Here is a 230,686-nt window from a genome sequence, read left to right as displayed (position 1 = left end):
TTGCAGCATCGCAGTAGAGCGCATGTCGGCCCCTTTCGCCGCACCATCGGTGACGGGGGGCGTGGGGTCGACGCAGACCACGTTGAAACCCGCGGTGCCGAAAGCCGCTGCCGCCGTCAAACCGGCAATGCCGCCGCCCGAAATCAAGATATCACATGCCATAGTCATGCCCGTCAGTTAGCCCGTGATCTGTGCAAGAAAAGCCGAAAGATCATCGGTGTGGAAATGGATATGCGGCGCGGGGGCGGGGTGCTCGGCCACATGGACGGTGCCCATCCCCATGTCATGCGGGGCGATTAGGTTGCGGGGGTCGTCCTCGAACATCACGGCGTTGGTTGGGGTCAATGCGTCGGCGGCAAATATCAGGTCGTAGGCCGCGCGTTCGGGTTTGGGTAAAAATGACGCGTGTTCAACGCCGTAGATGGCATCGAACAGGCCCGAAAGCCCCCGTGCGGCAATGACTTTTTCGGCGTAGGGGGCAGTGCCGTTGGTATAGATGATCCGGCGCCCCGGCAGGGCGGCGATCCGCGCGGCAAGCAGGGGATCCGGGATCAGCGCGTCAAAGGAGATCTCGTGCACCTCGTGCAGATAGGGGCCGGGATCAAGGTCGTGTTCGCGCATCAGCCCGGCCAGCGTGGTGCCATAGGTCTGCCAGTAATGTCTGCGCAGATAATCCGCGCGCTGCTCATCGACGTTCAAGGCGGTCATCACCCAGTGCGTCATCCGCTGTTCAATCTGGTCAAACAGGCGGGCGGATGGCGGGTATAATGTGTTATCAAGGTCAAAGACCCAAGTATTCACATGAGAAAAAGAGGTGTGTGGCATGGGGACTTGCTACGCTGACCAGATGATCTGCGCAAGATCACGGGGTTGCGCAATTGGACGCGGGGGCTAAGGTGCCGGAGCCTTTTGAAAGAGAACCCATGACGACGCCACGCTCCGGACCCACAGACGCCTATTCCATGATCCTGGACGCGATTGACGTGGGCACCTATCGCCCCGGTGATCGGTTGGTGGAAAGTGAATTGGCCGAGCGCTTCGGTGTCTCAAGAACGCCGGTTCGTGAAGCATTACAACGGCTTGAGACGCAATCCCTGCTCGCGCGGGACGGGCGGAGCCTGATCGTTGCATCGTTGGACCACAATCAGGTGGCCGAACTTTACGTCGTACGCGGCGAGTTGGAGGGGTTGGCCGCGCGGCTTGCCGCCCGTCACGCCACCGCTGAAGAAGTCCGTGTATTGCGCGAAATGGTCGAGGAAGACGACGCTTTTCGCGACAATCCAGCGGCGTTGGCGCGTGCGAACCGCCGTTTTCACAAACAAATTCATCTCGCGTCGCACAACCGGTATCTGGTGCAGCAACTTGATCTGGTGCACCGGTCCATGGCGCTGATGGCGACATCGTCACTGGCCGTGGATGGGCGCGGTGCGATCGCGCAGGATGAACATGACCGCATTGTTCAGATGATCGAACAGCGTGACGAAGATGGTGCGGATGAAGCATTGCGCACGCATATTTCTGTCGCCTTCATGACGCGGCTCAAGCAAGAAGCGGCACAGCGCAAAGATGAAGGCTAGGGCGGACGAAGTGGTGACGCCTTAGAACCGATGGGGCTGGATCTATGTGGTACGCCATGTTCGGTCTTGTCCCAATAGAACGGCGTGACCACGAATTCGTATAGCGCCTTATAGGCCGCGAAAGAGCCGAGAATAAAGTAAAACGGCAGGGTGATCGCCCAGGGTATAAGGTGGCGATGCAGCGGACCCGAAACCGCCGTCATCGCGACAGATATATTGAGGATTTCCGCGAAGAGGAAATATCCGAAAAGCCCGTAGAACACGTCAGCGCCCAGTGTTGTCTGGACAGGATGTGCTGCGCCGAACAGCGGTAGGCAGAAAGACCAGAGCAGGGGGGCAAAGATGAACTGGCAGAACGTCGCGAGGAACAGTACCTGCACGCCCATAAACCGAATAAGCCCGACATCACGGATCAGTTGGAAGGGGGCACGGCTGTGCACGACCCATGTGATCAAGAAGCCTTTCAGCCATCGTGACCTTTGTTTGATCCACGGCCACGCACGGAAATTGGCCTCTTCGTAAGTGACAGTCGGCAGCAGGTCGGTTTTATAGCCATGCCGCGCGAGGCGGACGCCAAGATCTGCATCTTCGGTGACATTATGGGCGTCCCAGCCCCGCAGTTTCTCCAAAGCGGCGCGGCGGAAAAATAATGTGGTGCCGCCGAGGGGAATGATCAGGCCCAGATGCGCGACACCGGGTAGGATCACGCGCCACCAGGTAGCATATTCCAGTGTGAAACAGCGCGAGATCCAGTTGGTGCGCGCATTGTAAAAATCCAGAACGCCCTGCACACAAGCAACGTTTTTGTGGGCCTTATCAAAATGTTGTACAACGCGGTTGATCTGGTTGGCCTCCGGCGCGTCCTCGGCATCCCACACGCCGATAATACTGCCGCTGCAAAATTCCAGCGCATAGTTCAGGGCACGGGGTTTGGTGCGCAGTTTGCCTGCTTGGGGCACTTCGATCACGTCGAACCAGAAGGGCAGTTCGGTTCGCGCGATGGTGTCGCGGGTCATTTGATCGCCTTCCTCCAGCACCAGCACGATCTGCAACAGCGCCTTGGGATAGCTGAGCTGCGACAGGGCCGCGATCAAGGCGCTGGCAATCTCCTCCTCTTGCAGAAGAGGGACGAGAACCGATACCTTTGGCCATCGTGTCGGGGGCGATGGCACGGCGGGGTCTGAAGGCAGTGGTGTGTTCCCCCACAGGCAGCGCGCCAGAAAGGCCGATGATCGTAGCGTCATGATCATAGTACTGCAGAACAATGCCCATAGAACAAACGCCGTAAACGTCACCGCGGGGAGTAACGCGAACAGCATGCTCGCGACAAAAATGACACCGGCGGCCCAAATACGCCGGCGCGGCCCGGCAACCCGCCATGTTCGGCAGCTTTCATGAGGGGGCACACGCTCTGCCGCGCGTTTGGCCAGCTCGGACCCGTAAAGCGCGGTGATCTGACGGTTGATCTGCGCGGGTTCTGCCAGCACCGGTACGATGTCCAGATCGCTGTTGCCGAAGGCCTCATGCGCAAGGGTGTGAAGGGTATCCGGCCGGCTGGTCGCGACAAACAGCGTTTGTCCCATCCGCCGCCACGGCACAATCTTATGGTGCAAGCTGGCTTCGGCAGACAGATGGCGCGCAAGCACCGGTTTGGGCGGGTCTGCGTCAAGGTCGACCTGCTGGATCTGATGTTGCAGCGCCAGTGCTTTGGTCACTTCACTGCGCGAGACAAGCCCTTGAGCCAGAAGGATTTCCCCAAGCGGTGCATCCAGATCGCGCTGCGCTTCCAGCGCGTGGACCAGATCGGCCTGATCGATCAACCCTGCGTCGACCAATATGCGCCCCAAGGGACGATAGCGCCCGCGCACACGCGCGGGACTGGGTGCTTTCAGCTCTAATCCAAGGTTGCTCAACGGGCGAATCCCTTCCTGTCGGAATAGGACCACCTTGGGAGAGATGACTTAATGGGACGTTAATTGCGAATGAAGAGAACGCCCGCAATTATCAGGTTTAGCTGGCCCGCTCTGCCATCGCCGCGGCAAAGCGTTCAAACAGATAGAAACTGTCTTGCGGGCCGGGGCTCGCTTCGGGGTGGTGCTGAACGGACCAGACGGGCCGCCCCTCCATCCGGATGCCGCAGTTGGAGCCGTCAAACAGCGACTGATGCGTTTCAACCACTCCGCTTGGCAGGCTTTGCGCATCGACGGCAAACCCATGGTTCATCGAGGTGATTTCGACCTTGCCGGTATCAATGTCCTTAACGGGGTGGTTCGCACCGTGGTGACCGTGACCCATCTTGACCGTCTGCCCCCCAAGAGCCAGCGCAAGCATCTGGTGGCCAAGGCAAATGCCGAAAACCGGAAGCTCTGTCTTTTCAATGACGTCCTTGATCATCGGCACGGCATACACGCCGGTCGCCGCCGGATCGCCGGGGCCGTTCGACAGGAAAACACCGTCAGGATTATGCGCCATCACATCTTCATACGTGGCAGAGGCGGGCAGCACCGTGACGTCGCAGCCGGCCGAGGCAAGGCAGCGCAGGATGTTGCGCTTGGCACCGTAGTCGATCGCGACCACTTTATGAGGTGCGTTTTCCTGCGCAGTATAGCCGTCTGGCCAAGCCCACCGCATTTCATTCCAGCGGTAGGATTGTTTGCAGCTGACATCTTTCGCCAGATCCATGCCTTCTAGGCCCGCGAAACCGCGTGCCGCAGCGACAAGCGCTTCGACGTCGAAAACGCCGTCAGGATTATGCGCCAATGCCGCGTGAGGGGCCCCTTGCTGCCGGATGGCGCGGGTCAGGCGGCGTGTATCAATACCACCAATCGCGATGCGTCCGCGCGAAGCCAGCCATTCGGACAACGGCTGGACCGAACGCCAGTTGCTCGGGTCGGTGGGCATCCATTTGACAACCATCCCCGCTGCGACCGGATCGCCGGTTTCGTCATCTTCGGGGTTGGTACCGGTATTGCCGATGTGGGGGAAGGTAAAGGTCACGATCTGCCCCGCGTAGGACGGGTCGGTCATGATTTCCTGATAGCCCGTCATCGCTGTATTAAAGCAAAGCTCGGCCACGGTCTCTCCCGTTGCGCCAAAGCCCATGCCGTAGAAAATCGATCCGTCCGCTAGCGCCAGGCAGGCAGTCGGACGAGGTGATGTGGTCGCGGTCATGTCGGGGGCCTCCAGCGGCAGGTATATGGAGCTAAACGGTGGCAACCTAAAGCCGCAGTTCGTCGGGGTCAATAGCAGGTTGAAAATGAAATATGGTTAAATATCAGTATGTTGCGCGAGGCTTGTGGCATTGCCTGCGCCGCGCAATATCTCTATGTTGCACGGCTTAATACCCCCTAGGGTCAAAAGGACGATGGTAATGGTACTGCGCACTCGCATCTCGGATGCACTGAAACAGGCAATGAAAGACAAGGCGGCGGACCGGCTGTCGACCCTGCGGCTGATCAATGCGGCGATCAAGGATAAAGACATCGCGGCGCGCGCTGATGAGGGCGACACGGGTGTTGGCGATGCCGAAGTGCTCGCGATTTTAGGTAAAATGGCGAAACAACGTATGGAATCCGTACGCGCCTATGAAGAGGGCGGGCGGCTTGATCTTGCGGATCGCGAGCGTGAAGAGATTGCCGTGATCGAAGAGTTTCTGCCCCGTCAGCTGACCGAAGAAGAAACCGCCAAGGCCGTCGATGCCGCCATTGCCGAAGTGGGTGCGACATCGATCCGTGACATGGGTAAGGTGATCGGCCTGCTTAAAGGTAAGTACACGGGGCAAATGGATTTTGGCGCGGTTGGCCCCAAAGTGAAAGAGCGACTGAGCTAAGGCTCAGCGCATCAGCGAACGGTTCAGCTCGTCATAAAGGGCGATCCGTTCTTCTTCGCTCAGGAAGGTCCCGATTTCGACCTCGCGGCCCATGCCGCGCAGGGTCACGTAATGGGGTACGGGGCCGTCTTTTTCATATTTCGTCACGACGGCCCAATGCCGGTTGCACTGCCATTCTTTGACCTCTCCGCGCGCGGTGCGATGGGATAAATGTGCTGTATTGTGGTCGAGCGTAAACACTTCTTCAATCTGTCTGGCCTTATGGTTGCGCTGTAGCGCCCAATACATCGCCGCGACGGCGGCCAGCATGAAAGGAAGAAGCCCCCACAGCAAAACAGTCCCCAACAGTGGCAGAACGGGGATCAGAATTAGGACGAACGTGATAAGGATAAAACTGGCGAATCCCTTTGCCGGCAGGGATTGGTGCGGCCGCAGGCAAAGAACCTGCGTCGGGGCGTCGGGTCGTGTTTTCCATTCATATGGCATGGGGGTGTCCATCTGTCGTACCAAGCCTGAACGTAGCAGCAGAACGGGCCTGATCAATGCGGCAGAATGCATCCGGCCCCAAGTGTCAGGGCCGATGTTTTTTCTAGGGGGTCGTGCGCGGTTCAATCAGATCCCAGCGATGGCCGAAAACGTCGCGGAACACGGCGACAGTGCCATAGGGTTCATGGCGGGGGGCTTCTTCGAATATCACGCCGCCAGCCAAAAGTCGGGCATGGTCGCGGGCAAAATCCTCGGTCTCTAGAAACAACCAGACCCGGCCCGCACCTTGGTTCCCGATCGCGGCACGTTGAACATCGTCGCCCGGTTCGGCGAGGATAAAGCCGGTGCCGCCACCCGAAGGGGTGACGCGCACCCAGCGTTTATGCCCCTGGTCCTCGTCCTGTGTCAGCTCGAACCCCATCGTGCCACAGTAAAAGGATATTCCTTCGTCGTAGCTTGGAACGATCAGGGTCAGAGCAGAAAGGCGCATGGGATCACTCCAACTCGACCAGCAGATCCTTGGCGTCGATCTGGCCACCCGGCGTGACATGAACCGCTTTGACCACAGCATCGCGGTCCGCGTGGATACCGGTTTCCATTTTCATCGCCTCGATGGTCAGAAGCAGGTCGCCGGATTTGACCTTTTGACCCACCGTCGCCCCGACCGAGGCAACAACCCCCGGCATCGGCGCTCCGATGTGATTGACGTTGCCGATCTCGGCCTTGGGACGTTGTGCGGTCGTCGCTTTGACCATCCGGTTGGGCACGCGCACCACGCGCGGCTGGCCATTCAGTTCAAAAAAGACCTTAACGTCGCCGTCTTCATTGGTCTCGCTCAAGGCTTGCAGACGAATTTCCAGCGTCTTGCCCGGGTCGATTTCCGCGGTGATCTCTTCGCCCGGTTCCATCCCGTAGAAAAAGGTGCGGGTCGGCAATACACGGACAGGGCCATAGGTCCGGTGACGACCCATGTAATCCAGGAAAACCTTGGGGTACATCAGGTACCCTGACAGGTCATCGTCTTCAACCTGAGCCCCTTCCAGAAGGTCGCGCAATTCCTTGCGTGTCGCTTCAAGATCGGCAGGGGGCAAATGGGCACCGGGGCGTTCCGTGTTCGGTTTTTCGCCTTTCAGGATTTTGTCGACAATCGCGTCAGGGAACCCGCCCGGAGGCTGGCCTAGATTGCCGCGCATCATGTCGATCACGCTGTCAGGAAAGGACATTTCCGCCTTCGGGTCTTCGACCTGCGCGCGGGTTAACCCTTGGGATACCATCATCAGAGCCATGTCGCCGACCACTTTGGACGACGGCGTCACCTTGACGATATCACCAAACATCTGGTTCACCTCGGCATAGGTCTTGGCGACCTCGGGCCAACGATCATCCAGCCCCATCGACGCGGCCTGCGCCTTGAGGTTGGTGAACTGCCCGCCGGGCATCTCGTGCAGATAGACTTCGGAGGAAGGGGCCTGCATGCCGGTCTCGAACGCGGCATATTCGCCACGCACGTCTTCCCAGTAGTTAGAGATTTCGCGCACCGCGTCCATCGACAGGCCCGTGTCGCGATCCGTGTGTTTCAGCGCTTCGACCACGGACCCGAGCGTCGCCTGAGACGTGTTGCCCGATAGCGCGTCCATGGCGCAATCTACCGCGTCCACGCCTGCCTCGGAGGCTGCCATGATCGTCGCGGTCGCCGTGCCTGCGGTGTCATGCGTATGGAAATGGATCGGCAGGCCGACTTCGGATTTCAGCGCTTTGATCAATACTTTGGCTGCATTCGGCTTGAGCACGCCGGCCATGTCTTTCAGGCCCAGAACATGGGCACCGGCCGCTTTTAGCTCCTTGCCCATAGCAACATAATATTTCAGGTCGTATTTCGATCGGTCCGGATCAAAAATGTCGCCGGTATAGCAAACGGTACCTTCGCAAATCTTACCGTTTTCAATCACCGCATCCATGGCGACACGCATGTTTTCAACCCAGTTCAGGCTGTCAAACACGCGGAAAACATCGACACCCTCGGTCGCGGCCACGCGGACGAATTCTTGCACCACATTGTCCGGATAATTGGTATAGCCCACGCCATTCGACCCGCGCAGCAGCATTTGCGTCATCACGTTTGGCAGGGCAGCGCGTAGGTCGCGCAGGCGTTGCCACGGACATTCTTGCAAGAACCGGTAGGCCACATCAAAAGTCGCACCGCCCCAGCACTCCATCGAGAAAAGCTGTGGAAGATTAGCAGCATAGGCCGGGGCAACCTTGATCATGTCATGGCTGCGCATCCGCGTCGCAAGCAATGACTGATGGCCGTCACGCATGGTGGTGTCGGTGATCAACAGCTGCCGCTGTTGCCCCATCCAATCGGCAACAGCCTGCGGCCCTTTTTGTTCAAGCAAGTTACGAGTGCCCATCATCGGCTCGGCTCGGGCGGCGGGCGGCTGCGGCGCGCGGACGGCCGCCGCAGGGCGGTCGAACCCCTTGGTTTCAGGGTGCCCGTTCACCGTAATATCAGCGATATATGTTAATACTTTGGTCGCCCGATCGCGGCGCTTTTCAAAGGTAAAAAGCTCGGGTGTCTGGTCGATAAATTTGGTGTGGTAGCTATTATCGAGGAAGGTCGGGTGTTTCAGCAAATTTTCGACAAAGGCGATGTTTGTCGACACGCCCCGGATTCGGAACTCTCGCAGGGCGCGGTCCATGCGGGCGATCGCTTGCTCCGGCGTTTGAGCTTTCGCCGTCACCTTGACCAAAAGACTGTCATAATAGCGCGTGATCACCCCACCTGAATAGGCGGTACCGCCGTCCAAGCGGATGCCCATGCCGGTGGCCTCACGAAAGGCGGTGATGCGGCCATAATCAGGAATGAAGTTGTTTTGGGGGTCTTCGGTGGTAATCCGAGTTTGCAACGCATGGCCGTTCAGCTGCACATCTGCCTGCGAGGCCTTGCCCGTCGCCTCGGCGATGGTCTTGCCTTCGGCAATTAAGATTTGCGCCTGGACGATATCGATGCCGGTGACCTCTTCGGTGACCGTGTGTTCGACCTGAACCCTTGGATTTACCTCGATAAAATAAAACTTGCCGTCGTCCATATCCATCAGGAATTCGACCGTACCGGCACATTCATAGTTAACATGTGCACAGATTTTCCGGCCCAATTCGCAAATCTCGGCGCGTTGTTCTTCGGTAAGATAGGGGGCAGGTGCGCGTTCGACGACCTTTTGGTTGCGACGCTGAACGGAACAGTCTCTTTCAAATAGATGGTAGATTTCGCCGTGGCTGTCGCCCAAAATCTGCACCTCGACATGGCGCGCCTTCAGGATCATCTTTTCCAGATAGCCTTCGCCATTGCCAAAGGCCGCTTCTGCCTCGCGCCGGCCTTCCATCACTTTTTCTTTAAGTTCTTCTTCATTCGCGATGGGGCGCATGCCACGACCCCCGCCGCCCCAGGAGGCCTTGAGCATCAGCGGGTAGCCAACCTCTGCGGCCTGCTTACGGACGACCTCCATATCATCGCCTAGAACGTCTGTCGCGGGGACGACCGGCACGCCGGCCTCCATCGCTACGCGTCGCGCGCTGGCCTTGTCGCCCAAGGCGCGCATTGTTTCCGCACGCGGCCCGATAAAAGTAATGCCGTTCTGCGCGCAAGCATCTACAAAATCGGGATTTTCTGACAGTAGCCCATAGCCCGGGTGGATCGCATCCGCGCCCGAGGCTTTGGCCACGCGGATGATTTCATCGATGCTCAAATAGGCGGCGACAGGCCCCAAACCGGCCCCGATCCGATAGGCTTCATCGGCCTTGAAACGGTGTAGGCCCAGCTTATCTTCCTCTGCGAAAACGGCGACCGTCTTTTTTCCCATCTCGTTGGCCGCGCGCATAATTCGAATGGCGATCTCGCCGCGGTTTGCGATTAGAATTTTCTTAAAGTCGGTCATAGCTAGGCCTTCCTGCTGGCGAGAAATCTTACTTTTCAAGCGTCTAGAGCACGCGCTAACGCTGCGCTGCGGCATTGTTGCGTCTGTTTGACACGGTGTGCAAGTAGAAGTTTTTTTGCGCTCCGCGGGGGATTTTTAACCATTTGGAAAGAGATGGGGTGCTACGCCGAGTCGAGGGCGCGATCGTACCTATGCAATGACATGAGTAATAAGGAGGAACAGATAGCAATAATTCCTGCGGCTTTGACGCTAGACGGCTAGCAAACCGCCGCCGCTTTATAGAAAATGCGGCGGGAACATTTTGCGAACGTGTCTTTTATTTGGTGCGTGCGCAGGATAGATTGGCCGCATGAGTGATTTCGACGAAATGGCCGCCTTTGAGGGCGCTTCCCTATCATCGCGCGCTATGGCTGCGCGTCCGCAACCCTATCTTGATGGGCTGAATCCGGCCCAGCGTGCCGCGGTGGAGCAGATGGATGGCCCTGTCTTGATGCTCGCGGGGGCAGGCACGGGCAAGACCAAGGCTTTGACGGCGCGGATCGTGCATCTGATGAACACCGGGCGCGCCCGCCCGAACGAGATTCTCGCGGTAACCTTCACCAATAAGGCCGCGCGCGAGATGAAAAACCGTGTGGGGCATATGCTGGGGCAGAACATTGAAGGGATGCCTTGGCTGGGTACGTTTCATGCGATTTGCGTCAAGCTGTTGCGCCGCCATGCTGAATTGGTCGGGCTAAAGTCGAACTTCACCATTCTGGACACGGATGACCAGCTGCGCCTGCTCAAGCAATTGATCAAAGCCGAAGGGATTGATGACAAACGTTGGCCCGCGCGTTTGCTGTCAGGCGTTATTGATGGCTGGAAAAACCGCGCATTGACGCCCGACAAAATTCCTACGGCCGATGCGGGGGCCTATAACCACCGCGGGGCGGAGCTCTATGCGCAGTATCAAGCGCGGCTTAAAGATCTGAACGCCTGCGACTTCGGTGATTTGCTGCTGCATATGGTCACCATCTTCCAGCAGCACGAAGACGTGTTGGGGCAATATCAGCGGTGGTTCAAATATATTCTGGTGGATGAGTATCAGGATACCAACGTGGCGCAGTATTTGTGGCTCCGTCTGCTGGCTTCTGGCCACAAGAATATCTGCTGTGTCGGGGATGACGACCAGTCGATCTACGGATGGCGAGGGGCCGAGGTTGGCAATATCCTGCGGTTCGAAAAAGATTTTCCCGGCGCCCATGTGGTGCGCTTGGAACAGAATTACCGGTCAACACCGCACATCCTGGCGGCCGCTTCGGGCGTGATCGCAGGAAACGAGGGGCGTTTGGGCAAGACTTTGTGGACGGAATCCCGTGAGGGTGAAAAGCTGCGTCTCATCGGCCATTGGGATGGCGAGGAAGAGGCGCGCTGGATCGGCGACGAAATTGAAGCGTTGCAGCGCGGCACACGCGAGCTTGATCCATACACATTGGACGATATGGCGATTCTTGTACGGGCATCACACCAGATGCGCGCGTTCGAGGATCGATTCCTGACCATTGGCCTACCGTACCGCGTGATCGGTGGACCGCGTTTCTATGAACGGTTAGAAATTCGCGACGCCATGGCCTATTTCAGGGTGGTTACCTCGCTTGATGACGATCTTTCTTTTGAGAGAATCGTGAACACGCCCAAGCGTGGTTTAGGCGATAAAGCGCAACAAAATATACAGAAAACCGCGCGCGAAAACGGTGTGAACCTGGTGGAGGGGGCGCGGATCCTATTGGCGAATGGCGGGATTGGCGGTCGTGGGGCGGCGCAGTTGCGTCTGCTCATCGACGGGATTCAGCGCTGGTCCGAACTGGCGCGGGGCCCGCGCCTACAGACTGTGGTTGATGACGATAGCGTCATCGATGAAGGTGCGCCGCTGTTTCACGAGGAATATGGCCCGCCCGAGGTCAGCCATGTGGAATTGGCGCAGATTATTTTGGATGAAAGCGGATATACTGGTTTTTGGCAGAACGACAAAACGCCGGAAGCTCCGGGGCGGCTTGAGAACCTGAAGGAGCTGGTTAAAGCGTTGGAGCAGTTCGAGAATCTTCAAGGTTTTCTGGAACACGTCAGCTTGATCATGGATAATGAAAGCGACGATGGTGGCGCCAAAGTGTCGATCATGACGTTGCACGCGGCCAAGGGGCTTGAGTTTCCGGCGGTGTTTCTTCCCGGCTGGGAGGATGGGCTGTTTCCGTCGCAGCGATCGATGGACGAATCCGGCCTGAAGGGGCTAGAGGAAGAGCGGCGGCTTGCCTATGTCGGAATCACACGGGCCGAGCAGCTTTGCACGATCTCTTTTGCGGCCAACCGCCGCGTGTTTGGTCAGTGGCAAAGCGCCATGCCGTCACGGTTTATCGACGAACTCCCCGAAGCCCATGTGGATGTGCTGACCCCGCCGGGGCTGTATGGTGGCGGGTATGGCGCAGCGATGCCCAAATCGAATCTGCATGAAAAAGCCGCTGAAGCGAATGTATATAATTCTCCGGGGTGGCGCAGATTGCAGACGCGCAGCCAAGCGCGCAGCGTGAGCCAGCCTTCGGAAGCCCGAAATGTGACAATCGACATGTCCGCCGTCAGCAGTTTTGCGATGGGAGAACGGGTGTTCCACCAGAAATTTGGCTATGGCGAAGTTGTTGGAATCGAAGGGGATAAGCTTGAGATCAGCTTTGACAAGGCCGGGGTCAAGAAGGTCGTGTCGCGCTATCTGAGCGCATCGGATGACGTTCCGTTCTGAACGGGCGTCATGAGTTTTACGAAATATCAAGAATTAGATGCAAGAACGGCGGTGCTTTGGGAGGAAAGCACCGCCGTCTTTATCTACGTCCCCAATCCAATCGGGAGGAAAGGGGGAAGGGGACGTTTATGAAAGCCGCCGGTCTCAGGGAGGAGGAGGAGACCCGAAGCTTTCTACAGGCACACAACAGGGAGGGTGCGTGTGCCCGATCCAGTATGATCTATGCAGCGTTGCGTGCTGTTTCCAGCGCGATGCCGCGGATTTGCGAGCGGCCCATGCCCAGATCGTTCAGCTCGCGGTTGGACAAGGAGCTCAGCTCGTTAAAAGTGGAGCGGTATACGCGGCGTTGCTTGCGGCGAGTCTCGAGTGCGGACATCAGCGCGGCAAAGCGGTCTGCCAGGGTCGGTGCGGTTGTAGCGTTCAAGTAGGCCATCGGATACCTCGTCTTGTTTCGTCTGTGTTCGTTATCATTCGTCTTGTGTTGGTTATGTAGTAAAATGCTGCATCTGCACAATAGTCAGATCGTCAATGCTGCTATGCAGAAAATGCATGGGCAAAAGGTGACGTAACGTCTTGATCGGGAACAAAATAACCCTAGCGCAAGCGCTTTAGCAGTCAGGAGGAATTGTATGAAAAAAAATGGCGACGATACCAGGGAGGAGGAGGGTATCGCCGCCGAAAACAAACACATCCGGGAGGAGGATGGATGAGTTTGGTCTTATTCTTGGCTCGCAGTGTCTGCGTTCCTGAAACCTTTTTGACCTATTTGCTGCGTTTGCACAATTCTCAAATTGTGCATTGCTGCCATGCAGCGAAAACATAGGGGTTTTGCGTAATTTTTGGGCGCTAAATGTTCGTTTTGCCTTGGTGCTGTGCGGCATGCGAACGTAGGGTTGCGATTTGGCCAGAAACTGCCATGTCAAAAGCAGTCTCGAAAGGAATATGTCATGCCGCTCTCTAAATCCGACGTCGAATCTGCTCTGGCCCGGGTGATGCTGCCGGATGGGAAATCTATCCTTGATCACGATCTGATCCGCGCTTTGACGGTCGAGGGCGATGTGGTGCGCTTTGTAATAGAAGCCCCCAATGCGCAGGTCGCCGCGCAGATGGCCCCGCTGCGCGACGCGGCAGAGGCCGTGGTGCGCGAGGTTGATGGTGTTGGCAGCGTAACAGTCGCCCTGACGGCCCATGGCCCCGCGCCAAAGCAATCGGCCCCAAGCCTCAAGATTGGAGGGCACCCGAAGGCGCAGGATGGCCCGATGAAACCGGCTGGCGTGCAGCGCATTCTCGCCATTGGGTCGGGCAAGGGGGGCGTGGGCAAGTCGACCGTGAGCTCGAACCTCGCCGTGGCGCTGGCGCGAGCAGGTCGCAAGGTCGGTTTGCTGGATGCCGATATATATGGTCCCAGTCAGCCGCGTATGATGGGGGTGAACAAGCGGCCCGCCTCGCCGGATGGGAAGACGATCATCCCGCTGCACGCCCATGGTGTGACCCTGATGTCCATCGGTTTTATGATGGAGGAGGGGAAGGCGGTGGTCTGGCGTGGCCCGATGTTGATGGGCGCGCTGCAGCAGATGCTGGGGCAGGTAGAGTGGGGCGAGCTGGATGTGTTGCTTGTCGATCTGCCGCCGGGCACGGGCGATGTGCAGCTGACACTATGTACCAAATCCGAATTGTCCGGCGCGATCGTGGTGTCAACGCCGCAGGACGTGGCGCTGATCGATGCGCGCAAGGCGATTGATATGTTCAATACGTTGAAGACGCCCGTGTTGGGATTGATCGAGAATATGTCGCTGTTTGTCTGTCCTGATTGTGGGTCCGAACATGAAATCTTTGGCCATGGCGGGGTTGCAGCCGAAGCCGCGAAGATGGAGGTGCCTTTGCTCGGCAGTTTACCCATTGATCTTGATACCCGGCTTTCGGGCGATGGTGGCACGCCGGTGGCCGCGGGGGATGGGCCGATGGCCCAGGCCTACGCCCGCATCGCCGAAGGTTTGATCAAGGGTGGGATGGCCTAAGGGGCAACCTCCTTCACGCTCCTATCTATACTCAACGCCGCGCAGCCCCCTGCGCGGCGTTTCGCGTTCATCGGCGTCGTGTGGACGTGCATATGGGATCCCATGGGAAAACCTCATGGGAAAACATGGGAGATCGCCGGCCGGACCCTGCCGGATTGGCAAGGTGATTCGGCGGAAAATGGCTGTCTGAGGCGCGGAATCCTCAGTTTGCGCGATAAAACAGTTGCAATTGGTGTTGCGATCGGGGAACAAGCCGCGAACACAGGTTGTGGATAACTCTGTGGTCTAAAATTGTTGGGAAATTGTGGGAAATTTCAGCACGCGTTTTTAACCTCAATATGTTGTGTCTAAATTTAACATTTAGCCGACATAGGCTAAAAATGGCCGATATTTCTTCCCCACATGTTGATTTACAACCCTGTGCAAAACCAAATTTGGTGTGTATTTCCCAAAAAACTTATAGACGCCCATCAATTCCCATGGCATCCCTAGTGCATCGGATGAGAACGAGACACGGGGCACCAAACGACCCCAACGACCAAATAAAACTCTAGCAGGTTCATACAGGCACCTCGCTTTCATCAGACCAAGAGATCCGGCGCGCGAGCGAGCAGACATCCCCCCAGGTGGCGCGCGCAGTCGGACTTCCCCGCCAAGGCGGGACGGGCGGCGGGTTGATCAGTGGCAGCAGATCAGCCCGCCGTTTCTACATCTACCGCCGGGGGCATGATTTTAGGGCGCACAAGCGTCGCAGGCAGGGACAAACACGTGAGCCGCAGGTTCAGAGGCGAAAGCCAACACAAGGTCGATACGAAGGGGCGGGTGTCTATCCCAGCCTCTTTTCGTCGTGTGTTGGAAGCCGGTGACCCGAATTGGCAAAACGGTGGCACGCCCGAGCTGGTGATCGTCTATGGCGACAGCCGCCGCAGCTATCTTGAATGCTATACCATGCAGGCCATCGAAGAGGTGGACGACAAGATCGACGCGCTGCCGCGCGGGTCAATGGAACGCAAGATGCTGCAGCGCCTGTTCCACGGTCAGTCCTTTCCCACATCGGTCGATGAAACGGGCCGCCTGGTTCTGCCAGCGAAGCTGCGCAACAAGATCGACCTGGAAAACGAAGCATTCTTTATCGCCGCCGGTGATACCTTCCAGATCTGGAAGCCCGAAACCTACGAGACCGAGGAAAAGGCCCGCGAAGAGGAGTGGCTGGACGATCTGCCAGAAGACTTTGATCCGATGGCCTTCCTGGACGGCAAGCCGGAGGCTTGATCGATATGAGCGGACCCAGCGATACCCCCTCCGCCCCGCACACACCGGTTCTGCTGCGCCCCTTGCTGGCGGCGGTGGCCCCTGTGTCGGGGCGTTGGCTGGATGGCACCTTTGGCGCGGGCGGCTATACCCGTGGCCTGCTGGACGCGGGTGCTGCGCAGGTGGTGGCGGTGGACCGTGACCCGCTTGCGTTTGAAATGGCGCAGGCCTGGGCCGGCGACTATGGCGACCGGATCGTCATGCAGCGCGGCGTCTTTTCCAAGATGGACGATTATGCGCAGGATCTGGACGGGATCGTGTTGGATCTGGGCGTGTCCTCCATGCAGCTTGATCTGGCAGAGCGCGGGTTCTCTTTCATGCGTGACGGGCCGCTTGATATGCGGATGAGCCAGGACGGCCCCTCGGCGGCGGATATCGTCAACGAGGCCGAGGAAGAGGTGATTGCCAATATCCTGTTCCAATACGGTGAAGAACGTGCCAGCCGCCGCATCGCCAAAGCGATCGTACGTGCCCGCGAAGAGGCCCCGATCACCACAACGCTGGCGCTTGCAGGCTTGGTCGAAGGCTGTTTGCCGCGTTCGAAACCCGGCCAGTCGCATCCCGCGACCCGCAGTTTTCAGGCGCTGCGCATTGCGGTGAACAATGAATATGGCGAGCTGTTCAACGGGTTGATGGCGGCGGAACGCGCGTTGAAACCGGGTGGCCAGCTGGCCGTTGTGACCTTCCACTCGGTCGAAGACCGTATGGTCAAACGCTTCCTGACGGCGCGTGCGGGGGCAGGGGGCAACGCCAATCGCTTTGCGCCCGAAATTGAAACAGAAGCGCCGCAATTCAAGATCCTCAAGCGCAAGGCCATCGGGCCGGATGCGCAAGAGCTGGAAGAGAACCCGCGCAGCCGCTCGGCCAAGCTGCGCGTCGCAATTCGCACTGATGCGCCTGCGGGCAACATCGATGCCAAGGCACTCGGCATGCCTATGGTCAGGGGATTAACCGTATGAGAACCGTGCTTTACATCCTAACCACCTTTTCGGTGATCGGGCTGGCCTTCTGGGCCTACCGCGAGAATTACGCGACCCAGCAAGCCCTGAGTGATGCCGATGACCTGCGCTATGAAATCCGCGAAGCCTACAGCCGTCTGGCCGTGCTCAAGGCGGAATGGGCCTATCAGAACCGCCCCGACCGTCTGCGCGATCTGGCAGAGCTCAACTTTGACCGGCTGAACCTTTTGCCGCTGCATCCCGACCAGTTCGGATCTATCGATCAGGTGAGCTACCCGCCGCTGCCAGAACTGCCGCTGTTCGAGATCACCGACGGCGTTGACGTATCCTCGATGGAGGCCCCCGAATGATCCGCACCCCGCTGCGCCCGCTGGCCCGTATTCTTGAAGCCCGTCAAAAGGGCGAAAACCCCGATGCGATCGAGCGCGAGAACAAGCGTATCCGCCACGAGCAGATGCGCGACGCCTCGCGGCAGCGCGCCGAGGGGCGTTTGCTGGTTCTGGGGGTCTTCTTCTTCTGCGCCTTCACCGTTGTGGGCGCGCGTATGGGGGTCATGGCGACCACCGACCCGACAGAGCCGCGCGCGGCGGCCCCGGGTTCCGTGATCTCGGCCACCCGCGCCGATATTGTGGATCGCAACGGCAATCTGCTGGCGACCAACTTTGAGACACATGCGCTTTATGCGCAGCCGCACCACATGATCGACCCGCAGGGGGCCGTGAAAAAGCTGATGGCCGTGTTCCCCGACCTGAACGAGGAACGCCTGCTGCGCGACTTTACCGGCAAGCGCAAGTTCTTGTGGATCAAGAAGAAAATCAGCCCCGAGCAGATGCAGGCCGTGCATGACATCGGCGAGCCGGGCTTGCTGTTTGCACCGCGTGATATGCGCCTTTACCCCAACGGATCGCTTGCCGCGCATATCATGGGCGGGGCCAGCTATGGCCGCGAGGGCGTCCATGCCGCCGAGGTGATTGGCGTCGCGGGGGCAGAGAAATACTTTGACGATTATCTGCGCGATCCGGCCAATGGGAACAAGCCGCTGGAACTGTCGATCGACATGACCGTACAGGCCGCGTCCGAGCGTATTCTTTATGGCGGCATGAAGCTGATGAACGCCAAGGGGGCGACCTCGGTCCTGATGGATGTGCACACGGGCGAGGTGATCAGTGCCGTATCATTGCCCTCTTTCGACCCTAACGACCGGCCCCATGCCGCCGTCACGGGCGATGCGTCCGACAGCCCGCTGTTCAACCGGTCGGTACAAGGCGTCTACGAGCTTGGCTCTGTCTTCAAGATTTTTACCGCGGCACAGGCGATCGACCTTGGCATTGCCACTGCGGATACGGTGATCGACACCTCTGGCCCGATGAAGGTCGGCGGCTTCCGCATCGGCGAATTCCACGGCAAGAACTATGGCAAGCAGACGGTGACAGGGATCATCGTGCACAGTTCCAACCGCGGGACAGGGCGGCTTGCGCTTGAGATCGGCGCGGAGCGTCAGCAGGAATTCCTGAAAAACCTCGGGTTCTTTGAACCAACCCCCTTCGAGATCGTCGAAGCCTCTGGCGGCAAGCCCTTGCTGCCGCAGCGCTGGCAAGAGCTGAGCACCGTAACCGTCTCCTATGGCCACGGCCTGTCCTCCAGCCCGATGCATCTGGCGGCGGGCTATTCCGCCATCGCCAATGGCGGGCACAAGGTCACCCCGACGTTGCGCAAGCAATCCGGCCCCGTGGTCGGCCCGCGTGTGATGTCTGAACGCGCGGCGGCGGATGCCCGCGCAATGTTGCGTGCGGTGGTGACCGAAGGCACGGCCAGCTTTGCCGAAGTGCCCGGCTACCAGATCGGCGGCAAGACCGGTACGGCGGATAAACCCGGCCCCCGGGGGGGCTATCTTGAGGATACGGTCATCGCGACCTTTGCCAGCATGTTCCCGGCGCATGATCCCAAATACGTGCTGATCGTCACACTGGACGAACCTGTCGAGACCTCGGGCGACAAACCGCGCCGCACGGCCGGTTGGACAGCCGTGCCCGTGGCCGCGGAAATGGTCCGTCGCGTAGCACCCCTGCTGGGTCTGCGACCGACTGTTGAACCGGACAGCCTCGCTGATATAACGCTCTCCAGCAGCAACTAATATAAAGAGCGTCCCCATGGGCACACAGGCCGTCCCGTTATCCTCCCTTGGTCTGACCGCGAAAGGGGGGGGCAACCCGCCCATTGCAGGTATCAGCGTCGACAGCCGTCAGGTCCAGCCCGGCACCCTCTTCGCCGCCATGCCCGGCAGCAAGGTCCATGGGGCCGAGTTTATCCAATATGCGCTGCGCATGGGCGCGGTGGCGGTGTTGACCGACGCCGAGGGGGCCACGCTGGCGGCTGACGCGCTGGCACAGGCCGAGGTCGCCCTTGTCGTCACCGATGCCCCCCGCGAGGCGCTGTCGCGCGCGGCAGCCCTATGGTACGGCGCGCAGCCGCAGACGATGATTGCCGTCACCGGCACCAATGGCAAAACCTCTGTCAGCACCTTTGTGCGGCAAATCTGGATCGAGATGGGGCTGGCGGCTGTCAATCTTGGCACCACTGGCGTCGAAGGCGCATGGACCGCACCGCTGGCGCATACCACGCCCGAGCCCATCACCCTGCACCGCACCCTTGCCGAGGCCTCTGCCAACGGCATCACCCACGCCGCGATGGAAGCGTCGAGCCACGGGCTGGACCAGCGACGGCTGGATGGCGTGACGCTCAAGGCGGCGGGGTTCACGAATTTTACCCAAGACCATCTCGACTACCACGAGACCTTCGACGCCTATTTCGACGCCAAGGCCGGACTGTTCTCGCGGGTGCTGCCCGAGGACGGCACGGCGGTGATCAATATCGATGATCCCAAGGGGGTCGATATTGTCGCCATCGCACGCGCCCGCGGCTGCGAGGTGATCACCGTGGGGCGCGACGGCGGCGATCTGCATCTGACCGGCCAGCGCTTTGATGCGACGGGGCAGGACCTGCGGTTCAGCTATCGTGGCAAGACCTACCAGAAACGTCTGAACCTCATTGGCGGGTTTCAGGCGGACAACGTGTTGCTCGCGGCGGGGCTGGTGATTGCCTGCGGGGCGGACCCCGCCCATGTGTTCGACACGCTGCCTCATCTGACCACCGTGCGCGGCCGCATGCAGCTTGCCGCCACACGGGACAATGGCGGGGCGGTGTTTGTGGATTACGCCCATACCCCCGACGCCATCGCCACCGCTCTGCAAGCGATGCGCCCCCATGTCATGGGGCGGCTGGTCGCTATCGTGGGCGCAGGCGGCGACCGTGACCGCGCCAAACGTCCGCTCATGGGGCAGGCGGCGGCGGCCCATGCGGATCTGGTGTTCGTGACCGACGACAACCCGCGCTCCGAAGATCCGGCGACCATCCGTGCCGCCGTCATGGAGGGCGCGCCAGAAGCGACCGAGGTGGGCGACCGTGCCGAGGCGATCCTGCGGGGCATCGACGCCATCGGCACGGGCGACGCGCTGCTGATCGCGGGCAAGGGCCATGAAACCGGACAGACCATCGGTGACGATGTGCTACCCTTTGATGATGTGGAACAGGCCAGCGTCGCCGTCGCGGCGCTGGATGGGAGATTGGCATGAGCTTGTGGACAGCAAAAGAGGCCGAAAGCGCCACCGGTGGCCGCGTGATCGGGGACTGGGCCTGTGACGGCGTGTCGATTGATACCCGTACCCTTGCACCGGGGGATCTGTTCGTCGCGCTGAAAGACGTGCGCGACGGGCATGATTTTGTCGCCATGGCGCTGGAAAAAGGGGCAGGGGCCGCGCTGGTCACCCATGTGCCCGAGGGCGTGGCCGAGGATGCCCCGCTGCTGATCGTCGAGGATGTGCTGAGGGGCCTGGAGGCGCTTGGTGCCGCCGCGCGGGCCCGAACGCAGGCCAAGGTCGTCGCGGTGACGGGCAGCGTCGGCAAGACCTCGACCAAGGAAATGCTGCTTGCGATCTTTGCCGACCAGGGGCGGGCGCATGCCTCTGTCGACAGCTATAACAACCACTGGGGTGTGCCGCTGACACTGGCGCGGATGCCTGCGGATACGGAATATGCCGTGATCGAGATCGGCATGAACCACCCCGGAGAGATCTCTCCGCTGGCGCAGATGGCCAAGCCGGATGTCGCGATGGTCACCACCGTCGCCGCCGTGCATCTGGAAGCCTTTGCCAATGTCGCGGAAATCGCGGTCGAGAAAGCCGCCGTTTTTGACGGGCTGCAACCGGGGGGCGTGGCGGTGATCAACGCAGACATCGAACACGCCGCGATCCTGATGGCCAAGGCCGTGGATCGCCGCCTGCGCGAGGTCGAATTTGGCGAGCATGGCTATCAGTACAAACTGCTGGACGTGCAGGTGCAGGGCGACACCACCGTCGTGCGCGCCGACGCCGACGGCACGCCACTGCTGTTCAAGATCGGAACGCCGGGGCGGCATTTCGCGATGAACGCCTTGGGGGCCTTGGCGTCTGCACAGGCCATGGGCGCGGATCTGGCGCTGGCGGCGGCCTCCTTGGGGCGCTGGACACCGTATAAGGGGCGCGGCGTGCGAGAGGTCATCCATCTCGACGTGGTCGACACCCATCTGACGCTGAACCTGATTGATGACAGCTATAACGCGAACCCCACGTCGATGGCCGCCGCCCTAGAGGTGCTGGCCGCTGCCGAGGTGACCCATGATATCGGCCGCGTCAGCAAGGGGCGGCGCATCGCCTATCTGGGCGACATGAAGGAACTGGGACCGGACGAGATCGCGCTGCACGCAGGGCTCGCGCATCTCGACGCCACCAAAAAGCTGGATGTGATCCACTGTGTGGGCCCGCTGATGAAGTCGCTCTATGACCTGCTGCCGGCGCATCAACGCGGGGAATGGGCCGAGACCGCCGCCGACCTGCTGCCCGCGCTTTCGTCGCATCTGGACAGTGGCGATGTTGTGCTCGCCAAAGGCTCCTTGTCCATGAAACTAGGGCTGATCGTTGACGCGATCCGCAAAATGGGCCATCCGGTCCAGAATGAACGACAGGGCTAAGCCCACAAGATTTTGAGTTAGGACGCGTACGATGCTCTATTGGTTGACCCTCCTGTCAGATGGCGGCGATTTCTTTAACCTTTTCCGCTACATCACCTTCCGCGCCGGTGGGGCCTTCCTGACAGCGCTGGTGTTTGGCTTTCTGTTCGGCAAGCCGCTGATCGCCGTGCTGCGCAAGCGGCAGGGCAAGGGCCAACCGATCCGGGATGACGGTCCCGAGGGGCATTTTGTCAAGGCGGGGACGCCGACCATGGGCGGGCTGCTGATTGTGGGGGCCTTGCTGACCTCTACCCTGCTGTGGGCGCGGCTGGACAACCCGTTTGTCTGGATGGTGCTGCTGGTGACAATGGCATTTGCCGCCATCGGGTTTGCCGATGACTACGCCAAGGTCAGCAAGCAGACGACCGCTGGTGTTTCCAGCAGAATGCGTCTTTTGCTGGGCTTTATCATCGCGGGCAGCGCGGCCTATTGGGCGGCGCAGTTCCACCCGGCAGAGCTGCAGAACCAACTGGCACTGCCCGTGTTCAAGAACACGCTGATCAACCTTGGATATCTGTTCGTGCCCTTCTCGATCATCGTGATCGTGGGGGCGGCGAATGCGGTGAACCTGACGGACGGGCTGGACGGGCTGGCGATCATGCCCGTGATGATCGCCGCCGGAGCGCTTGGCGTGATCGCCTATGCCGTCGGCCGCGTCGATTTCACCGAATATCTGGACGTGCACTATGTGCCGGGGACGGGCGAGATTCTGGTCTTTACCGCCGGTATCTTTGGCGGTGGTCTGGGCTTTTTGTGGTATAACGCGCCCCCCGCCGCGGTCTTTATGGGCGACACCGGATCGCTGGCCCTTGGCGGCGCATTGGGGGCCATCGCGGTTGCCACCAAGCACGAATTGGTGCTGGCCATCGTCGGCGGCCTGTTTGTGGTCGAGGCGCTGTCGGTTATCATTCAGGTGCTTTATTTCAAACGCACGGGCAAACGGGTCTTCCTGATGGCACCGATCCACCATCACTATGAAAAGAAAGGCTGGGCCGAGCCGCAGATCGTCATTCGCTTCTGGATCATCTCTTTGATCCTCGCGATGATCGGGCTGGCGACGCTGAAGGTCCGCTGAGCCGTTTATCAAAGCGGAAAGAAACAAGAGGGCGCGCTGCAGGGATGTGGCGCGCTTTTTTTATGGCGGACGGGGGCCAGCCCCCGCGCGGCCAAGGGGCCGCGTCCCCCGGAGTTTATTTGGCAAAATGAAGGGCGGGGGAGGCAGGAAGAGGTGGTGGCGTCAGAAGATCGACCAGCCCATTTCGCGCGCGAGGCGGGCCATGGCCTGGGTGCCTTTCTTCGAGTTGCCATAGCGGTTCAGACCGGGGGACCAGACGGCGATGCTGGCGCGGCCGGGGACGATGGCAAGGATACCGCCGCCCACACCGGATTTCGCCGGAAGCCCTACGCGGTAGGCAAAATCGCCCGACCCATCATAATGCCCGCAGGTCAGCATCAGCGCATTGAGACGCCGGATGCGGGGCGGCAGGATCATGCGGGGCAGCTTGTCGGTTTCGATCAGGAACCGTCCGGCCATGGCCAGTTGCCGCGCGGACATGTCGATGGCGCAGTGGTGGAAATAGGTGCCGAGCGTCTTCTCCGGCGGGTTGTTCAGGTTTCCGCAGGAGGCCAGAAAATGCGCCAGGGCAAAGTTGCGGTGGCCATGGGCGGTTTCAGAGGCCGCGACGGTTTCGTTGATGTGGATGTCGTCGTCACTGGCGGCGGCGCGCACGAATTGCAGGATTTCGGCCAAGGTCTCGCGCGGTTCGCGGCCCGTGAGCACCTCGTCCGTGGTGACAATGGCACCGGCGTTGATGAACGGATTGCGCGGGCGGCCCTGTTCGGCCTCAAGCTGCACGATGGAATTGAACGCACGCCCCGATGGCTCGCGGCCTACGCGCTTCCACAGCTGGTCGCCAGACCGCCCAAGGGCGATGGCAAGGGTGAAGACCTTGGTGATGGATTGCACCGAAAACGGCGTATCGGCATCCCCGGCGGTAAAGACCTCGCCGTCCGCGGTGGTGATCGCGATACCGAATTGCGCAGGATCGACAGAGGCCAGCTGCGGGATATAGGCTGCCACGTCACCCCAGTCATCCGTGGCGCGCATGTCGGCGTTGAGCTGGGCTAAAATCTCTGGCAGAGGGGGCATAAGGGGCTCCGAAAGTTTCAGGGTCATCGCTAACAGGAGAGCAGGCATGATACCAGTTCAAGGTTTGACCGGCGCAAAGGTCGCCATTCTGGGGCTCGGGCGGTCGGGGCTATCTGCGGCCCGTGCGCTGGCCGCCGGGGGCGCTGTGCCTATCTGTTGGGATGACAACCCCGCCGCGCGCGCCGCCGCGCAGGCCGAAGGGTTCGATTGTGTGGATCTGGGCAAGGCCGGCGTCTTTGATGACATCGCGCGGCTGATCGTATCGCCCGGCATTCCGCATCTTTATCCGGCACCGAACCCGGTGATTGTCGCCGCGCAGGACGCAGCTGTGCCGGTGGACAATGACATCGGGCTGTTCTTTCAAAGCTTCGCGACGCTGGCCTGGGATAATTTTGACGTGGTGCCCAAGATCATCGCGATCACCGGGTCGAACGGGAAATCCACCACCTCGGCGTTGGTGCATCACATTCTCAAGCACGCGGGCCGCCCGACGCAGCTGGCGGGAAACATCGGTCGCGGCGTGCTGGACATAGAGCCTGCCATTGACGGCGAGGTCGTGGTGCTGGAGCTGTCGAGCTACCAGACCGATCTGGCGCGCAATCTGACGCCGGATGTCGCCGTCTTCACCAACCTTAGCCCCGATCATCTGGATCGCCATGCGGGCATGGGCGGCTATTTCGCGGCCAAACGGCGGCTCTTTGCGGAAGGCGGGCCGGATCGTGCAGTCATTGGCGTGGATGAACCCGAAGGGCGTTTTCTGGCGGGACAGCTAAGCGAAGGGGCGGCCGACGACCGGGTGATCCGCGTGTCGGTGGACCGTAAGCTCACGGGTCTTGGTTGGCAGGTCTTCGCACGCAAAGGCTTCTTGTCGGAATATCGCGGCGGCAAGCAGATCGGCTCCATCGATCTGCGCAGCATCACCGGCTTGCCCGGCGCGCATAACCACCAGAACGCCTGTGCCGCCTATGCCGCCTGTCGCACGCTGGGGTTCGCGCCCAAGATCATCGAAGCGGCGTTCCATTCCTTTGGCGGCCTGCCGCACCGCAGCCAGACCGTGGGCGAGGCGGACGGCGTGCGCTTCGTCAACGACAGCAAGGCGACCAATGTGGACAGTGCGGTCAAGGCACTGGCGGCGTTCAGGAACATCCGCTGGATCTGCGGCGGGCTTGAGAAAGAGGGCGGTTTGGGCAGTTTGTCAGAACCGCTGGAGACGGTGCGCAAAGCCTATGTGATCGGGCGCGAGGCGGCGCAGTTTGCCATGAAACTGGGGGTCGAGGCCGAGGTCTGTGGCACGATGGACGTCGCGGTTGCACGCGCTGTCGAGGATGCAGAGGCGGGGGACGTCGTTCTGCTGGCCCCTGCGGCGGCGAGCTTTGACCAATACGACAGTTTCGAGCGCCGCGGAGAGGATTTTGTCGCGCAGGTGCAGAAGCATCTGACGGACGCGTAACTGCGTTTTTGGGGAAGGAGCGCCGCATGAACACTGATTGCGGTGTTTCGGTCTGCTCCGGTCCAGATCGTGGCGGGTGACTGGTTGTTTGATCGGGGCCATCGGATAATTGACGGCTTGTTCGGGGATGCAGATTTCGAGGCCGTCTATCGAAGAAAAAGGTCTTGATCCTAATCGTCTGCGGCCGAGAACCGACGAGATTTACTTGCGGCGTATCGGGCGTGCGCGACAAGAGGTTCGGCGTTCTTTCGAGGGACGACCTATGGGGTGGCCTCGGGGATGAAAACCTTGACGGTTGATGAAATTGGAACGCCGTTTACCGACCACGCGCTGTGATCATTTGCGTTCAATGTCACTCTGACTTCATTCTCGCCCGGCACCAGTGAGGTGCCTGACAGATGATACCAGTTGGAATAGACCCGCGCTATTTTCACGCCATTCACATAGATATGGGCATGGCCTTCGTTGTCTTGCGGTGCGTGATTGATCGCCGCGGGTGTGAACTTGAAATGAACGGGCAGGATCTGAACATTATACCCGCCCATGACGTCAGGAAATACCAGATGCGTGACGCTTGGCTGTGGCAGTTCGGCAGAGACGTCGCGCGGAGGATGCCGGTGCGCTTGCACCGCGCCGGGCGCGCTTGCCATATCCATCGTTGCCTTGCCGATGTCAGGTGAAATGGGGGCGCGCGACATCGGAAAAAGCGTCGTGACCACGACAGCCATCGACGCCCCGATTATGGCATAGGCGAGTTTTTCCACCAGATCCGGTCTTTACTGGCCGGGTGCGGGCATAGCTGCGCGCAGGTCGGCTTCGCTGACGCCAAGTGCCTGAGCTGCCGCGGCAAAGTCCGGCGGGCGCGTGTCACCAAGTGCCCCGACCAATTCAGCCTCGGTGATGCCCAGTTGATCGGCAACTGCAGCAAAATCCGGTGCGGCACCACCGCCACCGGGGCCATTGTTCGCGGCCACGTCGACCTCACCATGGTAGCAGTCGATCATATAGGGCGCTTCATCTGCTGTGAGGTGGTAGTGGTAAATCCCTTCCGGGAATTCAGGTGTCGGGCCGGAGTGGCCGCTGCACGCATCCAGATCGTCATTCACCACGACAATGCCACCGACATCATTGTTGCCATAGACAGGAAAGCCGTCGGCCAAAACACCGATCATCCGCGAATGTTGCCCGGCTTGCGCCGCGGCCTCGGCGATACAAACAGGGATGCCATGATAGTGGTAATTCGTCCCGTCCACGAGCGTGTGCCCGTTGCAGTTGTCCAGAAATGCCACGTGATCATGAACAACCTGATCGTCAATCGCAACGACGGAGCGGTCGGGGTTCTCGTAATCGTTGAAAATCTGTGCGCCGCTCAAGGCCACGCCAATTCTCCCCAGCGAGGTATTCGTTGATGTATCCGAATAGACAGGCTGGGTTGTGATTGTCGCGTCGATCTCGGTCTCTTTGAAGTAATCGGCAGAGTTCTGCACATCAAAGAATTCCAGTGGCTTGTCGGCAAAGGGTTGATCGTTGGGATCGCTTGGAATCAGATATTGTTCCGCGAAACCGTGGTCCGGGATGCCGTTGGATTGGAAGCGGAAGGTTTTTGCGTCAGCATCGACCGTGATCTTGACATGATCTGCCCAATTTGCGGCTTGAACGACCGCCGCAGTGTCATTCGACTGTTTCACATTCTGAGCCGATGAAGGCGAATAGATCAGGGATGCGGCGGCCAGCACAACCGATGCGGCGGCTGTCCCATAGAGAGTTTTCCTGGACATGATTTTCTGATCTCCCATGAGATGTCGGTATCTTTACTTCCAACTTCGGGTCGAAGCGCTGCTAAGCCGAAGCTAGGCCTTAAACGGACGCATGCCAACTTTCCGTCGTTTTTATTCAACAGAAATATAGCGCTCTAGAATTTTCCGAGCGCGGGCATTCTCTTTACGGGGTCAAAATGACGCGCTTGATACTTCGGGCCGCCAAAAAGCGGTTGTTCGGGGCGGTGATATAGTTTCTCGACGTGCAAACGCAGTTCACGGCAGTCGCGAGCGCTCTGTATTGACGTCAGATCTTGGCGATACTTCGGATAGCGGCCTTGGCGATCTGGTCGAACATCGCACGATCGTCGGAGGATGACGCAACGATCATGCCGCCTTCCAGCGCCGCGACGATGAGGCAGGACGTGTCCTCGGGGTTTTCGACGCCATTACGGTGGAACAGGTCAAGCAGCCACAGCCTGTTCATTTTGAAGAATGCTTTTGTTTTCTGGTTAACATTCTTGGGCAGCCCGATCGCTTCTGCGCCCATGATCGCGCAAAGGCAGATGGTTTCGTCCAAGACCAGCGCCTGAGAGTAAAGCGCGACGTAGCTGTCCAACGCCGTTTGCAAGCTGGCCGTATCGATCTGTTCAAGGTGCTCCTTGAACTGGCTGGTGTAGCGATCCACCAAAGCTTCGCCCAGATCGGGTTTGGTCGGAAAGTGATAGTGAACGCTTGCGCTTTTGATGCCGACATCGCTTGCCAGGTCGCGAAAGCTCATCGCCGAGAAACCGGCACCACGGACGCGCTTTTCAGCGGCATCAAGGATTTTGTCTTTCATTGTCTGCGGCATTTGGGGCTCCTGTCTATCATGTGGTAGATAGGTGTTGACAGCGAGGAGGGCAATATCTAACTGAGAGCCTATCAACTGATAGGTAGCTATGTAGCGCCGCTGCGCGCTGAACCGGAAGGATGTACCATGGACCTGAACGCAAATTTTGATGAACGTGCCGTTGTACATTCGGATCGGCAGCCGTGGGTTGCATCTCCGATGAAAGGCGTAGACCGGCGGATGCTTGACCGGATCGGGGATGAGGTCGCGCGGGCGACGACCATCGTCCGCTATGCGCCGGGCAGCGCGTTTTCGGCGCACACCCATACCGGCGGCGAAGAGTTTCTGGTGCTTGAGGGCGTGTTTCAGGATGAACACGGTGACTTTCCGGTCGGCACCTACGTGCGCAACCCGCCAACGTCTTCGCACACCCCAAGCTCGGCATCAGGGGCGACGATCTTCGTCAAGCTGTGGCAGTTCGACATGGATGACCGTCAGCAGATCACCATAGACACCACCACCCAGACCCCGCAGCCGGTGCGTGCGGGTGTTTCAGAGATCCCGCTGTTCGAGGATGCGCACGAACGGGTGCGGATCGAGCTTTGGGAGCCCAACGTGGCAGTGACACAGGCCGGCCACAACGGGTTCGAAGCCCTTGTGGTCGAAGGAAGCTTTATCGAAGGGGATGAGGTCTTTGGGGTCAATTCCTGGCTGCGCCTACCGCCCCACACGCCGCTGAACGCCGTTTCCGGCCCTGATGGGGCGCGGCTTTGGGTCAAATCCGGCCATCTTGCGGAAACGCCAACAGCCCCGAATGTCGGGGGCTGAGATGTCAGATCCACTTGCAATCATTGGCGGGGCGGGTGCCGGTCTTGCTAACCGCGCCCTGCACAGAATGGACCCCGCACGGATGATGAAACCAGCCGATATTGCCCGCACCTATCTGGCGCTGGCGGATCAACCTCGGTCCGCCTGGACGCATGAGTTGGACCTCAGGCCGATGGGAGGGGCGTTCTGATGCAGACCGATGTTCTGATTGTGGGCGGCGGCCTGTCGGGTCTTGCGCTTGCCGACCATCTGGCCCGCCAAGGCCGCGATTTCTTGCTGGTTGAAGCGCAGGACCGCCTTGGCGGGCGTATCCTGACCAAAGAATTTTCGGGCGGTGCCTTCGACCTTGGGCCTGCGTGGTTCTGGCCGGGCCAGCCGCGCATGGCGGCCCTCGCGGAACGCTTTCAGATCCCGGTGTTTGGGCAGTTCTCGACGGGTGACTTGGTCTATCAAGAGCAAAATGGCACCGTGCAGCGCGGGCGCGGCTATGCCTCTATGGAGGGGTCTTACCGCTTGACCGGTGGGATCGGCTCTGTGGTGCATGCTTTGGCCAAAGGGTTGGATCCGGTGAAAATCATGACCAGCACGCGGCTTACGTCGGTCGACCATTCGGCGGGTTCCATCACAGCGCAGGTTGGTCAAGACGGCACCGCACAGAGCATCAAGACCAACAGGATCGTGATGGCCATGCCGCCTCGGGTCATTGCAGATACCGTTTCCTTTGAACCCGCGCTGGATGCAGGCCAAATGCAGGCATTGCAAGACACGCCGACCTGGATGGCCGGTCAGGCCAAGATCATTGCGGTTTACGACCAGCCTCATTGGCGCAATGCCGGGCTGTCCGGCGACGCCATGAGCCAGCAAGGGCCGATGGTCGAAATCCACGATGCTTCGCCAAGGCTGGGCGGTCCCTATGGGCTTTTCGGTTTTGTCGGGGTTCCTGCGGATGCACGTGTCCAGCACAAAAATGATATGATGCGCCTTGCGGTGACGCAGCTTACGGCGCTGTTCGGTCCGGAAATGGCCGACCCTATGCACCTTGTTTTGCAAGACTGGGCGACCATTCCCCACATCGCGCGGCCACAGGATCGACACCCGGTCCGAAGCCACCCCCGCTATGGTTTGCCGTCCAACCTGCGTGCCCTGTCAGCACGCGGGATGATATTTGCGTCGACCGAAACCGCCCCGGAATTCGGAGGCTTTCTTGAGGGCGCATTAGAGGCGGCCGAACATGCGGCCAGCACGCTGGCGCTGCACGACCCCATGCAGACCTGATCACCACCCGCCCGCATGGGTTTGGGCATCCAATAGAAAAATGAAAACACGCCGCGCCAAGCCAATCCAACGGGCATGGTGGCCATACGGATGATATATGATGACTCGGACAATAGACCGGACTGAAACCGCCGGGTTCCGCCGCAACCTGACGGTGCTGATCCTCGCCCAATCTTTAGGGGCTGCCAGCGGACCGATTGTGATCTCGCTGGGGGGATTGGTTGGTCAGGATCTCGCGACTGACCCTGCTTTGGCGACCCTGCCGGTCAGCATCTATAATCTTGGGCTTGCCCTTGGAACGGTGCCTGCCGCTTGGATCATGCGACAATATGGGCGGCGCAGCGGTTATCTTCTGGGCGCGATGATCGGCGTGTTGTCGGGATTGGTCGCCGCTGGTGCGATATCCTTTGGGGCGTTCATATTCTTCTGTTTGGGAACGTTTCTGGCGGGGCTCTATGCGTCCTATGTACAGTCTTACCGTTTCGCAGCTGCCGACGGGCGCGAAGGGGCAGACAGGGGGCGGGCCATTTCATGGGTCATGGTTGGCGGCCTGGTCGCAGCCATTATCGGCCCGCAACTGGTGATTGCCACGCGCGACGCTGTGCCGGGCGTGCCCTTTGCGGGCAGTTTCCTGAGCCAAGCGGCGCTGGCGCTCATCGCGTTTTTTGTTCTGACCCGGTTAAGGGGCCGCCAACCCGCAGCGACAGCCCAAACGTCTTCCGATGACGGGGGGCGCACCGTGCTCCAACTTCTGGCGTCGCCGAAATACATGCTTGGGGTCGCCGCTGGCGTGGTGTCTTACGGGCTTATGTCATTCGTCATGACGGCGGCACCGCTGGCGATGGTCGGATGCGGGCATTCGATTGACCACGCGGCATGGGGTATTCAGTGGCATGTGCTGGCGATGTTCACGCCAAGCCTTGTGACGGGCAAGCTGATCGCCCGGTTCGGAAAGGAAAAGGTCACCGCCGCTGGCCTGATCATCATCGGCATTTCAGGTGCTGTTGCGCTGACCGGTCTGGATCTGAGGCATTTCTTCATCTCTCTCATCCTTCTTGGGATCGGATGGAACTTTGGCTTTATCGGAGCGACTGCGATGGTAGCTGCCGCGCATACAGAGGCCGAGCGCGGGCGTGCCCAAGGGCTGAATGATTTCGCCGTTTTCGGCACAGTTGCGGCGCTTTCGTTCTTTTCCGGCGCGTTGATGCAGGCGTCGGGATGGCACCTCATCAATCTCTTGATGTTTCCCTTTATCGCCATTGTGCTTGCGCCATTGGTCTGGCAAGCGGCGCGGCGCGTATAGGGCGGTGCCAATACTGTCTCAAAAACTGGCAACGTAAGGCCAACCTCAAGGAAGAACGTAACATGCCTGCGTCACAAGTTCTTATAACTGCGACGCTTGTTGGGGTTGGCGGCACGTTGATTGTCGACGCTGTCAAAGGGCTTGCGGCTCGGTTCTTGGGAAAAATGCCAACGCATAGCTTTGGCCTTTCATTGCTGTGCTCGCACGGCATTCATTGCATCAAAACATCCCGTTGTCGTTGTTACTTTGTACAGGCATTTCCTGAAGCACGTCCCAATGCTCGACGATCTTGCCTTGATCATCGAGACGGAAAATGTCCATCCCTGCATAATCGGGACCGTTGGGCCAGAGCTGATGACAATGTAGGATCACATGATTGCCGTCCACGAATGACCGCTTGACCTCGACATGTTTGCCCGGATGCTCGCGGGCCATCCGTTCGAAATAGTCAACGAAGGCCGCCTTGCCGTCCGCCACATGGGGATTGTGCTGAATGTACTGCGCTCCGGCGTAGCGCGCGATGGCGTCGGCGGGGCGGCAATCATTGAACATCATTTCGTAAAAGGCGATGACGTTGGCCTTGTCGGTTTCTGGGTCACGCATGGTCTTCCTTTCTGAATTTACCGATAGTGTGGCGCATGTCTGCATTGGGGAAGCTGCATTGCGGGGTCGACGGTGTCGGTCTGGGGGCGCTGCCCCCGCCGCCTGTGGCGGCTCCCCCGGGATTTAGGGCCATTTGGAAATTACTGCTTCTGTGCGATATCTGCGGCGCAGGCCATGGCGGAGGACCAGGCCCATTGGAAGTTATAGCCGCCCAGCCATCCGGTCACATCGACGGCCTCGCCAATGAAGTAGAGACCGGGGCGTGTCTTGGCCTCCAGTGTTTTGGAGGACAGCGCGTCGGTGTCGATACCGCCGAGGGTGACTTCGGCGGTGCGGTAGCCTTCGGTGCCAGAAGGGGTCATCACCCAATGCGACAGCCTGTCGATCAGGGTGCCGAGTTTTGCATCCGACCAATCGGCGAGGTTGCCGCCAAGGTCCATGATCCCCGCCAGATGATCCACCAGCCGCGCGGGCAGGTGGTGGGAAAGCTCTGTCGTCAGGTTGCGGCGGCCATAGGTCTGGCGTTGGCTGCGCAGCTTGGCCAGCAGATCACTGTCGGGCAGCAGGTTCACTGTGATCGGCGCGCCTTCGGTCCAGTAGCTTGAAGCTTGCAGCACGGCAGGGCCCGAGAGGCCACGGTGGGTGAACAGCAAGGCTTCGTCAAAGGAGGGGCCTTGGGCAGTCACCCGCGCGGGCGTTGCGGTGCCGGATATGGGCGCGAAACGGGCGTCGGTAAAGGTGAAGGGCACCAGCCCCGCCCGCGTGTCGGTGACGGGGATACTCATCTGCGCGGCGATTTCATAGGCGCGCCCCGTCGCCCCCATCTTGGGGATGGATTTCCCGCCAGAGGCAACGACAAAGTTGCGCGTGGTGATCGGCGTGGTGCCGTCGGGCGTGTGCAAGGTCATGCTATATCCGGCATCACGCGCGGCGATATCGGTCAGCGTGCTATGCAGCCGCAGGTCAACACCGGCTTTTTGCATCAGGCCGCGCAGCATGGCGACGATCTCTTTTGCGGAAGTGTCGCAGAAAAGCTGGCCGAGGGTCTTTTCGTGCCACGCGATCCCATGCGCGTCTACCAGTTCGATGAAATCCCACTGGGTATAACGCGCCAGCGCCGATTTGGCGAAATGGGGGTTGGCGCAGATGAAGGCATCCGGCGTGCAGTGCATATTGGTGAAATTGCAGCGCCCGCCGCCGGAAATGCGGATTTTCTCGCCCGGTGCTTTGGCGTGATCCACGACCAGCACCGATCCGCCTGCGTGGGCCGCGCACATCATGCCTGCGGCCCCTGCGCCTAAAATTACCGTATCATATTGCATGGCCCCGCCATAGCCCCCGCCACGCAAGCCGGTCAAGTGGCCGTGAGCGGGGTGGTAACCCGGCGCATGAAGACTAATTCCGTGAGTGACGAAGCAATTAAAGGAGAGACCCGATGAACGTATTGGACGCAGGTAACGCATTCCCGAAACTGACCGTGGCAGAGCTGCAAGGCGGCATGCTGACCCTTGGCACCCCGCGGGGCGATCATGACTGGCAACTGGTGGTCGTCTATCGCGGTCTGCATTGCCCGATCTGCAAAAAATACCTGTCGACGCTGGACGGGCTGGTCGCGGATTTCAACAAGGCAGGTGTGGACGTTGTTGCCGTGTCGGGTGACCCGAAAGACAAGGCGCGCGAGATGGCGCAAGAGCAGGATCTATCCCTGACCATCGGCTATGACATGAGCATCGCACAGATGCGCGAACTGGGGCTCTATGTCTCTGACCCGCGCAGCCCGCAAGAAACCGATCAGCCCTTCGCAGAGCCCGGCGTGTTTGTGGTGAACGGCGACGGTAATATCCAGATCCTCGACATCTCGAACGCGCCCTTCGCGCGGCCTGATCTGGAGGGGCTGCTGAACGGGATCAAGTTTGTGCGTGACAACGACTATCCGATCCGCGGCACGCACGCGGGGGCATAGGCAGCTTTGCGCGGGGCTGGTTAAAACAGACTAGCCCCGCGTAACCTTTCGCGCTACACTGCAAGCTAGACCCCGAAAAGGGGCGGAACGAGGCAGTGTAAGGCAGGTCCCATGACAGAAATGGTCTATGGCGCGGTTCCCGTTCGGGATGGCGAACCGATTCTTCCCAAATGGTGGCGTACGATCGACAAATGGGCGATGTCCTGCATCCTCCTGCTGTTTGCCGTGGGCATGTTGCTGGGGCTGGCGGCCTCCCCGCCGTTGGCCGCGAAAAACGGCTTTGACTCTTTTCACTATGTGCAGCGACAGGCTGTTTTCGGTGTGCTTGCCGTGATTGCCATGGTGCTAACATCGATGATGACGCCGGTGATGGTGCGGCGTCTGGCGATTGTCGGTTTTCTGGTGTCCTTTGTGGCGCTGGCCTTGCTGCCGTTCTTTGGTACCGACTTTGGCAAAGGTGCTGTGCGCTGGTATTCCATGGGCTTTGCGTCCTTCCAGCCGTCAGAGTTCCTCAAGCCCGGTTTTGTCGTTGTGGCGGCGTGGATGATGGCGGCCGCGCTCGAGATCAACGGCCCTCCGGGCAAAACGTGGTCCTTTGCGCTGTGTATTTCCATCGTGCTGATGCTGGCGTTGCAGCCCGACTTTGGTCAGGCCTGTCTGGTGCTGTTCGGCTGGGGGGTCATGTATTTCGTCGCCGGTGCGCCGCTGGTGCTGCTGGTGGGCATGGCCGGGCTGGTCGTCTTGGCGGGGACATTTGCCTATTCCAACTCTGAACACTTTGCCCGACGGATTGATGGGTTCCTGTCGCCCGACATCGATCCGCGCACGCAGCTTGGCTATGCCACCGATGCGATCCGCGAAGGCGGTCTGTTCGGGGTCGGCGTGGGCGAGGGGCAGGTGAAATGGTCGCTGCCCGATGCGCATACCGATTTCATCATCGCCGTTGCTGCCGAAGAATACGGCCTGATCTTGGTGATGTGTGTGATCGCGCTTTACGCCGTGATCGTGGTGCGGTCGCTGCTGCGTCTGGTGCGCGAGCGGGATCCCTTTATCCGTCTGGCCGGCACCGGGCTGGCCTGCATGTTCGGCGTGCAGGCGATGATCAACATGGGCGTGGCTGTGCGGCTGCTGCCCGCCAAGGGTATGACGCTGCCTTTCGTCAGCTACGGCGGATCGTCGGTGATTGCCTCCGGCATCGCAGTGGGCATGTTGCTGGCGTTTACCCGTACACGACCACAGGGCCAGATCTCTGATCTATTGGGCCGGAGCCGTGCCCGATGACGGCGCCGCTGCTGGTCATCGCCGCAGGGGGGACAGGGGGGCATATGTTTCCCGCCCAAGCGCTTGCCGAAGTCATGCTGGCGCGGGGCTGGCGGGTAAAGCTGTCCACCGACGCGCGGGGGGCGCGCTATACCGGTGGTTTCCCCGAGGCGGTCGAGATTCAGCAGGTCAGCAGCGCCACTTTCGCGCGCGGCGGTCTGGTGGCCAAGGCCATCGCGCCGTTTCGTATTCTGGGCGGCGTGCTTGGCGGCATTTTCGGTATGCTGCGCGACAAGCCCGATGTGGTTGTCGGCTTTGGCGGGTATCCGTCGATCCCCGCGCTGACAGCGGCCTGGGTGCTGCGCAAGCCCCGGATGATCCACGAACAGAATGGCGTGCTCGGTCGGGTCAATGATCTGTTTTCCAAACATGTTGATGCCGTGGCTTGCGGCACATGGCCGACCACATTGCCCGATGGTGTCAGCGCCGAACACACCGGCAATCCGGTGCGTGCCGCGGTGCTGGAGCGTGCGGGCGCGGGCTATATCGCGCCGGGTGACTACCCGATGGAGCTGTTGGTGATGGGCGGCAGCCAGGGCGCGCGCATCTTGAGCGAGGTGATCCCCCCCGCCATCGCCGATCTGCCGATGGAACTGCTGCGCAATATCCGCGTCAGCCATCAGGCGCGGGACGAGGACGGCCAGCGGGTCGCTACCTTCTACGCCGAAAACGGGATCAATGCCGATGTGCAACCGTTTTTCCATGATGTGCCGCGGCGCATGTCCGAAGCCCAACTGGTGATCAGCCGCGCTGGCGCGTCCAGCGTTGCCGATATCTCTATCATCGGGCGGCCGTCGATCCTCATCCCGTTTGCGGCGGCGACGGGCGATCATCAGACGGCCAATGCCCGTGGATTGGTGGACGCCGGTGCCGCGATCATGGTGCCCGAAAACATGGCCAACCCCGACAGTCTGCGGGCTCAGATCGAAATGGTGCTGACCCATGCAGAGGGCGCACAGCAGATGGCGCGCGCCGCCCTGTCGGTCGCCAAGCCGGACGCCGCAGAAGAACTCGCCCAGATGGTGGAAACCCTGGCAACCGAAGGAAAGAAACGATGAACGCAGCCACGAAGCTCCCCACCGATGTGGGCCCGATCCATTTCGTGGGTATTGGCGGCATCGGCATGTCCGGCATTGCCGAGGTGTTGTTGAACCACGGTTACCGCGTGCAGGGATCGGACCTGAAATCGACCAAGATCACCGACCGTCTGGTGGACCTTGGCGCGACGGTGTTCGAAGGGCAGGAGGCCGCGAATATCGAAGGGGCCGCGGTTGTCGTGATCTCTTCCGCGATCAAGCCGGGCAACCCTGAACTGGATGCCGCACGGGTGGCGGGCCTTCCTATCGTGCGCCGCGCCGAGATGCTGGCAGAGCTGATGCGCCTGAAATCCAACATTGCGGTGGCCGGAACCCACGGCAAGACCACCACAACGACGATGGTGGCCGAACTGCTGGTCAACGGCGGGATCGATCCGACGGTTGTGAACGGCGGGATCATCCATGCTTACGGGTCGAACGCGCGGATGGGGCAGGGCGAATGGATGGTGGTCGAGGCGGATGAATCCGACGGCACCTTCAACCGTCTGCCCGCGACCATTGCCATCGTGACCAATATCGACCCCGAGCATATGGAGCATTGGGGCGACTTCGATACCCTGCGCAAAGGGTTTCTGGATTTCGTCTCGAACATTCCTTTCTACGGGCTGGCGGTCTGCTGTATCGACCACCCCGAGGTGCAGGCCTTGGTCGGCAAGATCACCGACCGCCGTGTCATGACCTATGGCTTTAACACCCAGGCCGACGTGCGCGCAGTCAACCTGCACTACAAGGCGGGCGTGGCGCATTTCGATATCATGTTCCAGACCGAAGGCATCACGATCAAGGATTGCAGCCTGCCGATGCCCGGGGATCACAACGTGTCAAACGCGATGGCGGCGGTCGCCGTGTCGCGCCACCTTGGCATGAAAACCGAAGAAATCCGTGCCGCTCTTGCCGGGTTCGGCGGCGTGAACCGTCGCTTTACCAAAGTGGGCGAAGTGGATGGCGTGACGATCATCGACGACTACGGTCATCACCCGGTCGAGATTACCGCCGTGCTGAAAGCCGCACGTCAGGCCACCGAAGGGCGCGTGATCGCGGTCCACCAGCCCCACCGCTACAGCCGCTTGCACCACCATTTCGAGGAATTCTGCGCCTGCTTCAACGATGCCGATGTCGTTGGCATCGCCGAGGTCTATGCTGCGGGCGAGGCCCCGATCGAGGGCGCAGGGCGCGATGATCTGGTCGCAGGCTTGATCCGTCATGGTCACCGCCACGCCCGCGCCGTCCAAAGCGAGGATGATCTGGCGCGACTGGTCCGCGAACAGGCAGGGCCGGGGGATATGGTTGTCTGCCTTGGGGCAGGGACAATCAGCACCTGGGCCAACGCCTTGCCTGCCGCGCTTGAAGCCTTGAAGAAGGAAGCCGTCTGAATGGCGCGGACCCCATCATACGGGGGCCGGTCATGACCTTGCTTTGGGCTTGCATCCTGTGGGTCTTTTGCTCGGCCACGGTGGCGACGCTGCCCATGCGTCGGCAATATATTCCCGGTGTGATCCTGCTGATCGCCGCACCGGTGCTGATCATCCTGATCGGTCTTCAGGTGGGCTGGCTCTATAGTCTGCTTGCTCTTGCTGCCTTTGTGTCCATGTTCCGCAATCCCTTGCGCTTTTTGCTGGCCAAGCTGCGCGGACAAAACCCGGAGGTTCCAAAATGAGTATATCACTGGTTCTTGCCTGTTTTTGGGCGGTCGTTGCCAATGTGTTGGCGATGACGCCCAGTTCTGACCAGCATTGGCGCAGCGCCTATGTGCTGATTGCCGTCGGCATCCCCGTTCTGGGGTTTGTCACCATGCAGCATGGCCCTTGGGTCGGGATGCTGGTGTTCGCGGGCGGGTGTTCGGTGTTGCGCTGGCCGGTGATCTATCTGATGCGCTGGCTGCGCGGTGCCGCTGTGCGGAATGCCGCAAAGTGAATCTGACGCTGGTGATCCTGATCAGCATCCTCGTGGTGTGGATGCTTGCCGCGGGCTGGTGCGGTCTGATGCGCCGGTATGGCGGCTTTGTGCTGGTCCTGCTGGCAGGGCTCGCGCTGAACTGGGCGTGGATGATCTGGGGCCTTGGCGCGAAACCGCTGGAGCGTCCGGTATTCATGGCGCAAGCTGCTGCCACGGGCTATGCGGTTTGCGCGTTTCTTGCAGGATGGCTGGCCGGCCGTATCACGCGCGAGCTGCGGGCGAACCGGCCTGATTGATTGGGCGGTTTTTGGCGCGCTTCGGGCTCATGTGGAAAATTGACCTCCCTCCCAAAGCGGGCTAGGCGATGGGCATGACAGATATTTCCTTTCCCGACATGCGCGGTAAGCTGACGCAAAACCGCCCCTTGGCTGATCTGACCTGGCTGCGCGTGGGCGGCCCTGCTGACTATTTCTACCAGCCTGCCGATGCGGATGATCTGGCAGCTTTCATGAAGGCGCTGCCCGCCGATGTCGTGGTCATGCCGATGGGGGTCGGGTCGAATGTGATCGTGCGCGACGGCGGCTTGCGCGCTGTGGTGATCCGGCTGGGGCGCGGGTTCAACACCATCAGTTGCGAGGATGGAATCGTCACCGCAGGTGCCGCGGCGCTGGACGCCCATGTCGCGCGCAAGGCAGCGGATGCGGGGCTGGACCTGACCTTCCTGCGCACAATCCCGGGTAGCATTGGCGGCGCGGTACGGATGAACGCGGGCTGCTATGGTGCCTATACTGCTGATTATTTCATCAGCGCAGACGCGATCACCCGCACAGGCGAACAGGTCACGCTTGGGCCGGACGATCTGCAATTTGCCTATCGCCAGACCGCTTTGCCAGAGGGATATGTCATCACCGCTGCCCGTTTCGCGCCCCCCAAAGGCGAGGCGCAAGCGCTGCACGCCCGGATGGAGGACCAGCTGCGCAAACGGGACGAAACCCAACCCACCAAGGACCGCAGCGCGGGGTCGACGTTCCGCAATCCGGCGGGGTTTTCCAGCACAGGGCAGGCGGATGACCGCCACGATCTGAAGGCGTGGAAGGTCATTGACGACGCCGGTTTGCGCGGTGCCACCTTGGGTGGCGCGCAGATGAGCCCGAAACACCCCAACTTCCTGATCAATACGGGTTCCGCGACGGCAGCAGACCTTGAAGCATTGGGTGAATTGGTGCGAAAAAAGGTTTACGATTCCAGCGGGATTACGCTAGAGTGGGAAATTATGCGGATCGGCGAAAAATAAACGTTCGAGCGTCATGATTTAGGGCCTGCAAAAGGCCCGGAACAGAATGAATAAGGGTCGCAACAGGCCCGTTTAAAAAGGCAGATTGAGTGGGATTGTCGAGCAGGACACCCCCGAGAGTTGCAGTATTGTTGGGTGGCCCCTCGGCGGAACGCGAGGTGTCTCTGTCAACAGGGCGCGCCTGCGCAGCGGCTTTGCGGGACCGGAGTTTCGAAGTCATCGAGGTCGATTGCGGCCCCGACCTTTGTGCCGATCTGGGCGCTGCTCAACCCGATGTCGTTCTGAATTGTCTGCATGGCCGCTGGGGTGAAGACGGCTGCGTGCAGGGTTTGCTGGAATGGATGGGCCTGCCCTACACACACTCCGGCGTGCTGGCCTCTGCCCTTGCGATGGACAAGCAGCGCAGCAAAGAAGTTTTTCGTGCCGCGGGTTTGCCTGTTGTGGAAAGCTTGATCGTGTCGGCGGCGACGGTGCGGGGATCCCATGTGATGGACCCGCCCTATGTGGTCAAGCCGAACAACGAAGGGTCATCCGTCGGTGTCTACCTTGTCGAGATTGAAAACAACGGCCCGCCACAGTTGGATGATGCCATGCCCGCCGAGGTCATGGTCGAGAAATTTATCCCCGGTCGCGAACTGACCACCACCGTGATGGGCGAACGTGCGCTGACCGTGACCGACATCCACACGACGGGCTGGTATGATTACGACGCCAAGTACAAGGCGGGCGGGTCGACCCATGTGGTCCCTGCCGATATCCCGCACGAGATTTTTGAACTCTGCATGGATTACGCCCTGCGGGCGCATAACGCGCTTGGTTGTCGCGGTGTCAGTCGCACGGATTTCCGTTGGGATGAAAGCAAGGGGGCAGCGGGGCTGTTCCTGCTGGAAACCAACACCCAGCCCGGCATGACCCCCACGTCGCTGTCGCCCGAACAGGCGCAGGCGGTTGGCATTTCCTTTGGCGAGCTCTGCGCCTGGATGGTCGAGGACGCGTCATGCAATCGTTGATCAAACGCGTCAAACCCGCCAAGCCGGCCAAGGCAGATCCCGCACCGTCACGTTGGGCGTGGCGCATGCAGCGTTTGATGCTGACGCCGACGTTCCGTTTCGGGCTGCGCGTCGGGGTGCCGTTCTGCTTGGCCTTGGCTGCGGGGACAATCTATCTGTCGGACGAAGCAAGGCGCGGCCAGTTGGCCGATGTCTATGCCAATGCCCGCACCAGCATCCAGCAGCGCCCCGAATTCATGGTCAAGCTGATGGCGATTGATGGTGTCGAAGGCGTTTTGGCCGCCGACGTGCGTGCTGCTGTGCCTGTCGAATTTCCAACCAGTTCCTTTGATCTTGATCTGCCTGCATTGCGGCAGGCGATCACCGATCTTCCCGGCGTCAAGCAGGCGTCGCTGCGGGTGAAGCCGGGCGGCGTGTTGCAGGTGTCGGTACAGCCACGGGTGCCGGTCGCCGTTTGGCGTAGCCAGGACGGGCTGCTGCTGATCGACGCCGAGGGCAGCCCCATCGGCCAGCTTGCTTCGCGTGGCGATCGCACGGACCTGCCCTTGGTGGTAGGCGAGGCGGCGAACCAGCGCGTGAGCGAAGCGCTTGAATTGATCCGCACGGCGGCTCCGTTGGGGGAGCGGCTGCGCGGCTTGGTGCGCATGGGAGAGCGGCGATGGGACGTCGTTCTTGACCGTGAACAGCGTATCTTGCTGCCCGAAACCCAGGCCGTTCAGGCGCTGGAGCGGGTGATCGCGCTGGAAGGCGCACAGGATGTGCTGGCCCGCGACGTTGCGCGGGTAGACATGCGGTTGGCCCAACGGCCCACCGTGCAAATGAACAAGGACGCCACACAAGAATTGTGGCGCATCAGGCAGATTTCGGGACAGTGAAAAGATGATGGACCTATACGATAGTCAGCGATCCATGCGCCACATGCGTAAGCTTGCGATGCAACGCGGCGTGGTGGCTATTCTGGATGTGGGCACGTCAAAGATCGCCTGCCTGGTGCTGCGGTTTGACGGCACGGGCCGCGTCTCTGAAGAGGGCGAAATCGGGTCGCTCGCGGGGCAATCCGGTTTTCGCGTGATCGGGGCTGCGACCACGCGGTCGCGCGGGGTTCGCTTTGGCGAGATCTGCGCCATGCAGGAAACCGAACGCGCTGTGCGTACCGCGCTGCAGGCGGCGCAGAAAATGGCGAACATCCGTGTGGATCACGTGATCGCCTGTTTCTCGGGGGCTGAACCGCGCAGCTACGGTCTGGATGCGGCGCTGGATCTGGAAGGGCAGGTCGTGTCCGAGCAGGATGTCGCGCAGGTTCTGGCCAATTGCGACGTGCCCGAATACGGCGAGGGCCGTGAAGTGCTGCATGCGCAGCCGGTGAACTTTGCGCTGGATAACCGGTCGGGCCTGTCCGATCCTCGCGGCCAATTGGGCAATACCCTGTCGGTCGATATGCATATGCTGACCGTGGACGCGGCGGCGGTCCAACACCTTGCCCATTGCATCAAACGCTGTGACCTCGAACTGGCGGGCGTTGCGTCTTCGGCCTATGTCTCGGGGATTTCATCGCTGGTCGAGGACGAACAGGAGCTTGGCGCCGCCTGTATCGATCTTGGCGGCGGGTCGACCTCTGTTTCGATCTTCATTCGCAAACACATGATCTATGCCGACAGCGTGCGCATGGGCGGGGATCACATCACCTCTGACATCTCTATGGGGTTGCAGGTGCCGACGGCCAATGCTGAACGGATCAAGACCTTCTATGGCGGGGTGCATGCGACAGGCATGGACGACCGCGAGATGATCGATATCGGTGGCGATACCGGGGATTACGAGCACGACCGTCGCACCGTGAGCCGTGCCGAGCTGATCGGCATCATGCGCCCCCGTGTCGAAGAAATTCTGGAAGAAGTCCGCGCCCGTCTGGATGCCGCGGGCTTTGACCACCTGCCAAGCCAGCAGATCGTGCTGACCGGTGGCGGCAGTCAGATTCCGGGCCTTGATGGTCTGGCAAGCAAGATTTTGGGCCAGCAGGTCCGCTTGGGCCGCCCGCTGCGCGTGCATGGCCTGCCGCAAGCCGCAACCGGTCCGGGTTTCGCCTCTGCTGTCGGGTTGGCGCTGTTTGCCGCGCACCCGCAGGACGAGTGGTGGGACTTTGACATTCCCGCCGACCGCTACCCATCCCGGTCGTTGAAGCGCGCTGTCAAGTGGTTCCGCGACAACTGGTAACCCCCAGATGCGGTGCGCGCGTCGAAATCATGAGAAAACCGGCAAAAAAACGCCCATATAATGTGTCAAAACCGTGTTTTCTAGGTGACGCATGGGCGTTCTCCCTATACAATAAGGGGGATTGCACAAAAAATGCTCCGTAAGCGAGCTAAACAATACAGGCGGATGGCTCATGACCCTTAATCTTTCAATGCCCGGACAGGGCGACCTGAAACCCCGCATCACAGTGTTTGGTGTTGGCGGGGCAGGCGGCAACGCCGTGAACAACATGATCGAGAAAGAGCTCGACGGTGTTGATTTCGTGGTTGCCAACACAGACGCGCAAGCGTTGCAGCAAGCCAAAGCGGAAAGCCGCGTTCAGCTGGGCATCAAAGTGACCGAAGGTCTGGGTGCGGGCGCGCGGGCCTCTGTCGGTGCAGCCGCTGCCGAAGAAAGCATTGAACAGATTGTTGACCACCTGGCCGGCGCGCACATGTGCTTTATCACCGCCGGTATGGGCGGGGGCACCGGGACAGGGGCCGCGCCGATCATCGCGCAGGCTGCGCGTGAACTGGGTGTTCTGACCGTTGGTGTTGTGACCAAACCGTTCCAGTTTGAAGGCATCAAGCGGATGCGTCAGGCTGAAGACGGTATCGAGGCGCTGCAAAAGGTCGTCGATACACTGATCATCATTCCCAACCAGAACCTGTTCCGTCTGGCGAATGAAAAAACCACCTTTACCGAAGCATTCTCCATGGCGGATGACGTGCTGTACCAAGGTGTCAAAGGCGTCACGGATCTGATGGTCCGCCCCGGCCTGATCAACCTCGACTTTGCGGACGTGCGCGCCGTGATGGACGAGATGGGCAAAGCGATGATGGGTACCGGCGAGGCAGAGGGCGAAGATCGCGCCATCCAGGCCGCCGAGAAGGCCATCGCGAACCCGCTGCTGGACGAAATCAGCCTGCGCGGTGCCAAGGGCGTTCTGATCAACATCACCGGCGGTCACGACCTGACCCTGTTCGAACTGGACGAAGCGGCGAACCGTATCCGCGAAGAAGTCGACCCAGACGCGAACATCATTGTTGGTTCCACGCTCGACACCGAACTTGGTGGCGTGATGCGCGTGAGCGTTGTTGCCACTGGGATCGATGCGGTTGACGTCAACACCGAGATGCCCGTGCCGCGCCGCTCCATGTCGCAGCCATTGCCTGCCAAAGCGCCAGAGGTTGAACAAGCCCCCGCCGCCGAAGCACCTGCACCCGTTGCCGCACAGGCCGAGTACGAAGAAGAGCCACAGCAGCAGCTGTTCAAGGAAGAAGCCGCGGTCAACCACAGCGGTTTCTCTGACACATCCTATGAAGACGAAGCGTCGGACGCTGATGATCTGCCACCCCCCGCCTACCGTCCCGAGGTTGCGTCCTTCCAGCCGCGCCGCGAAGAGGTGAATGTCGACGCGCAAGAGCAAGAGGCGTTTGTCGCGCCACGCGCCCCTGCACCCGGCACCCCATCGCCCGAAGCACTGGCCCGTCTGCGCGCCGCCGCGCAAAAAGCGTCGCCAAGCCAGCAGCAACAGCGTCAGCCGCAGCAGCAGCGTCAACAACCCGCCGCGGAGCAGGGCGAGAAGCGCTTTGGCATCAACTCGTTGATCAACCGCATGACCGGTCACGGTGAGGCGGAAACACAGCAGCAGCGTCCCGCACGTCAGCAGCCGCCGGTTCAGACCCGCGCGACCTCTGCCGCGCCACAGCCGCGCGACGTTCAGGACGAAGATCAAGAGCGGATCGAAATTCCCGCCTTCCTGCGTCGTCAGGCGAACTAAGCTTACCTAAGACGTCCTCGTAAACGTCCGAAAGGCCACCCTTAGGGGTGGTCTTTTTCGTTAGCGCCACAACTTTAAGCGTGCTGCGGTGCAGCAATTGGGGTGTGCGGGTCGATAACATTCGTTGAAATATTGCTGTTATATGTTCACTCTTCGCCGTCATTTCAGGGATGATCGGTAGCCTGAAATATATATATAACAATGGCTTATTGGGGATATGCGCACGTTAACGCCCAATTGTGACAGTGATGTTTCAGACGGTAGCAATGATTGAATTGAGCATTAGGAACGGCCCCGTTAGGACAGAGTTCAACTTAGACAGATGATCTTTGGACAGTGAGTATTGACCGTGCAGACAACCATTAAGACAGCGATCAGCTTTAGCGGCACCGGCCTTCATTCCGGCCGTCCTGCAACTGTGACGATCCGTCCGGCTGGCGCGCATCACGGTATCTGGTTCTCGCGCAGTGACGTGGATGTGGGCGATCGCCTGATCCCCGCCCGTTGGGACGCGGTGAATCGCTCGCCTCTCTGCACCAAGCTGGAAAATGCGGCGGGTCTGCAAATCTCTACTGTTGAACACCTGATGGCCGCACTGGCCGGTTGTGGCATCCACAACGCGCTGGTCGAGATTGACGGCCCCGAAGTGCCGATCCTCGACGGCTCTGCCGCGCCCTTCGTGCGTGGTATCATGCAGCGCGGTGTTCGCGTGCTCGCGGCCCCTGTGCGCGCTTTCGAAGTAATGAAAACGGTCACCGTGACAGATGGAGAAGCCTCGGCCACCATCGCACCGGCAGACACCCTGAAGATCGACTTTGTCATCGATTTCGCCGATGCCGCCATTGGCCATCAGGAAAAGTCGCTGGTCATGAACAACGGCAGCTTCGCCCGCGAACTTTGCGACAGCCGGACCTTCTGCCGTCAGGCGGATGTCGACGCGATGCAGGCGAACGGTCTGGCATTGGGCGGTCACGCTGGTGAAAATGCTGTCGTCTTCGACGGCGACCAAGTGCTGAGCCCCGGTGGTCTGCGTCACGCGGATGAACCCGTACGCCACAAGATGCTGGATGCTTTGGGGGATCTGGCGCTGGCCGGTGCACCGCTGATCGGCCATTACACCGGCGTGCGCGCCGGCCACAGCCTGACCAATACGCTGCTGCGGGCGCTGTTCGCGACCCCCGGTGCCGTGCGCATGGTTGAATGTGACGCGCAAATGGCGTCGCGTCTGCCCGGCTTTGGTCTTGAGTGGGACGAAATCCCCGCCGTTGCCTGAAAGCGGTAACGCGATGTCGCAGGGCAGGGCGTTAACGACGGTTGAAACTCCGGTGGGGCTTGGGTAATCCTTTGTTTATGATTTGGCCCGTCGACAGCCGCCCTTGCAGGGGACTGCCGAATGGTCGTTTTGTTGCGCGAAACCTTGTGCTAGTCACGGGCAAAGGCGTATCGTGAAACGTGACGCAGAGTTTAAAGCGAGGGTGAAACGCATGACGGGTACGATGTCGCGCAAGCGGGTGGTCGGTGCGGTGCTTTTGGCGGGCGTTCTTGGCGCGTGCGGTGGTGCTCAGGACACGGGTCGGACGACCAACAGCTTCTTCAACCCTCAGGAAATTCCGCTTGAAACATACTCGGCCGAGCAGATTTACGAGCGTGGCGAATTTGAACTGAACCGCAAACGCCCTGCTGAAGCCGCTGAATATTTCTCCGAGATCGAACGCCTGTACCCCTATTCCGAATGGGCCAAGCGGGCGCTGATCATGCAGGCTTTCGCCTATCATCAGGATCAGGATTACCCCAATAGCCGCTCTGCCGCGCAGCGCTATATTGATTTCTTCCCCGATGATGATGACGCGTCCTATGCAAGCTACCTTCTCGCGCTAAGCTATTACGACCAGATCGACGAAGTTGGCCGCGACCAAGGGCTGACCTTTCAGGCGCTGCAAGCGCTGCGTCGCGTGATCGAGGATTATCCAGACAGCGAATATGCGCGGTCTTCCGTGCTGAAATTCGATCTGGCCTTTGACCATCTGGCGGGCAAGGAAATGGAAGTGGGGCGCTATTATCTGCGTCGCAAACACTATACCGCGTCGATCAACCGCTTCCGCGTCGTGGTCGAGGATTTCCAGACAACCACCCACACCGCCGAGGCGCTGCACCGTCTGGTAGAGGCGTATCTGTCGCTGGGTCTCACGGACGAGGCGCAGACCGCAGGTGCCATTCTGGGGCACAACTACCAGTCCACCGAATGGTACGAGGCAAGCTATAAGCTGCTGACCGGTCAGGGTCTTGAAATGAAGTCCTTCGGCGATAACTGGTTGACCGCGATCTACCGCCAAACGATCAAGGGCGAATGGATCTGACCCAAGCGCCTTTTGACGGCCCACACGGATAGTGACCCATGCTACGCGGCCTAGATATTTCGGATATGCTGATCATCGACCGGCTGGAACTTGCGTTTCAGCCGGGTTTGAACGTTCTGACCGGCGAAACCGGGGCGGGTAAATCGATCTTGCTCGATAGTCTCGGGTTTGTACTGGGCTGGCGCGGGCGCGCCGATCTGGTGCGTCAGGGCGCGTCTCAGGGCGAGGTCACGGCGTGGTTCGACCTGCCCGAAGGTCACGCCGCCCACGCGGTGCTGGAAGAGGCGGGCCTGCCCGGCGGGGGCGAACTGATCTTGCGCCGTATCAACGGGTCTGACGGGCGCAAAACGGCTTGGGTCAATGACCGCCGCTGCTCGGGCGAGGTGCTGCGCGCGCTGTCGGAAACGCTGGTCGAATTGCACGGCCAGCATGATGACCGCGGGTTGCTTGACCCTAAGGGCCACCGCGCCATTCTGGATGAATTCGCGGGCACCGCCCCGCTGCGCGACAAGGTGCGTCAGGCGTGGTCTGCCTTGGCTGCTGCGCGCAAGGCAGCCAAACAGGCCGCCGCCGAGCGCGAGGCGATTGCCGCCGAAGAAGAATACCTGCGCCACGCCGTGGCAGAGCTGGACAAGCTGGGCCCGCAAGCGGGCGAGGAAGAACAGCTCGACGCGCGCCGGCGCCTGATGCAAAGCGCCGAAAAGATCCGCAGCGATGTGGTCAACGCCTACGAGATGATGGGGCAGGGCGGGGCCGAGACACAGCTGGGCGACGCCCTGCGCTGGCTCGACGGGGTGGCCCATAAAGCCGACGGCGCGCTAGAGGCCCCGATGGCCGCGCTTTCCCGTGCGATGGTCGAATTGGACGAGGCGATGGAAGGCGTGGTCGCCGCCATCGACACCATGTCGTTCAACCCGATCGAGCTGGAAGAAACCGAAGAGCGCCTCTTTGCGATCCGCGCCATGGCCCGCAAGCACGAGGTGCTGGCCGACGATCTGGCGGGCTTTGCCGAGACGCTGCGCGGCAAGCTGGACGCGCTGGACGCAGGCGAGGCCGCACAGGCGGGCCTGGAGAAAGCCGTGCGCGACGCCCAAGCCGCCTATGATGCCGCAGCCGACGCCCTGACCGACGCGCGCCGCAAGAAAGCGGGCAAGCTGGACAAGGCCGTCGCGGCAGAGCTTGCCCCGCTCAAGATGGAGCGCGCGGTTTTTGCCACGCAGATCACCGAGGAAACGCCCGGACCGGAAGGCCGCGATGCGGTGTCCTTTACCGTGGCCACCAACCCCGGCGCGCCTGCGGGCCCACTTGGCAAGATCGCATCGGGCGGGGAGCTCAGCCGCTTTCTGCTCGCGCTCAAGGTCTGTCTGGCCAAGGGGCAAACCGGCCTGACGATGATCTTTGACGAAATCGACCGGGGTGTCGGCGGTGCGACTGCCGATGCGGTGGGGCGTCGTCTGGCGGCGCTGTCGCAGGGCGGGCAGGTGCTTGTTGTCACCCACTCCCCCCAGGTCGCCGCTTTGGGCGCGCATCACTGGCGTGTGTCCAAGGCCGTGTCCAAGGGCATGACCCTATCGACCGTTACGCCGCTGTCAGCGCCGGAACGCGTGGACGAGGTTGCGCGGATGCTGGCTGGGGATACGATTACCGAGGCCGCACGCGCCGCCGCGCGCGAGCTTTTGGGCGAAGAATTCGCCAGCTAGCGGCACAGTCTTGATTGCAGGGGTTTTAACGCAGGCAGCTCTGTCCTAGACATGGGTAAACCCTGACAGCAAAGCCGCCATGCCTTTGAAACCGCGCCCCTTTCTGAACCAGCAGTATGACACGTTGTGCAACCATGCGCGTTTGGGGTGGGATGTGTTGCGTGAAAAAGGGCCGGGCAAGGTCACCTTCTGGTTCATCGCGCTTGCAATCGGCATCTCGGCAGGCTTTGCCGCGCTGTTTTTTCGCAAAGGGATCAACGCACTACAGGCGTTTCTTTATGGCACCGAAGATGTGCAGCACCTGCATAGTTTTATCGGCAGCCTTGACTGGTATTGGGTCGTTCTGATCCCCACCATCGGCGGGCTGACCGTGGGGCTGATCTTGCATAATTTCACCCGAGATGCCCGTGTGCGCAGCGTCGGCGATGTGATCCTTGGCGCGGCATTGCATGAAGGTCGGGTGGAAACACGGGCCGGTATTGCGTCGGCGCTGGCCTCGCTGATCACGCTGAGCACCGGCGGATCCTCAGGGCGAGAAGGGCCGGTGGTCCACCTTGCGGGCGTGATCTCGACCCTGGTGAGCCGCCGGATCAATGCCAGCGGTATTACCGGTCGTGACCTGCTGGGCTGCGCCGTTGCGGCGGCCGTCTCTGCCAGCTTCAATGCCCCGATCGCAGGGGCGCTTTTCGCGCTCGAGATCGTGCTGCGCCACTTTGCCGTGCACGCCTTTGCCCCCATCGTGATCGCGTCGGCCGCGGGCACTGTAATCAACCGGTTGGAATTCGGCGGTCTGACCGAATTTGCCCTGCCCACCGTGGGCGATATGTCCTTCTATGCCGAGCTGCCCGCCTTCCTGCTGCTGGGGCTGACCTGCGGCGTGGTGGCAGTGTTTCTCATGCGCGGTATCTTCTGGGCCGAGGATTTCGGCAACTTCATACAGGCCCGCAGCAAGCTGCCGCGTTACTTGCGCCCTGCCGTGGCAGGGGCAATCCTTGGCGTGATTGCACTATGGTTCCCGCATATCATCGGCGTCGGATACGAGACGACGACCCGCGCGTTAAGCGGTGATATGATCCTGCACGAAGCCGTTGTCTTTGCCGTGCTCAAGATCATCGCGGTGTCGATCACTCTCGGCGGGCGGATGGGCGGCGGGGTGTTTTCGCCCTCGCTGATGTTGGGGGCGCTGACGGGGCTGGCCTTCGGGTTGATTGCCACGGGCGTCTTTCCCACGATGTCGGGGGCCACGTCGCTTTATGCGCTGGCGGGCATGGGCGCGGTGGCAGCTGCCGTGCTGGGGGCGCCGATCTCTACCACCTTGATTGTATTCGAACTGACCGGAGACTGGCAGACAGGTCTGGCGGTGATGGTCGCTGTGAGCATGTCGACCGCGCTTGCCTCGCGTCTGGTGCACCGCAGCTTTTTCCTGACGCAGATGGAACGCCGCGGTATCCACCTTGCCGCCGGTCCTCAGGCCTATCTGCTGGGCATGTTCATGGTCGGCCGCATCATGCGCCGCCCCGACGACCTGCGCGCTGCGAACGAAGAAACCTGCTGGGATCTGATCGGCGAGGGTACCTATATCGACGGCACCGCCACGCTTGAGGCCGCGATGCCGATTTTCGAGCAGACCGGCGCGGCGTTTATTCCCGTGGTCACGCTCAAGCCCGAATCGCCGCCCGAACTGCTGGGCGCGCTGTTCCATGTGGATGCGCTTAAGGCCTATAACCGCGCCCTGGCCGAGACAGCGGCCGAGGAACACTCCTGATTGTCGCTTCATACGCGACAGTAGGTGCGGCAGGGCTGAACTGTCCTAAATATTGAAATGTGTCTGAAATGCGGCGGTAATTTGTCTTTCTTGCGTTCCTCAGCGTAAGCTACACTCTGGGTATAGCTTAGGGGGATTTGAACATGCTTGGATTGACTTTACTACCAGCGCTCGCGCTTTTGGGATTTGCGGGATTGATTGGCAGCGACAGCGATGACGACGATACCAATGACGACATGCAAGACGTGGCAGAGCCCGAGGTGACAGACCCGCAGATCGCCACGCAGCAGGGCACCAACGGCCCTGATCTGGTCACGGGCACGGGCGCGGATGATGACATCGACGCGTTTGGCGGTGACGACACGGTAAACGGCTTTGGCGGCGATGACACGGTGCAGGGCGGCGCGGGCAATGACCTGCTGAACCTTGGCGGTGGCGACAATCTTGGCAATGGCGAAGAGGGGCGCGATACCGTCAACGGCGGGCCGGGTGCCGACACATTGCTGGGCGGGAACGGTGCCGACAGTCTTTCAGGCTTCGGGGGCACCGATGACCTGTCCGGCGGGCAGGGCAGCGATATGCTGCGCGGTGGTCTGGGTGATGATCTGCTCAACGGGAACAACGGCAGCGATACGCTTGATGGCGGTGCCGATAACGACACCCTGATCGGCGGTAGCGGCGACGACAGCCTTGGCGGCTTTGGCGGTGCAGATTCCCTCGTGGGCGGGCTCGGGTCCGACAATCTGGATGGCGGGGCCGATAATGATACGCTTTTGGGCGGCGGGCTGATGGACACGCTCTTTGGCGGTTCCGGCGATGACGTGCTGCGCGGTGGCACCAACAACGATCTGGTCAACGGCGGGTCCGGCGAAGACGACGCCCAGGGCAACTTTGGCGCGGATACCGTGCTGGGGGGGCGCGGCAATGACACGCTAAGCGGTGGCGAAGGCTTTGACTACATCGAAGGGAACGACGGCGACGACATCCTGATGGGCAACGAAGGCAACGACGGGCTCAGCGGCGGGCAGGGCAATGACACGCTGATGGGCGGGGTTGGCAGCGATACGCTGAGCGGGTTGGCGGGCGATGATATGCTCGACGGGCAGGGCGGCAACGACCTGCTCAACGGCAACATCGGGAACGACACGTTGATGGGGGGCGGGTTGAACGACACGCTGAATGGCAATGGCGGCGACGATGTGATCAGCGGCGGCACCCAAAGCGATCTGATCAACGGCGGCAGTGGCAATGATGCGCTGTCTGGCGACGCAGGTGCTGATACGATCAACGCAGGCCCCGGCAATGACACGCTTTCCGGCGGCGAGGGGCCGGACAAGCTGGCGGGCAACAGGGGCGACGACCTGATTGATGGCGACGCTGGCAATGACGCGCTGTTCGGCGGCATGGGTGACGACACGTTGAACGGCGGGGCGGGGAATGACTTTTTGATCTCGGGGCTGGGGACCGACAGTATCGACGGCGGTGCCGGTGACGATGTGATCCGCGCGTTCGACTTCAACCTCGACGGCAATGTGTCGGGCGATACCGATACGCTGGCAGATGTCGTGCTGGGGGGCGATGGCAACGACACCATCAGCGCCAACGACGGCGATACTGTGACAGGGGGCGAAGGGGCCGATGTGATCAATGCCATCGGCTATGATCAAGTGGGCAAAGCCCCGGTCATCGTGACCGACTTTAATCTCGCCGAAGACGGGCTGTACCTGCAGGAAACCCAAGGCTCGCCTGCTCAATTTGCCCCCGGTGACGGGATGTTCGAAATCCGCGCCGCGGCCAATGGCACCGACAGTGAACTTGTGGTCAACGGCAATGTCGTGGTGATCGTGCAAAACACCAGCGCCGCCGATCTCAGCGCGGACACAAGCTGGCTGCTGAACGCATAAGAGGGGCCGCAGCCCCCCTTTGCTTCAATCGTGAATTTCCAGGGCCCTTTCGGGGGCCCTAGATTTGTTCTACCGCAACCTCGGGCAACTGGTAGAAGGCCAGATGGCCCTTGATCTCGGCGACATCCTCGCTGGGGTCCTCGTAGGACCATGCCACGTTTTCCAACGTCCGGCTTTTGGTCACGACCGAGAAATAATGCGCATCGCCCTTGTGCGGGCAGTGGGTGGTCTTGTCGGTCTTGTCCAGAAACGCCATGGCGATATCCGAACGGGGGATATAGATCACCGCGTCGTGGTCGCCTTCGCGCAGCTCAAGCGCATTACGTGTTTCGGCCAGTACCGCGCCCCCTGCGCGCACCGTCCATGTTCCGTTCGACTTCAATATCTTGATATGGTCTGCCATTGCTGACCGTCCTCCCTGAATGAACTGAAATATATCGCGCTCAAACCGGCGCTGTTGCCGCATCCAACCACAGTTTCGCAACCGGTGATAGCCGCGGCCCGATCTTTTCCGCAACGTCGCGATGATAGGCGTTCAGCCAGTCTCGCGCATCTTGGGTCAGCATCTGCGGCACGATCAGCCGCGTGTCGATGGGCGCAAAGCTCAGCGTCTCCCACGACAGCATGGCGCGATGCGCGTCCCCGCCCGGCAGATCAGGCGCAGACCGCACCACGGCAAGGTTTTCCAGCCGGATGCCAAAGGCCCCCTCGCGGTAATAGCCGGGCTCGATGCTCAGGATCATCCCTTCGGACAGGGGCACCGTGCTGAGCTTGCTGAGGCGTTGCGGCCCTTCGTGCACGCTAAGATAGGCCCCGACGCCATGGCCCAGCCCGTGATCGAAATCCTGCCCCGCCATCCAAAGCGGCAAACGCCCCACTGCCTCGATATCCCGCCCGGCCAGCCCTTGGGGCCAGCGCAGACGGCTCATGGCGATCAAACCGTTCAGCACACGGGTAAACGCCTCTTTCGCCTCGACCGGCGGCGTGCCGATGGCGATGGTGCGGGTGATGTCGGTGGTGCCATCCAGATATTGCCCGCCCGAATCCAGCACCAGCAGATGCCCGTCTTGCAAAAGACTATCGGTGTCCTCGGTCACGCGGTAATGCATGATCGCACCATTGGGGCCGGTCCCGGCAATGGTTTCAAAGCTGATCTCTTGCAAGGCCGGATCACGGCGGCGTGCGGTCTCCAGCTGGGTCACCACTTGCGTCTCCGTCACGCTGCCCGCAGGCTGCGCGTCCAGCCAAGCCAGCACCTCGACCAAGGCCGCCCCGTCGCGCAAATGCGCCGCGACAGAGCCTTCGATCTCCGCCGCGTTCTTGCGGGCCTTGGGCAGGGCGCAGGGGTCGTCGCCCCAGACGACCCTGTCGCCCAAAGCGTCCCAAACAGCCACAGGCACGGTGGCCTTCTCGACCAGCACGGGGCCCGACAGGTCGCCAAGCGCATCCAAAAACGCCTCTGGCGCATGCAGGGTCACATGCGCGCCCAAATGCGCCTCAAGCCCCTCCAGCTTGGAGGGAGCGACGAACGCGTCCACGTGACCCGCGCTGTGCAGCACGGCAAAGCCATGCACGACCGGATTTCGCGCGATATCGGACCCGCGGATGTTCAGCAGCCAACACAGGCTGTCGGGCAGGGTGATCACGGCGGCCCCACGGCCTTTGTCGCGCAGCCCTTCGGCCAGCCGCGCGATCTTATCGCCATGGGCCTCGCCCGCATAGCCGATCGGGTGGACCTTGGCGGGGTTCATGGGCGGGGCGGGCTGGTCCTCCCAGATGCGGTCGACCAGATTATCGGTGCGGCGCAGCGTGATGCCGCTGCCGTCCAAGGCGTCCTCAAGCTGGGCGATCTGCCCGGCGGCATGCAGCCAGGGATCAAAGCCGATAACGCCACCCTGAGGCAGCTGTGCGCGCAGCCATTCGGCCAGCGAGACTTCGGGCCAGGCCACGGGCGTATAGACATCCGCCACCTGCGCCTTGACCTGCGTGCGATAGCGCCCATCGATAAACACGCCCGCAACATCGCGCAAAGCGGCACAGAAGCCGGCCGATCCGGTGAACCCCGTGAGCCATTTCAAGCGATCGTCACGGGGGGCAACATATTCACCTTGATGCGCGTCGGCGCGGGGCACCAGAAACCCGTCAAGCGCCTCTGCCTCCAGCTCTTTGCGCAGCGCCGCCAGCCGTGGCGGCCCTTGTTCCGGCCGCGAGGTTACCTCGAACGATTGAAACATATCCCCACCCCATTCTTCATTTTGCTCTTAAAACTCCCCGCGGAGCGTCCCTTACCCTCAGCTTGCGCGGCGCATGCCCATGACACGGGCCCGCGCGCGGGGATCGGTATCAAACAGCGCCGCCAGCTGTTCGGTCATCGCACCGGCCAGCTGGTCGACATCGGTGATCGTGACGGCGCGGTCATAATAGCGGGTGACGTCGTGGCCGATACCGATGGCCAGCAGTTCCACCGCCTTGCGTTTCTCGACCATGGCGATCACGTCGCGCAGGTGTTTTTCCAGATAATTCGCAGGGTTCACCGATAGGGTGCTGTCGTCCACAGGCGCACCGTCGCTGATCACCATCAGGATCTTGCGCGCCTCGTGGCGGGCGATCATCCGGCGGTGCGCCCATTCCAGCGCCTCCCCGTCGATGTTCTCTTTCAGCAAGCCTTCCTTCATCATCAGCCCTAGATTGGGCCGCGTGCGCCGCCAGGGGGCGTCGGCGGATTTATAGATGATGTGGCGCAGGTCATTCAGACGGCCCGGCTGGACCGGACGGCCGTCGTTCAACCAGGCCTCGCGGGCTTGGCCGCCTTTCCAGGCGCGGGTGGTAAAGCCCAGGATCTCGACCTTGACGTTGCAACGCTCCAGCGTGCGGGCCAGAACATCGGCGCAGATTGCGGCGATGGAAATCGGCCGCCCGCGCATCGAGCCGGAGTTATCCAGCAGCAAGGTCACACAGGTGTCGCGGAATTCAGTGTCCTGTTCGACCTTGAATGACAGCGGCGTTGTGGGGTTGGCCACGACACGGGCCAGACGGCCGGCATCCAGTGTGCCTTCCTCTAGGTCGAATTCCCACGACCGGTTCTGCTGCGCCTGCAAGCGACGTTGCAGCTTGTTGGCCAGACGGCTGACCGCGCCTTTCAGCGGTTCAAGCTGTTGATCCAGATAGGCGCGCAGGCGTTCAAGCTCTGCCGGTTCGGCAAGGTCTTCGGCCCCGATCACCTCGTCATGATCTGTCTGGTACACCAGATAATTCGGGTCCGCGTCCGAGGCTTGCGGCGGGGCGGGCGGCTCCATCGGGGCGTCGCCATCGGGCATCTCGGCCTCTTCGCCAAGCTCCTGATCGGCGGTGTCATCCATCGACACCTGCGCCTGCGATTCATCCTGCTGTTGCTCTTGCGACTGCTCGGGCGAGGCTTCTGCCTCGTCGTCGTCCTGTTCGTCCTGACCGGTGCTATCGGGCTCTTGCTCTTCTTCGGTGCCTTCTTCCTCGGCGCTGTCTTGGTCGTCGTCGCCTTGATCGGGGTCATCGCCCAGCTGATCGCCGTAGCCCAGATCAACGATCATCTTGCGCGCAAAGCGGGCAAATGCGGCCTGATCATCCAGCGTGTCGTTCAACGTCTCGAGCGTGCCACCGGCCTGATCCTCGATATAGCCACGCCACAGCTCCATCGCGTTGGCGGCACCGGCGGGCATGTCACGCCCCGTCGCCAGATGGCGCACCAGATAGCCTGCCGCCGTCGCCAAAGGCACGTCCGAGGGCTGCTTGGCCTGATCATAGCCCTTGCGCAGGGAGTCGTATTTGATCTTCGCGTCGATATTGCCCGCGGTGCCGGGCATGTCGCGGGCACCTACGGCTTCGCAACGGGCGGTTTCCATCGCTTCATAAAGATCGCGGGCCATGTCACCGGCGGGCATGTATTTCGCGTGGGTCTGGCCGTTGTGATAGCGCCGGTTCAGCGCCAGCGCGTCAGCGGTGCCGCGGGCCAGCAAGACTTCCTCGCGGGTCATGCGGCGGCTGACCTGCGGCAGGCGCATGGAATCCCCGCTTAGCCCCGACGGATCAACGGAATAACTGACCGTGAGGTCAGGATCGTTCGACATGACCTTGGTCGCTTCGGCCAAAGCCTTTTTGAACGCGTCGGCGGGGTTATCTGATTGTTTGCTCATGTCATTCTCCCATCCGAGTGCGGCCGACCTGCGGCTTTGGTCACCGCGGCCACACGAAACGGGGCGCTGCGGTCAGACTGTCGTCCACCGACCAAGCTGCCGGTGGACGTCTTGTTCTTCATCCCTGCCAACGCGGGCACGGGGTGGATCGTAGCTTAGCCAAGGCTCAGGCTGGCGGCGGATTCCGGTAGCTCTTCGTCGAACAGACGCTGATAGAATTCGGCCACGGTCTGGCGTTCAAGTTCATCACATTTGTTGAGGAACGACAGGCGGAAGGCATAGCCCACGTCGCGGAAAATCTCGGCGTTCTGGGCCCAGGCAATCACGGTCCGCGGCGACATAACGGTCGAGAGTTCGCCATTCATGAAGGCGGTGCGCGTCAGGTCGGCGACGGTGACCATCTGTTTGATCGTCTTGCGGCCTTTTTCGGTGTTGTAATGCGGGTTCTTCGACAGAACGATCTGGGTTTCGGCGTCGATGCTCAGATAGTTCAACGTCGCCACCAGCGACCAACGGTCCATCTGGCCTTGGTTGATCTGCTGCGTGCCGTGGTAAAGACCCGTGGTGTCGCCCAGACCCACCGTGTTCGCGGTCGCGAAGATGCGGAAATAGGGGTGGGGTTCGATCACCTGGTTCTGGTCCAGCAGCGTCAGCTTGCCGTCGACTTCCAGCACGCGCTGGATCACGAACATCACATCGGCGCGGCCCGCGTCATATTCATCAAACACGATCGCTGTGGGGTTGCGCAGGGCCCAGGGCAGGATGCCTTCCTGAAAATCCGTGACCTGCTTGCCGTCTTTCAGCTTGATCGCGTCTTTCCCGATCAGGTCGATCCGGCTGATGTGGCTATCAAGGTTGACGCGGACACAGGGCCAGTTCAGCAGGCTTGCCACCTGTTCGATGTGGGTGGACTTGCCCGTCCCGTGGTAGCCCTGAACCATCACGCGGCGGTTATGGTTGAACCCCGCAAGGATCGCCATCGTGGTGTCGGGATCGAATTTATAGGTGCTGTCCAGATCGGGAACGCGGCTTGTACGTTCTTCAAAGCCATGCACCACCATGTCGGTGTCGATGCCAAAGACTTCGCGAACGGAGATCTCTTTGGTGGGTTTGGTTGTGAGGTCCAATGAGGTCTCGGCCATATTCTGTACGTCCTTCATGCTTCTGTCTTGCGCACCGCTTGCGGATCAAGGGTGGCGTCCACGGCAACATATCTTTCCTGAGCGCGAGGGAAAGGGGCAATTCGCACCTGCGGCAAAACCGCGAATCCCCGGGACACATGGAAAAGGGGCGGCGCATTTGTCTGCACCGCCCCATCTATATGGCTCTCAAGCCCGTCACAGGCGGTTGCCGATGCCCTCGGCCCGCCGGAATGCCGCGGCGTCAGTCCTTGAAGTTGCGGCTGCCCTTCAGCTGGTCCCAAGCCCAGACGACGAGCTGCAGCTGCTCTTCCTGGCTGCGGTCCCCGCCGTTCATATCGGGGTGGAGCACCTTGATGAGCGCCTTATAGGCCTTGCGCACCTCGGGTTTGGTCCAGGTGTCCTTGGCTTCCAGAATTTCGAGCGCGCGGCGTTCCGTGGGGGGCAGGCGGCGACCGGCGGCAGGCCCTTTGCCGGGGTTCTGCGTCGCGTTCTTGCCCAGAACCTGATGCGGGTCCTCGATGCCCAAACGCGCCCAGGCCCGTGCTTCGGGGTCGCCAAGGGGCTTGGTCGTACGCTCCCACACTTTGTCCTTGGACTGCTGGGCGTTCAATTCGGCTTCTGTGGTGCCGTCAAAGAAGTTCCACTTGAGGTTATATTCGCGCACGTGTTTCTGGCAGAACCAGAAATAATCATCCAGCACGTCCGGTGCTTTGGGCGCGCGGTACTTGCCCGGTTCTTCGCAGCCTTCGTGCGAACAGACGCGTTGCGATGTCTCGGACGCACCGGACATCCCGCGACGGCCACGGGGATTTTTCTTTTTCGAAGACGACACGGACATGTCGAATCCAAAGGGATCACTTTTGGGCATGATATGGACCTTTCCGACTCAGGCCGGTCAGTTTAGACCTTGGGCTGTGAGATTGAAGGGGGGCTGAGCTAAAAAATGTCAGTGACACAAGAAATTGCCGACCGGCTGGAAGAGGCGTTCGCCCCGTCGGAATTAAGCGTCGTTGACGATAGTGAAAGCCATCGCGGCCACGGGGGCTATCGCGAGGGCGGCGAAAGTCATTTTAATGTGAAAATCCGGTCGGCCCATTTCAAGGGGCTGAACCGTGTTGCGCGGCATCGCGCCGTGCATGGCGCGCTTGGCCCCGATCTGATTGGTCGTATTCACGCGCTGGCGCTGGATCTCGACGTTTAAGCGCTGCGTTACAGTTCGCGGCTAGTCTGCCGTCTTATCCGTCTTTGCCGTTTCCGTTTCGGGGGCCGTGGTGTCTGCCTCGGTCTTCGGGGCGGTCTCTGCGGCTGTGGCGATTGGCTTGGCGCGCGTTTTCACGGTGGTTGATTTGCGGCGCGACGCCAGCGCGTTCAGCAGGGATGGGGCCACCACGGCGGTCTTGCCGTCGTCTTTCGTTTCGCCATGCTCATCCTCGAAATAGGTCGCGTCGCCTGCGTCCTCTGCTTGGGTGGTTTCAGCTTCGGGCTTGGGCGTGTCGTGCGTGTCGGGCTGCGGCGGGGGAAGCAGCTCTGTCGGGGCTGTTTGGTCCTCGGGCTCGGCCTCGCGGAGGCGGCGAAACACCAGCACATTGCGCCACTCTGTCGTGCTGCCGGTCAGGCCCGCGCGTTCGATCGACGGCAGGGTCTCGGCGCGTTGATATTCCCATCCATACCCTGAAAGACCGTTCATAAGCTCTTGCAATGCATGAGAAAATCGCGCTTCGGCCCCTTTGACGTTCTTGGCTTTCAACCCTTTGGTCGGGGCGGGCACAACTTTGTATTCATAGCGTGGCATGACGGCTGGCTTTCAAATCAATACGGGGGTGGGCAACGGGATACACTCAGCGTTTCAGACCAATCTTGCGGCCCGCCTGTTCAGGATAGGGCAAGCTGGCATGGGCTGTTTTCATCGCCTCAAGCCGCGCCATGAGGTTGGCGGGCATGGGGGCCACACGGGGGCCGGACTGGTCAATGTGCAGCGTCAGCGCCTCGCCCGTGGCGGCAAGCCATCCGTCCTCGTGCCAAAGCTGCGTGAAGGAATGGAAACGTTTTTCATCAAAGTCGAGCAGTTGGAAGGTGCAATAGGTCGACGCCCCTTCGTGCAGCTCGCGCAGATAGCAGATGTGGAATTCAGCGACATAGGTGGTGTGGCCGGTCTTCTGATACTCTGGCCCAAACCCGATCTGGTGATAGGCATCATCGACGGCGTTATCCATAAGCACCGAATAATAGGCCATGTTCAGGTGACCGTTAAAGTCGATCCATTCGGGCTGAACGATGCGCGGCGATGACCGGAAGGGCGTTTCCATAAATGACCTTTCACAGGATGTCAGAGAGGGGAGCGTGGCAAGAAAAGGGCCGGGGTTTGGTGAACCCCGGCCCGATGTCTTAGCCATTCAGTTTTTGCGCGACGATCTGGTTGACCGCTTTGGGGTTCGCCTTGCCGCCCGTGGCCTTCATCGTCTGACCGACGAACCAACCGGCGAGCTTTGGATTCTCGCGCGCTTTGGCGACCTGATCGGGGTTCGCAGCGATGATCTCGTCCACGGCGGCCTCGATCGCGCTGGTGTCTGTGACCTGCTTCATCCCGCGCTCTTCAACGATCACCGCAGGATCGCCGCCTTCGGTATAGACGATTTCAAACAGATCCTTGGCGATCTTGCCCGAAATCGCGTCAGAGGCGATCAGATCAATCACACCGCCAAGCTGAGCAGGGCTGACGGGGCTGTCGGTGATGGCTTTCTCGTCTTTCTTGAGACGGCCAAACAGTTCGTTAATCACCCAGTTCGCCGCCATCTTGCCGTCGCGACCCTGTGCGGTCGCCTCGAAATAGCCTGCGCTGTCCAGATCCGAGGTCAGCACCGAAGCGTCATAGTCGCTTAGGCCGAAGTCGTTGATGAAACGCGCTTTCTTGGCGTCAGGCAATTCGGGCAGGTTGGCACCGATGTCGTCCACCCACGCCTGTTCGATCACCAAAGGCAACAGATCGGGGTCGGGGAAATAGCGATAGTCATGCGCTTCTTCCTTGGAGCGCATGGAGCGGGTTTCCTGCTTGTCCGGATCGAACAGGCGGGTTTCCTGCACCACTTCGCCACCGGCCTCGACGATGGCAATCTGGCGTTTCGCCTCGACCTCGATCGCTTGCTGGATGAACCGCATGGAGTTCATATTCTTGATCTCGCAGCGCGTGCCCAGATGGCTGAAATCCTGCGTTTCCTGATATTTTTCGTACTGACCGGGCAGACAGATCGACACGTTCACATCCGCGCGCATGGCACCGGACTGCATGTCGCCATTGCACGTCCCCAGATAGCGTAGGATCTGGCGCAGTTTGGTCAGATAGGCGGCTGCCTCTTCGGGGCCGCGGATGTCGGGGCGGCTCACGATCTCCATCAGCGCAACACCGGTGCGGTTCAGGTCGACGAAGGACATGTTCGGGTCCATGTCGTGGATCGATTTGCCCGCATCCTGTTCAAGGTGGATGCGTTCAACGCGCACCAGCCGCGCGGTGCCGTCGCCCAGTTCCACCAGCACTTCACCTTCGCCCACAATGGGGTGGTAAAGCTGCGAGATCTGGTAGCCCTGTGGCAGGTCGGGGTAGAAATAGTTCTTGCGGTCAAAGGCGCTGTGCAGGTTGATCTCGGCCTTCAGGCCCAGACCCGTGCGCACGGCCTGTTCGACACAGTATTCGTTGATGGTGGGCAGCATGCCGGGCATGGCCGCGTCAACGAAAGCGACGTTATTGTTCGGCTCGGCCCCGAATTTGGTCGAGGCGGCGGAAAAGAGCTTGGCGTTCGACAGAACCTGCGCGTGCACCTCCATCCCGATGACCAGTTCCCAGTCATGTTTGGCACCCGCAATGGTGCGCACTTTGGGGGTGTCATAGGTCAGGTCAAGCATGGGGGCACCTTTGGCGTCAGAAACAGAACGCCTTGGTCATAAGACAGGGGGCGGGGTGCTGCAAGAGGCAGGCCGCGCCAATGCGCGCACGGACCGGCCAAGAGGTGCTGCCCAAAGGCGATCTTAGGCAGGCGTGGCCTGTGGCCCCTTGCTGGTGAACACGATCCGCTGCCCCGAGGCGAGCTCGGACCGGAACAGGCTGGTCATCACCTGCATCGCATCCTCGCGGCCCGACGCGGCGAATTTATGCGGCGACCGGATGCGCAGGTTGTTGTCAAAGCCGTGGGCGGCATGGGCCCAGATCATCGGGTGCAATTCTGTCAGATGCGCACGGATGATCCATTCGGTGCAGGCACCGATGCGGGCGCGAATGCTGTCGGCGCGTTCGTTTCCGCCGCCGCCAAAGCTGGTCATATTGGCGCAATAGGCCGCCAGCAGGTTCGCGAAATAGGCGGTGGAGTGATGCGCAAGGATGTCGCGCAAGCCGTCGATGAAATAGTCAACGTCCAGATTGGCGCAGGCCGTATCATCAGAGCAGATCGCGTCAAACATCACCCAGGTATAGCCACCGGCCCCCCAGACATTCTGTACCCGCGCGGCGGTGCGTCGGGCTTCAAGCTCAAGCTCTGAATAGCCGCCGTGATGGCGCGGCAGCAGGTGGTTGCCCAAGGCGCGCATGGGGCGCGGGTTCAGCGGGTTGAGCATGATCAGCTTTTCGTAGCTTTCGCGCAGCCCGCCTTGGTGGTTGAACGGCCCGCTCGCATGGGCGCAGCAGGTGGCCGCGACAAGCGCGCTGATGGGATGCTGGGCTATGAAGGGGGTGATGATCTCTCCGGCGCGCTCGAAATGGGCGATGCAGGCGTAGCGGTTGCGTTGCGGCAGCACGTTGCTTTCGCCTTTGCCGCGCCACGCCCAGCCGATGTCGATATGCGCCTGTGCCACGACGCAGGCGACGACGTAATCGTCTTGGTGCTCGTCCAGCACATGTTCGAAATCCTCGATCCCGCTCAGCAAGGCTTTTGCAAAGCCGCTGTCCACGTCCTCGATCGCGTGCTCTGTCGCCATCACCACATCGGCGCGGGCACCATAGGCGATCAGCTCGGCCACAGGCATGGACCCGGGGGTGAGCGTGCTATCAGCGTCTGCCGCGCGGATCACCTTTGACAGCGCCGCCCAGTTCTCTTGCCGCACCAAGCCTTGGCCCAACTGGTGGTTTTCATCGCAAAGACGGTCCTCGGCGGTGGGATCAGGGCAGTCGATGCTGAGCATTTCATGGGGCGAAGGCGGTACAGCATCCGGGCGCGGCACGGCGGTTTGCGCGGTTTTCTGAGGGTGCGGGCGGGGTTCTTGCTTGCGCGGCGTTTGGCCAAGATCGTCAGAATCCAACAGCAGCGTCGGAACGCTTTTGCGTTTGAATAAATTCTTGAGGTGCCGCATCGTTTGTCCAGTCCTATATGAACCCGTCTTCTGCCACTGAAAATGGCGGGATAATTAGGCACCAAGATGGCATCGCGATGGTTAGTCTGGGATTTGCCAAGCGTCTGAACGCGGCTTTAAGGCTGAATAATGCCTGATTGTTCAAAGACCGGCGACGATGGCGCGGAACACGCTATGTTGTGCGCGAATACGACTGGGGGAGTAGGAATGTCAGCAAAGATAACAGCACGCCGCAGCGGCATGCGGCGCGGTGGTCTGGGGCGGGTGATTCTCGCGCCGGTGATGGTCGCGCTTCTGTCCGGTGGCGTGGCGCTGCCGTTGGCGGCCGAGACGGTGAATGTCCTGCGCCCGGTGGCCCGCAGCGCGGTCCCTGATCCTGACACCACGCCGCCGACCGCCGCCGCGCCGATCGAACCCGCGCCTGCCGTGCCCGGAGATGGTGGCACAGCGGGCCCCGACCTTGCGACCGCCGCGCCGATCAATCTTTACGAGGTGTCGCCGCCTGCGCGCAACGGGGTGATCCCGCGCACAAGGTGGCAGCACCGGCGCGGGCATGCGGTCTGGACGCGCACGGCGCTGTCCGCGCTCAAGTCCCACGGCAAGCCCCTGGTTGATATGGTGCCCGCCGACGTCGACGACTGGTGCCCGGCCTATCCCACCGCCTCGGACGCGGACCGCAGGGCGTTCTGGGTCGGGTTCATGTCGGCGCTGGCGAAACATGAGAGTACTTATAAGGCCCGCGCGGTCGGGGGGGGCGGTCTGTGGTACGGGTTGCTTCAGATCCTGCCTGCCACCGCGCGCGGCTATGGCTGCAACGTCGGCACGGGCGCGGGGTTGCAGAACGGGGCCGCGAACCTGAGCTGTGCTGTGCGGATCATGGCGGTCACCGTGCCCCGTGACGGAGTGATCTATGGCCGCGGCGGGCGTGGTGTCGCGGCGGACTGGGGCCCGTTGCGCAGCCCTGCGAAACGTCGGGACATGTCGCGATGGCTGAAGCAGCAATCCTATTGCAAACCACTGGATGCCACGCGCCCCAAGCCGCGCCCCTGAACGCGCCGCCCGTGGCCGGCCTAGCCGCGCAGGCTAAAGTGGTGCCGCTGCGTGGGGACGCCAGCGGCGTGAAGCGCGTGCTCGAACGGGCGGTGCGGGGGCATGGTATCGGGGGGGATACGCAACCGCTGCCCCGAGCGCAGCACCACCGTCGCGCGGACCGAGAGGTCCAGCCGCGTATCAAGGCGGATGTGGTCGGTGGTGTCGAGCGGGATCGTGATCTTATCCATGCCCCGCTGCCAGACAAGCGCTTGCGGGGTGAGGCTCAGGCTGGCGATGGGGTTCGTCGCAAGATCCCATAGCGCGGGTAGGGTGAAGAGGGCGACGATCGCCAGTATCACAGGGGACGCCTCAATCAGGACATAGGCAGCGACCAGCGCCAGCCAGACAGCCGCGACCACCAAAGCCGTCCAAAGGTTGCGCCCCGCACGCCGATGGTGGAAGGTGCCCCGCGACGGGACACCTTCGGCGGCATCATGCACCGCGGATACGTGTCAGCATTTCGGTCGTGTCACGCGACAGGCCGGGTTGCGACAGGATGCGGTCCAGCTCTGCCTTGATCATGTCCTGACGGTCAGTGTCATAGCGTTTCCATGTCTGGAAGGCCGAACACATCCGCGCAGTGGTCTGCGGGTTCACCGGATCAAGCTGGATCAGCCAATCGGCAAGCAGACGATAGCCCGCCCCCGAAGCATGGTGGAAGCCCGCGTGATGCGCAGCAAAGGCCCCCAGCACAGCGCGGAAGCGGTTGGGGTTCTTCCAGTTGAAGTCAGGGTGTTTGGTCAGCGTCTCGACCACCTCGTGGGCGTCTTCGGGGTCGGCTTCGATCACCTGCAGGCCGAACCATTTGTCCATGACCAGACGGTCCGCTTTCCACTGCGCCTCGAAGGCCTCGACAGCCTTGTTGCCGCGACCGGCGCGGACCAGATTGGCCAGCGCGGAAAGCTGCTGGGTCATATTGTCGGCCGCGTCATATTGCTCTTGCGCGAGCACGCCGTCGTCATTGCGCGTCAGGAGTGACAGGGCGGCATTGGACAGGGCGCGCTTGCCCGCCTGTTTCGCGTTGGGCTCGAACGGGGCGTCGACGGTGTGACGGCGATAAAGCGTCGGCAACAGATCGGCAAAGGCGTCGGCCATCGCGGCGCGGGTCGCCTCGGTCGCGGCATAGATGATGTCGGGGTCGGGGGTGTCGCCTGCCACTGACAGCGCGCGCGCCAGATCGGATTGCGACGGCAGCCCCAGCATCAGCGCGCGATACGCCGGATCAAGGGTTTCATCCCCGATTACCGCACGGATACCGGCCAGCCAATCCTTGTTCGGGGCCTTGCCCTCGCGGATCATCCCAAGCAGCGAGCCATAGGCCAGCATGCGCCCCTGTTCCCAACGGTTGAACGGATCGGTGTCATGGGCCAGCAGATGCGCGCGGTCTGCGTCCGACAGGTCTTGGGTCAGCACCACCGGCGCGGAAAAGCCGCGCAGCACGGATGCCACAGGGCGCGTCCCCAGATCGTCAAAGACAAAGCTTTGTTCGGCCTGCGTCATTTCCAGCACCGTGGTCTCGTGCACCTCGTCCCCGTCCTGACCGATCAGCCCGACAGCGATCGGCAGCACATAGGGCTGCGGGTCGGCGGTGGCCGCGCTGGCGGGGGTGTGCTGCTTGAAATGCAACGTCAATGTGCCGTGGTCCCAGCTTTCGGTGACCGACAGCTGCGGCGTGCCCGCTTGGGAATACCAGCGCTTGAACTGCCCCAGATCGCGGCCTGTGGTATCCTCGAACACCTGTAGCCAGTCTTCGATGGTACAAGCCTGCCCGTCGTGGCGATCGAAATAGAGGTCAAGCGCTTTTGAATACGCCTCGTCCCCGACCAGCAGCTTGAGCATGCCAATCACCTCGGCCCCTTTTTCATAGACCGTCGCGGTGTAGAAGTTGTTGATTTCCTGAAAGCTCTCGGGGCGCACGGGGTGGGCCAGCGGGCCTTGGTCCTCGGGGAACTGGCGGGCGCGCAGGTCGATCACATCACCGATCCGCTTCACCGCGGCAGAACGCATGTCAGAGGTAAACTGGCTGTCGCGATAGACCGTCAGCCCTTCCTTCAGGCACAGCTGAAACCAATCACGGCAGGTGATGCGGTTGCCGGTCCAGTTGTGGAAATACTCATGCGCGATAATCGCCTCGATCCGTTCAAAGTTCATATCGGTCGAGGTTTCAGGCGACGCGAGAACGGCGGAGGAGTTGAAGATGTTCAACCCCTTATTCTCCATCGCGCCCATGTTGAAGTCATCCACGGCAACGATGTTGAACAGATCAAGATCGTATTCACGACCATAAACGTCCTCGTCCCATTTCATACTGTCTTTCAGCGCCTGCATCCCGAAAGCGCATTTGCCTTCGTCACCGGGGCGCACATAGAGGTTCAGGTCAACCTTGCGGCCTGATTTTGTGGTGAAGCTGCCGGGATGTGCGACCAGATCGCCCGCGACCAGAGCAAACAGGTAGGCAGGCTTGGGCCAGGGATCCCGCCATTCGGCGGTATCCTTGCCGCTGCTGACGGGGTTGCCGTTGGACAGCAATACCGGATGTGGTCCGTTGATGGTCACGGTAAACACCGCCATCACATCGGGGCGGTCGGGGTAATAGGTGATATTGCGAAAGCCTTCCGCCTCGCATTGGGTGCAATACATGCCGTTCGACATATAAAGCCCCTCAAGCGCGGTATTGCCCATCGGGTCGATCTCTACCTCCGCTTCCCAGACGAAGGGCGCGTTTGGCACAGCGCAGGTCAGCCCCTGGGGCGTCACCTCGGGCGAGACGGGCGTGCCATCAATCATGGCCGAGACAAGCGACAGGTTCTCCCCGTGCAGAAAGAACGTGTGGTCGCTTGCATCGGGGTTGGGGCGAAAGGAGATACGGCTTTTGACGCGGGTCTTGCGTGGGTCCAGATCGAAATGCAGCGCGACATCGTCGATGATAAAGCCATAAGGCGTGTAGTCGGCCAGATATATCGTCTGGGGGGCAGCGTCGCGCATGTTTTTTCCTTCTGTTTGGAACCAGATGTCCAGCGCTCAAGTTAGTCTTGCAACACGGCACCTGCAAGGTCGCCACCCGAGAAGATCAACTTTCACCGAACCCATCGGAGGGCATCATGTCTGCACCCGACACAAATATCGACAAACAAGAGAAACAGCACAAACCCGCGCTGCTTGGCGTCAAAGGCGCGATGATCTTCGGCATCGTGATTACGGCTATTCTTGGCTTCATCCTGATCGACAACGGTCGCGAAGACCGTCAGCCCGCTGCCGAAGAAGGCACACAGGCCGTCACCACTGACAGCACCGTCCCCGCGGTGACCGAGGAAGACACAAGCGGCGCAACACAGGCGGACGATACCAACGCAGCGCCTGTTGATCCCGTCGCACCGGGGACAAACGAAAGCAACTGAGTTTTATAAGCGCTTTTAACGATTGAAGATTTAATGATTTGGACGGCAGGCTTTGGCGACAAGGCCTGCCGTTTTTTATGATGATAGGGATCATCCGGGGGGTAAGGCGCAATGGCGAAGATGCGCAAGAAATCAGATTTGCCGACCAAGATATGCCAAAGGTGCGGGTTGCCCTTTAGCTGGCGTCGCAAGTGGGCGCGCGATTGGGAGACGGTGAAATACTGCTCTGACCGATGCCGCAGGGCGCGGGGGGCCGCTAGCGCTCAGTAGGGGCTGCATTGGTAAGATGTTTTTACCAATACATGTTGCTCCACGGGGGGATACCTTCTAAGTCTTGTCGCAAAGCAAATTCCACGCCAGCGACAGGAGCTATGAGATGACACAGCGTACCGACAAGAACGGCCTTCAGGTTGCCGCCGAACTGGTTGAGTTTATCGAGGGTGCAGCACTGCCCGGCACCGGCATCGATGCGGGAACGTTCTGGGCGGGGCTCAGCGATCTGCTACATGACCTTGGCCCCAAGAACCGCGCGCTGTTGCAGACCCGCGCAGACATGCAGGCCAAGATCGACAGCTGGCACAAAGAACGGGCCGGCCAGCCTCATGATGCGGACGCCTACACAAGCTTTCTACGCGAGATCGGGTATCTGGTGCCCGAAGGCCCCGCGTTCGAGATTGACACGAAAGGCGTCGACCCTGAAATCGCTCAGGTGCCTGGCCCGCAGCTGGTGGTGCCGATCACCAACGCCCGCTTTGCCCTGAACGCCGCCAATGCGCGGTGGGGCAGCCTGTATGACGCCTATTACGGCACCGACGCTTTGGGTGATCTGCCGCAGGGCAAGGGATACGATGCGGACCGTGGTGCACGGGTTGTGGCGCAGGCCAAGACGTTTCTGGATGACGCGGCCCCGCTGGCGTCAGGCAGTCACGCGGACGTAACGGGGTATGCCGTGGTTGACGGCGCGCTGACACCTGCGTTGAAAGATCCGGCGCAGTTTGCCGGCTACCGTGGCGATGCAGCCGCGCCCGAGGCGATCTTGCTGCGCAACAACGGGCTGCACATCGAAATCCGGATCGACGCCGCGCATAACATTGGCAAGACCGATCCGGCAGGCGTGGCGGATGTGCTGCTGGAATCCGCGATGTCCACGATCATGGATTGTGAAGACAGCGTCGCTGCTGTGGACGCCGAGGACAAGGTCGTGGCCTATGGTAACTGGTTGGGGCTGATGAAAGGCGATCTGTCGGAAACCTTCGAGAAGGGCGGCCAGCAGGTCACGCGCGAGATGCACGGGGATCGCGACTATACCGCACCAGACGGCAGCGCGCTGACGATCAAGGGGCGGTCGCTGATGCTGGTGCGCAATGTCGGCCACCTGATGACCAACCCCGCCATTCTGGACCGTGACGGGCGCGAGATTGGCGAAGGGCTGATGGATGCCATGGTCACCACGCTGATCGCGATGCACGATCTGCAAAAGACCGGGGGCCTGCGCAACTCGGTCGCGGGATCGGTCTATGTGGTTAAGCCCAAGATGCACGGGCCCGAGGAAGTGGCCTTTGCCGATGAGATATTTACCCGCGTGGAAACCGTGCTGGGTCTGCCTACCAATACGGTCAAGCTGGGCATCATGGATGAAGAGCGCCGCACCTCGGTCAACCTCGCGGAGTGTATCCGCGCGGCCAAATCGCGCGTGGCCTTTATCAACACCGGCTTCCTTGATCGTACCGGCGACGAGATCCACACCTCTATGGAGGCAGGGCCGATGGTGCCCAAGGGCGAGATGAAAAACGCCCCCTGGATCAGCGCCTATGAGGATCGCAACGTTGATATCGGTCTGGCCTGCGGCCTGCAGGGACGTGCCCAGATCGGCAAGGGCATGTGGGCCATGCCCGATATGATGGAGGCAATGCTGGAGGCCAAGATCGGTCACCCCAAGGCGGGTGCGAACTGCGCTTGGGTGCCATCGCCCACGGCCGCCACACTGCACGCGATGCACTACCACAAAATCGACGTGCTGGCGCGTCAGGACGAGATCAAACAGGGCGGGGCCCGTGGCACACTGGCCGATTTGCTGACCATTCCGGTCCTGGACGGGCGGAACCTGTCGGACGCGGATATCGCGCAGGAGGTTGAGAACAACGCCCAAGGCATCCTTGGCTATGTTGTGCGATGGGTCGATCAGGGTGTTGGGTGCTCGAAGGTGCCGGACATCCATGACGTCGGCCTGATGGAAGACCGCGCGACCTGCCGCATCTCGGCTCAGGCGCTGGCGAACTGGCTGCACCACGGGGTGATCTCGGAAGAGCAGGTCACGGCGGCTCTCAAGAAGATGGCCGCTGTCGTGGACCGGCAGAATGCGGGCGATCCGCTGTACCAGCCTATGGCACCGGGTTTTGACGGCATCGCCTTTCAAGCGGCCAGCGATCTGGTGCTGAAAGGGCGCGTGCAGCCTTCGGGCTATACCGAGCCTGTCCTGCATGCCCGCCGGTTGGAGCTGAAAGCCGCGCAGGGCTGAGTTTGAAGTTTCGGAAAGGGCGAGGGGCCAGCCCCTCGCGCTCCCCGGAGTTTAGTTGGCAAAATGAAGGAATAGTGAGGATAGCATGGCAGTCACATTAGAGCAGGCGCGGACGATGATCGCCGAGACGTTCAAGAAGGGGCATGAGCTGGGGCTGAAGCCCTTGTCGGCAGTGGTGCTTGATGCGGGCGGCCACGTGCAAGCCTTCGAGCGGGAAGACGGTGCCGCACCGGGGCGTTTCGGGATCGCCCACGGCAAGGCCTATGGTGCGGTGATGCTGGGGATGGCAGGGCGCGCGCAGATGGCGCGGGCCGAACAGCAGGCCTATTTCATGGCGGCAGTGAACGGTGTGTACGGCGGGGCGGTGGTGCCTGTGCCCGGCGGCTTGCTGCTGCGCGATGACGCCGGCGCGGTGATTGGCGCGCTGGGCGTGACGGGGGATACCTCGGACAACGACGTCAAGGCAGCGCTGGCAGGGATCGAAGCAGCAGGGCTGAAAGGCGAGGAATAACGCCCGCTTTGGGGTGTTGAGGTCGGATTGAGGACGCGGTAGGCTTTGAGCGAAATCAAACTCTGAGGCTGAATATGGCGCGTCCTGTTGTTGGTATTGTCGGAAACACCAGCCTGTTGAACGATCAATATCCGATCCATGCCGCCGGCACGATGAACACCATCGCGGTGGCGCAGGTGTCTGGCTGTTTGCCCCTGATCATCCCGAGCGACCCGTCGCTTGTGTCGGTGGAAGAGCTGTTGGAGACCTGCGACGGCTTTTTGCTGACCGGCGGGCGGCCCAATGTGCACCCCGAGGAATACGGCGAACCCGCGACCGAGGCGCATGGTACCTTTGACCGTGCGCGCGACGCTATCGCCCTGGGGCTGGTGCGCGCCTGCGTTGAACGCGGGCAGCCGTTCTTTGGTGTCTGCCGGGGGTTCCAAGAGGTGAATGTCGCCATGGGTGGCACGCTTTACCCCGAAATCCGTGAGCTACCCGGCCGTATGAACCACCGCATGCCCCCCGATGGCACGATGGAGCAGAAGTTCGAGCTGCGCCACGACGTGACCTTTACCCAAGGGGGCGTCTTCCACGAGGTCTTGGGGGCCCCGAAGGTGCGGACGAATACCTTGCACGGGCAGGGGATCAAGGCGGCGGGCCCGCGTGTGGTGATCGACGGTTTTGCCGAAGACGGCACGCCAGAGGCGATATATATCAAGGATGCGCCGGGGTTTACCCTTGCCGTGCAGTGGCACCCAGAATGGGACGCGGGCAATGATCCGGTGTCGCGTCCCCTGTTCGAACGCTTTGGTGCGGCGGCGCAGGCCTGGGCGGACAGCAAGCATCAGCGCATGTTGAAATCCGCCTGACAGGTTACCCCAACAGCGTGATGCGCGGCAAATGCAAGGGGCCAGTTCTTGCAAGGTAGCGGGCGGTCAGCGTGTCGATCTTCTGCCAGAGGAAATCCGGCGGCGCGGCGGATCTTGGTTGCGGCGCGCGTGGTTTGCCCGCGTGCTGGGGGCATCGTTTGCGACAGCTTTGAAAAGCGACGGCGCTTGGGGGCGGGGCTATCGGGTATGTGATCTTGTGCATGGGGCGACCTTAGCCGCCCCAAAGTTAACAAATCATGACCGGTGGGGGATTACATCTCGCCGCCGGTGACCTGGATGCATTGGCCGTTGATGCTTTGCGACCCCGGACCGGTGAGCCATGCGGCCGCGGCTGTGACCTCGGACACCTCGATCAGACGCTTGTGCGGGTTGGAGTTGACCATGATCGCGCGCGCTTTTTCTTCCGAGATACCAGCACGTTCCGAGATCGACGCCGTATTGCGCGACACGATGGGCGTGTCGACATAGCCGGGGCAGATCGCGTTGAACGTATAGGGTTGCCCCAGATAATCCGCCGCCAGCGATTTGACCAAACCGATCATCCCGTGTTTTGACGCCGAATAGGCCGCAGCCCCGGGCAGCCCCTTCAGACCCGCCATCGAAGAGATCGCGATGACGCGGCCCCAGTCGGTATCGCGCATGGTTTTCAGCGATTCGCGGATGGTCAGAAAAGCACCGTCGAGATTGGTCGACATCATATTGCGCCAGAATTCCATGTCGGTCTTATGCACGGCCTTGCCCTCGGCGATGCCGGCGTTGGGGATGCAGATCTGGATCGGACCGTGGGCTTTGACGGCGGCGGCGATCTTGGCGACCACGTCTTCCTCGCTGCGCACGTCCATTGCCATGCCGGTCATGTTATCGCCTGCGACCTCGTCCAGCACCTCTTGGCGTCGGCCTGTGATGGTCACATGTGCGCCCCGTGCGGCCAGATCCCGCGCGATGTCCAGCCCGATGCCGGTGCCGCCGCCCGTGATCAGCGCGTGTTTTCCCTGTAGGTCCATTCTGCTCTCCCTTATGAAATGGATCATCCTGGGCGGCATGCTGTCGGCAGCAGGGGGCAGGCGCAAGGGCGCGCGGGTTTTCACGCAACGTCGTAAACCTAAAAATCGGGCTGTTAGCGCTATTGACGCTGCAAAACGCTGTTCTAATTATGTCCGTCTCTTGTACTATAGGAACCCAAGCGCTATCGCTCTGGGTAATATTATTGCGCCACACTGGGCGTAGAAGCACAAACGGGGGACTCTGGATTGAAGATCGGGACGCCAAAAGAAACATTTGAAGGAGAAAATCGCGTTGCGATGACTCCGGAATCAGCGCTGCAGCTGCAAAAGCTTGGTCATAGCTGTATGATCGAAGCTGGCGCAGGCGAGGCGGCTGGTTTTTCCAACGATAAATATGTCGAAGCCGGGGTAGAGGTGATCGACACGGCGGCCGAGCTTTGGGAGACGGCGGATGTCGTGGCCAAGGTCCGCGTCCCCAACACCGAAGAAATGGCGATGCTGAGGTCCGACCAGACGCTGATCTCTTTCTTCAGCCCTGTGGCCGATGAGGCCAAGATGAAAGAAGCGGCCGAGAAAGGCACCACTGTCGTCGCGATGGAGATGATCCCCCGGATCAGCCGCGCGCAGAAAATGGATGCGCTGTCGTCCATGGCTAACATTGCGGGCTACCGTGCGGTGATCGAGGCAGGCAACAACTTTGGCCGCTTCTTTACCGGTCAGATCACGGCGGCGGGCAAGGTGCCTCCGGCGAAGGTTCTGGTTGTCGGTGCCGGTGTTGCCGGTCTGGCCGCGATCGGCACGTCCACATCCCTTGGCGCGATCACGCTTGCCTTTGACGTGCGTCCTGAAGTGGCCGAACAGGTTGAATCGATGGGGGCCGAGTTTGTCTACCTCGATTTCGAGGAAGAGCAGCAGGACGGCTCTGCCTCCGGTGGCTATGCCTCTGTTTCCTCGCCTGAATTCCGCGAGGCACAGCTGGCCAAATTCCGCGAGCTGGCCCCCGAGGTCGATATCGTCATCACCACTGCGTTGATCCCCAACCGTGAAGCGCCTGAGCTGTGGACCGAAGATATGGTCGCAGCGATGAAGCCCGGGTCGGTGATCGTCGATCTGGCGGCGGAAAAGGGTGGCAACTGCAAGCTGACCAAGATGGACGAGAAAATCGTGACCGAGAATGGCGTGACCATCATCGGCTACACCGATTTCCCCAGCCGGATGGCAACGCAGGCCTCGACGCTTTATGCGACCAATATCCGTCACCTGATGACCGATCTGACGCCGGAAAAAGACGGTGTGGTCAACCACAACATGGAAGACGACGTGATCCGTGGGGCGACCATCACCCATGACAAGGAAGTCACCTTCCCACCACCTCCACCGAAAGTGGCAGCGATTGCGGCGGCTCCGAAGAAAGAGAAGCCGAAAGAGCTGACAGCGGAAGAGAAACGCGCCAACGAAGTGGCCGCGTTCAAGGCACAAACCCGCAATCAGGTTGGCCTGCTGGCCATCGGTGGCGTGCTGCTGTTGGCGGTGGGACTGGTCGCGCCGGCGAGCTTTATGCAGCACTTTATCGTATTCGTGCTGTCCGTGTTTATCGGCTTCCAGGTGATCTGGGGTGTGGCACACAGTCTGCACACACCGCTGATGGCTGTGACCAATGCGATTTCGTCGATCATCATTCTGGGGGCGGTCATGCAGATCGGGTCCGGGTCGTTCCTGGTGATTATTCTGGCCGCGCTGTCGGTCTTTATGTGCGGGATCAACATCTTTGGTGGCTTCCTCGTGACACGGCGCATGCTTGCCATGTTCCAAAAATCGTAAAGGGTTCAGGTAAATGGATTTTGGTTTTACAACAGCGGCTTACGTAGTCGCCGCCATCCTCTTCATCCTCAGCCTTGGCGGGCTGTCGGGTCAGGAAAGCGCCAAGCGCGCGGTATGGTATGGGATCGTGGGCATGGCGTTGGCCGTGGCTGCGACATTGATCGGGCCGGGTGCCGGCTTCTGGCTGCTGTCGCTGATCCTGATCGCGGGTGGCGGTGCCATCGGCTATCAACTGGCGACAAAAGTGCAGATGACGCAGATGCCCGAACTGGTTGCCGCGATGCACAGCCTTGTGGGTCTGGCGGCGGTCTTTGTCGGCTATAACGCGCATATCGAACTGGGCAACGTGCTGGCGATGGATGACACCGCCCGCAAGGCGACCGAAGGGTTCGCAGCGCTGCTGGCCAAGAAAGACAGCGTCGAGATCGCGATCCTGCGGGTCGAACTGTTCCTTGGTGTGTTCATCGGTGCCATCACCTTTACTGGGTCGGTCATCGCCTATGGCAAGCTGGCGGGGCGCGTGGATACGTCGGCGACAAAACTGCCCGGCGGTCACATCCTGAACGCGTCGGCTGCTGGCTTGTCGCTGCTGTGTCTGGTCTGGTACTTCAACACCGGTGGCTTCCTGCCGCTGTTCATCATGACACTTGCGGCGCTGTTTATCGGCTACCACCTGATCATGGGTATCGGCGGCGCGGATATGCCCGTGGTTGTGTCGATGCTGAACAGCTACTCTGGCTGGGCTGCGGCGGCGATTGGTTTCAGCCTTGGCAACGATCTTCTGATCGTCGTGGGGGCGCTGGTCGGCTCGTCCGGTGCGATCCTGTCCTACATCATGTGTAAAGCGATGAACCGGTCGTTCGTCAGCGTGATCCTCGGCGGCTTCGGCGGGACATCCGGTCCGCAGATGGAGGTCGAGGGCGAGCAGGTCGCGATCGACACCGACGGTGTGGCCACCCTGCTGAACGAGGCCGACAGCGTCATCATCATCCCCGGTTACGGCATGGCGGTCGCTCAGGCGCAGCAAGCGGTAAGCGAGCTGGTCAAGAAGCTGCGGGCCAAAGGCAAGAACGTGCGTTTCGCCATTCACCCCGTTGCGGGGCGTCTGCCGGGTCACATGAACGTGCTGCTGGCCGAGGCCAAAGTGCCCTATGACATCGTGATGGAAATGGACGAGATCAACGATGATTTCCCGTCGACCGACGTGGCGATCGTGATCGGGTCCAATGACATCGTGAACCCTGCCGCACAGGACGACCCCAACAGCCCCATCGCCGGTATGCCGGTTCTGGAATGCTGGAAGGCCAAGAACGTCATCGTGTCCAAACGCGGGCAGGGGACAGGCTATTCCGGAATCGAGAACCCGCTGTTCTTCAAGGACAACACGCGGATGCTTTACGGCGACGCCAAGGCGAGCCTCGACAAGCTGCTGCCGCTGATCGACTGATCACGCGACAGGCGACAAACCAAGGGGCGGTGCAGCAATGCGCCGCCCCTTTTGCTTTTGGGGCGAAGGCAGTGGAACTCAAGCCGGTGGCACGTGTTGAATTGTCATATAGGAGGATTTGAATATGAAGTTTTCGCGCACCAGCCCCTCGACCGGCCCCGGTTCCCCTGAAGTGACCGGCTTTTACGATGACGATACCGGCAGCATCCAATATCTGGTGGCTGATCCGGCGACCTCAAAAGCGGCGGTGATCGACGTGGTTCTGGGCTTCAGCCCACAAAGTGCGGCGACTGACACGCAGCATGTCGATACCGTCCTGCGCCACGCGGAAGCCGCGGGCTACGAGATCGAATGGATCCTCGACACGCACCCCCATGCGGACCATCTCATGGCCTCGCACGTGCTAAAACAGCGGTTGAACAAGCCCAATGCCATCGGGGCAAAGGTGACAGAGATCGCAGAGCTCTGGCGTGACTATTACAACATGCCCGACGCCTTTGATCCCGCCGCCGATTTCGACCACCTGTTCGAGGATGGCGATACATTCACCATCGGCGAGCTGCCCGTGCGGGTGATGCTGTCGCCGGGGCACACGTTGGGGTCGATCACCTATGTCGTAGGCTCTGACGCGGCTTTTGTGCATGACAGCTTTATGCAGCCCGATGTGGGCACTGCGCGCGCCGATTTCCCGGGGGGCACCGCGGCTGAACTCTACCAGTCCCTGCAAGATATCCTTGCCCTGCCGGATGCCACGCGTCTGTTCATCGGCCATGACTATGGCACCGAGTATCGCAGCCAACCCAAGTGGGAATCCACCGTGGCCGAACAACGCCGGCACAACGCCCATATTGGCGGTGGCGTGTCGCAGCAAAGCTTCGTCGACCAGCGCGAGGCGCGGGACAAGACCCTCGCGCTGCCCGACCGCATGCTGCATGTCTTGCAGATGAACCTCAGGGCAGGGCGCTTGCCAGAGGCCGAGGACGACGGTCACGCCTATCTCAAGATACCGGTCAACCGGTTCTGAAACGGGTCCGGTATTCCGCGGTATACGGTTAACCCTATGAAAGATATGTGAAATATATCTAGGCGAATGGCGGTGGTCACGATAGACTGCTTTGATTGACCCCTTGTAGAAAGCCCGCATCGTGCCCGCCCTCGACGATCACCCCCTGCGCTATACGCTCAATAGCGAGCTGCACGCCCGCCCGTTCCCCTCGCTCACCGCGCCCCATGTTGCGGCCTATCTGGCCGTGCGCCCATCGGGGGAGGCCGCGCGGCGGGACCGCTCTGTCGATCTGCAACAGCTCCGTGATCTCTTGGCCCATTATGGTGCGCCGCTACCCGCCGAGGACGCGACCCATTATTTCGGCCCGATGGGAAAATACACGCTGAAGTGGGAGCAGCATACCGAGTTCGTGACCTATACGGTGTTTCTGGATCAGCTCGGCCAGCGCCCCTTTGATCCGGCAGAGTTTGATGTCTTCCCGCAGGATTGGCGCGCGGGCCTGAACGCGCAGCGGATCACCTCTATTCTGCTGCGGCTGGTGCCCCGCCCGCCACAGGACGCGCAGATCGCCGAGGCGTTGCAAGACTGGTTCGTCCCCGAAAGCCTCGCCGTGGCATCGGTGCTTGAAGATGCTGCCGTCATCGCCAGCGATTTCCGTATCGACCCCGCGGGTCACATGCGCATGGCGGTCTTTGCGAGCGAAGGCACGGGCAGCCGCCGCTTGGGCCGCATCGTGCAACGTCTGTGCGAGATAGAGACCTATAAATCCATGTCGATGCTCGGCTTTGCCAAGGTGCGCGAATTCGCGGGGCAGTTGGACCGTATCGATGCAGAGCTGAATGATCTGATGGCGGGTATGGCAGGCACCTCTGCCATGGCCGAAGACACGCTGCACCGGCTGCTGGATATCTCTGTCGGGCTAGAGGCGCTTTCGGCCGATGCGTCTTACCGTCTGGGCGCGACAGAGGCGTATCAAGCCATCGTCGCACAGCGGATCGGGGCCCTGCGCGAAACACGGTTCATGGCGCGGCAAGGGTTTGATGAATTCATGATGCGCCGCTACGAGCCTGCGATGCGTACGGTCACATCCTCGGAAACACGGCTCAATAAAATGTCCGCCCGCGCCAGCCGCGCGGCCGAATTGTTGCGGACACGGGTTGATGTGGAACGATCCGCGCAAAATCAGGCGATACTGGCAAGCATGGACAAACGCTCTGACCTGCAACTGCGCTTGCAACACACGGTCGAAGGGCTGTCCATGGTCGCGATCAGCTATTACGCGGTGTCGCTGGTGGGCTATATGCTCTACCCGCTGGCCGACCGTATCGGGGTCAGCACGGGCACGCTCACGGCAGTGGCCGTCCCGGTGGTGGTGGTGCTGGTCTGGGGGCTGCTGCGCCGCCTGCGCCACAAGATCAAATAGGGTCAGCTGCCCGCCGGGGTGGCACGCAGGAAGGCATGCATCGCCAGCACGCCGACACCGATCATCACAATCGCAAGGATAGCGGCAAGGGACAGCGTGGGCACGCCGGACAATCCGGCCCCCAGCGTGCAGCCGCCCGCCAGTACACCGCCCACACCCATCAACGCTGCTCCGGTCAGATAGCGGCCCGTCTGGGCGGGTGTCTCGAAACTCTGCCAACCAAAGCCGCCAAAGATCAGGCTCGACGCGCAGGCCCCCAGGGCCACGCCCCCCAAAAGCCCGACGCCAAAGCCCGCGGGGATCGAACTGCTGGCCACCACCCAGAACAGCGCATCGGCCGAAGGAGAGGTGAACGACAGGCTTTCCATCGCGATAGGGTCGAATTCGTCAAACAGGATAAACCCCGTCCCGACCCAGGCCAGCGGGACCAGCAGGCCAATCATCGCCGCCATCACCAGATGGGTCCAGCGATTGCCCGATCGCAGCGCCACGGCAAGGGCCGCCACCACGATCAGCCCACCCCACAGCATCACCCCCCCGGGCAGGGCGGCAAGGCTGACGTAATCGCCAAGCCCAAGCGTCACACTGCCAAGCGCCACGCGCATCGGAGCCAGCACGCCTTTCAACGTGGCATGGGCCACAACGGCAAAGACAACCACGACCAAGGCCGCGCGCAAATTGCCGGAGCCCGCCAGAATGGTCAGCCGAGAGATACAGCCCCGCGTCAACACCATCCCCGCGCCAAAAAGCAGCCCGCCGATGCCAATCGCCAGATAGGGCACATCCGGCACCATAAAGCGGTGTTCGGCAAAGCTGATCCAGCCCATGGCGACCGCGACCTGCGTCCCCAGCACGGCAAAGGCCAGCGCTGTCAGCCAGACCCCTTTTGCGGCGCGCCGATCCTCGCCAATCAGTGAGCGGCGAAAACAGAATTTGGTGATCTGCCCGAGTATGCCAAAGATCACCCCAACCGCCAGCGCGAACCAGACAGCCGCCTGTTGCGGTGTGGTGGTCTCGAAACCGAATTGTTCAAACATCCCCGTGATCCCCTTGACGACAGCACGACAGTTCCCTGACGCGGAAACCGCCTGAGTTCAAGCTTTTTGCGCCCCCACGACAAAGGGAGGCCGCAGCCCCCCTTCACCCTTTCTCAAATACTCAAACCCGACAGAAGCCCCAAAAGGCGACGGGCCGATCCGGATCACCGTCCGCGCAACCGCGGGTCCAGTGCGTCACGTAGCCCGTCGCCCAGGTAGTTCACGCTCAGCACGGTCAGCGAGATTGCGACGCCGGGCAGGATCACCCGCTCGGGGAATTCCTGCATCCGTGACACGGCATCGGACAAGAGCTTGCCCCATGTCGGATAGTCCGACGGGAAGCCGACGCCCAGAAAGCTCAGCGCACTTTCGGTGATGATCGCGGTCGCCAGTCCCAGCGTGGCCGAAACCATGATCGGAGAGATGACGTTGGGCAGCAGGTGCTTGCGGATGATCTTGCCCGACCGCGTCCCGATGGACCGCGCGGCGAGGATGAACTCGCGCTCTTTCAGCGCCAGAATGTCGCCGCGCACGATCCGCGCGGTCTGCATCCACGAGGTCAGCCCGATGATGCCGACGATCAGGATGAACATCCCGCCTTCGGGGCCAAAGCGTGCGTTGAGCGGTTGGCGGAACAGGGTCACCGCCAGCAGCGTCAGCGGCAGGATCGGCAGCGACAGAACCAGATCGGTAAAGCGCATCAGCCAGAAATCGAGCCGTTTGAAATAGCCCGAGATGACGCCGATGGCCGAACCGATGACCAGCGCCAGCCCCATGGCCAGCCAGCCCACCGCCATAGACACGCGCCCGCCGGCGATCATCTGTGCCATGATATCACGGCCCAGTTGGTCGGTGCCAAAGGGATGTGCCCAACCGGCCTTGGCCTCGCTGTCGAACAGCAGTTGATACACGGGGCGCCAGTTCTTGTTGCGGATATCCAGCGCCTTGGGGTCGACATCCCAAAGGTAGGGGCCGAACAACACCGCGAGGGTGATGAACAGCAGGAAGCCTCCGCCAAAGACAGCGCCCTTGTGCTTGCGGAACTGCTGCCAGACGTCGATCCACTGGCTGCGCGGCGGCTTTTGCGGCTCTTTATCGACCAGCGCACCATAGAGTTCGATGTCGGCCTCGATCGGGCTTGCGGGGGTGGCTTGCTCAGTCATAGCGGATCCTTGGGTCAAGCAGGCCGTATAGAACATCGGCAATCAGGTTGAATAGAACGATGAGGATGGCGAAGATAAAGGTCAGCGTCATCACCATTGGCAGGTCGTTGGCAAAAAGCGCGGTCAGCAGCAGCTGCCCGATACCATTCACCTTGAACACATTTTCGGTAATGATCGCGCCGCCAAAGATCGCGGGCATGCCAAGGGCAATCACCGTGACCACTGGGATCATCGAGTTACGCAGCACATGGACCAGAACGACCGATTTTTCGCGCAGCCCTTTGGCGCGGGCGGTGCGCACATAGTCCTGGTTCAGGTTGTCCAGCATCGCGCCGCGCATATAGCGGCTGATCTGCGCGGTGGTTTGCAGCGCCAACACCATCACGGGCATAATCATCTGCATGAACTGGAATTTGAAACTCTCCCAGTCGGTCACCACATGGGTCGTGTCATAGATCGACGGCAACCACCCCAGCGAGACCGAGAAAATCACGATCAGCAGCGGCCCGGTGAAGAAGGGCGGGATCGAAAAGCCGATCATGGTGACAAAGGTGCCGGCTTGATCGAATAGCGAATAGTGGCGGTAGGCCGAATAGATGCCAATCGGGATCGCGATCAGGATGCCCACGATATAGCTCAGCCCAACCACCCAAAGCGTCTGCGGCATCCGCTGGATCACGATGTCCATGATCGGGCTGCGGGTCTGCCAGCTGATCGCGCGCTGAACGGGACGCACAGCACCTGTGTCGGGGTCAATGAAGGTCGACAGGCTGGTGTCGGGCAGCCAGCCCAGCAGGAAGCTGTCGCGGGTGGCCCAGTCAATGAAGACCTGCGGTTCAACCCAGAAGAACTGGATCAGCCATTTATAGTATTGCACATAGAGCGGCTGCCCGAGGCCAAGCGCCTCGCGCATTTTCTGTTTTACCTCTGGTGGGACTGTCAGCGGCACCTGGGCCATCGGATCGCCGGGGGCCAGTTGCAACAGCAGGAAGATTACCAGGCTGATAAACAAAAGCGTTGGTATCGACAAAAGTAGTCGACGAATGGTGAAGGTCAGCATGCACAGCGCCTTTGCAAGTCGGTCTAGGGGAGGGGAAGCATGTCAAAATCGAAGGGAGGCGCGATTTCGCACACATTCACACAGGCATCAAGTCATGAGGAGCACGCGCGCTGCGTGCTCCTCTGAGCTTGGGCGTGATTATTCTTTCACGCGGTACCAGTCGGCGGCATTCCACAGTTCGGAATCCCATGTGTTCAGGATCACTCCGCCCAGAGTGTTGGACGCAGCGGAAACCCGACCACGGTCGACCAGCGGAACGATGGTCATCGTGTCACGTGTGATGATGTTGTTCAGCTGCTTGGCGATATCGCCGCGCTTGTCCAACTCGCCCGTGCGCGACAGTTCGTCCAGCAACGCGTCATATTCTTCGTTGCAGAAACGGTTGATGTTCTCACCCTGCCACTGGCTTGAAGGCTTGGGCTCGTTGCCACAGCGATAGGCAGACAGGTAAGCCTGCGGATCGGTGCCGTCAAAGTTGTTCGCGTACATTTCAACGTCGGCATAGAACTTCTGGAAGGTATCGGGCGAACCGGGGTCACCCCCAAAGAAGACCGACGCATCAAGGTTGCGCAGTTCGACTTCGACACCGATCTGATTCCACCAGTCTTTGATCAGCGCCTGGAAATCCTGACGGACAGCGTTGGTCGAGGTCTGGTACAGCAGGGACAGTTTTTCACCGTCTTTGTCGCGGATGCCGTCGCCATTGGTGTCGGTCCAGCCGGCTTCTTCCAGCAGAGCTTTCGCGCCTTCGAGATCCTGCGTCAGACATTCGGTGTTGTCGGAGGCATACAGCTCGGGCGCGGGCACAAGGTTACAGGTCGCGCGACCCGCCTGGCCATAGCCGACTTCGACCAGCAAAGGACGGTCGATCGCCATGGACAGCGCCTTGCGGACCTTAAAGTCCGACAGGATCGGGTGCGGATGCGCCACGGTGGAGCGTTCGCCCTCTGGCAGGTCCGGCGATGGGTCTGTCAGGTTCATCTCGATCCGTTCGACCAATGTCCCGAATGCAGAGATCGCCTGACCCTTGCCGCCTTCGGCCATTTTCGCCAGCACATCGGGGGCCAGCTGCATGTTCCAGGCATAGTCGTATTCGCCGGTTTCCATCACCGCACGACCCGCGGCATTCGCATCCCCACCGCCCTTGAGGGTCAGTGTCGCAAACGCAGGTTTGCTGGGGTCACGGTAGTTGGGGTTGGCTTCCATCTGGATCACGTCATTGGGACGGAAATCTGTCACGCGGAACGGGCCGGTGCCGATGGGGTTAAAGTTGGCTTCGGTACATTCGGGGGCTTTCGCGCCCAGGCAGTCCTTGAACTGCGCGGCCTGAATGATCGGTGATTGCGCGCCCATGAACGGGCCGTAAGGGTTTGGCTTGGCGTCGGTGAAATGAACGGTAACCGTCAGATCATCCACGATATCGATGCTTTCAACGCCATCGAACTTCGACGCCTGCGCGCAGCCGCCTTCGGGGTGCATACAGTATTCAGCGGTGAATTTCAGATCCGCCGAGGTCACCGGCGTGCCGTCGGACCAAACCAGGCCCTCTTTCAGCTTCCAGGTGATGGATTTCAGGTCTTCGGCCACGCCGCCGTTTTCAACGGTGGGAATCTCGGTCGCCAGATAGGGGACCAACGCGCCGGTTTCGTCATAGCGGCCCATCGGCTCCAGCACGAGGCTCGCCGCCTCGAGGTCTTTTGTGCCGCCTGACAGATAGGGGGTCATGATCGAGGGCGCTTGCCAGTAGATAACTTTCACCTCGCCGTCGCGTCCACGCTCGCCCTCGTGGGCGGCGCCGAATGCGGCGGGGGCGATCGCTACCGAAGCCGCGGCTCCCAGTAACAGGGTTTTCATGTTCATAGCTTACTCCTTGTTGGACACCGTTGGTTTTTTGAGGTGCCTTTTTTTATGGTCTGTCTTTTCTGGCAATGCCAAAAACGTCAATCTTGATCACGGCCGGGGGCAGGGTGCTGCGACAGACAGGGATGCCCGCCAAAACGCCCGTTTTTCCAGCCACGCCAATAACGTCGAAGCATCGAAACAGGTTTGAAAAAAAATGCAAGCCTCCAAAGCAGCGGATGTTAGCGGTCCCTTGGACCGATTTGACACCAGATGACGAAGTGCCTTAGCGTCGTCAAATTGATTAAACGAGAAGCGCTGGAAAATACCATGCTAGACGAGGCAACGCCGACACCAATCGCGCAAATTCAAGAGCTTAGGGTCGAATTTCAGACCCAGGACGGACCCGTTCTAGGTGTGGAGAACGTCAGCTTTGACATCAATGCGGGTGAAACTGTCTGCGTTGTGGGCGAATCCGGCTCGGGTAAATCGGTGTCCTCGCTGTCGCTGATGCGTCTGGTCGAGTTCGGCGGCGGAAAAATTGCGGGTGGGCGCCTATTATTTGAGCGCCAGAACGATCCCGCTGTCGATTTGGCGCGCACAGATCAGGATGTGATGCGCGATATTCGCGGCAATGAGATCGGGATGATCTTTCAGGAACCGATGACAGCGCTGAACCCGGTCTTTACCGTCGGTCGCCAGCTGACCGAAGGGCTACGCCTGCACAAGAACATGTCCAAGGCGCAGGCAGAGGCCCGCGCGCTGGAGCTTCTGACCCAGGTCCGCATCCCCGAACCGGCCCGCCGTCTTGCACAATACCCGCACGAGCTGTCGGGCGGGATGCGCCAGCGTGTGGTGATCGCAATGGCGTTGGCCTGTTCGCCGCGGCTGCTGATCGCGGATGAACCCACCACCGCGCTGGATGTGACCATTCAGGCCGAAATCCTTGCGCTGATCGACCGCTTGAAACGCGAGACCGGCACCGCCGTCATGTTCATCACCCATGACATGGCCGTTGTTGCCCAGATGGCCGATCGCGTCGTCGTCATGTTCCGCGGTAACAAGGTCGAAGAAGGCACGGTCGAGGAAATCTTCGAGAATCCCCAACACCCCTATACCAAGGCGTTGCTGGCCGCCGTCCCCAAGCTGGGCGAGATGCGCGGCAAACCCTATCCCGAACCGATGAAACTGCTCGGGACGGCGGATAAAGAGATCAAACCCATCAAGGGCACAGAGGAAACGCTGCTGACGGTCAAGAACCTGACCACGCGCTTTCCGGTGCAGGGCGGCTTCCTGCGCCGCACCGTCGCCAATGTCCATGCGGTGGAGGACCTATCGTTTACCATCAACAAGGGCCAGACGCTAAGCCTTGTGGGGGAATCCGGCTGCGGGAAATCTACGGCGGGGCGGTCCTTGCTGCGGCTGGTCGAACCGCAGTCGGGCGAGGTCAACCTCGACGGCAAAGACATCATGGCACTGGATTCACGTGGCCTGCACAAGGCGCGACTGGACATGCAGATGATCTTTCAGGACCCGTTTGCCTCGCTCAATCCGCAGATGCAGCTGTCGGATCAGGTGGCCGAACCGATCCACAATTATGGCACGCTCAAAGGGGCCGAACTGACCAAACGCATCGAGATGCTGTTTGACCGCGTGGAACTGCCGCGCAGCTTCATGCGCCGCTTCCCGCACGAGCTGTCAGGTGGTCAGCGCCAGCGCGTCGCCATCGCGCGGGCCTTGGCGCTGAACCCCAAGCTGATCGTCGCGGATGAAGCCGTGTCGGCGCTGGATGTGTCGGTGCAGGCGCAGGTGGTCAACCTGATGCTGGAGCTGCAAGCGGAAATGGGGCTGTCCTTCCTGTTCATCAGCCACGATATGGCTGTGGTCGAACGGGTCAGCCACCACGTCGGCGTGATGTATCTGGGCCGGATCGTGGAAATGGGCACGCGGTCGCAGGTGTTTGAAAACCCGCAGCACCCCTATACACAGGCACTGATGAAAGCCGTCCCCATCGCCGATCCACGGCGTCGCAAAAAGGAAAGCGAGCTGAACTTCAAGCCGATCCCGTCCCCGATCCATCCGACAAGCTATGTCGCGGAACCCTCTGTTTACAAAACCGTATCCCCCGGCCATCAGGTCTTGATCACCGATAGCGGATACTAAAGGACCACATAAATGACTGCGCGCATGACCCCGTTCGAGCTGATGGAAAAACTCGTCAGCTTTCCCACTGTGTCGCGGGATACGAATATCCCGCTGATCGACTGGGTGGCCGATTACCTTGAAAGCCACGGCATCGCGTCCCATCGCTATATCCACCCCGATCAACCCAAACATGCGCTTTTCGCCCATGTGGGCCCGTGGGAAGAGGGCGCGGTGGTCCTGTCGGGGCATACCGATGTGGTGCCGGTGGACGGCCAGCCCTGGGACAGCGACCCTTTCACCGTGGTCGAACGGGACGGGCGCTATTACGGGCGCGGCTGCTGCGACATGAAGGGCTTTGATGCGCTGGCTATTTGGGCACTGGTAGAGGCGCATTACGCCGACGTGCAACGCCCGCTCCAGATCGCGCTCAGCTTTGACGAGGAAATCGGCTGCACCGGTGCCCCTCCGATGATCGAGGCGATGCAACCGGTGTTGCCCAAGGGGGCGCTGGTGATCGTGGGGGAACCCTCGACCATGCAGGCCGTTACAGGCCACAAGGGCGGCACGGGCTTCAACACCCATGTGGTCGGCTTCGAGGTGCATTCCTCGCTCCTGCACACAGGCGTCAACGCGATCATGGCGGGGGCCAAGCTGATCGAATGGGCCAATGAGGTGAACACCGAGAACATGGCCCGCAAACCCAGCGAGCTTGCGGCGATGTTCAACCCGCCCTTTACCACCGCCCATGTGGGCGTGATCTCGGGCGGGACAGCGCATAATATCACCGCCAAGGATTGCCACTTCGCCATGGATTTCCGCGTCGTGCCGGGCGAAGATAAAGACGCCTGGGGCACCGCCTATCTGGAAAAGGTGCGCGAGGTCGAAAAGCAGATGCAAGAGGTCGTCCCCGAAACCTATATCGAGGTCACCCCCCGTTTCGACGTCCCCGCACTACAACCCGAAAAAGACGGGCTGGCTGAAACATTCGTGCGCCAGATCACCGGCGACAATGCCAGCCACAAGGTCTCCTACGGGACCGAGGCCGGACAGTTCCAGGAAGCCGGGTATAGCGCGGTGATCTGCGGCCCTGGCGATATCGCACAGGCGCACCAGCCCAACGAATATATCGAAGTCGCGCAATTCGAGGCCGGCCATAGCTTCATGCGTGACCTGCTTGAACGTTTGAAATGAAACAGCGCAGCGGCCCCCTTCTTCCAAATGGCATCACATCCCGGGGGAGGGGCCGCAGCGCGGCACCGGGGGCTGGCCCCCGATCCAGGCCTGTTTTGCCCGCGACGCCCACGCAATATAAAGCCTGACCCATGCAGCCTTTCCCGATCCATACGACCACCCCCGTCACCTATCCCGGCCCCCAGCCAGCCACGTCGGATATCGTCGTTATCGGCGGCGGGATCATCGGGGTCTGCACGGCACTGTTCCTCGCCCGGGAGGGTCACTCGGTCACCTTGCTGGAAAAGGGCCGCATCGCCGCCGAACAATCCAGCCGCAACTGGGGGTGGATCCGGCAACAGGGGCGCGACCCTGACGAGATGCCGATCATGGCCGAGGCGCAGGCGCTCTGGCGCGAACTTGCGGGGCAAACGAATGTGGATATCGGGCTGCGGCAGGGCGGCATCGCCTATCTGGCGCAAAGGCCGACACAGCTTGCGGGCTATGAAAACTGGCTGCCCCATGCGCGGGCCAACGGCGCGGACAGTCGGATGATGACGGCGGCCGAGGTCTCCGCCATGTTCCCCGGCCTTGCGACACCTCAGATCGGCGCGCTGATCACGCCGTCGGACATGCGGGCGGAGCCTTGGGTCGCGGTGCCCGCACTCGCCGGTATCGCCGCGCGAGAGGGCGTTCAGATCATCGAGAATTGCGCCGTGCGCTGCCTTGATATCGCGGCGGGGCGGGTTGCCGGGGTGATCACGGAGCATGGGCGTATCGCGTCTTCGCAGGTGGTGCTGGCAGGTGGCGCGTGGTCGGCGCTGTTCCTACGCAATCACGGTATCTCTATGCCGCAGCTGTCGGTGCGCGAAAATGTGGCGGCGACCGAAAGCTTGCCTGAAATTTACGCAGGGGCGGTGTCGGACGGGCGGGTCGCGTTCCGGCGGCGCGAGGATGGCGGCTATACGCTCGCTCCTCCCGGCGCGCCCGAGCTCTTTGTGGGCCCTGACGCCTTTCGCGCCTTGCCCCACTACCTGACCCAGTTGCGCGCCGATCCCTTTGGTCAAAGGCTTCACCCTTTTGCGCCCAAGGGCTTTCCCGATGCCTGGACGACCAAGCGGCGCTGGCAGGCCGATACCCCATCCCCCTTCGAGGCGATGCGCATCCTTAATCCCGTGCCCAATATGGCCAAGATCCGCCGCCTGCTGCGTGATTTTTCAGCAATGTTCCCCGACTTGGGTCCGATAAAGCTGAAATCTGCCTGGGCGGGGATGATCGACACGATGCCTGACATTGTACCTGTCGTGGATACTGTGGCAGCACTGCCGGGGCTGACCATTGGCACGGGCATGTCGGGGCACGGCTTTGGTATCGGGCCGGGTATGGGCCGCGTTCTGGCGCGTCTGGCCACGGGGCAAAGCGGCGGGCACGACCTGACCCGCTTTCGCCTTGCACGTTTCACCGATGGAAGCCCGATGATCCTGGGCCCGAACGTCTAGACACATAAAGGAACGCACGCGATGCCGATCAAGAACCGCTTTGCCGAAACCCATGCCGACATCACCGCGTGGCGGCGTCACCTGCATACGATCCCCGAATTGCAATTCGATCTGCCGCAGACCGCGGCTTTCGTCGAAGAGAAGCTACGCAGCTTTGGCATTACCGATATCACCACCGGCGTGGCGCAAAGCGGCATCGTCGCGGTGATCGAGGGCAAGACCAATGCCTCGGGGCGCAGCATCGGCTTGCGCGCGGACATGGACGCTTTACCCATCACCGAGGCGACGGGGCTTGAGTATGCGTCCAAAACGCCGGGCAAGATGCATGCCTGCGGCCATGACGGGCACACCGCGATCCTGCTGGGGGCCGCGCAGTATCTGGCAGAAACGCGCAATTTCGACGGGCGGGCGGTGCTTATCTTCCAGCCCGCTGAAGAGGGCGGCGGCGGTGGCAACGTCATGGTCGAGGAAGGCCTGATGGAGCGTTGGTCGATCGACGAGGTCTACGGGCTGCACAATATGCCCGGCCATCCCGTCGGCGCATTCGCGATCCGCAGTGGCCCTTTGCTGGCGGCGGCGGATGAGTTCGACATCATCATCACCGGGCAGGGCGGCCATGCCGCAGCCCCGCACGAGGCGATCGATACCAACCTTGCCGCGGCGCATGTCGTTGTCGCGCTGCAATCCATCGCCGCACGCAACGTGGATCCGATCAAGAATGCTGTCGTGTCAGTCTGTACCCTGCGGTCCGATACCGACAGCCACAACGTCCTGCCGCAAACCGTGCGGCTGCGCGGCACGGTCCGCACGCTGGATGCGGGCATCCGCGATCTGGTGCAGGACCGGCTGGAGGCAGTCGTGACCCACACCTGCGCCGCCCACCAATGCACTGCCGACATCGCTTACGCGCGCGGCTATCCCATCACCGTGAACGCTGACGCGAACACCGCCTATGCCGCTGATGTGGCCGAGAATATCGCCCCCGGTGTAGACCGCGACACGCCGCCGATCATGGCCGGAGAGGATTTCTCGTATATGCTGAACCAGCGCCCCGGTGCCTATATCATGCTGGGTAATGGCGACGGGCCCACCGTCCACCACCCCATGTATAATTTCAACGATGACGCGATCCCCGCAGGTTGTAGCTGGTTCGCGGAAATGATTGAAACAAGATTGCCAGCCTAGCCGCCGGCTTTGCCCGAAAGGGGCGCTGCGCGTTTCCCTTTTTTCACAGACTTCAAGGACTTCGAAAAATGCCCGTTAAGAACCGATTTGCCGAATTGCACACCGACATCACCGCATGGCGACGTGATTTGCATGAACACCCCGAGATCCTGTTCGAGACGCATCGCACCTCTGCCACCGTGGCCGAGAAACTGCGCGCTTTCGGCTGTGACGAAGTTGTCGAAGGCATCGGGCGTACCGGTGTTGTCGGCGTGATCAAGGGCAATGCCACCAGCTCGGGCAAGGTCATCGGGCTGCGTGCGGATATGGACGCGCTGCCGATCCACGAACAGACGGGGCTGGACTATGCCTCCAAAACGCCCAATGCGATGCATGCCTGCGGCCACGACGGCCACACGGCGATGCTGTTGGGCGCGGCGCAGTATCTGGCCGAGACACGGAATTTCGACGGGACCGTTGTGGTGATCTTTCAGCCTGCCGAAGAAGGCGGCGGTGGCGGGCGCGAGATGTGCAAGGACGGCATGATGGAACGCTGGGGCATTCAGGAAGTCTATGGCATGCACAACTGGCCCGGCATTCCTGCCGGACAATTCGGCATCCGCCCCGGCCCGTTCTTTGCGGCCACCGACCTGCTGGAAATCGAAGTCGAGGGTCTGGGCGGCCACGCGGCCAAACCACACGAGACCATCGATACCGGTGTGGTCACCGCACATATCATCACCGCGCTGCAAACCATCGTCAGCCGGAACGCGGACCCCGTGGGCAATATCGTTGTCTCGATCACCTCGATCGAATCCTCGTCCAAGGCGTTCAACGTGATCCCGCAGCGGGTGAACTTGCTGGGCACCGTGCGCACCCTGTCCAATGACCTGCGCGATCTGGCTGAAAAGCGCGTGACAGAGATTTGTGAAGGCATCGCGGCGACCTTTGGCGCGACGGCAAAGGTCAAATACGTGCGCAACTATCCGGTGATGGTGAACCACGACGAACAGACTGAATTCGCGGCGGATGTCGCGCGCGGCATCTCGGGGCAATGCGACGAAGCACCTTTGGTCATGGGGGGCGAGGATTTCGCCTTTATGCTCGAAGAGCGCCCCGGTGCCTATATTCTGGTCGGCAATGGCGACACTGCGATGGTGCACCACCCGATGTATAACTTTAACGACGATATCATTCCCGCGGGCTGCAGCTGGTGGGCGGGTATCGCCGAACAACGCATGCCCATCGGCTGATCACACAGGCATGGGGCGGGGGAAACCCGCGCCCTATGCCGCCAGCAGCTTGCGATAGATTTTGACCAGCGCCGCCGCTTCGCGGGCGATAGAGAAATCCGACATCACATAGCTGCGCCCGGCCTCTGCCCATGCGGCCAGTCGGGTCCGGTCGGACAGGGCATCGCGCGTCGCGGCCTCAAGCGCTGGAATGTCATCGGGGTCCACCAGTAGGCCCGTCGTACCTTGCACCACCAGCTTTTCAAAGGCCCCCACACGGGTCGCGACCACGGGCACACCGCAGGCCATCGCCTCGATCGGGGTGAGGCCGAAGCCCTCCCACCGTTGGGGGGCGACGTAAAGGTCCAGCACGCGGTAGAAATCCGCCATATCGCCCACAGGCACCTCTGGCAGGAACAGCATCCGGTCCGACAGCCCTTCGGCGCGGGCGCGGTCTTTCAGGCCCTTTTCGAAGCTCTCGTATTTCTCGGTCGCGCGCCCCATCACAAGGGCGACGACATCGGGGTTGTCTCGCAGGATCGGCAGCATCGCCTCGACAAAGGCATCGGTGCCCTTTTGTGCGCGGATACGGCCGTAGCAGCCCACCAGCGTCGCGTTCACTGGCAGCTTAAGCTCGGCGCGCAGGGCGGCGCGGTCGGGCGAGGGGGCAAAGCCTTCGGTGTCGATCCCGTGCATGATCACATGGCCGGGGTTTTCCAGATAGGCGTTTGTCCGGTCCGAGGTAGCCACCACGGCATCCATCCGCCGGATCAGCCAGCGCGTCAGGCCGGTCTGTTCGCGTTGGCTGGCCGAGGTGAACATCAGCTTGAGCCGCTTGCCCAGCAGATAGCGCAGCGCCAGCCCGCCCAGCATCTCGACGTTGCGCCGCGCGTGCCAGACCCGCCAGCCCGACGGTGACGGCCCGCGGCGCGACATGGTCACAAGCGAGGCCAGCGGCACCTGCGGCACATCATCAGGCACAACGGGTCCCGTTGCCGCGATAGAGATATCGCGCGATTGGACCGGCACCAGCCGCATCACAGTGGCCGTGACGCCGCTGAGCCTGCGTTTGAAATTCGGCGCGATCACATCGGTGCGGGCAAGGGGGTGCGTCATGGGGTATCCAACTTCAATGTGGTGATCAGACGGCTGGCAATGGCATCAAGCTGGTCATCCTGTGCCGCGATGAAGCGGGCAGCGGCAGCGGTCATCGTCGCCAGCTCATCCGGTTTGGTCAAGAGCGCGGCAACGCGGGCGGCCAGATCATCGCCATCCGCCACGATCCGCGCAGCGCCTTCAGCCTCGAGCTGGGCATAGGTTTCCGCAAAGGCCGCAACATGGTTGCCCGACAGCACCGCAGCACCCGATTGCGCCACCTCGAACGGGTTATGCCCGCCAATGGGCAGCAGCGATCCGCCTAGAAACACGACATCGGACAGGCTGTACCAGAGGCCCAATTCCCCCAACGTGTCGGCCAGATAGACCTGCCCCCCTGGGGCGTCCCCACGGCTGCGACGCTGCACGGTCAGCCCCGCATCCTGTACCAGCGCCTCTACCGCGTCGCCGCGTTCGGGGTGGCGGGGGGCAAGGATGAGACACAGATCGGGGATCTCGCGCAGCAGCTTCTTATGCGCGTCCAGAACGCTGCGTTCCTCGCCTTCGTGGGTGGAGGAGGCGACCCAGACCGCCCGCCCGCCAAGCGCTGTGCGCGCAGCCGCCAACGCCTGTGCATCGACGGGCAGCGGGCCGGCCATGGATTTCAGGTTCACGCCTGGCGACACACGATCGGCGGGGGCATGCATGCGGATCATATTGCGTGCCATCGCGTCATTCTGCGTCACGATCAGCGTGAAGACATCGAACAGGTAGCGGGCAGTGCGGGGCCATTTCTCCCAGAACTCGACCGTCTTGTCAGACATGCGCGCGTTGACCAACGCCATCGGCGCGCCGGTCGCATGGGTCCGTCGCAGCATCTGCGGCCAGATCTCGCTTTCGACAAATATCGCGGCGTCGGGCTGCCAATGGGCCAGGAACCGCTTTAACGGGCCGGGGGCGTCCAGCGGGGCAAACTGGTGCAGGCTGCGCGGCGGCAGACGTTGGTCCACCAGCCTGGCCGAGGTCGCGGTGCCGGACGTAATCAGGAAATGCGCATCGGGCAGCATGTGCCCCATGCGGGTGATCAGCGCCAGCACCGACAGGCTTTCGCCCACGGAGGCCGCATGCACCCAGACGAGCGCGCCGCTTGGGCGCGGCTGTGTGGCGATGCCGCGTTTCTCTCCCGCGCGGGCGGCGGGCACGTCTTGCGCGTTCAGCTTGCGCGCCTCTGCGCTGGCGGCAAAGGGGATCAGGCAGCGGCTGGCAAGAACCCAGGCGCGGTACAGGAAAGGCGCGGACACGGTCGCGTCAGCCGCCTGTGTGGCTCATGTGGCGGGGCATCTGCCCATCCAGCTTTTGCCGTGAATAATCAAAGTCGTGGCCCTTGGGCTTAAGGTTGATCGCCGCGCGAATTGCGTCTTTCAAGGGCGCGTCGTCATCGGGGTGATTGCGCAAGGGCGCGCGCAGGTCGGCCACATCTTCCTGCCCCAGACACATGTAGATTTCACCGGTGCAGGTGATCCGCACGCGGTTGCAACTTTCGCAGAAATTATGGGACAGCGGCGTGATAAAGCCGATCTTCTGGCCGGTCTCTTCCAGCCGGACATACCGGGCAGGGCCGCCCGTATTCTCGGCCAGATCGGTGACGGTGTAATGTTCCTCGTAGGTGCGGCGCACATCCTTGAGCGACCAATACTGGCCCAAGCGGTCCTCGTTGCCCAAGTCGCCCATGGGCATCACCTCGATCCAGGTCAGATCAATCCCGCGATCCGCACACCAAGCGGTCATCGACGGCAGTTCTGCCTCGTTGAAGCCTTTCAGCGCGACGGCGTTGATCTTGACACGCAGCCCGGCATTCTGCGCTGCGTCGATCCCGCGCAGCACCTGCGGCAGACGCCCCCAACGGGTGATGTCGGCGAATTTCTGATCGTCCAGCGTATCAAGCGAGACATTCACACGGCGCACGCCCGCAGCATAAAGATCGGCGGCATAACGTTCTAACTGGCTGCCATTGGTGGTCAGCGTCAGCTCTTTCAGCGTGCCGGCGTCCAGATGGCGGGTCATGCTGTCGAAGAAGGTCATGATACCTTTGCGGACCAAAGGCTCACCGCCGGTGATGCGCAGCTTTTGCACACCCAGATCGACAAAGTTGGTGCACAGCCGATCCAGCTCTTCCAAGGTCAGAAGTTCCTTCTTGGGGAGGAAATTCATATTCTCGGACATGCAATAAACACAGCGAAAGTCACAGCGGTCTGTGACAGAGACGCGCAGATAGGTGATAGCGCGGGCGAACGGGTCAATCAAAGGTGCATTCATATCCCATAGGTAAACATCGGCCCATCCCGGGGCAAGTAGCATTTAGGAGATTGAAGCGGCAGGGGGGGAGCGTTAGATTTAACCCATGAAACATTATATTATTCTAGGTGTCGCTGTCGTTGCTCTGGCCGGATGTGCGGGCGTAACGGATCGTTTGGGTTTGGGCAAACGCGGGGCGGACGCCGCCCCGCCCACGGCCGAGGCCGAGGCGCGTGCTGAGGCGTCCCTGTCGTCCGCCACCGCGGCTGCCCGTCCGCCTGCTGGGGCACGCACAGCCGACGCGCTTGACACCACCACGGCCGAACAACGCGCCGAGGCGTCAAAACCTGCTGCGGCAGGGGCTAAATCGCTGGGCACCACTGTCGCCTCGCTTGGTAGCGCGACAGAGCCAGGGCTGTGGATGAAAACACCGCTGGTGAAATCGGAAATGCAGGGCCGCGTTACGAACCCCGCGACGGGCAAATCCTCTACGGTTGAACTGATCCCGCTGGATGGGCCTGCCTCGGGCGGGAGCCGCATGTCGTTGTCGGCGCTGCGTCTGATTGGCGCGTCGCTGACGGATCTGACCAAAGTTGAAGTGTCCACCAACGGTTAAGCCGCGCGGTGACGGTGTAAGATACAAAACGGGCGTCCGAGGGGGAACCTTGGACGCCCGTTTTCTGTAGGGATCAGTTGTCTGATGCGGGGGCTTCGTCTTCCGCCGTCACGTCCGCCGTCACTGCGGCTTCCAGCGGGAAATCCGGCATATGGCGCGCGGCTTCCTTGATCGCATAGGGTTTGAGGGTGGCGCGGTTGTCCTCGATAAAGGCGGCGGCGCGCACGGGGTCATGACGGCTGAGGTCGCGCACCCACCACGCGATGGCCTTTTGCAGGATGCCGTTCTTGACCGGCAGATACCCCGCTGCCCAACCAAGGATACGTTCGCGCGCGTCCAGCTCTTCGGGCTTGGGGTTGTTCTGCTTGGTCCAGGGCAGGGTGGCAACAAGTGCCGCCCGCTTCGACCACAGTTCGCCCGATTGGGTCCAGGTCTCGACCACATCCAGACGTTGAGGGTCTGCCAGCAACCGTTTTTGCGCCGCCATGCAGGCATGATCCGCGATGGCCCAGCTGTCGAAGTCCGGTACCCAGCTTTGGATCAACTGCCACGCGGGTTCGTCATCCGGGCGCAGACGGGCCTGGGTCAACAGCTTGGCCGCCGCCACCCGCGCCTCGAAGATATCCTTTTGCCACAGGGCATCGGCCAGCGCGATCCGGTCGGTCAGCGACAGCTCGGCCCGCCACGCTTTGGTCAGATCGTTGATCTGCGGGTTGGCAACGCCCAGATAGGGGCGATCCACCTTGTGATAGGCCTGCATCTTCTCGACAGCGGCGGGATCAGCCAGTTCGTTCAGCTGCGCCATATAGGGGGCAAGGTTCATTCCACAGTCACCGATTTAGCCAGGTTGCGCGGTTGGTCGACATCGGTGCCTTTGGCAATCGCGGTGTGATAGGCCAGCAACTGCGCCGGGATCGCATAGAGGATAGGGGCGAGCGCATCGGCGACGGGTGGCATCTCGATCTGCCCCCACGTGCCTTCGGCGGCTTCATCCAGCCCCGCGCGATCCGAGATCAGGATAACCTTGCCCTTGCGCGCCATGACCTCTTGCATGTTGCTGACGGTCTTGTCGAAGAGCGTGTCGTTGGGGGCCATGACCACCACAGGCACGTTTTCGTCGATCAGCGCGATCGGGCCGTGTTTAAGTTCTCCTGACGCATAAGCTTCGGCGTGTATATAGCTGATTTCTTTCAGTTTTAGCGCGCCTTCAAGAGCAAGGGGGAACATCGCGCCACGCCCCAGGAACAACACGTCACGGGCCGAGGAAAGCTTGTAGGCTTCGTCCCGCAGGGCGGCGTTTTGTTCGAGCGCGGTGTTGATCAGCGACGGCATGGACCGCAGACCAGAGACATAATCGGCCAGCTCTTCCTTGGTGATCGCGCCGCGGTCGACGGCGGCTTTCAGCACCATCAGGAACAAGACGGTCAACTGGCAGGTGAAGGCTTTGGTAGAGGCGACGCCCACCTCGACACCGGCGTGGATCGGCAACGCCAGATTGCTTTCCCGCGCGATGGAGGATTCAGTCACATTGACCACCGAAGTGATGAGATCGGCCTTGCCCGCGCAATAGCGCAGCGCGGCCAGCGTGTCGGCGGTTTCGCCCGACTGGCTGACAAACAGCGCCATGGTCCGGTCCGAGATGGGCGGTTCACGATAGCGGAATTCCGACGCGACATCGACCTCGACCGGCATGCGGGCGATCTGTTCGAACCAGTATTTCGCGGTGAGGCAGGCGTAGAAGGCCGTGCCGCAGGCGACCATGGTGATACGGTCGATCTTGGTGAAATCGAGCCCCGGATCGGGCAGCATGATCTCTCCGTCCGCTGTGAGATAGCGCGACAGGGCCTCGCCAATCACGGCGGGCTGCTCTGCGATCTCTTTCGCCATAAAATGCTTGTGGCCGGCCTTGTCGATGCGGGTGGTATCCAGGCTGATCTTCTTGACCACACGGTCAACAGGGGCATCATTGGCGTCGTAGATCTTGACCGACGTGCGGGTCAGCACGGCGCGGTCGCCTTCCTCGAGGTAGGTCACACGGTCCGTCATGGGTGACAGCGCAATCGCGTCGCTGCCCAGATACATCTCGTTGTCGCCATAGCCGACGGCTAGCGGGGCCCCCTTGCGCGCGCCGATCATCAGATCGTCTTCACCGTCAAACAGGAACGCCAGCGCGAAAGCCCCATGCAGCCGCGCAATGGTCTTGGTCGCGGCGTCTACAGGGCCCAGCCCTTCGGCCATGTATTTCTGGGTGAGCAGCACGACCGTTTCGGTGTCCGTCTCGGTCACGAATTCAACGCCGTCCTTGGACAGTTCGGCGCGCAGCTCGCGGAAGTTTTCGATGATGCCATTATGCACAACAGCCACGGGCCCCGCCTGATGCGGGTGCGCATTGGTGACCGATGGCGCGCCATGGGTCGCCCAACGGGTATGCCCGATGCCCGACTTCCCGGCGAGCGGTTCGTGCACCAGCAGATCCGACAGGTTCACCAGTTTGCCGACGGCGCGGCGGCGGTCCAGCTTGCCCGCGTCAATCGTCGCGATACCGGCGCTGTCGTAGCCGCGATATTCCAGACGTTTCAGGGCTTCGACAAGGGTAGGCGCAACTTCGTGTTGGCCAAGGATACCGACAATACCACACATGATTAGCTGCCTCTCTGCTGTTTGGCCTTCTTGGCCTTTAACATTTCCAACAATTTCCGCGCCATGCCCGGTTTCTCTACCTGATGCGCGCGCGCCAGCGCCAATGCGTCAGCCTCCACATCCGAGGTGATGACCGACCCCGATCCCGTCATCGCTCCGTCGCCGATATGCACGGGGGCCACCAGCATGGTGTTCGACCCGATAAAGGCATTGGCCCCGATATGGGTGTGGTGCTTCATCACGCCGTCATAGTTGCAGGTGATCGTGCCCGCGCCGATATTGGCTTTGGCGCCGATGGTCGCGTCGCCGATATAGCTCAGGTGGTTCACCTTGGCCCCTTCGGCGATCTGCGCGTTCTTGACCTCGACAAAGTTGCCGATGCGCACATCCTCGGACAGCTCTGCACCGGGGCGCAGGCGGGCGTAGGGGCCGATGACCCCGCCGCGTGCGACGTGGCAGCCTTCAAGGTGGCTGAACGCGCGGATGGTGGCACCGGATTCAATCGTCACGCCGGGGCCAAAGACCACATTGGGTTCGATCACCGTGTCGCGGCCGATATAGGTGTCACGGGCGAAATAGACCGTCTCGGGGGCCATCAGCGTGATACCGTCCTCAAGCATGGCTGCACGGGCGCGCGACTGGAACGCGGCGTCGGCAGCGGCCAGATCCGCGCGGGAGTTCACGCCCATCGTCTCGGCCTCGTCACAGGTGACGGCAGTGGCTTTCAGCCCGCGTTCCCGTGCAATGCCGATGATATCGGTGAGGTAGTATTCTTCCGATGCGTTGTCGTTGCCGACCGCATCAATCAGGTCAAACAGCAGATCGGATTTGCACGCAACAACACCGCTATTACAAAGGGTTATCGCACGCTCTTCATCTGTGGCATCCTTGTATTCAACGATGCGGTCAAGGCTGTCGTCCTGCATCACCAACCGGCCATAGCGGGCAGGATCAGCGGCGTCAAAGCCCAGCACGACGACATCATTCGTCTCAAGCGCTGCGCACATGTTTTCAAGCGTTTCGGTCTGCACGAAAGGCGTATCGCCATAAAGCACGATGGCCGTGCCGTCGAAGCCTGCCAGCGCCTCGCGCGCCTGACCAACGGCGTGGGCGGTGCCCAGTTGTTCCTCTTGCACGACGACCTGTGCTTCGTCATCAAAAGCCTGCGCTGCGGCGCGGACCTGATCTGCCCCGTGGCCTGCTACAACGACCGTGCGGGCAGGCGATAGTGCGGCACCTGATGCCATGGCGTGCTCTAACAATGGTGCGTGGGCGACCGCATGCAGAACCTTGGGCAGATCCGATTGCATACGGGTACCTTTGCCTGCGGCCAAAAGGATCAGTGCAACTTCCATGTATAATCTCTTTAATCAATTTAATGTCTGCTCTCTTTACCTTGTTGGCGATTTTGCGCAAGGCTAGGGGTCATCAAAGAAGATTTCCGCCTGCAACACATTCAGCAAAGGAATGCCGATGAAAACAGTCGTATTCGACCTCGACGGGACGCTCGCGGACACCAGCGGAGACTTGATCGCCGCGGCCAATGCCTGTTTCCGCGACATGGGCGAGGGCGATGTGCTGGATGCCAAGACCGATGCAGGCACGGCGCTGAAAGGCGGCCGCGCGATGCTGCGGTTGGGCATGGAACGTTTGGGGCGCGCCGACGACGCCGAGACGATCGACCGCTACTATCCCATGCTGCTCGAAGCCTATGGCCGCGAGATCGATACCCATACCGTGCTTTACCCCGGCGCGATGGAGGCGGTGGAGGCGTTGAAAGCCGCGGGCTATCGCGTGGCGATCTGCACCAACAAGCCCGAAGGGCTGGCCCATACGCTGCTGACCAAGCTTGGCGTGCGCGATGCCTTTGGCGCGATGGTGGGGGCCGATACGCTGGCGATCCGCAAGCCCGATCCGGAGCATCTGTTCGAAACCGCGCGCCGAGCCGGGGGCGACCCCGCGTTGTGCTTGCTTGTGGGCGATACCAATACCGACCGCGAGACGGCGCGCGCGGCGGGGGTGCCTTGCGTGTTGGTCTCCTTCGGTCCCTCGGGCGATGATATGGCAGCACTTGGCCCCGAAGCCCTGCTGGACCACTATGACGATCTGCCCGACATCGTGACCCGTCTGATCGGTGCTGTCTGACATGGCATCTGACACGGCAGAGGTGTTCGCCGGCAGCTTCACCCAGCAAGAACCGATCCCCGAGGACGCCATCGACGCCGCCGTCGCCGTGATGCGCCACGGGCGGCTGCACCGCTATAACACCGCGCCCGGCGAAACCGCCGAGGCCGCGCTGCTAGAGCAGGAGTTCGCCGCGATGGTGGGCGCGCAATACTGCCTTGCCGTGGCCTCGGGCGGCTATGCCATCGCGACCGCCTTGCGGGCCGTTGGCGTCAAGCCGGGGGATCGGGTGCTGTCCAACGCTTTCACGCTGGCCCCCGTGCCCGGCGCGATTGCCGCGGTCGGGGCCACGCCGGTCTTTGTCGATGTCACCCAAGGGCTGGTGATCGATCTGGACGATTTGGCCGCCAAGCTGGATCAGGCGCGGGTGCTGCTGCTAAGCCATATGCGCGGGCATATCTGCGATATGGACCGGTTGATGGCGCTTTGTGATGCCGCCGGTGTCACCGTGGTAGAGGATTGCGCTCATACCATGGGGGCAAGCTGGAACGGTGTGCCATCGGGGCGGCATGGGGCGGTGGGGTGCTATTCCTGCCAGACCTACAAACACGTCAACGCGGGCGAGGGCGGGTTGCTGGTCACCGATGATGCAGCACTTGCGGCGCGGGCGATCATGCTCTCAGGGTCCTATATGCTTTATGACCGGCATCTGGCGGGGCCGCCGCCCGAAGCCTTCGAGACGGTGAAATACGACACGCCGAATATCTCTGGCCGGATGGATAACCTGCGCGCGGCGATCCTGCGCCCGCAGCTCAAGCGGCTTGAGGCACAGATCGACGGGTGGAATGCCCGGTATCACGTGGTTCAGGACGGCTTGCGCGACACGCCCGGCCTGACCCTCATCGACCGCCCCGCGGTGGAACGCTTTGTCGGATCGTCGTTCCAGTTCCTGCTGTCTGGCTGGGCCCCCGAGGCCATCACAACAGTGCTGACCCGCTGCGCCGCCCGCGGGGTAGAGCTTAAGTGGTTCGGCGGGGCGGAGCCTGTGGGCTTTACCAGCCGCTACGATTCATGGCGCTATGCCGAACCCTCTGCGCTGCCCGCCAGCGATGCGGTGCTCGCCAGTATCATGGACATGCGCGTCCCGCTGACGTTCTCGTTGGACGACTGCGCGCTGATCGCACGGATCATTCGCGCGGAAGTCTCGGCGGTGTTCCAGCAGGGCTAGGCCGCGCCGGGGGTCGCCATCTGGATCAACTGGATGAGGTTCCCGCAGGTGTCATCCAGCACCGCCATGCGGACGGGGCCGGCATCAATAGGGTCTTGGGTGAAGGCGACACCGCTGTCGGTCAGCCGTTTGACTTCGGCATCCAGATCCTCAACCTGAAAGGAATGGGCCGCGATCCCGTCCTCCACCAGCGCCTGTTTGTAGGGGCCAACGGCGCGGTGATCGCTGGGCTCTAGCAAAAGCTCTGTCCCGTCGGGCTGGTCGGGCGATACCACGGTGAGCCAGCGGTGCGTCCCGAGGGGGATATCGTTCTTTACCTCAAATCCCAGCTTGTCGCAGTAGAACTTCTGGGCCTTGTCTTGGTCGTCAACGAAGATGCTGGTCACATAGATTTTCATATCAATTCATCCGTTCATGGCTGTATCGGGCCGGGTCTGATGCAAAGCCCGCGGGTGTTCGGCAGCACCCTAGCATGGCATCGCGAAAAGGGCAGACACAACGGCCCGCCCTTGCTGCGATTGATGGCGAGTCCGCCGTTCAGAAGCGAATGGTCCCATGTTCGCCCGCATCCGGAACCTGTTTGGTCACATTGGCTTTGGCGATCTCGTACAGGAAGGACAGGCTGCCGCCGGTCAGCCAGACCTCCGCCTGTTTGAGGTCCATACGGACAAGTTGCACGTCGTCATCCTTGCGTCCGTCCTTGAACCACGCGGCGGCAAAGGCGTTCCACAACTCGTCCAGTTTGGCAGGGTCGGTCACAGCCTGAACGGTACCGTCGATCCGGGCGTATAGGTGTTCATCCTTGCTGGTCACCAGATATTCGGCCGCAGCACCGGTCTGGGCGGATTTCGCCAGATCGGTGTCCCGTGCGGTGATGAACCAAAGGCAGTTGGCGTCGTGGTCGGCATAGTGGCTCATGGGGATGGCGCGGGCGGTATCGGTGGCCAGCATCCCGATGCGGGTGTCGTCTACGCGGTCCCAGAATTCTTTCTTCAATGACGTGCTCATATCGGGGCGTCCTTTCTATCCTGTGTCACGGGGGTAACATCGGCGGCGCGGGTGCAGTTCCGCGCAGCCTGCGACATTTGCTTGACCGAATCCGCGAGAAGTGTAGTGTAATGAACAACTGTTCAATAAACTCGGGGGAGGGGTCTATGTTCAACACCACCATGAAATTCGATCTGGGCGACGACGTGAACGAGATGCGCGATATGGTGCACCGTTGGGCGCAGGAACGGGTCAAACCGATGGCCGCCGAGATCGACACCAAGAACGAATTCCCGCCCGCGCTCTGGGAAGAAATGGGCAGCCTTGGTCTGCTGGGCATGACGGTCGAGGAAGAATTCGGCGGCTCGGGCATGGGCTATGTCGCACACACGGTCGCGGTTGAAGAAATCGCGCGCGCTTCCGCCTCGGTCTCGCTGTCCTACGGGGCGCATTCGAACCTCTGCGTCAACCAGATCCGTCTTAACGGCAGCCCCGAGCAGAAGGCGAAATTCCTGCCGGGCCTGTGCTCGGGTCAACATGTAGGCGCGCTGGCGATGTCCGAACCCTCTGCGGGCAGCGACGTGGTGTCGATGAAACTGCGCGCCGAAAAGCGCAACGATCACTACCGCCTGTCGGGAAATAAATACTGGATCACCAACGGCCCCGACGCCGACACGCTGGTGGTCTATGCCAAGACCGACCCCGATGCCGGATCGAAAGGCATCACCGCCTTCCTGATCGAGAAATCCATGAAAGGCTTCACCACCAGCCCGCATTTCGACAAGCTTGGCATGCGCGGGTCCAACACGGCAGAGCTGATCTTTGACGATGTCGAAGTCCCGTTTGAAAACGTTCTGGGGGAAGAGGGGCGCGGCGTGGCGGTGCTGATGTCGGGGCTTGATTACGAACGCGTGGTGCTGGCGGGGATCGGTCTGGGAATCATGGCCGCCTGTCTGGACGAGATCATGCCCTATATGGTCGAGCGTAAACAATTCGGGCAGCCCATCGGGAACTTCCAGCTGATGCAGGGCAAGATGGCGGATATGTACACCGCGATGAATTCGGCCCGCGCCTATGTTTACGAGGTCGCCAAGGCCTGTGATCGCGGTGATGTCACCCGTGCGGATGCCGCCGCCTGCTGCCTTTATGCCAGCGAAGAGGCGATGAAACAGGCGCATCAGGCGGTGCAGGCCATGGGCGGGGCGGGCTACCTGTCGGACAACCCCGTGGGGCGCATCTTCCGCGATGCCAAGCTGATGGAGATCGGGGCAGGCACCTCTGAAATCCGCCGGATGCTGGTGGGCCGCGAGATGATGGGAGCGATGGCGTGAAACCTCTCGGCATCGCCCTGATGCTTTGCGCCTCACCGCTTGCCGCGCAAGATCTGCAATATACTGATCGCGGCACAGAGATTTGCCTCGCCGACGCCGATGGTTTTGCCGCCGAGATGGTCTGCGTCGGTGTCTCTGCGAACCAGTGCATGGAGGATTCTCCGGGCGGGAGCAGCACCTATGGTATGGGCGGGTGTCTGGACCGTGAGCTGCAATTCTGGGACCAGCGGTTGAACGATAATTACGCCGCGGTGATGGTGCAGGCCAAACGGATGGATGCCGATGCGATCCCGGGGCCCGAGGGAAGCCCCGGCGTGGCGGATGCCCTGCGCGAGATGCAGCGGGCGTGGATCGTGTTCCGCGACAAGGCGTGCACCTATGAAGCCTCGCTTTGGCAGGGGGGCACGGGGCGCGGACCTGCGGCGATTAACTGTCTGATGCATCAGACCGCGCGTCAGGCTTTGTCGCTGGACGTGTGGGAAGGCTGATGGCTGACGTCCTGCCAGGTCTGGACGCAACGGGCGCGTGGGAGATTCCGGCGCGGCTGAACATGGCGGCGCAATGTCTGTCCCATGACCCCGCGCGGCTTGCGATCATTGATCTGACGGGCGATGCACGACGCGATGTCAGCTTTGGCACCCTGTCCGATATGGTCGACGGGCTGGCCCGCGCCTTGGCGCAGCGGGTGCAGGCAGGCGACCGTGTGGGCGTGCTGCTGGGGCAAAGCCCGTGGTGTGCTGCGGCCCATCTGGCGATCTGGAAAATCGGCGCGATTTCAGTGCCTTTGTTCAAACTCTTCAAGTATGATGCCCTCGCATCGCGGGTGCGTGATGCGGGCGTGACGCTGGTGCTGACCGATCCCGAAGGGCGCGATCTGCTGGGGGGGCTGGCGACGCCCTTGATGGCAGATAGCGTCGGCGTGGCGGGCGATCCTGTTGCCTTTGCCGACACCGGCCCTGACGATCCGGCGGTGCTGATCTATACCTCGGGCACGACGGGGTCGCCCAAGGGGGCGCTGCATGGCCATCGGGTGCTGACGGGCCATCTGCCCGGCGTCTCGCTCAGCCATGATGTGCTGGGGCAGGACGGCGATTGCCTCTGGACGCCTGCGGATTGGGCGTGGATCGGCGGGCTGTTCGATGTGGCAATGCCCGCGCTGGCGCTTGGCGTGCCTGTTGTCGCGGCGCGCTTAGCGAAATTCTCTCCAGACGCCTGTGCGCGCATCATCCGCGAGGGCGATGTGCGCAACGTGTTCTTCCCCCCGACCGCGCTGCGGATGCTCAAGGCCGAGGGAGCTACGATCGCGGGGCTACGCTCTGTCGCATCTGGGGGGGAGCCTTTGGGGGCCGAGATGCTTGCATGGGGACAACAAGCCTTTGGCCTGGGTATCAACGAATTTTACGGGCAGACCGAATGTAATATGGTCGCCACCAGCGCGGGCAGCCAGTTCCCGCCGCGCCCCGGTTGCATCGGTAAACCTGTGCCGGGCCATGACGTCGAAGTGCTGGATGATGCCGGTAAGCCGACGGCAGACGAAGGCGATGTCGCCATCCGCAAGGGATCAGCCGCGATGATGCTGGGCTATTGGCAGCGCCCCGACGAGACAGCGCAGAAATTCCGGGGTGACTGGATGCTGACCGGTGATCGAGGCGTGTTCGACGGTGAATACCTGCGCTTTATCGGGCGCGAGGATGATGTGATCACCTCAAGCGGCTATCGCATCGGTCCGGCAGAGATCGAGGATTGCCTGCTGACCCATCCAGAAGTCGCAACCTGCGGTGTGGTGGGCAAGCCCGACCCGCTGCGGACAGAGATCGTCAAAGCCTATGTCGTGCGCAAATCCGGTGCGACTGTCGATGAGCAGACCCTGCAAGACTGGGTGAAAACCCGCCTTGCCAGCTATTCCTACCCGCGCGAGGTGGCCTTTCTGGATGCCTTGCCGATGACCGTCACAGGCAAGGTGATCCGCCGCGCGCTGAAAGCCCGCGCGGCTGCCGAAGGGGCTGCGTGATGCAATACCCCCCTGTGACGTCCCCCCATTCCATCCGATCAAGGAGACCGACATGAAGCTGATTTCGCAAGCCTTGCCCTCGTCCGAAAGCTTCAAGGCGAACGAGGCCGCACATCTGGCCGCCCTGCAAACCATCCGCGAGGCTGCGGATGCGGCGGAACTGGGCGGCGGCGAGAAATCTCGCGCCCGCCACGTGAGCCGCGGCAAGATGCTGCCCCGCGAACGGGTGGCCAATCTGCTCGACCCCGGTTCGCCCTTCCTTGAGGTCGGTGCGCTGGCGGCGCATGGGCTTTATGGCGGGGCGGCCCCCGCGGCGGGTGTGATCGCGGGTGTCGGCAAGGTGCAGGGCATCGACTGCATGATCGTGTGCAACGACGCCACGGTGAAGGGCGGCACCTATTTCCCGATGAGCGTCAAGAAACACCTGCGGGCCCAGGAAATCGCCGAGGAAAACCATCTGCCCTGCATCTATCTGGTCGATAGCGGCGGCGCGAACCTGCCCAATCAGGACGAGGTCTTTCCCGACCGTGATCACTTTGGCCGGATTTTCTATAATCAGGCGCGGATGAGCGGCAAGGGCATCCCCCAGATCGCGGTGGTCATGGGATCGTGCACCGCGGGCGGGGCCTATGTGCCCGCAATGTCGGATGTGTCGATCATCGTGAAAGAGCAAGGCACAATCTTTTTGGCAGGTCCGCCGCTGGTCAAGGCCGCCACGGGCGAGGTGGTCAGCGCCGAGGATCTGGGCGGTGGCGATGTGCATACCCGTCTGTCAGGTGTGGCAGACTATCTGGCCGAGGATGACGCCCATGCGCTGGTCTTGGCACGACGCGCTGTGGCGGGATTGAACCGCGCGGCCCCGATGAATGTGCAGTGGCAACCCGCCGAAGACCCTGCCTATGATCCGGCCGAGATGCTGGGCGTTGTCCCCGCCGATCTGCGTACACCCTATGACATCCGCGAAGTCATCATGCGGCTGGTCGATGGCAGCCGCTTCGACGAATTCAAGGCGCGCTTCGGCGAGACGCTGGTCTGCGGTTTCGCCCATGTCAAAGGCTGCCCCGTCGGTATCATCGCCAACAATGGCGTCTTGTTCTCGGAATCCGCCCAGAAAGGCGCGCATTTCGTAGAACTCTGCTCGCAGCGCAAGATCCCGCTGGTGTTCTTGCAAAACATCACCGGCTTCATGGTCGGCCGCAAATACGAGAACGAAGGCATCGCACGGCACGGAGCCAAGATGGTGACGGCTGTCGCCTCGACCAATGTGCCCAAGATCACCATGCTGGTGGGCGGGTCGTTCGGGGCCGGTAACTATGGTATGGCGGGACGCGCCTATTCCCCGCGCTTCATGTGGACATGGCCGAACTCGCGCATTTCGGTCATGGGCGGCGCACAGGCGGCGGGCGTTCTGGCGACCGTCAAACGGGATGCAATTGAACGCGCGGGCGACAGCTGGACCGAGGAAGAAGAGACTGCCTTCAAGCAGCCCACGATTGATATGTTCGAGGAACAGTCGCACCCGCTTTATGCGACCGCACGGCTTTGGGATGACGGCGTGATCGACCCGCGCCACAGCCGCGAGGTGCTGTCGCTGTCGCTGCGGGCAAGCTTGAATGCGCCGATCGAGGATACGACGTTTGGTGTGTTCCGGATGTAGGCTGCGGTGGGCCTTTATGCGGCCGGGGGCCAGCCCAAGACTTTTATAAGGCCGGGGGCCAGCCCCCGGGGACCCCCGGAGTTTAAGGGGCAAAATGAAGATAAGATGGATGTGAGGGAACTGCGTGATGTTTGATACGATCCTGATTGCGAACCGGGGCGAGATTGCTTGCCGCGTGATGGAGACAGCGCAGGCCATGGGGGTGCGCTGCGTGGCGGTCTATTCCGACGCGGACCGCGCGGCGAAACATGTGGCGATGGCGGATACGGCGGTGCATATCGGCGGCTCGGCCCCTGCGGATAGCTATCTGCGCGGCGAGGTGATCATTCAGGCGGCACTGGATACGGGCGCGCAAGCGATCCATCCGGGCTATGGCTTTTTGTCCGAGAACCCCGATTTCGTGGATGCGGTAGAGGCGGCGGGGCTGGTCTTTATCGGCCCGTCGGCCAAGGCCATCCGCGCGATGGGGCTTAAAGATGCCGCCAAGGCCTTGATGGTCGAGGCGGGCGTGCCGGTTGTGCCGGGGTATCACGGGGCCGATCAGGATGACGCGCTGCTGGCGGCAGAGGCGGATAAGATCGGCTATCCGGTGTTGATCAAGGCCGTCGCCGGTGGGGGTGGCAAGGGCATGCGGCTGGTGGAGGCGGCGGACGGTTTTCAGGCCGCGCTGGAGAGTGCGCGCTCAGAGGCCAAGACAGCCTTTGGCAACGCCGATGTGCTGGTCGAGAAATTCGTCACCAAACCGCGCCATATCGAGGTGCAGGTCTTTGGCGACGGCAAAAAGGCCGTGCATCTGTTTGAACGCGATTGCTCGCTTCAGCGGCGTCACCAGAAGGTGATCGAGGAGGCTCCGGCCCCCGGCATGACGCCCGAAATGCGCGAAGCGATGGGGCAGGCGGCCGTCACAGCAGCCGAGGCGATCGGCTATGCCGGGGCGGGCACGATTGAATTCATCGTCGACGGCTCTGGCGGGTTGCAGACGGACGGCTTCTTTTTCATGGAGATGAACACCCGTCTGCAGGTGGAACATCCCGTGACCGAGGCGATTACCGGCGTTGATCTGGTAGCCTGGCAGTTGCGCGTGGCGGCGGGCGAGGGGCTGCCCCTGCGTCAGGACGAATTGTCGATCCACGGACATGCGTTTGAGGCGCGGCTTTATGCGGAGGATGTGCCCAAGGGCTTCCTGCCCGCCACGGGCACCTTGACACATTTGCAGTTCACGCCCGCCTGCCGTGCCGACAGCGGTGTGCGCGCCGGCGATACGATCAGCCCTTTCTATGATCCGATGATTGCCAAGGTGATCGTGCATGGCGACACGCGCGAGATCGCCCTGTCGCGCCTGCGCGCCGCGCTGACCGGCTGTGAGGTGGCGGGGACGGTGACAAACCTTGCGTTTCTGGGCGCTTTGGCGGCGCATGAAGGGTTTGCGGCGGGGGATGTGGATACCGGGCTGATCGCCCGTGACATTGATGCTTTGACACAAGCGCCCGAGGTGGAGCCGCGCCATGCAGCGCTTGCCGGGATGGCGGCACTGTCGTTGCTGGATCCGGCCGCGGGTGCGGGATTTACGCTGTGGCAGCCGCTGCGCCGCGCGGTTGGATTGACCTGGGGCGGAGAGGATCATCTGCTGCAGGTGCAGGTCGTCTCGGCGGATCACCAGATCTGGACCGTGGACGGGACAGAGGTCGTGGCACAGCGCATCGGCGGGCGCTGGTCCTTGGGCGGGCAACAGGCGGCGGCTGTATCCGTCGCCGAGGGGCGCGTAACGGTATTTGACGGCTATGGGCTGGTGTTTGACGTTATCGACCCGCTGGCCCGTGCCGCGGGTGGTCACGGCGACGGCAACCTGATCGAGGCGCCGATGCCCGGATTGGTGCGTGTCGTGGATGCCAAGGTCGGCCAGACGGTAACCAAGGGCGACCGCCTTGCGGTGCTGGAAGCCATGAAGATGGAGCACAGCCTGCTTGCCGCGCGCGATGGCGTTGTCGCCGAGGTTCTGGCGCAGGCTGGTGATCAGGTCGAGGCGGGTGTAGCACTGGTGCGGCTAGAGCCCGAGGCATAGGAGACCGCACCATGATTACCCTGCACCACGTCGAACAGACCCGTTCCATGCGCACCCTTTGGTTGCTGCACGAGCTGGAGGTGCCCTTTGAGGTGTCGATCCACGCCTTCGATAAATCCTTGCGTGATCCGGGCTATCTGGCGATTTCCCCGGCGGGGCGTGTGCCCTCGCTCGAGATCGACGGGGAGCGTATGTTCGAGACCGGTGCCATCGCGGAATACCTTTGCGAAAGGTTCAGCCCAGACCGTTTGGGGCGGATGCCGGGGGCGCCGGATCGCATGGCGTGGTTGGTGTGGATCCATTTTGCCGAGACGGTATCGCAGCATTGTGCCGCGCTGACCCAGCAGCATGTGGCGCTGCGCGATGATTCCATGCGCAGCCCCATCGTGATGAAGCTGGAAGCCGCGCGTTTGATGAAGTGTTACGACGCGATCGAGGCGCGATTGGGCGGCGGGATACTGTCGCAGGATTATCTGTTGATGAGCGGTTTCACCGCGGCGGATGTGAACGTGGGGCAGGCGGTCTATATGGCGCAGCATTTCGCCAAGCTCGACAATCACCCCAATGTGGCGGCCTGGTATGCGCGCATCACCGACCGCGAGGCGTTCCAGCTGTCGCTGCCCAAAGACGTGCCGTTGTTTGACCGGACGTTTTATGACCCGTGGCCGGTCGAGTGATGCTACCGTCACGTAGGTGAGTTTATTTGGCAAAATGAAGGGGAGGGGGCGTTATGGATAAAGGGGTCTGCGAGATATTCGAGGTCGGTCCACGGGACGGGCTGCAAAACGAGGCGCGCGAAATTCCGGTGTCGGAGAAGATCGCGCTGGTCGACCTGCTGAGCCGTGCGGGGTTTTCCCGGATCGAGGTGGCGAGCTTTGTCAGCCCCAAATGGGTGCCGCAAATGGCCGGATCGGGTGAGGTTCTGGGCGGGATTGCTCGGGTCGAGGGGGTGCGTTATGCCGCGCTGACGCCGAATATGCGGGGCTACGAGGATGCGGTCGCGGCCAAAGCGGGAGAGATCGCGGTGTTCGCCTCGGCCAGCGAGGGGTTCAGCCAGAAGAATATCAACGCCAGCATCGAGGAGGCGTTCGAGCGTTTCGCGCCGATCCTGGAGCAGGCACGCCATGTGGATATGCCGGTGCGGGGCTATGTCTCGTGTGTGGTGGAATGCCCCTATGACGGGGCGGTCGCGCCATCCAAGGTGGCGGAAGTGGCGGATCGTCTTTTCTCTATGGGCTGCTATGAGGTCTCGCTTGGTGACACCATCGGGGCGGGCACGCCGGATACGATTGCGCGCATGTTGCTGGCGGTGCGCGATGTGGTGCCTGTGGGGCGTTTGGCCGGGCATTACCATGACACCAACGGGCGGGCGATGGACAATATCGATGCATCCCTGTCCATGGGCGTGCGGGTGTTCGATGCCGCCGTCGGCGGTTTGGGGGGGTGCCCCTATGCGCCGGGGGCTGCGGGCAATGTTGCTACGGAAAAGGTCAACGCGCATCTGATGGCGCTTGGCTATGACACCGGGTTGGATCAGGCGGTGATCGAGGAAGCCGCCGAGATGGCGCGGCGGATGAGGGCAGGATGATGTACGAGACACTGAAGCTGGAGACCGACGCGCGCGGGGTCGCGACGTTGACGTTGGCGCGCGAGGAAAAGCACAACGCCATGTCCGCGCAGATGATCGCGGAGCTGACCGGGGCCGCCGCCGCCTTGGCCGCTGATGATGCTGTGCGGGTCGTGGTGCTGACCGGCGCGGGCAAAAGCTTTTGCGCGGGCGGTGATCTGGGCTGGATGCAGGCGCAGCGCGATATGGATGGGCCGACACGATCGGCCGAGGCAGGCAAGCTGGCCACGATGCTGGGCGCGCTGAACACGCTGCCCAAGCCCTTGATCGGTCGGGTGCAGGGGAATGCCTTTGGTGGCGGTGTCGGCATGGCCTCGGTCTGTGATGTGGCGATCGGGGTCGATACGTTGAAGATGGGGTTCACCGAGACGCGGCTGGGGATCATTCCGGCCACCATCGGCCCCTATGTGCTGGCCCGTATGGGCGAGGGGCGCGCGCGGCGTGTGTTCATGTCGGCCCGTCTGTTTGACGCGGCAGAGGCGGTCGATCTGGGATTGCTGGCCCGTGCCGTGCCGGCGGATGCGCTGGACGCTGCGATCGAGGCCGAGGTCGTGCCCTATCTGTCCTGTGCGCCGGGGGCCGTGGCTGCGGCGAAACAGCTCGCGCGGGATCTGGGGCCGCGGATCGACGCGCAGGTCGTGGACCATACCATCGCCGCATTGGCCGACCGCTGGGAAACCGAAGAGGCGGCCGAGGGAATCGGTGCCTTCTTCGACAAGCGCAAGGCGGCCTGGGTTACGGGTTGAAGCGGGGCGGCAAGGCTCTAGGCTTTGCCACGACATCAACGGCAAAAGGGGGCCCCATGCGTATTCTATTCACCGGCGGCAGCGGCAAGGCGGGGCGGCATGTGATCCCCTATCTGCTGGATCAGGGGCATCAGGTGTTGAACGTGGACCAGCAGCCGCTGGATCACCCCGGCGTTGACAACCGCATTGCCGATATCACCGATGCGGGCCAGATGCATGATGTGATGCATAGTCTGATGAATCTGGGCGAACTGGATGAGGGCACCGGCGTGCAGGGGTTTGACGCCGTTGTGCATTTCGCCGCCGTGCCGCGCATCCTGATCACGTCGGATACAGAGGTGTTTCGGGTCAATACGCTTGGCACCTATCATGTCATTGATGCTGCCGTGAAGGCGGGTGTGCCCAAGATCATCTTTGCCTCATCCGAGACGACCTATGGCATCTGCTTTGCCCAGGGGGAGCGGAAGCCCGACTATATCCCCGTCGATGAAGATCACCCGACAGTGCCCGAAGACAGCTATGCCATGTCCAAGGTCTGTAACGAGGCGACGGCGCGCAGCTTTCAGACGCGCACGGGGGCGGATATCTACGGGTTGAGAATCAACAACGTGATCGAACCGCATGAATACGCCAGCCTTTTCCCCGGCTTCATTCACGACCCCGATCAACGTCGGCGCAATATCTTCGCCTATATCGATGCCCGCGATCTGGGGCAGATGGTGCAGCGCTGTCTTGATGTGGACGGCTTAGGCTACGAGGTGTTCAATGTGGCCAACGCCGACACCTCTGTCGCCGCACAAACCTCTGACTTGATTGATCGCTACTATAAAGACGTGCGCCAGACCCGCGATATGGGCCAGTTCGAGACATTCTACAGCATCGAAAAGGCGCGTGACCTGCTGGGGTTCGCGCCGCAGCACAGCTGGCGCGAGAGCCGCGATCTGCTGGAAAAATAGCGCCAATCACGCGGGCGCGGGCAGGGCGCGCCGCGCCCCACGACAGGATGACGCAAATATGGCGGGCTCGGTTGACCCTGACCGGACAGCGGAGTAAACCGACCAAAGCCAATAGTGCCGTTTGGCTGACAGGGCGCGTGGCGCGTCGCATACGCAAAAGGAGCTTCCCCTTGGACGACATGATGCGGGAATACCTGCCGATCCTACTTTTTCTAGCCGTGGCGATTGTCCTTGGCATTGTTTTGATCCTGGCTGCCGTCGTGCTGGCCGTGCGCAACCCGGACCCTGAAAAAGTGTCGGCCTATGAATGCGGGTTCAACGCCTTTGACGACGCCCGGATGAAATTTGACGTGCGGTTCTACCTCGTGTCGATCCTGTTCATCATCTTTGACCTCGAAATCGCTTTTCTCTTCCCCTGGGCCGTGGCCTTTCAGGATGTGAGCATGGCCGGTTTCTGGTCGATGATGGTCTTTCTTGCCGTGCTGACCGCCGGCTTTGCATATGAGTGGAAAAAGGGAGCACTGGAATGGCAGTAGCAGCCGCCGGGGCCAATGTGGCCGGGATGGACCGCGATGTGGCCACCCAGAACCTGAACAAGGAACTGCAGGACAAAGGCTTCCTGCTGACCTCGACCGAAGACATCATCAACTGGGCCCGTACCGGCTCGCTTCACTGGATGACTTTTGGTCTGGCCTGCTGCGCCGTCGAGATGATGCACACCTCGATGCCGCGTTACGATCTGGAACGGTTTGGCACCGCGCCACGCGCGTCTCCACGTCAGTCGGACCTGATGATTGTTGCGGGCACGCTGACCAACAAGATGGCGCCGGCCCTGCGCAAGGTCTATGACCAGATGCCGGAACCGCGCTATGTGATCTCTATGGGGTCTTGCGCCAATGGCGGCGGCTATTACCACTACAGCTATTCCGTGGTGCGCGGCTGTGACCGTGTCGTGCCTGTCGATGTCTATGTGCCTGGCTGCCCGCCCACGGCAGAGGCGTTGCTTTATGGTATCATGCAGTTGCAGCGCAAAATCCGCCGCACCGGCACAATTGTTCGCTAAGGGGCTGATATGTCAGAACAACTGAACGAACTTGGCGCGTATATCGAAGCGAAACGCCCTGACTGTATCCTCGGGTGGGACATCGCCTTTGACGAGCTGAACATGGATGTCACCCAGGCCAATCTGCCCGGTCTAGTAGAATTTATCAAAAGCGACGCGACCTGCCGTTTCTCCTCGCTGGTGGATATCACCGCGGTGGATTACCCGGGCCGCGCCAAACGCTTTGATGTCGTCTATCATTTTCTGTCGATGTACCAGAACCAGCGGATCCGCTTGCGCGTCGCCGCGCGCGAAGAGGATATGGTCCCCTCGATCGTCGATATCCACCCGTCGGCCAACTGGTTCGAACGCGAGGTCTTTGACATGTTCGGCATCATCTTTGCCGGCCACCCCGACCTGCGCCGCCTGCTGACCGACTACGGGTTCCGCGGTTACCCGCTGCGCAAGGATTTCCCGACCACCGGCTATACCGAAGTCCGCTATGATGAGACGGAAAAGCGCGTGGTCTATGAACCCGTGAGCCTCGTTCAGGAATATCGCCAGTTCGACTTTATGTCGCCTTGGGAAGGGGCTGAATATATTCTGCCGGGCGATGAAAAGCCGGAGGCAAAATAATGGGGGGCATGTGGTGGTTCATACTGTCTGCCCTCACAATCATCCCGATGGTCAAGCTGTTGCCGTTTTTCGGGATCAATAAATACTGGTCTGTTGCCTGTTTCGTGCCTTTGGGCACCGTCGCCCTTCTGTGGTGGATGGGCGTCAAACTGACCGAGCTGGAGCGTAAATGATGGACGGCACCAAAGGTTTCGAAGACGCCCTGACCGGCGAGCAGAAGATCCGCAACTTCAACATCAACTTCGGCCCGCAACACCCTGCGGCGCACGGGGTTCTGCGTCTGGTTCTTGAACTCGACGGCGAGATCGTCGAACGCTGCGATCCGCATATCGGCCTGCTGCACCGTGGCACCGAAAAGCTGATGGAAAGCCGCACCTACCTGCAGAACCTGCCGTATTTCGACCGGCTGGATTACGTGGCCCCGATGAACCAGGAACACGCCTGGTGTCTGGCCATCGAAAAGCTGACCGGTGTCGAAGTGCCCCGTCGCGCCTCGCTGATCCGCGTGCTCTATTCCGAAATTGGCCGCATCCTGTCACACCTGCTGAACGTCACCACACAGGCGATGGACGTGGGTGCGCTGACACCGCCGCTCTGGGGCTTTGAAGAACGCGAAGATCTGATGATCTTCTACGAACGCGCCTGCGGTGCCCGTCTGCACGCGGCCTATTTCCGCCCCGGCGGGGTCCACCAGGATCTGCCGCCCGCGCTGCTTGATGATATCGAGGCGTGGACCCACAAGTTCCTGTCGGGCTTCATGGTCGACGTGGATCAGCTGCTAACAGAAAACCGGATCTTCAAACAGCGTAACGCTGACATCGGCATCGTGTCTGAACAGGACATCCAGGATTGGGGCTTCTCGGGCGTGATGGTCCGCGGCTCTGGTCTGGCATGGGATTTGCGCCGTGCGCAGCCCTATGAATGCTACGATGAATTCGACTTCCAGATTCCGACCGGTGTGAACGGCGATTGCTATGACCGCTACCTCGTCCGGATGGAAGAAATGCGCCAGTCCACCTACATCATCCAGCAAGCCATCGAAAAGCTGCGCGCGCCCGAAGGGCAGGGTGATGTATTGGCGCGGGGCAAGATCACGCCCCCCAGCCGGACCGCGATGAAAACCGACATGGAAAGCCTGATCCACCACTTCAAGCTCTACACCGAAGGGTTCCACGTCCCCGCCGGCGAAGTCTATTGCGCGGTCGAGGCCCCAAAGGGCGAATTCGGCGTCTACCTTGTGGCGGATGGATCGAACAAACCCTACCGTGCCAAACTGCGCGCGCCGGGCTACCTGCACCTGCAAGCGATGGACTATGTCGCCAAGGGGCACCAGCTGGCGGATGTCGCGGCGATCATCGGCACCATGGACATCGTTTTCGGAGAGGTCGACCGTTGAGCCGGGTCCTCTTCATTTTGCCAAATAAACTCCCGCCGGAGGCGCCCGCCGTTTCCGCAAGAACGAAAGCCTGATCTGATGCTGCGCCGTTTGCACCCTGACCAACCGACAAGCTTTGCCTTCACCCCTGCCAACCAGGCCTGGGCCGAAGCGCAGATCACGAAATACCCCGAAGGCCGTCAGGCCAGCGCGATCATCCCTTTGCTGTGGCGTGCGCAGGAACAGGAAGGCTGGCTAAGCCGCCCTGCGATCGAACATGTCTCTGAAATGCTGGGCATGGCCTATATCCGCGGGCTCGAGGTCGCGACATTCTACTTTATGTTCCAGCTTCAGCCTGTGGGCGAGGTCGCGCATTTCCAGATTTGCGGCACGACATCCTGCATGATCTGCGGTGCTGAAGACCTGATCGAGGTCTGCAAGGAACGCATCGCGCCCAAGGCACATCAAATCAGTGAAGACGGCAAATTCTCGTGGGAAGAAGTCGAATGTCTGGGCGCCTGTTCGAACGCGCCGATGGCGCAGATCGGCAAGGACTATTACGAAGATCTGACCGTCGACGGCTTCCGCGCCATGATCGACGAGATGGCGGCGGGGCAGGTGCCCGTACCCGGCCCGCAGAACGGGCGCTATGCCTCTGAACCGCTGTCCGGGCTGACCAGCCTGACCGATCACGACAGCGGCAAGACACAATATAACGCCAGCGCGCAGCTGGCCGTGGACATCAGCGATACGCTCAAGCGCATCGATGGTACCGAAGTGCCGTTGACAGCGCCCTGGCAGGGTAAAGATGGTGTAGACAGCGCCGGTTCCGACAAGGAACAGCCTGTGGCGCGCGATGACAATATGCCACCCGAAGGCCCTGACGGTGCCCAAGGCGGTCGTACCGCCGCAGAGGAAGACGCACCACGTGATGTGGGCGATGCCTCGGATCAACGCTCCGAAGCACCGGGGGAGGCTGACGGCACCGAAGCGGTGGGCAAACCCGAAGCAGGCAGCGTCGCACCCGGCGATCCGGCCCCTGCGCCCAAAGCCTCGACCGCGGGCACCAAGAAAGCATCGGTTGCGAAGTCTGCCGAGGCCAATGCGGATGCGGCAGCCACCAAGCCCAAGACGCTGGATGCCCCCGAAGGCGGCGCGGCGGATGACCTCAAGATGATCAAGGGCATCGGTCCCAAGCTCGAAGCGCTGGTGAACAAGATGGGCTTTTACCACTTTAGCCAGATCGCTGACTGGGGCCCGAACGAGGTATCCTGGGTGGATCAGAACCTCGAAGGTTTCAAGGGCCGCGTGACCCGCGACAACTGGGTCGAACAGGCGAAAAAGCTTGCTGCTGGTGAAGAAACAGAATTCTCGTCGCGCGCCACAAAAGATGGTATCTATAACACATAATAGATCATCTTGAATGGCGAACGAAGGGACGGACATGACTGATTTGACGCAAAAAGAGCAATGCAAACGCGGTTGCATGCGGTGGGGGGCCGGGGTCGGCCTTGTCCTCGCGTTGCTATTTTGGCTGGTTTTCGGCTGGGGCTTTATCGCCTCCCTATTCCTTGGAATCATACTGGGGCTTGTGACCTTTGTGGTCCTGTCCAAATTCATGTGCGGGTCGCTTGGGGATGAGCCTATGCAGACGGCCAGCACTCCTGCGGCGGCGGCGGCCCCTGCAACGGCGGCCACAACCCAGGCGGCCAGCGCCGCACCAACCAGCGACGCCGAGGTAGAGCCTGAGCCGACGCTGGAGGCGGAACCCGCTGCCACCGAAACGGTAGAGACCCGCCCCGAAGACACGACCGGCGGTCAGGCCGAGGCCGATGTCGGCGGTGCCGCGTCAGAGGCGACAGCGGGCACCTCGCCCGCGGCCAAAGACGAACCCGCCGCTTTCTCGGGGATCAAGCCCACGGCCAAACTGAAGGGCCAAGAGGAACTCGCTGCGCGCAAGGGCAGCTACAAATACGAAGCCCCCGCAGCCGAGCCTGCACAGGCCAAGGCGGCTCCGGCTCCTGCGCCCGTGCCCGAAGCGGCGGCAGAACCTGTCGCCTCTATCCCGGAACCAACGCCGGCTGAAACACCGCAGGCACCGGCCACCGTCAAGGGGGCTACCTCGACCCGTTCGGGGATCGCGGATATTCCGGCGGGTACTGTGGAAAGCAGCCCCGAAACGCTGGAGAAACCGCGCGCTGGCGGTGCCGATAACCTCAAGCTTATCAGTGGGGTAGGGCCGAAACTTGAACAAACGCTGAATGAGCTGGGGATCTATCACTTTGATCAGATCGCCAAATGGACCGCGGCTGAAATCGCTTGGGTTGATGCCCGCGTGCGGTTCAAAGGCCGTATTCAACGTGATGACTGGATGGCGCAGGCCAAAACCCTCGCCTCCGGTGGAGAGACCGAATTCTCCACGCGTAGTAAAAAGACCTGAGCCTGACATGGATGCCGTGTAATGACAGATAAGGAAGAAATCGCCTTGGCCCGTAAGGGCCGGATGGTCGGCCTTGTCATTGCCGGCACAATGTTGCTTTGGATCGCGGCGCAATGGCTTGCGCCGCAGTTCGGCTTGCCCGGACGCTATGCGCTGCTGTTCGACTTTGCCGCGCTGGCAGCCCTGATCTGGGCGATGGTCAATATATATCAGATGAGGCGGGCCCGCGCGGCCAGCCGTGACACATAAAGGTTAGCTTCATGCTTCAGGATCAAGACCGCATCTTTACCAATATCTACGGTATGCACGACCGCACGCTGAAAGGCGCGCAGGCGCGTGGCCATTGGGATGGCACGGCGGGCATCCTCAAGAACGGGCGCGACTGGATCATCGACCAGATGAAAGCCTCGGGGCTGCGGGGCCGTGGCGGTGCGGGCTTCCCCACCGGTCTGAAGTGGTCCTTCATGCCCAAGGAAAGCGACGGTCGCCCCAGCTATCTGGTGGTGAACGCCGATGAATCCGAGCCCGGCACCTGCAAGGACCGCGAGATCATGCGCCACGATCCGCACACGCTGATCGAGGGCTGCCTGATCGCAAGCTTCGCGATGAACGCCAACGCTTGCTACATCTACATCCGCGGCGAATACATCCGCGAGCGCGAAGCGCTGCAAGCCGCGATCGACGAGGCCTATGACGCGGGTCTAGTGGGCAAGAATGCCTGCAAATCCGGCTATGATTTCGACATCTATCTGCACCACGGGGCAGGTGCCTATATCTGTGGCGAGGAAACCGCGTTGCTGGAAAGCCTTGAGGGCAAGAAAGGCATGCCGCGGATGAAGCCGCCGTTCCCTGCGGGGGCCGGTCTTTATGGTTGCCCGACCACGGTGAACAACGTGGAATCCATCGCGGTGGTCCCAACGATCCTGCGTCGCGGTCCGGAATGGTTTTCAAGCTTTGGCCGTCCGAACAACGCAGGCACCAAGCTGTTTGCGATCTCGGGCCATGTGAATAATCCTTGCGTCGTCGAAGAAGCGATGAGCATCACCTTTGAAGAGCTGATCGAAAAGCATTGCGGCGGTATCCGTGGCGGCTGGGACAACCTCAAGGCTGTGATCCCCGGCGGGTCGTCCGTGCCGATGATTCCCGGTGCACAGATGCGCGACGCGATCATGGATTTCGACTACCTGCGCGAACAACGCTCGGGCCTGGGGACGGCTGCGGTCATCGTGATGGATAACTCCACCGATGTGATCAAGGCGATCTGGCGTCTGGCGAAATTCTACAAGCACGAATCCTGTGGTCAGTGTACGCCATGCCGCGAAGGCACGGGCTGGATGATGCGCGTGATGGACCGTTTGGTGCGCGGCGATGCGGAGCCCGAAGAAATCGACATGCTGCTTGACGTGACCAAGCAGGTCGAAGGCCACACGATCTGCGCCCTTGGGGATGCGGCGGCTTGGCCCATTCAGGGTCTGATCCGTCACTTCCGCGACGAGATCGAGGATCGCATCAAGCACAAACGCACCGGCCGCGTCAGCGCCGTCGCGGCGGAGTAAGTTTTGATGGAAAGCTTTGCCGCCTATAGCCACGCGCTGACTGCTTTGGCTTTTTGGGCCATTCTGATCAGTGTCCTCGGCGCGCTCTCTACCATGGGGCGCACGCCAGAGGGGCGCTGCGATTGCGGCAAGCCTAAGCGGAACTACGACGATGTGGTCTATCGCCGCGAACGCGCGTTCATGAACGCGATAGAGGCGTCGGGCCCGTTTCTGGCCTCGACGCTTGCGGCGGTGCTGCTTGGCGCGCCTGTGTTCTGGGTGAACCTCTTTGCGGCGCTATTCGTGGTGGTGCGGGTCGCGATGGCCGTGGTGCATATCGGGACGACCAACCAGCCGATGCGGTCGCTGTTCTTTATGCTGGGGCTGGTGTGTATTCTGGCCTTGGCGGTCCTGGCGATTTTCGCAGCCTTCTGAGGCACGACTGAAGAACGATAGCTTTCACCCGTTGATCGGGCAGGGGGCTGCACAAAAAGACGGGTCCGGCCACACCGGCAGAGTGAGGGAAGATGAAGCAGATTGTTCTATTTTGTATAACGGCCGCGGTATTGGCTGGCTGTACCGCCCGCGAAGACCGTCTGGCCTTTGATGGTAAATATTTCCGCACCAAGCTGAGCAAAGTCGACGGGCAACGCGATGTCTTTACCCTGCGGGTGCGCAATGCGTCGCAGTCGATCAACGGTGCCCGCGAAGCGGCGCGCTATGAAGCGACGGTTTATTGTGTGACCAACTATGGCAGTTCGGATATCAAATGGGTCGTGGGGCCGGACACCCCGCCCGAGAATTTGCGCCTTGTGGACGACGCTTTGACGTTTCAGGGGGCTTGCCCTTCCTGACCGTTTGCGCGACATACCGCTGGCAAATGGCTGATCCGGAGATGTTATTGAATAACATCGGGGTCAGTTCCCATGTGTAGCAAGGGGCAGTCCGCCCCGCTACATGAGGAGAGTAAGATGCGTAACGTATTGATCGCCGTAACAACCGTGGCCCTGATGGCCAGCCCTGTCGCCGCAAAGCCGCCGCTGCGTGATGTACCGGCTGTTGATGATGCGCTGCTTGATCTTGGATTGGCCGACCGGATTCGCAAAGAATGCCCCGATATCTCGGCCCGTATGATCCGCGCACTCAGCTATTTGAACAATGTGCACAATACGGCGAAATCCTTGGGCTATACGTCGGACGAAATTGACGCCTACCGCAAAAGCGATGCTGAAAAGGCGCGCATGAAGGCCCGTGGGGCCGCATATTTAAAGGCGAAGGGGGTCGATACTTCGGACCCGCAAAGCTATTGTGCGTTAGGGCGTGCAGAAATCCAAAAATCGAGCCGGATCGGTTCGTTACTGAGAGCGAAATAAGCATATGAGCGATACCCGCAAGATCATCATTGACGGCAAGGAAGTCGAAGTCGAAGGGGCGATGACGCTCATTCAGGCGTGCGAGGAAGCAGGGGTAGAAATTCCGCGTTTCTGTTACCATGAACGTCTGTCGATTGCCGGTAACTGCCGGATGTGTCTTGTGGAGGTCGTGGGCGGCCCACCCAAGCCTGCGGCGTCCTGTGCCATGCAGGTGCGTGACTTGCGTCCTGGTCCAGAGGGCCAGCCGCCTGTCGTCAAAACCAATTCGCCCATGGTTAAAAAGGCCCGCGAGGGCGTCATGGAATTCCTGCTGATCAACCACCCGCTGGATTGCCCGATCTGCGATCAGGGCGGCGAATGTGATCTTCAGGATCAGGCGATGGCTTACGGCGTCGACTTCAGCCGCTACCGCGAGCCCAAACGCGCGACCGAAGATCTGGATCTGGGTCCATTGGTCGAAACCCATATGACGCGCTGCATTTCCTGCACCCGTTGTGTGCGCTTCACCACCGAGGTCGCGGGCATTCACCAGATGGGCCAGACCGGCCGCGGTGAAGACGCCGAGATTACAGCCTATCTGGGGCAGACGCTCGATTCGAACCTGCAGGGCAACATCATCGACTTGTGCCCCGTGGGGGCGCTGGTCTCGAAACCCTATGCTTTCACCGCACGGCCCTGGGAGCTGTCAAAGACCGAATCGATCGACGTGATGGATGCGCTTGGGTCGAACATCCGTGTGGATACCAAAGGCCGCGAAGTCATGCGCTTCTTGCCGCGCAACCATGATGGCGTGAACGAGGAATGGATTTCCGATAAAACCCGTTTCGTCTGGGACGGTCTGCGCCGCCAGCGTCTGGACACGCCCTATATTCGTGAAAACGGTAAATTGCGCAAAGCTGACTGGCCCGAAGCATTGGCCGCTGCCGCTGCTGCGATGAAGGGTAAGAAAGTCGCCGGTCTGATCGGTGACCTTGCCTCGGTCGAGGCGACATATGCGTTGAAACAACTGATCGAGGGGCAGGGCGGCGTTGTCGAATGCCGGACCGATGGCGCGAAGCTGCCTGCGGGCAACCGGTCGGGCTATGTCGGGACCGCCACGGTCGAAGATCTGGATCACGCGCAAGCCGTGATGCTGATCGGCGCGAACCCCGCGGTGGAAGCACCGGTGCTGAACGCCCGTATCCGCAAGGCGTGGACCCGCGGCGCGGATGTGGCGCTGATGGGCCCAGCGGTCGATCTGACCTACGATTACGATCATCTGGGCGACAGCCCGTCGCTGCTGAATGACCTGCTGAAAAAGGACCACGCCGACATCGCCGAGAAATCCTCGGTCATCGTTGTGGGCATGGGGGCCTTGGCGCGCGAAGACGGGGCAGAGGTTCTGGCCGCTGCCATGGCGCTGGCCGAGGCGACGCAATCCGGTTTTATGGTCTTGCACACTGCCGCATCCCGAGTGGGTGCGATGGACGTCGGTGCCGTTGCCGAAAATGGCATCAACGATGTGCTGGCCGCTGATGTGATCTACAACCTTGGCGCCGATGAGGGCGACATTCCTGCTGGCCCCTTCGTGATCTATCAAGGCTCGCACGGGGATCGCGGCGCGCACCGTGCCGATATCATCCTGCCCAGTGCCGCCTATACGGAAGAGGGCGGTTTGTTCGTCAATACCGAAGGCCGTCCGCAGCTTGCCGCGCGCGCCAGCTTTGCCCCCGGTCAGGCCAAGGAAAACTGGGCCATCCTGCGCGCGCTGAGTGCCGAGCTGGACGCCAAGCTGCCGTTCGATTCGCTTGCAGCATTGCGCAAGGCGCTGGTCGCTGATGTCCCGCATCTGGGGAATATTGATCAGGTTGCTGAAAACGCATGGCAGCCTGTGGCCACAGGCGATCTGGGCGAAAGCCCGTTGCGCTTTGCGATTGCCGATTTCTACCTGTCCAACCCCATCGCCCGCGCCAGCCAGTTGATGGCAGAGCTTTCGGCCAACGCCAAAGCCCGCCGCGAAAAACCACTGGCGGCGGAGTGAGGATTTTGGGGATGATGTTGCCTTTGGTTCTGGGTGCCTGCGAGACGCAAGCGCCCATGGCCGAAGATTTCATTCCCGAGTATCGCGGTGTTGAAACCAAACTGCTGGACGGGGACCTTGTCCAGTTCGACGTGGCGATGACCAAAGCGCAGTCATCCGAGAATGTAGCGGAATACGCGGAATGTGCCGCGGCGCGCTATACTTTGATCCGGGGCTTTGGTTTTGCCCGCCACGTGCGTACAAATGTTGAGATCGAGGGTGGTGTCTGGCACGCAGATGCTGTTTACACCATCTCGCCGAGCCTGCCTGCGGGCTTGAAGACAATAGATGCTGAAGTGACCGTGCAGAACTGCATGGAAAAAGGCATACCGACGGTGTGAGGACCTATGGCTGACTTCTTTTTCAACACCACGCTGGGGACGATCCTGCTGATTATTGGCCAGATTTTCCTTGTTGTGATTCCCCTGCTTCTTGCCCTTGCGTTCCTGATGTACGCCGACCGGAAAATCTGGGCGTCGGTACAGCTGCGCCGCGGCCCGAACGTTGTAGGCATCTACGGTCTGCTGCAATCCTTTGCGGATTTCGCGAAATACATCGTCAAAGAGGTGGTCGTGCCCGCCGGTGCGGACCGCGCCGTGTTCTTCATGGCCCCGATGGTCACATTGGTTATGGCGCTGGTTGCCTGGGCGGTGATCCCGTTCAACGACGGTTGGGTTCTGTCGAACATCAACGTCGCGATCCTTTATGTCTTCGCGATCTCGTCGCTTGAAGTCTATGGCGTGATCATGGGCGGGTGGGCGTCAAACTCCAAATACCCGTTTCTGGGCTCGCTGCGCTCTGCCGCGCAGATGATCTCTTACGAAGTGTCGATCGGCCTGATCATCATCGGCGTCGTCATCAGCTCTGGCTCGTTGAACTTCGGGGACATCGTGCTGTCGCAAAGCGGCGACTACGGTCTGCTGAACTGGTATTGGCTACCGCACTTCCCGATGCTGATCCTGTTCTTCATCTCTGCGCTGGCCGAAACCAACCGCCCGCCGTTTGACCTTCCCGAAGCGGAATCGGAACTGGTTGCCGGGTATCAGGTCGAATATTCCTCCACGCCCTTCTTGCTGTTCATGATCGGCGAACTGGTCGCCGTGGTGCTGATGTGCGCGCTGATCTCGCTGATGTTCTTTGGCGGTTGGCTGTCGCCGATCCCGGGCCTGCCGGACGGCATCTTCTGGATGGTCGCCAAAATGGGGCTGGTGTTCTTCTTCTTCTCGTTGGTCAAGGCGATCACCCCGCGGTACCGCTATGACCAGCTGATGCGTCTGGGATGGAAAGTGTTCCTGCCATTCAGCCTGTTCTGGGTTGTCTTCGTATCCTTCGCCGCGAAATTCGATTGGTTCTGGGGTATCTATGCCCGTTGGACAGTAGGGGGCTGATATGGCTAACACCGACTATACCCGTCACGCGAAATACTTCCTGCTGCAGGATTTCTATCAAGGCTTGAAGCTGGGCATTAAGTATATGTTCAAGCCCAAGGCGACGATCAACTACCCGCACGAAAAGGGCCCGCTGAGCCCTCGGTTCCGTGGGGAGCACGCCCTGCGCCGCTATCCCAACGGGGAAGAGCGTTGCATCGCGTGCAAACTGTGCGAAGCGGTGTGCCCGGCGCAGGCGATCACCATCGACGCGGAACCGCGCGATGATGGCAGCCGCCGCACCACGCGCTACGACATCGACATGACCAAATGCATCTACTGCGGTTTCTGTCAGGAAGCCTGTCCGGTTGACGCGATTGTCGAGGGGCCGAACTTTGAATTCTCGACCGAGACCCGCGAAGAGCTGTTCTATGACAAGGCCAAGCTGCTGGACAACGGTGAACGCTGGGAAGCTGAAATCGCGCGCAACCTCGAACTGGACGCGCCGTACCGATGACCGACAGCCAGAACCCTTTTGAAGAGATGATGCGTCAGATGCAGGATATGGCCAAAGCCTTTCCTGCAATGGATGCGTTTTCCCCCAAAGGGTTCGAGGCGATGATGGGCAAGATGCCCAAAGACATGATGGAAACGTTTTTTGGCAATACGATGAACCCCAACGGGTTGGATGCCAAAACACGGATGTTGCTGACGATTTCGGGGCTGACCATGCAGGGTGCCCAGAATGACGTGGCGCTGCGTCAGGCCGTGATCCACGCGGTAGAGGCAGGGGCCCACAAGCAGCAAGTGATAGAGACGATCGGGCAGATGGCGGTTTTCGCCGGCATCCCCGCCATGACCCGCGCAATGGAAATCGCGCAGGGTGTTTTGGATGACAAGGAAGGTGACGCATGAGCGTTTTCGCATTTTACCTCTTCGCGATCAGCGTGATCGCTGGCGGGCTGTTCACTGTGATCAGCCGCAACCCCGTGCATTCGGTGCTGTGGTTGATCCTGTCCTTCCTCAGCGCGGCGGGGCTTTTCGTGCTGCTCAACGCCGAATTCGTCGCGATGCTGCTGATCATTGTCTATGTCGGCGCGGTCGCGGTTCTGTTCCTGTTCGTTGTCATGATGCTTGATGTCGATTTCGCCGAGCTCAAGGCGGAAATGGCGCGCTATATGCCGCTGGCCCTGCTGATCGGTCTGGTGATCCTGATGCAATTCGTGATGGCGTTCGGCGCGTGGGACGCGAACTCTGCCGCCGAAGGTCTGCGCACGCAGGTGATCACCGACGAGGTGCACAACACCGCCGCATTGGGCCTGATCCTTTATGATCAATACTTCCTGCTGTTCCAGCTGTCGGGTCTGATCCTGCTGGTCGCGATGATCGGGGCGATTGTGCTGACGCTGCGCCACCGTGCGGATGTGAAACGCCAGAACGTGGTCGATCAGATGATGCGCGATCCGAAGCTGGCGATGAAACTGAATGATGTGAAACCCGGGCAGGGCCTTTAGGCGGCCTGCCCAATCAAGGATGTGATCCATGTCACGTAATACAATTGTGGTGCTTGTCGTGGTTTTGATCGTGGTCGTGGGCGGCTACAGCATTTTCTAGATGCGACGGGATCGGGATGGAAACATCTCGCGACAAGAACTAAAGAACGCCTGAAACGGGCAAAAGAACCGAGGGACGACATGATCGGAATTGAACATTACCTGACAGTAGCGGCGACGCTGTTTGTCATTGGCATTTTCGGGCTATTCCTGAACCGCAAGAACATCATCATCATGTTGATGTCGATCGAGCTTATGCTCTTGGCGGTGAACATCAACTTTGTCGCCTTCTCCTATTATCTGGGTGATTTGGTGGGGCAGGTGTTCACGCTGTTCGTCCTTACCGTCGCTGCGGCCGAGGCCGCAATCGGGCTGGCCATTCTGGTCTGCTTCTTCCGCAATCGGGGTACGATCGCGGTTGAAGATGTCAACGTGATGAAGGGCTAAGATCATGGAAACGATCATTCTTTTCGCACCACTTGTCGGTGCATTGATCTGTGGTTTCGGCTGGAAGCTGATCGGGGAGAAGACCGGCCAATATGTGGCAACGGGTCTACTGTTCCTCGCGGCGCTGCTCAGCTGGATCGTGTTCCTTTCGTTTGACGGTGAAACACAGCACATCCAGATCCTGCGCTGGATCGAAAGCGGCAGCCTGTCGACCGATTGGGCGATCCGTCTCGACCGTCTGACCGCGATCATGCTGATCGTGATCACCACGGTCTCCAGCCTCGTGCACCTCTATTCCTTCGGCTACATGGCCCATGACGAGAATTTCTCGGACGCGGAGCCCTATCGCGCCCGTTTCTTCGCCTATCTGTCGTTCTTCACCTTCGCGATGCTGATGCTGGTGACATCTGACAACCTTGTTCAGATGTTCTTTGGCTGGGAAGGCGTGGGCGTCGCATCCTATCTGCTGATCGGCTTCTACTATAAAAAGCCCTCGGCGAATGCGGCGGCGATCAAGGCGTTTGTGGTCAACCGTGTCGGTGACTTCGGCTTTGCGCTTGGTATCTTTGGCCTGTTCTATCTGACCGACTCGATCAAGTTCGACGATGTCTTCGCAGCCACCCCCGAGCTGGCGGAAACCACCGTTGGTTTCCTTTGGGCCGACTGGAATGCCGCGAACCTGATCGCGATCCTGCTGTTCATCGGTGCGATGGGTAAATCGGCGCAGCTCTTCCTGCACACATGGTTGCCCGACGCGATGGAAGGCCCGACGCCTGTGTCGGCGCTGATCCACGCCGCGACGATGGTGACGGCCGGTGTTTTCCTTGTCTGCCGCATGTCTCCGTTGATGGAGGTCGCCCCCGAGGCGATGACATTCGTCACCTTCCTTGGGGCCACCACCGCCTTTGTCGCCGCGACCATCGGTCTGGTGCAGAACGACATCAAACGCGTCATCGCCTATTCGACCATGTCGCAGCTTGGGTATATGTTCGTGGCCGCTGGCGTTGGCATGTATTCTGCCGCGATGTTCCACCTGTTCACCCACGCGTTCTTCAAGGCGATGTTGTTCTTGGGGGCGGGGTCGGTGATTCACGCCATGCACCACGAGCAGGACATGCGTAACTATGGCGCGCTCCGTAAGAAAATCCCCTATACGTTCTGGGCGATGATGATCGGTACGCTGGCCATTACCGGTGTCGGTATTCCGTTGACGCATTTCGGCTTCGCGGGCTTCCTTTCCAAGGATGCGATCATCGAAAGCGCTTGGGGTGGCGGGTCCATGTATGGCTTCTGGATGCTGGTGATCGCGGCTGCGATGACAAGCTTCTACAGCTGGCGCCTGATGTTCCTGACCTTCTTTGGCAAGGCGCGCGGCGACAAGCATACCCATGACCACGCACATGAAAGCCCGATGGTGATGCTGGTGCCGCTTGGCGTGTTGAGCCTTGGCGCGATCTTTGCGGGTATGATCTGGTACAACAGCTTCTTCGGCCACGCCGAGGATGTGGGCGAGTTCTATGGCATCCCCATGGCCGAGATGGCCGCCGGTGGTGAAACCCATGTTGAAGGAGCGGAAGACAGCCACGCCGACGCAGGTGACCACGCTGAAGACGGCCACGGTGCCGATGCCGGTCACCACGGTCCCGCCTTCGCCGGTGCACCGGGCGAGGGGGCCTTGTATATCGCACCCGACAACCACGTTCTGGACGACGCCCACGCCGCACCGGCATGGGTCAAGGTCAGCCCGTTCATCGCGATGGTCTTTGGCCTTGTGATGGCCCTGTGGTTCTACATCTGGAACCCGACCCTGCCGTCGCGTCTGGCGGCGAACCAACGGCCGCTTTATCTGTTCTTGTTGAACAAGTGGTATTTCGACGAGCTGTATAACGTGATCTTCGTCAAACCCGCGATGGCCATCGGTCGCTTCTTCTGGAAGCGCGGGGACGGCAATGTGATCGACGGCACGCTGAACGGTGTCGCTATGGGGATCATCCCGTTCCTCACCCGACTGGCAGGGCGCGCGCAGTCCGGCTATATCTTTACCTACGCCTTTGCCATGGTGATCGGCATCGCGGTCCTTGTGACCTGGATGACGATGAGCGGGGGGGCACACTAATGGATCATCACTTGCTTTCCATCATTACCTTCATGCCCAGCTTTGCGGCGCTTATTCTGGCTGTGTTCCTGCGGGGCGATGATGCCGCAGCGGGGCGCAATGCAAAGTGGCTCGCACTGATCACGACGACGGTCACCTTCCTGATCTCGCTGTTCATCCTGTTCGACTTCGACCCGTCCAACACCGGGTTCCAGTTCGTCGACGAGGCGCAGTGGCTGATGGGCCTGAAATATCGCTTGGGCGTTGACGGGATTTCGATCCTCTTCGTGATGCTGACCACCTTTATGATGCCACTGGTCATTGCCGCCAGCTGGAACGTAGAGACGCGGGTCAAGGAATATATGATCGCCTTCCTGCTGCTGGAAACGCTGATGCTGGGCGTGTTCATGGCGCTGGATCTGGTGCTCTTCTACCTCTTCTTCGAAGCAGGTCTGATCCCGATGTTCCTGATCATCGGCATCTGGGGCGGGGCGAACCGCATTTACGCTTCGTTCAAGTTCTTCCTCTACACCTTCCTCGGGTCCGTCCTGATGCTGGTGGCGATGGTGATGATGTACGCGGATGCCGGCACGACCTGTATTGGCGGATGCGAGGTCAGCTTGCTGACCCATACCTTTGCCTCCGAAAGCTTCTCGATTGCGGGGATCACCGTGGTCGGCGGTTTGCAGACCATGATGTTCCTGGCGTTCTTTGCGAGCTTTGCGGTGAAAATGCCGATGTGGCCGGTGCACACATGGTTGCCTGACGCACACGTTCAGGCCCCGACAGCCGGTTCCGTGGTGCTGGCGGCGATCCTGCTGAAAATGGGCGGCTACGGCTTCTTGCGCTTCTCGGTGCCGATGTTCCCTGTGGGGGCAGATGTGATGGCCCCGCTGGTGCTGTGGATGTCGGCGATCGCGATTGTCTATACCTCGCTGGTGGCGCTGGTGCAGGAAGACATGAAAAAGCTGATCGCCTATTCCTCGGTCGCGCATATGGGTTTCGTGACCATGGGTATCTTTACCTTTAACCAACAGGGCCTGGATGGCGCGATCTTCCAGATGATCAGCCACGGCTTTATCTCGGCTGCGTTGTTCCTCTGTGTGGGCGTGATCTATGACCGGATGCACACCCGCGAGATTGACGCCTATGGCGGTCTGGTGAACCGGATGCCTGCCTATGCGCTGGTGTTCATGTTCTTCACCATGGCCAACGTCGGTCTGCCGGGGACATCGGGCTTTGTCGGGGAATTCCTGACGCTGATGGGCACGTTCCAGGTGAACACCTGGGTCGCGGCGGTAGCTACCTCCGGGGTGATCTTCTCGGCGGCCTATGCGCTGTGGCTCTATCGCCGCGTGGTGATGGGCGATCTGATCAAGGAAAGCCTGCGCACCATCACGGACATGTCGCGCCGCGAACGCTGGATCTTTGCCCCGCTGGTGGCGATGACGTTGCTGTTGGGTGTCTACCCGGCGCTGGTGCTCGACATGATCGGGCCATCGGTTGCCGCCCTTGTTGATAGCTATGATACGGCCCTGGAGGCGGCAGGTGCCGCTGTCCAGACGGCCTCAGAATAAAGGACCGCGCGATGATTTCCGCTGATCTGAATGTCATCCTGCCCGAAATCCTGCTGGCGCTTTTCGCGATCCTGGCACTGCTTGGGGCGGTTTACACCAACAAGGACGCCGCTGCGGGGGTGATCGTCTGGGCCACGGCAATCGTGATGACGCTGCTGGCGATCTGGATCGGTATGACCAGCGGTGGCACCACGCGCATCGCCTTCAACGGTCTGTTCGTCGAAGACAGCTTTGCCCGGTTTGCCAAGGTCACCATGCTGCTCAGCGCGGCGGCGGTGCTGGCGATGTCCGAAGCCTATATGAAAAAGCGCGGGCTGCTGCGGTTTGAATATCCGGTGCTGATCGCGCTGAGCGTCGTCGGCATGATGATGATGGTCAGCGCGGGCGACCTGATGACCCTTTACATGGGTCTCGAGCTGCAATCGCTGGCGCTTTATGTCGTCGCCTCTCTGCGTCGTGACAGCGTGAAATCGACCGAAGCGGGTCTGAAGTATTTCGTTCTGGGCGCTTTGTCCTCTGGTTTGCTGCTGTACGGTGTGTCGCTGGTCTATGGCTACGCCGGCACCACGCAATTCGCGGGCGTCATGAGCCTTGCGAGCGCAGGGCAGACATCGATTGGCCTGTTGTTCGGGATCGTCTTTGTCGTCTCCGGTCTGGCGTTCAAGGTGTCGGCCGTGCCGTTCCACATGTGGACGCCCGATGTCTACGAGGGCGCACCGACGCCGGTTACAGCTTTCTTCGCCACAGCCCCCAAGGTTGCCGCGATGGCGCTGTTTGCCCGCGTGCTGCATGACGCCTTCGGCAATGCTGTCGCCGACTGGAGCCAGATCGTCGCGCTGCTGTCGGTCCTGTCCATGTTCCTTGGTGCCGTCGCCGCGATTGGTCAGACCAACATCAAACGCCTGATGGCCTATTCCTCGATCGCCCACATGGGCTATGCGCTGATCGGCCTTGCCGCCGGGACCGAGCTGGGTGTCAAATCCATGCTGGTCTATCTGGCGATCTACGTGACCATGAACATCGGCACCTTTGCCTTCATCCTCGGGATGGAGAAAGACGGCCAGCCGGTCACCGATATCTCGGCGTTGAACATGTATTCCAAACGCGCGCCGGGTAAGGCGCTGGCGATGCTGGTGCTGCTGTTCTCGCTTGCTGGTGTACCGCCGATGCTGGGCTTCTTCGCCAAGCTGGGTGTCTGGCAGGCGGGTGTGGATGCGGGGCTGGTCTGGCTGGTTGTTGCAAGCGCTGTGGCCTCGGCCATCGGTGCCTATTATTACCTGCGTATCGTTTTCCTGATGTATTTCGGTGCCGAAGGCGATGACCGTCTGGATGAAGGCAAAAGCAGCCTGCTGTCGGGGTTCGTTGTTGCCTCTGCCGTGATCATGGTCGTGGGTATCCTGAACATGTTTGGCGTCGAAACTGCTGCGATCTCTGCAGCGGCGACGCTGATCAACTGATCTGCCGGTGACATCGGTGAACAATGGCGCTTCCACCGCGGGAGCAACGGGGGCCAAGGCGCAAAACGCGTCTTGGCCCGATGGCTATGGGCGGCAGGTTTTCGATAGCGTCGATTCCACCCTGAGCGAGGCGGCACGCCAAGCGAGCGAGCTGACGGGGTCCACATGGATCCTCGCGCAGGAGCAGACCGCCGCACGCGGTCGGCGCGGGCGGTCCTGGGCCACGCCACGGGGCAATTTTGCCGCAACGCTGATGATGCGCCGGTCCGAAAGCCCCTCGACCGCGGCGCTGCGCAGCTTTGTCGCCTCGCTTGCCCTGCGCCGCGCCTTTGTCGCCACCACGCGGGACGAGGGGGCCTTTACCCTGAAGTGGCCGAACGACGTGCTGCTGAATGGCGGTAAGGTCGCGGGCATCCTGCTGGAAAGCATCGGTGATTTTCTGGCCATCGGAATCGGGGTGAACCTTGCCCATGCGCCCGGTGCCGATCAGGTCGAGGCAGGGGCCCTACGCCCCGTTTCCGTCGTGGCAGAGACCGGCAAAGTGGTCCCGCCCGAGGTGTTTTTGGATGCGCTGGCGGCGGAATACGCGCAGCTGGAAACCCAGTTCCAGACCTATGGTTTTGCCCCCATCCGTACCGCGTGGTTGTCCCATGCCGCGCGTTTGGGCGAAGAGATCGTCGCGCGCACCATGAAGGACGAAACCCGTGGTGTGTTCGAAGACGTGGACGCGCAAGGCAACCTGATCCTGCGCACCCCTAAAGGCCGTGTGCCCATCACTGCGGCGGATGTATTTTTCTAAGCGCGAGCGGAGGGATGTGCCATGCTGTTGGCGATTGACTGCGGAAACACCAATACAGTCTTTTCGATCTGGGACGGGGCGCGGTTCCTCGGGACGTGGCGGACCTCTACCGAATGGCAGCGTACCTCTGACCAATATTACGTCTGGCTCAGCACCTTGATGAAGTTTCAGGGCGTCGAGGCAGATATCACCGATGTCATCATCAGCTCGACCGTGCCGCGGGTGGTGTTCAACCTGCGCGTTCTGGCGGACCGCTATTTTGACACGCGGCCCATTGTGGTGGGCAAACCCGATTGCCTGCTGCCCGTGGATGTCCGCGTTGACGAAGGCACCGCCGTGGGGCCTGACCGTCTGGTCAACACGGTGGCGGGGCATGATCTTTATGGCGGTGATCTGATCATTGTCGATTTCGGCACGGCGACGACCTTTGACGTGGTCGATACGGACGGGGCCTATATCGGCGGGGTGATTGCCCCCGGTGTGAACCTGAGCCTTGAGGCATTGCATAACGCCGCGGCGGCCTTACCTCATGTAGACATCTCGAAACCACAGGCGGTGATTGGTACAAATACCGTCTCTTGCATACAATCGGGCATTTTTTGGGGTTATGTTGGCCTCGTCCGTGAGATATGTGCCCGAATAAAGGCTGAGCGCGGCCGCGAAATGCGCGTGATTGCCACAGGCGGGCTGGCCCCGCTCTTTCAACAGACAGTCGATCTGTTTGATGCATACCAAGATGATTTGACGATGCACGGCCTGACCGTGATTTATAACTATAACAAGGATACCGCTTAGTCATATGAGCAGCGAAAGATTGATCTATCTGCCCCTCGGTGGGGCAGGTGAAATTGGCATGAATGCCTATGTTTATGGATACGGGAAACCCGGTAAGGAGCGGCTGATTGTTGTCGACCTTGGCGTGGCCTTCCCCGACATGGACACAAGCCCCGGCGTGGATCTGATCATCCCCGATATCGCCTGGCTTGAAGAACGCCGCGACCAGATCGAGGCGATTTTCATCACCCACGCCCACGAAGACCATATCGGTGCCGTGGCCCATACCTATGACCGCCTGCGCGCGCCGATCTATACGCGGAAATTCACCGCCAATATCGCCAAGCGCAAGATGGACGAATACGGCCACCCCGACGATGCGGTGACCACCGTGGCCCCTTGGCCGCAACAAACGACCGTAGGGCCGTTCAAAGTGGGTTTCCTGCCCATGTCCCACTCCATCCCTGAATCGTCGTCGCTGGTGATTGATGTCGCTGGTGATCGCCTGATCCACTCGGGCGACTTCAAAATCGACATGACACCCGGTGTTGGTGAACCCTACGACCCCGAACTTTGGGCCGACGTGTCCAAGGACGGCGTCAAGGCGCTGATCTGTGACAGTACCAACGTCTTCTCGCAGCATGCAGGCCGGTCCGAAGCGACCGTCGGGCCAGAGATTGAAAAGCTGCTCGGCACCGCGCAGGGTATGGTCGTCGCGACGACCTTCGCCTCTAACGTCGCGCGTGTGAAGACGCTGGCGGATGCGGGCGAACGGGCAGGGCGGTCGGTTGTGCTGCTGGGACGTGCCATGAAACGCATGGTCGAAGCCTCGCTTGAAACCGGCGTGATGAAGGACTTCCCCCCGGTCGTGAGCCCGGAAGAAGCCCGCGGCATCCCGCGCGAGAACCTGATGCTGCTGGTAACAGGGTCGCAAGGGGAGCGTCGTGCGGCGTCGGCACAGCTGGCACGCGGCAAATACATGGGGCTGGAAATGAAGGAAGGGGACATGTTCCTGTTCTCGTCCAAAACCATTCCGGGCAACGAGCGTGGCGTGATCAAGGTGATCAACGCATTCTCCGAGATGGGCGTTGATATCGTCGACGACAGCTCGGGTCTGTATCACGTATCGGGCCACGCCAACCGTCCCGATCTGGAAACGCTGCATGACGTGGTCAAGCCGCAGATCCTGATCCCGATGCATGGTGAGCACCGCCACCTGCGCGAGCACACCAAAATCGCCAACGCCAAGGGGATGAAGGGTGTTCTGGCCGTTAACGGCATGATGATCGACCTGTCGGGCAACGAGCCCAAGGTCGTTGAATATGTCGACAGCGGGCGGACCTACCTTGACGGCTCTACCCAGATTGGCGCGATGGATGGCGTTGTGCGCGACCGTATCCGCATGGCGCTGAACGGCCACGTCACCGTTACCGTCATCCTGGACGAGAATGACGAAGCCTTGGGCGATCCTTGGGTCGATGCCATGGGGCTACCAGAGCAAGGTCGGTCCAAGACGTCGCTGGTTGACGTGCTGGAAGCCGATCTGGCCCAGTTCCTTGGCCGTGCTAATGCCAAGACCCTGCGCGACGACGACAAGCTGCACGATGGGTTGAAGCGCACTGTGCGTCAGTCCGCCAACGATGAGATCGGCAAAAAGCCCGAGGTTACCATCGTGGTCAGCCGCCTGAGCTAATACGCTCTCACACTAAATAGAAAACGCCGCGCAGCCCTCTGCGCGGCGTTCTGCGTTTGTGGGGGCAGGGTGTGGCGCGCCGGAACTGCTGCAAGGCAAAGCGGTAGCGACAAAGAAAAAGGCGCAGAGGATGCTCTGCGCCTTTAATCGTTTCTGTCAGTGGTGCGCGGGGTTATTCGCGACGCTCGGCAAAGCTTAGGCCGATGAACTCGGGCGTGTGATCGCCCAGACCGACGACACGGTTGTCGTTGCGGTTGTTCTGCTGACGGTTGTTGTCATTGCGGTTGTTATCACCGCGCCCGCCACGGCCACCGCGACGGTTGTTGGGTTTGTCGTCCTGAGCGGCGTCTGCCTTTTGGGCAGGGGCCTTGTCTGCGGACTCTTTGGCTGGTTTGTCCGACTTTTTGTCTTGCGGCTTTGCATCAGATTTGGCGTCCGCTTTGGCATCGGATTTGTCCGCCTTGGGGCTGTCCGCCTGCGCCGTCTCTGTCTGTTCAGCGTCAACCTTAGCCGCATCAGGCTTTTTACGGCTGCGCGTGCGGGTGCGTTTGGGCTTCTCAGATTTGGTCGCCTCATCGGATTTCGCAGCGGGGGCATCGGCTGTCTTGGCCTCTGCCGCTGGGGCCACTTTTGCCTCCGAACCGCCCAAGGGGTTGTCGAGGCGTGGGATCTCGCGCTGTACCAGACGTTCAACGTCCTCGAGGTTCTTTTCGTCCCGCGGGACGCAGATCATGATCGCCTTGCCATCACGTCCCGCGCGACCCGTGCGGCCGATCCGGTGCACGTAATCCTCGGCATGGGAGGGCACGTCGTAGTTATACACGTGGCTGACCGACGGCACATCAAGACCGCGCGCCGCCACGTCAGAGGCAACAAGGAAGCGCAGATCGCCGTTGCGGAACCCTTCCAGCGTTTTGGTCCGCTGGCTTTGATCAAGATCCCCATGGATCGGAGCCGCGTCATAGCCGTATTTTTTCAACGACTTAGCGACCGTATCCACATCCATCTTGCGGTTGCAGAAGATGATCGCGTTGGTGCATTTGTCGCCTTCGGCGTCGATCAACGCGCGCAGCACTTTACGTTTTTCCGTCGCTTCGCGGTCCTTGCGCGAGGCTTTGAACATCAGCACGCCTTGCTCGATATTCTCGCTCGTGGTGGCCTGACGGGCGACTTCGATACGCTCGGGCGCAGAGAGGAAGGTGTTCGTAATCCGCTCGATCTCGGGGGCCATCGTGGCCGAGAAGAACAGCGTCTGACGGGTAAAGGGCGTCATCTGGAAGATGCGTTCGATATCGGGGATGAACCCCATATCCAACATCCGGTCGGCTTCGTCTACGACCATGATCTTCACGTCGGACAAGATCAGCTTGCCGCGCTCAAAGTGGTCGATCAGACGGCCGGGCGTGGCGATCAAAACGTCAACGCCCTTGTCGATCAGCTTGTCCTGCTCTCCGAACGACACGCCGCCGATCAGCAGCGCTTTGGTCAGTTTCAGGTGCTTGGTATAGGTGTCGAAGTTCTCGGCCACCTGTGCCGCCAGTTCCCGCGTGGGGCACAGCACCAGACTGCGCGGCATCCGGGCGCGGGCGCGGCCACGGGCAAGCAGGGTGATCATGGGCAGGGTAAAGCTGGCAGTTTTGCCGGTGCCTGTTTGGGCGATTCCCAAGACGTCCTTGCCTTCAAGGGCAGGGGGGATCGCGCCGGCCTGAATTGGCGTGGGGGTTTCATACCCGGCCTCATCAATGGCTTTCAGGACTTTAGGATTAAGGTTTAGATCAGAAAATTTTGTCATGTGTGTCCGATGATAGCGGACATACACTTGGCCCGCGGCAGCATTCATGTCGGCCCGCATGGCCCAAGGGGCGGAGGCTCTCCGCGACATGTTCTGCACCCATTAACAAAGACTCCCCGTCGCGTCAAATGGATGCGCTAAAGCCCTGTGAAACGGGGGAAATGTGTTGCCAGTTGGTCGGGCAGCGCCAGATCAACCTCGCGTAGCAGCCCGTGGTCGCGCAGGCGGCTGCGCAATTCCGGTGTATCTGCGCAGACTTCGTCGAAAAACGCGCGCAACCCTTCCTCGCCGCTTTCACTCTCTATCATCGAGAAAAGGTCATTTAGCGACAGACCGCCTTGGTCATAGGGGCGGTTGGGGCGCAGTTCGGGGCGGTAGCTGCCCTTGGTGATGCGGTAGCGGTACGCGGCGATCCAGTCGTCCCATGTTTTCGCATGGGCATGGGCCAGCGTGATCTCGGGCGGAGCGTCGTGACAGTCCAGCATCTCGCCCTTTTGAAAGACGTTGTGGATGCGCAGATGCATATTCGGCAGCCCCGTGCGGACAAATACCTTGCCCGCTAGATGGCTGAGAAACCCGCCCTTCAAATAAGCGCCATAGGTCGGATAAAGCTCTGCCACAATGCGCGCGCGGTCGGGGCCGGCGGGGATGAAGCCCTTGAACGCCGTCGGATCGCCTGAAAGCTGCTCCATCGGGCGGATGCGGGTGGCCGGCGCAGCTTGCGGGATATCGGCCAGAATGTCAGCGATCGGGCGGCCTGCGACCAGATACTCGTCCGCATCCATGTGGATCAGCCAGTCCACCTCGCGGCGGCGGTTGTAGGCATGGGTCGCGTTTGCCGTCTGGCGTTGCTGGTGGGCGTCTGGCCGGTCACGTTTGCGCTGCTTCCAATAGCGCGCGTCGCAGGTGATGACGCGGATCTTGGGATGAGCGTCGAGATGGGCAAAGGCCTCGTCATTGGGCGCATCCAGATAGATGTAAAGCCGCTGCGCGCCCGCCGCCAGATGATAGGCGGCGAACTGCAATATGTCGCGCGTCGGTGCCAGAATGGTAGAGGCGATGCCCCATGTCACATCAGTCATGGGGCCAGTTTGCGGTGCGTCGGACGGGCTGGCAAGCCCAAGTCAGACCATCATTTCCTTGGTCGCGGTCAGGCGCACATCGGGGTAATCGCGGTCCACACGGTCGATATCCCATTGCAGCCGCGTCAGGTAAACGATGTCGCCATCGTGGTCATGGGCGATATGCTGTTTGTTGGCTTCTGTAAACTTATCAACGGCTTGCCGGTCACCGTTCACCCAACGAGCAGAGGTGAACTGCGATTGTTCGAACCGCACCGGCAGCCCGTATTCCAGCTCGATCCGGCTGGCGAGCACTTCGAACTGTAGCTGCCCGACGACGCCCACAACAAAGCCCGAGCCGATGGCGGGTTTAAAGACCTTCGCCGCACCTTCTTCGGCGAATTGCATCAGCGCTTTTTCAAGGTGTTTCGATTTCATCGGATCGCCCGCGCGCACGCCCTGCAACAGCTCTGGCGCGAAGGACGGGATGCCACTGACGCGGATCGCCTCGCCCTCGGTCAGGGTGTCACCGATGCGCAGCTGCCCGTGGTTGGGAATGCCGATGATGTCACCGGCCCATGCTTCCTCGGCCAGCTCGCGGTCGGCGGCAAGGAACATCACGGGGTTGGTGACAGACATGGTTTTCTTGGACCGCACATGGGTCAGTTTCATGCCACGGGTAAAATGGCCCGACGCCAGACGGACAAAGGCCACGCGGTCGCGGTGCTTGGGGTCCATGTTCGCCTGAACCTTGAAGACAAAGCCGGAAACCTTTGGTTCTTCAGGTAAAATCTGTCTTGGCTCTGCCGATTGAATCTGCGGTTCGGGGCCGTAGGTGGCGATGCCGTCCATCAGTTCCTTGACGCCAAAGCTGTTGATCGCAGAGCCGAACCAGATCGGTGTCAGCGACCCTTCGGCCATCAGCGCCGCATCCAGCGGCGGCATCAGCTCGCGGACCATCTCAAGGTCTTCGCGTAGCTTCTCTAGCAGGGCGGCGGGCACGTGTTCGGCCAGCTTGGGGTCGTCGAGCCCTTCGATCGCAATGCTTTCGGAAACCTTGTTCCGGTCGGCACGGTCCATCAGTTCAAGCCGGTCGCGCAGGATGTCGTAGCAGCCGATAAAGTCGCGGCCCACGCCGATGGGCCAGCTTGCAGGGGTCACATCAATGGCAAGGTTTTCCTGAATTTCGTCGATGATCTCGAAGACATCGCGGCTCTCGCGGTCCATCTTGTTACAGAATGTCAGGATCGGCAGGTCGCGCATGCGGCAGACCTCGAACAGCTTTTGCGTCTGGCTTTCCACGCCTTTCGCGCCGTCAATCACCATCACGGCCGCGTCAACAGCGGTCAGCGTGCGGTAGGTATCTTCGGAAAAGTCAGAGTGGCCGGGCGTATCCACAAGGTTAAAGCGGAAATTCGTGCCCTTGTTCATGAAATCGAACGACATAGCCGAAGCCGAGACAGAGATACCGCGGTCTTTTTCCATCGCCATAAAGTCAGAGCGGGTGCGTCGCGCCTCGCCCTTGGCCCGGACCTGACCGGCCATCTGGATCGCCCCGCCGAACAGCAGGAATTTCTCTGTCAGCGTGGTTTTCCCCGCATCGGGGTGGGAAATGATCGCAAAGGTGCGACGCCGAGCGATTTCGGCAGGCAAAGCGGGGCGGTTTGAGGGGGTATCCAACATGGATTGGCATATATCCACGCCCGTACACACGCGCAAGTCTGCTTGGATCAGGCGGGTGGTGGCATTTTCTTGGGGGTCGGCGCGAAACTGCGGTATGATGGGCGCAGATGAAACCAGAGGGGGTGTGACAATGGAATTGAAAGAGATCGCAGATGCGTTGGTAAAAGGCTGCCGCGAGGGCCACGAGGTGGCGAACCTTGATCGGCTTTACGCGCAGGACGCCATGTCGGTTGAAGGGATGGACCACGGAAACGGGCGCGAAACTCAGGGCCTTGAGGGCATCAAGGGCAAGCATGCGTGGTGGGACAGCGCGATGGAGGTGACGCGTCAGAATGTCAGCGACCCGATGCTCCACGGCGATGACCGCTTTGCCGTCATCTTTGATGTTGCGGCGCGCGAAAAAGACAGCGGCACCGAGATGGAGATGAAAGAGGTCGCCATCTACCACGTGGCCAATGGCAAGATCGTGCGCGAGGAATTCTTTGGTTGATCAGCGCATGCTGGCGCGGCGCAGCAGTTCTGCCGCGTCGGGGCGGTCCAGCAGGGGTTCCGACACATCCAGCCCCGCATGGGGCAGGTCGGAATGGCCGGGGATGACATCGCCCATAGCGTCCGACAGCTCTTGCGGCAGCACGCCTTTGGTGCGGCTGTCGATCAGCATGGATTCCGCCGCGATGCCTTCGGCATAGATGATCTGGTGCCCGTCAAACAGCAGTTGGAAATAGTCGACAAAGCCGCCGTCCTGTACCCGTACCGTATCGCCGTTGACCAGATGGCGGACCTTGACCAGCAGCTCTGACCGGCCGGCGCCCAGACGGTCTTCGCGTTGGTAGATGAACAGGCGGTGATCGGGGCTGACGATCAGGTCATTGTCGTTGTTCAACGTGCCCGCGTTGATGCAGATCGGGGCGAATTCGCCAACCGCGCGCACGGTGCTTTGTCCGATCCAGCGGATCGCCTGCACGCCGTCATCGCGGGTCAGGACCTTGTCCCCGACGCAGAGTTCTTCGATCGGGCGCTGCTCACCGGTGGCCATGGTGATATGCGTGCCGCGGGTGAAGGACACACAGGCCACTTGCGCGAACTTCTGGCGCATCGTCTCGGTGTCGATGCCAACCAGCCGGTATTCCACTTTGGACGACAGCGCGCTGAGCGGGATGAGATAGATCGCTTCGGCATGGCCGTCATCGGCCACTTCGACCAGCAGGATCGCATCGTTGATCTGCCCGTCAGGCGACATGAAGGTCAGTGCGCAATCCAGATGCAGGGCGGCCCCGCTGGTGCCGGTTTGCGTATCGGGCGCGATCGACAGGCTGCCATCCGGTGCCGTCTGGATCGACAGGCGCACTGGTTCGGCCCCGTAGGACAGCTCGTACACATCATCCAGCAGCAGTTCCGAGGCAAAAGACAGCGTGTCGCCCATATTCGCACCATCCGTCGCCGTGAATTGCGTCGCACGAAAGACAGGGACGCTTTGCGGAGGGGAAGGGCGGGGCGAGGTCATGGGGCGGGCCTTTGCGCGCGAACGGTGAATGATATCGGGGCCGGCAGTCACACAACTGCCGGTGGTTCTTGTCTCTTTGCCATAGGATTGTGTCCCATTCGGGTCAAGCCTTTGGCCTTTTGCTGGCATTGTCCGCGAAGACAGTGCTACGACTTGCGCGAACACTAACCGGGAGAGATCGCTATGGATCTGGGAATCAAGGGAAAACGCGCATTGGTTTGCGCATCGTCAAAGGGCCTCGGCCTGGGCTGCGCAGAGGCGCTGGCCGAAGCGGGGGTGGATCTGGTGATGAACGCACGCGGTGCCGCTGATCTGGAAACAGCCGCAGAACGCATCCGTCAGGACTATGGCGTCGAGGTCACCACCATCGCCGCCGATATCGCCACGGACGAAGGCCAGAAGCTGGTGCTGGAGGCCGCGGGCCAGATCGACATTCTGGTCAATAACGCAGGCGGCCCACCCCCCGGCATGTGGAGCGATTGGGACCGCGAGGATTTCATCAAGGCGCTCGATGCGAACATGCTGGCCCCCATTGCGATGATCAAGGCACTGGTGCCTGCGATGATGGACCGTGGCTGGGGCCGCGTCGTCAACATCACCTCGCAATCCGTACGCGCGCCAATCGGCGTTCTGGGGCTCAGCAACTCGGCACGTACCGGTCTGACCGGCTATGTCGCGGGCACCTCGCGTCAGGTCGCGGGCAAGGGTGTCACGATCAACAACCTGCTGCCCGGCATCCACGCCACCGACCGCGCCGATGCACTGGATGGCGGCGTCGTCAAACAAAAGGGCATCACGCTGGAAGAGGCCCGCACCGAGCGCGCATCGACCATCCCAGCAGGGCGCTATGGCACGCGGCATGAATTCGGCGCGGCCTGTGCTTTCCTGTGCTCGCAACACGCGGGATTTATCGTCGGGCAGAACTTGCTGCTTGACGGCGGGGCGACCAATATCACGATGTGAGGGCGAGGGGCGGGCGCTGTGATGTCCGCGCGGCACGCGCGCCCGTCTGACATATTTCATCACGTTTACGACAGACCGCCGCGCAACAGATAGCGCGGCGGTTTGTGCTAGGCTACCCATGGACGTTGCTGTCCCTTTCAAAGGTATTCTCGGATGTCCCCCATTGTTCTGTTTGTTCTCTTCGGTGCCATCATCGCCGCAAGTCTGCTGGCCGCACCGCGCCGCGCCTCGGTCGAGGGGTTCTTTGGCGGGATGACGGCCCAAGGCGGTGCGCCGGGGCTTTGGACGCTGGTGCTCAGCCAGGTCACCACATGGATTTTCGCGCGCAGCCTGATGAACGCGGCGATCCTGGGATATTACTACGGCATCGCGGGCACGCTGGCCTATGCCGCCTACTACGGGTCTTTCCTGACCGGGGGCTTTATCGTCGGACGTCTGCGCCAGAACGGTGCCATGTCGGTGCAGGATTGGCTGGGCGCGCGCTTTGGCGGGGCGGGCAATGCCTGCTATAATCTGGTCATCGCGCTGCGGCTCTTGTCCGAGGTATTCGCCAATCTGCTGGTGGTGGGGCTGATCTTTAACGCCGTGCTGGCGGGCAGCGGCACGCCTGCGATCCTGATCGTGGCGCTCGTGGGGCTGGGCTATTCCGCTTGGGGCGGGCTAAGTGCCGCGCTGCGCACCGATGTGGTGCAGATGGTCGTGTTCCTCGTGGTTTTCGGTGTCGCCTTTGTGGCGCTGGTCGTGTCGCCCGGCTTTGATTTGGGGGCGGTTGTCACGGCACCGGGGACCGCAGGGGCCTATAACGGCTGGGTCTTGCTGGCCGTGGCGCTGTTGCAAGTGTTTTCCTACCCCGCGCATGATCCGGTGATGATGGACCGCGGGTTTATCGCCGACCCGGAGGTGACGCGCCGGTCCTTTCTGCATGCCTTCTGGATCTCGACCCTGTGTATCATCGGCTTCGGGTTCTTCGGCATTCAGGCGAGCCTTGTCGGTGCGGCCTACGAGGGCGAGCTGATCGGCACCTGGGCCACGATGTTTCCTGCGTGGGTGTTTGTGGCGCTGATGATTTCGCTGCTGGTCTCGGCGCTGAGCACGCTGGATTCCGCGCTCTCTTCTGCCGCGCGTCTGGTGGTTGAAGAGCTGAAGCTCGCACCGCGTAGCCTGAACGGCGGGCGGATTGTGATGCTGGGCTTTATGGCCGCGGGCACGGTGCTGACCCTCTGGGGCAATGCGACGCTGTTCGATGCGGTGGCCGTGTCGGGTACCGCGTCGATGTTCCTGACGCCGGTGCTGGTGGTCGGGCTGGTGATGCAGCGGCAGATCGCCCTATGGGCCTATCTGGCGGCCTTCGGGGCGGCGATGATCGGGGCCTTTGCCTATTTTGCCCGTGCGTGGCCCGCCTTTGCCGCGGTGCTGCCAGAGGGGCATAAATACGAACAGCTTTTGGTGATTTGTGTGGTCGCTCTGGTCGCAGGCTTCGCGGCGGTGCTTGCGGGCGCGCGGCGGGGCTGATAGCGGTCGATCCCGAGCGAATTGATCGGATTAGACCGCGCCCATGACTGACTTGACTGACGTGCACCCGAGACTGGAAATCAAGAATCTGCAGCGTGCCTATGGCGGGCGCGCTGTCGTGGATGATGTCAGCCTGAAAATCATGCCGGGGCAGGTGACCTGTCTGCTGGGGCCATCGGGCTGCGGCAAGTCGACCACCCTGCGGATGATCGCCGGCGTCGAGATGCAGGACAGCGGGACGATCCATGTCGACGGCAAGCTGATCTGTGACACGGTTTTCCGCGTGCCCCCCGAACGGCGCGAGATCGGGTTGATGTTTCAGGATTTCGCGCTGTTTCCGCATCTTAGCGTGGCCGACAACGTGGGCTTTGGCTTGAAAACCGGCACCAAGGCCGAACGCCGCGCCCGTATCGAGGAACTGCTTGAGCGTGTGGACCTGCTGCGGTTCATCGACGGCTATCCGCATCAACTGTCGGGGGGCGAACAACAGCGCGTGGCGCTGGCGCGTGCCTTGGCCCCGCGGCCCAAGATCATGCTGATGGACGAGCCCTTCTCGGGTCTTGATAACCGGCTGCGCGATGACATCCGGGACGAGACTTTGGGTATCCTGAAAGAGGAAGGTACCGCCGTCTTGCTGGTCACCCACGAGCCCGAGGAAGCCATGCGCATGGCAGACGAGATCGCCTTGATGCGCGATGGCAAGATCGTGCAGCAGGGGGCCCCCTATAACGTGTATACGCGTCCCGTCGACCGCGCGTCGGTGGCGTTTTTCTCGGACGCGAATGTGCTGCGGGCCGAGGTGTCTGGGGCGCTTGCGCATACGGTCTTTGGCCGGTTTCTGGCCCCGGGCGTGCCGGACGGGACGCAGGTGGATATCGTATTCCGCCCCCAGCATTTGCGCATCGACTTTGACCGAGCGGGCAAGGGGCCGTTGCCAACCTCGACCGATGGCACCGCGGCCCGCGCCGTTGTTGCGCGTGCGCGTTTCATGGGGAATGAAAGTCTCGTGGAATTTGTCATGGACCATGACGGCAGCACCCTGCGCGCCACCGTGCCCAATGTCTTCTTGCCGCAGCCCGGGGCCGTCATGTGGCTGACCGTGCGCCGCGATCGTTGTTTTGTCTTTCCGGTGCATGCGGCAGGGTAGACCGCTGGCGGCTGTCCCTGTGGCACCGCGGGATGCCTTCGGCGAGGATTTAATCCATTTGGAAGGCGGGCGGCGCGGTGAATAGCGCGGGCAGCGGGTGTGTCGCCTCGATCAGGTCAAGCCGCAGGGTGGTGTTTTGCCCCTTGGTTTCATCCCAACCCGACAGGGTCCAACTGCGCGCGGCATGGCTGAGCCTGTGGGGGTGGAGCACCAGCGTATCGAGCGAGCCATCGTCGGCGTTATAGACGATCCTGAGTTTCTGACGCGCGCGGATTGCGGCGCGCAGCACGGGCAGATGCCCCAACCCCCGCGCGGCATTGGCGAAAGGGTGTTCGATGCGCTGCCAGTCCTGCGTTGCGGGCTGTGCGGTCTCGGGCAAGGCCGCATCGATTTTTTGCGCCAGAGAGGTCGCGGCGGCCTGTAGGTCGGGGTCGGTTGTTTCAAGCACAACGGCGAGGGCGAGTTGCAATGCCTCAATTTCTTCGGGGGAGAGGGATAGCGGCGGCAGCACCGTGGCGGGTGTCAGGCGGTAGCCTGCGCCACGGGTGCCGGTGATCGCAACGCCCGACGCCTGCAGCCGCGCGATGTCGCGGTAGAGCGTGCGCAAGGACACGCCCGCTACCTGCGCCATATCCTCGGCCCGGTGAAGCTGGTGGTCGCCCAAGAGGGAGAGCAGGGAAAACAATCGATCGCTGCGGCGCATGGTTTCTGTGTGCCACACAGGTGGACAGGGTGCAAGGAAACTGCCAAAAAACTGTCAGGAGTGTTGGGGCGGTCGTCGGAGGGTGTAAATTTTGCGGGGCCGCGCGGCGAGGGAAACGCTTTGGCCCTTCAAGCTGCCAGAGCAGGGGCCTAAAAAGAGACAGAGTTTACCGGCGGGGGCAGTCCCCCTGCCTCACATTCGGATTATGGAGTTGAGACTATGTTGAACAATATCGGCCTTCCGGGTCTTTTGCTGATTGCAGTTGTGGTGCTGGTCCTGTTCGGGCGCGGCAAGATTTCCAGCCTGATGGGCGAAGTCGGCAAGGGTATCACCAGCTTTAAGAAAGGCATCAGCGAAGGCGAAGATGACGTGAAAAACGGCGACAAGGACACTGCCGAGCTGAGCGATGACACCGTTGTTGTCACCGACACGAAGACCGACAAGGACCGGGTGTAATCTCTCATGTTTGATATGGGGTGGTCAGAGCTGTTGGTCGTTGGCGTTGTCGCGCTGATTGTGGTGGGTCCCAAGGACCTGCCCGTGCTGTTTCGCAAGGTCGGCCAGTTTGTGGGCAAGGCCAAGGGGATGGCGCGCGAGTTCAGCAATGCGATGAATGATGCCGCCGATGACACGGGCATGCGCGAGATGTCGTCCAGTTTGAACAAGACGTTGAAAACCGCGACGAACCCGCTGGGATCGGCGATGGACGAAGTGAAATCAGCGACCAAATCCCTGTCCAAATTCGACCCCGAAAGCGAGACGGGTAAACTGGCCTCGCAGCGGGCCGAGGATGTCAAGAAGATCCAGGCCGCCACAGCCCGTGCCGGTGCCGAGCGCAAGCAGCGTGAAGCTGCCGAAGCGCTGGCACAGGCCGACGCCACAGAGGCGAAACTGGCGACACCCGCCGCCGCGCCGCAGATCGAGAAGCCGGCGGCGAAAGCTCCTGCCAAGAAAGCGCCAGCCAAGAAGGCAGCTGCCGCCAAAACGCCAGCTAAAGCCACGCCCGCGAAGAAGCCTGCCGCCAAGAAACCTGCCGCAGCGAAACCTGCGGCCAAGAAAGCCGCGCCCAAAGCGCCAGCGGCCAAAAAGAGTGACACATGAGTGCATCAGACGATATTGACGACAGCGCCGCCCCGCTGATCGAGCATCTGGCCGAGCTGCGCACGCGGCTGATCCATTCGGTGATCGCCTTTATCATCGGCATGGTGATCTGTTTTACCGTCTGGAATCCGATCTTTAACTTCCTGACGAACCCTTTGTGTTCGGCTATGGCCGAGCGTGGGCAGGAAGACTGCGGGTTGATCCTGATCAAGCTGCAAGAGGGCTTTTTCGTCGCCATCTCTATCTCTTTGCTGGGCGGGCTGGTTTTGGGCTTTCCATATATCAGCTACCAACTGTGGCGCTTCGTGGCACCGGGGCTTTACAAGAACGAGAAGGGCGCGTTTCTGCCCTTCCTGATCTCGAGCCCGCTGATGTTCTTTTTGGGCGCGTCCTTTGCCTTTTATGTCGTGACGCCGCTGGCTTTCGATTTCTTCCTTGGGTTCCAGCAGGCGGGCACGCTTGTCGGCGAGGGGACGGATAACGCAGGCGGAATCGCGGCCATCGCGTTCCAGGGGTCGGCTCAGGAGTATCTGAGCCTGACGATCAAGTTCATCGTGGCCTTTGGCCTGTGCTTTCAGCTGCCCGTATTGCTGACCCTGATGGGCAAGGCCGGACTGGTCAGCGCCGAAGGGCTTGGCAACGTGCGCAAATATGCGGTGGTTGGTATTCTGGTGCTGGCCGCACTTGTCACGCCGCCGGATGTGATCACCCAAGGGATCCTGTTTGTTGTGGTCTACGGGCTTTACGAAATCTCTATCTTTCTTGTAGGGCGGGTTGAACGCAAACGAGAAGAACAGCTGCGCGCAGACGGGTATTATGACGACGAATATGACGACCCGATCCTCGCAGAGTTCGAAGAGGATGAGGACGACCTGAAGTGAACCGTGACCCGATGGACCGTATTGCAGCGGCGTTGGAGAGGATGTCTCCTCCGCCGCTGAAAACCCCGGATTTTGATGTAGCGGGGGCCTTTGTCTGGCAGACAGGGCCGGACCATCTGGCACCGGTCGAAACGGTCAGCAAGGTTGATCTATCGCTGCTGGTCGGGGTGGATCGTGCGCGCGACACGTTGCTGGCCAACACGATGCAATTCGCCGCCGGTCTGCCCGCCAACAACGCCCTGCTGTGGGGCGCGCGCGGGATGGGCAAGTCGAGCCTTGTGAAAGCCGTGCACGCCCATGTCCGCGAGACGCACGACCGTTTGCGCATCGTGGAACTGCAACGCGAGGACCTGCCATCCGTGGGCCGTCTGCTGAGCCTGCTGCGCGGTGCGCGACAACGGTTTATCCTTTATTGCGATGATCTGAGCTTTGGTCATGACGACGCGCATTACAAATCGCTGAAGGCGGTGCTGGATGGCGGGATCGAAGGGCGGCCAGAGAATGTCGTGCTTTATGCCACGTCGAACCGGCGGCATCTGATGCCCCGTGACATGATCGAGAACGAACGTGGCTCTGCCATCAACCCTGCCGAGGCGGTGGAAGAGAAAGTATCGCTGTCGGATCGGTTCGGGCTGTGGCTAGGCTTCCATCCCTGCGACCAGAAACAGTATCTGGATATGATCCGCGGTTATTGCGATGCTTACGGGGTCGAGATTGACGCCAAGACTCTGCACGCCGAGGCGATCGAATGGCAAGCGACCCGTGGCGCGCGGTCGGGCCGTGTGGCGTGGCAGTATTTCGTTGATCTGGCAGGGCGTCGCGGCGTCGCGCTGTAAGCGACCTTCGCAAACGCTTGCGGCCCCGAAAAGGGGCCGCGTTTTGAAGCTGTTCAGTTTTCCAGTTGGCTTAGTTCAGGTAGGGCGTCGGATCGACGCTATCAAAGCCTTTGCGCACCTCGAAATGTACGAATGAATCATCGCCCGGGCGCAGCTTGGCGATGCTTGCCCCTTTAGAGACGCTATCCCCTTTGGCGACCGACACATTGGCGACATTGGCATAAACGGTCAGCAGGTTGTCAGGGTGGCGGATCACGACAATCGGCACGCCCTCGGCGCTTTTGGTGATCGCGGCGACGGTGCCGCTATCGGCGGCTTTGACCGCAGCATCCGGTGTGCCCTTGATGTTGATGCCCTCGTTCTTGCCCTTGGAATAGGCGCGGATGATGCTGCCCTGTACGGGGGGCGACATGCGGCCGGAAGAGGCGGGTTGCGTCGTCTTGCCCACATCGGCGACAGGCTTGGCTGCGGCGGGTTCGGGCTTTGGCGCGGCGGGCTTCTCGTCCACGGGCGGTAGCGGTTTCGCGGCGCTTGGCGGGGTCGGCGTTGGCGATCCGGTGCCGGGCAAGCTGGTCGTTGTCGGTGCAGTGGCCGTCGCGGCGGCTGGCACTGCAGCGCTGCGTTTCGGGGCGGCCTGCTGCGCCACGGGGATCAGCAGGAACTGCCCTTCGCGGACAGAGAAATCAGCGCCAAGCCCGTTCCATTCGGCCAGCGTTTCAACCGGCACGGCATAGAGACGCGCGATGGTATAGGCGGTTTCCCCACGTTCCACCTTGTGGCGCACAGGCTCGATCCCGGTCTGTTTCGCGGGGTTCTCGCGGGTGGTGGTCTGCGCCGAGGGCAGGGTGGTGGTCTGCACGCCGGGGGTGGCGGGCGCCCGGTTGATCGCGCCGCCTGCGATGGTCTGGATATCGACTGCTGCAGTGGTGATCGGACCGGTGCCCGACGCGCCAGTCGCGGGCGAGGGTTCGGCCACGCGGGTCGGTAGGGCGATGATCTCTCCCTTGCGGAGGGGGACAGTGGGGTCGATGCCATTGTAGCGCGACAGGCTGCCCACATCGGCACCCACGCGGGTGGCCACGTCAGACAGCGTATCGCCACGCCGCGCCACGGCGACCTGATAGTTGGGGTAGGAAATCACACCGCGGTTGTCCGGTGCGGGGCGTTCATCCAGCGGGCCGGTGGCTGCGTGGGCGGTGGTGAAACCGTCGCCAAAGCCGCCGCGCAAATCCATATCAAGGGGCTGTTCACACGCGGCGAGCAAAAGCGCAGAGCTGCCCGCCAGTACCGTCAGCCTGAGGGTACGGGTCACGTTTGGTTGGGTCATCTGCTCGTCCTCGTCTTCGGTGCCGTCAGCGCCTTGGGGTCCCCGTTCGGGCGGAGTTCCCCTTGCTATACTGCATTTAGCCGTCTTTTCCCAGCCCTTCAAGCAAGGGAACAAAGCGGACCTTGCGCAGCTCGTCATATTCCAGCCCGGTCTCGGTTTTGCGTACACGTATGAGGTGTTGAACCGTGTCCGACTGGCCCACGGGCACGACCATGATGCCGCCCACCTTGAGCTGAGCCAGAAGCGGGCCGGGGGGGTCTTCGGCGGCGGCGGTCACGATGATCCGGTCAAAGGGGGCCTGTTCGGGCAAGCCAAAGCTGCCGTCGCCTATGATCGCCGTGATGTTGGACAGGGCCAGATCCTCGAAGATCTGGCGGGCCTCTACCACCAGTCTGCGGTGGCGGTCGATGGTATAGACGCGCCGCGCCAGTTTGCTGAGGATCGCGGCCTGATAGCCTGATCCGGTCCCCACCTCGAGCACCTTGTCACGCGACGACACATCCAGCGCCTGCGTCATCAGCGCCACAACCGAAGGCTGGCTGATGGTCTGACCGCAGGCGATCGGCAGGGGCATGTCCTCGTAGGCGCGGGACGCGAAAAGGCCGCGGATGAAGGGACCTCGGTCGATCTGCTCCATCGCGTTCAGGACACGGGCATCGGTGACGCCCTTGGAACGGAGTGCGTAAAGAAATTGCATCTTGCGTGTCGCGTCTGTGATGTCTTCTTCGTCGTTCATGTATTGATGGCTTTTAGCGCGTCAAATGTATCATGAGCGGTGAGGTCGGCGCGCATGGGCGTGACCGAGATATAGCCGTCAAGGTTCAGCGCGGCGTCGGTGCCGTCGTCCGTCGGGATCTGCTGGTCCGCGCCCTTGATCCACAAGAACCGCCGCCCCGAGGGCGACAGCTGCGGGATCGTGGAAAAGCTGGTATCGCGGCGCATCCCCTGGGGGGCCAAACGGATGCCCTGAACCTCTGCCGCTGCGACGGGCGGAAAATTCACGTTATAGAACAGACGGTAGCCATCCCCATGCGCCGGTGTCGCATCCAGAATACGGCGGATCACATCGGCCCCGTGGCCGGCGGCGGCCTCGAACGGGTCATCCAGATCGCGGTTGGCAGGGCCGTAGTATTGCGACAGCGCCACGGCGGGGATGCCTTGCAGCGCCGCCTCCATCGCGCCACCGATCGTGCCGGAATAGAGCGTGTTTTCAGCCGCGTTGTTGCCGCGGTTCACACCGGACAGCACCAGATCAGGGCGGGCATCCAGCATACAGTCATGAAGTGCGGCCATCACACAATCGGCCGGGCTGCCCTCGACCGAAAAGCGCCGGTCGCTGACCTTTTCGACCATCATCGGCTTGGTGTAGCTGATGCAATGCCCGACGCCGGATTGTTCATAGGCGGGGGCCACGGTCCAGACCTCGCCATCGGGTCCGGCCAGGTCAGTGGCAATGCCCTGCAGGGTCTTCAGACCCGGAGCGTGAATACCGTCGTCGTTGGTGATCAGAATGCGCATAAATTCCCCTTTGCGCCTTGATAGGCGACGGGGCGCGGCGCGGCAAGGCAGGAGCCTTCACCGCATCATGTTTTAAGGCTGGGAAACAGCCAGTTGCGCCAGAATTTCAGCGGCTTGCGACTGTGGCGTGTTCAGCGCCTCGCGGTCTTCACCGGGGTGGAAACGCGCGCGTGTCGCGGTTGGCATAGGGGCGGGCGTCATGATGTGGACGCGCGGGCCGATTGCCACGGCTTCGGACTGCCAGCTTTTGGCCAGCGCGATCTGCGCGGCTTTGGTGGCCCCGTAGCTGCCAAAGAACTTGGTCGCTACAACCGGATCGTCAAAGAACACGGCCTGACCCGATTGCCCCAGCAGCGGTGCCACATAGGTGATCAGGGTCGAGGTGGCGGTGACGTTACAGGCGACAGATTTGGCCATGTCTTTGGCGTCGATGTGATCGGTCGGGGCCAAGGGGGCGGCATGGACAGCGGTGTGCAGCCACAGATCAAGGCTGCCCCAGCGGTCATAGATGCCACGGCACAGGGTCGCCATCGCATCGGCATTGGTGATGTCCATCGGGGCCAATGTCGCGCTGCCGCCGCGGGACTGGATGCGGTCGTCCAGCTCTTCCAGGGCACCGGTGGTTTTGGCGACTGCAATGATGTGATGCGTGTCGCAAAGTGCTTCGGCCAGGGCGGCACCAAGACCGCGGGACGCGCCAGTGATAAGAGCTTTTTTTGTCATGGGGTGGCTTTGCCTGAGCCACCGCGCCCCGTCAAGAGGGGCGCGGCACCCGGGGTCATGTCGCGGGGCGTTTCACCCTTTGGGAAGTTTGAGCGTCACCGTGCGCCCGCGCTGCGCCAGAACTACGCTGTCGTCGCCAATGGCGGCGACGATGCCGTCGCTGATCTTGTCGTTCAATGTCACGCGGTGGATGCGTCCGCGGCCATCGCGGATCAACGCGCCGGGGTCGGTCAGGCTGCCGAAGGTACCAATCAGGGCGAGCTTGGGCAGGGACGCCTGCTGCGTAGCCAGATTGAGTGTTTTCTGCGGGGTCGGAGTGCCTTTTTCGTCAGTCGACATGGGTGCCTCTTGCTGCGCTTAGGGGGGCAAAGAATGGTTAGACCGAGGGGCTAACAAAGCTGCCTGACAGCCGAAAGAGGGCGCGGGGGAAGCTGGCAAAGACTGGCTTGCACGTCGGCAAAGCTTTGCCAGCGGCACGGGGGCGCGAAACAGCAAAAGGGCGGGCGAGGGGTTGAACCCTGCGCCCGCCCTTGCGGAACTTGTCGCGAAGCGGCGGCTTTACTCGGCGGCTGGCTTCATCTCGAACCCTTGATTGATCTGGTCGGCAGGGGTGACAGGGTAATCGCCCGAGAAGCAGGCATCGCAGTACTGAGGGCACTTGTTGTTGCGACCCTCTGCCTCGCCCACGGCGCGGTAAAGCCCGTCGAGCGAAATGAACTTGAGGCTATCCACTTGCAAATGCTCGCGCATTTCCTCTTCGGACATGGTGGCCGCCAGCAGCTTTTCACGTTGCGGCGTGTCCACACCGTAGAAACAGGGCCACGCGGTGGGGGGCGAAGCAATGCGGAAGTGGACCTCTTTCGCGCCGGCATCAAGGATCATCTCTTTGATCTTGCGGCTGGTGGTGCCACGCACAACCGAATCGTCGACAAGGATGACCCGCTTGCCCTTGATCAGCGCGCGGTTCACGTTGAGCTTTAGCCGCACGCCCATGTTGCGGATCTGCTCGGTCGGTTCGATGAAGGTCCGGCCCATGTATTGGTTGCGGATAATCCCCATCGCATAGGGAATACCCGATTCGAGGCTGAAACCGATGGCCGCAGGCGTGCCGCTGTCGGGGACGGGGCAGACAAGATCCGCCTCTACCGGCGATTCCTTGGCCAGCTCGCGCCCGATGGCTTCGCGGGTTTCATAGACCGAACGACCGCCAAGGATGCTGTCGGGGCGGCTGAAATAGACGTGTTCAAAGATACAGAAACGCGATGCGACACGGCGGAAGGGGAAATGGCTTTCGACGCCCGAAGGGGTGATCACGACCATCTCGCCGGGCTCGATCTCGCGGACGAATTCGGCACCGATGATGTCCAGCGCGCAGGTCTCGGAGCTGAGCGCCCAACCGTCGCCAAGCTTGCCCAGAACCAGCGGGCGCACGCCCAAAGGATCGCGCACGCCGATCAGCTTGGTGCGGGTCATCGCCACGACCGAAAACGCGCCTTCCACACGGCGCAGCGCGTCTTCCATGCGTTCGGGAATGTTGCGTTGCAGGGACCGCGCCATCAGGTGGATGATACATTCGCTGTCCGACGAGGACTGGAAGATCGACCCGCGTTCAATCAGCTCGCGGCGCAGGGCGTTGGCGTTGGTGATATTGCCATTATGGGCAATCGCGGCACCGCCCATGGCGAATTCGCCAAAGAAGGGCTGCACATCGCGGATCGCTGTCGGACCTTTGTGACCAGAGGTCGAATAACGCACATGCCCGATAGACAGTTCGCCGGGCAGCGTCTCCATCACCTTTTGCGAGGTGAAGTTGTCGCGCACATAGCCGAAGCGGCGGGCGGACTGGAAACCGGCAGCGGGGTCATAGCTGACGATCCCGCCGGCTTCCTGACCACGGTGCTGCAACGCGTGCAGGCCGAGGGCCACAAAGTTCGAGGCGTCTGCAACGCCGATCACGCCGAACACCCCGCATTCTTCTTTGAGTTTATCCCCGTCATCTGCATCACGCAGATAGGAGGAATCAAACGGGTGTGCGGGGGGCATGATCTTGGACAACGGGGCAACTCCGAATCCGATGAAGGGATAGGGGCTATGTAGGACTTTGGGCGGGCCTTGTCACCCCGCCGTTACATTTTGCCCCCGCATATGCTGCGATGCAACATATGGCAGAAACGCAAACGCCCCCGAAAACGGGGGCGCATGTTTAACTTTTGGCAGTGTCAGCGGCGATTAGGCACCGCAAGCACCAACCAGTGCCTCGTAGCGGGTGGTGATCCAGCCCAATGCGGCTTCTGGGTTCTGCTCTTCGATCTGGCCGGTAAAGCGCCCGAAGACCTGTGCCGACCGGCTTTCGTCCACCATGGTGAAGGTCTGGCCGGTGATCACGGTGTCATACACAAAGAACGCGATGGCGACCAAGAGGATGCCGCGCGCCACGCCGAAAAGAAACCCGAGCCCCTGATCCAGACCACCCAGAACAGAGCGCTGCACCAGCGACGAAAACAACGGGGTGAACAGCGAGACCACAATCAGCGCGATGGCAAAGACGATGGCAAACGCCCCGATAATCGATAGTTCACAACTGTCGGCAAGGAATTCGCCTACAACAGGGATCTCTGACACAAGCGGTTCAACCTGCGGCGCGAAGAGGAACGCAAGGATCGCGGCGGCAATCCAGCCCACGATCGCCATAAATTCGCGTACAAGCCCGCGGCCATAAGCCAGCAAAGCCGACAGAACGATGACAAGCGCCACAACCCCGTCAATGATGGTAAAACCTTCCATGGTCGTCTTGCCTTCCTTGAAGGGGCGGTTAGCCAGCCCCGAATATTTCGCCTACAAATCCGGTGAGATCGCTCATGGTGTTAAGCGTTATGCCGTTCTTGCCCACCGGTTTTCCGCCCGCGGGCGCGATGGCGCTGGTAAAACCAAGTTTTTGCGCTTCTTTCAACCTATTTTCGGTTTGACTGGCGGGGCGTAGCGCACCGGACAGGCTGATTTCGCCGAAAACAACGGTTTCCGCGGGCAAGGCCACGTCTTCGCGCGCGCTGAGCAAGGCGGCCGCGACCGCCAAATCCGCCGCCGGCTCCGAGATTTTCATCCCGCCTGCCACGTTGAGGTAAACATCAAGCCCCGCAAAGGGGATGCCGCAACGGGCCTCTAGCACGGCGAGGATCATCGCAAGCCGTCCCCCGTCCCAGCCGACAACCGTACGCCGCGCCTGCGAATGAGGCGACGGGGCCACAAGCGCCTGAAGCTCGCATAAAACAGGGCGGGTGCCTTCGATACCTGCGAAAACCACTGACCCTGCGGCGGGTGTGCCGCGTTCGGACAGAAACAGGGCAGAGGGGTTGGTGACCTCTGCCAGCCCTTCGCCGGTCATCTCGAATACGCCGATCTCGTCTGCGGGGCCAAAGCGGTTCTTGACCGCGCGCAGGATGCGGAACTGGTGGCCGCGCTCGCCCTCGAAATACAGCACGGTATCGACCATATGCTCGACCACGCGCGGCCCCGCGATCTGCCCGTCCTTGGTGACATGCCCCACAAGAATCACGGAAACACCGCGCCGTTTGGCAAAGCTTGTCAGCTCGTGCGCGGCGGCGCGGACCTGACTGACGGACCCGGGGGCGGAATCGACGTTATCGGCCCACATGGTCTGTATCGAATCGATGATGACCAGATCGGGCTTCACCTCTTCAAGCGTGGTCAGGATATCGCGCAGATTGGTTTCGGCGGCCAACTGCACCGAGGCGTCGGACAGCCCCAAACGCTGCGCCCGCATACGGACCTGCGCCGAGGCTTCCTCTCCGCTGACGTAGATTGTTTTCAAACCGCTGCGGGCAAAATGGGCCGCTGCTTGCAGCAAAAGGGTGGATTTCCCGATGCCCGGATCACCGCCCACCAGAATGGCAGAGGAGGGCACCAGCCCGCCGCCCAAAACGCGGTCCAGCTCGGCAATGCCGGAATGGCTGCGGGGCGGGGGCGTGTCCTTGGTGGTGAGGTCGGTCAGCACCATCGCCGCACCGCGACGGGTGCCAAGCGATTTGCTGGGCGGGCCGGATGAAATGCCCTTGTCCTGCTGGATCGTATTCCATTCGCCGCAGGCATCACAGCGCCCGGACCATTTGTTATAGGTCGCACCGCAAGCCGTGCACGAAAATGTAACGGGAGATTTAGCCATGCGTCTTTCTGGCCGAACAAAGGGGAAACGTCAAAGCAAAACCTTGGTGTCTGCGCGGGGTTACTCCGCTGCTTTGGGCGGCAGCTCTACCACGCGTGAGTCGCGGGCCATTTCATCCGCCGATACCGTACGTTCGATTCCCAGTTCGGGCATGATCTCGCGCATTTCAGCGCGCAGGCGGTCCAGCTGTGCTGCGGCCACGCTCTCTTCCAGCTCGACCTCGTGCAGCCAGTGCTTCATCTCGGACGTGATGCCTTTGGCCTGATCCAGACGGCTGTTGAACAGGTTCACTTCTTCCTGACGCTGCTTTAGGAAATTGCGCGCGCGTTCGATTTTCTCGTCGGCATAGACGGTCGCCAGCTCTTTCGAGATGTGGCTCATCTGCGCGGCGACTTCCAGAAGGGCGGGTTCAAGGGTGCTAAGGTCAGGGTGATCGCGCAGATAGGCCAGCCGTTCGCGGACCGAGTCGAATTCGGAAGACATGTGAAAAACGTCACCGCGATCCGCCGCATGCACCGCCCCGTAGGCGCGGGTGATGTCATCCATGTTCAGCGCAAATTTGCGGTGCGATGTCTCAAGCTGCATGATGCGGCGGTTGGTGGGGATGAAAAAGCAGATGCCCACGGCCAGAATGGTCAGACCGATCTGCGCATACATCCCTGCATTCTCAACGGGTTGCCCGCCATAGTAGAGTGGTAGTTCGATCCAGGCCCATTGGCCAAGCGCGGCCATAACGGTACAGACGGTGATCGCCACGGCGGCAACAGCGAAAACCGCGAATGCGAGTCTTTGAAAAAGATACTGAATAAGTGCCGTCAACGCGTTCATCTGTCTCACCTTGTGCTTGAGTTGCTGTTGTAAGCAAGAATATGCCGATGTTGGCAAAAGGCGAAGAAAATCTTGAAATTTCCGTAAATGAATCGATTTTACTCGGGAAATTCCGAGCAATTCTACCCAGGCGGGTGGATTGGTCGGGTGAAAACGCCAGCTTGCTTAGGCGATTTTCTGCGCGCGGTGCCCGATAAACAGGGATGCGAGGATGCAGCCTGTAAACAGGTATAGCCCCCAAGCCGTCTCGATCCGCCCGATGCCGATTCCCTTTGATAGGGTTACATAAAGCGCGATCAGAAACACATCCGCCATCGCCAATTTGCCGATTGCCTGCAAGACGGGCAGGGCGCGTGGGCCGATCAGGTGGAACTGTACCAGCGTCAGGCCGACGGTCTTAACATAAGGCGCGACAAGCGCAAAAATCGCGACGATCAGCGCCAGAAACAGGTCGGTGTCCCAGAGGGATTTCAGCCCGCTCAGGACAGAGATTTCGGTGAGCCCGAACAGCGGCAACACGCCCGCCCGCAATAAGGGCGCGGCCCATGCAACAGGGTAGAGGATCAGCAGAGACAGGTTTGCAATGCGCAGCAGCATATCAAAGCGGTCTGCGCGGAGGCGTGCCCCATCACTCCACATAGACCCGGTCATAGCGCGCGCCAAGCGCGGTCAGCACCTCGTAGCCGATGGTGCCCGCAAACCCGGCGACCGTATCAACAGACTGATAGTTCCCGATCAGCTGCAAATGCTCTGGCACCTCTGCCAGGCTGGTCACATCGACGGTGATCAGATCCATAGAGACACGGCCAACAACGGGCAGTTTGCGCCCCTCGTGGGTGAAAGTGGCCCCGTTGCCCAAGGCGCGGATCAACCCGTCGGCATAACCCGCAGCAACGGTGGCGACCAATGTCGGGCGGGGGGCCGTCCAGGCGCAGCCATAGCCGACGGTCTGGCCCGTGGCGACTTCGCGCACCTGAATGACAGGCACATCCAGCGTCACCACCGGCATCGCATCGGCGAAGGGCAATCCGCCGTAGACCCCGATGCCCGGGCGGGTCAGGTCAAAGTGGTAGTCACGGCCAAGCATAATCCCTCCCGTCGCGGCCAAGGATCGTGGCACGTTCAACCCATCCGTCATCTCGCGGAACGTCTTGAGCTGGCGGGCATTCATAGGGTGGTTCGGTTCATCCGCGCAGGCCAGATGCGACATGATCAAGGTCGGGTTCTGCGCCAGGGCGATGTCGCGCAGCGCAGCCCATTCAGCCGGGTCCATGCCAAGGCGGTTCATGCCGCTGTTCAGTTGCACCCCGAAACGATGGCCGGGCAGGGCTTCGACATGGGCGATCATCTGATCGACCGAATTGATCATCGGCGTCAGGGCCGCGCTTCGGATCATATCGGCGTCACCGGGCATATGCCCCGCAAAGACGTTGATCGCAGGGCCGGGCCCCAACACGCGACGCAGGGCCACGCCCTCTTCCGCGACAGCGACAAAGAACTTGCGCGCGCCTTGGGCGGCGAGAACCGGCGCCACGCGGTCAATGCCCAGACCATAGGCATTCGCCTTGATCACGGCACCGGTGTCGCAGCCGGTCATTTTGTTCAGCGCCTGCCAATTGGCGGCAATCGCATTGAGGTCGATAGAGAGGGTGGCTGTTGTCATGGGATTTGTTTTGACCGTATGCCCGCCAAGGTCAAGCCACGAGCAGGGCCACCGGCCAATAATCCCTCGCCTTGCGGGGAGGCGGGCGGAATGTTTGGCCCATTTCCCTAACGTAACGAAACCTTCGCATGATGCTTGCATGGTGGCGCGAACGCGATAGCTTGGTTCCTGACAAAAGACAGGCTGCGCGCAGTAGCCGCATATAAAACGGGAGAGAGATCAATGCGAGTTTCAACAATGACAACGGGGCCCGTGCTGGCGGTGGTCACGGCGATGGCCGCGCCCATGGCGATGGCCGAGAACCGGATCGATACCCAGATGCCCACAGCCCCTGATATGGCGGCCTATGGCGACGAAGCGATCGGCGTGCGCCAGCTTGACCTGGTGCATAAGGACCAGATCGATATCCTGTCCATCGATCCCGCAGCGGACAAACCTGAAACCCTGCCGCGCTATGATCGCCCGCTGACCGTAGAGGTCTGGTACCCCGCCGCGGACGGGGCCACCGGCGACACCGCGATCAAGGCGTTCATCCGCGATGGCAAGACCGAGGTCACCTTGCAAGGCAAAGCCATGCGCGACGCGGAACCAGCACAGCCCGACGCGGCCTATCCGCTGGTCATCGTTTCCCACGGCTATCCCGGCAACCGCTTCCTGATGTCTCATCTGGCCGAGAATATCGCGTCAAAAGGCTATGTCGTGGCGTCCATCGATCACCTCGATTCCACCTATCGCACGCAGGCGGCCTTTGGCTCTACGCTGGTGAACCGGTCGCTGGACCAGCTTTTCGTGCTGGATGAAATGGCGCGTCTGTCGCAAGACGAAAGCTCTTTTCTCAATGGGTTGGTGGATGCGGATAACACCGGTTTGATCGGCTATTCCATGGGCGGCTACGGCGCGGTGATCACCGCAGGTGGTGGCGTGACCGAAGCGTCGGTCGGCTATGGCTGGGGCGGGCCGCATGGCACTTTGGGCATCCATCAGGCGGGGTCCGAGACGCATAACAACCTGCCCGACCCAAGGATCAAAACCGCCATCGCGATCGGCCCCTGGGGCATGAACACGGGCTTCTGGGATGCCGAAGGCTTGAAGGGCGTGCAGATCCCCATGCTGTTCATGGCCGGGTCCGAGGATATGGTATCGCTTTACGAAAAAGGCGTGCGCGCCATTTGGGAAAACGCCAGCAGCGTCGACCGCGCCTTGCTGACCTTTGAAAACGGCGGCCATAATGCGGCGGCCCCGATGCCTGCGCCTGCGGAATCCTTTCGCGATGACGCTGATCTGGGGTTCAACGTGTCGGGCCACTATACCGATCCGGTCTGGGACACGGTGCGCATGAACAACATCGCGCAGCATTTCGCCACCGTCTGGATGGCACAGCACCTCAAGGGCGATGCCGAGATGGGGGCCTATCTTGATCTGGTCGAAAACTCCAACGACGGGGTCTGGTCGATGAACGAGGATGGCACCCCGAAGGAGGATCACAGCTATTGGAAGGGGTTCGACAAGGATACCGCCAAAGGGTTGCGCTATGAAACCCTGTCGCCCGAGTAAGGGGGACCGCTGATGATGCGCTTGCGTATCATGTTCTCGCATGCGGCCGTCGTGGTGATGGCGGTCGCCTGTGGGGCGGGGCTGGTTGGCTTGGCGCTGTTCGCGCCGCTATGGGTCTGGGCGCTGATCCCCTTGGGGGTCGCCGCGCAAATGCTGAATGAATACAACCTGCACCGCTATGTGTTCCACCTGTCGCCCCCGCGGGCGCAATGGGCATTCAACCTGCTGTATATGGCGCACTACGGTCATCATGATTTCCCGACCAACACCAAGCTGTTTTTTGTGCCGATCTGGGTCGCTTTGCCGATGCTACTGGTGAACGGAGGGGTGCTGTGGGGTGTTCTTGCCCTGTTTGGTGTGCCGCAGGCGGGCTGGATCGCCGTGGCCATCGTGCCAGTGGGCGGGGTGCTGACCTTTCTGGTCTATGAATGGTTCCACATGACCGCCCATGTGAACGTGCCCAAAACGCGGGTAGAGCGTTATGTGACCACGCTGCACAACCAGCATCACTTCCGCGATTTCAGCAAGTGGTTCCACGTCAGCCCCGGCGGGGCCGTGATTGACCGGGCTATGGGGACGGCGATTGACCGCGAGGCGCTAAAGCACCAGCAACGGATTGAATTTATTCGTACTTTGGGGATGCGACCCAATGACCCAAGGCTGATCGCAGCGCGGGAGCGCTTTGCCGCGAAATACAACCTGTCAGAGGCAGAGATCGCCCGCGCGGCGGTTGTCTGACCTCCGCACAGGGCGTGTATTCATCGAATTAACGGGGTGTGGCGATCAGAACTCCTGATCGCCGCCGCCATTTTCACTCTGCCACGGTTTCACAAGGTTGCCAAAGCGGGTGTAGCGCCCTTCAAAGCTGAGATCGACAGTACCAATCGGGCCGTGACGCTGCTTGCCAATGACCACTTCGGCGCGACCGTGCAGACGCTCCATCTCTTCTTGCCAGATCGCCATTTTATCCAGCTCGTGATCGCCGGGCTTTTCGCGTTCCTTATAGTATTCCTCGCGGAACACGAACATCACGACGTCGGCATCCTGTTCGATGGACCCGGATTCACGCAAGTCCGACAGCTGCGGGCGCTTATCTTCGCGGTTTTCCACCTGACGCGACAGCTGCGACAGGGCGATCACGGGGATGTTGAGTTCTTTCGCGATGGCCTTGAGGCCCATGGTGATTTCCGAGATCTCGTTCACCCGGTTTTCGCCTTTGCCCGTCCCGCGCACCAGCTGGAGATAGTCGATGATCAACACGTCCAGCCCGTGGGTCCGCTTGAGCCGCCGCGCACGGGCGGCCAGCTGGCTGATCGGCAGGGCGGGCGTGTCGTCGATATACAGAGGGCAGGCTTCCAACGCTTTGGCGGCATCGACGAAACGGCGGAATTCGGTCTCTGTCATATCACCCGACCGGATCTGGTGGGACGGGATCTCGGCCGCTTCGGACAGGATACGCGCGGCCAACTGCTCCGCGCTCATCTCGAGGCTGTAGAACCCTACAACGCCACCATCTACAGCGCCTTCGGTGCCGTCATGCAAGGTGCCCCGGCGGTAGGCTTTGGCTACGTTGAAGGCGATGTTCGTCGCAAGCGAGGTTTTCCCCATCGACGGACGACCGGCAAGGATCAAAAGGTCAGAGGGGTGTAACCCGCCCAGCTTTTTATCCATATCAATCAGACCGGTAGAGACACCGGATAGGCCACCGTCGCGCTGGTAGGCCGCATTGGCCACGTTGACCGCATCGGTCACGGCTTTCAGAAAGCTCTGGAAACCGCTTTCGGTCTGACCCTGCTCGGCGAGCTTATAGAGTTTCTGTTCGGCCTCGACGATCTGTTCGCGCGGCTCTGACGCGACATCGACCTGTGCGGCTTTGGCCGCGATGTCACGGCCCAGCTGGATCAGGTCGCGGCGCACCGCCAGATCATAGATCATCTGGGCATAGTCGCGCACGGCAAAGGCGCTGATCGCGGCACCGGCAAGGCGCACGAGATAGGCGGGGCCGCCCAGTTCTTTCAGCCCTTCGTCATCCTCCATAAACGCCTTGAGCGTGACGGGGGAGGCAAGGTTGTTCTTGGCGATCCGCGCGGCGGCGATCTCGAAAATACGGGCGTGAACGGGGTCGTAGAAATGCTTGGGACCGATGACAGACGCCACGCGGTCGTAGATATCGTTGTTGGTCAGGATCGCGCCCAACAACTGCTGTTCCGCTTCGATGGAATGCGGCATTGTCTCGGCCGCTTGAACCGTTAGCTGGTTACCGTCGATGCTTGAAATCTCGTTCATGCTACGTGTTGCCCCACTGATTAATGACCCGAGGCTTATCTACCCGAGCCGCCCGTCATCCCGCAATCTTTATAAGCTGTGGATAACCTTATCTCTGCGCTAGCGTAGCATATGTCGCGTGATTTTACACCACGCGACACAATATCATGTGGATTTCTTAGGTTTTTTTCCGCGCATCCTGCCACGCTTCTGGCGCGTTCAGGAAGGCTTCGACTTCGGTCAGGGTTTCTGTGTCAAACGCGTTCTGCGCTTTGGCCTCGGCCAGCACATCCCACCAGGTGCACAGGCTGTGCAACGTAACCCCGTGATCGCCCAAGGTCTTTTCTGTCTGCGGAAAAATACCGTAGTAAAAGATCACTGCGGTATGCGCGCAGGTTGCACCGGTATCGCGAATCGCGTCGACAAAGCTGATCTTCGAGCCGCCATCGGTTGTTAGATCCTCGACCAGCAAAACCCGTTGGCCTTCGGTCATTTCACCTTCAATGCGGGCGTTGCGGCCATAGCCTTTGGGCTTCTTGCGCACATAGGTCATGGGCAGCGCCATGCGCTCGGCCACCATCGCGGCAAAGGGGATGCCCGCGGTTTCACCGCCCGCGATATTGTCAAACGCCTCGAACCCCGCTTCGCGCATCACTGTGACGGTCAGGAAGTCCATCAAGGTGGCGCGGATGCGCGGATAGCTGATCAGCTTGCGGCAATCGATATAGGTCGGGCTCGGCAGGCCGGAGGCGAGGGTAAAGGGCTCTGCCGCGTTGAAATGAACGGCCTTGATCTCCAGCAACATCCGCGCGGTCAAGCGCGCCATTTCGGTAGAGTCGGGGTAGCTGGTGGGGATCATGTCATGCGTTCCTTTTGGGGCCTTGGCGTTGAGGGCGGTGGTGGTCGGTCTCATCCTGCTGCGACCGGCAAACTGTCTTTGGTACTGGGGGGGGGCGTCAGTCGGTGACGGACCAGTTCAGCGGCATCATCGGATCGAACACGGTGACCGGCCCGTCGGGCGTGTCGATGTGATCGGGGTAGGTCGCCGGTGTGCGGGTCAGCGTCATCGTCGCCTCGTTCGGGGCCAGCCCGTAGAAATCCGGCCCGTTCAGCGAGGTAAACCGTTCCAATTGGTCCAGCGCGTCTTCCTGTTCAAAGACCTCGGCCAGGATCGACATCGTATTGGGCGCGGTAAAGCAGCCGGCACAGCCGCAGGGCAGCAGCTTGTTCGCGTCCGTATGCGGCGCGGAATCCGTGCCCAGAAAGAAGCGCGCGTCGCCCGAAGTCGCGGCAGCGCGCAGGGCCAGACGGTGGCTCTCGCGTTTGGCGACGGGCAGGCAGTAGTAATGCGGTTTGATCCCACCGGCGAGGATATGGTTGCGGTTGATCACCAGATGGTGCGTGGTGATGGTCGCGCCCAGATTACCGGTGCTTTCCGTGACATATTGGGCGGCGTCGGCGGTGGTAATATGCTCCATGACGACTTTCAGCCCCGCATGACGGGTGCGGATCGGGTCAAGCACGCGGTCGATGAACACGGCCTCGCGGTCGAAAATGTCGATCTCGGGGTCGGTGACCTCGCCATGGGTGCACAGGGGCAGGCCGATCTCGGCCATGCGTTCCAGCACGGGCGCAACATTGTCAAAGTTCGACACGCCGCTGGCTGAATTTGTCGTCGCACCGGCGGGGTAGAGCTTGACCGCGGTGATCAACCCGCTGGCATGGGCGGCGGCCACATCGTCGGGATCGGTATCCTCGGTCAGATAAAGGGTCATCAGCGGTTTGAACTCCGCGCCCTCGGGCAGTGCCGCGAGGATACGATCGCGGTAGGCGGCCGCATCGGCACCGCGCACCACCGGGGGCACCAGATTGGGCATGATGATGGCGCGGGCAAAATGCGCGGCGGTATGGGGCAACACGGCGTCCAGCATCGCGCCGTCGCGCAGGTGCAGGTGCCAATCATCGGGGCGTCGAAGCGTGAGGGTCTGTGTCATGGGCTCCCCGCTAGCACAGGGCGTGCGGGCGCGCTAGTCTCGGGTTGGTCAAAGGAACCGCAGCAACCGTCAGCCGGTGGTTTTGGCTGCATCCTGCGATTGCGTATCCTGTTCCTCTGCAGTCCCGTTTTCCTGTGCGACGCGCAGGGCCAGTTCGGCCTCTAACTGCTTTTTGCGCCGGACAAACCGAGGGGCCGACATGTGCCCTGTCACGAAATTGCAAAGCGTGAGCGTCAACGGATCGCGCTGCTCGCGTTCCAGCGCGGCAAGCAGGCCCTTCAGATAGGGGCGGTGATCGCGGCGCGCCCGGGCGATGCGTGCAAAGCTCGCGATTGTCAGCTCGCCATCGGCTGCAAGGGTCAGCAGGTTTTCGAACTGGTCAAGCTCCAGCAGTTTCGATTGCAGCGCCGTGCCCATGCGCCGCATCCGAAGTTTGGTCACATTGGGGCGGGTAAAGAGGCTGGCGTGCATCGCGTCCAGCGGCACAGTCGGGTCATAGATCACAAAAGCGGCCTCGGCCGCGTCCAGCATATCGGGGGCATATCCGAACCGGGAGGTGAAATCCGTGCGCCGCATCTCGACAAAGCGATCGTCCCATTCGGTCACGCTGGGGTCCAGCGTCGCTTGCGGCTGGATGGCAACGACCATTGCGCCCGGTGCCGCGACAGAGAATGCCGCAGCCGCATAGCCGCCCGGACCCGCGCCATAAAAGACCACGCGGTCAAAGCCGTCGAAAAAGCCATCGTCGATCAGCCGGTCGAAAAACGCATAAACGGGCGCGTCCCGGAACCATGTGTCCCCTTCAGACGCCAGACAAAGATGCGACCAACCTTCGCTGCGCACCATTTCCCAGCCCAATGGATGCGCCATCGATGACAAGGCGCGCATCCCGTTGATGGTTTCAAAGCTGACCAGCAGGGTAGAGGATTTTTCCAGAAACATCGCGTGGTGTCGTGACCCGAGCGCTTCATAGAACCCGCCATTCTGCGCGACCTGCTTCACAGCATCCATCCACTCGCTTTTGGAATAGTCCTCAAAAGACGTGTCGAGCGTTACGGCGGTATCGATCATGGTAAACTTCCTCAATCGTATCTGGGCACAGGAAACCCCTGGCTTTTGGTCTGAGGTATCGGCGCATTAAGGCGAAAATGCGGAGATTTGAAGCACATTTATAGCACATTCTGTGGTCGCTCCAAGGCATAGAGTCTGTTGAACCCCGTGCAGACCCCTTGACCGCGCGGGATCAGAATGCACCACTCGTCCCAATCACAACCGGAGAATGCCATGCAACTGCCCCCTTCGATCGACGCCGTGCAAGAGCTGCTTGCGGGGCAGGGATATGTCTGCGGGCGGCCTTTGGCCACGGTGGTGTTCCTGAGCCTGACCTTGGGCCGGCCGCTGTTCCTCGAGGGAGAGGCAGGCGTCGGCAAGACAGAGATCGCCAAAGCATTGGCCCTGGCCTTGGACCGCAAGTTGATCCGGTTGCAATGCTATGAAGGGCTGGACGCCGCCACGGCGGTCTACGAATGGAACTTCCCTGCCCAGATGGTGGCAATCCGCACGGCTGAGGCCACCGGCGATCGCTCGCGACAGCAGCTCACAACAGAACTCTTTAGCGACGACTTTCTGATCGAACGCCCCTTGCTTGAAGCGATGCGCCCTGACGGACGCGGTGCGCCCATCCTGTTGATCGACGAGCTTGACCGCACGGACGCCCCGTTCGAAGCCTTCCTGCTTGAGGCGCTCAGCGATTTTCAGGTCACGATCCCCGAACTCGGCACGATCAAGGCTCCTGAGCCCCCCATTGTGATCCTGACCTCGAACCGCACGCGCGAGGTGCATGACGCGCTCAAACGCCGCTGTCTTTATCACTGGGTCGATTATCCCGATTTCCCCCGCGAGATGGAGATTCTGGCCGCCCGCGCCCCCGAAGCCTCAGCCGCGCTCAGCCGCGAGGTCGTGGCCTTTGTCCAGCAGCTTCGGACCGAGGACCTGTTCAAGAAGCCCGGCGTGGCCGAAACCATTGATTGGGCAAAATGTCTGCTGGCGCTGGATGTGATCAACCTTAGCCCCGAAACCATTGCGGATACGCTTGGGGCGATCCTGAAATACCAGGATGACATCGCCAAACTGCAAGGATCAGAGGCGAAACGCATCCTCGATCAAGCCAAAGCCACGCTGGACGAGACCCCTTGACGGATACTGCCGCTTCCAAATGGTCTAAAATCCTCGGGGGTCCGGGGGCCGACAGCCCCCGGCGGCAGGCGACCTGATGGAACATCTGCCCCTAGATCTGCCCGATAACCCCAAACTCGCCGGCAATATCACCCATTTCGCCCGTGCCCTGCGCCGCGCCGGTCTGCCCATTGGCCCCGGTCGCGTGATTGACGCAATCCGCGCGGTAGAGGTGGCGGGGTTCACCGACAAAACCGATTTCTACTGGACCCTGCACGCCTGCTTTGTGAACCGTCCTGAACACCGGACCATCTTTGCGCAGCTCTTCCGGCTTTATTGGCGCGACCCGCGGTATCTGGAACATATGATGGCCGCGATGCTGCCCGCGATCCGTGGCGTGCAGGAAGACCGCCCCGCTCAAGCCGCCGAGAAACGCGCGGCAGAGGCGTTGCTGGACGGTGCCGAAGCGCCGGAACGCGAGCGCGAAGAACCGCAAGACGAGCGCGAGACAGAGATCGAGGTCGATGCCAGCCTGACCATGTCCTCGCAAGAACGGCTGCGCAGTCTTGATTTCGAACTGATGAGCCTCGCGGAGGTGGCGGAGGCCAAGAAGATGCTGGCGCGGTTGCGCTTGCCGGTCAAACCCATGCCGTCACGCCGTGCCATGACGTCCCCAAGGGGGCGGATCGACGCGGGGCGCAGCCTGCGGGCCGCGCTGCGCCGCGGCGGAGAGATGGACAAGCTGGTGCTGAAAACCCCGCGCCCACGCTATCCCAATCTGGTGGTGCTTTGCGATATCTCCGGTTCCATGAGCCAATATTCCCGCATGGTGCTGCATTTCCTGCATGCGGTGAGCAATGCCAAGGGCGCGGGGTGGGCGCAGGTGCATGCGTTTACCTTTGGCACGCGGCTGACCAATATCACCCGCCATCTGGCGACGCGCGACGTGGATGCAGCGCTCAAGGCGGCGGGGGCAGAGGCTCAGGATTGGGAGGGCGGCACGCGTATCGGGGCCTGTATCGAGGCGTTCAACCGCGATTGGTCGCGGCGGGTCATGGGGCAGGGTGCGGTTGTGCTGTTGATCACTGACGGGCTGGACCGCGATGCGCCCGATGATCTGGCGCGACAGATGCAGCGGTTGCATCTGTCCGCACGTCGGCTGATCTGGCTAAATCCGCTGCTGCGGTGGGACGGGTTCGCGCCCAAAGCGGCAGGTATCCGTGCGATGCTGCCCTTCACCGACAGCTTTCGGGCCGGTCACTCGATTGCGTCGTTGCAAGAACTGGCAGAGGTGATCTCCCGCCCCGATGACCGGGGCGAGAAAACGCGATTGATGCAGATGATGGGGGCGGCCCCTTAGGCGAAGGTTTCAGCAAAAGCCCCGCGATAGGTCGCTGACAGGTCAGCCAAAGGCGCTTTGACGCCGCCGAAGTTCACTTGATCCCCGCCGAACTTGCCGACGCTTTCCAGATGCAGGCCGGCGTTTTGCGCGGCGATCATCAGGGCTTCGGCCTGATCGAAGTTACAGGCGATCAGATAGCGGGCTTGATCCTCGCCAAACAGAACCTGCGTATCGGCAGAATCCAGGGTCACGCCGACGCCGGCCTCGTCCGCCAGTTCAAAGGCTGCCAGCGCCAGACCGCCGTCCGACAGGTCGGTGCAGGCTTTGATCAACGCGCGGTTGGCGCGGATGAATTCACCGTGGGCCTTCTCCAGCGCCAGATCGACATGGGGGGCGTCGCCATCGCGGCGGTTGAACACTTCAAGCAGCAGGGCGGATTGTCCGATGTGCCCTTCGGTGGCCCCAAGAACCAAAGCGACATGACCCTCGCGGACCTCTTTGCCGATGATCTCGTCCGTATGTTTAAGCAGGCCGACCGCGCCAATGGTGGGGGTGGGCAGAATGCCTTTGCCGTCGGTTTCGTTATACAGCGACACGTTGCCGGACACGATGGGCATGTCCAACGCGGCAACCGCTTCGCCGATGCCTTTCAGCGCGCCGACGAACTGGCCCATGATCTCGGGCTTTTCGGGGTTGCCGAAGTTGAGGTTGTCCGTGGTCGCCAGCGGCAGTGCCCCTACGGCACAGAGGTTGCGGTAGGCTTCGGCCACGGCCTGTTTGCCGCCTTCGACAGGGTTCGCCTTGACGTAGCGGGGCGTCACATCCGAGGTAAAGGCGATCGCCTTGTCGGTGCCATGCACGCGCACGATGCCCGATCCCAGACCGGGGGTGCGGGCGCTGTCGCCCATGACCATTGTGTCGTATTGTTCAAACACCCACGCTTTGGACGCGTAGTTCGGGCTGGAGATCAGCGCGCTCAGCCCGTCGATGGGGTCTATGCCGGGGACATCCGACAGCGGTTCGGCTGCGGGTGTCTCGACATAGGGGCGGTCGTATTCGGGCGCGTTGCCCGAGAGCGCTTTAAGCGGCAGGTCGGCTTTGATCTCGCCATTGTGCACGATCAAGAAACGGTCCTCGGCGATTGTTTCGCCTACGATGGCGAAATCGAGGTCCCATTTGTCGAAGACGGCTTTCGCCTCGGCTTCGAGTTCGGGACGCAGGACCATCAGCATCCGTTCCTGGGATTCCGACAGCATCATCTCGTAGGCGGTCATGGCGTGTTCGCGGGTCGGGACCTTTTCGAGGTCCAGACGCACACCAAGGTTGCCCTTGTCGCCCATTTCCACGGCCGAACAGGTCAGGCCTGCCGCACCCATATCCTGGATCGAAATCACGGCACCGGTCGCCATTAGTTCGAGCGTGGCTTCCATCAGGCGTTTTTCGGTGAAGGGGTCGCCAACCTGAACGGTGGGACGTTTGTCTTCGATGGTGTCGTCGAACTCGGCCGATGCCATCGTCGCACCGCCCACACCGTCGCGGCCGGTTTTCGCACCAAGGTAAACGACTGGCATGCCAACGCCGGAAGCGGCGGAATAGAAGATCTTGTCAGTGTCGGCCAAACCCGCGGCAAAGGCATTCACAAGGCAGTTGCCGTCATAGGCGGTGTCAAAGCGCACTTCGCCGCCCACCGTGGGCACGCCAAAGCAGTTACCGTAGCCGCCAACGCCTGCAACCACGCCATGCACCAGCTGGCGTGTCTTGCGGTGGTCGGGCGACCCGAAGCTAAGAGAGTTCATCGCCGCGATCGGACGCGCGCCCATCGTGAACACGTCCCGCAGGATGCCGCCCACGCCAGTCGCCGCACCCTGATAGGGTTCGATGTAGGACGGGTGGTTGTGGCTTTCCATCTTGAAGACCAGCGCTTGGCCGTCGCCGATATCAACGATGCCCGCATTCTCGCCCGGGCCGCAGATCACCTGAGGGCCCTCGGTCGGCAGGGTACGCAGCCACTTCTTTGACGACTTGTAGGAACAGTGTTCGTTCCACATGGCCGAAAAGATGCCCAGTTCGGTAAAGGTGGGTTCGCGCCCGATGATATCCAGAATACGCTGATATTCTTCGGCATTGATGCCGTGGCTGGAAATCAGGTCTTGGGTGATGGCTGGTTCGGTCATGGTGCGCGTTTTCCCCTAGCAATATGCCACACCTCTTAGATCAAGCGCAGCGCGGGGAAAAGACCTAAGGCTCGTGAAGGGCCATAGCCAAAAAAAAGGCCGAGCACGAAGCTCGGCCGAGTCCAACAGGGAGGTATGAAGTAGCGGCGCGGAGCCGCCCGTCTTCATACCGCCCAATTAAGTGGCGTTCGTGCACGGTTCAAGGATGGAATCGTTAATCTATGACATGTCCGATATGCGGTTTTCGCATAGCTAGTGGGACTCTTTCTCGCGCAGCAGTTTGCGGTGGGTAATGATCTCGTCCTGCACGAAGTCTTTAAAGGCCGCGACCCGCTTGGAGGCGCGCAATTCTTCGGGGTAGGCAAGGAATACGGGCACATCCGCCGACTCGGTCTCTGGCAGAACTTGCACCAGATCGGGGAAGTCTTGGATGAGGTAGTCGGGCAGTACGCCGATCCCGAGGTTGTTGATCACCGCTTGCAATACGCCAAAGTAGTTGTTCACCGTCAGCATCGACCGCACGTCATGCATCATAAGCTGCTGGATCAGGTTCAGACCCGCATGCACCTGGTTGCTGTCGGTGTTCTGGCAGATCAGACGGTGGTCCGACATATCCTCAAGCCGCTGGGGCGTGCCGTTCGCCGCAAGATAGGCGGGCGAGGCGTACATGCACATCTTGATCATCATCAGTTTCTTGCGCACCAGATCGGCTTGCGACGGCTCTTTCATGCGGATGGCGACATCGGCTTCGCGCATGGGCAGGTCAAGGACGCGTTCTTCGAGCATCAGGTCGACCTTTAGGTCGGGGTATTTCTCGTAGAGCTTCGGCAGACGCGGGGCCAGCCAAAGGGTGCCAAAGCCCGTGGTCGTGGTGACACGCAATTCGCCAAAGACTTCTTCCTCGCTGTCGCGGATGCGCGCAGCGGCGGTATCCAGCCGTTTGGACATGGCGACGGTGGCGTCGAACAGCAGCTCGCCTTGTTCGGTCAGGATCAAGCCGCGTGCGTGGCGGTGGAACAGGTTGGTATTCAGCTGCTCTTCCAGTCCGCGGATCTGGCGGCTGACGGCAGATTGCGACAAATTCAGCTTGTCGCCCGCATGGGTCAAGCTGCCCGCGTCCGCCACGGCGTGAAATATTCTGAGCTTGTCCCAATCCATGAGGACTACCTTTATAATGAGCGCAGTGTTCGCAAGAACGGTCATCTTTGCGCGTTTTACAGTTTAAAAACAACCCTCCGACGCGGCGCATCGGTATATGTGCGGTTATCTTATCACGGATAGATCGGGCGGAGGTGCAAAAGATCAAGCCCCGCGCCTTGGCGCTTTATGACCTAGGGGCAGACACAACGCTAGACAGGTCAGCTTTTGTGACCTAGTGTGATGCCATAGCTATTGATTGCACGTAGGGGAGGACGCGCTATGGGTACGCAAAAAATTTCACTAACTGACCGGTATGACCTCGAGAAATCGCCCGTGTTGCTGAACGGTACACAGGCGTTGGTGCGCCTGACGATGATGCAGGCGGCACGGGACAAGGCGGCAGGGTTGAATACCGCCGGATACGTGACCGGATATCGTGGATCGCCACTAGGGGCCGTTGACCTTCAGATGGACCGCGCCGCCAAGACGCTGGCCGCGCATAACGTCGTGTTCGAACCGGGCCTGAACGAAGATCTTGCCGCTACGGCCCTATGGGGCAGCCAGCAGGCAGAATTGCGCGGTGAGGGGAAGTACGACGGCGTGTTTGGCCTGTGGTACGGCAAGGGCCCGGGTGTGGACCGCTCTGGTGACGTGATGCGTCACGCGAATATGGCGGGCTCGTCCGTGAACGGTGGTGTTCTGATGGCCATGGGGGATGACCACACGGGTGAATCCTCTACCGTGTTGCACCAGTCCGAATGGGCGATGGTGGATGCCTATATGCCCGTCGTCAGCCCCGCCGGTGTGCAGGAGATCCTTGATTACGGTATCTACGGCTGGGCGCTAAGCCGTTTCAGCGGGCTATGGGTCGGGCTCAAGACGATGAAAGACACCGTAGAGGCGACATCGGTCGTGAATGGTGACCCGAACCGAATGAAGCTGGTCACCCCGCAGTTCGATATGCCCGACGGTGGGCTGAACATCCGTCTGCAAGACACGCCGCATCTGCAAGAAGCGCGGATGATCGACTATAAGCGCTTTGCCGCAGAGGCGTTTAGCCACGCCAACAAGATGGACAAACGCATGTGGGGCAAGCGCGGGGCCAAGATCGGCATCGCGGCAGCCGGCAAGAACTGGCTGGATGTGATCCACGCCATGAGCTTGCTTAACATCGACGAGAACGAAGCCGAACGTCTGGGGATCACGCTGTATAAGATCGGGCAGACCTTCCCGCTGGATATGAAGGGGTTCCATTCCTGGGCCGAAGGGCTCGATCTGGTGATTGTCGTAGAAGAGAAGCGCAAGCTGATCGAGGTGCAGATCAAAGAGGCGTTGTTCTCGGATACGCATCGCCGCGTCTATGGCTGGCACAAAGGCGGCGGTGCCGGGATGGAGCATGGCGAAGAGCTGTTCCCCACCCGTGGCGCACTGGACCCGATCTGGATTGCCGAAAAGCTGGGCGGTATCTTTATTGAGGAAGGCCGGACCACCGATGGCATCAAGGCGGGTATGGAAGCGCTGGATACCGCGCGACGTGCCGATAACGCCGAAGACATCGCTGCGCGTGTGCCCTACTTCTGTTCGGGCTGTCCGCATAACTCGTCAACCAAGCTCCCAGAGGGGAGCCGCGCCTACGCCGGGATCGGTTGCCACTATATGGTGCAATGGATGGATCGCGAGACAACCGGCTTTACCCATATGGGAGGGGAAGGTGCGAACTGGATCGGTGAATCCAAATTCTCGACACGCGACCATGTGTTCCAGAACCTCGGGGACGGGACATACAACCATTCGGGCAATCTGGCGATCCGTGCGGCCATCGCGGCCAAGACGAACATCACCTACAAGATCCTTTATAACGATGCCGTCGCCATGACCGGTGGCCAGCACAACGAAGGCGATCTGGACGCGCCGCGTATCGTGGCAGAGGTGAAGGCCATGGGCGTTAAGAATATCGCCGTGGTCTATGACGAGAAAGAAGACGTAGACGAAAAAGCCTTTGGTGGCGTGCCGATGTACGAGCGTGCGGACCTGCAGACCGTGCAAGAGAATTTCGCCAAACACAAAGGCGTCAGCGTCATCGTCTATATCCAGACCTGTGCCGCCGAGAAACGTCGCCGTCGCAAACGGGGGTTGTTCCCCGATCCCGACAAGCGCGTGTTCATCAATACTGATGTCTGCGAAGGCTGCGGGGATTGTGGTGTGCAGTCCAACTGCGTCTCGATCGTGCCCGAAGAAACAGAACTGGGGCGCAAACGGGCCATTGATCAATCCTCGTGCAACAAGGATTTCTCGTGCGTTAAAGGGTTCTGCCCGTCCTTCGTGACGCTGGAAGGGGCGAAGATCCGCAAGGATCCCACGACAGAGGTCAAGATCCCCGACCTGCCCATGCCGACCCTGCCTGCGATCAATGGCACGCATAACGTGGTGATCACCGGTGTTGGTGGGACCGGCGTTGTGACCATCGGTGCCGTGCTGGCGCAAGCCGCGCAGATTGATGGCAAGGGCGCTGGGATGATGGAGATGGCAGGCCTTGCCCAAAAGGGCGGTGCCGTGCATATCCATTGCCGCATTGCGAACCGTCCCGAAGACATCAGCGCCATTCGCGTGGCAACGGGTGAAGCGGATGCGTTGATCGGGGGCGATCTTGTTGTCTCTGCCGGGACCAAGACGCTTGGCCTGACGCGCGCTGGGCGGACGGGGGCGGTCGTGAACTCGCACCAGATCATCACGGGCGAGTTTACCCGCGATACCGAGTTCCAGATGCCCTACGACCGGCTGACCCTCGCGCTTGAGGCGCGGCTCAAGGATGACGTCGCGCTGTTTGATGCCTCTGATTTGGCGAAGGCGACGCTGGGGGATTCGATCTATTCGAACATGATGATCTTCGGCGCAGCGTGGCAGCAGGGGTTGATCCCGCTGTCGCTGGACAGCTTGCAACAGGCGATCACGTTGAACGGTGCCGCGGTCGAGCGGAACTTGCGCGCGTTTGAACTGGGCCGTTGGGCCGTGCTGCACCCCGAAGACGCAAAGCGCGTGATGACACCCAATGTTGTCGCCCTGCCGAAAACGCTGGATGAACGGATCGCCTTCCGCAAGGACCACCTGATCGCCTATCAGGGCAAGCGGCTGGCGAAGCGTTATGGCACCATGGTGGACAGCATTACCGACGCGCGCCTGCAAGAGGCCGTGGCCTTGGGCTACCACAAGCTCTTGTCCTACAAAGATGAATACGAGGTCGCGCGCCTGTTGAAATCCACCCGCGCCAAAGTGGCAGAGGCCTTTGAGGGGGACCCCAAGCTGACCTTCAACCTTGCGCCACCGATCCTGTCGAAAACCGGCGCGGATGGCCGTCCGATGAAACGGACCTTTGGCGCGTGGATGGAGGGGCCGTTCAACATGCTGGCGCGGATGAAGTTCCTGCGCGGCACGCCGTTCGATCCCTTTGGCCGCACCGAAGAACGCCGGATGGAGCGGTCCTTGATCGCGCAATACGAGGCCGACATGAAGGATGTTCTGCCCAAGCTGACTGATGCAACCCACGACGCGATTGTCGCCTTGGCAGAGCTTCCCTTGCAGATCCGCGGTTTTGGTCCGGTAAAACAGGCGAATGAAGCCAAGGCCGCAAAGCGGCGCGAAGAGCTGTTGGCCGTTATCCGGTCAGGGGGTACGCAAACCTCGCGCGCGGCAGAGTAGGCTGAATAGGCTGTCTGTCACGCGACTGTCATGATCCACTGCTAGAGGGCAAGGCAAAGCCCGTGAAAAGGAACCGACCTTGACCCTCCTGCAGCCCGATCTTCGGCCTCTGACAGCGCGTGACATTAGCTATGCCTATTCCGCCAAATCGCGGCCCGCGCGTGCCTTCATTCGCCTGATGGAGAATAGCACAGGGCGGTTGGGGCTGATGAAACGCGCAACCGGCTATGAAGACGACATGGCGCGCGGGATGGGCTTCTTTGACGTGATGGTGCAGCGCTATGGGCTGACGCTTGACGTCGTGGGCGGCAGTCTGGCGAATATCCCCGAAACGGGGCCTGTCATCGCGCTGGCGAACCATCCTTACGGTATTCTGGACGGGTTGATGCTGGGGCATATGTTGGCGCGCCGCCGGGACGGGTTCAAGATCATGGCCCATTCGGTCTTTAACCGCGCGCCCGACCTGAACCGCCATCTGCTGCCGATCAGTTTTGACGAGGACAAGGCCGCGCTGGCGCTGAACTTGCGCACGCGCAAGACCGCGCTGGAGTATCTGGGGCAGGGTGGCGCGGTTGGTATCTTTCCGGGGGGCACCGTCAGCACCAGCGCACGGCCGTTTTCGCGCCCCATGGACCCGGGCTGGCGCAGCTTTACCGCCCGCATGATCGCGAAATCGGATGCCACCGTCGTGCCGATCTACTTTGACGGCCACACCAGCCGTCTGTTCCAGATTGCCAGCCATCTGCATCACACCCTGCGCATGGGTCTGCTGATCAAGGAATTCCGCAAACGCGTCGACACGCCCGTGCGCGTGGTCATCGGCGACCCCATCGGCAGAAACGTGCTGGACCCCATGGCAAAAGACGCAAAAGCTATGATGGATTTCCTGCGCAAAGCGACGTATGAGTTGTCACCAGACCCGGCAAAATCCTTTGATCTGGGGTTTGAATTTGAAGATCGGCATCGTGCCGACAGGTGACGGCAAGGTGTTATGGCAGTTGGTATTTTCGATTCTGGGCTAGGCGGGCTGACCGTTTGGGATGCCGTGCAGGCGCAGCTTCCGGATGTGGATTTCGTGTATTTGGCCGATAGCGCCCATGCGCCCTACGGTGTGCGTAACGCGGATGACATTTATAACCTGACCACTGCTGCAACCCAGCGTCTGTTTGATGCCGGCTGCGATCTGGTGATCTTGGCGTGCAACACGGCCTCTGCCGCGGCGCTACGCCGGATGCAGGAAGGGTGGATCCCGTCGGACAAGCGCGTGTTGGGCGTCTTTGTGCCGCTGATCGAGGCGATGACAGAACGCCAATGGGGCGACAATTCCCCCCCGCGCGAGGTGGATCTCAAGCACGTGGCGCTGTTTGCGACGCCCGCAACGGTGGCAAGCCGTGCGTTCCAGCGTGAACTGGCCTTTCGGGCGATCGGCGTCGATGTCGAAGCGCAGGCCTGTGGGGGTGTCGTGGATGCGATCGAGGACGGTGACTTCATCCTCGCCGAAGCGCTGGTGCGCAGCCATGTGGACGCGCTGAAACGCAAGATGCCCGCGCCCGAAGCTGCCATTCTGGGCTGCACCCATTACCCGCTGATGCAGGAAACCTTTCAGGACGCGCTTGGCCCCGATGTCAAAGTGTTCAGCCAGGCCAATCTGGTCGCCCATAGTCTGAGCGACTATCTAAAGCGTCACCCCAATATGCTGGGCACGGGCGAGGCGGCTTTCCTGACCACGGGCGACCCCAAAAAGGTCAGCAGCCGTGCCACGCAATTCTTGCGACGACCGTTGACCTTTCAAGCGGCCTAACACGTATTTGCTAACACTTTCCGAACGGAACCCGACATGACCCATAATATCGCCATTCTTGGTGCCTCCGGCTATACCGGAGCCGAGCTGATCCGGCTGATCGCTGGCCATTCTTCTATGCAGATCAAAGCTTTGGGGGCAAACTCCAAGGCGGGGCAAACCATCGCAGAGGTGTTTCCACACCTGCGCCATCTCGACCTGCCCACATTGGTCACCATTGAAGAGATCGATTTCTCGGACATTGACCTGTGCTTTTGCGCCTTGCCCCATAAAACCAGCCAAGAGGTCATCGCGAACCTGCCTAAAGGCCTGAAAATCGTCGATCTTTCGGCAGATTTCCGGCTGCGCGACCCCGAGGCCTATGCCAAGTGGTACGGCAACCCCCATGCCGCGCTGGAGCAGCAGAAAGAGGCGGTCTATGGCCTCACCGAATTCTACCGCGAAGAGATCAAATCCGCGCGTCTTGTGGCCGGTACGGGCTGTAACGCCGCCACCGGTCAGTTTGCCCTGCGCCCCTTGATCGAAAAAGGCGTGATTGATCTGGACGACATCATCCTTGACCTCAAATGCGCCGTGTCCGGTGCGGGGCGGTCGTTGAAGGAAAACCTGCTGCATGCAGAACTGTCCGAGGGGTATCACGCATATTCCCTTGGCGGGACGCACCGCCATCTGGGTGAGTTTGATCAGGAGTTTTCCGCCATTGCCGGCCGTCCGGTCAAGGTGCAGTTCACCCCGCATCTGGTGCCCGCCAACCGCGGGATTTTGGCGACCGTCTATGTCAAAGGCGACGCCGAGGTGATCCACAAAACCCTTGCCGCGGCCTATGATGCCGAGCCCTTTATCGAGGTGCTGCCCATGGGGGAGGCCCCGAGCACGCGCCATATTCGCGGGTCGAACTTCTGTCATATCGGCGTGGTGGCAGACCGGATCGACGGCCGCGCCATTGTGGTTGCCGCGCTCGATAATTTGACCAAAGGCTCCAGCGGGCAGGCGTTGCAAAACGCCAACCTGATGTTAGGTATTGACGAGGTCGAGGGGCTGATGATGGCTCCGCTTTTTCCCTGAGGGCGCATGAAAAGTCTTAAAAAGCAACGGCGTATCCAGATTATCGGCGTCGCGGTCGTGGCGCTTGTGCTGTCCACGGCGCTGATTGGATATGCCATGCGCGACGGGATAAACTTTTTCCGCGCGCCCAGTCAGGTGATCGCCGAACCCCCCGGCCCGACAGAGGTGTTCCGCATCGGTGGCCTAGTTGAAGAGGGCAGCCTTGTGCGCGGGGATGGTCTGACGATCCGCTTTTCCGTGACCGATGGCGGCGCGGCTGTGCCTGTGACCTACAGCGGGGTATTGCCCGATCTGTTCGAGGAAAATCAAGGCATGGTAGGGACAGGGCGTTACATAAACGGCACCTTCGAAGCGACTGAAATCCTTGCCAAACATGACGAGACCTACATGCCGAAAGAGGTCGTCGACGCCCTGAAAGAGCAAGGCGTTTATGTTGCCCCCGAGGGGTGATGCGTACGGGCCTGCCGGGTTTCGTTAACATCTGAGACGTCATTCTTGCAGCAGTGCAATCTGCAAGAAGGGCCAATCTGATGCAAACTGTTGAGGAAATTGCAAAGTCCATCGTCGCGCGTGAGGGGGGCTTTGTGAATGACCCCGATGATCCGGGCGGGGCAACAAACCACGGCGTCACCATCCACACGCTGCGTCGGCTGGGGCTGGATGTGAACCGTGACGGCGCAGTAAATCTCGCCGATGTTCAAGAGCTTACTCAAGATCAAGCGACCGAGATATTCATCACCCATTACTTCCACAAACCCAAGATCGCGCAGCTGCCCAGTCCGCTCCAGCCTTCGGTTTTCGATATGTATGTGAATGCGGGGGCGAATGCGGTGAAGATTCTTCAGCGATTGTTAAGAGATATGGAGTTTGATGTGGCCGTGGACGGGGTCCTTGGACCGCAAACGCTTGGCGCTACGGGGCGCGCTTACGCCGCTGCACCTGCGCAGATGGTGGACGCCTACGCCGTGGCGCGGCGCAACTATTACTTTGGGCTGGCGGATCAGCGCCCCGCAAGTCGCAAATACGCCCGCACGAGGGCCGGAAAGAAAGGAGGATGGATCAAACGGGCAGAGGAATTCATGTCACCGCGGTACCATCTGAGCATCCGTGACTTTAACGAAAGGGTCGCGGCATGGGGATGATTGATACCGCGCTTGCGTTGGTCTTTGGTGACGGCCGCAATGTGGTGCGCGACACGGTCGAGGTATTTCGCGCCAATGCGGAAAAGACGGCCGGCCGTGATGCGACCGCGCGGGAACAGGCTATGGTGCAATTTGGGGCGGAATTCGCTGTGCCCCGCAAGGGACGGTTTGACCGTTTCATGGACGGGCTGAACCGGCTTCCGCGTCCAGCGCTGGCGCTTGGGACCTTGGGCTTGTTCATCACGGCGATGGTTGACCCGGTCTGGTTTGCCAGCCGGATGCAGGGCGTGTCGCTGGTGCCAGAGCCGTTATGGTGGCTTCTGGGGGTTATCGTATCTTTCTACTTTGGCGCGCGGCATCAGGTAAAAACACAAGAGTTCCAACGCTCTATCGCGCGCACCATTGCGCAGACACCAACGGTGATGCGACATATCAAAGAGCTGGAAACGCTGCGTGTTGATGGTGTTGAAGAAGGGGCCCTGCGGGATCTGGAAAGCGCATCTGACGCAGTGCGCGACAGATCGGACAACGCGGCGCTTGCGGACTGGCGCAGGGTTGCAGGCTAAGGGGGACCCTGCGACGCTTTGCTGCGCACAGTCGTGTGATTTCGCGGTGAATCGGCATGGTATGGGGCGGTGCTCCGCTCTATGATCGGGGTATGATTACAGAGCTCGGACATTTCGCCCTTATCCTCGCCTTCGGCGTTGCCATCGTTCAGATGGTCGTGCCCCTGATTGGTGCCCATAAACGCTGGCCCGGTTGGATGGCCGTGGCAGAGCCCGCCGCCGGGGCGCAATTCGCCCTGACATTGCTGGCGTTTGGGGCGTTGATGTGGGCCTTTGTCACCTCTGATTTCTCGCTGCGATTGGTGGTGTTGAACAGCCACTCGATGAAGCCGCTTTTGTATAAAATCAGCGGTACTTGGGGCAATCATGAAGGCTCAATGCTGCTGTGGGTGCTCATTGTCTCGCTATTCGGGGCGATGGCCGCGTGGTTCGGGGGGAATCTACCGCCGACTTTGCGGGCGCGGGTTCTTTCTGTGCAAGCCGCAATCGGTGTGGCGTTTTATGCCTTCATCCTGTTCACATCCAACCCGTTCTTGCGGCTGGCGACGCCACCTTTTGACGGGCAGGATCTGAACCCGCTTTTGCAGGACCCCGGGCTCGCCTTCCACCCGCCGTTTTTATATTTGGGGTATGTCGGCCTTTCGATGACCTTCAGCTTTGCCGTTGCCGCCTTGATCGAAGGGCGGATCGATGCTGCTTGGGGCCGGTGGGTGCGCCCTTGGACCCTGGCGGCGTGGGTGTTTTTGACGATTGGCATCGCGCTCGGGTCCTGGTGGGCCTATTACGAACTTGGCTGGGGCGGGTTCTGGTTCTGGGATCCCGTTGAAAACGCTAGCTTTATGCCCTGGCTTCTGGCGGCGGCGCTGCTTCATTCCGCCATCGTTGTGGAGAAACGAGAAAGCCTGAAAAGCTGGACGATCCTGCTTGCGATCCTGGCTTTTGGCTTCTCGCTGATTGGGACGTTTATCGTCAGGTCCGGGTTGCTAACCTCGGTCCACGCCTTTGCGAATGACCCCGAACGCGGCGTGTTTATCCTGATGATCATGGCGTTTTTCATGGGCGGTGCGCTGGTTCTGTTCGCGGCGCGCGCCAGCGCGTTAGAGGCGAAAGGCGTGTTCAGCATGGTCAGCCGAGAGTCGGCTTTGCTGGTAAACAACGTATTGCTCGCCGTTGCCTGTTTCGTCGTGTTCATTGGCACGATGTGGCCGCTGCTGGCCGAAATGTTCTTCGACAGAAAATTGAGCGTTGGCCCCCCGTTTTTTAACGCCGCCTTTACGCCTTTCATGATTATGCTGGGGCTGATCCTACCGATCGGGTCGGCGATGCCTTGGAAGCGTGCGGTGATTTCGCGGGCGCTAAAGCCGCTACGCTACGCCTTTGTATTGGCGATTGCGATTGGGGGGCTGGCCTACGCGATGCAGTCGGGGCGCAGCTTGCTGGGGCCGCTCGGGTTGTTCTTGGGGGCGTGGATCGTGATGGGCACCGTTGTTGATCTGTGGGGGCGCACGGGGCGCGGTAGTAACCGGCTGCGCCGGCTTGGGCGGTTGCCGCGTGCGGATTGGGGCAAGATGGTGGCCCACGCCGGCCTTGGGGTGACCATGGCGGGGGTGGCTGGCCTGACCGCGTGGTCGATTGATGACATCCGCGCCGTTCCGCTGGGGGACTCCTACGATGTGGGGCGCTATACCGTGCAGCTGGACGATGTGACTCAGGGCCAGGGGCCGAATTATACGGCGACGACCGGCAGCGTGACATTGTTCCACGACGGGGAAGGGATTGCGCAGTTGCGACCGGAGAAACGCTTCTATCCCGTGGCGCAGATGCCCACGACCGAAGCGGCGATCGACTATAATCTGCTGCGCGATGTCTATGTCGTGATCGGGGATGAACAGGCAAATGGCGGCTGGGTGGTGCGCACTTATGTCAAGCCGCTGACCAACTGGATTTGGATCGGCTGCGCGCTGATGGCCCTTGGCGGCGTGTTAAGCCTTTCGGACCGGCGCTACCGCGTTGCGGCAGGGGCGGCGAAATCAAAGCCGGTGCCTGCAGAATGAGAGCGCTGATCCTTGCGCTAATGTTGCTTGTAGCACCTGTGCTATCGGTTGCGCCGACCTGGGCCGTGCAGCCGGACGAGGTGCTCTCGGATCCTGCACTTGAGCAACGCGCGCGCAGCTTGTCGAAAGGGTTGCGTTGCCTTGTGTGCCGGAACGAAAGCATCGACGAAAGCAACGCCAGCCTTGCGCGCGACCTGCGTATCCTGCTGCGCGAACGTCTGGTGGCCGGTGATAGCGACGAAGAGGCGGTCGCTTATATCGTCGACCGCTATGGTGAATATGTCCTGCTGAACCCGCCTGCGCGGGGATCGACCTGGGTGTTATGGGCGGCAGGGCCCCTCATGCTATTGATCGCGGCGGGGGTCGGGTTTGGCTACCTGCGCGGTCGTGCGAAGGCACCGTCCGCGGAACAGGCCCCGCTCAGCGCGCAAGAACAGGCGCGGCTGGACGACATTCTGAAGCGATAACGCGGGGTTTCACTGGCGGTGGCCTGTCGTATGGGTAAGGTGCGGGGGAAATCTAGATGAGGAACCCGTGCCATGGACTATCAAACCCTGACCTATGAACTGACCGACGGGCTGGCCGTGGTCACCATGAACCGCCCCGACAAGATGAACGCGCTGACCACGCAAATGCGGGCAGAGATCGAGCACGCGTTTACCCAAGCGGGCAAAGACGCGCGTTGTGTGGTCATCACCGGTGCCGGTCGTGCGTTTTGCACCGGTCAGGATCTCAGCGACAGCAGCAGCAAGGGCTCGCTGGATCTGGAACGCACCCTGCGCGAGGAATACGGCCCCATGCTGCGGGCGATCACAAACTGTCCGGTGCCAACGATCGCCGCGGTCAATGGTCCTGCGGCGGGGGCAGGGGCGAACCTCGCACTGGCGACGGATGTGGTCTTTGCGACGGAATCTTCCTATTTTCTGCAAGCATTTACGCGCATTGGACTGATGCCCGATGCGGGCGGCACCTATACGTTGCCCCGCCAGATGGGCACGGCCAAGGCTATGGGCGCGGCCTTGTTCGCGGATAAAATCTCTGCCCGTCAGGCGGATGACTGGGGGATGATCTGGGAAGCGGTGGCCGATGCCGCGTTTGACGCCCATTGGCGTGCCAAGGCGGCGCATCTGGCGCAAGGTCCGACCGCAGCCTATGCCGCTGCCAAGAACGCCATTCGCGCAAGCTGGGACAATACGCTGGAGGATCAGTTGTCGCTAGAGGCGCAGGAACAAGGCAAATGCGGGCAATCACGTGATTTCAAAGAGGGCGTGATGGCCTTTATGCAGAAACGCCCCGCGAGCTTCGAGGGCCGCTAATCCCACTAGACCGAGCGTTCGACCAACAACACGTCATCGGGGTTGAGGGTCGGACGCGAGGCGCTGGCAACCACAGCCACCGCTATCCCGTCGGCGAGCACCGTGTGCACGCTGCCTGACACTTGCTTGACCGTGATCCGCGGCGGCGTCTGGCCCTTGTCATAGACCACCGCGATCTGGTCACATTTCTGTTCGATATCATGCACGAACGATCCCTGCGGCGCGGGGTGATGCCGTGCGGTCTTGCAGCTTAGGCTGGTCGCGTTATCCCATTGCAGGCGAGGCCGAGGGTCGTTCATCCGGTCATCCTTTCCGCGGGGGGCAGCGGGCGTATTGGGTTCTGCTGTGCATCGCACAGGGTAAAGCTGCACTGAATTGACGATGAATCTGGGATGATCGGGGCGGTTGGTCAATCAATTTTGACCATTATGCGTAGCTTGGAAACAACAACACAAAACTGCCATATTTCGGACGCTATGGTTTCGAAATGGGGAAAAGTGAGTTGAAACAGTGGGCTGGAAAGAGGCGCTTTGATCACGGGACGCTTTCTGGCGAGCTTTCAGGTGATTCTCTTTGTCCTGGGTTTCAGGCAGCGGTAGCACACCGTGAAACGCAAAACGCCCCGCCGTGAGGGCGGGGCGTTTTGACTAATGTACTGACATTCAGCGCTTTTCGATATCCACATAGTCGCGTGGTGTTTCGCCAAGATACAGCTGACGGGGACGCCCGATTTTCAGCTGAGGATCGCTGATCTGCTCTTTCCACTGCGAGATCCAGCCAACGGTCCGTGCCAGCGCAAAGATCGGCGTGAACATCGACGTGGGGAAACCCATCGCTTCGAGAATGATGCCCGAGTAGAAATCGACGTTCGGGAACAGCTTCTTCTCTGCAAAATACGGATCTTCCAGCGCCTGTTTTTCAAGCTCTTTCGCGACCTGCAGGATCGGGTTGTTTTCGACACCCAGCAGCTCAAGCACTTCGTCCGCGCTTTCTTTCATCACGGTCGCGCGTGGGTCGTGGTTCTTGTAGACGCGGTGACCAAAGCCCATCAGGCGGAACGGGTCGTTCTTGTCCTTGGCGCGGGCGATGAACTCAGGGATGCGGTCCGGTGTGCCGATCTCTTTCAGCATTTCCAGACATGCCTGGTTCGCCCCACCATGCGCGGGCCCCCAGAGGCAGGCGATGCCAGCAGCGATACAGGCAAAGGGGTTCGCCCCGGAAGAGGACGCCAGACGCACGGTCGATGTCGATGCGTTCTGTTCGTGGTCCGCGTGCAGCGTAAAGATGCGGTCCATCGCACGGGCAAGGATGGGGTCGACGACATAATCCTCGGCAGGGACGGCGAAACACATGCGCAGGAAGTTACCGGCATAGTCTACGTCGTTGCGCGGATAGATGAACGGTTGACCGATGGTGTACTTATAGGCCATCGCGGCAATCGTCGGCATCTTGGCGATCAGACGGATCGTTGCCACTTCGCGCTGGTGCGCGTCGTTGATGTCGGTGCTGTCGTGGTAGAAGGCAGACATCGCGCCCACAACGCCGACCATGATCGCCATCGGGTGTGCATCACGGCGGAAACCACGGAAGAAGTTGATCATCTGCTCGTGGATCATGGTGTGGTTAGTCACCAGATTTTCGAACTCTTCCAACTGCGCGGCAGAGGGCAGTTCGCCATACAGCAGCAGGTAGCACACTTCGAGGTAGTGGGATTCGCTGGCCAGTTGGTCGATCGGATACCCACGGTGAAGCAACACGCCTTCGTCACCGTCAATGAAGGTGATCGTGCTGTCACAGGCCGCTGTCGAGGTGAATCCAGGGTCATATGTGAACACATTCGCCTGAGAGAACAGCTTGCGGATGTCCATGACATCCGGGCCCGCCGACGGGGAGTAGATCGGCAGTTCAAAGCTGTTCCCGTCGATGGTCAACGTTGCGGATTTTGTACTTTCGGCCATGAAGTCCCTTCCTATCGTTTTATCGACGTGCGTTATGCCGTCGACTGGGGAGATACCGAAACGGTCCGCCCCTCAGTTATTGTTGAGCATATCAGGAATATGCTTTTGCATATCTTAGATAGCCGCATCGTTTAAACGGGCAAGGCTTTCGTCACGCCCAAGTACCAGCATCATATCGAAAACTGATGGGGTTGCTGCCCGCCCGGCGAGTGCTGCGCGCAGCGGCCCCGCCAGTTTGCCGAATTTGGTGTCCCGAGCGGCGGCAAAGCCGTTCAGCGCCTCCTCCAGCGTTTCTCTGTCCCAAGTAACATTCTGCAACTGCGGCGTCAATTCAGTCAGCATACCACGGGATACATTGTCCAAGTGCTTCTCTGCCTTCTCGTCCGGTTGGATGGGGCGTTCGGCGAGGATAAACTCAGCTTTTTCAAGAAGATCAGGAAATTTCTTCGCGCGATCCTTTAAGCAATACATCGCTCGCTCCAACCCGTCTGCTTGCGCTTTTGTGAGCGCGGGCAGACCGGCAGCGGTCAAATAGGCCTCGATCTCGTGCCGCAATGCAGCATCATCCGCGGCGGCGATGTGCTGCCCGCAGATGTTTTCCAGCTTCTTGAGGTCGAATTGCGCGGGGCTTTTGCGGATACCGTCCAGATCGAACCATTCTTGCGCTTGGGCGTCGGTGAAGAATTCGTCGTCCCCATGGCTCCACCCCAGACGGGCGAGGTAGTTGCGCATACCGGCCGCGGGAAAGCCCATGGCCTGATACTCCTGCGCGCCCAAAGCGCCGTGACGTTTCGACAGTTTCTTGCCATCCGCGCCGTGGATCAGCGGGATATGCGCCCAGACGGGAACGTCCCAGCCCATGGCGTTGTAAATCATCATCTGGCGCGCGGCGTTGTTGAGGTGATCATCCCCGCGGATCACATGGGTCACGCCCATGTCATGGTCATCAACAACAACGGCCAGCATATAGACGGGCGTACCATCGGAACGTAACAGCACCATGTCATCAAGCTGGTCGTTCCCGATCACCACGTCGCCCTGCACCGCGTCGCGGATGACGGTTTCGCCCGTCAACGGGGCCTTGATCCGTACGACATAGGGGGCGTCGGGGTGCGTTTCGGGCGCGGCGTCACGCCAGGGGGATTGGTACAGGGTGCTGCGCCCCTCGGCTTTGGCCTGATCCCGGAACGCGGCGATTTCTTCTTGCGAGGCAAAGCACTTATAGGCCTTTCCTTCGGCAAGAAGTTGCAGCGCCACTTCGGCGTGGCGGGGGGCGTTTTCGAACTGGCTGACCACGTCACCGTCGTGATCCAGTCCCAGCCACGCCATGCCCTGCAGAATCGCTTCGGTTGCCTCGGGGGTGTGGCGCTGGCGGTCGGTGTCTTCGATGCGCAGCAGGAATTTACCGCCCCGACCGCGTGCATAAAGCCAGCTGAACAGCGCCGTCCGCGCGCCGCCGATGTGCAGATAACCGGTAGGAGACGGGGCGAAACGGGTAACGACAGGCGTTGTCATGGGCGGAGGATCCTTTGCAGCAGAAGTTCACGGAAAACGCCCGTTCGGGGTGCCGTTTATCATTTGCTAACTCCTTTGGAGATAGCGTCCCCGACTATCTACCCAGTGCAGAGAACGGGGGCAAGTATGGGGCTGTTGTCCTATATGGCGCACAGCATGCGCGCACAGCGGGGGCATCTGATCGGCTGGGTGCCGGTGTGTCTGGCCGTGGGGATCGGTAGCTATTTTGCGCTGCGGGTTGAGCCTTCGCTGACCGTCCTGCTTTGGGTCGCGGGCGGGGCGGTGCTGCTGGCGGCTGCGGCCTTTCTGGCGGGCGAGGTCGCGGGGCCTGTTTTGTTGGGCGCGGCCTTGGTGTTGCTCGGTTTTGATCTGGCGGCGTGGCGGGCCCATGCTGTCGGCGGGCCGGTGCTGGGGTGGCGCTATTACGGCCCGATCGCGGGGCGCGTCGTGGCGGTGGATCGTAGCCAGTCCGACGCCTTGCGGCTGACGCTGGATCGGGTCGTGCTGGAACGGGTGTCTGCGCCTCGGACGCCGTTGCATGTGCGCGTGTCCTTGCACGGCGACAGACGCTTTGACGCGGATATAACGCCGGGGTTGGGTGTGATGACCACGGGGCATCTGTCGCCGCCAAGCGGCCCGGTAGAGCCTGAGGGCTTTGATTTCCAACGGCATGCATGGTTCGCAGGCTTGGGTGCTGTGGGGTATAGTCGCACCCCGTTACTGGCGGCGACACCGGCTGAGGCGGGGCATGGCGGGCTGGCGGTCTTTCGGGCGCGCATGGCGGCCTCGGCCCGGATTCAGCGGATCTTGCCGGGTGATATCGGCGGGTTTGCCACGGCGATCACCACCGGCGACCGCAGCGCCATCAGCCAGGACGCGCTGCAGGATCTGCGTGCCAGCAACCTTGCGCATCTATTGGCGATCTCGGGCTTGCACATGGGGTTGCTGAGCGCGGTGGTCTTTGGCGCGTTGCGGATTGTGCTGACGTTGGTGCCGTGGATTGCGCTGCGCTGGCCCACGCGCAGCATCGCAGCCGCGGGGGCGCTGGTGGCGGCCAGTGGCTATCTGCTGTTGTCGGGGGGTAATGTCGCAACCGAACGCGCGTTCATCATGGTCGCCGTTGCCCTTGGCGCGTTGATCATCGGGCGACGGGCGCTGACCCTGCGGGCCGTGGCGATTGCAGCCACGATCGTATTGGTCCTTCGGCCAGAGGCATTGACGGGGCCGGGGTTCCAGATGTCCTTTGCCGCTACCACGGGGTTGGTTGCGATCTTTGGCTGGTTGCGCAACGCCGAGGTCTCGCTTGGGCCGAAGTGGCTGGCACCGGCTGTGGCGACGGTGATCTCCTCGGCTGTGGCGGGGGGCTTTACCGCGCCCATCGGGGCGGCCCATTTCAATACGATCGCGCAGTATGGCTTGGTCGCGAACCTGCTGTCGGTCCCGCTGATGGGGGTCTTGGTGATGCCGGCCGCCGTCGCGGCCTTGGTCATGGCACCGCTGGGACTAGAGTGGATTCCCCTGCAGGTCATGGGCGCAGGGTTGCGCTGGATCTTGCTGGTCGCGCAGGGCGTTGCGGGGATCGACGGGGCGCAGGGCCATGTGGCCGCCCCCGGCCCTTGGGTGCTGCCGCTGCTGGCGCTCGGGTTTTTGTGGCTGTTGCTGTGGCAGGGTTGGTTGCGATTTGCCGGTCTGGGAGCCGTGATTGCGGCGGGGGTATTGTGGCACGGGGCAGAGCGTCCGACGGTACTGATCTCGGACACCGGCAGTCTGGTGGGGGTGATGACCCCCACGGGCCGTGCGCTGAGCAAGGCAAAAGGCGCAGGCTTTGTCGCGCTCAACTGGCTGGAGAATGACGGCGACGGCGCCGATCAGGCCCGGGCCGCCGCGCGTTGGCCCACAAGGCCAAAGATCGGGGAACGAGAGGTGATCCACCTGTCCGGCAAACGCGCGCGGGCGGCGTTCGGGGCGTGCCGTGCGGATCAGATCATCGTGCTGTCAGTTGTGCCTGAACCGCCGCTGACGGGCGGCTGCGATGTGTTTGACCCCGACCGGTTGCGATCCACGGGGGCAGTCGCACTCACCCTCGACAACGGGCGGGTCACAATGCAAACGGCCCGCCAAAAGGCGGGCACGCGGCTGTGGACGGCATGGCCCAAGGACAGGCCGCCGCGGTAGCAAGCGTCAGTAGGTGCGGATCAACCCGACCAGACGCCCCTGCACCTTGACCTTATCCGACGGCAGAACCCGCGTTTCATAGGCGGGGTTAGCGGCTTCCAGCGCGACAGAGCTGCCGTGACGGCGGAATTTCTTGAGCGTCGCCTCGTGGTCTTCGACCAGCGCAACCACGATATCCCCATCATCCGCGACAGAGGTTTCGCGGATGATCACCACGTCGCCATCATTGATCCCAGCGTCGATCATGGAATCACCTTGCACCTCAAGCGCGTAGTGTTCGCCGCTGCCGCTGATCATCCCGCCGGGGACGGCGACAGATTGGGTCATAGTGCTGATCGCCTCGATCGGGACACCGGCGGCGATCCGGCCCATCATCGGCACATCAAAGGACGACGCGCTGACCGGCTGCGCGGCAGAGGGGGGCGGCCCATCGGGGCGGTCGCCGTCAATCACGCGCGGGGTAAAGCCCGCACCGGACAGGCTGCCCAAGCTATCGGGCAGTTTCACCACCTCTATCGCGCGGGCGCGATGCGCCAGGCGGCGGATGAATCCGCGTTCCTCCAGCGCTGTGATCAGACGGTGGATGCCGGATTTGGACCGCAGATCAAGCGCTTCTTTCATCTCGTCAAAGCTGGGCGGCACGCCGTCGCGCTGCACACGTTTGTGAATAAAGGCCAGCAGATCGAGTTGTTTCTTGGTCAGCATCCGGACATTCCCCGTTTCTATTTGGGGTTTGTTCTAGGGATGTTCCTGTTTTGTGTCAACCGTCAGAGGGGAATACAGCCTATGATCTCTCCGGCTGTGCGGGCCCCATCGTGGGGCGGGCGGACCATCAGGACATCGGCGCGCGACAGGATACCCAGCAGCGAACTGTCCTGATTGTCTTCGGGCAGGACGGCACCGTCACGGACCATCGCACGCATATAATGTTCGCGTGGACCATTGGCGGGCAGATCGACGCCAAGCGGCAGATCTACCCGTGCGGCGGGCGCGGCGGGCAGGCCCAGCATCTTGCGCAGCACCGGCACGACAAAGACCGTCCCGCAGACCATGGCCGACACCGGATTGCCGGGCAGGCCGATCATCGGGACATCACGCAGCCGCCCCGCCATAAGAGGTTTCCCGGGGCGCATCGCGACTTTGTAGAAAGACTGCTCCATCCCCATTTGGGCGGCGACGGGGGCAACCAGATCGTGGTCTCCGACAGAGGCACCGCCGATGGTGATAATCAGATCGGCATCCTGCGCCATAGTGAAGGCTTGGGTCAGCGAGGGCACCGTGTCCCGGGCAATCGGGATCATGCGGCACTGCGCACCATGCTGTTCGAGCAGGGCGGCCAGACCATAGGTATTGGAGGCGATGATCTGGTCGGGGTTCGGCACCTCGCCGGGTTGCACCAGCTCGTCCCCCGTGGCGATGATTGCGACGCGTGGTTTGGCATAGACCGGCACCGTCGCCACATTCATCGACGCCAGCAGCGCGATATCGGCAGGGCGCAGCAGACGCGGCGCATCCATCGTGTCGCCTGCATGGAAATCCCCACCGGCGGGGCGGATATTGGTCTTGGGGCCGATGTCATGGCCCAGCATGATCAGATCGCCACGACGGGTCGTATCCTCTTGGATCACAACGAAATCAGCGCCTTCGGGGACAGGGGCACCAGTAAAGATGCGCACGGCCTGACCGGCTTTTACCACACCGTCAAACCGATGGCCCGCCGCCGCTTCGCCAATGACCTTGAACATCGCGTCGGGCTCGACCTCTGTCTGGCGCAGGGCATAGCCATCCATAGAGGAGGCCGCGAAAGGCGGCTGGGTGCGGATGGCAACAACATCGCGCGCCAGCACACGGCCCGCGGCCTGACGCAGCGGGACCGCTTCCACTTCGGTGGCGGTGACGAGATCAAAGAGATGCGACAGGGCGTCGCTGACAGAGATCATTCTGCCTCGTATCGGCCCGATTTGCCGCCGTCTTTCAGGACGACCCGCAGGCCGCCGATTTCCATGCCTTTGTCCACGGCCTTGGCCATGTCATACACTGTCAGCGCGGTGACAGAGGCGGCGGTCAGCGCCTCCATCTCGACGCCGGTCTGTCCGGTGGTCTTGACGGTCGCGGCGATGCGCAGGCCGGGCAGGTCGGCATCGGGTGTCAGTTCGACCGACACTTTGGTGATCGGGAGAGGGTGGCACAGCGGAATCAGATCGGCGGTGCGTTTTGCAGCCATGATCCCCGCCAGACGGGCCACACCCATGACATCACCTTTTTTGGCGCGTCCTTCGGTAATGATATCAAAGGTTTCGCGCAACATCTTGATGTGGGTTTCAGCAACGGCCACCCGCGACGTCACGGGTTTGTCCGACACGTCGACCATATGCGCGTCGCCCTTGCCGTCAAAATGCGTCAGCGCCATTACATGCCCCCCGGCCGCAGCGGTGTGGCCAGCAGGTTGCGGGTTGCGACCTCTACATCGTCCTGACGCATCAGGCTTTCCCCGATCAGGAACACCCGCGATCCGTATTTCGCCATATCGGCCAGATCTTCGGGCGTGTTCAGCCCGCTTTCCGATACGATCATCTTTTCCACATCCACATGTTTCGACAGGCGGCGCGTGGTATCAAGCGTCGTCTCGAAGGTTTTTAGGTTGCGGTTGTTGATCCCCATCATGCGGCTTTTCAGCACGGCGGCGCGGTCCAGCTCTTCCTTGTCGTGTACCTCGATCAGCGCGTCCATGCCCCATTGGGCGGCGGCGTCCTCAAGCTCGATCGCTTGGGCATCGCTGACAGAGGCCATGATGATCAGGATACAATCGGCCCCAAGCGCGCGGGCTTCGGCGACCTGATAGGGGTCGTACATGAAATCCTTGCGCAGCACGGGCAGGGTGCAGGCCTCGCGGGCGGCGACAAGATATTCCTTGGCCCCCTGAAAGCTGGGCGTGTCTGTCAGCACCGACAGACAGGTCGCACCACCCGCGGCATAGGCAGCGGCCAGTGTCGCGGGGTCGAAATCGGCGCGGATCAACCCTTTTGACGGGCTTGCCTTCTTGACCTCGGCAATCAGCCCGTACCCCTCGCGCGAGGCGTCGAACAATGCGTCGGCAAAGGGGCGCACGGGCGAGGCGGCGCGCGCCTCTGCCTCTACGGCCTCGAGCGGTTTGGCGGCCTTGTCGGCGGCGATCTCTTCCAGCTTGTAGGCTTTGATCTTGTCTAGGATGGTGCCAGTGTTGGTATCGGTCATGATGTCTCCGGTGTTGCCCAGTTTATGGCCGCTTGGCCTTGGGCGTGCAACCAGTCATTGCAGCGCGAGAAGGGGCGTGACCCGAAAAACCCACGCCGCGCGGACAGGGGCGACGGGTGCGCGGTTTCAAGTTTGAAGTTCGGTCCCCCGTCCACATCCCGCGCGACTTTTTGGGCATGCGCACCCCACAGCAAATAGGCGCGGGGACGGTCGGCCAAGCGGCCAAGAATTTGCGTGGTCAGCTGCTGCCAGCCCAGTTTCCCATGACCGCCTGCGTCCCGCGCAGGCACGGTCAATGTGGTATTTAACAACAGCACGCCCTGATCCGCCCAGAACCGCAGATCGGCATCCGGTGGGCACGCGCCGATGTCATCCACCATCTCCTTATAGATATTGGACAGAGAACGGGGCAGCGGTTTGGTATCGGCGCTGGCGGAGAAGGCAAAGCCGTGGGCATGGCCGGGGGTGGGATAGGGATCCTGCCCCAGGATCACCACGCGCACCGCGTCGGGCTGGGTATGTTCCAGCGCGGCGAAAACCTGCGGTCGGGGCGGCAGCGTCTCGCGCGGGTCCGCGGCCAGCGCGGCGGCGATGCCGGGAAGGGTATCGTCAAAGAACGCAAGGTCGCGCCAGGCCCCGAGGCGCGACAGGTCAAAACGGCTCATGCGGTCTGGGTGATCCGCGCGACTTGGGTGATCTTGTCACGGGCCGCACCGCTGTCGATGCTGTGGCGTGCCATCTCTACCCCCGCTTTCAGATCGGGCGCGGCATCGGCCACGACCAGCGCCGCCGCCGAATTGAGCAAGACCGCATCGCGGTATGCCGATGGGGTTCCGTCCAGCAGTGCATTGAAATCACGTGCGTTTTCTTCGGGTGTGCCGCCGACGATATCCTCGAACGGATGGACCGGCAGGCCCGCGTCTTCGGGCGTGATCTCGAATTCGGAAATGGTGCCATCAGGGTTCAGCGCGGCGATCCAGCTGGTGCCGGTGATCGTCAGCTCGTCCGTCCCGTCGGAGCCATGGACAAGCCACGCTTTTTCAGAGCCAAGCGCGCCAAGTGTTTCGGCCATCGGGCGGATCAGATCGCGGCGATAGGCACCGGTCAGCTGCCGTTTGACGCCCGCAGGGTTGGTCAGCGGGCCGAGGATGTTGAAAATCGTGCGTGTGCCCAGTTCGGACCGTGTGGGCATGACATGGGCAATCGCGGGATGGTGCATCGGGGCCATCATAAAGCCGATGCCCGCATCGCGCAGGGCGGCCTCGACCACCTTGGGCCCGACCATCACCTTGAGCCCCATCTGCGTCAGCGCATCCGCCGCGCCGGATTTGGACGACAGGTTGCGGTTGCCATGTTTCGCCACCACGACGCCCGCGCCGGCCACGACAAAGGCCGTCGCGGTAGAGATATTCAGCGTGCCCTTGCCATCACCGCCGGTGCCCACGATGTCCATCGCGCCCTCGGGGGCGGTGACGGGGTTGCATTTGGCGCGCATGACATGGGCGGCGGCGGCATATTCATCCACCGTCTCGCCACGGGTGCGCAGGGCCATCAGGAAACCACCGATCTGGCTGGGGGTCGCTTCGCCCTCGAACAGGATCTGGAACGCGGTTTCGGCCTGATCCCGGGTCAGCGGACCATTGGCGGCCGCATCGATCAGAGGTTTCAGAGCGTCGCTCATGCGGGCACCTTTACGTTGTTCAGGAAGTTTTGCAGCATCTGGTGACCGTGATCCGAGCGGATCGATTCCGGGTGGAACTGCACGCCATGCAGCGGCAGGTCACGGTGCTGCAGGCCCATGATCGTGCCGTCCTCAAGCTCTGCCGTGATCTCAAGGCAGTCGGGCAGGGTGGCGCGGTCAACGATCAGCGAATGATAGCGTGTCGCGGCAAAGGGCGATGGCAGCCCCGCAAAGACGCCCTGACCCTTGTGGTGCATCATGCCCATCTTGCCATGCACGATCTCGCCCGCGCGCACGACCTTGCCGCCGAACGCCTGACCCAGCGTCTGATGGCCAAGGCACACACCCAAAAGCGGCGTGCTTGTTTCGGCGGCGGCTGCCGTCAGCGCAAGGCAGATGCCCGCTTGATCCGGGTCGCAGGGGCCGGGCGACAGGATGATCCCCGCCGGGTTCATCGCCATCGCGGCCTGCACGTCGATCTGGTCATTGCGGCGGATTTCGACTTCGGCCCCGAGGTCACCCAGATAGTGTACGAGGTTGTAGGTGAAGCTATCGTAGTTATCTATCAAGAGCAGCATGCGGCAATTCTTTGTATTGGGGCAGGGTTTAGGGCTAGAGGAACCGCGCAAAACCACGGTATAATGTCCGCTGATACATGTTCAGGGTTAAGACCTATCGTCAAGGGCAGCAGGCCGGAGAGCCGCACGAACCGGAACAAAAACAGGAGCGATCATCTATGTCACGCGGGTTTATTGGCGGCATCCTCATTGGTGCGGTATTCAGTGTCGGCGTCGCCGGTGTCGCGTCCTTCATGGTACCTATGGGGCCCGCGCCCTTGCAAGACACGCCTGTGCCAAGTGACACGCCTGACGAAGAGCGCGCGACCAACGCGCCCGAAATGGCGGCCCCCCCGGTAGTAGCGGCTGATGAAACGCCCCTGACGGCGGCTGAGGACACTAACGAGGATGTGATCACGCCAGAGCCGGAGCCAGTTGTCGAAGAGCCTGTCGTCGAGGAGCCTGTCGTTGAACCAGAGCCCGAGACTGTGCCGCGAGCCGAGGTCACACCAGAAGTAGAAGCACCGGTCACGCAAGAGGCTGTGCAAGATGCACCTTCAGAGGACGCGCCGGATGTCGCGGCAGCACCTGAGACGGTAGAGCCTGAACCACAGCCCGAGCCAGAGGTCGCCCCAACGCCGCAACCCGCGCCGCAGATCGCGCAGGATATCGACGCGACAGCCCCCGTGGCCGTGCCCGATGCGGCTGCACCGAAGATCACGCTTGATGATCCTGTTTTGCCCAATCCGATGGCGCTCGCTCCGATGGAACCGACCGAGCCGGATGCGCTTGGCATCGAGACCCGGACAGCACCGCCCGTCACCGCCGACGAAAGTGTCGACACGCCAGTGTCGCCCACGCCGGACACCGATGTCGCCACCGCGCCAAGCGTGCCCGACGCGCAACCCGAAGAAGCCCCTGCCGATGTTGTCTTTGGCGCGCCCGAGCAACGCACAGACGGGCGGCCCACAATCGGCACCCCTGCGGCGATCACCTCTGAACGGGATACGGGCGTGACGATCAACCGCCTGCCGACCGCCCAATCGGGCGAGCAGACCGCCCCCGAGGCGCAAGCCACCGCAGAAAGCCCCGCCATCACCCGCTATGGTCAGCCTTTCGCGAATCCTGATGACAAACCGCTGATGAGCGTCCTGTTGATGGACGTGGGTAGTGACCTGCAAGGGGGCGAGGTCGGTATCGCCGCGTTGCGCAGCTTTCCCTATCCGCTGAGCTTTGCCGTCGACGTCAGCCTGCCCGACGCGGCAGAGCGCATGCAGACCTACCGCAACGAAGGGTTCGAGGTGCTGGCGATGGTCGACCTGCCTCAGGGTGCGCAGCCAAGCGATGCAGAGACCACGCTGGCGGTCGCCTTCTCGCGTATGCCCGAGGTGATCGGCGTGTTGGAAGGGCAGGGTGCCGGGCTGCAACCCGACCGCGCGACAGCAGATCAGGTGACTGCGATCCTTGGGCAGGGCGGCTATGGCCTTGTGACCCAGGACAAGGGGCTGAACACGATGCCCAAGCTTGCGGTGAAAGAGGGCGTGCCCGCAGCACCCGTGTTCCGCGACTTTGACAGCAAGGGGCAGACGCCCACCGTGATCCGGCGGTTCCTTGATCAGGCCGCGTTCAAGGCGGGGATCGAAGGGTCGGTGATCATGATGGGGCGGATGCGGCCCGAGACGATCTCGGCGCTGTTGGTCTGGGGGTTGCAGGACCGTGCCAGCCAAGTCGCACTTGCCCCTGTCTCAGCCGTGCTGAAAAACGCCACGCCTGAATGATCTACCAGTAAAGCCGTCAAAACCTGCGCGCTGCGCGGGCTTCGACGTGCCTGGATGTGACGTGCTTAGATAATCTCGTCTTCGTCGAACAGCGGGTCGCTTTCGAGCTGCGTGATCATATCCTCGACCGTGTCTGCCACCGCCTTGGGCAGCAGCTTTGCCAAGTGGAAGACCGCGTCGCCCTCGTTCACCACGGGCAGGATCGCGCGGCCGATCAGGATACCGTCATGGGGGGCGATAATATCCTCTTCGGTCTTGCCGAACGGGTCAGAGACTGTCGCCAGCGCGTCACCCTGTTTCACGGTCTCCCCCTCGGCCCTGAAGGTACGCAGCAGCCCACCTACAGGCGCGCGCAGCCAGGTCGAGCTTGAGCAGACATGAGACTGTCTGCGCGAGGGGGCGATGCCCTTGGCAGGCAGCATGTCTTCGGCATGCATGACCCGCAAGATACCTGCAACGCCCGCGCGCACCGCCATCTCGTCAAAGCGCAGCCCTTCGCCCGCCTCATACAGCAGCACCGGCGTGCCCTTGGCGGCGGCGACCGCGCGCAGCGATCCGTCGCGCAGGGGCGAGGTCAGCACCACCGGTGCGGCAAAGCTGGCGGCCATGCGCCGCGTCACCGCATCTGATGGAGATATCCGCACCTGCGGCAGGTTGGTCCGGTGGATCGCGGCCGAATGTAGATCGATTCCGAAATCACAGCGCAGCACCACGTCGTTCAGAAAGATATGCGCCAGCCGTGACCCCAAAGACCCCGACGGGTGCCCCGGAAAACAACGGTTCAGATCGCGCCGGTCCGGCAGATAGCGTGACCGGTTCAGGAAACCGAAAGAGTTCACCACCGGGATCACCAGCAGCGTCCCCCGCAGGGATTTCAATTGCGGTGCGCGCAGCAGACGGCGCACGATCTCGACCCCGATCAGCTCGTCCCCGTGAACAGCGGCGCTGACAAACATGGTGGGCCCGGGGCGCTTGCCGTGGATCACTTCAAGCGAGAGACCGACAGGCGTGTGGTCCGGCAGGATCGAGATCGGCAAGTCGATCTGTGCCCGAGAGCCGGGTGCCACGTGTTGACCCGCAATCTCGAACGGGGCTTGCGTCGGCATCCTCAGCTGTTCCCTTGACCTGCGAAGCGTGCTGCATCGGCCGCCGCACGGCGGATCGCGTCGGATTTATGCACCGTTTCCATATATTCTGCCTCTGCGTCGCTGTCATAGACGACACCGCCACCGGCCTGAATATACAGGGTCTTGTCCTTGATGACGGCCGTGCGCAGCGCGATGCACATGTCCATGTCGCCGCCTGCGCTAAAGTAGCCAACACCGCCGCCGTAGAGCCCGCGTTTCTCGGGCTCCAGCTCGTCGATAATTTCCATCGCGCGGACTTTGGGCGCGCCTGATACGGTGCCCGCGGGCATCCCCGCAAAGAAGGCATCCAGCGCATCGCGGTCTTCGCGCAGCTCGCCCACGACATTGGACACGATGTGCATCACGTGGCTGTAGCGTTCGACGATGAATTCCTCGGTCGGGCGCACGGTGCCGATCTTGGCGACCCGGCCCACGTCATTGCGGCCCAGATCAAGCAGCATCAGATGTTCAGCCAGCTCTTTCTGGTCGGCCAGCAGATCAGCCTCCAGCGCGCGGTCTTCTTCCGGCGTGGCCCCGCGACGACGGGTACCTGCAACGGGGCGGATCGTGATCTCGTTGCCGAAAACGCGCACAAGGATCTCGGGCGAGGCCCCGACGACGTGGAAATCACCGAAGTTGAAATAGAACATGAAGGGCGACGGGTTGGTCCGGCGCAAACTGCGATACAGCGCAAAGGGCGGCTGCGAGAAGCCCTGCGCCCACCGTTGCGACGGCACCACCTGAAAGATGTCGCCCGCCACGATGTATTCCCGCGCTTTTTCAACGGCGGATTTATAGCCTTCGCGGGTGAAATTGCTGACGGGGGCGGATTCTTCGTGGGCGTCACCCAGATCACGGCTGGTGCCGGGCATCGACCGTTCCAGATCACGCACCGCATCCATCACGCGTTCGGCGGCTTGGGCATAAGCGGCCTTGGCCGATTGCCCGTCAGACACCCAAGCTGGCGATACGATCGTGACCTCGCCCTTGACCCCGTCAAGCACGGCAATCACCGACGGGCGCACCATCATCGCATCGGGCAGCCCCATGGGATCGGGGTTCACATTCGGCAGATGCTCCACCAGCCGGATCATGTCATACCCCAGATAGCCGAACAGCCCGGCGGCGGCTTGCGGCAGGTCATCAGGCAGGTCGATCTTCGACTCCGCGATCACCGCACGCAATGTATCCAGCGGATCGCCCGCAACATCTTCGAAAGCATCTACGTCATAGCGTGCCGAACGGTTGATGGCCGACGTGGTGCCCTGACAGCGCCAGATCAGATCGGGCTTCATCCCGATAATCGAATAGCGCCCGCGGACCTCGCCGCCGGTCACAGATTCCAGCACAAAGGCGTTCTGTGCCGCACCGGTGAGCTTGAGCATCAGCGAAACAGGCGTGTCCAGATCGGCAGCCAGACGGGTGTAAACGATCTGGTTCTTGCCCGCCGCATAGCCTGCGGCAAAGCTGTCATAATCGGGTGTCAACGACATGGGAGACCTAACTTAGGGGAAGTTCACGTGGACGGCGTTGATCGCCTGCTGATCGACACGCGGTGCCGTGCGGCGGATCACGTCGTCAGAGAAAGCGGCGAAAAGCGCTTGCGACAGCTGGTCATCCAGCTGGGTGGCGATCTGGGTTTTGACCTGGGTCATCCGGTCATTCTCGCCCGCGTCCTTGATGCTATCAAGACGGACAAGCGCGACCTCATCGGCACCTTCCAGCAGTTCGACCTCGCCGGGGGCTGCGTCAAACACAGCGGCGATGAACCCCTGCGGCGCGGCGCTGACCACGGCGTCGCGGGTCTGGTCGGTCCCGGTCTTGGGCTCCAGCCCCAGCTCGGCAAAATCAGCGCCATCGGCAAGCTCGGCCTGCAGGGTCTCGGCCTTGGCACGCAGGGCGGTGATCAATTGTTCGTTCTGCCACGCCTTGGCCACGTCTGCACGGGCGGCGTCAAACGGGTTGGGGCGTTCCTCTTTGGTGCCATCAAGACGCATGGCGAAAACGCTGCCGTCATCCAGCTGCTGGATCTGGGGGAAGTCGCCTTCGGTCAGACGTGTCGCGGCCTCGCGGAAACCGGCATAGGCGGCGATGCTTTCGCTGCTGTCCTGCGTCCATTCGATGGTGCTGAGGGTCATTTTGCTTTCCTCTGCGATCTGTTCCAGCGTGGCACCACCGGCCAATTGGTCGTCCAGATCCTGGGCGCGGACCTCTACCAGACGGGCCGCGCGGTCCGCGGCAAGGTCTTGCACGAGCGTCGGGCGGGCTTCTTCGAAGGTGGTATTCAGCGACGGCAGCACACCGTTCACACGGAACAATGCAGGCCCGAGGTTGCTGGGCAGCGGGCCGACAATATCACCCACTTCGGCAGTAAACACGGCGTCCCCTGCGGCACCCAACTGTTGCTGGCTCAGATCGCCAAGATCCACATCCGACAGGGACAGCCCACGGTCCGCGACCAGCCCCTCAAATGTATTGCCATCCACCTCGAGCGCGGCGGCGGCCTGATCGGCGGCCTCCTGATCGCGGAAGACCAGACGTTCGACCAGGCGGCGTTCGGGCTGGATGTATTCATCCGCGCGGTCGTCATAGGCGGCCTGCAGCTCTTCGTCGGTCAGCTCTACTTCGTCCAGCAGATCCTGCGGGCCCATGGTGATATAGCTGATGGTCTTGCTGGCGGGCAGAATGAACTGGTCGGTGTTCTCGTCGTAATAGGCCTGCAACTGCGCATCGGTGGCGTCGGGCAGGGGCGCGTCCAGATCATCTTGCGTCAGTTTGGCCCAGGTAAAAGTGCGCTGCTCGCCCACATAGGATACAAGCGTGTCGGCATAGGCGTCGGGCATCGCAACCCCGCCGGTGATCGCTTCCTGCAACAGGGTGCGGCCCGCTTCCTCGCGCAGCGATTGTTCGAATTCATTCTCGTTCAGACCGGCCTGCTGTAGGGCAAAGCGATAGCCCTCGCGGTCGAAATTCCCGTCAACGCCTTGGAACGACGGGATTTCCACAACACGTTCGCGCAGGTTTGCGTCGCCGATGGACAGGCCCATCTCGTCGGCCTCATTGTCAAGCGCGCGCAAACGGACCAGACGTTGCAGCACGGCACGGTCCAGCCCGATGGCTTGGGCTTCCTGAAAGCTAAGCTGTTCGCCGGACTGGCTTTCGATGGCGCGGATCTGCTGCTGCAGCTCGCGGGCGTAATCGTCAACCGAGATAGACTTGTCGCCCACTTCGCCGACGGTGCGTGCGCTACCGTTCAGATTGACCGCGCCAAAACCGCCCAGACCCAGGATCAAAAGACCCATCAGCCCCCATACTGCGGTTTTCGTAAAGCTGTTGCCTTTGGCTTTCATGGTGTCATCCCTTAAACGCACGTTTTGCCCTGTCTATGCGGTGCGCGGCAGGGGGGCAAGAGCCGCGTTAGACCTGTGTCAGACGGTCAAATAGCACCTCGATGCCTGCGACATCCAGATTGGCAAAAGCGATGCGCAGATGCCGCCCGCCGGTGATATCTTCTGCCGGATGGAACATGGTGCCGGGCAGGGTCAGCACGGCCGCCTCGCGCACCAGCCGCGGGGCCAATGTGGCAGAGCTTTCATCAAAGGGATGCGAGAGATAGGCGAAATAGCCGCCAAGCCCCAAAAGCTTCCAGCCTTTCGCGTCTAAACGGTGCATACTGTCGGCAATCGCCTGTCGCCGCGCCAGGATCTCGCGCCGCTCGCCGGCCAGCCATGTGTCAAGGTTCTGCATCCCCCAAAGGGCGGCATGCTGACCGATCTGGCCGGGACAAATGGCAACGGTATCCAGGAACTTCTCAACCTCGGCAAGACGCGTCTGAGAGGCGACAATCGCGCCCACTCGGTGACCAGTCAGACGGTAGGCCTTTGAAAAAGAATATAAATGGATCAACGTATCGTGCCAGTCGGGGTCCTGAAACAGACGGTGCGGCGGGCCGGAACGACTGTCAAAGTCGCGATAGGTCTCGTCCAGGATCAGGGCGATACCGCGCGCACGGGCCAGATCGAAAAACGCCTGCACCAGCTCTTCGGGGTATTCAACGCCGCCGGGGTTGTTGGGCGTGACCAAGGCGATGGCACGGGTGCGGTCGGTGATCAGGGCGGCAGCCTGTTCCGGGTCGGGCAAGAGCGTATCGCCCACCGGCAGCGGCACGGCGGCGACGCCCGACATATCCAGCCACATCTTGTGGTTGAAGTACCACGGCACCGGCAGGATCACCTCGTCCCCCTCGGCACAGAGCGTAGCAATCGCAGCGGCAAAGGCCTGATTGCAGCCCGATGTAATCGCCGCTTGCGCGGGCTCTACCGCGCCAGCGTAATGGGCGCTGACCTGCGCGGCCAGCTCGTCGCGCAATTCAGGCAGACCCAGCACCGGCCCATAAAGATGCGCATCATCGTTGTTCAGCGCGACATCAGCCATGGCCTGACGCATCGCCTGCGGGGGCGGATCGACAGGGGCGGCTTGGCTCACGTTGATCAGGGGGCGGTCGGCGTCAAAATGGATGCCCGTCAACCAGCGGCGCGCCTCCATCACCGGAGGAGAGAAAGTCGCGGCGGTACGCGGGGTCATGGTCAATGCTCCTGACTGGGCGAGGGAGGGGCGCTTCGGCAAGCGGACCAGCGCAAAGTCTGACACGGCGCGGGGCCGCTGCTTCCAAATGGTCCTAAATCCTCGCCGAAGGCAGGTATCTGCGGGGGTGCCGCTTAGTCTTTGCCGCGGTAGGGCTCTACATATTGCAGCGCCATATCCCAGGGGAAGAAAATCCAGGTATCCTGGCTGACTTCGGTAATGAAGGTATCCACCTGCGGACGGCCCTTTGGCTTGGCATAGACGGTGGCCAGATGCGCATTGGGGTAAAGCTGGCGCACGACTTCAAGGGTTTTACCGGAATCTACCAGATCGTCGATGATCAGGATACCGGTGCCGTCGCCCATCAGCTCTGCATCGGGGGCCTTGAGCACGACCGCGTCCGATTGGTCCTGATGGTCATAGGACTTGATCGAAATCGTGTCGACGGTGCGGATATCCAGCTCGCGGGCGGCGATCATCGCGGGGGCCATACCGCCACGGGTGATCGCAACCACAGCACGCCAGCCGCCGTCATCGGGGCCCATGCCGTCCAGACGCCACGCCAGCGCACGGCTGTCACGGTGGATCTGGTCCCAGCTGATGTGAAACCCTTTTTCATGGGGCAGGCGCGAGGCATCCTTGCTCATGTCGTTATTCCTTTGCCATGTCTGGGGCGTCGACGGCTTTCATGCCCACCACGTGGTAGCCCGCATCCACATGCAGGTTCTCGCCCGTCGTGCCCGAGCCAAGATCGCTCAGCAGGAACAGCGCGGATTTACCCACATCGTCGATGGTCACGTTGCGACGCAGGGGCGAGTTATACTCGTTCCACTTCATGATATAGCGGAAGTCGCCGATGCCGGATGCGGCCAATGTCTTGATCGGGCCGGCGCTGATCGCGTTAACGCGGATGCCGTCCTTGCCCAGATCCTCGGCCAGATATTTGACCGATGCTTCCAGAGCGGCCTTGGCGACGCCCATCACATTATAATGCGGCATCACTTTTTCGGCGCCGTAATAGGTGAGCGTGACCGCGCTGCCGCCGGACTTCATCATCTTTTCCGCGCGCTGCATCACAGCGGTGAAGGAGTAGACAGAGATATCCATCGACATCGCGAAATTGGCGCGGCTGGTGTCGACATAGCGCCCGCGCAATTCGTTCTTGTCAGAGAACCCGATCGCGTGGACGATAAAGTCGATCCCGTCCCAGCGTTCGCCCAAAGCGGTAAACAGCGCGTCAATCGACTCTTCCGACCCCACATCGCAGGGCAGGACCAGATCGCTGCCCAGTTGCGCCGCCAGTGGATCGACCCGCTTTTTCAGCGCGTCGCCTTGATACGAGAATGCCAGCTCTGCACCGGCATCCGCGAGGGTGCGTGCGATGCCCCAGGCAATCGACTTGTCATTGGCGAGGCCCATGATAAGCCCACGTTTGCCTGCCATCAGGTCATTTGCCATTGTACTTCCTTCGACTATGTCACTGAACTTTTATCCGGTTTATGCTATTGATAGTTTGGCATCAAGGCTGCACGGTGATCGCGGCACTTGAGAGGACGCCGTGATAGACCGCCCTGGCGGTTTTTAGGCGCGACAGTGTGTTTAGTTGTTCTAGTATGTCATTTGATGTAAGGCATTGTCGCAAGATTGCGTCGATGCGCAAGGAAGGGGATCATGATCATGGAAGTGCGCAAAGGCATTTTTGCCGGTGACGATCCCTTTGTGATTGCGCGCCGCTGGCTGGATGAGGCAACGCAGACAGAGGTCAACGACCCAAATGCCATCGCGCTATCGACCGTGGATGCCGACGGTCTGCCCAATGCGCGCATGGTGTTGCTAAAAGAAATCGAAGACGCGGCATTCGTCTTTTACACAAACTACACCAGCGCCAAGGCGCAAGAACTGGATCACGCGGGCAAGGCTGCTTTCGTGATGCATTGGAAATCCCTGCGCCGCCAGATACGGGTGCGCGGCGTGGTTTCCAAAGAAGAAGGCCCGCAGGCGGACGCATATTACAAGTCGCGTTCGCTCAAAAGCCGGTTGGGGGCCTGGGCCTCTGACCAATCGTCCCCTTTAGCCAGCCGTGCGTCATTGGTCGCCGAAGTGGCAAAAGTCACCGCCAAAAAGGGGCCAAACCCAGACCGTCCACCTTTTTGGGGGGGCTACCGGATCACCCCGGTCGAAATCGAGTTCTGGGCCGACGGAGAGTATAGATTGCATGACCGTTTTGTCTGGCGACGTGCCGAACAAAACGGTGATTGGAGCGTAACGAGATTGAACCCATAAGGCGGCTTTTGCCGCTGATATTTTGTACGCGGGCACGCTGTTGCCTGACCTAGAGAAGACCAAAGGACATTTGTGTCAGAAGTATCCAGCAATAGCTCTGCCATTTCCGGCGTGGTGAAATGGTTCGACCCCGCGAAGGGGTTCGGTTTCGTTGTCTCAGACGCTGGCGGGCCTGATATCCTGTTGCACGTCAATGTGTTACGTAATTACGGTCAAAGCTCTGTCGCGGACGGTGCGCGCATTGATCTGACGGTGCAAAAGACCGAACGCGGGGTGCAGGCGACGCAGGTCCATGCGGTACACCCGCCCGCTGCTGCTCAGGCGATGGCGTTGTCGGATATTGTTGGCATTGATCCCGCATTGGTGGCCGCCGCACCGCTGGAACCCGCGCGGGTCAAATGGTTCGATAAATCCAAAGGCTTTGGTTTCGCGAATGTGTTTGGCAAAAGCGATGACATCTTTCTACATATAGAAGTGTTGCGCCAGTCGGGCCTGTCGGATTTGCAACCGGGCGAGGCATTGGCGCTGCGGGTCATTAACGGGGAACGCGGCCAGATGGCGGCAGAGGTACATGCATGGGAAACGGTACGACTCGATTCATCTGGCACCGCGCAAAGCTGATCCGCGCGGGTCTATTAGCCTTTGCCTCTCTGGCGATGGCGGGGGCGGCCGCTGCCAAATGCAGCGACACCAGCGTGACGTTGCGCGGCGACTGGGGGCAGGCGCGCTTTAGCGTCGAGATTGCCGATGATGCCGGTGAACGTGCTCAAGGATTGATGCATCGCACCTCACTGGCAGGCAGCGCGGGTATGCTCTTTATCTATGAAGAGCCGCAGCCTCTCAGCTTTTGGATGCGCAACACATTGATTCCCCTCGACCTATTGTTCATCGATTCCCACGGTGTGGTGCAGCACATCCACCATAATGCGGTTCCGCTCGACGAATCTCCGCTCGAGGGGGGCAGTGATGCGCTGCTGGCGGTGTTGGAAATCAACGGCGGATTAAGCGCGCGGATGGGCATCACACCGGGGACAGAGCTGCGCCATCCCGCGTTTGCAGGGCGCAATCCGGCATGGCCCTGTTAGTTCGTCAGAAACTATCATTTTCTGTGAACTTAGGGCTTTTCAATCCGATTGCTTGGGGCTAAGTAGGCCGCAGTCGGGGCGTGGCGCAGCCTGGTAGCGCACCTGTTTTGGGTACAGGGGGTCGGAAGTTCGAATCTTCTCGCCCCGACCACTTTAAGAACCACCACATATAGTGTTCCTGATCTGCTTAATGCAGATCAGAACGCTGTATTTGTGTGCAGTCGTTCTTTTTTGCCACAGATGCACGCTCTAAATCTGGTGAGATAGCCGGGATTGCGAACCTATATCTGGTGGCTGCATAAATTTTTATCATCCACAGTTCCGCCATGTTTATCCCCAGCCCGCTGTCGGGGATTTTGTGGATAACTCAAGCGATACATGAGCCAGCCACGCTAAACCTTAGCGTTTATTAACTTTATCCGCGGTGTGGAAAATCACCCTCGTGATCCGCTGTCTGTGCATATCATTTCGCTGAATCACCGCGCCGACCGAAGCTTCAAAAAATGCCGATCCGGTCAAGATGCAACTTCCCTTATTTCGATAATAAAGCCGTTGACCCAATAGGGCTGCATACGCCAGTTTGTGTAAATCGACGGGCGGGCCACTACATCTGGTGATTGATCGGGGTGGCGTGCTGATCGGGTGAAATTGGGTTTCGCACATTTGCGCCGGTTAAACGGCTTGATCCAAGACCAACCTGATGCGGGTGCGGGGGACGATGCACACCGGCGATAGGTTTGGCGGCCCGATCATGCCGCTGGTTGAGAGTTTGAAAATTTGGGGCAGCACTTATGAAAATCGAGAGAAAATTCACGCGATCCGGTCAGGATGCCTACGCAGAACTGGACTTTGTGAGCACAGCCTCCGAAATCCGCAATCCTGACGGGTCGGTGGTCTTTCGCCTCGATAACGTCGAAGTGCCCTCCAGCTGGAGCCAGGTCGCCTCTGATGTGATCGCCCAGAAATATTTCCGCAAGGCAGGCGTCCCGTCCGAGACCAAGAAGGTCAAGGAAAAGGGCGTGCCAGAATTCCTCTGGCGCTCGGTGCCGACCGATGATGCGACCATGGGCGGCGAGACATCGTCGAAGCAAGTGTTCGACCGTCTGGCAGGCGCTTGGGCCTATTGGGGTTGGAAAGGTGGCTATTTCACCACCGAAGAAGACGCCCAAGCCTATTATGACGAGATGCGCCACATCCTGGCCAGCCAGCGCGGCGCACCCAACAGCCCGCAATGGTTCAACACCGGTCTGCATTGGGCCTACGGCATCGATGGTCCCGCGCAGGGGCATTACTATGTCGATTATAAATCCGGCAAGCTGACGCGGTCGACATCGTCTTACGAGCATCCGCAGCCCCACGCTTGTTTCATCCAGTCTGTCGCTGACGATCTGGTAGGCGACGGCGGCATTATGGACCTGTGGGTCCGCGAGGCGCGTCTGTTCAAATACGGTTCCGGCACCGGCACCAACTTCTCGAGCCTGCGGGCGGCGGGCGAGAAACTGTCGGGCGGGGGAAAATCCTCTGGCTTGATGGGCTTTTTGAAAATCGGTGACCGTGCGGCAGGCGCGATCAAATCGGGTGGCACCACACGGCGCGCGGCCAAGATGGTTATCGTTGATGCGGACCACCCCGATATCGAGGATTTCATCAACTGGAAGGTCATCGAAGAGCAAAAGGTGGCGAGCATCGTCGCTGGCTCGAAGATGCATGAACGCGAGCTGAACAAGCTGTTTGCCGCGATCAAAGCATGGGACGGCGCAGAGGCCGACGCTTATGACCCCGCCAAGAACGACCAGCTGAAGACCGCGATCCGCAGCGCGAAAAAATGCGCGATCCCAGAGACATACGTCAAGCGCGTGCTGGATTATGCCAAGCAGGGTCATACCTCGATCGAATTCCCGACCTATGACACAGACTGGGATTCCGAAGCCTATTCCTCGGTCTCGGGCCAGAACTCCAACAACTCGATCCGGGTGACCAACGCTTTCCTGCACGCCGTCGAAAAAGACGCCGATTGGGAACTGCTGGACCGCACCACCGGGCGCGTGTCGAAAACCATCCGCGCCCGTGACCTGTGGGAGCAAGTCGGCCACGCCGCATGGGCCTGTGCCGATCCCGGTATCCAGTATCACGACACGGTAAACGACTGGCACACATGCCCCGAAGACGGCGCGATCCGCGGGTCGAACCCGTGCTCCGAATACATGTTCCTCGACGACACGGCCTGTAACCTTGCGTCGATGAACCTGCTGACCTTCCTGCAAGACGGGGAGTTCATGGTCGAAGACTATATGCACGCCTCGCGTCTGTGGACCGTTACGCTCGAAATCTCGGTGATGATGGCGCAGTTCCCGTCCAAGGAAATCGCGCAGCGGTCCTATGATTTCCGCACGCTGGGTCTGGGCTATGCCAACATCGGCGGTCTGCTGATGAACATGGGCTTTAGCTACGACAGCGACGAAGGCCGTGCCCTTTGCGGGGCGCTGACCGCGATCATGACAGGCGTTTCCTATGCCACCTCCGCCGAGATGGCGGGCGAGCTGGGGGCCTTCCCCGGTCACGCCAAGAACGCCGAGCATATGCTTCGCGTCATCCGCAATCACCGCAATGCGGCCCACGGCAAGACCGACGGCTACGAGGCGCTATCGGTCAAGCCCGTGCCACTGGATCACGCAAACTGCCCGCAAGCCAACCTGATCGACATCGCCACCGCGACCTGGGACGAAGCCCTGCGTCTTGGCGAAAAGCACGGGTACCGCAACGCGCAAACCTCTGTGATTGCGCCGACGGGCACCATCGGTCTGGTGATGGATTGCGACACCACCGGGATCGAGCCTGACTTTGCGCTGGTGAAATTCAAGAAGCTCGCGGGCGGTGGCTATTTCAAGATCATCAACCAGTCGGTACCCGCAGCGCTTGAAAAGCTTGGCTACGGCTCCGCCCAGATCGAAGAGATTGTCGGCTATGCCGTCGGTCACGGCACCATCGGCAACGCGCCTGCGATCAACCACACCACGCTGGTCGGCCACGGTTTTGGCCCCAACGAGCTGGCCAAGATCGACGCGGCGCTGGCACAGGCTTTCGACATCCGCTTTGTCTTCAATCAATGGACATTGGGCGAGGAGTTCTGCACGCAAGTCCTTGGCATCCCTGCCGAAAAGCTGAACGACCCGACGTTTGACCTGCTGAAATCCCTGGGCTTTTCCAAGAAAGACATCGAGGCGGCCAACGACCATGTTTGCGGCACGATGACGCTGGAAGGCGCGCCGCACCTCAAGCCCGAACACTACGGCATCTTCGACTGCGCCAACCCCTGCGGCAAGAAGGGCAAACGCTACCTGTCCGTCAACAGCCACATCTATATGATGGCGGCGGCGCAAAGCTTCATTTCTGGCGCGATCTCGAAGACGATCAATATGCCGAATGACGCCACCATCGAGGATTGCCAAAACGCATACGAACTGTCGTGGTCGCTTGGCGTCAAAGCCAACGCGCTGTACCGCGACGGATCAAAACTGTCGCAGCCTCTGGCTTCTGCGCTGGTCGAGGATGATGACGAGGCCGCCGAAACGCTCGAAAGCGGCACCACCCACGAGAAAGCCACCGTGTTGGCCGAAAAGATTGTCGAGAAGGTCATCGTCAAAGAGATCATCAAATCGCACCGCGAAAAGATGCCTCAGCGCCGCAAGGGGTATACCCAAAAGGCCAATGTAGGCGGGCACAAGGTCTATTTGCGCACCGGTGAATACGAAGACGGCTCCTTGGGCGAGATCTTTATCGACATGCACAAGGAAGGCGCGGGCTTCCGTGCGATGATGAACAACTTTGCCATCGCCGTGTCCGTGGGCCTGCAATACGGCGTCCCGCTTGAGGAATTCGTCGACGCCTTTACCTTCACCAAGTTCGAACCCGCTGGCATGGTGCAGGGCAACGACAGCATCAAGAACGCGACGTCGATCCTTGACTATGTGTTCCGCGAGCTCGCCGTGTCCTATCTGGACCGTACCGATCTGGCGCATGTGCAACCCGAAGGGGCCAGCTTTGACAGCCTCGGCCGCGGCGATCAGGAAAGCGTTGCCAATGTGGCGGAAATCTCCGAAACCGCTGCCAACCGCTCGCTCGAGGTGCTCAAGCAGATCAGCTCCACCGGGTATCTGCGCAACCGTTTGCCGCAGGATCTGGTGCTACTGCAAGGCGGGCAGGGGCACGGCGACACGCAGACGCTTGACCGTGTAATGCCGCAGGCAGGCCAAGCATCAGTCGCGGCCAGCATGGGGTCGACCACAGCGGTGTCCAGCGGCGCGGTCAGCATGGACGCCCGTACCAAAGCAAAGATGCAGGGCTACGAGGGCGAAGCCTGCGGGGAATGCGGCAACTACACGCTGGTCCGCAACGGCACCTGCATGAAGTGCAACACCTGCGGCGGCACGTCGGGCTGCAGCTAAGACAAACGCCCCGGCCTTGCGGTGAAAAGCCAAGCATATGAAGCCCATTTCGAGTGTTTTGGCGGCCATTTACAGGGTAATTAACGCCCAGTTCGCGCAAGTTGTTGATTTTGTTGACGCGAGCTGGGGGCAGATCCTTTATGGAGTTTGATGGTCTAGTTCAGCAATAACGGAGAAGAAACGAGGCAACTATCGGACGTGAGCTACCAAAAGGCATGACGTTACATCTCATTACGGTGTCAAATTGCTAGCAGTTTCGGAATGAGAAAGGAGATAGTTTCTTTTCTCATTCCACCAGACAGGGGGCCGGTGCGCTTGCCCCTAACGATGGCCAAGCCGCAGGCATAAAACAAACGAGCGGTGAACGATGAGCTTGGCTATGCGAAACTTAGGGTGCCCTCTGGGCATCCTTTTTTCGATGCATGTTTAAAAAGAGTTAGTTATATTCGCACACTGAGCTCTTTTCTTGATAAATCTTTGGTCGGTATCTGCGCGAGCTGAAGGGATTTTAGATTAGTTCATTAGCTATAGAACGTGTCTTAGTGATTGGGCTGCCTTTGGTCATTGATGGTCTTAAAACGATCACGGCCCAAAGCCGACATCTGGCATGCGGTCTAGATACTGCAACCGAAGTCCGCATACCGGACGTTCGCTGCATCAAAGGGTTGAATTTGTTCTCGTTGCTGGCCATTAATTAAGTCTAGTAAATGGCTGGGAAGTGATTGAAGATGTACGCAGAAAAAGATTTTCAATTGCTTGAAGCACGAACCGCAGATGTGCGTGTAGATATGCCGTGGCGACGTGACCGCCCGTATATGAACCCTCATGCTGTGTTTAGTAAGCCAAATCTGCAGAGCTCTTCTGAACAACGCGAGCACATAACTGCCATAATTGGAAAGAATGGTACTGGGAAATCACATCTCCTTGGCGCAACTGTGAAAACCTTCATAACCTTGCAAGAACTAAAGGATGGCAAGAAAGGGAGGGTCAACGAGCTCCCGCTGGATTACTTAGAATATTTGTGTGATCGGAGGCGCTGTACCGTTGAGAGACATCCCTTCGAAAAAGGTCAGTTCGAAGCTACGGTTGAAGGTCGTCGAGTTACGGTTTTCGACTTACCTTTGCCGCGCCGGGTTCTAGCTCTAACAATCAGCCCATTCGACAAGTTTCCAGTCCCTAGAAGAAACCGAAATCCTCTCGCTCCACCAGAAAATTCAATGTATCAATACCTTGGATTACGGGACAGTTTCGGAAAAGCGTCAATTCAAACTCTCTTGTATAGATCGTTAAACAGTCTCTTTGAGAAAAGTGAGGATGACGCCTTACGCAACAGCAACATTGGAGCTGTTTTTGAATTCCTGAACCTAAAACCTACTGTCAATGTAATTTATAGATTGAGAAGTACAGAGCGCCTCCGCCAAGCGGTATACCGGCAACTACATCTTGATAAAGATAAAGTCCTTAACTCAACTCAACAGCGGCAAGTAGAGGAAATGGAGCGCAGTGGCGTTACTGAGTCTGATCTTCGAGAACTATTGGATCTGGCATATAGCAGAGCAGAAAGTTCGAAAATAGAAATTCGTGCCGACTTTGAATATGGTGGAGAAATCGATAATTTCTTCCACAAGCTACAACCTCTTCGACGCGCTGGATTCCTAAATTTGGTTGGCGTTGAGGTAACTCATAAGTCAGGTTTAGCTTCAGACTTAAGGAGTGCAAGTTCAGGCACACTTAGCATGGTTTCTGCACTGATTGCGCTTGCGTCAGTTATCAAAAATGGAAGTCTGATTTTAATCGACGAACCGGAATTGAGTCTCCACCCCGAGTGGCAAATTAAGTATGTCGACCTTTTGGTTAGGACATTTTCTCGATATACAGGCTGCCACTTCGTCGTCGCAACACATTCACCAATGGTGATTTCGGAGCTCCCGGTCCATGCCGATGTGATTTCTTTAGACAATGACACATTGCCACCAACGCATGAAATGCAAGGGAAATCTGCAGACTTTCTGCTTGCTGAAGCCTTTGGGCTCCCTACAAACAATAACCTGTACATCAAGAACCGTATTGTAGACGCATTGCGTTTGGTCGCTGAAGGTAAAGCGAGATCAAGTCAGTTTTCCGAAGTTCTAAAAGACCTTCAAAGACTCGAAGGTGGCTTGGAAGAGGGAGATCCATCAAAGACCATTATAGAAAATTTGCAAAAAGTTGCGGATCAAGCCGGAACGAAGATCAAAAAATGAATCCAGTCAAGTATAGCGCCAAAACCCAAATTTTAGTTGATGCATTTGATGCTTTGCCAAATGAGGCCAAGTTGGGCGATTACTGGGATGACCCGCTAGTCAACCCTGTTCGAGCAGAAATTAAAGACCACTACATAGCTGAGCAGAAATATACATGTGCCTACTGCAACAGAGAAGTCGTTACTGCGAATAAAGCGCTATGGGATGCAGAACACATAGTCCCAAAAGACACTGAGCCGAGATACATGTTCATTCCTCAAAACCTCGCAATTTCTTGTCGAGATTGTAATATTGCCAAAAGAACAAAAGAGATAAGAACAACAACCCGTAAAAAATTTCCAGATGAATCAAAGCATTACAAGATAGTGCACCCTCATTTTGATGATTACGAGCTTCACATAAGGTGGATTGGTGATATTTGTGCACCAATCTCGGGTAAGGGAGCTGAAACCCTAATTGCCTGCGATTTAACCCGATTTACTGCAAAACTGCTGGGAATAAATGGGGTCCTTGCAGGGGCAGGCGTTGATAAACATGTTGGCGAGATACTCAAAGCAAAAACACCCGTTGAGGCTAAAGCGGCTATGGCAGCAATAAGCGTCTATGTAGCTGAAATTCCGCAAGAGTAGGCCAAAACACTTGCAGTTTTTGCCGAAAAATCAGGCATGTATGTAACACACATCCATTTGATGTACCCACATGGGCAATCTTCAATATCAATATCAATATCAATAGCTTACATGAAAAACGCAAATTTACAACCGATGCGTAGGCGTTGTGTCTATCGCCAAAATTCCAAGGCAGTAGATGTCCAGTTTCCGATTTATACTTGGTGGTGCTAATGCTGGTTTCACAGGTGCATCCGAGGCAAAATCGCCAACGCAGCAAACGTCGATCTGCCTACGCCAACGGCTGCTTTATCAAAATAAACTATGGCGTCTCGCACCCGCAGCGAATGTCTGGAATCCGCCCTTGGCGTCAAGGGGCGCACCTCCGACGCGAACGACCCAAAGCCGCCACTCGGAACTCTCGAAATACGCAAGTGCAGCATCCCCCAAAGCGGACCTTGCATTTTCCCTTTGAGGTGATGTCGTTTGAGTCAGCGCTTGTTGTCGGTTAACGTTTAGAAATGTGTGTAGCTTCCCCAGATTTCAGGATAGGAGATATGTACCCGAGGGTACTGCTCGTCGGCGCATGCCCTGGGGCTAATGAAGAGGAACACGGGAGACCCTTCGTTGGTAACTCCGGACAAAACCTCGCAGTCATGCTGCAAAGACTACATGTTCTTCGTCCGGATATTTTTCCCTCAGAACGCTTAGATGACTATAGTTTGATCAATGCTCATTCGCTCCCAAGATATCGAGGGCGCGAAGGGTATGATGGGAGAACAGAGCCACTGAGGGAAGAGATTTTGGCCAACGAGAACCGGACAAGGTTTGCGACACAGATCGAACATTTAGAGCCGACGACCATTGTGTATTTGGGCGTGACGGCTGAGTTTGCTCATGAAATTACTGAAACTACCGTTGCCGAGTTTCAGGCCTACAGAACCAGCCATTCTTCGACGCCGGCTTGGAATGCAAAGGCTGACTATATTGGCATTCAAGCAGATGAAAAACTGCGTCAGTGGGCTGAAGATAGACTTGAGCAAATAATCTGACCGTGAATCTTGCGGAGGATATGGCAACCCAAATCCTTGTTAGCACCTTGTTTCGAGGAGCCATCGGTGGGAACATCATCGGAGAGTTTTCACGAAGACCCACTACAGCATTGAAAAGGCGAAGTATTGAGCAGACCTATAGAAGTAAATGGCGCACCCGCATCCAACGCGGGAGATGAATTTCATGAAGCATGGGCGCTCGGAAATGCCTTGAAATTGCTGGACCCATCTACTGGTCTTACTGAATTGACTGTCGAGGGTGTCAGGGACGCCGCAGAAACTAATAACAGTGCCAATTGGGACGGAGTGGATTGTGCATTATACTTCGACGATAATGAGAACCCCGAGAACTCACGCGTTGAATTCATTCAGCTGAAGTACTCGGTGACTGGCCAGAATAAAAGTTGGACGCTAGCTCGCTTTTGCTCATCAACAAAGAAGACAGGCAATAACTCCGTGGCCCGAAGGCTCGCAGACGCGTTCAAAGGCGCGATTAAGGGGCGGCGGCCTCGCCACGTGGAGCCATCGCTGAGCATAAAGCTGGTAACTAACCAGCCAATAGCAAAGAAGCTGCAAAGTAGTATAGTCAAGGCAGCATGCAGCAAGTTGCATGGAGACGATTACAACTCGCTAAAGCGTGCAACTGGTCTCGGAAAAAACCAACTAATCCAATTTTGTAAGGTGCTGGTACTTGAAGGCGGTGAAAACGCCAGAGCAGAGCTCCGTGAGCAAAATACGAAGGAAATCTCCGAACTAGTTTTGAGCCCAGTCAAAGACATGGCTGACAATCTGCGAGTGCGCATTCAGGAGTTACTTGGACCGGAAGGGAACAGAACCGTCAAACGCGATACGGTGTTGAGTTGGTTCAACCTTGGAAGAGGTCAAGGATTGTTTCCTTGCGAACCAGAGCTCGAGCCCCTTTCAGAGGCGATCCCACGATCTACTACGGAAACTCTTGCCCGTGAGGTTCAAAAGCATCCACTGGTTGTTCTGCACGGGAAAGGAGGTTGTGGGAAAACAACCACGGCTAGAAGTCTAGAGACCGCCTTGCCGGTTGGCTCGAGAACCATAGTTTACGACTGCTACGGTGCAGGCAGCTATCGTGACCCGTCAAGGCCAAGACATAGTTCCTGGCAGGGATTCACGCAATTATCCAACGAGCTTGCAAGGTCGACCAATACACCGCTGTTCTTCCCGTACAGTGAACGGGACGATATGGCTCCACCGTTCCGTCAAAAGCTGGAAACCGCGTCTGAGATTTTTGGTCGAGAGAACCCAGGTTCCTTGTTGGTTATTATTATCGACGCGGCCGACAACATTGTGACTCACGCAGCTACACAAACTCCGCCACAAAGGTGCTTTGTGGATCAGTTAGTTGCTTTCACCGATCTTCCCTCCAACGTTCGAATTCTAATCACATGCCGCACCTCTAGGCTATCAAAAATGAACCTCCCTGAGGAGACCAAAGAAGTCCTATGCCCCGCGTTTTCTCTTAGTGAAACAAGGGCAATGATCGCGCTCCATGGTTTGGAAGGAAGCGAGACTGAGATCAGCGATTTTCATGATCTCTCGCGTTGTATTCCTCGTGTTCAAACAAGTGCACTGGCCGGAGCAACGTCGTTGTCAGATGCGGTTGATTTTCTACGTCCTAATGGAAAGTCTCTGAATGATCTCTTCGATTCAAAAGTTCGAGAGGCATTCGACCGTAGTGGCGTCGACATTCGACGGAGCTACTGGTGCGCAGCGTTGGATGAACTCTCAGCTCCGATGCCAATCAATGTACTATCCAGAGTTTGCGAGCTTGGCGAAGGGGTCACTGAAGATATAGTTAACGACCTTGCGCCGAACCTACGCATAGGTGATCGGGGCGTTGAGTTTTCCAACGAAGATTTCGAAGAATACTCTGAGCACGCCGCTAAGGGGGCAACGGAAGCGGTGCGCGCGGCAATCGCAGAGATACTTGTGTCAGAAAGGCTAAACTCGAGTTACGCGGCATCGCATCTGTTCGACGCACTTATAGCTTGCGGTAGAAAATTTGAGATGGGTCGTTTCCTTGGAGAGAAGGACGGCACTGCCGCGATCTCAGATCCGATTGTGAGGAGAAGAGTAGATCTTTCACGCCTGCGAGCCGCACTCCACATCGCTTCAAATGACCAAGATGAAATTGAAGTTGGCGAAACGATATTTATCGGTGCCGAAGCGATGCGGACTTCCGGGAAGGTGGACGAGCTGATATTGGCGAACTCTGATTTGTCGGCAACGTTCCTCGAAGAAACCCTTGGCGGCCTAGTGCTTAATGACCCGGAGCAGCGCAGCAAGCAAGGCTCCGTGTTGTTCCACCTTGCAAGAGATAAAATTAGGCAGGGTAAACCTTTTGAAAGTCGTCTAAATCTGCAAGCCGCCGAAGAGTGGATGCGTCAAACCTTTAACGACAAAAATGGGCATCAAAAATGGAACACACAACGGAGAGACGTCGTCACAAGGCTTGTGACGTTTTTTGCTCTTCGCGGATGGTCGCTGGTCGAGCAGGATTGTGATCGCTGGACAAGCCCCTCTTTCTGTATAGCGTTGCGAAAATGGGTTCTTTCGAAGATTGTGATTGAGTTTGGCCCAAGCGTCATCCCCAAAATTTTGGGAGAGTTGAATACGTGCTACCATTTTCTCGCAATCAACAGTTTGTGCAGGGCCGGTATCACTCCCACACCTCAACAGCGCGAACAGGCACTCAACGGACTTACCAAATTCGATCTGGATGAGCTTGGAGAGGATGAAGGATATGGATCAGGACCGTCGATCACTGCGGAGTTAAGAAGCGAGATACTCTTCTTCCTTGAGGGATTGGTACAAGGGGGTGAGATAACACTGCATCAATCGAAGTTGATCTTGGATAGGCTTCGAGAATTTGGCCAGAAAAACTTCAGGAAGCTGCACCTTACCTATCCGTACCCAGTTGATTTTTATTTGCGTACTGCCATTCTCACGTCGCTCTCCAACAGTGAAGAGCCTGACTTAGACGCTATGTTTACTGAACCTGAAAGGCTCAGAGAGGAAGAGCGAAGTGAGGAAAGCGAAAGGGATTTCAAGCTCGCGAAGGAGCGGTACGATGAGGTTTGCGGACTGCTGCCAGCATACAAAGCATATGCAAGTCTGCTTGTTGAAAGAACCGAGGTGGTCGTTAAGCAGCTTGAACAGATAACATCTAGACTTGGGAGCACCAGCAGTAGGGGTTATCAATACTTCTACGTTCGAAATACTCTGCGCCTTAGAGCAACCGATCTACTTGCTTTGTCGAACCTGGACGAAATGACAAAGGCCAAGTTCCTGAAAGCCTCGCTGACCGAGCATGAAGCCTTCGATGATCATGAGGGGCAGCTATGCGCAGCAATCTTGCATGACCCCTCAATGCAATCAGTCGTTGCCGATGCGCTAGAGAAAAAGTCGGAGGAGATTGGAAGACTTCACGTCCGCGCAACCGAAAAATCCGAGTATCTGCTCTCCATTGCCCGCGTCTTCTTGGACTTCTCAAAAGATCATGCAGAGATCGCGTTTTCTGACGCTCTGAAAACCGCCGAGGAAGTCGACCTAGAAGCGTTAGACATTCTACATGCACTGTGTCGTGTCGTGAAACGAGACCGCCCAGATACACCGGAAACCAGGGAGCTCTTGGGTGCCTTTGCTCGAGTGGTCCGGCACGCTGGAGACTTACTGCAATCGGAAGACGGATTTCCTCTGGAAGAAGCCTTGGAGGCGGTCACCCTATCAAACCCGCCTGTTGGCGCAATGACTGCCTCGCGTTGGGGGGATGAAGGGTTCTCTACGCATGGTAGTGAGATAAGGCTATTCTTAAAAACCACATTGGACATGGGTTGGCTTAGCGCACCTGATGGATATGCGCTTGCGCAAATCCTGGGAGACGTACCGCCATCAATTGAAGACAGAATACTGAATGATTTGGATGGGGTTCCTAAGGACGTACAGAATGGTTTGTTGAACAACATAATTGAGCGAAAAATTTTGGAAACAACACCCTACTCCGATGCCCACATTCCGGACATTCTGGAAGAGTTGTGTCGATCTAGGGAATCCGTAGCGGAAGCATGGTCCCAGCTGGAACAGATCAGACATTTCAAGTCGATGGCCCCAGCACCGCAAAAACCTGATAGCAACAGAGCGGGTGTTCTGCGGCCCGAGCCCACGAAGGAGATGGAAAAGGATGAAGGTAAAGTTGACTGGACGTCCGTCGATCCACTTTCTGCTGATGCAATTGCCGAAGCGCAAGAAGCCGATCAAAAGGCAAGAATTTTCGACGTCAAAGAACGTCTGCTTGAGTTGCGCACGCGAGTTCGATTTTCAGATCGGATAGAACACCTCAATACGCTGGTTCAATGCGCACGTACATCAAGGTGGCCCGACAACGAAATAGAGGCGATTTTTGCTGCGTTGGACGACTGGCCAGGAAGGGCAACAACCGAATGGTGCGCAAGCAACCTTCCTAAGCTGACGGTGGAACTTGGTGGCAGGACGATGGGCTATAGTTGGTATCATGGAGAACAGTTTGCTGAACTCCAGGCCCGCTCTGGACTACCTCCAGAAGGCCGACGTCAAGTTGTTTTAGACTTGGTTGAACAGAACGCCGCGAAGTTGGGTGCAACGAGTCTTCTGAAGCTTCTTGCCGAGTACGTCAGCAACTTGGAACTGAAAACAGCGGATGAACTATTAGCACGGCTGATCGACCGCACAGAAGCTCGCCTAAACATGGATGACAGTGTTCGCAAGCGGTACCTATTTGAGCCGAAGAGTCTGCCCACAACTCAAAGCGAGGTCGCCTCTGCTCTGATTTATAGGTATTTGGGCGATATTGATTCGAGAGTGCGTTGGCAAGCTTCTCACGCGCTTTTGAGCGCAGTGCAGTTAGGCATAGCAGACTTGATCAAAGGTGTTTTTGATCATGCTATCGGTCAGTTCAATTGCAACTATACTTTCCCTGACTGCCCATTTCAGGAAATGAATGCCGCCCAACAATTGTCGATGGTGTTGGCTCAAGTGTCTTCTCATCATCCTGCTATTATTGCGAACCATGAAACCGAGATCTTGAAGCTATGGACCAAAAACCAACCGCACATTCTGATTGGACATTTCCTCGCGAGAGCGCTTGATCAGGCACGACAATGCGGCGCGAACGTAGAGGTGGATGAAACAAACCTAGCCTCAATGAACGGCTCGGCTTCGACGAGGGCCCCGAGAGTGAAAGATCGCCATTCCCGTGACTTCGATAGTCACGCCGACCCAGGCTCGCGATTTAGTTTCGACAGCATGGACATCATACCGTATTGGTACTCTCCTGCGTGCCGAGTGTTTGCAGATGTGTCATCAAGTGAGTTGATCCAAGTTGCTGAAGAATGGATTGTGGATCGCTGGAATGGCCACAACGAGACCAGTCATTGGAAGAATGAGCCGAGACAGAGCCGTTTGAAAGATGACGACTATGGGCTTTATTCGGCGAGGCACGGTTCTCGACCGACCATTTATCGACATTCGGTCTATTTACAATGGCACGGCTTGCACATGGCGATCGGTGAACTGATGAAAACACGCGCTTTGGTAGAGCGTGACGACGATCACTATGATACGTTTGAAGGATGGTTGGAGCGCGACGATACAACCTATCCAACAATCTGGATATCCGACCTCTTAGGAACACTGCCACTTTCGAACAGATACTGGGAACAACCGGAACCTGATCGAGAGGAGTGGGTTGGTGAGGCGGATGCAGTTGATCCGCTAGCAGAGATAATAGGGGAAGACGGCGGTCTGGCCCTTAGTCAGTATCGAGAGCATGGGATGTATGAGTATGGAGATCAGGCAGCCCATAGCGAAGTTCGCAGTAAAGCTGCTTTCGTACCAAGCAAAACGGCTCCTGCACTTTTGAGGGCCTACGCAGCCACAGCGGACTACTATGACGTCTTCATTCCTGACCCCGACGATTTTGAAGAGAACGACGGGAAAGACAGCGATTTTAGCATCATCCCAGCTATCCAGCGGCCTTTGGCCAATCGTGACGTCGGAGTTGATGAGGAAGACCCGCGCTGCTTCAAGGGGCGCGGTGTTCAAGTAGCCCCCTCAAAGACAGTCCTCGATGTTCTTCAAATACCGTCTGGTCCATCGTGGTCCTCATCTTGGGGCGTTGAGGAGAATGGGATTGCCGATTTGAGCTATAGTGCTTGGAGTACCACTCCGAACGACAGCGAAAGATCGATGCGACATCGATCCTATTCCTACGTCGACGGCTATAGGTTGAGCGTAACTGAAAAGGCACTTCAAGAGTCAATGAATGCACTGGAATGTGATTTACTAGTTACAGTGAACCTGGAACGTTCGATTGGGAGCGAATATGGTAAAAGCAGTAAAAAAAGAACCGCTCACAAAAGGGTCGAAGTTATCCGGCTCGATCGGGACGGAACGTACGAAACGCGATCAGGCCATAGAGGAACTTGGGCGAAAGCTAATTAGCGATCTGGGCGAGCGGGACATAACCGCGAAATGGATGGCTGCTTACGTGTCGGAGCAGATGGTCGCCTCTGAGGAAGATGCAACGCTCAAACAGGAAACAGCTGATCTCATTTTAGAGCTTTGGCGTGCACGACGCTACTACCCCGGCAACAATCCGATGCAAAGGTACGAAAAAGCGCTTGCTGCAATGGAGCTGCTTTTGTCTACAGGTGATCCAGTGTTCCAAATTCTGATGCCTTATGCTCCCTCAAGTGAAGCTGACGAGGACAAAATCAGCTTAGCTAGAACGCTGAAGAACCATACCGGCAGTCTAGCTGCAATGTTGGTCAAGGCTGCCGTGGAAGAACTTGAACTCGATCAAGACCAGCTTGCGGAAATTGCGGATATCGCCGACCCTGACGCTGAAACACAATTTCTAAACGTCTTGAGAATTGTCGTTTACGAAAAGGAAAATGGAAAAGTTCAAAACGACCCGCACGGTAAAATTCGAGAGGAGATATCTGATCTTCGGCTTGCTCTAGATAAGCTCGAAACAGTTCTTCTGCGAGAGTTCGAACATCCGAAGCAAATAAATTGACTAATTTTGATCTGGACAATCTTGTGACAATACAATGTCAGTGGATTTTTCATCGTCCTACAAACTGGAGCTCCTTGTTGAGTATGTAGCGAACGGCAGCTTTACTGGCAGTATGTTGGGTTATTTGCACCCGCAGCGAACGGCAGCTTTCCGCCCAAGATGTCAGTCGACACGAACGGCCCGAAGCTGCTGCTCGGGCGAAAATCGTCTAATGACCGCTCCCAGCCCAAAGCAGACACGATTTGATCAACCGTTCTAAAATCTGCTTTTCAAATCCTCGGTCCAGACATTGAACATTTGGCATCGCTTAAGAAGAAGAAATCTTGCTACAGTCTGACAGTTATACACCTCATACGGGCCGAGACGCTGTGTGTCGTCTTTAAACTTATGTGCGGTCAGCATGTTCCGCAAATATTCACAGAACTGAATCGCATAGGGTAATGATACTTTGCTGTCTCGAATCTTGCCCCCATCCGAAAACTCAGAGACCACCCCAATCCCCGAAAACATCTTAAGCTCTGTAGCTGCACCACGTGTGATCCAATCGATAGTAGCATCTTCTTCAATATTGCTTTTGCTCAGACGCGCTAGAAGTGGTCTCAATATCTCTGGATTCCAGTCCGTTGTGCCTTTTAGGAACCTACACTTTTTAGAACTCGCCTGAACTGTGAGGCCGAGCTCTTCGATTGCCGAATAGGCAAGATTTATGGCGATTGATGAACCGACGTGGGATTTAAACTCATCGGTGTGCTTCTCAAAGGCTTGCCCATACCGTGGGTGCATTGAGTGAGGTGTGACACTTTCAGTTTCATAACTTTGAGCCAGTTTGAAAATCGCATAGATCAGCTTTCTCTCCCCCCAAGCATGCGCCGCGAGAGCAACCGCCGATGGTAGTGTTTCACGCCAAATGAACCGCTGGAAAAATCCATCCGAACGAAACACATTCTGGAACAGACTTTCTCGCTCGCCCAGGGCATCGTGCAACGGAAATCCGCTTGTGGCTGGCGTTTCTCTGTCAGGAAAGCCTGTAAGGACTACATTCGAAGCCCAAACCAATTGGATGAAATTGTTTGTGGTGCCTTCGTCCTCTTCCAAAACAAGAAGTCTTCCAAGTTCACCGGTAAGGTCCAGTTCCAATGCGCTCGCCTGAGAAGCCTCAGACATCCCTCTATCGGAAAATCGATATCTGTTTGAAGGGTCAATGATTGCGCTGACGTTGAGGCCTTTATCCGAGCATATTGACAGTACGAGGTCAATGTCTTCCGGCCTAAAGACTAAAAAGCTGCAGTAAGATGGCATAAAATTTCCAAAGGCAACGGACTGAAGACGGTGGGAGTGATTAGGCGACGGCGCTCAACAACTGGGAAGTTTCTTATCTTTTCAACGCGGACTTTGCAAAGTCCGCTTTCTGCGCATAGCTGCCGTTGGTGCGGAGCGCAGGGAATGTCGGCAATCCGCCCCTAGCGTTCTATAAGGTAACACTATCGGCGCTACTTGGTCTTCCTATATTCGCGCGAGATGTTGCGAAGTTTCAGAACGAAATAAGATATTTAATTAATGCCGTGTTTACTATGACATACGCACGTAGCTGATGCGAATATAATGGCGCTGCGGTTCGGTGTGTGACACCTTTCAGGTATGATCGAATACCAAACCTTGGCTGAAGACCATCCCGACCTCATGCGTTCACCGCTGCTACGGGCAGCTCTTCTGACCTTAAAATATACGCAGGAACACGGATCGATAGGGGTCACTAAAATCAAGGCGTTCAAGCGTACGTTCGTTCATTGGGCTGTACAGAATTTTGACTGGCCAGGAGAAGATGCGGATGAGGTGTTCCGTTATCATAGGGTGATCAACGAAGCTGACTTCGCCCCGCTCGAAGTGCTGCACTTCCTGCTGATTGAATTACGCCTTGGTCGCCACTTCAAAGACGAGTTCCGGCTCACCAAGCGTGGTAAAGAGTTGGCCCAATGCCCCGGGCACCTATTTGTCGAATTGATCCCGTATTTTGTACACGAGGTCGATCACACCTCTTATGCGCGCTTTGATGACCAACCCTTCGGAAATTGGGACGTTTGGATGAATGTGATCAACGTAGAGGCCGATCACGGCATCAGCGAAGTTACCCTATATCAAAAGTTCTATGGTGAACCGGAGAGTGACCGCAATACTTCCAGGCGGAATACATACGCGTTCAAGGCCTGCGTTTTGCGACCGCTTGAATGGGCCGGACTGCTGATGTCGACCCAAGACCAGGGCGCGGAAATGCGCGCTGTCCATGTGTTTAAAAGTCCTCTCTGGCGCAGTGTTTTGAAGTTAGACACTGACGATATGCTTCATTCGGTACCCTTGCAGTGAGGCACTCTTCACCTTCTGTAAACACGGCAGGGGCTCAGGGTGCTATTCTCCATCGTCGAGTTCACAACCTCGGTTCGATCTGATGCCAGCCTCCAGTCCGCATCGCACAAACCAAACTTGACATCGGGCGGGTGAATCGCAGATTGAGAACAAATAGAGAACATTTGGGATTCCCATGCCAGTTTACCCTGTTGATAAACCCGTCCACATGCCTTCCCAATCTGTTCGAATTGTCAGCACACCAGTCAGCGCAGGTTTTCCTTCGCCAGCTGGAGACGATCTCGAAGATGAGATCGACCCTATGGCCTGGGTCGTTAGACATCCTTCATCCACATTTTGGTGGCGCATAGAAGGGGACTGCCTGTGGGACGCTGAGATGCGTGATGGTGATATCATCGCTGTAGACCGTGCTGGCAAGCGCCGCATCGGGCGAGCCGTGCTGGCCGTAGTAGACGGTGCTGTGACGGCAAAGATTCTGCGTAAGCGTGGCGACAGATACTACCTCGCTCCTGCGAATAGCCAAGAACAGTTCCCCGACGTCGAACTTACAGAGGATAGCGAAATCTGGGGCGTTATCGCAGGTGTTGTCCGGCGTTACGACTTGGCATGAAGCGGCCTGTTGCCATCAGCGACAGTGCGAACTTCTATGTGAGCGCTGAGAGGATATTTGATCCAACGCTAAAGAACGTCCCCGTAATCGTACTATCCAACAACGATGGTTGCGCCATAGCGCGCAGCGATGAGGCCAAGGCTTTGGGGATCAAGATGGGCACTCCGCTGCATCACATCCGCGATAAGGTTGATGCCCATGGCATACGCGTCTTCAGCTCGAACTACACACTCTATGGCGACATCTCTCGTCGGGTGGTTGAGGTCTACGAAGACTTTACGCCAAACGTTGAGATCTATTCCATCGATGAATGCTTCCTCGACTTTGTCGGGTTCAAGGATCGCACCGCACATGCCAAGGCACTGCGTGCAGCGGTCCTAAGGAGAGTAGGGGTGCCGGTACGCATCGGCATCGCCCCAACCAAGACCCTTGCTAAATGTGCGAATGACATTGCCAAGAAGAACCCCATCTTTGCTGGGGTTTTGGATATGGTGGACGAGAGCCTTGCAAGCTGGCTGCTGCCGCGCGTGCCAGTTGGAGACATCTGGGGCGTTGGTCGAAAGACCACCGACAAGTTGAAAGCCTTGGGTGTACACACGGCAGCTGATCTTCGTGATCTGCCAATCCGGCAGGCAAGGGCTGTCGGCACCGTGGTGCTGGAGAGGATCGTATTGGAGCTACAGGGTGAGGCCTGCCTCGCCTATGAAGACGTAGAGCCACAGCGCCAAGGTATGGCTGTAACACGATCAGCAGGCACTCCGATGACAGACTTCGACACGCTGTTCCAGGCGATCACCGCGCACGCATCACGGGGCGCTGAAAAGCTACGCCAGCACGGCTTGGTCGCTGGTACGCTGACTGTGTTTTTCCACACCAACAAACACCGGCCAGATCGTCCCCAGTATACTGCATCCAGAACAACTCGAATGACCCCGATGTCGTCGGATACCTTCGACCTTGTTAAAGCCGCACGACGCTGTGCGGAAGCCGGATGGCCAAAGTCGGACGCTGGAAGCTTTGGCTTTACCAAGACTGGTATCATGCTGAATGACCTGGTGCGGTTCGAAGATCGTCCTCAAACGCTCTTCGATCAAGCGCGTCCGAAATCACCGGCGCTGATGAAGGCTCTGGATGACGTGAACGCACGGTTTGGGAAGAAGACGATGGTGCTTGCCAGCGAAGGTATGAAGCAGGCGTGGCGATTGCGGGCAGATCATCGAAGCCCTCGCTATACCACGCGAATGGAAGACCTGCCGGTGGTGCGGTAGGTGAGGGTAACCTGTAAAAACGGTTGAATTCCCCTTGTACATTAGGTGCCTGAGTACAGTGGTTGTCTAAATCTAACTCTACGCTTTGATCCCCATGCCGACCTACACAACAATGTCGTTAAGAGGTCGCGCCAGTATCTCGCCAGAACCTTATGAAAGCTGACCTGCGGTGCAACGATCTTAGATAGTATCTTCAGTCCTGTGGGCGCGCACGCAGGGATTTTACTTAGTTCGCCGAGTAAAACCCGATATTGGATACTGCAATACAGGCATCTCGTGCGCGTCCTATAGCCAGTATCCCAATCCGTCTAAGGCAAGTTGGGTCGAAGTCTGCGTCCACCCGATGTGATACCAGTGAAGAAAAAGGAATTTTGACCTTTTGCCAATATGGCTCACCCACAAAATCGGCGCGAAAAGATTGCCAAGGTCTCGATAGCTGCGCCGTGCGAAGCCGAACATCGTAGGTGCCACCATCACCGTATACGTCCATATCGATGCCGTCCCAGGCGCTTACGTCGACATCCGTACCACCTTCGTGAAGGTCAAATGCCATCTGGATAAAGCCACCGTTGTTCTCAAGCGAGACTGTGCCGCGAAGAACTGTGGCGTGGTGGCCGCCAACGAATTCTTCTGCGATGCAACCGCTCGATACACCGCCCATGACGTTGTCTGACACAAATTCCCATTTAGGCGCGAGTTGGTTCATGGCTATTACCTACCAGATTTCTATTGGGCCAGATAGACGCTCGCGCTCAATAGAGGGCCTCGACGCAAACCAACCCGATCAGCAGGTACAACGAGTAGCTTAATTTACGCCATATCCAGTCCAGCAAATGGGGAGTAGCTCAGACATCGACCTGGTGGCACGCATCAAAGTGAAATCGCTGCGGCAATATTGGGGCGGTTACGTTTGAGAATTAACTTTTTTCAGAGCTTCGATTACGCTCGCCATACCTTCTACGAAAATCACTTGTTTGATGACTTCACTAGCAACGCCTAGCTGACCAGCAATATCGCGCATCCCAAACAATTGCGGCAACATGCCGACGAGAATGTCTCTGACGTCATTCGATGATAATCGGTCGCACGCAACAGCTTCGCATACGGTTGACCAGTCTCCGCCGGGGTCTGAACTACCTAGGCAACGCCAGCGAGTTGCTCTTGCGATACCGGCATCGGACAGGCGCATTGGAGCGAAATCGAACATTGGCGATAGTCGTGTGCCTCCTGCGGCATAGCGGCACAAAGCTGTATTTCGGCCATGGTTGTCAGGATTTCCTGCGGCAATGTTTAGAACGTCTCGCTTAAGGTATTCGATACGGTCAGCGACAGGATCATCGCTAAACTGATCGATTACAGCCAAGTAATCCTCGTGCGACCTTCGAGCGCCGAATTCGGTGACACCCATAGCGGAGTAGAGGCTCTCTTGGCCGTGCAGCAAGACCTGTTCCGATGACGCAAACCTGTCGAACCGAGGAATTATCAGGATACCTTTGCCGTATTTCAGTGGTGCGCCGCAGTTGAGGCCGACGACCCTAGCCATTTCCAGATAGGGTGCCTCTGACGCGAGAATAAGCTCATCTGTGTGCCTTCCAGTTTTGGCTAACTTAGCGATGAAATGTTCAGCTCCGTCCTGAGTTCCCAAATATGGGTCAGGGTACAAGAAACCGTCGCGCTTTGATCGCGTAAGAAGAACCTTCGGCCATTCGCCCTGGACGCAGGTCGCACCTGGAGCTCTCTTCACATAGGTATCAAGCACATCAGTCAATTTGGAACTGCGAGAAAGGACGTCAGCATCGGTGAGCGACGGACACTTAAGCTGATGGATGTTTCTTTGCTCGCGCTCCCACGCCTGTCGGATACGAGTGTTACCAACCGGCGTGCTGCTTGCGATCGACAGAAGCAGCGGATCCAACTTAGGATCATCTGGACGCAGTCTCTGCTCTCGCGCGATCCTACCACGCACAGGCCCTTGAGGCAGCAGATCAAGGAGAAACGAGGGCCACCTGTCTAGCGTGTGATAAGTGAGGTCGACAGGAAATTGAACCGACACAGCACGGTGGTCGGTAACTGGTCCCTCCAACGCATCAACCGAAGCATGTTCCGCCCAATAGTCAGTCTCGTAGCTCAGCCAAGCTCCGCTATTGATACCGCCTTGGTTAGCAGTGAACCCGACCTGCGCTGCGTCGCGCCATTGGCCGTCAATATGGATCTGTATTGTCAGCGCCATCTCTAATTCGCTCACTTGAAACTCACACGCCATCTTGCAATGTTCCAGTTATGTTCTCAAGTTAAAGTTTGCTGGCTTTACTCGGTTCCAAGCTGGTCGGGTGGCCGGCAAAGCTCACTGTTCTGATCACCAGGCCGGGCCTTGTGCTCACGGGTAGGCCGGAGAAAAGTCGATCAAGGTCGGATGGGCGCTTGCACTTAATAGGCGCGTTGTTGTTGGGATAGGCATTTTTCGTCGCCTTTCCGTGAAAGATCAATAGCTCGCAAATGGCAGGTATTGACTGTATCCAGTTTGAGGTGGGCAGCGCACTATACGGTCACCCGAGTGTGCAAGAACCTTAATTATCTTCATTACTATTATTTTGTATGGATCCGGTTCAGATCCCCCCTGAAAGTCCAATAGAGAGATTGCGGAAGTTTTTGAACACAGGTGAATATAAGATATTCTCAAACGCACAAATTTGGGTGCTATATATACCGTCATAATTGACTATGACTTTACAGTCTTGGGTGCTCATCCGATCTGGTTGAGGAACAGTGGCCTCAAGCAGCGCGATGTCACGGTTTATAGATCCTTCTCCATCGAAGTACTTTCTATACCCGAATCGCTGCCCCGATGGTGGGTCCTGAATCCAGAATGAACCAGAAACTCAGGGAAATGAAACGAATTTGGAAAAGCAGCGTTTCAAGAAAATATCATTAATAGATGGTGAGCGAGAAGTATTTATGCATTGAAAATGTATGAACTATGTATGCTATTCACATTTAATACATGTAAAACAGTAGGTTGTTGACTTTTCTGGTTCTCGGTTTCACGATATGAGGAGAAGTAAATTTGGTGATGTAGATAAGATATGGAAAGGCTTTTAGGTGAGGGCGTGAAAGTAGTCAGTGATCGTGAGAGGTCGGGGCTTTCGCTGGAGAAGGTGGCGGATGTGTAAACTAATGTTGTTTTGAAAGCTGAATTGGTATTTCAGTGAGCGCAATATGTTATCTATTTATGATTGAGGTGAAAATATTGTGGATATTCAATCATAATTTTTATTGAATAACAAAATATCTTAAACAGACGTTTGCTGTGTCGGTTGGATTGTCTTTCATACGCCATATTAGAGTCCGACTTGGTGTATTTCCCCTGATTTGGGGTTGTCGCCTAGAAAAGTGAGATGAAGAGATATGTACAATAACACAACTAGTATTCGACTACCTGCTGCTTCGCAGGCAGATCGTCCTATTGCGAAGGCCTCCAAAGGCCACTGTACGGCCCATGTCGTTTTAGGGAGCGACAACGGCCGTCGATTTCAGGCGGAGTCCCATCTCGAATTGCGTACTTTGTTTGTGGTGAATGACTTGCCAGGTGTTGTGCACATCAAAGAGCAAGTGCTCTTCGAATGGTGCGACGGTGCAAGTAATAAGAAACACTACTTTGACTTGATCGCGGTTTTAGACAGTGGCCGTAAGATTGCCTTTACCGTCAAACCCGAAGTCCGCCTTCGTTCAGGAAAATTCCTTGCAGAAATGCAGGACGTCACGCGTCACGCACTTGATGCCGGATTCTGTGACGAGGTCAGGTTGGTCACTGAGAGGGACATCGATCCCATAAGCGAAAGTAACGCAAGACAGTTGGCGGCTGTTCGCGAACTTGATCCCGAAGCAGATCACATTGCTTTGAAGACCGTATCTGAGCTTTCGGGAGCTCTTTCGCTTCGGGATCTAACCGTCAGGACCGGTCTAAACGAGAAGGGCTACCGTGCTCTGCTCCGTTTAGTTCGGGATCATCATCTCCGTCCTGTGAACCATGAAGTTATCAACCCACAAACTCTCGTAAACAAAATGGAGGTCGTAAAATGACCCGCTACTCTGAAACCGACTTCAACCGTTTTCACATCAAGCCTCACGACAAGATCACGATCCGAAAGCGTGCTTTGCGCTTGGCGCAGCAAACACGAGATGGCTATGTCTTGATGAATGCAGACGGATCAGGCATCTCCGAAATGTTCGATTTTGGCCTGCTTTCTCGATTAAATGCTAACAAAGAAATTACGCATGAGCCCGATTTCTATAACCCAAATGTGGCGACGCGTCGTCCTGCAGACTTTAGCTCTCAAATGTCACAACTTACCGACAAGCAGCGTAAGCGGCTTCATGTACGGCACGCTTTGGTTTCAGGTTTGGTGGAAATGCGCAATGAAGCGCTTGTGTCAGTGAATGATGCTTCAATTGAAAAGAATATGCCCGAAATTTGTCGGCGCGCACAAGCGTTCTTGTTAGAGGAGGCTCCAAGCCCTGAAACAATTTTGCGCGAAAACGAAATTCGCGATGGTTTGCGTCGAAAACCTCGTGGCGGGTGCGTCACACCGTCGGTAGCGCCTGTGCATCCGCGAACGCTTCGAAAATGGCTCGCTTTGTTCAACGATTTCGGAATGACAGGTTTGGCCGACTCCGTTGCAAATCGAGGGAACCGGACAAGCTACTTCAGTGCCGAGGAGAAGGAGCTACTGATGCGCACTGTTTACGAAAGCTATCTATCGCTGAACCGGCCATCCCAAAAGACTACGGCGGACGACGTCAAAGTAGCGTTCCACAAAGAGAATATGAAACGCAACGCTCAAGGCTTGACACCGCTTCGAGTTCCTTCTCGCCAAGCTGTTCGTAATGCCATCCGCAGCATTGATAAGTTTCAGGTGGTTTTGAAGAGGAAAGGTCTCGAAGAAGCAGTAAAGATTTTCAGACCGGTTAGTTCCGGTTTGCAGGTTTGTCGTCCATACGAACGAGTAGAGATGGATGAATGGAAGATCGATTTGATCACCATTATGGCTGCTTCAGGTCTCATGTCGCTGTTCACGAAAGAAGAACTTCAGCTTGTAGGGCTCGATAATAGTTCGGGGCGCTGGTGGATCACGGTATCGATTGACTGTCGGACACGCTGCGTCTTGGGGATGAAGTTAACCCTGAATCCGACTTCCTGCGCAGCCCTTGATTGTCTCCGCATGACGACCTCTGACAAGGGCGTTTGGGCGGATGCTGTCGGCGCTGTTTCGGGATGGCATATGGCCGCTACCCCAGAGACGCTGGTAACAGATAATGGATCAGCCTTTAAAGCATTGAATTTCTCGGCTGCGTGTAGCGACTTGGGCATCACTCATGAACGTTCAATTGCTGGATTGCCAAGTATGAGGGGAACCGTAGAACGCCTTTTCCGTACAGCGTCGATGAACCTTTTGCCCCGGTTAAACGGACGAACGTTCTCGTCCGTACTGGAAAAAGGAAGTCATCCTTCAGAGGCACTTGCCTGTTTGAAACCTGAGGACCTTTGTTTCGCGCTGGTCCGGTGGATTGTGGATATTTACCACAATACGCCACACTTGGGCCTGGGGGGTAAAACACCGCTCGAACAGTGGGACGATGACATGACGAATGGCAACTATACGTTGAAAGCTAGCCCATCCGCACGCAACGACCGGCTCGCTTTTGGTGTTACTGTTAAACGGCAGCTGGATAAATACGGTGTGACCATTCTCGGTGTCAAATACCACTCAGAGATGCTTTCGAATTGGTACAACAAATTCGGAAAACAGGATTTGAATGTACGCTGGCTAGCCAATGATATCGGTGCCGTTGAAGTTCGCTTGGGTGATGAGTGGCATCAGGTACAGGCCGTGTTAAGTATTTTCGACGGAGTGCATGCGCAACAATGGCTCACAGCGCGACGCAGCCTGAAGACAAGCGATCCCGCTAAGCTTAAATGGCGCGATGATGTCGTGTGCAACGCGATTAGTGCCATTCAGAAAATGAATGGCGAACGTACTCTGGAGTTCGGTTTAATCACACAGCCTTGGAATTCCGAGCGCATCGCATCTGCTGAAGAAGCACTTTTTTGCGGTTTCAATATTGCGGAAACAGAAGCCCCGACCACAAGTCCTTCGGGGCAGTTCGGCCGAACATTGCGACCTTCAGAGCCCCGGATTGAAGCTACACCTAAGGCATCAACACGTTCCGTTCCTACGAAACCAAAAGCGACCAAGACGAAAAGCTGGAAAATCGAAAAGGGGGATCAATAATGGGCTGCGTAGAAAAACATAGCTGGAGTAAATCTCTCACTACGCTCCGGGGTCTTCACATTTCTACTGAGCGTGATGAAGAAATTCTGCGCCAGCTAAACAGGCTCTTGAAACATGACGACGAAGGGAGCCTTATTGCTGAACCGATGCGGTTTACAGGCAACCTTGAAACTCGCGGTATTGCCCTTATCGAAGGCTCGGGTTCTGGCAAAACAACTGCTGTGGATCGAGTGCTATCAACACACCCTGCATTAAAACCGACTTCGGCAGGCGATCCGCCGAAGTTCCTGCGAATCCAAGTTCCTAGCCCGGCTACTCTGAAGAGTCTCGGTCGGGAGGTTCTAAAAGCTACAGGTCTAGTAGACGTATCACCGAGAGCATCTGCCTGGGAAATCTGGGGAGTCGTCCGACACAGACTCGCTCTTCTAGGTATCGTTGTTCTCTGGTTTGATGAAGCGCACGACATGTTTCTCTCTGGTTCTGCGCGTGAAATCGACGATATGCTGAAAATGTTGAAATCGCTGATGCAGAATGAATCCGCCGTAATCCCCATTCTCAGTGGCACTCAACGCCTGGCGGAAATCACGCGCTTTGATGAACAAGTGAACCGGCGGCTTACCAAGGTCGTACCAAAACCCTTATGTCAGGGAGTGGATGAGGAGCCGCTCTATCGTATGATCGAGGAGTATTGTGCGGAAGTCGGGCTAAAACCTGAGGTCGATGATACATTGGCGCTTCGCTTGATCCACGCAAGCTGACCTGCCCCCCGCGAAATCCCTCACCATGATGTAGAGTCTGCCCAACCCTGAAGGCGTAGACGAATGCGGAAGAGCCGTTTTACCGAGGCGCAGATTATTGGGATGATCAAGGAGCAAGAGGCAGGCATGCC

Annotated in this window: 204 protein-coding genes and 1 tRNA gene (1 of these 205 cut by a window edge); 126 read left to right on the top strand and 79 right to left on the bottom strand. The window is 60.0% G+C overall.

What is annotated here, in order from left to right; genetic code table 11:
- Both ACTRWK_RS01025 and ACTRWK_RS01020 read right to left on the bottom strand, forming a co-directional pair.
- Positions 1-168, bottom strand: the 5' end (the start) of a protein-coding gene (locus tag ACTRWK_RS01025) for a UbiH/UbiF family hydroxylase (RefSeq protein WP_289081269.1). The gene continues 1,035 nt to the left of window position 1, outside the view; the window shows 168 of its 1,203 coding nt (coding positions 1-168); it begins with the start codon at positions 166-168; its stop codon lies off the left edge, out of view.
- Between the two features lie 9 nt (positions 169-177).
- Positions 178-825, bottom strand: coding sequence for a pyrimidine 5'-nucleotidase (locus ACTRWK_RS01020; RefSeq protein WP_340269635.1), 648 nt, complete (start codon positions 823-825; stop codon positions 178-180).
- A gap of 98 nt (positions 826-923) precedes the next feature.
- Here ACTRWK_RS01020 and ACTRWK_RS01015 point away from each other — a divergent pair, with 98 nt between their 5' ends.
- Positions 924-1,577 (top strand): GntR family transcriptional regulator, encoded by a 654-nt coding sequence (locus ACTRWK_RS01015; protein WP_005854182.1) that lies wholly within the window; start codon positions 924-926, stop codon positions 1,575-1,577.
- Here ACTRWK_RS01015 and ACTRWK_RS01010 read toward each other — a convergent pair.
- Both ACTRWK_RS01010 and carA read right to left on the bottom strand, forming a co-directional pair.
- Positions 1,574-3,490 carry a glycosyltransferase gene (locus tag ACTRWK_RS01010; RefSeq protein WP_340269637.1) on the bottom strand — a complete coding sequence of 639 codons (1,917 nt, stop codon included), beginning with the start codon at positions 3,488-3,490 and terminating at the stop codon, positions 1,574-1,576. The two genes, ACTRWK_RS01015 and ACTRWK_RS01010, sit on opposite strands and share 4 nt — an antisense overlap.
- 97 nt (positions 3,491-3,587) lie before the next feature.
- Positions 3,588-4,748, bottom strand: coding sequence for a glutamine-hydrolyzing carbamoyl-phosphate synthase small subunit (gene carA / locus ACTRWK_RS01005; protein ID WP_005854180.1), 1,161 nt, complete (start codon positions 4,746-4,748; stop codon positions 3,588-3,590).
- 199 nt (positions 4,749-4,947) lie between these two features.
- Here carA and ACTRWK_RS01000 point away from each other — a divergent pair, with 199 nt between their 5' ends.
- Positions 4,948-5,406: a GatB/YqeY domain-containing protein gene (locus tag ACTRWK_RS01000; RefSeq protein WP_005854179.1), complete on the top strand. Its 459-nt coding sequence runs from the start codon at positions 4,948-4,950 to the stop codon at positions 5,404-5,406.
- 3 nt (positions 5,407-5,409) lie between these two features.
- Here the strand turns inward: ACTRWK_RS01000 and ACTRWK_RS00995 are convergent, their stop codons facing one another.
- The 3 genes from ACTRWK_RS00995 to ACTRWK_RS00985 all read right to left on the bottom strand — a co-directional run bounded on the left by ACTRWK_RS00995 (position 5,410) and on the right by ACTRWK_RS00985 (position 9,827).
- The gene (locus tag ACTRWK_RS00995) at positions 5,410-5,892 is read right to left on the bottom strand and encodes a DUF2244 domain-containing protein (RefSeq protein WP_462843803.1); all 483 of its coding nucleotides are present in this window, start codon (positions 5,890-5,892) and stop codon (positions 5,410-5,412) included.
- A gap of 103 nt (positions 5,893-5,995) precedes the next feature.
- Positions 5,996-6,382 (bottom strand): VOC family protein, encoded by a 387-nt coding sequence (locus ACTRWK_RS00990; RefSeq protein WP_462843759.1) that lies wholly within the window; start codon positions 6,380-6,382, stop codon positions 5,996-5,998.
- A 4-nt stretch (positions 6,383-6,386) separates the two neighbouring features.
- Positions 6,387-9,827, bottom strand: coding sequence for a pyruvate carboxylase (locus ACTRWK_RS00985; protein ID WP_184581770.1), 3,441 nt, complete (start codon positions 9,825-9,827; stop codon positions 6,387-6,389).
- A 349-nt stretch (positions 9,828-10,176) separates the two neighbouring features.
- Between ACTRWK_RS00985 and ACTRWK_RS00980 the strand changes: the two genes are divergently transcribed.
- Entirely contained in the window at positions 10,177-12,597 is a 2,421-nt protein-coding gene (locus tag ACTRWK_RS00980; RefSeq protein ID WP_462843758.1) for an ATP-dependent helicase, read from the top strand.
- A 220-nt stretch (positions 12,598-12,817) separates the two neighbouring features.
- Here ACTRWK_RS00980 and ACTRWK_RS00975 read toward each other — a convergent pair whose 3' ends face one another.
- Positions 12,818-13,030: a DUF1127 domain-containing protein gene (locus ACTRWK_RS00975; RefSeq protein ID WP_009824940.1), complete on the bottom strand. Its 213-nt coding sequence runs from the start codon at positions 13,028-13,030 to the stop codon at positions 12,818-12,820.
- Between the two features lie 514 nt (positions 13,031-13,544).
- On the opposite strand from ACTRWK_RS00975, the gene ACTRWK_RS00970 reads away from it, so the two are divergent.
- The 8 genes from ACTRWK_RS00970 to mraY all read left to right on the top strand — a co-directional run bounded on the left by ACTRWK_RS00970 (position 13,545) and on the right by mraY (position 23,064).
- A complete protein-coding gene (locus ACTRWK_RS00970; RefSeq protein ID WP_005854165.1) occupies positions 13,545-14,615 on the top strand; it encodes an Mrp/NBP35 family ATP-binding protein in 1,071 nt (356 codons plus the stop codon).
- Between the two features lie 768 nt (positions 14,616-15,383).
- Positions 15,384-15,887 (top strand): division/cell wall cluster transcriptional repressor MraZ, encoded by a 504-nt coding sequence (gene mraZ, locus ACTRWK_RS00965; protein WP_081781250.1) that lies wholly within the window; start codon positions 15,384-15,386, stop codon positions 15,885-15,887.
- Positions 15,888-15,892: 5 nt separating this feature from the next.
- Positions 15,893-16,885 carry a 16S rRNA (cytosine(1402)-N(4))-methyltransferase RsmH gene (gene rsmH, locus ACTRWK_RS00960; RefSeq protein WP_289081274.1) on the top strand — a complete coding sequence of 331 codons (993 nt, stop codon included), beginning with the start codon at positions 15,893-15,895 and terminating at the stop codon, positions 16,883-16,885.
- Entirely contained in the window at positions 16,882-17,235 is a 354-nt protein-coding gene (gene ftsL / locus ACTRWK_RS00955; RefSeq protein ID WP_005854161.1) for a cell division protein FtsL, read from the top strand. The genes rsmH and ftsL overlap by 4 nt, the downstream gene beginning before the upstream one ends.
- Positions 17,232-19,019: a peptidoglycan D,D-transpeptidase FtsI family protein gene (locus ACTRWK_RS00950; RefSeq protein ID WP_005854159.1), complete on the top strand. Its 1,788-nt coding sequence runs from the start codon at positions 17,232-17,234 to the stop codon at positions 19,017-19,019. The genes ftsL and ACTRWK_RS00950 overlap by 4 nt, the downstream gene beginning before the upstream one ends.
- A gap of 16 nt (positions 19,020-19,035) precedes the next feature.
- Complete coding sequence (locus ACTRWK_RS00945) at positions 19,036-20,517, top strand: UDP-N-acetylmuramoyl-L-alanyl-D-glutamate--2,6-diaminopimelate ligase (protein WP_289081275.1); 1,482 nt, start codon at positions 19,036-19,038, stop codon at positions 20,515-20,517.
- Positions 20,514-21,950 (top strand): UDP-N-acetylmuramoyl-tripeptide--D-alanyl-D-alanine ligase, encoded by a 1,437-nt coding sequence (locus ACTRWK_RS00940; RefSeq protein ID WP_289081276.1) that lies wholly within the window; start codon positions 20,514-20,516, stop codon positions 21,948-21,950. The genes ACTRWK_RS00945 and ACTRWK_RS00940 overlap by 4 nt, the downstream gene beginning before the upstream one ends.
- Positions 21,951-21,981: 31 nt before the next feature.
- Positions 21,982-23,064, top strand: coding sequence for a phospho-N-acetylmuramoyl-pentapeptide-transferase (gene mraY, locus ACTRWK_RS00935; protein WP_005854153.1), 1,083 nt, complete (start codon positions 21,982-21,984; stop codon positions 23,062-23,064).
- Between the two features lie 162 nt (positions 23,065-23,226).
- On the opposite strand, the gene ACTRWK_RS00930 is transcribed toward mraY, so the two are convergent.
- The gene (locus ACTRWK_RS00930) at positions 23,227-24,138 is read right to left on the bottom strand and encodes a glutaminase (RefSeq protein ID WP_235183792.1); all 912 of its coding nucleotides are present in this window, start codon (positions 24,136-24,138) and stop codon (positions 23,227-23,229) included.
- A 46-nt stretch (positions 24,139-24,184) separates the two neighbouring features.
- Here ACTRWK_RS00930 and murD point away from each other — a divergent pair, with 46 nt between their 5' ends.
- Positions 24,185-25,588 (top strand): UDP-N-acetylmuramoyl-L-alanine--D-glutamate ligase, encoded by a 1,404-nt coding sequence (murD, locus tag ACTRWK_RS00925; RefSeq protein ID WP_289081277.1) that lies wholly within the window; start codon positions 24,185-24,187, stop codon positions 25,586-25,588.
- Between the two features lie 260 nt (positions 25,589-25,848).
- On the opposite strand, the gene ACTRWK_RS00920 is transcribed toward murD, so the two are convergent.
- The 3 genes from ACTRWK_RS00920 to ACTRWK_RS00910 all read right to left on the bottom strand — a co-directional run bounded on the left by ACTRWK_RS00920 (position 25,849) and on the right by ACTRWK_RS00910 (position 28,198).
- Positions 25,849-26,352 (bottom strand): hypothetical protein, encoded by a 504-nt coding sequence (locus ACTRWK_RS00920; protein WP_051843965.1) that lies wholly within the window; start codon positions 26,350-26,352, stop codon positions 25,849-25,851.
- Between the two features lie 12 nt (positions 26,353-26,364).
- Positions 26,365-27,366, bottom strand: coding sequence for a YHYH protein (locus ACTRWK_RS00915; protein ID WP_462843757.1), 1,002 nt, complete (start codon positions 27,364-27,366; stop codon positions 26,365-26,367).
- A gap of 286 nt (positions 27,367-27,652) precedes the next feature.
- The gene (locus tag ACTRWK_RS00910) at positions 27,653-28,198 is read right to left on the bottom strand and encodes a TetR/AcrR family transcriptional regulator (RefSeq protein ID WP_009824931.1); all 546 of its coding nucleotides are present in this window, start codon (positions 28,196-28,198) and stop codon (positions 27,653-27,655) included.
- Positions 28,199-28,324: 126 nt separating this feature from the next.
- Here ACTRWK_RS00910 and ACTRWK_RS00905 point away from each other — a divergent pair, with 126 nt between their 5' ends.
- The 4 genes from ACTRWK_RS00905 to ACTRWK_RS00890 all read left to right on the top strand — a co-directional run bounded on the left by ACTRWK_RS00905 (position 28,325) and on the right by ACTRWK_RS00890 (position 31,583).
- Positions 28,325-29,005, top strand: coding sequence for a cupin domain-containing protein (locus ACTRWK_RS00905; protein ID WP_289081279.1), 681 nt, complete (start codon positions 28,325-28,327; stop codon positions 29,003-29,005).
- 1 nt (position 29,006) lies between these two features.
- Complete coding sequence (locus ACTRWK_RS00900; RefSeq protein WP_289081280.1) at positions 29,007-29,195, top strand: hypothetical protein; 189 nt, start codon at positions 29,007-29,009, stop codon at positions 29,193-29,195.
- Positions 29,195-30,280, top strand: coding sequence for a flavin monoamine oxidase family protein (locus ACTRWK_RS00895; RefSeq protein ID WP_462843756.1), 1,086 nt, complete (start codon positions 29,195-29,197; stop codon positions 30,278-30,280). The genes ACTRWK_RS00900 and ACTRWK_RS00895 overlap by 1 nt, the downstream gene beginning before the upstream one ends.
- Before the next feature lie 100 nt (positions 30,281-30,380).
- A complete protein-coding gene (locus tag ACTRWK_RS00890) occupies positions 30,381-31,583 on the top strand; it encodes an MFS transporter (protein WP_462843755.1) in 1,203 nt (400 codons plus the stop codon).
- Positions 31,584-31,802: 219 nt separating this feature from the next.
- On the opposite strand, the gene ACTRWK_RS00885 is transcribed toward ACTRWK_RS00890, so the two are convergent.
- Positions 31,803-32,186 (bottom strand): nuclear transport factor 2 family protein, encoded by a 384-nt coding sequence (locus tag ACTRWK_RS00885; protein WP_037964042.1) that lies wholly within the window; start codon positions 32,184-32,186, stop codon positions 31,803-31,805.
- 140 nt (positions 32,187-32,326) lie between these two features.
- On the bottom strand, positions 32,327-33,508 hold the full coding sequence (locus ACTRWK_RS00880) for a BaiN/RdsA family NAD(P)/FAD-dependent oxidoreductase (protein ID WP_289081283.1): 1,182 nt from the start codon (positions 33,506-33,508) through the stop codon (positions 32,327-32,329).
- Between the two features lie 113 nt (positions 33,509-33,621).
- Here ACTRWK_RS00880 and ACTRWK_RS00875 point away from each other — a divergent pair, with 113 nt between their 5' ends.
- From ACTRWK_RS00875 to ACTRWK_RS00795, 17 genes are all read left to right on the top strand, one after another.
- Positions 33,622-34,149, top strand: coding sequence for a redoxin domain-containing protein (locus ACTRWK_RS00875; RefSeq protein WP_005854133.1), 528 nt, complete (start codon positions 33,622-33,624; stop codon positions 34,147-34,149).
- Between the two features lie 111 nt (positions 34,150-34,260).
- Positions 34,261-35,430: a putative lipid II flippase FtsW gene (ftsW, locus tag ACTRWK_RS00870; RefSeq protein ID WP_005854131.1), complete on the top strand. Its 1,170-nt coding sequence runs from the start codon at positions 34,261-34,263 to the stop codon at positions 35,428-35,430.
- The gene (locus tag ACTRWK_RS00865; protein WP_132997314.1) at positions 35,427-36,527 is read left to right on the top strand and encodes a UDP-N-acetylglucosamine--N-acetylmuramyl-(pentapeptide) pyrophosphoryl-undecaprenol N-acetylglucosamine transferase; all 1,101 of its coding nucleotides are present in this window, start codon (positions 35,427-35,429) and stop codon (positions 36,525-36,527) included. Before ftsW ends, ACTRWK_RS00865 begins: the two co-directional genes overlap by 4 nt.
- Positions 36,524-37,939 carry a UDP-N-acetylmuramate--L-alanine ligase gene (gene murC, locus ACTRWK_RS00860; RefSeq protein WP_005854127.1) on the top strand — a complete coding sequence of 472 codons (1,416 nt, stop codon included), beginning with the start codon at positions 36,524-36,526 and terminating at the stop codon, positions 37,937-37,939. The genes ACTRWK_RS00865 and murC overlap by 4 nt, the downstream gene beginning before the upstream one ends.
- A 32-nt stretch (positions 37,940-37,971) precedes the next feature.
- Positions 37,972-38,223, top strand: a complete 252-nt coding sequence (locus tag ACTRWK_RS00855) for a DUF2484 family protein (RefSeq protein WP_462843754.1) — start codon at positions 37,972-37,974, stop codon at positions 38,221-38,223.
- Positions 38,220-38,480 (top strand): DUF2484 family protein, encoded by a 261-nt coding sequence (locus tag ACTRWK_RS00850; protein ID WP_037944515.1) that lies wholly within the window; start codon positions 38,220-38,222, stop codon positions 38,478-38,480. The genes ACTRWK_RS00855 and ACTRWK_RS00850 overlap by 4 nt, the downstream gene beginning before the upstream one ends.
- A complete protein-coding gene (locus ACTRWK_RS00845; protein ID WP_009824920.1) occupies positions 38,477-38,758 on the top strand; it encodes a hypothetical protein in 282 nt (93 codons plus the stop codon). Before ACTRWK_RS00850 ends, ACTRWK_RS00845 begins: the two co-directional genes overlap by 4 nt.
- Positions 38,759-38,826: 68 nt before the next feature.
- A complete protein-coding gene (gene murB, locus ACTRWK_RS00840) occupies positions 38,827-39,756 on the top strand; it encodes a UDP-N-acetylmuramate dehydrogenase (RefSeq protein ID WP_462843753.1) in 930 nt (309 codons plus the stop codon).
- An 89-nt stretch (positions 39,757-39,845) separates the two neighbouring features.
- A complete protein-coding gene (locus ACTRWK_RS00835; protein ID WP_074634488.1) occupies positions 39,846-40,766 on the top strand; it encodes a D-alanine--D-alanine ligase in 921 nt (306 codons plus the stop codon).
- Positions 40,754-41,641, top strand: coding sequence for a cell division protein FtsQ/DivIB (locus ACTRWK_RS00830; RefSeq protein WP_005854115.1), 888 nt, complete (start codon positions 40,754-40,756; stop codon positions 41,639-41,641). The genes ACTRWK_RS00835 and ACTRWK_RS00830 overlap by 13 nt, the downstream gene beginning before the upstream one ends.
- Positions 41,642-41,645: 4 nt before the next feature.
- Positions 41,646-42,980 carry a cell division protein FtsA gene (gene ftsA / locus ACTRWK_RS00825; RefSeq protein WP_037944512.1) on the top strand — a complete coding sequence of 445 codons (1,335 nt, stop codon included), beginning with the start codon at positions 41,646-41,648 and terminating at the stop codon, positions 42,978-42,980.
- 172 nt (positions 42,981-43,152) lie between these two features.
- On the top strand, positions 43,153-44,781 hold the full coding sequence (ftsZ, locus tag ACTRWK_RS00820) for a cell division protein FtsZ (protein WP_289081285.1): 1,629 nt from the start codon (positions 43,153-43,155) through the stop codon (positions 44,779-44,781).
- A 349-nt stretch (positions 44,782-45,130) separates the two neighbouring features.
- On the top strand, positions 45,131-46,054 hold the full coding sequence (lpxC, locus tag ACTRWK_RS00815) for a UDP-3-O-acyl-N-acetylglucosamine deacetylase (RefSeq protein ID WP_132997309.1): 924 nt from the start codon (positions 45,131-45,133) through the stop codon (positions 46,052-46,054).
- Between the two features lie 211 nt (positions 46,055-46,265).
- Entirely contained in the window at positions 46,266-47,138 is an 873-nt protein-coding gene (locus tag ACTRWK_RS00810; RefSeq protein WP_005854107.1) for an outer membrane protein assembly factor BamD, read from the top strand.
- Positions 47,139-47,176: 38 nt separating this feature from the next.
- Positions 47,177-48,838 carry a DNA repair protein RecN gene (gene recN, locus ACTRWK_RS00805; RefSeq protein WP_289081286.1) on the top strand — a complete coding sequence of 554 codons (1,662 nt, stop codon included), beginning with the start codon at positions 47,177-47,179 and terminating at the stop codon, positions 48,836-48,838.
- A gap of 79 nt (positions 48,839-48,917) precedes the next feature.
- The gene (locus ACTRWK_RS00800; protein ID WP_005854103.1) at positions 48,918-50,603 is read left to right on the top strand and encodes a chloride channel protein; all 1,686 of its coding nucleotides are present in this window, start codon (positions 48,918-48,920) and stop codon (positions 50,601-50,603) included.
- Positions 50,604-50,746: 143 nt separating this feature from the next.
- On the top strand, positions 50,747-52,507 hold the full coding sequence (locus ACTRWK_RS00795) for a calcium-binding protein (RefSeq protein ID WP_462843752.1): 1,761 nt from the start codon (positions 50,747-50,749) through the stop codon (positions 52,505-52,507).
- A 58-nt stretch (positions 52,508-52,565) separates the two neighbouring features.
- Here the strand turns inward: ACTRWK_RS00795 and ACTRWK_RS00790 are convergent, their stop codons facing one another.
- From ACTRWK_RS00790 to ACTRWK_RS00770, 5 genes are all read right to left on the bottom strand, one after another.
- Positions 52,566-52,910: a DUF427 domain-containing protein gene (locus ACTRWK_RS00790; protein WP_005854099.1), complete on the bottom strand. Its 345-nt coding sequence runs from the start codon at positions 52,908-52,910 to the stop codon at positions 52,566-52,568.
- A 40-nt stretch (positions 52,911-52,950) separates the two neighbouring features.
- Positions 52,951-54,741: an aminopeptidase P family protein gene (locus ACTRWK_RS00785; protein WP_037944507.1), complete on the bottom strand. Its 1,791-nt coding sequence runs from the start codon at positions 54,739-54,741 to the stop codon at positions 52,951-52,953.
- A gap of 57 nt (positions 54,742-54,798) precedes the next feature.
- Positions 54,799-56,676, bottom strand: a complete 1,878-nt coding sequence (gene cobT / locus ACTRWK_RS00780; RefSeq protein WP_009824911.1) for a cobaltochelatase subunit CobT — start codon at positions 56,674-56,676, stop codon at positions 54,799-54,801.
- A gap of 155 nt (positions 56,677-56,831) precedes the next feature.
- Entirely contained in the window at positions 56,832-57,818 is a 987-nt protein-coding gene (gene cobS / locus ACTRWK_RS00775; RefSeq protein WP_005854093.1) for a cobaltochelatase subunit CobS, read from the bottom strand.
- 241 nt (positions 57,819-58,059) lie between these two features.
- Entirely contained in the window at positions 58,060-58,686 is a 627-nt protein-coding gene (locus ACTRWK_RS00770; protein ID WP_005854091.1) for a J domain-containing protein, read from the bottom strand.
- A gap of 75 nt (positions 58,687-58,761) precedes the next feature.
- Between ACTRWK_RS00770 and ACTRWK_RS00765 the strand changes: the two genes are divergently transcribed.
- The gene (locus ACTRWK_RS00765; protein ID WP_005854089.1) at positions 58,762-59,019 is read left to right on the top strand and encodes a BolA family protein; all 258 of its coding nucleotides are present in this window, start codon (positions 58,762-58,764) and stop codon (positions 59,017-59,019) included.
- 21 nt (positions 59,020-59,040) lie between these two features.
- Here ACTRWK_RS00765 and ACTRWK_RS00760 read toward each other — a convergent pair whose 3' ends face one another.
- The 4 genes from ACTRWK_RS00760 to ACTRWK_RS00745 form a co-directional block, all read right to left on the bottom strand.
- The gene (locus ACTRWK_RS00760) at positions 59,041-59,610 is read right to left on the bottom strand and encodes a hypothetical protein (protein WP_289081289.1); all 570 of its coding nucleotides are present in this window, start codon (positions 59,608-59,610) and stop codon (positions 59,041-59,043) included.
- A gap of 46 nt (positions 59,611-59,656) precedes the next feature.
- Positions 59,657-60,124 carry a thioesterase family protein gene (locus ACTRWK_RS00755; RefSeq protein ID WP_289081290.1) on the bottom strand — a complete coding sequence of 156 codons (468 nt, stop codon included), beginning with the start codon at positions 60,122-60,124 and terminating at the stop codon, positions 59,657-59,659.
- 79 nt (positions 60,125-60,203) lie between these two features.
- Entirely contained in the window at positions 60,204-61,715 is a 1,512-nt protein-coding gene (gatB, locus tag ACTRWK_RS00750; RefSeq protein ID WP_005854083.1) for an Asp-tRNA(Asn)/Glu-tRNA(Gln) amidotransferase subunit GatB, read from the bottom strand.
- 123 nt (positions 61,716-61,838) lie between these two features.
- A complete protein-coding gene (locus ACTRWK_RS00745; RefSeq protein ID WP_289081291.1) occupies positions 61,839-63,152 on the bottom strand; it encodes a hypothetical protein in 1,314 nt (437 codons plus the stop codon).
- A gap of 207 nt (positions 63,153-63,359) precedes the next feature.
- On the opposite strand from ACTRWK_RS00745, the gene ACTRWK_RS00740 reads away from it, so the two are divergent.
- Positions 63,360-64,202, top strand: coding sequence for a transglycosylase SLT domain-containing protein (locus ACTRWK_RS00740; protein ID WP_289081292.1), 843 nt, complete (start codon positions 63,360-63,362; stop codon positions 64,200-64,202).
- A 20-nt stretch (positions 64,203-64,222) separates the two neighbouring features.
- Here ACTRWK_RS00740 and ACTRWK_RS00735 read toward each other — a convergent pair whose 3' ends face one another.
- Positions 64,223-64,684: a hypothetical protein gene (locus ACTRWK_RS00735; RefSeq protein ID WP_289081293.1), complete on the bottom strand. Its 462-nt coding sequence runs from the start codon at positions 64,682-64,684 to the stop codon at positions 64,223-64,225.
- A complete protein-coding gene (pepN, locus tag ACTRWK_RS00730; protein ID WP_289081294.1) occupies positions 64,677-67,229 on the bottom strand; it encodes an aminopeptidase N in 2,553 nt (850 codons plus the stop codon). The genes ACTRWK_RS00735 and pepN overlap by 8 nt, the downstream gene beginning before the upstream one ends.
- A 116-nt stretch (positions 67,230-67,345) precedes the next feature.
- Here pepN and ACTRWK_RS00725 point away from each other — a divergent pair, with 116 nt between their 5' ends.
- The 5 genes from ACTRWK_RS00725 to ACTRWK_RS00705 all read left to right on the top strand — a co-directional run bounded on the left by ACTRWK_RS00725 (position 67,346) and on the right by ACTRWK_RS00705 (position 71,522).
- Positions 67,346-67,642: a hypothetical protein gene (locus tag ACTRWK_RS00725; protein WP_289081295.1), complete on the top strand. Its 297-nt coding sequence runs from the start codon at positions 67,346-67,348 to the stop codon at positions 67,640-67,642.
- A 111-nt stretch (positions 67,643-67,753) separates the two neighbouring features.
- Positions 67,754-67,912 carry a DUF2256 domain-containing protein gene (locus ACTRWK_RS00720; protein WP_289081296.1) on the top strand — a complete coding sequence of 53 codons (159 nt, stop codon included), beginning with the start codon at positions 67,754-67,756 and terminating at the stop codon, positions 67,910-67,912.
- Positions 67,913-68,018: 106 nt separating this feature from the next.
- On the top strand, positions 68,019-70,160 hold the full coding sequence (locus ACTRWK_RS00715) for a malate synthase G (protein ID WP_289081297.1): 2,142 nt from the start codon (positions 68,019-68,021) through the stop codon (positions 70,158-70,160).
- 85 nt (positions 70,161-70,245) lie between these two features.
- Positions 70,246-70,671, top strand: a complete 426-nt coding sequence (locus tag ACTRWK_RS00710) for a GlcG/HbpS family heme-binding protein (protein ID WP_037944495.1) — start codon at positions 70,246-70,248, stop codon at positions 70,669-70,671.
- Positions 70,672-70,745: 74 nt separating this feature from the next.
- Entirely contained in the window at positions 70,746-71,522 is a 777-nt protein-coding gene (locus ACTRWK_RS00705; protein WP_005854066.1) for a gamma-glutamyl-gamma-aminobutyrate hydrolase family protein, read from the top strand.
- A 272-nt stretch (positions 71,523-71,794) separates the two neighbouring features.
- Here ACTRWK_RS00705 and ACTRWK_RS00700 read toward each other — a convergent pair whose 3' ends face one another.
- Complete coding sequence (locus tag ACTRWK_RS00700) at positions 71,795-72,547, bottom strand: SDR family NAD(P)-dependent oxidoreductase (RefSeq protein WP_005854063.1); 753 nt, start codon at positions 72,545-72,547, stop codon at positions 71,795-71,797.
- 246 nt (positions 72,548-72,793) lie between these two features.
- Between ACTRWK_RS00700 and ACTRWK_RS00695 the strand changes: the two genes are divergently transcribed.
- The 4 genes from ACTRWK_RS00695 to ACTRWK_RS00680 all read left to right on the top strand — a co-directional run bounded on the left by ACTRWK_RS00695 (position 72,794) and on the right by ACTRWK_RS00680 (position 78,244).
- Positions 72,794-74,368, top strand: a complete 1,575-nt coding sequence (locus ACTRWK_RS00695) for a Re/Si-specific NAD(P)(+) transhydrogenase subunit alpha (protein ID WP_289084180.1) — start codon at positions 72,794-72,796, stop codon at positions 74,366-74,368.
- Between the two features lie 13 nt (positions 74,369-74,381).
- Positions 74,382-75,815, top strand: a complete 1,434-nt coding sequence (locus tag ACTRWK_RS00690; protein ID WP_009824894.1) for an NAD(P)(+) transhydrogenase (Re/Si-specific) subunit beta — start codon at positions 74,382-74,384, stop codon at positions 75,813-75,815.
- Between the two features lie 124 nt (positions 75,816-75,939).
- The gene (locus ACTRWK_RS00685) at positions 75,940-76,839 is read left to right on the top strand and encodes an MBL fold metallo-hydrolase (protein ID WP_289081552.1); all 900 of its coding nucleotides are present in this window, start codon (positions 75,940-75,942) and stop codon (positions 76,837-76,839) included.
- A 121-nt stretch (positions 76,840-76,960) separates the two neighbouring features.
- On the top strand, positions 76,961-78,244 hold the full coding sequence (locus ACTRWK_RS00680; RefSeq protein WP_462843751.1) for a DUF3422 family protein: 1,284 nt from the start codon (positions 76,961-76,963) through the stop codon (positions 78,242-78,244).
- 2 nt (positions 78,245-78,246) lie between these two features.
- On the opposite strand, the gene ACTRWK_RS00675 is transcribed toward ACTRWK_RS00680, so the two are convergent.
- The 4 genes from ACTRWK_RS00675 to ACTRWK_RS00660 all read right to left on the bottom strand — a co-directional run bounded on the left by ACTRWK_RS00675 (position 78,247) and on the right by ACTRWK_RS00660 (position 83,364).
- On the bottom strand, positions 78,247-79,281 hold the full coding sequence (locus tag ACTRWK_RS00675) for a YeeE/YedE family protein (protein ID WP_278375081.1): 1,035 nt from the start codon (positions 79,279-79,281) through the stop codon (positions 78,247-78,249).
- Positions 79,282-79,445: 164 nt separating this feature from the next.
- On the bottom strand, positions 79,446-80,444 hold the full coding sequence (locus ACTRWK_RS00670; protein ID WP_005854057.1) for an ABC transporter permease: 999 nt from the start codon (positions 80,442-80,444) through the stop codon (positions 79,446-79,448).
- Positions 80,437-81,504, bottom strand: a complete 1,068-nt coding sequence (locus ACTRWK_RS00665) for an ABC transporter permease (protein WP_289081553.1) — start codon at positions 81,502-81,504, stop codon at positions 80,437-80,439. Before ACTRWK_RS00665 ends, ACTRWK_RS00670 begins: the two co-directional genes overlap by 8 nt.
- Before the next feature lie 138 nt (positions 81,505-81,642).
- The gene (locus ACTRWK_RS00660; RefSeq protein ID WP_009824888.1) at positions 81,643-83,364 is read right to left on the bottom strand and encodes a peptide ABC transporter substrate-binding protein; all 1,722 of its coding nucleotides are present in this window, start codon (positions 83,362-83,364) and stop codon (positions 81,643-81,645) included.
- A gap of 309 nt (positions 83,365-83,673) precedes the next feature.
- Here ACTRWK_RS00660 and ACTRWK_RS00655 point away from each other — a divergent pair, with 309 nt between their 5' ends.
- The 5 genes from ACTRWK_RS00655 to ACTRWK_RS00635 all read left to right on the top strand — a co-directional run bounded on the left by ACTRWK_RS00655 (position 83,674) and on the right by ACTRWK_RS00635 (position 90,574).
- Entirely contained in the window at positions 83,674-85,506 is a 1,833-nt protein-coding gene (locus tag ACTRWK_RS00655; protein WP_037954453.1) for an ABC transporter ATP-binding protein, read from the top strand.
- Between the two features lie 12 nt (positions 85,507-85,518).
- A complete protein-coding gene (argE, locus tag ACTRWK_RS00650) occupies positions 85,519-86,679 on the top strand; it encodes an acetylornithine deacetylase (protein WP_289081554.1) in 1,161 nt (386 codons plus the stop codon).
- A gap of 131 nt (positions 86,680-86,810) precedes the next feature.
- Positions 86,811-88,157, top strand: a complete 1,347-nt coding sequence (locus ACTRWK_RS00645) for an NAD(P)/FAD-dependent oxidoreductase (protein WP_289081555.1) — start codon at positions 86,811-86,813, stop codon at positions 88,155-88,157.
- Positions 88,158-88,178: 21 nt separating this feature from the next.
- Complete coding sequence (locus ACTRWK_RS00640) at positions 88,179-89,342, top strand: M20 aminoacylase family protein (RefSeq protein ID WP_037944485.1); 1,164 nt, start codon at positions 88,179-88,181, stop codon at positions 89,340-89,342.
- A 68-nt stretch (positions 89,343-89,410) separates the two neighbouring features.
- Positions 89,411-90,574, top strand: a complete 1,164-nt coding sequence (locus ACTRWK_RS00635; RefSeq protein WP_037944484.1) for a M20 aminoacylase family protein — start codon at positions 89,411-89,413, stop codon at positions 90,572-90,574.
- Between the two features lie 33 nt (positions 90,575-90,607).
- On the opposite strand, the gene ACTRWK_RS00630 is transcribed toward ACTRWK_RS00635, so the two are convergent.
- Genes ACTRWK_RS00630 through moaA form a run of 3 tightly spaced genes read right to left on the bottom strand, consistent with a single transcriptional unit; the run spans position 90,608 to position 93,964 of the window.
- Positions 90,608-91,669 carry a glycosyltransferase family 4 protein gene (locus ACTRWK_RS00630; protein WP_005854038.1) on the bottom strand — a complete coding sequence of 354 codons (1,062 nt, stop codon included), beginning with the start codon at positions 91,667-91,669 and terminating at the stop codon, positions 90,608-90,610.
- Positions 91,666-92,949 (bottom strand): 3-deoxy-D-manno-octulosonic acid transferase, encoded by a 1,284-nt coding sequence (locus ACTRWK_RS00625; RefSeq protein ID WP_180827851.1) that lies wholly within the window; start codon positions 92,947-92,949, stop codon positions 91,666-91,668. The genes ACTRWK_RS00630 and ACTRWK_RS00625 overlap by 4 nt, the downstream gene beginning before the upstream one ends.
- A gap of 7 nt (positions 92,950-92,956) precedes the next feature.
- Positions 92,957-93,964, bottom strand: a complete 1,008-nt coding sequence (gene moaA, locus ACTRWK_RS00620; RefSeq protein ID WP_005854034.1) for a GTP 3',8-cyclase MoaA — start codon at positions 93,962-93,964, stop codon at positions 92,957-92,959.
- Positions 93,965-94,049: 85 nt separating this feature from the next.
- Between moaA and ACTRWK_RS00615 the strand changes: the two genes are divergently transcribed.
- Positions 94,050-94,559: a hypothetical protein gene (locus tag ACTRWK_RS00615; protein WP_037944481.1), complete on the top strand. Its 510-nt coding sequence runs from the start codon at positions 94,050-94,052 to the stop codon at positions 94,557-94,559.
- Positions 94,560-94,632: 73 nt separating this feature from the next.
- Here ACTRWK_RS00615 and ACTRWK_RS00610 read toward each other — a convergent pair whose 3' ends face one another.
- Genes ACTRWK_RS00610 through glmU form a run of 3 tightly spaced genes read right to left on the bottom strand, consistent with a single transcriptional unit; the run spans position 94,633 to position 98,554 of the window.
- Positions 94,633-95,382 (bottom strand): DNA alkylation repair protein, encoded by a 750-nt coding sequence (locus ACTRWK_RS00610; RefSeq protein ID WP_289081557.1) that lies wholly within the window; start codon positions 95,380-95,382, stop codon positions 94,633-94,635.
- The gene (gene glmS / locus ACTRWK_RS00605; RefSeq protein WP_037964120.1) at positions 95,379-97,199 is read right to left on the bottom strand and encodes a glutamine--fructose-6-phosphate transaminase (isomerizing); all 1,821 of its coding nucleotides are present in this window, start codon (positions 97,197-97,199) and stop codon (positions 95,379-95,381) included. The genes ACTRWK_RS00610 and glmS overlap by 4 nt, the downstream gene beginning before the upstream one ends.
- A 2-nt stretch (positions 97,200-97,201) precedes the next feature.
- Positions 97,202-98,554 (bottom strand): bifunctional UDP-N-acetylglucosamine diphosphorylase/glucosamine-1-phosphate N-acetyltransferase GlmU, encoded by a 1,353-nt coding sequence (gene glmU / locus ACTRWK_RS00600; RefSeq protein ID WP_184581834.1) that lies wholly within the window; start codon positions 98,552-98,554, stop codon positions 97,202-97,204.
- A gap of 118 nt (positions 98,555-98,672) precedes the next feature.
- Here glmU and ACTRWK_RS00595 point away from each other — a divergent pair, with 118 nt between their 5' ends.
- Together ACTRWK_RS00595 and ACTRWK_RS00590 are read left to right on the top strand one after the other, a co-directional pair.
- The gene (locus ACTRWK_RS00595) at positions 98,673-99,344 is read left to right on the top strand and encodes an HAD-IA family hydrolase (protein ID WP_005854024.1); all 672 of its coding nucleotides are present in this window, start codon (positions 98,673-98,675) and stop codon (positions 99,342-99,344) included.
- A 1-nt stretch (position 99,345) separates the two neighbouring features.
- Positions 99,346-100,551: a DegT/DnrJ/EryC1/StrS family aminotransferase gene (locus ACTRWK_RS00590; RefSeq protein WP_462843750.1), complete on the top strand. Its 1,206-nt coding sequence runs from the start codon at positions 99,346-99,348 to the stop codon at positions 100,549-100,551.
- Here the strand turns inward: ACTRWK_RS00590 and ACTRWK_RS00585 are convergent.
- Positions 100,548-100,949 (bottom strand): VOC family protein, encoded by a 402-nt coding sequence (locus tag ACTRWK_RS00585; protein WP_462843749.1) that lies wholly within the window; start codon positions 100,947-100,949, stop codon positions 100,548-100,550. The two genes, ACTRWK_RS00590 and ACTRWK_RS00585, sit on opposite strands and share 4 nt — an antisense overlap.
- Positions 100,950-101,088: 139 nt before the next feature.
- Positions 101,089-101,559 (bottom strand): pyridoxamine 5'-phosphate oxidase family protein, encoded by a 471-nt coding sequence (locus ACTRWK_RS00580; RefSeq protein WP_005854017.1) that lies wholly within the window; start codon positions 101,557-101,559, stop codon positions 101,089-101,091.
- Positions 101,560-101,705: 146 nt separating this feature from the next.
- On the opposite strand from ACTRWK_RS00580, the gene ACTRWK_RS00575 reads away from it, so the two are divergent.
- From ACTRWK_RS00575 to ACTRWK_RS00410, 34 genes are all read left to right on the top strand, one after another.
- Positions 101,706-102,869, top strand: a complete 1,164-nt coding sequence (locus tag ACTRWK_RS00575; RefSeq protein WP_005854015.1) for an isovaleryl-CoA dehydrogenase — start codon at positions 101,706-101,708, stop codon at positions 102,867-102,869.
- A complete protein-coding gene (locus tag ACTRWK_RS00570) occupies positions 102,866-103,357 on the top strand; it encodes a lysozyme inhibitor LprI family protein (protein ID WP_462843748.1) in 492 nt (163 codons plus the stop codon). Before ACTRWK_RS00575 ends, ACTRWK_RS00570 begins: the two co-directional genes overlap by 4 nt.
- Complete coding sequence (locus tag ACTRWK_RS00565) at positions 103,357-104,880, top strand: AMP-binding protein (protein ID WP_462843747.1); 1,524 nt, start codon at positions 103,357-103,359, stop codon at positions 104,878-104,880. Before ACTRWK_RS00570 ends, ACTRWK_RS00565 begins: the two co-directional genes overlap by 1 nt.
- Before the next feature lie 52 nt (positions 104,881-104,932).
- Positions 104,933-106,537: a carboxyl transferase domain-containing protein gene (locus ACTRWK_RS00560; RefSeq protein WP_462843746.1), complete on the top strand. Its 1,605-nt coding sequence runs from the start codon at positions 104,933-104,935 to the stop codon at positions 106,535-106,537.
- 127 nt (positions 106,538-106,664) lie between these two features.
- Complete coding sequence (locus tag ACTRWK_RS00555) at positions 106,665-108,599, top strand: acetyl/propionyl/methylcrotonyl-CoA carboxylase subunit alpha (RefSeq protein ID WP_037944469.1); 1,935 nt, start codon at positions 106,665-106,667, stop codon at positions 108,597-108,599.
- An 11-nt stretch (positions 108,600-108,610) separates the two neighbouring features.
- Positions 108,611-109,276, top strand: a complete 666-nt coding sequence (locus tag ACTRWK_RS00550) for a glutathione S-transferase family protein (protein ID WP_005854006.1) — start codon at positions 108,611-108,613, stop codon at positions 109,274-109,276.
- A gap of 53 nt (positions 109,277-109,329) precedes the next feature.
- Positions 109,330-110,187 (top strand): hydroxymethylglutaryl-CoA lyase, encoded by an 858-nt coding sequence (locus ACTRWK_RS00545; protein WP_037944468.1) that lies wholly within the window; start codon positions 109,330-109,332, stop codon positions 110,185-110,187.
- Positions 110,187-110,972, top strand: coding sequence for a crotonase/enoyl-CoA hydratase family protein (locus tag ACTRWK_RS00540; RefSeq protein ID WP_009824867.1), 786 nt, complete (start codon positions 110,187-110,189; stop codon positions 110,970-110,972). Before ACTRWK_RS00545 ends, ACTRWK_RS00540 begins: the two co-directional genes overlap by 1 nt.
- A gap of 56 nt (positions 110,973-111,028) precedes the next feature.
- Positions 111,029-111,928, top strand: coding sequence for an NAD-dependent epimerase/dehydratase family protein (locus ACTRWK_RS00535; protein ID WP_037944467.1), 900 nt, complete (start codon positions 111,029-111,031; stop codon positions 111,926-111,928).
- Positions 111,929-112,098: 170 nt separating this feature from the next.
- Positions 112,099-112,464, top strand: a complete 366-nt coding sequence (locus ACTRWK_RS00530; protein WP_005854000.1) for an NADH-quinone oxidoreductase subunit A — start codon at positions 112,099-112,101, stop codon at positions 112,462-112,464.
- Positions 112,455-112,991 carry a NuoB/complex I 20 kDa subunit family protein gene (locus ACTRWK_RS00525; RefSeq protein ID WP_005853998.1) on the top strand — a complete coding sequence of 179 codons (537 nt, stop codon included), beginning with the start codon at positions 112,455-112,457 and terminating at the stop codon, positions 112,989-112,991. The genes ACTRWK_RS00530 and ACTRWK_RS00525 overlap by 10 nt, the downstream gene beginning before the upstream one ends.
- Before the next feature lie 9 nt (positions 112,992-113,000).
- Complete coding sequence (locus ACTRWK_RS00520) at positions 113,001-113,606, top strand: NADH-quinone oxidoreductase subunit C (protein ID WP_037944466.1); 606 nt, start codon at positions 113,001-113,003, stop codon at positions 113,604-113,606.
- Positions 113,607-113,614: 8 nt separating this feature from the next.
- Positions 113,615-113,779, top strand: coding sequence for a hypothetical protein (locus ACTRWK_RS00515; RefSeq protein WP_181358643.1), 165 nt, complete (start codon positions 113,615-113,617; stop codon positions 113,777-113,779).
- On the top strand, positions 113,779-115,002 hold the full coding sequence (locus tag ACTRWK_RS00510) for an NADH-quinone oxidoreductase subunit D (protein ID WP_005853993.1): 1,224 nt from the start codon (positions 113,779-113,781) through the stop codon (positions 115,000-115,002). The genes ACTRWK_RS00515 and ACTRWK_RS00510 overlap by 1 nt, the downstream gene beginning before the upstream one ends.
- A gap of 78 nt (positions 115,003-115,080) precedes the next feature.
- A complete protein-coding gene (locus ACTRWK_RS00505; RefSeq protein ID WP_289081562.1) occupies positions 115,081-116,391 on the top strand; it encodes an NADH-quinone oxidoreductase subunit E in 1,311 nt (436 codons plus the stop codon).
- Between the two features lie 13 nt (positions 116,392-116,404).
- Positions 116,405-117,421, top strand: coding sequence for an endonuclease (locus tag ACTRWK_RS00500; protein ID WP_260003046.1), 1,017 nt, complete (start codon positions 116,405-116,407; stop codon positions 117,419-117,421).
- Between the two features lie 21 nt (positions 117,422-117,442).
- Entirely contained in the window at positions 117,443-117,670 is a 228-nt protein-coding gene (locus ACTRWK_RS00495) for a DUF5337 domain-containing protein (protein WP_005853987.1), read from the top strand.
- A gap of 11 nt (positions 117,671-117,681) precedes the next feature.
- Positions 117,682-118,977: an NADH-quinone oxidoreductase subunit NuoF gene (gene nuoF, locus ACTRWK_RS00490; RefSeq protein ID WP_009824861.1), complete on the top strand. Its 1,296-nt coding sequence runs from the start codon at positions 117,682-117,684 to the stop codon at positions 118,975-118,977.
- 6 nt (positions 118,978-118,983) lie between these two features.
- Entirely contained in the window at positions 118,984-119,391 is a 408-nt protein-coding gene (locus ACTRWK_RS00485; RefSeq protein ID WP_037944459.1) for an MAPEG family protein, read from the top strand.
- A 92-nt stretch (positions 119,392-119,483) separates the two neighbouring features.
- Positions 119,484-119,810 carry a hypothetical protein gene (locus ACTRWK_RS00480; RefSeq protein WP_005853981.1) on the top strand — a complete coding sequence of 109 codons (327 nt, stop codon included), beginning with the start codon at positions 119,484-119,486 and terminating at the stop codon, positions 119,808-119,810.
- A gap of 117 nt (positions 119,811-119,927) precedes the next feature.
- Positions 119,928-120,329 (top strand): DUF5333 domain-containing protein, encoded by a 402-nt coding sequence (locus ACTRWK_RS00475; protein WP_005853978.1) that lies wholly within the window; start codon positions 119,928-119,930, stop codon positions 120,327-120,329.
- Positions 120,330-120,333: 4 nt separating this feature from the next.
- Positions 120,334-122,349, top strand: coding sequence for an NADH-quinone oxidoreductase subunit NuoG (gene nuoG / locus ACTRWK_RS00470; protein WP_289081563.1), 2,016 nt, complete (start codon positions 120,334-120,336; stop codon positions 122,347-122,349).
- Positions 122,350-122,360: 11 nt separating this feature from the next.
- Entirely contained in the window at positions 122,361-122,729 is a 369-nt protein-coding gene (locus ACTRWK_RS00465) for a hypothetical protein (RefSeq protein ID WP_005853975.1), read from the top strand.
- Between the two features lie 6 nt (positions 122,730-122,735).
- Positions 122,736-123,776 (top strand): NADH-quinone oxidoreductase subunit NuoH, encoded by a 1,041-nt coding sequence (gene nuoH, locus ACTRWK_RS00460; protein ID WP_005853973.1) that lies wholly within the window; start codon positions 122,736-122,738, stop codon positions 123,774-123,776.
- Between the two features lies 1 nt (position 123,777).
- Positions 123,778-124,272 (top strand): NADH-quinone oxidoreductase subunit NuoI, encoded by a 495-nt coding sequence (gene nuoI, locus ACTRWK_RS00455; protein ID WP_005853971.1) that lies wholly within the window; start codon positions 123,778-123,780, stop codon positions 124,270-124,272.
- Entirely contained in the window at positions 124,269-124,670 is a 402-nt protein-coding gene (locus ACTRWK_RS00450; RefSeq protein ID WP_005853969.1) for a carboxymuconolactone decarboxylase family protein, read from the top strand. The genes nuoI and ACTRWK_RS00450 overlap by 4 nt, the downstream gene beginning before the upstream one ends.
- The gene (locus tag ACTRWK_RS00445) at positions 124,667-125,269 is read left to right on the top strand and encodes an NADH-quinone oxidoreductase subunit J (protein WP_005853967.1); all 603 of its coding nucleotides are present in this window, start codon (positions 124,667-124,669) and stop codon (positions 125,267-125,269) included. The genes ACTRWK_RS00450 and ACTRWK_RS00445 overlap by 4 nt, the downstream gene beginning before the upstream one ends.
- 180 nt (positions 125,270-125,449) lie before the next feature.
- On the top strand, positions 125,450-125,755 hold the full coding sequence (gene nuoK, locus ACTRWK_RS00440; RefSeq protein ID WP_005853964.1) for an NADH-quinone oxidoreductase subunit NuoK: 306 nt from the start codon (positions 125,450-125,452) through the stop codon (positions 125,753-125,755).
- A gap of 4 nt (positions 125,756-125,759) precedes the next feature.
- Positions 125,760-127,871 (top strand): NADH-quinone oxidoreductase subunit L, encoded by a 2,112-nt coding sequence (gene nuoL, locus ACTRWK_RS00435; protein WP_037964172.1) that lies wholly within the window; start codon positions 125,760-125,762, stop codon positions 127,869-127,871.
- Positions 127,871-129,427 (top strand): NADH-quinone oxidoreductase subunit M, encoded by a 1,557-nt coding sequence (locus tag ACTRWK_RS00430; RefSeq protein WP_462843745.1) that lies wholly within the window; start codon positions 127,871-127,873, stop codon positions 129,425-129,427. Before nuoL ends, ACTRWK_RS00430 begins: the two co-directional genes overlap by 1 nt.
- 11 nt (positions 129,428-129,438) lie before the next feature.
- Complete coding sequence (gene nuoN, locus ACTRWK_RS00425; protein ID WP_005853955.1) at positions 129,439-130,884, top strand: NADH-quinone oxidoreductase subunit NuoN; 1,446 nt, start codon at positions 129,439-129,441, stop codon at positions 130,882-130,884.
- 7 nt (positions 130,885-130,891) lie between these two features.
- Complete coding sequence (locus ACTRWK_RS00420; RefSeq protein ID WP_081781252.1) at positions 130,892-131,683, top strand: biotin--[acetyl-CoA-carboxylase] ligase; 792 nt, start codon at positions 130,892-130,894, stop codon at positions 131,681-131,683.
- 21 nt (positions 131,684-131,704) lie between these two features.
- The gene (locus tag ACTRWK_RS00415; RefSeq protein ID WP_009824851.1) at positions 131,705-132,478 is read left to right on the top strand and encodes a type III pantothenate kinase; all 774 of its coding nucleotides are present in this window, start codon (positions 131,705-131,707) and stop codon (positions 132,476-132,478) included.
- Positions 132,479-132,482: 4 nt separating this feature from the next.
- Positions 132,483-134,150: a ribonuclease J gene (locus tag ACTRWK_RS00410; protein WP_005853949.1), complete on the top strand. Its 1,668-nt coding sequence runs from the start codon at positions 132,483-132,485 to the stop codon at positions 134,148-134,150.
- Between the two features lie 172 nt (positions 134,151-134,322).
- Here ACTRWK_RS00410 and ACTRWK_RS00405 read toward each other — a convergent pair whose 3' ends face one another.
- The 3 genes from ACTRWK_RS00405 to ACTRWK_RS00395 all read right to left on the bottom strand — a co-directional run bounded on the left by ACTRWK_RS00405 (position 134,323) and on the right by ACTRWK_RS00395 (position 138,686).
- Complete coding sequence (locus ACTRWK_RS00405; protein WP_289081565.1) at positions 134,323-135,942, bottom strand: DEAD/DEAH box helicase; 1,620 nt, start codon at positions 135,940-135,942, stop codon at positions 134,323-134,325.
- 137 nt (positions 135,943-136,079) lie between these two features.
- Positions 136,080-137,024 carry a glycosyltransferase family 2 protein gene (locus tag ACTRWK_RS00400; protein ID WP_289081566.1) on the bottom strand — a complete coding sequence of 315 codons (945 nt, stop codon included), beginning with the start codon at positions 137,022-137,024 and terminating at the stop codon, positions 136,080-136,082.
- A gap of 42 nt (positions 137,025-137,066) precedes the next feature.
- A complete protein-coding gene (locus ACTRWK_RS00395; RefSeq protein ID WP_037953751.1) occupies positions 137,067-138,686 on the bottom strand; it encodes a peptide chain release factor 3 in 1,620 nt (539 codons plus the stop codon).
- Between the two features lie 130 nt (positions 138,687-138,816).
- On the opposite strand from ACTRWK_RS00395, the gene ACTRWK_RS00390 reads away from it, so the two are divergent.
- Positions 138,817-139,176 (top strand): SnoaL-like domain-containing protein, encoded by a 360-nt coding sequence (locus ACTRWK_RS00390; protein WP_462843744.1) that lies wholly within the window; start codon positions 138,817-138,819, stop codon positions 139,174-139,176.
- Here the strand turns inward: ACTRWK_RS00390 and ACTRWK_RS00385 are convergent, their stop codons facing one another.
- Entirely contained in the window at positions 139,177-140,190 is a 1,014-nt protein-coding gene (locus tag ACTRWK_RS00385; RefSeq protein ID WP_005853939.1) for a Hint domain-containing protein, read from the bottom strand. It lies immediately after the preceding gene.
- A gap of 183 nt (positions 140,191-140,373) precedes the next feature.
- Here ACTRWK_RS00385 and ACTRWK_RS00380 point away from each other — a divergent pair, with 183 nt between their 5' ends.
- From ACTRWK_RS00380 to ACTRWK_RS00370, 3 genes are all read left to right on the top strand, one after another.
- Positions 140,374-141,153: an SDR family oxidoreductase gene (locus ACTRWK_RS00380; protein WP_005853937.1), complete on the top strand. Its 780-nt coding sequence runs from the start codon at positions 140,374-140,376 to the stop codon at positions 141,151-141,153.
- A gap of 153 nt (positions 141,154-141,306) precedes the next feature.
- Entirely contained in the window at positions 141,307-142,665 is a 1,359-nt protein-coding gene (locus ACTRWK_RS00375) for an SLC5/6 family protein (protein WP_462843743.1), read from the top strand.
- A gap of 43 nt (positions 142,666-142,708) precedes the next feature.
- Positions 142,709-143,812 (top strand): ABC transporter ATP-binding protein, encoded by a 1,104-nt coding sequence (locus ACTRWK_RS00370; RefSeq protein WP_462843742.1) that lies wholly within the window; start codon positions 142,709-142,711, stop codon positions 143,810-143,812.
- A 49-nt stretch (positions 143,813-143,861) separates the two neighbouring features.
- Here the strand turns inward: ACTRWK_RS00370 and ACTRWK_RS00365 are convergent, their stop codons facing one another.
- Positions 143,862-144,515: a helix-turn-helix transcriptional regulator gene (locus tag ACTRWK_RS00365; RefSeq protein WP_462843741.1), complete on the bottom strand. Its 654-nt coding sequence runs from the start codon at positions 144,513-144,515 to the stop codon at positions 143,862-143,864.
- 219 nt (positions 144,516-144,734) lie between these two features.
- Here ACTRWK_RS00365 and ACTRWK_RS00360 point away from each other — a divergent pair, with 219 nt between their 5' ends.
- The 4 genes from ACTRWK_RS00360 to ACTRWK_RS00345 are packed head-to-tail and all read left to right on the top strand — an operon-like array spanning position 144,735 to position 147,333.
- Entirely contained in the window at positions 144,735-144,971 is a 237-nt protein-coding gene (locus ACTRWK_RS00360) for a twin-arginine translocase TatA/TatE family subunit (RefSeq protein ID WP_005853930.1), read from the top strand.
- Positions 144,972-144,977: 6 nt separating this feature from the next.
- Positions 144,978-145,616, top strand: coding sequence for a Sec-independent protein translocase protein TatB (gene tatB / locus ACTRWK_RS00355; RefSeq protein ID WP_462843740.1), 639 nt, complete (start codon positions 144,978-144,980; stop codon positions 145,614-145,616).
- Positions 145,613-146,497 carry a twin-arginine translocase subunit TatC gene (gene tatC / locus ACTRWK_RS00350; protein ID WP_005853927.1) on the top strand — a complete coding sequence of 295 codons (885 nt, stop codon included), beginning with the start codon at positions 145,613-145,615 and terminating at the stop codon, positions 146,495-146,497. The genes tatB and tatC overlap by 4 nt, the downstream gene beginning before the upstream one ends.
- Positions 146,494-147,333 (top strand): ATP-binding protein, encoded by an 840-nt coding sequence (locus ACTRWK_RS00345; RefSeq protein ID WP_138058753.1) that lies wholly within the window; start codon positions 146,494-146,496, stop codon positions 147,331-147,333. The genes tatC and ACTRWK_RS00345 overlap by 4 nt, the downstream gene beginning before the upstream one ends.
- Before the next feature lie 70 nt (positions 147,334-147,403).
- Here the strand turns inward: ACTRWK_RS00345 and ACTRWK_RS00340 are convergent, their stop codons facing one another.
- The 11 genes from ACTRWK_RS00340 to alr form a co-directional block, all read right to left on the bottom strand.
- Positions 147,404-148,660, bottom strand: a complete 1,257-nt coding sequence (locus tag ACTRWK_RS00340) for a LysM peptidoglycan-binding domain-containing protein (RefSeq protein ID WP_462843739.1) — start codon at positions 148,658-148,660, stop codon at positions 147,404-147,406.
- A 76-nt stretch (positions 148,661-148,736) separates the two neighbouring features.
- Positions 148,737-149,396, bottom strand: coding sequence for a protein-L-isoaspartate(D-aspartate) O-methyltransferase (locus ACTRWK_RS00335; protein ID WP_005853921.1), 660 nt, complete (start codon positions 149,394-149,396; stop codon positions 148,737-148,739).
- Positions 149,393-150,178: a 5'/3'-nucleotidase SurE gene (gene surE, locus ACTRWK_RS00330; protein ID WP_037944447.1), complete on the bottom strand. Its 786-nt coding sequence runs from the start codon at positions 150,176-150,178 to the stop codon at positions 149,393-149,395. Before surE ends, ACTRWK_RS00335 begins: the two co-directional genes overlap by 4 nt.
- 72 nt (positions 150,179-150,250) lie before the next feature.
- A complete protein-coding gene (locus ACTRWK_RS00325) occupies positions 150,251-150,901 on the bottom strand; it encodes an SDR family NAD(P)-dependent oxidoreductase (RefSeq protein ID WP_289081571.1) in 651 nt (216 codons plus the stop codon).
- Between the two features lie 72 nt (positions 150,902-150,973).
- The gene (locus ACTRWK_RS00320) at positions 150,974-151,240 is read right to left on the bottom strand and encodes a hypothetical protein (RefSeq protein WP_005853915.1); all 267 of its coding nucleotides are present in this window, start codon (positions 151,238-151,240) and stop codon (positions 150,974-150,976) included.
- A gap of 219 nt (positions 151,241-151,459) precedes the next feature.
- Positions 151,460-152,944: an amidophosphoribosyltransferase gene (purF, locus tag ACTRWK_RS00315; RefSeq protein WP_037944446.1), complete on the bottom strand. Its 1,485-nt coding sequence runs from the start codon at positions 152,942-152,944 to the stop codon at positions 151,460-151,462.
- 186 nt (positions 152,945-153,130) lie between these two features.
- Entirely contained in the window at positions 153,131-153,685 is a 555-nt protein-coding gene (locus tag ACTRWK_RS00310; RefSeq protein WP_005853908.1) for a CvpA family protein, read from the bottom strand.
- Between the two features lie 28 nt (positions 153,686-153,713).
- Positions 153,714-155,081 (bottom strand): DNA repair protein RadA, encoded by a 1,368-nt coding sequence (radA, locus tag ACTRWK_RS00305; protein WP_132997254.1) that lies wholly within the window; start codon positions 155,079-155,081, stop codon positions 153,714-153,716.
- 60 nt (positions 155,082-155,141) lie between these two features.
- Positions 155,142-155,909 (bottom strand): DNA repair protein, encoded by a 768-nt coding sequence (locus ACTRWK_RS00300; protein ID WP_289081572.1) that lies wholly within the window; start codon positions 155,907-155,909, stop codon positions 155,142-155,144.
- A 165-nt stretch (positions 155,910-156,074) separates the two neighbouring features.
- Complete coding sequence (locus ACTRWK_RS00295) at positions 156,075-156,548, bottom strand: paraquat-inducible protein A (protein ID WP_064216403.1); 474 nt, start codon at positions 156,546-156,548, stop codon at positions 156,075-156,077.
- Complete coding sequence (alr, locus tag ACTRWK_RS00290; protein ID WP_064216404.1) at positions 156,538-157,572, bottom strand: alanine racemase; 1,035 nt, start codon at positions 157,570-157,572, stop codon at positions 156,538-156,540. The genes ACTRWK_RS00295 and alr overlap by 11 nt, the downstream gene beginning before the upstream one ends.
- Positions 157,573-157,809: 237 nt before the next feature.
- Between alr and ACTRWK_RS00285 the strand changes: the two genes are divergently transcribed.
- Entirely contained in the window at positions 157,810-159,126 is a 1,317-nt protein-coding gene (locus ACTRWK_RS00285; protein ID WP_462843802.1) for an alpha/beta hydrolase family protein, read from the top strand.
- Positions 159,127-159,138: 12 nt separating this feature from the next.
- On the top strand, positions 159,139-159,864 hold the full coding sequence (locus ACTRWK_RS00280; RefSeq protein ID WP_064216406.1) for a sterol desaturase family protein: 726 nt from the start codon (positions 159,139-159,141) through the stop codon (positions 159,862-159,864).
- A gap of 45 nt (positions 159,865-159,909) precedes the next feature.
- Here the strand turns inward: ACTRWK_RS00280 and ACTRWK_RS00275 are convergent, their stop codons facing one another.
- From ACTRWK_RS00275 to ACTRWK_RS00260, 4 genes are all read right to left on the bottom strand, one after another.
- Positions 159,910-161,412, bottom strand: a complete 1,503-nt coding sequence (locus ACTRWK_RS00275; protein ID WP_005853895.1) for a replicative DNA helicase — start codon at positions 161,410-161,412, stop codon at positions 159,910-159,912.
- A 157-nt stretch (positions 161,413-161,569) separates the two neighbouring features.
- On the bottom strand, positions 161,570-162,250 hold the full coding sequence (locus tag ACTRWK_RS00270; protein WP_005853893.1) for an orotate phosphoribosyltransferase: 681 nt from the start codon (positions 162,248-162,250) through the stop codon (positions 161,570-161,572).
- A gap of 97 nt (positions 162,251-162,347) precedes the next feature.
- Positions 162,348-163,385, bottom strand: a complete 1,038-nt coding sequence (pyrC, locus tag ACTRWK_RS00265; protein WP_037944439.1) for a dihydroorotase — start codon at positions 163,383-163,385, stop codon at positions 162,348-162,350.
- 69 nt (positions 163,386-163,454) lie between these two features.
- A complete protein-coding gene (locus ACTRWK_RS00260; protein WP_037944438.1) occupies positions 163,455-164,456 on the bottom strand; it encodes a hypothetical protein in 1,002 nt (333 codons plus the stop codon).
- A gap of 213 nt (positions 164,457-164,669) precedes the next feature.
- Here ACTRWK_RS00260 and ACTRWK_RS00255 point away from each other — a divergent pair, with 213 nt between their 5' ends.
- Positions 164,670-165,581: an AAA family ATPase gene (locus ACTRWK_RS00255; RefSeq protein ID WP_289081574.1), complete on the top strand. Its 912-nt coding sequence runs from the start codon at positions 164,670-164,672 to the stop codon at positions 165,579-165,581.
- Between the two features lie 76 nt (positions 165,582-165,657).
- A complete protein-coding gene (locus ACTRWK_RS00250) occupies positions 165,658-166,920 on the top strand; it encodes a vWA domain-containing protein (RefSeq protein WP_289081575.1) in 1,263 nt (420 codons plus the stop codon).
- Here the strand turns inward: ACTRWK_RS00250 and purL are convergent.
- Both purL and ACTRWK_RS00240 read right to left on the bottom strand, forming a co-directional pair.
- Complete coding sequence (gene purL / locus ACTRWK_RS00245) at positions 166,917-169,076, bottom strand: phosphoribosylformylglycinamidine synthase subunit PurL (protein WP_289081576.1); 2,160 nt, start codon at positions 169,074-169,076, stop codon at positions 166,917-166,919. The genes ACTRWK_RS00250 and purL overlap by 4 nt on opposite strands.
- A 252-nt stretch (positions 169,077-169,328) precedes the next feature.
- Positions 169,329-170,234: a LysR family transcriptional regulator gene (locus ACTRWK_RS00240; RefSeq protein WP_005853880.1), complete on the bottom strand. Its 906-nt coding sequence runs from the start codon at positions 170,232-170,234 to the stop codon at positions 169,329-169,331.
- 261 nt (positions 170,235-170,495) lie between these two features.
- Between ACTRWK_RS00240 and ACTRWK_RS00235 the strand changes: the two genes are divergently transcribed.
- The 10 genes from ACTRWK_RS00235 (at position 170,496) to ACTRWK_RS00190 (ending at position 181,856) form a co-directional block, all read left to right on the top strand.
- The gene (locus ACTRWK_RS00235; protein ID WP_462843738.1) at positions 170,496-173,912 is read left to right on the top strand and encodes an indolepyruvate ferredoxin oxidoreductase family protein; all 3,417 of its coding nucleotides are present in this window, start codon (positions 170,496-170,498) and stop codon (positions 173,910-173,912) included.
- A gap of 79 nt (positions 173,913-173,991) precedes the next feature.
- Complete coding sequence (locus ACTRWK_RS00230) at positions 173,992-174,891, top strand: lysophospholipid acyltransferase family protein (RefSeq protein ID WP_051843964.1); 900 nt, start codon at positions 173,992-173,994, stop codon at positions 174,889-174,891.
- A 12-nt stretch (positions 174,892-174,903) separates the two neighbouring features.
- The gene (locus ACTRWK_RS00225; protein WP_005853874.1) at positions 174,904-175,713 is read left to right on the top strand and encodes a glutamate racemase; all 810 of its coding nucleotides are present in this window, start codon (positions 174,904-174,906) and stop codon (positions 175,711-175,713) included.
- A 36-nt stretch (positions 175,714-175,749) separates the two neighbouring features.
- The gene (argC, locus tag ACTRWK_RS00220; protein WP_289081578.1) at positions 175,750-176,778 is read left to right on the top strand and encodes an N-acetyl-gamma-glutamyl-phosphate reductase; all 1,029 of its coding nucleotides are present in this window, start codon (positions 175,750-175,752) and stop codon (positions 176,776-176,778) included.
- Between the two features lie 6 nt (positions 176,779-176,784).
- Positions 176,785-177,228, top strand: coding sequence for a cytochrome c maturation protein CcmE (gene ccmE / locus ACTRWK_RS00215; RefSeq protein ID WP_005853870.1), 444 nt, complete (start codon positions 176,785-176,787; stop codon positions 177,226-177,228).
- An 80-nt stretch (positions 177,229-177,308) separates the two neighbouring features.
- Positions 177,309-177,920 (top strand): holin-associated N-acetylmuramidase, encoded by a 612-nt coding sequence (locus ACTRWK_RS00210; RefSeq protein ID WP_037944433.1) that lies wholly within the window; start codon positions 177,309-177,311, stop codon positions 177,918-177,920.
- Positions 177,911-178,486, top strand: coding sequence for a holin family protein (locus ACTRWK_RS00205; protein WP_289081579.1), 576 nt, complete (start codon positions 177,911-177,913; stop codon positions 178,484-178,486). Before ACTRWK_RS00210 ends, ACTRWK_RS00205 begins: the two co-directional genes overlap by 10 nt.
- A 92-nt stretch (positions 178,487-178,578) precedes the next feature.
- Positions 178,579-180,540 carry a heme lyase CcmF/NrfE family subunit gene (locus ACTRWK_RS00200; protein ID WP_289081580.1) on the top strand — a complete coding sequence of 654 codons (1,962 nt, stop codon included), beginning with the start codon at positions 178,579-178,581 and terminating at the stop codon, positions 180,538-180,540.
- Positions 180,537-181,007 carry a cytochrome c-type biogenesis protein gene (locus ACTRWK_RS00195; protein ID WP_243250358.1) on the top strand — a complete coding sequence of 157 codons (471 nt, stop codon included), beginning with the start codon at positions 180,537-180,539 and terminating at the stop codon, positions 181,005-181,007. The genes ACTRWK_RS00200 and ACTRWK_RS00195 overlap by 4 nt, the downstream gene beginning before the upstream one ends.
- A 72-nt stretch (positions 181,008-181,079) precedes the next feature.
- Positions 181,080-181,856, top strand: coding sequence for an enoyl-CoA hydratase-related protein (locus ACTRWK_RS00190; protein WP_132997241.1), 777 nt, complete (start codon positions 181,080-181,082; stop codon positions 181,854-181,856).
- Between the two features lie 5 nt (positions 181,857-181,861).
- Here ACTRWK_RS00190 and ACTRWK_RS00185 read toward each other — a convergent pair whose 3' ends face one another.
- From ACTRWK_RS00185 to gltX, 3 genes are all read right to left on the bottom strand, one after another.
- Complete coding sequence (locus ACTRWK_RS00185) at positions 181,862-182,155, bottom strand: hypothetical protein (RefSeq protein WP_005853859.1); 294 nt, start codon at positions 182,153-182,155, stop codon at positions 181,862-181,864.
- Positions 182,156-182,518: 363 nt separating this feature from the next.
- The gene (gene gltA, locus ACTRWK_RS00180; protein ID WP_037944428.1) at positions 182,519-183,814 is read right to left on the bottom strand and encodes a citrate synthase; all 1,296 of its coding nucleotides are present in this window, start codon (positions 183,812-183,814) and stop codon (positions 182,519-182,521) included.
- 114 nt (positions 183,815-183,928) lie between these two features.
- Positions 183,929-185,329 (bottom strand): glutamate--tRNA ligase, encoded by a 1,401-nt coding sequence (gltX, locus tag ACTRWK_RS00175; protein WP_278425454.1) that lies wholly within the window; start codon positions 185,327-185,329, stop codon positions 183,929-183,931.
- Positions 185,330-185,455: 126 nt separating this feature from the next.
- Here gltX and ACTRWK_RS00170 point away from each other — a divergent pair, with 126 nt between their 5' ends.
- The gene (locus tag ACTRWK_RS00170; RefSeq protein WP_289081581.1) at positions 185,456-187,504 is read left to right on the top strand and encodes a ComEC/Rec2 family competence protein; all 2,049 of its coding nucleotides are present in this window, start codon (positions 185,456-185,458) and stop codon (positions 187,502-187,504) included.
- A gap of 6 nt (positions 187,505-187,510) precedes the next feature.
- On the opposite strand, the gene lexA is transcribed toward ACTRWK_RS00170, so the two are convergent.
- The 7 genes from lexA to ACTRWK_RS00135 all read right to left on the bottom strand — a co-directional run bounded on the left by lexA (position 187,511) and on the right by ACTRWK_RS00135 (position 192,997).
- The gene (gene lexA, locus ACTRWK_RS00165; protein ID WP_005853849.1) at positions 187,511-188,209 is read right to left on the bottom strand and encodes a transcriptional repressor LexA; all 699 of its coding nucleotides are present in this window, start codon (positions 188,207-188,209) and stop codon (positions 187,511-187,513) included.
- A 62-nt stretch (positions 188,210-188,271) separates the two neighbouring features.
- Positions 188,272-189,444, bottom strand: coding sequence for a molybdopterin molybdotransferase MoeA (locus ACTRWK_RS00160; RefSeq protein WP_289081582.1), 1,173 nt, complete (start codon positions 189,442-189,444; stop codon positions 188,272-188,274).
- A complete protein-coding gene (gene moaC, locus ACTRWK_RS00155; protein WP_037944424.1) occupies positions 189,441-189,914 on the bottom strand; it encodes a cyclic pyranopterin monophosphate synthase MoaC in 474 nt (157 codons plus the stop codon). The genes ACTRWK_RS00160 and moaC overlap by 4 nt, the downstream gene beginning before the upstream one ends.
- Positions 189,914-190,738, bottom strand: coding sequence for an indole-3-glycerol phosphate synthase TrpC (gene trpC / locus ACTRWK_RS00150; protein ID WP_009824807.1), 825 nt, complete (start codon positions 190,736-190,738; stop codon positions 189,914-189,916). The genes moaC and trpC overlap by 1 nt, the downstream gene beginning before the upstream one ends.
- Positions 190,735-191,403: a uracil-DNA glycosylase gene (locus tag ACTRWK_RS00145; RefSeq protein ID WP_289081583.1), complete on the bottom strand. Its 669-nt coding sequence runs from the start codon at positions 191,401-191,403 to the stop codon at positions 190,735-190,737. The genes trpC and ACTRWK_RS00145 overlap by 4 nt, the downstream gene beginning before the upstream one ends.
- Positions 191,400-192,419, bottom strand: a complete 1,020-nt coding sequence (gene trpD, locus ACTRWK_RS00140) for an anthranilate phosphoribosyltransferase (RefSeq protein ID WP_037944420.1) — start codon at positions 192,417-192,419, stop codon at positions 191,400-191,402. The genes ACTRWK_RS00145 and trpD overlap by 4 nt, the downstream gene beginning before the upstream one ends.
- The gene (locus ACTRWK_RS00135) at positions 192,416-192,997 is read right to left on the bottom strand and encodes an anthranilate synthase component II (protein ID WP_005853838.1); all 582 of its coding nucleotides are present in this window, start codon (positions 192,995-192,997) and stop codon (positions 192,416-192,418) included. The genes trpD and ACTRWK_RS00135 overlap by 4 nt, the downstream gene beginning before the upstream one ends.
- 158 nt (positions 192,998-193,155) lie before the next feature.
- On the opposite strand from ACTRWK_RS00135, the gene ACTRWK_RS00130 reads away from it, so the two are divergent.
- Entirely contained in the window at positions 193,156-194,754 is a 1,599-nt protein-coding gene (locus tag ACTRWK_RS00130) for a divergent polysaccharide deacetylase family protein (RefSeq protein WP_289081584.1), read from the top strand.
- A 65-nt stretch (positions 194,755-194,819) separates the two neighbouring features.
- On the opposite strand, the gene ACTRWK_RS00125 is transcribed toward ACTRWK_RS00130, so the two are convergent.
- The 6 genes from ACTRWK_RS00125 to fabI all read right to left on the bottom strand — a co-directional run bounded on the left by ACTRWK_RS00125 (position 194,820) and on the right by fabI (position 201,923).
- Positions 194,820-195,860: a succinylglutamate desuccinylase/aspartoacylase family protein gene (locus ACTRWK_RS00125; RefSeq protein WP_037944417.1), complete on the bottom strand. Its 1,041-nt coding sequence runs from the start codon at positions 195,858-195,860 to the stop codon at positions 194,820-194,822.
- Positions 195,861-195,862: 2 nt separating this feature from the next.
- Positions 195,863-197,374 carry an anthranilate synthase component I gene (gene trpE / locus ACTRWK_RS00120; RefSeq protein ID WP_037944416.1) on the bottom strand — a complete coding sequence of 504 codons (1,512 nt, stop codon included), beginning with the start codon at positions 197,372-197,374 and terminating at the stop codon, positions 195,863-195,865.
- A gap of 12 nt (positions 197,375-197,386) precedes the next feature.
- On the bottom strand, positions 197,387-199,231 hold the full coding sequence (locus tag ACTRWK_RS00115) for a peptidyl-prolyl cis-trans isomerase (RefSeq protein WP_462843737.1): 1,845 nt from the start codon (positions 199,229-199,231) through the stop codon (positions 197,387-197,389).
- A gap of 67 nt (positions 199,232-199,298) precedes the next feature.
- Positions 199,299-200,465: an aminotransferase gene (locus tag ACTRWK_RS00110; protein ID WP_289081586.1), complete on the bottom strand. Its 1,167-nt coding sequence runs from the start codon at positions 200,463-200,465 to the stop codon at positions 199,299-199,301.
- A gap of 134 nt (positions 200,466-200,599) precedes the next feature.
- A complete protein-coding gene (gene gpt / locus ACTRWK_RS00105) occupies positions 200,600-201,112 on the bottom strand; it encodes a xanthine phosphoribosyltransferase (RefSeq protein WP_005853828.1) in 513 nt (170 codons plus the stop codon).
- A gap of 4 nt (positions 201,113-201,116) precedes the next feature.
- Positions 201,117-201,923, bottom strand: a complete 807-nt coding sequence (fabI, locus tag ACTRWK_RS00100) for an enoyl-ACP reductase FabI (RefSeq protein ID WP_005853827.1) — start codon at positions 201,921-201,923, stop codon at positions 201,117-201,119.
- 219 nt (positions 201,924-202,142) lie between these two features.
- Here fabI and pdxH point away from each other — a divergent pair, with 219 nt between their 5' ends.
- From pdxH to ACTRWK_RS00050, 10 genes are all read left to right on the top strand, one after another.
- Positions 202,143-202,748: a pyridoxamine 5'-phosphate oxidase gene (gene pdxH, locus ACTRWK_RS00095; RefSeq protein WP_037945043.1), complete on the top strand. Its 606-nt coding sequence runs from the start codon at positions 202,143-202,145 to the stop codon at positions 202,746-202,748.
- Positions 202,749-202,820: 72 nt separating this feature from the next.
- Positions 202,821-203,369 carry a cold-shock protein gene (locus tag ACTRWK_RS00090; RefSeq protein WP_174226609.1) on the top strand — a complete coding sequence of 183 codons (549 nt, stop codon included), beginning with the start codon at positions 202,821-202,823 and terminating at the stop codon, positions 203,367-203,369.
- A gap of 35 nt (positions 203,370-203,404) precedes the next feature.
- Positions 203,405-203,833, top strand: a complete 429-nt coding sequence (locus ACTRWK_RS00085; RefSeq protein ID WP_037945041.1) for a DUF192 domain-containing protein — start codon at positions 203,405-203,407, stop codon at positions 203,831-203,833.
- Between the two features lie 74 nt (positions 203,834-203,907).
- Positions 203,908-203,984, top strand: a tRNA-Pro gene (locus ACTRWK_RS00080).
- Positions 203,985-204,624: 640 nt separating this feature from the next.
- Positions 204,625-208,278, top strand: coding sequence for a vitamin B12-dependent ribonucleotide reductase (locus ACTRWK_RS00075; protein ID WP_462843736.1), 3,654 nt, complete (start codon positions 204,625-204,627; stop codon positions 208,276-208,278).
- Between the two features lie 728 nt (positions 208,279-209,006).
- Complete coding sequence (locus ACTRWK_RS00070) at positions 209,007-210,521, top strand: AAA family ATPase (protein ID WP_462843735.1); 1,515 nt, start codon at positions 209,007-209,009, stop codon at positions 210,519-210,521.
- The gene (locus tag ACTRWK_RS00065; RefSeq protein WP_340269724.1) at positions 210,518-211,150 is read left to right on the top strand and encodes an HNH endonuclease; all 633 of its coding nucleotides are present in this window, start codon (positions 210,518-210,520) and stop codon (positions 211,148-211,150) included. Before ACTRWK_RS00070 ends, ACTRWK_RS00065 begins: the two co-directional genes overlap by 4 nt.
- Before the next feature lie 500 nt (positions 211,151-211,650).
- The gene (locus ACTRWK_RS00060) at positions 211,651-212,181 is read left to right on the top strand and encodes a uracil-DNA glycosylase family protein (RefSeq protein ID WP_462843734.1); all 531 of its coding nucleotides are present in this window, start codon (positions 211,651-211,653) and stop codon (positions 212,179-212,181) included.
- A 126-nt stretch (positions 212,182-212,307) separates the two neighbouring features.
- Positions 212,308-218,691, top strand: coding sequence for a P-loop NTPase family protein (locus ACTRWK_RS00055; RefSeq protein WP_462843733.1), 6,384 nt, complete (start codon positions 212,308-212,310; stop codon positions 218,689-218,691).
- Positions 218,573-219,268 carry a hypothetical protein gene (locus tag ACTRWK_RS00050; protein ID WP_340269730.1) on the top strand — a complete coding sequence of 232 codons (696 nt, stop codon included), beginning with the start codon at positions 218,573-218,575 and terminating at the stop codon, positions 219,266-219,268. Before ACTRWK_RS00055 ends, ACTRWK_RS00050 begins: the two co-directional genes overlap by 119 nt.
- Before the next feature lie 255 nt (positions 219,269-219,523).
- On the opposite strand, the gene ACTRWK_RS00045 is transcribed toward ACTRWK_RS00050, so the two are convergent.
- Positions 219,524-220,405, bottom strand: a complete 882-nt coding sequence (locus ACTRWK_RS00045) for a hypothetical protein (RefSeq protein WP_340271453.1) — start codon at positions 220,403-220,405, stop codon at positions 219,524-219,526.
- A 501-nt stretch (positions 220,406-220,906) separates the two neighbouring features.
- On the opposite strand from ACTRWK_RS00045, the gene ACTRWK_RS00040 reads away from it, so the two are divergent.
- From ACTRWK_RS00040 to ACTRWK_RS00030, 3 genes are all read left to right on the top strand, one after another.
- Positions 220,907-221,629, top strand: a complete 723-nt coding sequence (locus ACTRWK_RS00040) for a hypothetical protein (RefSeq protein WP_340271455.1) — start codon at positions 220,907-220,909, stop codon at positions 221,627-221,629.
- Between the two features lie 175 nt (positions 221,630-221,804).
- Positions 221,805-222,239: a LexA family protein gene (locus ACTRWK_RS00035; protein WP_462843732.1), complete on the top strand. Its 435-nt coding sequence runs from the start codon at positions 221,805-221,807 to the stop codon at positions 222,237-222,239.
- On the top strand, positions 222,236-223,507 hold the full coding sequence (locus tag ACTRWK_RS00030; RefSeq protein ID WP_340271434.1) for a Y-family DNA polymerase: 1,272 nt from the start codon (positions 222,236-222,238) through the stop codon (positions 223,505-223,507). Before ACTRWK_RS00035 ends, ACTRWK_RS00030 begins: the two co-directional genes overlap by 4 nt.
- Before the next feature lie 226 nt (positions 223,508-223,733).
- Here ACTRWK_RS00030 and ACTRWK_RS00025 read toward each other — a convergent pair whose 3' ends face one another.
- A complete protein-coding gene (locus tag ACTRWK_RS00025; RefSeq protein ID WP_289084184.1) occupies positions 223,734-224,213 on the bottom strand; it encodes a CIA30 family protein in 480 nt (159 codons plus the stop codon).
- Positions 224,214-224,411: 198 nt separating this feature from the next.
- Positions 224,412-225,752, bottom strand: coding sequence for a type II toxin-antitoxin system HipA family toxin (locus ACTRWK_RS00020; RefSeq protein WP_289087341.1), 1,341 nt, complete (start codon positions 225,750-225,752; stop codon positions 224,412-224,414).
- A gap of 1,160 nt (positions 225,753-226,912) precedes the next feature.
- Here ACTRWK_RS00020 and ACTRWK_RS00015 point away from each other — a divergent pair.
- The 3 genes from ACTRWK_RS00015 to ACTRWK_RS00005 are packed head-to-tail and all read left to right on the top strand — an operon-like array spanning position 226,913 to position 230,555.
- Positions 226,913-227,587 carry a hypothetical protein gene (locus tag ACTRWK_RS00015; RefSeq protein WP_289084186.1) on the top strand — a complete coding sequence of 225 codons (675 nt, stop codon included), beginning with the start codon at positions 226,913-226,915 and terminating at the stop codon, positions 227,585-227,587.
- Positions 227,584-229,797 (top strand): DDE-type integrase/transposase/recombinase, encoded by a 2,214-nt coding sequence (locus tag ACTRWK_RS00010; RefSeq protein WP_289084187.1) that lies wholly within the window; start codon positions 227,584-227,586, stop codon positions 229,795-229,797. The genes ACTRWK_RS00015 and ACTRWK_RS00010 overlap by 4 nt, the downstream gene beginning before the upstream one ends.
- Positions 229,797-230,555 carry a TniB family NTP-binding protein gene (locus tag ACTRWK_RS00005; protein WP_289084188.1) on the top strand — a complete coding sequence of 253 codons (759 nt, stop codon included), beginning with the start codon at positions 229,797-229,799 and terminating at the stop codon, positions 230,553-230,555. Before ACTRWK_RS00010 ends, ACTRWK_RS00005 begins: the two co-directional genes overlap by 1 nt.
- Positions 230,556-230,686 lie beyond the last annotated feature (131 nt).

It is taken from the genome of Sulfitobacter sp. G5_S2_6_S6 (assembly GCF_054968505.1).
Note: the sequence above shows the minus strand (reverse complement) of the source record. Positions and strands in the feature narration are given on the sequence as shown.

Excerpts from the sequence above, each read along its gene's own strand:
- ACTRWK_RS01020 (WP_340269635.1), bottom strand. The coding sequence starts at position 825 with ATGCCACACACCTCTTTTTCTCATGTGAATACTTGGGTCTTTGACCTT.
- ACTRWK_RS01015 (WP_005854182.1), top strand. The coding sequence starts at position 924 with ATGACGACGCCACGCTCCGGACCCACAGACGCCTATTCCATGATCCTG.
- carA (WP_005854180.1), bottom strand. The coding sequence starts at position 4,748 with ATGACCGCGACCACATCACCTCGTCCGACTGCCTGCCTGGCGCTAGCG.
- ACTRWK_RS01000 (WP_005854179.1), top strand. The coding sequence starts at position 4,948 with ATGGTACTGCGCACTCGCATCTCGGATGCACTGAAACAGGCAATGAAA.
- ACTRWK_RS00995 (WP_462843803.1), bottom strand. The coding sequence starts at position 5,892 with ATGCCATATGAATGGAAAACACGACCCGACGCCCCGACGCAGGTTCTT.
- ACTRWK_RS00990 (WP_462843759.1), bottom strand. The coding sequence starts at position 6,382 with ATGCGCCTTTCTGCTCTGACCCTGATCGTTCCAAGCTACGACGAAGGA.
- ACTRWK_RS00985 (WP_184581770.1), bottom strand. The coding sequence starts at position 9,827 with ATGACCGACTTTAAGAAAATTCTAATCGCAAACCGCGGCGAGATCGCC.
- ACTRWK_RS00980 (WP_462843758.1), top strand. The coding sequence starts at position 10,177 with ATGAGTGATTTCGACGAAATGGCCGCCTTTGAGGGCGCTTCCCTATCA.
- ACTRWK_RS00975 (WP_009824940.1), bottom strand. The coding sequence starts at position 13,030 with ATGGCCTACTTGAACGCTACAACCGCACCGACCCTGGCAGACCGCTTT.
- ACTRWK_RS00970 (WP_005854165.1), top strand. The coding sequence starts at position 13,545 with ATGCCGCTCTCTAAATCCGACGTCGAATCTGCTCTGGCCCGGGTGATG.
- rsmH (WP_289081274.1), top strand. The coding sequence starts at position 15,893 with ATGAGCGGACCCAGCGATACCCCCTCCGCCCCGCACACACCGGTTCTG.
- ftsL (WP_005854161.1), top strand. The coding sequence starts at position 16,882 with ATGAGAACCGTGCTTTACATCCTAACCACCTTTTCGGTGATCGGGCTG.
- ACTRWK_RS00950 (WP_005854159.1), top strand. The coding sequence starts at position 17,232 with ATGATCCGCACCCCGCTGCGCCCGCTGGCCCGTATTCTTGAAGCCCGT.
- ACTRWK_RS00945 (WP_289081275.1), top strand. The coding sequence starts at position 19,036 with ATGGGCACACAGGCCGTCCCGTTATCCTCCCTTGGTCTGACCGCGAAA.
- ACTRWK_RS00940 (WP_289081276.1), top strand. The coding sequence starts at position 20,514 with ATGAGCTTGTGGACAGCAAAAGAGGCCGAAAGCGCCACCGGTGGCCGC.
- mraY (WP_005854153.1), top strand. The coding sequence starts at position 21,982 with ATGCTCTATTGGTTGACCCTCCTGTCAGATGGCGGCGATTTCTTTAAC.
- ACTRWK_RS00930 (WP_235183792.1), bottom strand. The coding sequence starts at position 24,138 with ATGCCCCCTCTGCCAGAGATTTTAGCCCAGCTCAACGCCGACATGCGC.
- murD (WP_289081277.1), top strand. The coding sequence starts at position 24,185 with ATGATACCAGTTCAAGGTTTGACCGGCGCAAAGGTCGCCATTCTGGGG.
- ACTRWK_RS00915 (WP_462843757.1), bottom strand. The coding sequence starts at position 27,366 with ATGTCCAGGAAAACTCTCTATGGGACAGCCGCCGCATCGGTTGTGCTG.
- ACTRWK_RS00910 (WP_009824931.1), bottom strand. The coding sequence starts at position 28,198 with ATGCCGCAGACAATGAAAGACAAAATCCTTGATGCCGCTGAAAAGCGC.
- ACTRWK_RS00905 (WP_289081279.1), top strand. The coding sequence starts at position 28,325 with ATGGACCTGAACGCAAATTTTGATGAACGTGCCGTTGTACATTCGGAT.
- ACTRWK_RS00900 (WP_289081280.1), top strand. The coding sequence starts at position 29,007 with ATGTCAGATCCACTTGCAATCATTGGCGGGGCGGGTGCCGGTCTTGCT.
- ACTRWK_RS00895 (WP_462843756.1), top strand. The coding sequence starts at position 29,195 with ATGCAGACCGATGTTCTGATTGTGGGCGGCGGCCTGTCGGGTCTTGCG.
- ACTRWK_RS00890 (WP_462843755.1), top strand. The coding sequence starts at position 30,381 with ATGACTCGGACAATAGACCGGACTGAAACCGCCGGGTTCCGCCGCAAC.
- ACTRWK_RS00885 (WP_037964042.1), bottom strand. The coding sequence starts at position 32,186 with ATGCGTGACCCAGAAACCGACAAGGCCAACGTCATCGCCTTTTACGAA.
- ACTRWK_RS00880 (WP_289081283.1), bottom strand. The coding sequence starts at position 33,508 with ATGCAATATGATACGGTAATTTTAGGCGCAGGGGCCGCAGGCATGATG.
- ACTRWK_RS00875 (WP_005854133.1), top strand. The coding sequence starts at position 33,622 with ATGAACGTATTGGACGCAGGTAACGCATTCCCGAAACTGACCGTGGCA.
- ftsW (WP_005854131.1), top strand. The coding sequence starts at position 34,261 with ATGACAGAAATGGTCTATGGCGCGGTTCCCGTTCGGGATGGCGAACCG.
- ACTRWK_RS00865 (WP_132997314.1), top strand. The coding sequence starts at position 35,427 with ATGACGGCGCCGCTGCTGGTCATCGCCGCAGGGGGGACAGGGGGGCAT.
- murC (WP_005854127.1), top strand. The coding sequence starts at position 36,524 with ATGAACGCAGCCACGAAGCTCCCCACCGATGTGGGCCCGATCCATTTC.
- ACTRWK_RS00855 (WP_462843754.1), top strand. The coding sequence starts at position 37,972 with ATGACCTTGCTTTGGGCTTGCATCCTGTGGGTCTTTTGCTCGGCCACG.
- ACTRWK_RS00850 (WP_037944515.1), top strand. The coding sequence starts at position 38,220 with ATGAGTATATCACTGGTTCTTGCCTGTTTTTGGGCGGTCGTTGCCAAT.
- murB (WP_462843753.1), top strand. The coding sequence starts at position 38,827 with ATGGGCATGACAGATATTTCCTTTCCCGACATGCGCGGTAAGCTGACG.
- ACTRWK_RS00830 (WP_005854115.1), top strand. The coding sequence starts at position 40,754 with ATGCAATCGTTGATCAAACGCGTCAAACCCGCCAAGCCGGCCAAGGCA.
- ftsA (WP_037944512.1), top strand. The coding sequence starts at position 41,646 with ATGATGGACCTATACGATAGTCAGCGATCCATGCGCCACATGCGTAAG.
- ftsZ (WP_289081285.1), top strand. The coding sequence starts at position 43,153 with ATGACCCTTAATCTTTCAATGCCCGGACAGGGCGACCTGAAACCCCGC.
- ACTRWK_RS00810 (WP_005854107.1), top strand. The coding sequence starts at position 46,266 with ATGACGGGTACGATGTCGCGCAAGCGGGTGGTCGGTGCGGTGCTTTTG.
- recN (WP_289081286.1), top strand. The coding sequence starts at position 47,177 with ATGCTACGCGGCCTAGATATTTCGGATATGCTGATCATCGACCGGCTG.
- ACTRWK_RS00800 (WP_005854103.1), top strand. The coding sequence starts at position 48,918 with ATGCCTTTGAAACCGCGCCCCTTTCTGAACCAGCAGTATGACACGTTG.
- ACTRWK_RS00795 (WP_462843752.1), top strand. The coding sequence starts at position 50,747 with ATGCTTGGATTGACTTTACTACCAGCGCTCGCGCTTTTGGGATTTGCG.
- ACTRWK_RS00790 (WP_005854099.1), bottom strand. The coding sequence starts at position 52,910 with ATGGCAGACCATATCAAGATATTGAAGTCGAACGGAACATGGACGGTG.
- ACTRWK_RS00785 (WP_037944507.1), bottom strand. The coding sequence starts at position 54,741 with ATGTTTCAATCGTTCGAGGTAACCTCGCGGCCGGAACAAGGGCCGCCA.
- cobT (WP_009824911.1), bottom strand. The coding sequence starts at position 56,676 with ATGAGCAAACAATCAGATAACCCCGCCGACGCGTTCAAAAAGGCTTTG.
- cobS (WP_005854093.1), bottom strand. The coding sequence starts at position 57,818 with ATGGCCGAGACCTCATTGGACCTCACAACCAAACCCACCAAAGAGATC.
- ACTRWK_RS00770 (WP_005854091.1), bottom strand. The coding sequence starts at position 58,686 with ATGCCCAAAAGTGATCCCTTTGGATTCGACATGTCCGTGTCGTCTTCG.
- ACTRWK_RS00765 (WP_005854089.1), top strand. The coding sequence starts at position 58,762 with ATGTCAGTGACACAAGAAATTGCCGACCGGCTGGAAGAGGCGTTCGCC.
- ACTRWK_RS00760 (WP_289081289.1), bottom strand. The coding sequence starts at position 59,610 with ATGCCACGCTATGAATACAAAGTTGTGCCCGCCCCGACCAAAGGGTTG.
- ACTRWK_RS00755 (WP_289081290.1), bottom strand. The coding sequence starts at position 60,124 with ATGGAAACGCCCTTCCGGTCATCGCCGCGCATCGTTCAGCCCGAATGG.
- gatB (WP_005854083.1), bottom strand. The coding sequence starts at position 61,715 with ATGCTTGACCTGACCTATGACACCCCCAAAGTGCGCACCATTGCGGGT.
- ACTRWK_RS00745 (WP_289081291.1), bottom strand. The coding sequence starts at position 63,152 with ATGCGGCACCTCAAGAATTTATTCAAACGCAAAAGCGTTCCGACGCTG.
- ACTRWK_RS00740 (WP_289081292.1), top strand. The coding sequence starts at position 63,360 with ATGTCAGCAAAGATAACAGCACGCCGCAGCGGCATGCGGCGCGGTGGT.
- pepN (WP_289081294.1), bottom strand. The coding sequence starts at position 67,229 with ATGCGCGACGCTGCCCCCCAGACGATATATCTGGCCGACTACACGCCT.
- ACTRWK_RS00725 (WP_289081295.1), top strand. The coding sequence starts at position 67,346 with ATGTCTGCACCCGACACAAATATCGACAAACAAGAGAAACAGCACAAA.
- ACTRWK_RS00720 (WP_289081296.1), top strand. The coding sequence starts at position 67,754 with ATGGCGAAGATGCGCAAGAAATCAGATTTGCCGACCAAGATATGCCAA.
- ACTRWK_RS00715 (WP_289081297.1), top strand. The coding sequence starts at position 68,019 with ATGACACAGCGTACCGACAAGAACGGCCTTCAGGTTGCCGCCGAACTG.
- ACTRWK_RS00710 (WP_037944495.1), top strand. The coding sequence starts at position 70,246 with ATGGCAGTCACATTAGAGCAGGCGCGGACGATGATCGCCGAGACGTTC.
- ACTRWK_RS00705 (WP_005854066.1), top strand. The coding sequence starts at position 70,746 with ATGGCGCGTCCTGTTGTTGGTATTGTCGGAAACACCAGCCTGTTGAAC.
- ACTRWK_RS00700 (WP_005854063.1), bottom strand. The coding sequence starts at position 72,547 with ATGGACCTACAGGGAAAACACGCGCTGATCACGGGCGGCGGCACCGGC.
- ACTRWK_RS00690 (WP_009824894.1), top strand. The coding sequence starts at position 74,382 with ATGGATTTTGGTTTTACAACAGCGGCTTACGTAGTCGCCGCCATCCTC.
- ACTRWK_RS00685 (WP_289081552.1), top strand. The coding sequence starts at position 75,940 with ATGAAGTTTTCGCGCACCAGCCCCTCGACCGGCCCCGGTTCCCCTGAA.
- ACTRWK_RS00675 (WP_278375081.1), bottom strand. The coding sequence starts at position 79,281 with ATGTTTGAACAATTCGGTTTCGAGACCACCACACCGCAACAGGCGGCT.
- ACTRWK_RS00670 (WP_005854057.1), bottom strand. The coding sequence starts at position 80,444 with ATGACTGAGCAAGCCACCCCCGCAAGCCCGATCGAGGCCGACATCGAA.
- ACTRWK_RS00665 (WP_289081553.1), bottom strand. The coding sequence starts at position 81,504 with ATGCTGACCTTCACCATTCGTCGACTACTTTTGTCGATACCAACGCTT.
- ACTRWK_RS00660 (WP_009824888.1), bottom strand. The coding sequence starts at position 83,364 with ATGAACATGAAAACCCTGTTACTGGGAGCCGCGGCTTCGGTAGCGATC.
- ACTRWK_RS00655 (WP_037954453.1), top strand. The coding sequence starts at position 83,674 with ATGCTAGACGAGGCAACGCCGACACCAATCGCGCAAATTCAAGAGCTT.
- argE (WP_289081554.1), top strand. The coding sequence starts at position 85,519 with ATGACTGCGCGCATGACCCCGTTCGAGCTGATGGAAAAACTCGTCAGC.
- ACTRWK_RS00645 (WP_289081555.1), top strand. The coding sequence starts at position 86,811 with ATGCAGCCTTTCCCGATCCATACGACCACCCCCGTCACCTATCCCGGC.
- ACTRWK_RS00640 (WP_037944485.1), top strand. The coding sequence starts at position 88,179 with ATGCCGATCAAGAACCGCTTTGCCGAAACCCATGCCGACATCACCGCG.
- ACTRWK_RS00635 (WP_037944484.1), top strand. The coding sequence starts at position 89,411 with ATGCCCGTTAAGAACCGATTTGCCGAATTGCACACCGACATCACCGCA.
- ACTRWK_RS00630 (WP_005854038.1), bottom strand. The coding sequence starts at position 91,669 with ATGACGCACCCCCTTGCCCGCACCGATGTGATCGCGCCGAATTTCAAA.
- moaA (WP_005854034.1), bottom strand. The coding sequence starts at position 93,964 with ATGAATGCACCTTTGATTGACCCGTTCGCCCGCGCTATCACCTATCTG.
- ACTRWK_RS00615 (WP_037944481.1), top strand. The coding sequence starts at position 94,050 with ATGAAACATTATATTATTCTAGGTGTCGCTGTCGTTGCTCTGGCCGGA.
- ACTRWK_RS00610 (WP_289081557.1), bottom strand. The coding sequence starts at position 95,382 with ATGAACCTTGCCCCCTATATGGCGCAGCTGAACGAACTGGCTGATCCC.
- glmS (WP_037964120.1), bottom strand. The coding sequence starts at position 97,199 with ATGTGTGGTATTGTCGGTATCCTTGGCCAACACGAAGTTGCGCCTACC.
- glmU (WP_184581834.1), bottom strand. The coding sequence starts at position 98,554 with ATGGAAGTTGCACTGATCCTTTTGGCCGCAGGCAAAGGTACCCGTATG.
- ACTRWK_RS00595 (WP_005854024.1), top strand. The coding sequence starts at position 98,673 with ATGAAAACAGTCGTATTCGACCTCGACGGGACGCTCGCGGACACCAGC.
- ACTRWK_RS00590 (WP_462843750.1), top strand. The coding sequence starts at position 99,346 with ATGGCATCTGACACGGCAGAGGTGTTCGCCGGCAGCTTCACCCAGCAA.
- ACTRWK_RS00585 (WP_462843749.1), bottom strand. The coding sequence starts at position 100,949 with ATGAAAATCTATGTGACCAGCATCTTCGTTGACGACCAAGACAAGGCC.
- ACTRWK_RS00580 (WP_005854017.1), bottom strand. The coding sequence starts at position 101,559 with ATGAGCACGTCATTGAAGAAAGAATTCTGGGACCGCGTAGACGACACC.
- ACTRWK_RS00575 (WP_005854015.1), top strand. The coding sequence starts at position 101,706 with ATGTTCAACACCACCATGAAATTCGATCTGGGCGACGACGTGAACGAG.
- ACTRWK_RS00565 (WP_462843747.1), top strand. The coding sequence starts at position 103,357 with ATGGCTGACGTCCTGCCAGGTCTGGACGCAACGGGCGCGTGGGAGATT.
- ACTRWK_RS00560 (WP_462843746.1), top strand. The coding sequence starts at position 104,933 with ATGAAGCTGATTTCGCAAGCCTTGCCCTCGTCCGAAAGCTTCAAGGCG.
- ACTRWK_RS00555 (WP_037944469.1), top strand. The coding sequence starts at position 106,665 with ATGTTTGATACGATCCTGATTGCGAACCGGGGCGAGATTGCTTGCCGC.
- ACTRWK_RS00550 (WP_005854006.1), top strand. The coding sequence starts at position 108,611 with ATGATTACCCTGCACCACGTCGAACAGACCCGTTCCATGCGCACCCTT.
- ACTRWK_RS00545 (WP_037944468.1), top strand. The coding sequence starts at position 109,330 with ATGGATAAAGGGGTCTGCGAGATATTCGAGGTCGGTCCACGGGACGGG.
- ACTRWK_RS00540 (WP_009824867.1), top strand. The coding sequence starts at position 110,187 with ATGTACGAGACACTGAAGCTGGAGACCGACGCGCGCGGGGTCGCGACG.
- ACTRWK_RS00535 (WP_037944467.1), top strand. The coding sequence starts at position 111,029 with ATGCGTATTCTATTCACCGGCGGCAGCGGCAAGGCGGGGCGGCATGTG.
- ACTRWK_RS00525 (WP_005853998.1), top strand. The coding sequence starts at position 112,455 with ATGGCAGTAGCAGCCGCCGGGGCCAATGTGGCCGGGATGGACCGCGAT.
- ACTRWK_RS00520 (WP_037944466.1), top strand. The coding sequence starts at position 113,001 with ATGTCAGAACAACTGAACGAACTTGGCGCGTATATCGAAGCGAAACGC.
- ACTRWK_RS00515 (WP_181358643.1), top strand. The coding sequence starts at position 113,615 with ATGTGGTGGTTCATACTGTCTGCCCTCACAATCATCCCGATGGTCAAG.
- ACTRWK_RS00510 (WP_005853993.1), top strand. The coding sequence starts at position 113,779 with ATGGACGGCACCAAAGGTTTCGAAGACGCCCTGACCGGCGAGCAGAAG.
- ACTRWK_RS00505 (WP_289081562.1), top strand. The coding sequence starts at position 115,081 with ATGCTGCGCCGTTTGCACCCTGACCAACCGACAAGCTTTGCCTTCACC.
- ACTRWK_RS00500 (WP_260003046.1), top strand. The coding sequence starts at position 116,405 with ATGGCGAACGAAGGGACGGACATGACTGATTTGACGCAAAAAGAGCAA.
- ACTRWK_RS00495 (WP_005853987.1), top strand. The coding sequence starts at position 117,443 with ATGACAGATAAGGAAGAAATCGCCTTGGCCCGTAAGGGCCGGATGGTC.
- nuoF (WP_009824861.1), top strand. The coding sequence starts at position 117,682 with ATGCTTCAGGATCAAGACCGCATCTTTACCAATATCTACGGTATGCAC.
- ACTRWK_RS00485 (WP_037944459.1), top strand. The coding sequence starts at position 118,984 with ATGGAAAGCTTTGCCGCCTATAGCCACGCGCTGACTGCTTTGGCTTTT.
- ACTRWK_RS00480 (WP_005853981.1), top strand. The coding sequence starts at position 119,484 with ATGAAGCAGATTGTTCTATTTTGTATAACGGCCGCGGTATTGGCTGGC.
- ACTRWK_RS00475 (WP_005853978.1), top strand. The coding sequence starts at position 119,928 with ATGCGTAACGTATTGATCGCCGTAACAACCGTGGCCCTGATGGCCAGC.
- nuoG (WP_289081563.1), top strand. The coding sequence starts at position 120,334 with ATGAGCGATACCCGCAAGATCATCATTGACGGCAAGGAAGTCGAAGTC.
- ACTRWK_RS00465 (WP_005853975.1), top strand. The coding sequence starts at position 122,361 with ATGATGTTGCCTTTGGTTCTGGGTGCCTGCGAGACGCAAGCGCCCATG.
- nuoH (WP_005853973.1), top strand. The coding sequence starts at position 122,736 with ATGGCTGACTTCTTTTTCAACACCACGCTGGGGACGATCCTGCTGATT.
- nuoI (WP_005853971.1), top strand. The coding sequence starts at position 123,778 with ATGGCTAACACCGACTATACCCGTCACGCGAAATACTTCCTGCTGCAG.
- ACTRWK_RS00450 (WP_005853969.1), top strand. The coding sequence starts at position 124,269 with ATGACCGACAGCCAGAACCCTTTTGAAGAGATGATGCGTCAGATGCAG.
- ACTRWK_RS00445 (WP_005853967.1), top strand. The coding sequence starts at position 124,667 with ATGAGCGTTTTCGCATTTTACCTCTTCGCGATCAGCGTGATCGCTGGC.
- nuoK (WP_005853964.1), top strand. The coding sequence starts at position 125,450 with ATGATCGGAATTGAACATTACCTGACAGTAGCGGCGACGCTGTTTGTC.
- nuoL (WP_037964172.1), top strand. The coding sequence starts at position 125,760 with ATGGAAACGATCATTCTTTTCGCACCACTTGTCGGTGCATTGATCTGT.
- ACTRWK_RS00430 (WP_462843745.1), top strand. The coding sequence starts at position 127,871 with ATGGATCATCACTTGCTTTCCATCATTACCTTCATGCCCAGCTTTGCG.
- nuoN (WP_005853955.1), top strand. The coding sequence starts at position 129,439 with ATGATTTCCGCTGATCTGAATGTCATCCTGCCCGAAATCCTGCTGGCG.
- ACTRWK_RS00415 (WP_009824851.1), top strand. The coding sequence starts at position 131,705 with ATGCTGTTGGCGATTGACTGCGGAAACACCAATACAGTCTTTTCGATC.
- ACTRWK_RS00410 (WP_005853949.1), top strand. The coding sequence starts at position 132,483 with ATGAGCAGCGAAAGATTGATCTATCTGCCCCTCGGTGGGGCAGGTGAA.
- ACTRWK_RS00405 (WP_289081565.1), bottom strand. The coding sequence starts at position 135,942 with ATGACAAAATTTTCTGATCTAAACCTTAATCCTAAAGTCCTGAAAGCC.
- ACTRWK_RS00400 (WP_289081566.1), bottom strand. The coding sequence starts at position 137,024 with ATGACTGATGTGACATGGGGCATCGCCTCTACCATTCTGGCACCGACG.
- ACTRWK_RS00395 (WP_037953751.1), bottom strand. The coding sequence starts at position 138,686 with ATGTTGGATACCCCCTCAAACCGCCCCGCTTTGCCTGCCGAAATCGCT.
- ACTRWK_RS00390 (WP_462843744.1), top strand. The coding sequence starts at position 138,817 with ATGGAATTGAAAGAGATCGCAGATGCGTTGGTAAAAGGCTGCCGCGAG.
- ACTRWK_RS00385 (WP_005853939.1), bottom strand. The coding sequence starts at position 140,190 with ATGACCTCGCCCCGCCCTTCCCCTCCGCAAAGCGTCCCTGTCTTTCGT.
- ACTRWK_RS00380 (WP_005853937.1), top strand. The coding sequence starts at position 140,374 with ATGGATCTGGGAATCAAGGGAAAACGCGCATTGGTTTGCGCATCGTCA.
- ACTRWK_RS00375 (WP_462843743.1), top strand. The coding sequence starts at position 141,307 with ATGTCCCCCATTGTTCTGTTTGTTCTCTTCGGTGCCATCATCGCCGCA.
- ACTRWK_RS00370 (WP_462843742.1), top strand. The coding sequence starts at position 142,709 with ATGACTGACTTGACTGACGTGCACCCGAGACTGGAAATCAAGAATCTG.
- ACTRWK_RS00365 (WP_462843741.1), bottom strand. The coding sequence starts at position 144,515 with ATGCGCCGCAGCGATCGATTGTTTTCCCTGCTCTCCCTCTTGGGCGAC.
- ACTRWK_RS00360 (WP_005853930.1), top strand. The coding sequence starts at position 144,735 with ATGTTGAACAATATCGGCCTTCCGGGTCTTTTGCTGATTGCAGTTGTG.
- tatB (WP_462843740.1), top strand. The coding sequence starts at position 144,978 with ATGTTTGATATGGGGTGGTCAGAGCTGTTGGTCGTTGGCGTTGTCGCG.
- tatC (WP_005853927.1), top strand. The coding sequence starts at position 145,613 with ATGAGTGCATCAGACGATATTGACGACAGCGCCGCCCCGCTGATCGAG.
- ACTRWK_RS00340 (WP_462843739.1), bottom strand. The coding sequence starts at position 148,660 with ATGACCCAACCAAACGTGACCCGTACCCTCAGGCTGACGGTACTGGCG.
- ACTRWK_RS00335 (WP_005853921.1), bottom strand. The coding sequence starts at position 149,396 with ATGAACGACGAAGAAGACATCACAGACGCGACACGCAAGATGCAATTT.
- surE (WP_037944447.1), bottom strand. The coding sequence starts at position 150,178 with ATGCGCATTCTGATCACCAACGACGACGGTATTCACGCTCCGGGTCTG.
- ACTRWK_RS00325 (WP_289081571.1), bottom strand. The coding sequence starts at position 150,901 with ATGACAAAAAAAGCTCTTATCACTGGCGCGTCCCGCGGTCTTGGTGCC.
- ACTRWK_RS00320 (WP_005853915.1), bottom strand. The coding sequence starts at position 151,240 with ATGTCGACTGACGAAAAAGGCACTCCGACCCCGCAGAAAACACTCAAT.
- purF (WP_037944446.1), bottom strand. The coding sequence starts at position 152,944 with ATGCCCCCCGCACACCCGTTTGATTCCTCCTATCTGCGTGATGCAGAT.
- ACTRWK_RS00310 (WP_005853908.1), bottom strand. The coding sequence starts at position 153,685 with ATGGAAGGTTTTACCATCATTGACGGGGTTGTGGCGCTTGTCATCGTT.
- radA (WP_132997254.1), bottom strand. The coding sequence starts at position 155,081 with ATGGCTAAATCTCCCGTTACATTTTCGTGCACGGCTTGCGGTGCGACC.
- ACTRWK_RS00300 (WP_289081572.1), bottom strand. The coding sequence starts at position 155,909 with ATGAACGCGTTGACGGCACTTATTCAGTATCTTTTTCAAAGACTCGCA.
- ACTRWK_RS00295 (WP_064216403.1), bottom strand. The coding sequence starts at position 156,548 with ATGTGGAGTGATGGGGCACGCCTCCGCGCAGACCGCTTTGATATGCTG.
- alr (WP_064216404.1), bottom strand. The coding sequence starts at position 157,572 with ATGACAACAGCCACCCTCTCTATCGACCTCAATGCGATTGCCGCCAAT.
- ACTRWK_RS00285 (WP_462843802.1), top strand. The coding sequence starts at position 157,810 with ATGACAACGGGGCCCGTGCTGGCGGTGGTCACGGCGATGGCCGCGCCC.
- ACTRWK_RS00280 (WP_064216406.1), top strand. The coding sequence starts at position 159,139 with ATGATGCGCTTGCGTATCATGTTCTCGCATGCGGCCGTCGTGGTGATG.
- ACTRWK_RS00275 (WP_005853895.1), bottom strand. The coding sequence starts at position 161,412 with ATGAACGAGATTTCAAGCATCGACGGTAACCAGCTAACGGTTCAAGCG.
- ACTRWK_RS00270 (WP_005853893.1), bottom strand. The coding sequence starts at position 162,250 with ATGATCCCCACCAGCTACCCCGACTCTACCGAAATGGCGCGCTTGACC.
- pyrC (WP_037944439.1), bottom strand. The coding sequence starts at position 163,385 with ATGACACAGACCCTCACGCTTCGACGCCCCGATGATTGGCACCTGCAC.
- ACTRWK_RS00260 (WP_037944438.1), bottom strand. The coding sequence starts at position 164,456 with ATGATCGATACCGCCGTAACGCTCGACACGTCTTTTGAGGACTATTCC.
- ACTRWK_RS00255 (WP_289081574.1), top strand. The coding sequence starts at position 164,670 with ATGCAACTGCCCCCTTCGATCGACGCCGTGCAAGAGCTGCTTGCGGGG.
- ACTRWK_RS00250 (WP_289081575.1), top strand. The coding sequence starts at position 165,658 with ATGGAACATCTGCCCCTAGATCTGCCCGATAACCCCAAACTCGCCGGC.
- purL (WP_289081576.1), bottom strand. The coding sequence starts at position 169,076 with ATGACCGAACCAGCCATCACCCAAGACCTGATTTCCAGCCACGGCATC.
- ACTRWK_RS00240 (WP_005853880.1), bottom strand. The coding sequence starts at position 170,234 with ATGGATTGGGACAAGCTCAGAATATTTCACGCCGTGGCGGACGCGGGC.
- ACTRWK_RS00235 (WP_462843738.1), top strand. The coding sequence starts at position 170,496 with ATGGGTACGCAAAAAATTTCACTAACTGACCGGTATGACCTCGAGAAA.
- ACTRWK_RS00225 (WP_005853874.1), top strand. The coding sequence starts at position 174,904 with ATGGCAGTTGGTATTTTCGATTCTGGGCTAGGCGGGCTGACCGTTTGG.
- argC (WP_289081578.1), top strand. The coding sequence starts at position 175,750 with ATGACCCATAATATCGCCATTCTTGGTGCCTCCGGCTATACCGGAGCC.
- ccmE (WP_005853870.1), top strand. The coding sequence starts at position 176,785 with ATGAAAAGTCTTAAAAAGCAACGGCGTATCCAGATTATCGGCGTCGCG.
- ACTRWK_RS00210 (WP_037944433.1), top strand. The coding sequence starts at position 177,309 with ATGCAAACTGTTGAGGAAATTGCAAAGTCCATCGTCGCGCGTGAGGGG.
- ACTRWK_RS00205 (WP_289081579.1), top strand. The coding sequence starts at position 177,911 with ATGGGGATGATTGATACCGCGCTTGCGTTGGTCTTTGGTGACGGCCGC.
- ACTRWK_RS00200 (WP_289081580.1), top strand. The coding sequence starts at position 178,579 with ATGATTACAGAGCTCGGACATTTCGCCCTTATCCTCGCCTTCGGCGTT.
- ACTRWK_RS00195 (WP_243250358.1), top strand. The coding sequence starts at position 180,537 with ATGAGAGCGCTGATCCTTGCGCTAATGTTGCTTGTAGCACCTGTGCTA.
- ACTRWK_RS00190 (WP_132997241.1), top strand. The coding sequence starts at position 181,080 with ATGGACTATCAAACCCTGACCTATGAACTGACCGACGGGCTGGCCGTG.
- ACTRWK_RS00185 (WP_005853859.1), bottom strand. The coding sequence starts at position 182,155 with ATGAACGACCCTCGGCCTCGCCTGCAATGGGATAACGCGACCAGCCTA.
- gltA (WP_037944428.1), bottom strand. The coding sequence starts at position 183,814 with ATGGCCGAAAGTACAAAATCCGCAACGTTGACCATCGACGGGAACAGC.
- gltX (WP_278425454.1), bottom strand. The coding sequence starts at position 185,329 with ATGACAACGCCTGTCGTTACCCGTTTCGCCCCGTCTCCTACCGGTTAT.
- ACTRWK_RS00170 (WP_289081581.1), top strand. The coding sequence starts at position 185,456 with ATGGGGCTGTTGTCCTATATGGCGCACAGCATGCGCGCACAGCGGGGG.
- lexA (WP_005853849.1), bottom strand. The coding sequence starts at position 188,209 with ATGCTGACCAAGAAACAACTCGATCTGCTGGCCTTTATTCACAAACGT.
- ACTRWK_RS00160 (WP_289081582.1), bottom strand. The coding sequence starts at position 189,444 with ATGATCTCTGTCAGCGACGCCCTGTCGCATCTCTTTGATCTCGTCACC.
- moaC (WP_037944424.1), bottom strand. The coding sequence starts at position 189,914 with ATGGCGCTGACGCATTTTGACGGCAAGGGCGACGCGCATATGGTCGAC.
- trpC (WP_009824807.1), bottom strand. The coding sequence starts at position 190,738 with ATGACCGATACCAACACTGGCACCATCCTAGACAAGATCAAAGCCTAC.
- ACTRWK_RS00145 (WP_289081583.1), bottom strand. The coding sequence starts at position 191,403 with ATGAGCCGTTTTGACCTGTCGCGCCTCGGGGCCTGGCGCGACCTTGCG.
- trpD (WP_037944420.1), bottom strand. The coding sequence starts at position 192,419 with ATGAGCGACGCTCTGAAACCTCTGATCGATGCGGCCGCCAATGGTCCG.
- ACTRWK_RS00135 (WP_005853838.1), bottom strand. The coding sequence starts at position 192,997 with ATGCTGCTCTTGATAGATAACTACGATAGCTTCACCTACAACCTCGTA.
- ACTRWK_RS00130 (WP_289081584.1), top strand. The coding sequence starts at position 193,156 with ATGTCACGCGGGTTTATTGGCGGCATCCTCATTGGTGCGGTATTCAGT.
- ACTRWK_RS00125 (WP_037944417.1), bottom strand. The coding sequence starts at position 195,860 with ATGCCGACGCAAGCCCCGTTCGAGATTGCGGGTCAACACGTGGCACCC.
- trpE (WP_037944416.1), bottom strand. The coding sequence starts at position 197,374 with ATGTCGTTGACACCCGATTATGACAGCTTTGCCGCAGGCTATGCGGCG.
- ACTRWK_RS00115 (WP_462843737.1), bottom strand. The coding sequence starts at position 199,231 with ATGAAAGCCAAAGGCAACAGCTTTACGAAAACCGCAGTATGGGGGCTG.
- ACTRWK_RS00110 (WP_289081586.1), bottom strand. The coding sequence starts at position 200,465 with ATGACCCCGCGTACCGCCGCGACTTTCTCTCCTCCGGTGATGGAGGCG.
- gpt (WP_005853828.1), bottom strand. The coding sequence starts at position 201,112 with ATGAGCAAGGATGCCTCGCGCCTGCCCCATGAAAAAGGGTTTCACATC.
- fabI (WP_005853827.1), bottom strand. The coding sequence starts at position 201,923 with ATGGCAAATGACCTGATGGCAGGCAAACGTGGGCTTATCATGGGCCTC.
- pdxH (WP_037945043.1), top strand. The coding sequence starts at position 202,143 with ATGGAAGTGCGCAAAGGCATTTTTGCCGGTGACGATCCCTTTGTGATT.
- ACTRWK_RS00085 (WP_037945041.1), top strand. The coding sequence starts at position 203,405 with ATGGCGGGGGCGGCCGCTGCCAAATGCAGCGACACCAGCGTGACGTTG.
- ACTRWK_RS00075 (WP_462843736.1), top strand. The coding sequence starts at position 204,625 with ATGAAAATCGAGAGAAAATTCACGCGATCCGGTCAGGATGCCTACGCA.
- ACTRWK_RS00070 (WP_462843735.1), top strand. The coding sequence starts at position 209,007 with ATGTACGCAGAAAAAGATTTTCAATTGCTTGAAGCACGAACCGCAGAT.
- ACTRWK_RS00065 (WP_340269724.1), top strand. The coding sequence starts at position 210,518 with ATGAATCCAGTCAAGTATAGCGCCAAAACCCAAATTTTAGTTGATGCA.
- ACTRWK_RS00060 (WP_462843734.1), top strand. The coding sequence starts at position 211,651 with ATGTGTGTAGCTTCCCCAGATTTCAGGATAGGAGATATGTACCCGAGG.
- ACTRWK_RS00050 (WP_340269730.1), top strand. The coding sequence starts at position 218,573 with ATGGTAAAAGCAGTAAAAAAAGAACCGCTCACAAAAGGGTCGAAGTTA.
- ACTRWK_RS00040 (WP_340271455.1), top strand. The coding sequence starts at position 220,907 with ATGATCGAATACCAAACCTTGGCTGAAGACCATCCCGACCTCATGCGT.
- ACTRWK_RS00035 (WP_462843732.1), top strand. The coding sequence starts at position 221,805 with ATGCCAGTTTACCCTGTTGATAAACCCGTCCACATGCCTTCCCAATCT.
- ACTRWK_RS00030 (WP_340271434.1), top strand. The coding sequence starts at position 222,236 with ATGAAGCGGCCTGTTGCCATCAGCGACAGTGCGAACTTCTATGTGAGC.
- ACTRWK_RS00025 (WP_289084184.1), bottom strand. The coding sequence starts at position 224,213 with ATGAACCAACTCGCGCCTAAATGGGAATTTGTGTCAGACAACGTCATG.
- ACTRWK_RS00015 (WP_289084186.1), top strand. The coding sequence starts at position 226,913 with ATGTACAATAACACAACTAGTATTCGACTACCTGCTGCTTCGCAGGCA.
- ACTRWK_RS00010 (WP_289084187.1), top strand. The coding sequence starts at position 227,584 with ATGACCCGCTACTCTGAAACCGACTTCAACCGTTTTCACATCAAGCCT.
- ACTRWK_RS00005 (WP_289084188.1), top strand. The coding sequence starts at position 229,797 with ATGGGCTGCGTAGAAAAACATAGCTGGAGTAAATCTCTCACTACGCTC.